General features: G+C 45.0%; 215 protein-coding genes, 1 pseudogene and 1 other annotated feature (1 of these 217 cut by a window edge). Of the genes and pseudogenes, 37 read left to right on the top strand and 179 right to left on the bottom strand.

Features of this window, described 5'->3' with window-relative positions; translation table 11 throughout:
• The 24 genes from IGI72_RS01080 to IGI72_RS00965 form a co-directional block, all read right to left on the bottom strand.
• A protein-coding gene (locus IGI72_RS01080) for a DUF2264 domain-containing protein (protein ID WP_438752739.1) crosses the window boundary here: on the bottom strand, window positions 1-1,538 show its 5' portion. Its footprint begins 229 nt before the window's first position; only the first 1,538 of its 1,767 coding nucleotides appear in the window; its start codon is at window positions 1,536-1,538; its stop codon lies beyond the left edge, outside the window.
• A 417-nt stretch (window positions 1,539-1,955) separates the two neighbouring features.
• A complete protein-coding gene (gene lacD / locus IGI72_RS01075; protein WP_319026210.1) occupies window positions 1,956-2,951 on the bottom strand; it encodes a tagatose-bisphosphate aldolase in 996 nt (331 codons plus the stop codon).
• A gap of 184 nt (window positions 2,952-3,135) precedes the next feature.
• The gene (locus IGI72_RS01070; RefSeq protein ID WP_438752736.1) at window positions 3,136-4,305 is read right to left on the bottom strand and encodes an SIS domain-containing protein; all 1,170 of its coding nucleotides are present in this window, start codon (window positions 4,303-4,305) and stop codon (window positions 3,136-3,138) included.
• 179 nt (window positions 4,306-4,484) lie between these two features.
• Window positions 4,485-5,219 carry a GntR family transcriptional regulator gene (locus IGI72_RS01065; protein WP_005226773.1) on the bottom strand — a complete coding sequence of 245 codons (735 nt, stop codon included), beginning with the start codon at window positions 5,217-5,219 and terminating at the stop codon, window positions 4,485-4,487.
• 214 nt (window positions 5,220-5,433) lie between these two features.
• Window positions 5,434-6,462, bottom strand: a complete 1,029-nt coding sequence (locus tag IGI72_RS01060; protein ID WP_005226771.1) for a PTS system mannose/fructose/sorbose family transporter subunit IID — start codon at window positions 6,460-6,462, stop codon at window positions 5,434-5,436.
• On the bottom strand, window positions 6,452-7,258 hold the full coding sequence (locus tag IGI72_RS01055) for a PTS mannose/fructose/sorbose/N-acetylgalactosamine transporter subunit IIC (protein WP_005226770.1): 807 nt from the start codon (window positions 7,256-7,258) through the stop codon (window positions 6,452-6,454). The genes IGI72_RS01060 and IGI72_RS01055 overlap by 11 nt, the downstream gene beginning before the upstream one ends.
• A gap of 26 nt (window positions 7,259-7,284) precedes the next feature.
• Window positions 7,285-7,767 (bottom strand): PTS N-acetylgalactosamine transporter subunit IIB, encoded by a 483-nt coding sequence (gene agaV / locus IGI72_RS01050; RefSeq protein ID WP_005226769.1) that lies wholly within the window; start codon window positions 7,765-7,767, stop codon window positions 7,285-7,287.
• A 19-nt stretch (window positions 7,768-7,786) separates the two neighbouring features.
• Entirely contained in the window at window positions 7,787-8,062 is a 276-nt protein-coding gene (gene yajC / locus IGI72_RS01045; RefSeq protein ID WP_008376459.1) for a preprotein translocase subunit YajC, read from the bottom strand.
• Window positions 8,063-8,064: 2 nt separating this feature from the next.
• Window positions 8,065-8,496 (bottom strand): PTS sugar transporter subunit IIA, encoded by a 432-nt coding sequence (locus IGI72_RS01040; RefSeq protein ID WP_115231572.1) that lies wholly within the window; start codon window positions 8,494-8,496, stop codon window positions 8,065-8,067.
• 495 nt (window positions 8,497-8,991) lie between these two features.
• Entirely contained in the window at window positions 8,992-11,082 is a 2,091-nt protein-coding gene (locus tag IGI72_RS01035; protein WP_438752733.1) for a BglG family transcription antiterminator, read from the bottom strand.
• A gap of 143 nt (window positions 11,083-11,225) precedes the next feature.
• On the bottom strand, window positions 11,226-12,272 hold the full coding sequence (locus IGI72_RS01030) for a 2-hydroxyacid dehydrogenase (RefSeq protein ID WP_438752731.1): 1,047 nt from the start codon (window positions 12,270-12,272) through the stop codon (window positions 11,226-11,228).
• Window positions 12,272-13,693 carry a PTS galactitol transporter subunit IIC gene (locus tag IGI72_RS01025; protein WP_081117715.1) on the bottom strand — a complete coding sequence of 474 codons (1,422 nt, stop codon included), beginning with the start codon at window positions 13,691-13,693 and terminating at the stop codon, window positions 12,272-12,274. The genes IGI72_RS01030 and IGI72_RS01025 overlap by 1 nt, the downstream gene beginning before the upstream one ends.
• Before the next feature lie 32 nt (window positions 13,694-13,725).
• Window positions 13,726-14,025, bottom strand: a complete 300-nt coding sequence (locus IGI72_RS01020; protein ID WP_086338927.1) for a PTS sugar transporter subunit IIB — start codon at window positions 14,023-14,025, stop codon at window positions 13,726-13,728.
• Between the two features lie 16 nt (window positions 14,026-14,041).
• Complete coding sequence (gene rhaD, locus IGI72_RS01015) at window positions 14,042-14,875, bottom strand: rhamnulose-1-phosphate aldolase (protein ID WP_086339158.1); 834 nt, start codon at window positions 14,873-14,875, stop codon at window positions 14,042-14,044.
• Between the two features lie 13 nt (window positions 14,876-14,888).
• Entirely contained in the window at window positions 14,889-15,353 is a 465-nt protein-coding gene (locus tag IGI72_RS01010) for a PTS sugar transporter subunit IIA (RefSeq protein ID WP_438752728.1), read from the bottom strand.
• 252 nt (window positions 15,354-15,605) lie between these two features.
• Entirely contained in the window at window positions 15,606-16,202 is a 597-nt protein-coding gene (locus tag IGI72_RS01005) for an alpha/beta hydrolase (RefSeq protein ID WP_438752726.1), read from the bottom strand.
• A gap of 13 nt (window positions 16,203-16,215) precedes the next feature.
• Window positions 16,216-16,824, bottom strand: a complete 609-nt coding sequence (locus IGI72_RS01000; protein ID WP_438752724.1) for a flavin reductase family protein — start codon at window positions 16,822-16,824, stop codon at window positions 16,216-16,218.
• 17 nt (window positions 16,825-16,841) lie between these two features.
• A complete protein-coding gene (locus IGI72_RS00995; RefSeq protein WP_347482994.1) occupies window positions 16,842-17,735 on the bottom strand; it encodes a VOC family protein in 894 nt (297 codons plus the stop codon).
• A 13-nt stretch (window positions 17,736-17,748) separates the two neighbouring features.
• Complete coding sequence (locus IGI72_RS00990; protein ID WP_438752721.1) at window positions 17,749-18,711, bottom strand: ring-cleaving dioxygenase; 963 nt, start codon at window positions 18,709-18,711, stop codon at window positions 17,749-17,751.
• Window positions 18,712-18,721: 10 nt separating this feature from the next.
• The gene (locus IGI72_RS00985; RefSeq protein WP_010748593.1) at window positions 18,722-19,150 is read right to left on the bottom strand and encodes a MarR family winged helix-turn-helix transcriptional regulator; all 429 of its coding nucleotides are present in this window, start codon (window positions 19,148-19,150) and stop codon (window positions 18,722-18,724) included.
• Between the two features lie 300 nt (window positions 19,151-19,450).
• A complete protein-coding gene (locus IGI72_RS00980; protein WP_074934350.1) occupies window positions 19,451-20,515 on the bottom strand; it encodes a bifunctional transcriptional activator/DNA repair enzyme AdaA in 1,065 nt (354 codons plus the stop codon).
• Between the two features lie 295 nt (window positions 20,516-20,810).
• The gene (locus IGI72_RS00975) at window positions 20,811-21,323 is read right to left on the bottom strand and encodes a hypothetical protein (protein WP_008376475.1); all 513 of its coding nucleotides are present in this window, start codon (window positions 21,321-21,323) and stop codon (window positions 20,811-20,813) included.
• Between the two features lie 12 nt (window positions 21,324-21,335).
• A complete protein-coding gene (locus tag IGI72_RS00970) occupies window positions 21,336-22,442 on the bottom strand; it encodes a glycosyltransferase family 2 protein (protein ID WP_438752719.1) in 1,107 nt (368 codons plus the stop codon).
• 11 nt (window positions 22,443-22,453) lie between these two features.
• Complete coding sequence (locus tag IGI72_RS00965) at window positions 22,454-23,941, bottom strand: phytoene desaturase family protein (protein WP_016609100.1); 1,488 nt, start codon at window positions 23,939-23,941, stop codon at window positions 22,454-22,456.
• A 555-nt stretch (window positions 23,942-24,496) separates the two neighbouring features.
• Here IGI72_RS00965 and IGI72_RS00960 point away from each other — a divergent pair.
• On the top strand, window positions 24,497-24,874 hold the full coding sequence (locus IGI72_RS00960; RefSeq protein WP_016609099.1) for a DUF7006 family protein: 378 nt from the start codon (window positions 24,497-24,499) through the stop codon (window positions 24,872-24,874).
• A gap of 232 nt (window positions 24,875-25,106) precedes the next feature.
• On the opposite strand, the gene IGI72_RS00955 is transcribed toward IGI72_RS00960, so the two are convergent.
• The 8 genes from IGI72_RS00955 to IGI72_RS00920 form a co-directional block, all read right to left on the bottom strand.
• Window positions 25,107-26,600 carry a helix-turn-helix domain-containing protein gene (locus IGI72_RS00955; RefSeq protein ID WP_074934281.1) on the bottom strand — a complete coding sequence of 498 codons (1,494 nt, stop codon included), beginning with the start codon at window positions 26,598-26,600 and terminating at the stop codon, window positions 25,107-25,109.
• A 449-nt stretch (window positions 26,601-27,049) separates the two neighbouring features.
• Complete coding sequence (locus tag IGI72_RS00950) at window positions 27,050-27,397, bottom strand: LPXTG cell wall anchor domain-containing protein (RefSeq protein ID WP_428206960.1); 348 nt, start codon at window positions 27,395-27,397, stop codon at window positions 27,050-27,052.
• A 29-nt stretch (window positions 27,398-27,426) separates the two neighbouring features.
• On the bottom strand, window positions 27,427-27,981 hold the full coding sequence (locus IGI72_RS00945) for a hypothetical protein (protein WP_438752715.1): 555 nt from the start codon (window positions 27,979-27,981) through the stop codon (window positions 27,427-27,429).
• Window positions 27,982-28,005: 24 nt separating this feature from the next.
• Window positions 28,006-28,512, bottom strand: a complete 507-nt coding sequence (locus IGI72_RS00940; RefSeq protein WP_428206961.1) for a hypothetical protein — start codon at window positions 28,510-28,512, stop codon at window positions 28,006-28,008.
• Window positions 28,513-28,530: 18 nt separating this feature from the next.
• Window positions 28,531-33,060, bottom strand: coding sequence for a hypothetical protein (locus IGI72_RS00935; protein WP_438752713.1), 4,530 nt, complete (start codon window positions 33,058-33,060; stop codon window positions 28,531-28,533).
• 385 nt (window positions 33,061-33,445) lie between these two features.
• Window positions 33,446-34,960, bottom strand: coding sequence for a peptidoglycan DD-metalloendopeptidase family protein (locus IGI72_RS00930; protein ID WP_438752711.1), 1,515 nt, complete (start codon window positions 34,958-34,960; stop codon window positions 33,446-33,448).
• 371 nt (window positions 34,961-35,331) lie between these two features.
• Entirely contained in the window at window positions 35,332-36,696 is a 1,365-nt protein-coding gene (locus IGI72_RS00925; RefSeq protein WP_438752709.1) for a helix-turn-helix domain-containing protein, read from the bottom strand.
• A gap of 52 nt (window positions 36,697-36,748) precedes the next feature.
• Window positions 36,749-37,177, bottom strand: coding sequence for a hypothetical protein (locus tag IGI72_RS00920; protein WP_428206969.1), 429 nt, complete (start codon window positions 37,175-37,177; stop codon window positions 36,749-36,751).
• 211 nt (window positions 37,178-37,388) lie between these two features.
• Here IGI72_RS00920 and IGI72_RS00915 point away from each other — a divergent pair, with 211 nt between their 5' ends.
• Entirely contained in the window at window positions 37,389-38,882 is a 1,494-nt protein-coding gene (locus tag IGI72_RS00915; protein ID WP_325844816.1) for a helix-turn-helix domain-containing protein, read from the top strand.
• A 169-nt stretch (window positions 38,883-39,051) separates the two neighbouring features.
• Here the strand turns inward: IGI72_RS00915 and IGI72_RS00910 are convergent, their stop codons facing one another.
• From IGI72_RS00910 to IGI72_RS00890, 5 genes are all read right to left on the bottom strand, one after another.
• The gene (locus tag IGI72_RS00910; RefSeq protein WP_194193598.1) at window positions 39,052-39,315 is read right to left on the bottom strand and encodes a hypothetical protein; all 264 of its coding nucleotides are present in this window, start codon (window positions 39,313-39,315) and stop codon (window positions 39,052-39,054) included.
• A 16-nt stretch (window positions 39,316-39,331) separates the two neighbouring features.
• Entirely contained in the window at window positions 39,332-40,762 is a 1,431-nt protein-coding gene (locus IGI72_RS00905; protein WP_325844818.1) for a catalase, read from the bottom strand.
• Between the two features lie 301 nt (window positions 40,763-41,063).
• On the bottom strand, window positions 41,064-41,780 hold the full coding sequence (gene budA / locus IGI72_RS00900) for an acetolactate decarboxylase (RefSeq protein ID WP_438752705.1): 717 nt from the start codon (window positions 41,778-41,780) through the stop codon (window positions 41,064-41,066).
• A gap of 18 nt (window positions 41,781-41,798) precedes the next feature.
• On the bottom strand, window positions 41,799-43,451 hold the full coding sequence (alsS, locus tag IGI72_RS00895; RefSeq protein WP_438752703.1) for an acetolactate synthase AlsS: 1,653 nt from the start codon (window positions 43,449-43,451) through the stop codon (window positions 41,799-41,801).
• A gap of 254 nt (window positions 43,452-43,705) precedes the next feature.
• Window positions 43,706-44,665, bottom strand: coding sequence for an alpha/beta hydrolase (locus IGI72_RS00890; protein ID WP_438752701.1), 960 nt, complete (start codon window positions 44,663-44,665; stop codon window positions 43,706-43,708).
• Window positions 44,666-44,883: 218 nt separating this feature from the next.
• Here IGI72_RS00890 and IGI72_RS00885 point away from each other — a divergent pair, with 218 nt between their 5' ends.
• Window positions 44,884-45,810 (top strand): methyl-accepting chemotaxis protein, encoded by a 927-nt coding sequence (locus IGI72_RS00885; RefSeq protein WP_081116133.1) that lies wholly within the window; start codon window positions 44,884-44,886, stop codon window positions 45,808-45,810.
• A gap of 100 nt (window positions 45,811-45,910) precedes the next feature.
• Here IGI72_RS00885 and IGI72_RS00880 read toward each other — a convergent pair whose 3' ends face one another.
• The 12 genes from IGI72_RS00880 to IGI72_RS00825 all read right to left on the bottom strand — a co-directional run bounded on the left by IGI72_RS00880 (window position 45,911) and on the right by IGI72_RS00825 (window position 57,400).
• Window positions 45,911-46,684 (bottom strand): hypothetical protein, encoded by a 774-nt coding sequence (locus tag IGI72_RS00880; RefSeq protein WP_438752699.1) that lies wholly within the window; start codon window positions 46,682-46,684, stop codon window positions 45,911-45,913.
• 4 nt (window positions 46,685-46,688) lie between these two features.
• The gene (locus tag IGI72_RS00875; protein WP_438752697.1) at window positions 46,689-48,074 is read right to left on the bottom strand and encodes a hypothetical protein; all 1,386 of its coding nucleotides are present in this window, start codon (window positions 48,072-48,074) and stop codon (window positions 46,689-46,691) included.
• 45 nt (window positions 48,075-48,119) lie between these two features.
• The gene (locus IGI72_RS00870) at window positions 48,120-49,424 is read right to left on the bottom strand and encodes a hypothetical protein (protein ID WP_438752695.1); all 1,305 of its coding nucleotides are present in this window, start codon (window positions 49,422-49,424) and stop codon (window positions 48,120-48,122) included.
• A gap of 444 nt (window positions 49,425-49,868) precedes the next feature.
• Window positions 49,869-50,369 (bottom strand): hypothetical protein, encoded by a 501-nt coding sequence (locus IGI72_RS00865; RefSeq protein WP_438752693.1) that lies wholly within the window; start codon window positions 50,367-50,369, stop codon window positions 49,869-49,871.
• 241 nt (window positions 50,370-50,610) lie between these two features.
• Complete coding sequence (locus tag IGI72_RS00860) at window positions 50,611-51,039, bottom strand: DUF1761 domain-containing protein (protein ID WP_438752691.1); 429 nt, start codon at window positions 51,037-51,039, stop codon at window positions 50,611-50,613.
• A 107-nt stretch (window positions 51,040-51,146) separates the two neighbouring features.
• The gene (locus IGI72_RS00855) at window positions 51,147-52,493 is read right to left on the bottom strand and encodes an amino acid permease (RefSeq protein WP_438752689.1); all 1,347 of its coding nucleotides are present in this window, start codon (window positions 52,491-52,493) and stop codon (window positions 51,147-51,149) included.
• 294 nt (window positions 52,494-52,787) lie between these two features.
• The gene (locus IGI72_RS00850; protein ID WP_016609076.1) at window positions 52,788-53,156 is read right to left on the bottom strand and encodes a YxeA family protein; all 369 of its coding nucleotides are present in this window, start codon (window positions 53,154-53,156) and stop codon (window positions 52,788-52,790) included.
• Between the two features lie 189 nt (window positions 53,157-53,345).
• Window positions 53,346-54,062 (bottom strand): tyrosine-protein phosphatase, encoded by a 717-nt coding sequence (locus IGI72_RS00845; protein ID WP_016609074.1) that lies wholly within the window; start codon window positions 54,060-54,062, stop codon window positions 53,346-53,348.
• 14 nt (window positions 54,063-54,076) lie between these two features.
• Entirely contained in the window at window positions 54,077-54,862 is a 786-nt protein-coding gene (locus IGI72_RS00840; protein WP_438752686.1) for a PhnE/PtxC family ABC transporter permease, read from the bottom strand.
• 15 nt (window positions 54,863-54,877) lie between these two features.
• On the bottom strand, window positions 54,878-55,672 hold the full coding sequence (phnE, locus tag IGI72_RS00835; RefSeq protein ID WP_016609071.1) for a phosphonate ABC transporter, permease protein PhnE: 795 nt from the start codon (window positions 55,670-55,672) through the stop codon (window positions 54,878-54,880).
• A complete protein-coding gene (gene phnC / locus IGI72_RS00830) occupies window positions 55,659-56,477 on the bottom strand; it encodes a phosphonate ABC transporter ATP-binding protein (protein WP_015508763.1) in 819 nt (272 codons plus the stop codon). Before phnC ends, phnE begins: the two co-directional genes overlap by 14 nt.
• A gap of 2 nt (window positions 56,478-56,479) precedes the next feature.
• Complete coding sequence (locus IGI72_RS00825) at window positions 56,480-57,400, bottom strand: phosphate/phosphite/phosphonate ABC transporter substrate-binding protein (protein WP_015508762.1); 921 nt, start codon at window positions 57,398-57,400, stop codon at window positions 56,480-56,482.
• A gap of 142 nt (window positions 57,401-57,542) precedes the next feature.
• On the opposite strand from IGI72_RS00825, the gene IGI72_RS00820 reads away from it, so the two are divergent.
• From IGI72_RS00820 to IGI72_RS00790, 7 genes are all read left to right on the top strand, one after another.
• Window positions 57,543-58,196: a GntR family transcriptional regulator gene (locus IGI72_RS00820; protein ID WP_015508761.1), complete on the top strand. Its 654-nt coding sequence runs from the start codon at window positions 57,543-57,545 to the stop codon at window positions 58,194-58,196.
• A 166-nt stretch (window positions 58,197-58,362) separates the two neighbouring features.
• Window positions 58,363-58,914, top strand: a complete 552-nt coding sequence (locus tag IGI72_RS00815; RefSeq protein WP_438752683.1) for a GNAT family N-acetyltransferase — start codon at window positions 58,363-58,365, stop codon at window positions 58,912-58,914.
• Window positions 58,915-58,988: 74 nt separating this feature from the next.
• Window positions 58,989-59,915, top strand: coding sequence for an ROK family protein (locus IGI72_RS00810; protein ID WP_438752681.1), 927 nt, complete (start codon window positions 58,989-58,991; stop codon window positions 59,913-59,915).
• Between the two features lie 57 nt (window positions 59,916-59,972).
• Window positions 59,973-60,731: a MurR/RpiR family transcriptional regulator gene (locus IGI72_RS00805; protein WP_010748570.1), complete on the top strand. Its 759-nt coding sequence runs from the start codon at window positions 59,973-59,975 to the stop codon at window positions 60,729-60,731.
• 159 nt (window positions 60,732-60,890) lie between these two features.
• The gene (locus IGI72_RS00800; RefSeq protein ID WP_438752679.1) at window positions 60,891-62,201 is read left to right on the top strand and encodes a PTS sugar transporter subunit IIC; all 1,311 of its coding nucleotides are present in this window, start codon (window positions 60,891-60,893) and stop codon (window positions 62,199-62,201) included.
• A gap of 32 nt (window positions 62,202-62,233) precedes the next feature.
• The gene (locus IGI72_RS00795; RefSeq protein WP_438752677.1) at window positions 62,234-63,673 is read left to right on the top strand and encodes a 6-phospho-beta-glucosidase; all 1,440 of its coding nucleotides are present in this window, start codon (window positions 62,234-62,236) and stop codon (window positions 63,671-63,673) included.
• Window positions 63,674-63,880: 207 nt separating this feature from the next.
• Window positions 63,881-64,438 carry a GNAT family N-acetyltransferase gene (locus tag IGI72_RS00790; RefSeq protein WP_438752675.1) on the top strand — a complete coding sequence of 186 codons (558 nt, stop codon included), beginning with the start codon at window positions 63,881-63,883 and terminating at the stop codon, window positions 64,436-64,438.
• On the opposite strand, the gene IGI72_RS00785 is transcribed toward IGI72_RS00790, so the two are convergent.
• Window positions 64,364-65,386, bottom strand: a complete 1,023-nt coding sequence (locus IGI72_RS00785; protein ID WP_060791641.1) for a YeiH family protein — start codon at window positions 65,384-65,386, stop codon at window positions 64,364-64,366. The genes IGI72_RS00790 and IGI72_RS00785 overlap by 75 nt on opposite strands.
• A gap of 65 nt (window positions 65,387-65,451) precedes the next feature.
• Between IGI72_RS00785 and IGI72_RS00780 the strand changes: the two genes are divergently transcribed.
• Complete coding sequence (locus IGI72_RS00780) at window positions 65,452-66,303, top strand: LysR family transcriptional regulator (protein WP_034868923.1); 852 nt, start codon at window positions 65,452-65,454, stop codon at window positions 66,301-66,303.
• A gap of 231 nt (window positions 66,304-66,534) precedes the next feature.
• Window positions 66,535-68,325, top strand: a complete 1,791-nt coding sequence (gene uvrC / locus IGI72_RS00775) for an excinuclease ABC subunit UvrC (RefSeq protein WP_005226686.1) — start codon at window positions 66,535-66,537, stop codon at window positions 68,323-68,325.
• A 74-nt stretch (window positions 68,326-68,399) separates the two neighbouring features.
• Here the strand turns inward: uvrC and IGI72_RS00770 are convergent, their stop codons facing one another.
• The 3 genes from IGI72_RS00770 to IGI72_RS00760 form a co-directional block, all read right to left on the bottom strand.
• Entirely contained in the window at window positions 68,400-69,140 is a 741-nt protein-coding gene (locus IGI72_RS00770) for a GntR family transcriptional regulator (RefSeq protein ID WP_008376546.1), read from the bottom strand.
• A 191-nt stretch (window positions 69,141-69,331) separates the two neighbouring features.
• Window positions 69,332-70,612, bottom strand: coding sequence for a PTS sugar transporter subunit IIC (locus tag IGI72_RS00765; RefSeq protein ID WP_005232725.1), 1,281 nt, complete (start codon window positions 70,610-70,612; stop codon window positions 69,332-69,334).
• Window positions 70,613-70,858: 246 nt separating this feature from the next.
• Entirely contained in the window at window positions 70,859-72,247 is a 1,389-nt protein-coding gene (locus tag IGI72_RS00760) for a glycoside hydrolase family 1 protein (protein ID WP_375847458.1), read from the bottom strand.
• 159 nt (window positions 72,248-72,406) lie between these two features.
• Between IGI72_RS00760 and celB the strand changes: the two genes are divergently transcribed.
• On the top strand, window positions 72,407-73,678 hold the full coding sequence (celB, locus tag IGI72_RS00755) for a PTS cellobiose transporter subunit IIC (protein WP_005226670.1): 1,272 nt from the start codon (window positions 72,407-72,409) through the stop codon (window positions 73,676-73,678).
• A gap of 108 nt (window positions 73,679-73,786) precedes the next feature.
• On the top strand, window positions 73,787-74,503 hold the full coding sequence (locus IGI72_RS00750; RefSeq protein WP_005226669.1) for a GntR family transcriptional regulator: 717 nt from the start codon (window positions 73,787-73,789) through the stop codon (window positions 74,501-74,503).
• A 73-nt stretch (window positions 74,504-74,576) separates the two neighbouring features.
• Here the strand turns inward: IGI72_RS00750 and IGI72_RS00745 are convergent, their stop codons facing one another.
• From IGI72_RS00745 to flgB, 50 genes are all read right to left on the bottom strand, one after another.
• A complete protein-coding gene (locus IGI72_RS00745) occupies window positions 74,577-77,039 on the bottom strand; it encodes a heavy metal translocating P-type ATPase (protein ID WP_194193620.1) in 2,463 nt (820 codons plus the stop codon).
• A gap of 262 nt (window positions 77,040-77,301) precedes the next feature.
• Complete coding sequence (locus IGI72_RS00740) at window positions 77,302-78,738, bottom strand: glycoside hydrolase family 1 protein (RefSeq protein ID WP_005226667.1); 1,437 nt, start codon at window positions 78,736-78,738, stop codon at window positions 77,302-77,304.
• Between the two features lie 167 nt (window positions 78,739-78,905).
• Window positions 78,906-80,672: an ABC transporter ATP-binding protein gene (locus tag IGI72_RS00735; RefSeq protein ID WP_074934300.1), complete on the bottom strand. Its 1,767-nt coding sequence runs from the start codon at window positions 80,670-80,672 to the stop codon at window positions 78,906-78,908.
• The gene (locus IGI72_RS00730) at window positions 80,638-82,380 is read right to left on the bottom strand and encodes an ABC transporter ATP-binding protein (RefSeq protein ID WP_005226665.1); all 1,743 of its coding nucleotides are present in this window, start codon (window positions 82,378-82,380) and stop codon (window positions 80,638-80,640) included. The genes IGI72_RS00735 and IGI72_RS00730 overlap by 35 nt, the downstream gene beginning before the upstream one ends.
• Window positions 82,377-82,817, bottom strand: coding sequence for a MarR family winged helix-turn-helix transcriptional regulator (locus IGI72_RS00725; protein ID WP_010748552.1), 441 nt, complete (start codon window positions 82,815-82,817; stop codon window positions 82,377-82,379). Before IGI72_RS00725 ends, IGI72_RS00730 begins: the two co-directional genes overlap by 4 nt.
• A gap of 166 nt (window positions 82,818-82,983) precedes the next feature.
• Window positions 82,984-84,735: a hypothetical protein gene (locus IGI72_RS00720; protein WP_271771523.1), complete on the bottom strand. Its 1,752-nt coding sequence runs from the start codon at window positions 84,733-84,735 to the stop codon at window positions 82,984-82,986.
• A 165-nt stretch (window positions 84,736-84,900) separates the two neighbouring features.
• The gene (fliS, locus tag IGI72_RS00715; protein ID WP_010748550.1) at window positions 84,901-85,269 is read right to left on the bottom strand and encodes a flagellar export chaperone FliS; all 369 of its coding nucleotides are present in this window, start codon (window positions 85,267-85,269) and stop codon (window positions 84,901-84,903) included.
• A gap of 13 nt (window positions 85,270-85,282) precedes the next feature.
• The gene (locus IGI72_RS00710; RefSeq protein WP_005232745.1) at window positions 85,283-85,612 is read right to left on the bottom strand and encodes a hypothetical protein; all 330 of its coding nucleotides are present in this window, start codon (window positions 85,610-85,612) and stop codon (window positions 85,283-85,285) included.
• Between the two features lie 73 nt (window positions 85,613-85,685).
• A complete protein-coding gene (gene fliD, locus IGI72_RS00705) occupies window positions 85,686-87,107 on the bottom strand; it encodes a flagellar filament capping protein FliD (RefSeq protein ID WP_005226644.1) in 1,422 nt (473 codons plus the stop codon).
• A gap of 4 nt (window positions 87,108-87,111) precedes the next feature.
• Window positions 87,112-87,525, bottom strand: a complete 414-nt coding sequence (locus IGI72_RS00700; protein WP_005226643.1) for a flagellar protein FlaG — start codon at window positions 87,523-87,525, stop codon at window positions 87,112-87,114.
• Window positions 87,526-87,627: 102 nt separating this feature from the next.
• Window positions 87,628-88,710 carry a flagellin gene (locus tag IGI72_RS00695; protein WP_123833507.1) on the bottom strand — a complete coding sequence of 361 codons (1,083 nt, stop codon included), beginning with the start codon at window positions 88,708-88,710 and terminating at the stop codon, window positions 87,628-87,630.
• Between the two features lie 136 nt (window positions 88,711-88,846).
• Window positions 88,847-89,767, bottom strand: coding sequence for a flagellar hook-associated protein FlgL (flgL, locus tag IGI72_RS00690; protein ID WP_005226641.1), 921 nt, complete (start codon window positions 89,765-89,767; stop codon window positions 88,847-88,849).
• A gap of 3 nt (window positions 89,768-89,770) precedes the next feature.
• The gene (gene flgK / locus IGI72_RS00685) at window positions 89,771-91,294 is read right to left on the bottom strand and encodes a flagellar hook-associated protein FlgK (RefSeq protein WP_016609030.1); all 1,524 of its coding nucleotides are present in this window, start codon (window positions 91,292-91,294) and stop codon (window positions 89,771-89,773) included.
• A gap of 11 nt (window positions 91,295-91,305) precedes the next feature.
• Entirely contained in the window at window positions 91,306-91,662 is a 357-nt protein-coding gene (locus tag IGI72_RS00680; protein WP_005232752.1) for a hypothetical protein, read from the bottom strand.
• Window positions 91,663-91,938, bottom strand: a complete 276-nt coding sequence (gene flgM, locus IGI72_RS00675; RefSeq protein WP_005226638.1) for a flagellar biosynthesis anti-sigma factor FlgM — start codon at window positions 91,936-91,938, stop codon at window positions 91,663-91,665. It abuts the gene before it with no gap.
• Between the two features lie 95 nt (window positions 91,939-92,033).
• On the bottom strand, window positions 92,034-93,092 hold the full coding sequence (gene fliY, locus IGI72_RS00670; RefSeq protein WP_005226637.1) for a flagellar motor switch phosphatase FliY: 1,059 nt from the start codon (window positions 93,090-93,092) through the stop codon (window positions 92,034-92,036).
• Window positions 93,089-94,099: a flagellar motor switch protein FliM gene (gene fliM / locus IGI72_RS00665; RefSeq protein ID WP_005232756.1), complete on the bottom strand. Its 1,011-nt coding sequence runs from the start codon at window positions 94,097-94,099 to the stop codon at window positions 93,089-93,091. Before fliM ends, fliY begins: the two co-directional genes overlap by 4 nt.
• A 17-nt stretch (window positions 94,100-94,116) precedes the next feature.
• Window positions 94,117-94,506 carry a chemotaxis protein CheW gene (locus IGI72_RS00660; protein ID WP_005226635.1) on the bottom strand — a complete coding sequence of 130 codons (390 nt, stop codon included), beginning with the start codon at window positions 94,504-94,506 and terminating at the stop codon, window positions 94,117-94,119.
• Between the two features lie 19 nt (window positions 94,507-94,525).
• Complete coding sequence (locus tag IGI72_RS00655; protein WP_003129084.1) at window positions 94,526-94,888, bottom strand: response regulator; 363 nt, start codon at window positions 94,886-94,888, stop codon at window positions 94,526-94,528.
• A 14-nt stretch (window positions 94,889-94,902) separates the two neighbouring features.
• On the bottom strand, window positions 94,903-95,490 hold the full coding sequence (locus IGI72_RS00650; RefSeq protein ID WP_434230791.1) for a chemotaxis protein CheC: 588 nt from the start codon (window positions 95,488-95,490) through the stop codon (window positions 94,903-94,905).
• The gene (locus tag IGI72_RS00645; protein ID WP_010748546.1) at window positions 95,487-97,538 is read right to left on the bottom strand and encodes a chemotaxis protein CheA; all 2,052 of its coding nucleotides are present in this window, start codon (window positions 97,536-97,538) and stop codon (window positions 95,487-95,489) included. Before IGI72_RS00645 ends, IGI72_RS00650 begins: the two co-directional genes overlap by 4 nt.
• 21 nt (window positions 97,539-97,559) lie before the next feature.
• Window positions 97,560-98,333, bottom strand: coding sequence for a CheR family methyltransferase (locus tag IGI72_RS00640; RefSeq protein WP_005226631.1), 774 nt, complete (start codon window positions 98,331-98,333; stop codon window positions 97,560-97,562).
• A 5-nt stretch (window positions 98,334-98,338) separates the two neighbouring features.
• Window positions 98,339-99,349, bottom strand: coding sequence for a chemotaxis-specific protein-glutamate methyltransferase CheB (gene cheB, locus IGI72_RS00635; protein ID WP_438752668.1), 1,011 nt, complete (start codon window positions 99,347-99,349; stop codon window positions 98,339-98,341).
• 15 nt (window positions 99,350-99,364) lie between these two features.
• On the bottom strand, window positions 99,365-99,874 hold the full coding sequence (locus IGI72_RS00630) for a chemotaxis protein CheD (RefSeq protein ID WP_005226629.1): 510 nt from the start codon (window positions 99,872-99,874) through the stop codon (window positions 99,365-99,367).
• The gene (locus tag IGI72_RS00625) at window positions 99,846-100,349 is read right to left on the bottom strand and encodes a chemotaxis protein CheW (RefSeq protein WP_074535612.1); all 504 of its coding nucleotides are present in this window, start codon (window positions 100,347-100,349) and stop codon (window positions 99,846-99,848) included. The genes IGI72_RS00630 and IGI72_RS00625 overlap by 29 nt, the downstream gene beginning before the upstream one ends.
• Window positions 100,350-100,367: 18 nt before the next feature.
• Window positions 100,368-101,663 carry a methyl-accepting chemotaxis protein gene (locus IGI72_RS00620; RefSeq protein WP_005226627.1) on the bottom strand — a complete coding sequence of 432 codons (1,296 nt, stop codon included), beginning with the start codon at window positions 101,661-101,663 and terminating at the stop codon, window positions 100,368-100,370.
• 154 nt (window positions 101,664-101,817) lie between these two features.
• Window positions 101,818-102,528, bottom strand: coding sequence for a cell division ATP-binding protein FtsE (locus IGI72_RS00615; RefSeq protein ID WP_005226626.1), 711 nt, complete (start codon window positions 102,526-102,528; stop codon window positions 101,818-101,820).
• 12 nt (window positions 102,529-102,540) lie between these two features.
• Entirely contained in the window at window positions 102,541-103,323 is a 783-nt protein-coding gene (locus IGI72_RS00610) for a flagellar hook-basal body protein (protein WP_015508738.1), read from the bottom strand.
• 10 nt (window positions 103,324-103,333) lie between these two features.
• Window positions 103,334-104,035 (bottom strand): flagellar hook-basal body protein, encoded by a 702-nt coding sequence (locus tag IGI72_RS00605; protein ID WP_438752665.1) that lies wholly within the window; start codon window positions 104,033-104,035, stop codon window positions 103,334-103,336.
• Window positions 104,032-104,739 carry a sigma-70 family RNA polymerase sigma factor gene (locus tag IGI72_RS00600; protein WP_005226623.1) on the bottom strand — a complete coding sequence of 236 codons (708 nt, stop codon included), beginning with the start codon at window positions 104,737-104,739 and terminating at the stop codon, window positions 104,032-104,034. The genes IGI72_RS00605 and IGI72_RS00600 overlap by 4 nt, the downstream gene beginning before the upstream one ends.
• A gap of 30 nt (window positions 104,740-104,769) precedes the next feature.
• Complete coding sequence (gene flhA / locus IGI72_RS00595; RefSeq protein WP_005232779.1) at window positions 104,770-106,845, bottom strand: flagellar biosynthesis protein FlhA; 2,076 nt, start codon at window positions 106,843-106,845, stop codon at window positions 104,770-104,772.
• Window positions 106,846-106,864: 19 nt separating this feature from the next.
• A complete protein-coding gene (locus IGI72_RS00590) occupies window positions 106,865-107,932 on the bottom strand; it encodes an EscU/YscU/HrcU family type III secretion system export apparatus switch protein (RefSeq protein WP_016609019.1) in 1,068 nt (355 codons plus the stop codon).
• Window positions 107,933-107,962: 30 nt separating this feature from the next.
• Window positions 107,963-108,712, bottom strand: a complete 750-nt coding sequence (gene fliR / locus IGI72_RS00585; RefSeq protein ID WP_005232781.1) for a flagellar biosynthetic protein FliR — start codon at window positions 108,710-108,712, stop codon at window positions 107,963-107,965.
• Window positions 108,713-108,724: 12 nt separating this feature from the next.
• Window positions 108,725-108,988, bottom strand: a complete 264-nt coding sequence (gene fliQ / locus IGI72_RS00580) for a flagellar biosynthesis protein FliQ (RefSeq protein ID WP_005226613.1) — start codon at window positions 108,986-108,988, stop codon at window positions 108,725-108,727.
• A 25-nt stretch (window positions 108,989-109,013) separates the two neighbouring features.
• Window positions 109,014-109,778: a flagellar type III secretion system pore protein FliP gene (gene fliP, locus IGI72_RS00575; protein ID WP_005232783.1), complete on the bottom strand. Its 765-nt coding sequence runs from the start codon at window positions 109,776-109,778 to the stop codon at window positions 109,014-109,016.
• Complete coding sequence (locus IGI72_RS00570) at window positions 109,775-110,140, bottom strand: flagellar biosynthetic protein FliO (protein WP_284591529.1); 366 nt, start codon at window positions 110,138-110,140, stop codon at window positions 109,775-109,777. The genes fliP and IGI72_RS00570 overlap by 4 nt, the downstream gene beginning before the upstream one ends.
• Before the next feature lie 14 nt (window positions 110,141-110,154).
• On the bottom strand, window positions 110,155-110,658 hold the full coding sequence (locus tag IGI72_RS00565; RefSeq protein ID WP_005472968.1) for a flagellar basal body-associated FliL family protein: 504 nt from the start codon (window positions 110,656-110,658) through the stop codon (window positions 110,155-110,157).
• Between the two features lie 11 nt (window positions 110,659-110,669).
• Window positions 110,670-110,867 carry a flagellar FlbD family protein gene (locus IGI72_RS00560; RefSeq protein ID WP_005226609.1) on the bottom strand — a complete coding sequence of 66 codons (198 nt, stop codon included), beginning with the start codon at window positions 110,865-110,867 and terminating at the stop codon, window positions 110,670-110,672.
• 35 nt (window positions 110,868-110,902) lie between these two features.
• Window positions 110,903-111,799, bottom strand: coding sequence for a flagellar hook-basal body complex protein (locus IGI72_RS00555; protein WP_010748537.1), 897 nt, complete (start codon window positions 111,797-111,799; stop codon window positions 110,903-110,905).
• 78 nt (window positions 111,800-111,877) lie between these two features.
• The gene (locus tag IGI72_RS00550) at window positions 111,878-112,240 is read right to left on the bottom strand and encodes a flagellar protein (protein WP_438752662.1); all 363 of its coding nucleotides are present in this window, start codon (window positions 112,238-112,240) and stop codon (window positions 111,878-111,880) included.
• Entirely contained in the window at window positions 112,237-112,668 is a 432-nt protein-coding gene (locus IGI72_RS00545; protein ID WP_003129052.1) for a flagellar hook capping FlgD N-terminal domain-containing protein, read from the bottom strand. Before IGI72_RS00545 ends, IGI72_RS00550 begins: the two co-directional genes overlap by 4 nt.
• 12 nt (window positions 112,669-112,680) lie before the next feature.
• Complete coding sequence (locus tag IGI72_RS00540; protein WP_438752660.1) at window positions 112,681-114,054, bottom strand: flagellar hook-length control protein FliK; 1,374 nt, start codon at window positions 114,052-114,054, stop codon at window positions 112,681-112,683.
• 65 nt (window positions 114,055-114,119) lie between these two features.
• Window positions 114,120-114,539 carry a flagellar export protein FliJ gene (gene fliJ / locus IGI72_RS00535; protein ID WP_005226592.1) on the bottom strand — a complete coding sequence of 140 codons (420 nt, stop codon included), beginning with the start codon at window positions 114,537-114,539 and terminating at the stop codon, window positions 114,120-114,122.
• A gap of 22 nt (window positions 114,540-114,561) precedes the next feature.
• Window positions 114,562-115,914: a flagellar protein export ATPase FliI gene (fliI, locus tag IGI72_RS00530; RefSeq protein ID WP_005226590.1), complete on the bottom strand. Its 1,353-nt coding sequence runs from the start codon at window positions 115,912-115,914 to the stop codon at window positions 114,562-114,564.
• Window positions 115,911-116,669 carry a hypothetical protein gene (locus tag IGI72_RS00525; RefSeq protein WP_121260394.1) on the bottom strand — a complete coding sequence of 253 codons (759 nt, stop codon included), beginning with the start codon at window positions 116,667-116,669 and terminating at the stop codon, window positions 115,911-115,913. Before IGI72_RS00525 ends, fliI begins: the two co-directional genes overlap by 4 nt.
• A complete protein-coding gene (gene fliG / locus IGI72_RS00520) occupies window positions 116,653-117,657 on the bottom strand; it encodes a flagellar motor switch protein FliG (RefSeq protein ID WP_005226586.1) in 1,005 nt (334 codons plus the stop codon). Before fliG ends, IGI72_RS00525 begins: the two co-directional genes overlap by 17 nt.
• A 10-nt stretch (window positions 117,658-117,667) precedes the next feature.
• On the bottom strand, window positions 117,668-119,290 hold the full coding sequence (fliF, locus tag IGI72_RS00515) for a flagellar basal-body MS-ring/collar protein FliF (RefSeq protein WP_438755044.1): 1,623 nt from the start codon (window positions 119,288-119,290) through the stop codon (window positions 117,668-117,670).
• A gap of 27 nt (window positions 119,291-119,317) precedes the next feature.
• Complete coding sequence (gene fliE, locus IGI72_RS00510; protein WP_016608997.1) at window positions 119,318-119,641, bottom strand: flagellar hook-basal body complex protein FliE; 324 nt, start codon at window positions 119,639-119,641, stop codon at window positions 119,318-119,320.
• Between the two features lie 7 nt (window positions 119,642-119,648).
• Window positions 119,649-120,065: a flagellar basal body rod protein FlgC gene (gene flgC, locus IGI72_RS00505; RefSeq protein WP_003129038.1), complete on the bottom strand. Its 417-nt coding sequence runs from the start codon at window positions 120,063-120,065 to the stop codon at window positions 119,649-119,651.
• A gap of 21 nt (window positions 120,066-120,086) precedes the next feature.
• Entirely contained in the window at window positions 120,087-120,446 is a 360-nt protein-coding gene (gene flgB / locus IGI72_RS00500; RefSeq protein ID WP_017144455.1) for a flagellar basal body rod protein FlgB, read from the bottom strand.
• Window positions 120,447-121,066: 620 nt separating this feature from the next.
• On the opposite strand from flgB, the gene motA reads away from it, so the two are divergent.
• Together motA and IGI72_RS00490 are read left to right on the top strand one after the other, a co-directional pair.
• The gene (gene motA / locus IGI72_RS00495) at window positions 121,067-121,831 is read left to right on the top strand and encodes a flagellar motor stator protein MotA (RefSeq protein WP_005232810.1); all 765 of its coding nucleotides are present in this window, start codon (window positions 121,067-121,069) and stop codon (window positions 121,829-121,831) included.
• 13 nt (window positions 121,832-121,844) lie between these two features.
• Window positions 121,845-122,615, top strand: coding sequence for an OmpA/MotB family protein (locus IGI72_RS00490; RefSeq protein ID WP_115231520.1), 771 nt, complete (start codon window positions 121,845-121,847; stop codon window positions 122,613-122,615).
• Between the two features lie 33 nt (window positions 122,616-122,648).
• On the opposite strand, the gene IGI72_RS00485 is transcribed toward IGI72_RS00490, so the two are convergent.
• The 3 genes from IGI72_RS00485 to IGI72_RS00475 form a co-directional block, all read right to left on the bottom strand.
• A complete protein-coding gene (locus IGI72_RS00485; RefSeq protein ID WP_128489218.1) occupies window positions 122,649-122,858 on the bottom strand; it encodes a hypothetical protein in 210 nt (69 codons plus the stop codon).
• 272 nt (window positions 122,859-123,130) lie between these two features.
• A complete protein-coding gene (locus IGI72_RS00480; RefSeq protein ID WP_115231519.1) occupies window positions 123,131-125,176 on the bottom strand; it encodes a methyl-accepting chemotaxis protein in 2,046 nt (681 codons plus the stop codon).
• Between the two features lie 285 nt (window positions 125,177-125,461).
• Window positions 125,462-126,271: an aldo/keto reductase family protein gene (locus tag IGI72_RS00475; protein WP_005226570.1), complete on the bottom strand. Its 810-nt coding sequence runs from the start codon at window positions 126,269-126,271 to the stop codon at window positions 125,462-125,464.
• A 172-nt stretch (window positions 126,272-126,443) separates the two neighbouring features.
• Between IGI72_RS00475 and IGI72_RS00470 the strand changes: the two genes are divergently transcribed.
• The gene (locus tag IGI72_RS00470; RefSeq protein WP_438752656.1) at window positions 126,444-126,836 is read left to right on the top strand and encodes a YbaN family protein; all 393 of its coding nucleotides are present in this window, start codon (window positions 126,444-126,446) and stop codon (window positions 126,834-126,836) included.
• Between the two features lie 81 nt (window positions 126,837-126,917).
• Here IGI72_RS00470 and ppdK read toward each other — a convergent pair whose 3' ends face one another.
• Entirely contained in the window at window positions 126,918-129,551 is a 2,634-nt protein-coding gene (ppdK, locus tag IGI72_RS00465; RefSeq protein WP_015508725.1) for a pyruvate, phosphate dikinase, read from the bottom strand.
• A 190-nt stretch (window positions 129,552-129,741) separates the two neighbouring features.
• On the opposite strand from ppdK, the gene IGI72_RS00460 reads away from it, so the two are divergent.
• Genes IGI72_RS00460 through IGI72_RS00450 form a run of 3 tightly spaced genes read left to right on the top strand, consistent with a single transcriptional unit; the run spans window position 129,742 to window position 133,069 of the window.
• Complete coding sequence (locus IGI72_RS00460; protein ID WP_005232817.1) at window positions 129,742-130,377, top strand: helix-turn-helix transcriptional regulator; 636 nt, start codon at window positions 129,742-129,744, stop codon at window positions 130,375-130,377.
• 12 nt (window positions 130,378-130,389) lie between these two features.
• The gene (locus IGI72_RS00455) at window positions 130,390-131,208 is read left to right on the top strand and encodes a pyruvate, water dikinase regulatory protein (RefSeq protein WP_005226564.1); all 819 of its coding nucleotides are present in this window, start codon (window positions 130,390-130,392) and stop codon (window positions 131,206-131,208) included.
• On the top strand, window positions 131,198-133,069 hold the full coding sequence (locus IGI72_RS00450; RefSeq protein ID WP_115231516.1) for a fructose-1,6-bisphosphatase: 1,872 nt from the start codon (window positions 131,198-131,200) through the stop codon (window positions 133,067-133,069). The genes IGI72_RS00455 and IGI72_RS00450 overlap by 11 nt, the downstream gene beginning before the upstream one ends.
• Before the next feature lie 33 nt (window positions 133,070-133,102).
• Here the strand turns inward: IGI72_RS00450 and IGI72_RS00445 are convergent, their stop codons facing one another.
• The 7 genes from IGI72_RS00445 to IGI72_RS00415 form a co-directional block, all read right to left on the bottom strand.
• Entirely contained in the window at window positions 133,103-133,516 is a 414-nt protein-coding gene (locus IGI72_RS00445) for a phosphate-starvation-inducible PsiE family protein (RefSeq protein ID WP_010748527.1), read from the bottom strand.
• A gap of 290 nt (window positions 133,517-133,806) precedes the next feature.
• Entirely contained in the window at window positions 133,807-134,373 is a 567-nt protein-coding gene (locus tag IGI72_RS00440; RefSeq protein ID WP_015508723.1) for a hypothetical protein, read from the bottom strand.
• A gap of 268 nt (window positions 134,374-134,641) precedes the next feature.
• Window positions 134,642-135,145: a general stress protein gene (locus tag IGI72_RS00435; RefSeq protein WP_005226556.1), complete on the bottom strand. Its 504-nt coding sequence runs from the start codon at window positions 135,143-135,145 to the stop codon at window positions 134,642-134,644.
• Between the two features lie 241 nt (window positions 135,146-135,386).
• Window positions 135,387-137,477 (bottom strand): SH3 domain-containing protein, encoded by a 2,091-nt coding sequence (locus tag IGI72_RS00430; protein WP_438752654.1) that lies wholly within the window; start codon window positions 137,475-137,477, stop codon window positions 135,387-135,389.
• Window positions 137,478-137,698: 221 nt separating this feature from the next.
• Window positions 137,699-138,928 (bottom strand): L-lactate MFS transporter, encoded by a 1,230-nt coding sequence (locus IGI72_RS00425; protein WP_005226552.1) that lies wholly within the window; start codon window positions 138,926-138,928, stop codon window positions 137,699-137,701.
• Window positions 138,929-139,018: 90 nt separating this feature from the next.
• Entirely contained in the window at window positions 139,019-141,445 is a 2,427-nt protein-coding gene (locus IGI72_RS00420) for a flavocytochrome c (RefSeq protein WP_086338876.1), read from the bottom strand.
• An 18-nt stretch (window positions 141,446-141,463) separates the two neighbouring features.
• The gene (locus tag IGI72_RS00415; RefSeq protein ID WP_194193646.1) at window positions 141,464-142,069 is read right to left on the bottom strand and encodes an NADPH-dependent FMN reductase; all 606 of its coding nucleotides are present in this window, start codon (window positions 142,067-142,069) and stop codon (window positions 141,464-141,466) included.
• Window positions 142,070-142,332: 263 nt separating this feature from the next.
• Here IGI72_RS00415 and IGI72_RS00410 point away from each other — a divergent pair, with 263 nt between their 5' ends.
• A complete protein-coding gene (locus IGI72_RS00410; protein WP_010748521.1) occupies window positions 142,333-143,247 on the top strand; it encodes a LysR family transcriptional regulator in 915 nt (304 codons plus the stop codon).
• A 62-nt stretch (window positions 143,248-143,309) separates the two neighbouring features.
• Here IGI72_RS00410 and IGI72_RS00405 read toward each other — a convergent pair whose 3' ends face one another.
• The 3 genes from IGI72_RS00405 to IGI72_RS00395 all read right to left on the bottom strand — a co-directional run bounded on the left by IGI72_RS00405 (window position 143,310) and on the right by IGI72_RS00395 (window position 146,530).
• Window positions 143,310-144,251, bottom strand: a complete 942-nt coding sequence (locus IGI72_RS00405; protein WP_010748520.1) for an FAD:protein FMN transferase — start codon at window positions 144,249-144,251, stop codon at window positions 143,310-143,312.
• Between the two features lie 136 nt (window positions 144,252-144,387).
• Window positions 144,388-145,596, bottom strand: coding sequence for an NAD(P)/FAD-dependent oxidoreductase (locus IGI72_RS00400; RefSeq protein ID WP_438752651.1), 1,209 nt, complete (start codon window positions 145,594-145,596; stop codon window positions 144,388-144,390).
• 31 nt (window positions 145,597-145,627) lie between these two features.
• Entirely contained in the window at window positions 145,628-146,530 is a 903-nt protein-coding gene (locus IGI72_RS00395; protein ID WP_005226546.1) for a prenyltransferase, read from the bottom strand.
• Between the two features lie 93 nt (window positions 146,531-146,623).
• On the opposite strand from IGI72_RS00395, the gene IGI72_RS00390 reads away from it, so the two are divergent.
• Complete coding sequence (locus IGI72_RS00390) at window positions 146,624-147,604, top strand: polyprenyl synthetase family protein (RefSeq protein ID WP_005226544.1); 981 nt, start codon at window positions 146,624-146,626, stop codon at window positions 147,602-147,604.
• Window positions 147,605-147,659: 55 nt separating this feature from the next.
• Here IGI72_RS00390 and cydC read toward each other — a convergent pair whose 3' ends face one another.
• The 5 genes from cydC to IGI72_RS00365 form a co-directional block, all read right to left on the bottom strand.
• Complete coding sequence (cydC, locus tag IGI72_RS00385) at window positions 147,660-149,417, bottom strand: thiol reductant ABC exporter subunit CydC (RefSeq protein ID WP_438752649.1); 1,758 nt, start codon at window positions 149,415-149,417, stop codon at window positions 147,660-147,662.
• Window positions 149,410-151,131 carry a thiol reductant ABC exporter subunit CydD gene (gene cydD, locus IGI72_RS00380; protein ID WP_005226535.1) on the bottom strand — a complete coding sequence of 574 codons (1,722 nt, stop codon included), beginning with the start codon at window positions 151,129-151,131 and terminating at the stop codon, window positions 149,410-149,412. The genes cydC and cydD overlap by 8 nt, the downstream gene beginning before the upstream one ends.
• Entirely contained in the window at window positions 151,128-152,147 is a 1,020-nt protein-coding gene (gene cydB / locus IGI72_RS00375) for a cytochrome d ubiquinol oxidase subunit II (protein ID WP_005226530.1), read from the bottom strand. The genes cydD and cydB overlap by 4 nt, the downstream gene beginning before the upstream one ends.
• Window positions 152,144-153,574, bottom strand: a complete 1,431-nt coding sequence (locus IGI72_RS00370) for a cytochrome ubiquinol oxidase subunit I (RefSeq protein ID WP_015508715.1) — start codon at window positions 153,572-153,574, stop codon at window positions 152,144-152,146. The genes cydB and IGI72_RS00370 overlap by 4 nt, the downstream gene beginning before the upstream one ends.
• A 187-nt stretch (window positions 153,575-153,761) precedes the next feature.
• Window positions 153,762-154,721, bottom strand: coding sequence for a helix-turn-helix domain-containing protein (locus IGI72_RS00365; protein ID WP_167822588.1), 960 nt, complete (start codon window positions 154,719-154,721; stop codon window positions 153,762-153,764).
• A 95-nt stretch (window positions 154,722-154,816) separates the two neighbouring features.
• On the opposite strand from IGI72_RS00365, the gene IGI72_RS00360 reads away from it, so the two are divergent.
• Both IGI72_RS00360 and IGI72_RS00355 read left to right on the top strand, forming a co-directional pair.
• A complete protein-coding gene (locus IGI72_RS00360; RefSeq protein ID WP_438752646.1) occupies window positions 154,817-155,758 on the top strand; it encodes an ATP-binding cassette domain-containing protein in 942 nt (313 codons plus the stop codon).
• Window positions 155,755-156,507: an ABC transporter permease gene (locus IGI72_RS00355; protein WP_086338870.1), complete on the top strand. Its 753-nt coding sequence runs from the start codon at window positions 155,755-155,757 to the stop codon at window positions 156,505-156,507. Before IGI72_RS00360 ends, IGI72_RS00355 begins: the two co-directional genes overlap by 4 nt.
• Before the next feature lie 80 nt (window positions 156,508-156,587).
• On the opposite strand, the gene IGI72_RS00350 is transcribed toward IGI72_RS00355, so the two are convergent.
• The 5 genes and pseudogenes from IGI72_RS00350 to IGI72_RS00330 all read right to left on the bottom strand — a co-directional run bounded on the left by IGI72_RS00350 (window position 156,588) and on the right by IGI72_RS00330 (window position 161,012).
• The gene (locus IGI72_RS00350; RefSeq protein ID WP_081116684.1) at window positions 156,588-158,027 is read right to left on the bottom strand and encodes a glycoside hydrolase family 1 protein; all 1,440 of its coding nucleotides are present in this window, start codon (window positions 158,025-158,027) and stop codon (window positions 156,588-156,590) included.
• A gap of 44 nt (window positions 158,028-158,071) precedes the next feature.
• Window positions 158,072-159,337: a PTS sugar transporter subunit IIC gene (locus tag IGI72_RS00345; RefSeq protein ID WP_008376678.1), complete on the bottom strand. Its 1,266-nt coding sequence runs from the start codon at window positions 159,335-159,337 to the stop codon at window positions 158,072-158,074.
• Window positions 159,338-159,447: 110 nt separating this feature from the next.
• Window positions 159,448-160,254 (bottom strand): MurR/RpiR family transcriptional regulator, encoded by an 807-nt coding sequence (locus IGI72_RS00340; protein WP_015508709.1) that lies wholly within the window; start codon window positions 160,252-160,254, stop codon window positions 159,448-159,450.
• A 148-nt stretch (window positions 160,255-160,402) separates the two neighbouring features.
• Window positions 160,403-160,693: pseudogene (locus IGI72_RS00335) on the bottom strand (type II toxin-antitoxin system RelE/ParE family toxin).
• Window positions 160,683-161,012 carry an AbrB/MazE/SpoVT family DNA-binding domain-containing protein gene (locus IGI72_RS00330; protein WP_218193011.1) on the bottom strand — a complete coding sequence of 110 codons (330 nt, stop codon included), beginning with the start codon at window positions 161,010-161,012 and terminating at the stop codon, window positions 160,683-160,685. The pseudogene IGI72_RS00335 and the gene IGI72_RS00330 overlap by 11 nt, the downstream one beginning before the upstream one ends.
• Window positions 161,013-161,267: 255 nt before the next feature.
• Here IGI72_RS00330 and IGI72_RS00325 point away from each other — a divergent pair, with 255 nt between their 5' ends.
• Complete coding sequence (locus IGI72_RS00325) at window positions 161,268-161,624, top strand: MmcQ/YjbR family DNA-binding protein (RefSeq protein WP_115231505.1); 357 nt, start codon at window positions 161,268-161,270, stop codon at window positions 161,622-161,624.
• Window positions 161,625-161,731: 107 nt separating this feature from the next.
• Here IGI72_RS00325 and IGI72_RS00320 read toward each other — a convergent pair whose 3' ends face one another.
• The 14 genes from IGI72_RS00320 to IGI72_RS00255 form a co-directional block, all read right to left on the bottom strand.
• A complete protein-coding gene (locus IGI72_RS00320; protein WP_005226517.1) occupies window positions 161,732-163,174 on the bottom strand; it encodes a glycoside hydrolase family 1 protein in 1,443 nt (480 codons plus the stop codon).
• Window positions 163,175-163,555: 381 nt separating this feature from the next.
• Window positions 163,556-163,828, bottom strand: coding sequence for a hypothetical protein (locus IGI72_RS00315; protein WP_438752641.1), 273 nt, complete (start codon window positions 163,826-163,828; stop codon window positions 163,556-163,558).
• Between the two features lie 8 nt (window positions 163,829-163,836).
• The gene (locus tag IGI72_RS00310; protein ID WP_438752639.1) at window positions 163,837-164,862 is read right to left on the bottom strand and encodes a PTS sugar transporter subunit IIC; all 1,026 of its coding nucleotides are present in this window, start codon (window positions 164,860-164,862) and stop codon (window positions 163,837-163,839) included.
• A gap of 325 nt (window positions 164,863-165,187) precedes the next feature.
• Window positions 165,188-166,501 (bottom strand): PTS sugar transporter subunit IIC, encoded by a 1,314-nt coding sequence (locus IGI72_RS00305; protein WP_086338869.1) that lies wholly within the window; start codon window positions 166,499-166,501, stop codon window positions 165,188-165,190.
• A 7-nt stretch (window positions 166,502-166,508) separates the two neighbouring features.
• Window positions 166,509-167,789 (bottom strand): apiosidase-like domain-containing protein, encoded by a 1,281-nt coding sequence (locus IGI72_RS00300; RefSeq protein ID WP_010748509.1) that lies wholly within the window; start codon window positions 167,787-167,789, stop codon window positions 166,509-166,511.
• 46 nt (window positions 167,790-167,835) lie between these two features.
• Window positions 167,836-168,693 (bottom strand): alpha/beta hydrolase, encoded by an 858-nt coding sequence (locus tag IGI72_RS00295; RefSeq protein ID WP_010748507.1) that lies wholly within the window; start codon window positions 168,691-168,693, stop codon window positions 167,836-167,838.
• A 12-nt stretch (window positions 168,694-168,705) separates the two neighbouring features.
• On the bottom strand, window positions 168,706-170,154 hold the full coding sequence (locus tag IGI72_RS00290) for an FGGY-family carbohydrate kinase (RefSeq protein ID WP_086338868.1): 1,449 nt from the start codon (window positions 170,152-170,154) through the stop codon (window positions 168,706-168,708).
• A gap of 1 nt (window position 170,155) precedes the next feature.
• Window positions 170,156-171,097 (bottom strand): transketolase family protein, encoded by a 942-nt coding sequence (locus IGI72_RS00285; RefSeq protein WP_086338867.1) that lies wholly within the window; start codon window positions 171,095-171,097, stop codon window positions 170,156-170,158.
• A complete protein-coding gene (locus tag IGI72_RS00280; RefSeq protein ID WP_005231740.1) occupies window positions 171,084-171,920 on the bottom strand; it encodes a transketolase in 837 nt (278 codons plus the stop codon). Before IGI72_RS00280 ends, IGI72_RS00285 begins: the two co-directional genes overlap by 14 nt.
• Window positions 171,911-173,329, bottom strand: a complete 1,419-nt coding sequence (locus tag IGI72_RS00275) for an L-fucose/L-arabinose isomerase family protein (protein WP_010748503.1) — start codon at window positions 173,327-173,329, stop codon at window positions 171,911-171,913. Before IGI72_RS00275 ends, IGI72_RS00280 begins: the two co-directional genes overlap by 10 nt.
• A 31-nt stretch (window positions 173,330-173,360) precedes the next feature.
• Complete coding sequence (locus IGI72_RS00270) at window positions 173,361-173,648, bottom strand: PTS Lactose/Cellobiose specific IIB subunit (RefSeq protein WP_016608966.1); 288 nt, start codon at window positions 173,646-173,648, stop codon at window positions 173,361-173,363.
• Between the two features lie 169 nt (window positions 173,649-173,817).
• Window positions 173,818-174,825 carry a LacI family DNA-binding transcriptional regulator gene (locus IGI72_RS00265; RefSeq protein WP_438752636.1) on the bottom strand — a complete coding sequence of 336 codons (1,008 nt, stop codon included), beginning with the start codon at window positions 174,823-174,825 and terminating at the stop codon, window positions 173,818-173,820.
• 117 nt (window positions 174,826-174,942) lie between these two features.
• Window positions 174,943-176,964, bottom strand: coding sequence for a type I pullulanase (gene pulA / locus IGI72_RS00260; RefSeq protein WP_438752634.1), 2,022 nt, complete (start codon window positions 176,962-176,964; stop codon window positions 174,943-174,945).
• A gap of 345 nt (window positions 176,965-177,309) precedes the next feature.
• Window positions 177,310-177,924, bottom strand: a complete 615-nt coding sequence (locus tag IGI72_RS00255) for a TetR/AcrR family transcriptional regulator (protein WP_179190610.1) — start codon at window positions 177,922-177,924, stop codon at window positions 177,310-177,312.
• Between the two features lie 319 nt (window positions 177,925-178,243).
• Here IGI72_RS00255 and IGI72_RS00250 point away from each other — a divergent pair, with 319 nt between their 5' ends.
• The 3 genes from IGI72_RS00250 to IGI72_RS00240 are packed head-to-tail and all read left to right on the top strand — an operon-like array spanning window position 178,244 to window position 179,308.
• On the top strand, window positions 178,244-178,570 hold the full coding sequence (locus tag IGI72_RS00250) for a PadR family transcriptional regulator (protein WP_005226473.1): 327 nt from the start codon (window positions 178,244-178,246) through the stop codon (window positions 178,568-178,570).
• On the top strand, window positions 178,557-179,147 hold the full coding sequence (locus IGI72_RS00245; protein WP_010748498.1) for a DUF1700 domain-containing protein: 591 nt from the start codon (window positions 178,557-178,559) through the stop codon (window positions 179,145-179,147). Before IGI72_RS00250 ends, IGI72_RS00245 begins: the two co-directional genes overlap by 14 nt.
• Complete coding sequence (locus IGI72_RS00240; protein ID WP_005226470.1) at window positions 179,144-179,308, top strand: hypothetical protein; 165 nt, start codon at window positions 179,144-179,146, stop codon at window positions 179,306-179,308. The genes IGI72_RS00245 and IGI72_RS00240 overlap by 4 nt, the downstream gene beginning before the upstream one ends.
• Before the next feature lie 292 nt (window positions 179,309-179,600).
• On the opposite strand, the gene IGI72_RS00235 is transcribed toward IGI72_RS00240, so the two are convergent.
• Window positions 179,601-180,086 (bottom strand): hypothetical protein, encoded by a 486-nt coding sequence (locus IGI72_RS00235; protein ID WP_005226468.1) that lies wholly within the window; start codon window positions 180,084-180,086, stop codon window positions 179,601-179,603.
• 258 nt (window positions 180,087-180,344) lie between these two features.
• On the opposite strand from IGI72_RS00235, the gene IGI72_RS00230 reads away from it, so the two are divergent.
• Window positions 180,345-181,718 carry an MFS transporter gene (locus IGI72_RS00230; RefSeq protein WP_010748497.1) on the top strand — a complete coding sequence of 458 codons (1,374 nt, stop codon included), beginning with the start codon at window positions 180,345-180,347 and terminating at the stop codon, window positions 181,716-181,718.
• A gap of 121 nt (window positions 181,719-181,839) precedes the next feature.
• Here IGI72_RS00230 and treP read toward each other — a convergent pair whose 3' ends face one another.
• Window positions 181,840-183,819 (bottom strand): PTS system trehalose-specific EIIBC component, encoded by a 1,980-nt coding sequence (gene treP, locus IGI72_RS00225; RefSeq protein ID WP_438752631.1) that lies wholly within the window; start codon window positions 183,817-183,819, stop codon window positions 181,840-181,842.
• Window positions 183,820-184,155: 336 nt separating this feature from the next.
• On the opposite strand from treP, the gene IGI72_RS00220 reads away from it, so the two are divergent.
• Genes IGI72_RS00220 through treR form a run of 3 tightly spaced genes read left to right on the top strand, consistent with a single transcriptional unit; the run spans window position 184,156 to window position 188,219 of the window.
• The gene (locus IGI72_RS00220) at window positions 184,156-186,783 is read left to right on the top strand and encodes a glycoside hydrolase family 65 protein (RefSeq protein ID WP_438752629.1); all 2,628 of its coding nucleotides are present in this window, start codon (window positions 184,156-184,158) and stop codon (window positions 186,781-186,783) included.
• 14 nt (window positions 186,784-186,797) lie between these two features.
• Window positions 186,798-187,448, top strand: a complete 651-nt coding sequence (pgmB, locus tag IGI72_RS00215; protein WP_087626684.1) for a beta-phosphoglucomutase — start codon at window positions 186,798-186,800, stop codon at window positions 187,446-187,448.
• 54 nt (window positions 187,449-187,502) lie between these two features.
• Window positions 187,503-188,219, top strand: a complete 717-nt coding sequence (treR, locus tag IGI72_RS00210) for a trehalose operon repressor (protein WP_005226457.1) — start codon at window positions 187,503-187,505, stop codon at window positions 188,217-188,219.
• 298 nt (window positions 188,220-188,517) lie between these two features.
• Here treR and rny read toward each other — a convergent pair whose 3' ends face one another.
• From rny to yfmF, 7 genes are all read right to left on the bottom strand, one after another.
• On the bottom strand, window positions 188,518-190,092 hold the full coding sequence (rny, locus tag IGI72_RS00205; RefSeq protein WP_005232891.1) for a ribonuclease Y: 1,575 nt from the start codon (window positions 190,090-190,092) through the stop codon (window positions 188,518-188,520).
• Between the two features lie 243 nt (window positions 190,093-190,335).
• Complete coding sequence (gene recA, locus IGI72_RS00200; protein ID WP_005226448.1) at window positions 190,336-191,379, bottom strand: recombinase RecA; 1,044 nt, start codon at window positions 191,377-191,379, stop codon at window positions 190,336-190,338.
• Between the two features lie 102 nt (window positions 191,380-191,481).
• Complete coding sequence (locus IGI72_RS00195) at window positions 191,482-192,720, bottom strand: competence/damage-inducible protein A (protein WP_438752626.1); 1,239 nt, start codon at window positions 192,718-192,720, stop codon at window positions 191,482-191,484.
• Window positions 192,721-192,847: 127 nt separating this feature from the next.
• Window positions 192,848-193,429: a CDP-diacylglycerol--glycerol-3-phosphate 3-phosphatidyltransferase gene (gene pgsA / locus IGI72_RS00190; RefSeq protein WP_005226440.1), complete on the bottom strand. Its 582-nt coding sequence runs from the start codon at window positions 193,427-193,429 to the stop codon at window positions 192,848-192,850.
• A gap of 132 nt (window positions 193,430-193,561) precedes the next feature.
• Window positions 193,562-194,464, bottom strand: a complete 903-nt coding sequence (locus tag IGI72_RS00185) for a helix-turn-helix domain-containing protein (RefSeq protein ID WP_142973402.1) — start codon at window positions 194,462-194,464, stop codon at window positions 193,562-193,564.
• A gap of 464 nt (window positions 194,465-194,928) precedes the next feature.
• Window positions 194,929-196,227, bottom strand: coding sequence for an EF-P 5-aminopentanol modification-associated protein YfmH (gene yfmH, locus IGI72_RS00180; protein ID WP_438752624.1), 1,299 nt, complete (start codon window positions 196,225-196,227; stop codon window positions 194,929-194,931).
• Window positions 196,220-197,488 carry an EF-P 5-aminopentanol modification-associated protein YfmF gene (gene yfmF / locus IGI72_RS00175; RefSeq protein ID WP_438752622.1) on the bottom strand — a complete coding sequence of 423 codons (1,269 nt, stop codon included), beginning with the start codon at window positions 197,486-197,488 and terminating at the stop codon, window positions 196,220-196,222. Before yfmF ends, yfmH begins: the two co-directional genes overlap by 8 nt.
• Before the next feature lie 161 nt (window positions 197,489-197,649).
• Here yfmF and mscL point away from each other — a divergent pair, with 161 nt between their 5' ends.
• Window positions 197,650-198,096 (top strand): large conductance mechanosensitive channel protein MscL, encoded by a 447-nt coding sequence (gene mscL, locus IGI72_RS00170; protein WP_005226421.1) that lies wholly within the window; start codon window positions 197,650-197,652, stop codon window positions 198,094-198,096.
• Between the two features lie 95 nt (window positions 198,097-198,191).
• On the opposite strand, the gene IGI72_RS00165 is transcribed toward mscL, so the two are convergent.
• The 13 genes from IGI72_RS00165 to IGI72_RS00105 all read right to left on the bottom strand — a co-directional run bounded on the left by IGI72_RS00165 (window position 198,192) and on the right by IGI72_RS00105 (window position 208,499).
• Window positions 198,192-198,644, bottom strand: a complete 453-nt coding sequence (locus tag IGI72_RS00165) for a GNAT family N-acetyltransferase (RefSeq protein ID WP_010748489.1) — start codon at window positions 198,642-198,644, stop codon at window positions 198,192-198,194.
• A 61-nt stretch (window positions 198,645-198,705) separates the two neighbouring features.
• Window positions 198,706-198,951, bottom strand: coding sequence for a Veg family protein (locus tag IGI72_RS00160; protein ID WP_005226417.1), 246 nt, complete (start codon window positions 198,949-198,951; stop codon window positions 198,706-198,708).
• 87 nt (window positions 198,952-199,038) lie between these two features.
• Window positions 199,039-199,602, bottom strand: coding sequence for a sigma-70 family RNA polymerase sigma factor (locus IGI72_RS00155; RefSeq protein WP_015508689.1), 564 nt, complete (start codon window positions 199,600-199,602; stop codon window positions 199,039-199,041).
• Window positions 199,603-199,697: 95 nt separating this feature from the next.
• The gene (locus IGI72_RS00150; RefSeq protein ID WP_010748486.1) at window positions 199,698-200,216 is read right to left on the bottom strand and encodes an NYN domain-containing protein; all 519 of its coding nucleotides are present in this window, start codon (window positions 200,214-200,216) and stop codon (window positions 199,698-199,700) included.
• On the bottom strand, window positions 200,213-201,052 hold the full coding sequence (gene rlmB / locus IGI72_RS00145) for a 23S rRNA (guanosine(2251)-2'-O)-methyltransferase RlmB (RefSeq protein ID WP_016608948.1): 840 nt from the start codon (window positions 201,050-201,052) through the stop codon (window positions 200,213-200,215). The genes IGI72_RS00150 and rlmB overlap by 4 nt, the downstream gene beginning before the upstream one ends.
• On the bottom strand, window positions 201,018-201,440 hold the full coding sequence (locus tag IGI72_RS00140; protein ID WP_005226405.1) for a Mini-ribonuclease 3: 423 nt from the start codon (window positions 201,438-201,440) through the stop codon (window positions 201,018-201,020). Before IGI72_RS00140 ends, rlmB begins: the two co-directional genes overlap by 35 nt.
• Window positions 201,437-202,849, bottom strand: a complete 1,413-nt coding sequence (cysS, locus tag IGI72_RS00135; RefSeq protein WP_284591551.1) for a cysteine--tRNA ligase — start codon at window positions 202,847-202,849, stop codon at window positions 201,437-201,439. Before cysS ends, IGI72_RS00140 begins: the two co-directional genes overlap by 4 nt.
• Window positions 202,842-203,378 (bottom strand): serine O-acetyltransferase EpsC, encoded by a 537-nt coding sequence (epsC, locus tag IGI72_RS00130; RefSeq protein WP_213356363.1) that lies wholly within the window; start codon window positions 203,376-203,378, stop codon window positions 202,842-202,844. Before epsC ends, cysS begins: the two co-directional genes overlap by 8 nt.
• A 65-nt stretch (window positions 203,379-203,443) precedes the next feature.
• Window positions 203,444-203,643 (bottom strand) — a binding site (T-box leader).
• Complete coding sequence (gene gltX / locus IGI72_RS00125; RefSeq protein ID WP_016608945.1) at window positions 203,640-205,097, bottom strand: glutamate--tRNA ligase; 1,458 nt, start codon at window positions 205,095-205,097, stop codon at window positions 203,640-203,642. It overlaps the preceding feature by 4 nt.
• A 169-nt stretch (window positions 205,098-205,266) precedes the next feature.
• Complete coding sequence (locus IGI72_RS00120) at window positions 205,267-206,406, bottom strand: PIN/TRAM domain-containing protein (protein ID WP_005226396.1); 1,140 nt, start codon at window positions 206,404-206,406, stop codon at window positions 205,267-205,269.
• 35 nt (window positions 206,407-206,441) lie between these two features.
• A complete protein-coding gene (locus IGI72_RS00115) occupies window positions 206,442-206,573 on the bottom strand; it encodes a hypothetical protein (protein ID WP_254907872.1) in 132 nt (43 codons plus the stop codon).
• 1 nt (window position 206,574) lies between these two features.
• Window positions 206,575-207,945 (bottom strand): DNA repair protein RadA, encoded by a 1,371-nt coding sequence (radA, locus tag IGI72_RS00110; RefSeq protein ID WP_005226394.1) that lies wholly within the window; start codon window positions 207,943-207,945, stop codon window positions 206,575-206,577.
• A gap of 44 nt (window positions 207,946-207,989) precedes the next feature.
• A complete protein-coding gene (locus tag IGI72_RS00105) occupies window positions 207,990-208,499 on the bottom strand; it encodes a hypothetical protein (protein ID WP_010748479.1) in 510 nt (169 codons plus the stop codon).
• Between the two features lie 189 nt (window positions 208,500-208,688).
• On the opposite strand from IGI72_RS00105, the gene proB reads away from it, so the two are divergent.
• Together proB and IGI72_RS00095 are read left to right on the top strand one after the other, a co-directional pair.
• Entirely contained in the window at window positions 208,689-209,504 is an 816-nt protein-coding gene (gene proB, locus IGI72_RS00100) for a glutamate 5-kinase (RefSeq protein WP_008376761.1), read from the top strand.
• Window positions 209,501-210,745: a glutamate-5-semialdehyde dehydrogenase gene (locus tag IGI72_RS00095; protein WP_005226389.1), complete on the top strand. Its 1,245-nt coding sequence runs from the start codon at window positions 209,501-209,503 to the stop codon at window positions 210,743-210,745. Before proB ends, IGI72_RS00095 begins: the two co-directional genes overlap by 4 nt.
• 103 nt (window positions 210,746-210,848) lie before the next feature.
• Here IGI72_RS00095 and IGI72_RS00090 read toward each other — a convergent pair whose 3' ends face one another.
• On the bottom strand, window positions 210,849-211,250 hold the full coding sequence (locus IGI72_RS00090; protein WP_010748477.1) for a DUF4809 family protein: 402 nt from the start codon (window positions 211,248-211,250) through the stop codon (window positions 210,849-210,851).
• A gap of 150 nt (window positions 211,251-211,400) precedes the next feature.
• Here IGI72_RS00090 and IGI72_RS00085 point away from each other — a divergent pair, with 150 nt between their 5' ends.
• On the top strand, window positions 211,401-211,604 hold the full coding sequence (locus IGI72_RS00085; RefSeq protein WP_010748476.1) for a hypothetical protein: 204 nt from the start codon (window positions 211,401-211,403) through the stop codon (window positions 211,602-211,604).
• A gap of 55 nt (window positions 211,605-211,659) precedes the next feature.
• Here the strand turns inward: IGI72_RS00085 and IGI72_RS00080 are convergent, their stop codons facing one another.
• Window positions 211,660-212,478 (bottom strand): ZIP family metal transporter, encoded by an 819-nt coding sequence (locus IGI72_RS00080; RefSeq protein WP_005232914.1) that lies wholly within the window; start codon window positions 212,476-212,478, stop codon window positions 211,660-211,662.
• Window positions 212,479-212,686: 208 nt separating this feature from the next.
• Between IGI72_RS00080 and IGI72_RS00075 the strand changes: the two genes are divergently transcribed.
• Window positions 212,687-214,309, top strand: coding sequence for an ABC-F family ATP-binding cassette domain-containing protein (locus tag IGI72_RS00075; protein ID WP_005226380.1), 1,623 nt, complete (start codon window positions 212,687-212,689; stop codon window positions 214,307-214,309).
• A 100-nt stretch (window positions 214,310-214,409) separates the two neighbouring features.
• Here the strand turns inward: IGI72_RS00075 and IGI72_RS00070 are convergent, their stop codons facing one another.
• The 14 genes from IGI72_RS00070 to dnaA form a co-directional block, all read right to left on the bottom strand.
• Window positions 214,410-215,285: a DegV family protein gene (locus tag IGI72_RS00070; protein ID WP_016611673.1), complete on the bottom strand. Its 876-nt coding sequence runs from the start codon at window positions 215,283-215,285 to the stop codon at window positions 214,410-214,412.
• Window positions 215,286-215,425: 140 nt separating this feature from the next.
• On the bottom strand, window positions 215,426-216,718 hold the full coding sequence (locus tag IGI72_RS00065) for an adenylosuccinate synthase (RefSeq protein ID WP_005232916.1): 1,293 nt from the start codon (window positions 216,716-216,718) through the stop codon (window positions 215,426-215,428).
• Between the two features lie 247 nt (window positions 216,719-216,965).
• Entirely contained in the window at window positions 216,966-218,336 is a 1,371-nt protein-coding gene (gene dnaB / locus IGI72_RS00060; RefSeq protein ID WP_005226374.1) for a replicative DNA helicase, read from the bottom strand.
• 108 nt (window positions 218,337-218,444) lie between these two features.
• Window positions 218,445-218,897, bottom strand: coding sequence for a 50S ribosomal protein L9 (rplI, locus tag IGI72_RS00055; protein WP_005226371.1), 453 nt, complete (start codon window positions 218,895-218,897; stop codon window positions 218,445-218,447).
• 15 nt (window positions 218,898-218,912) lie between these two features.
• Entirely contained in the window at window positions 218,913-220,361 is a 1,449-nt protein-coding gene (locus IGI72_RS00050) for a DHH family phosphoesterase (protein WP_015508681.1), read from the bottom strand.
• A 241-nt stretch (window positions 220,362-220,602) separates the two neighbouring features.
• Entirely contained in the window at window positions 220,603-220,839 is a 237-nt protein-coding gene (rpsR, locus tag IGI72_RS00045; protein WP_005226367.1) for a 30S ribosomal protein S18, read from the bottom strand.
• A 23-nt stretch (window positions 220,840-220,862) separates the two neighbouring features.
• Window positions 220,863-221,387 carry a single-stranded DNA-binding protein gene (gene ssb, locus IGI72_RS00040; RefSeq protein ID WP_005226365.1) on the bottom strand — a complete coding sequence of 175 codons (525 nt, stop codon included), beginning with the start codon at window positions 221,385-221,387 and terminating at the stop codon, window positions 220,863-220,865.
• Between the two features lie 43 nt (window positions 221,388-221,430).
• Window positions 221,431-221,730 carry a 30S ribosomal protein S6 gene (gene rpsF / locus IGI72_RS00035; RefSeq protein WP_005226363.1) on the bottom strand — a complete coding sequence of 100 codons (300 nt, stop codon included), beginning with the start codon at window positions 221,728-221,730 and terminating at the stop codon, window positions 221,431-221,433.
• A 263-nt stretch (window positions 221,731-221,993) separates the two neighbouring features.
• Entirely contained in the window at window positions 221,994-224,519 is a 2,526-nt protein-coding gene (gyrA, locus tag IGI72_RS00030; protein ID WP_016608933.1) for a DNA gyrase subunit A, read from the bottom strand.
• A gap of 23 nt (window positions 224,520-224,542) precedes the next feature.
• Window positions 224,543-226,492: a DNA topoisomerase (ATP-hydrolyzing) subunit B gene (gyrB, locus tag IGI72_RS00025; RefSeq protein WP_005226359.1), complete on the bottom strand. Its 1,950-nt coding sequence runs from the start codon at window positions 226,490-226,492 to the stop codon at window positions 224,543-224,545.
• Window positions 226,489-227,610 carry a DNA replication/repair protein RecF gene (gene recF, locus IGI72_RS00020; protein ID WP_438752616.1) on the bottom strand — a complete coding sequence of 374 codons (1,122 nt, stop codon included), beginning with the start codon at window positions 227,608-227,610 and terminating at the stop codon, window positions 226,489-226,491. Before recF ends, gyrB begins: the two co-directional genes overlap by 4 nt.
• A complete protein-coding gene (yaaA, locus tag IGI72_RS00015) occupies window positions 227,597-227,836 on the bottom strand; it encodes a S4 domain-containing protein YaaA (protein ID WP_008376781.1) in 240 nt (79 codons plus the stop codon). Before yaaA ends, recF begins: the two co-directional genes overlap by 14 nt.
• 222 nt (window positions 227,837-228,058) lie before the next feature.
• On the bottom strand, window positions 228,059-229,189 hold the full coding sequence (gene dnaN, locus IGI72_RS00010) for a DNA polymerase III subunit beta (RefSeq protein ID WP_142965172.1): 1,131 nt from the start codon (window positions 229,187-229,189) through the stop codon (window positions 228,059-228,061).
• Window positions 229,190-229,348: 159 nt separating this feature from the next.
• A complete protein-coding gene (dnaA, locus tag IGI72_RS00005) occupies window positions 229,349-230,686 on the bottom strand; it encodes a chromosomal replication initiator protein DnaA (protein ID WP_015508676.1) in 1,338 nt (445 codons plus the stop codon).

Below are 230,686 nucleotides of genomic sequence, written 5' to 3'. Positions count from 1 at the left end.
CTCCAGGTCGGTCCTGTTTGGGCCTGAGGCAACCGTCCAGTCAGCGGTACACTAAACCCGCCCTCACGGAGGTCCAACGAAATCGTCGTCGTCAACTCGTGCACGCGCACATGCCACTGACCAAAGGGATAAATCTCAGTTTCAATCACTACCTCCTCAAAGGGTGCCCATTGGTAAAAGACCCCTTTTTCCGTCACCCGATAATCCCTGACTGCGCCCTTCGTGCGAAAATAGCTGCCATCTCGAGCAATAGCTAATGTGCTATCGAAGGCGCCTTCGGCATACGTGACGCCAGCTTTCGGCACACTGAAACCAAGTTTGCTCGAATAGACGAATTTGCTGTATTTTGCTTGAGCATGGGCTTGCTGTTCAAGCATCAAGCCTGCAGGATACCCCAACAGATGATGGCTTTTTTCGTTGTGCACCAGCAACATATTGCCTTTTTCAATCCGTTTTTGCGGCTCTCTTTTGATCGGCTCAGGTTCAGCCCGCCAAAAAGGATGCGTTTCTGCGACCGCTAAAAGCAAAAAGGTCTTCAGCCCCCAATAAGGCGAGCCTGGTGCATTATACCCTTCTGCCATTACATGATTTTCATAGTGGTACCCGATGGACAAGCGACCATCGAAAGTGAAAATTTCTTGTGCCATCCAATTGCGCAAGTGCTTCGCCAGTAGTCCTCGCACCTGTCCCCATGGGATCGCTTCGACGTCTGCGAAAACCAGTGCCGAGAAAAACGCCCCTTGCGCAAACCGATAAGTCAGGCTGCGGCCATAGGGCAAGGCTTCGCCATCTTCATCAAAATAATAGACGAAGTCTTGCGCAAATAGCGTGGCTCGCTCTTTAAAACGCTGCGCCCATTCTGGATCTTCGTCTTGCATAAATGTAGCGTAAATCAAGCCGTAATAATGAAACGCAAAAGGAATGTAGTAATCTCGCTGCGTCGTTTTCCCGTCTACGTACCAACCATCGCCAACGTACATGGAATCGATCAATGCCAACTCTTGGGACAATGCGTCTTTTGCCAACGGTTCCCCACAGTGAAACAAGGCAACGCGTATCAACACTTTGAAGAATGTCCAGTTGTTCTTAGGAATCTTGCACTCAAGTGCTTGGGAAAGCCAAGCCACTAGCTTTCGCTGGTTCTTCTGCGGCAACGCTGTCCAAAAAGCGTCCTTCTGCAACAATAGGGTCAATGACAATGCGGCTGCTTCCACGATGTATTGATCATAATCCGTGATCCTTCCCCAGTAAAACGCGTGTTCAGGATCTGTCCCTGCTATCACTTTTTCTACGTAAGCTGCTCGTAACGGATCATCTGGGCAACCTCTCCAATAAGGCGCTAGCCCCCACAAAGGACGCACAAGCGCTTCCATCTCAGCCCGTGTTCGGTCATACACGGCCCCACTGCTACCTAGATTCAATCCTGGATAGTCATCTGCCAAGATCGCTGCTTGCAAAGGAGCGATCATGTCTTCCAATGCCCGCTGATAATCCAGACGCGTCAAAAACGGATTCTCTTTGATTGCCATTTGCTTCATACGCCATCTCCTTCTGTCAATTTACAGAACAGAATAGCAAGCCACGGCTTTTTTATCAAGCGATCTTCTACTGGCAATACTGCTGAAAAATGAGAAAAGATTTCGAGGGATTTTTGACTTAACCTGTTAACAAATCTTTTAGGATTGATTTTCTTCCCTTCTTTTTCTTTTAACTAGCAAAGTTAACTTAGTCTATATGAAAAAATTATGATAAATCATCCATAGTGCTCTGACTTTTTTTCATAATTTTTTGCTAACCCTTTTTTGTCTAGATGAGGGCAGCGTCCGTTATACTATCAACCTTTTTTCACTAGAAAAAGACACCCTAAAGCCTTAAGTCAGAAGCCTACCACTTCTTCTCAAAAGCCCTTAAGATGTCTGATTACTGGCCATTTCTCTTGTCAAACAGCGAAAAAACTATTCTTCGACCGTGACTTTGTCCCACCAAGAAGTGGCGGTCTTTTGGATCACTTCATTCAAGTCTTCGATGTGCTGTTTTCCAGTACTTGCTAGCCATTCTTTGGCTGCTTCTGTTCCTTGTTTTACAAAGGGTTCAACACCATCTTTCCACGTTGCCCGGCCGCACAAGACGCCATTGAAGGTGGAGCCAGCTTCTTTGGCAAAAACCAGCGTTTCTTGGAATAAGCTGGCCGATACCCCTGCACTGAGAAAAATAAACGGCAGATGCGTCGCGTCGCTTTGCGCTTTGAAATACGCGGCAGCTTCTTCCTTGGTATGCACGGCTTCTCCCTTGGCAAAACCTGCCACATAATTCATGTTGACTGGTACTTCCACTTTTAACACGTCAACTTTGTACTGCGGTTTTGAAAATTCCTTCATCAATCCGATGACTTTTTCTGGTTTGCGTTGCGCATATGCTTTTGAGTCGACTTCAGGCAGCTTAGCATCATAGGAAAGGACTTCTAAAAAGAAGGGCAGATCAGCCGCTTGGCATTCACTGCCGAGTCGTTCCACAAAGACATGTTTCAACTGATTGATCTGAGCATCTTCATCTACATCATAGTAAAGCAAAAATTTGATGGCATCTGCGCCAGCTGCTTTTAATCGCTCAACCGACCATTCCCCTAATAAATCAGGCAAACGTCCCGGCGTAGTCGCATCATAGCCGGTTTTTTCATACGCCAGCAAAAGCCCCGCCTCTGGATCACGGCTTTGCGCAGCTGCCAACCCATATTCTGGATCTAATAAAATAGAAGACGCGTAAGGGGTCAATTCTTGTGAGACTAGCGTTTTAAACTGGCTGATTTTCTCTGCATCAGCCTCCACGCCAAGTGCTGCCATCATTTTTTTCAAGGCACCTCGTTGGTCGATCGCTAAAGCTGCGATCACTCCTTCTTTCGTTGACAGGCGATCCATCGCTGCTTTTTTGGCTTTCGTTACGGTTGCTTTCATTAAAATTCCTCCTTTTTGTCCATGCCAAAGAATCAACCGCTTTCACTTTTTTCAGCGTTGGCGAAACGGTTGTCAGCACGTATAAAAATGTCTATTGATGAAGCCGTTCGACTGATTGACCACCGCACGTATCGACTTCGTACACGAAAAGATACGTGCTCGTGGTGGGCTTTCTCAGTCATCGTTAGTTGTTATACGGATGAATCGTCACGCCTTTGACCACCCGATTGACGGTACGCGTTGGCGAAGGTGTGTCGGGTGTATTCCCGACTTTGATCGATGCCAGCAGTGCGATCGTTTGTGCAAAGACAATGTCTGCTAAGGCAAGATAACCGTCTGGCAATGATGTGTCATCTGGAAAGAAAAAGTTTGTTCCTGAGAAATTCACAGCTGTCGGCTGTCCGATAGCAGTCACTGCGGCGGCGATGCCGTCGCTCTTTAATTCTTCCAACATATCAAGATCATACTGCCGCGTGTAGGACGTATTGCTGACAAAGACAAAGACGAGGGTTTGGTCATCTACGAATGATTTCGGTCCATGACGGAAGCCCATCGAAGAATCGAACACGGTGGCGATTTTTCCCGCAGTCAGTTCCAATACTTTTAGCTGTGCTTCCCTGGTCAACCCCGACAACGTGCCTGACCCAAGGTAAACGATCCGCTTAAAGGAACGGTCCGTCAGTACTTGGAGTTCTGTTTCTCTGTCGATCACTTCTTGCCCCAATCGGCTAAGGGTTTCAACATAATGCCTCTTTTCTGTCAGAGGCGTCTGGTCAAAAATCAGCAGTGCGGAAAGAGCCATGCAAGAAAAACTTCCCGTCATTGCAAAGCCAGCATCATTTGACCTCTCAGGCATCAATAACAGATAGCTCGTTTCATCAGCGGCAGCTTGTTGTGCCAAAGATCCGTCGGCTGCACAAGTGATCGTCAAATGATAACTGTCGGCAACGAATTGATCGACGATTTTGACCGCTGCTAAACTTTCTGGTGAATTGCCGCTTCTAGCAAAAGAAACGAGCAGTGTTGGTTCATCCGCAAATAAAACTTGTTCTGGAGCTGCGACAATATCCGTCGTAGCAATACTTTCAAAAAGATAATCCGCAGTTGCGCCGGTCTTATTCAAGTAAGGAACGATCGTATCTCCAACATATTGCGACGTCCCCGCTCCCGTGAAGACCACCCGGATTCGTTTGTCCGTCTTTTGCTTGATGGTACGTAAGAAAGCCGCGATCGCCTCTTGCTTTTCTTGATAGATCGTCAAGGTTTCTTGCCAAAGTTCTGGCTGTTGTTTGATTTCTCTTGTTGTAATCTCCGCACCTAATTCTGCTAATTCCTTTGTTGACAGTTGAAACATCTTTCTTCCTCCTAGCTACTGTTTTTCCAGTATGTATTCCCAGTGACGGTGCGAGGAGCGCTTGTCTTGGATGAATGCTTAGCGATCACCCAAAGGGCAAACTTCCTCGACCTCACTGGTTTTGAATACATGCCTTTTCTTTGCTCGAGTGGATCATTTCAGACTGTCTAGGAAATGCGCTACTCGTCGTTACGCAAGTGGCGGACTTTGTATCTAAATTGGTCTGCTCGAGCAACACTCAAGGTGTATTCGATCACTTCATTTTCAATATTGAACGTGCTGCGTACCAGGTTCAACACCGGCGCACCTTCGTGGATTTTTAGCAATGCCGCATCTTTTGCACTGGCAATGCTGGCAAAAAATTCTTCGTCCGCGAGGCGGATCACTTGATGAAAATCTTCATGGAAGATGTCGTACAATGGTTTTTGCTCGATCATCTCACTCGTTAAATGCATGAAGCGTTTGACCGGCAGATAAGAACGCTCGATCATCATCGGTTGGCCATCAGCAAGACGCAATCGTTTTAACTTGTAGATCGGCTCGCCGATGGAAACTTGCAACTGAGTGGCAAAATATTTTGTCGCTTCCATTTTTTTGAATGCCAATACTCTAGTTTCTGGTTGTTTCCCTAGTGCTTTCATCTGTTCGGTAAAACTATACGAACCTGATAAATTGGTTGCCTGCTTGCGGATATCCGAGACAAAGGTGCCTTTGCCGTGTTGGCGATAAATATAGCCTAATTTTTCTAACTCCTGTAGAGCCAAGCGAACGGTGGTCCGACTTAATCCGTAGCGCTTTGACAGCTCTCTTTCTGAGGGAAGCATTGTGTCTGCTTCCATTTCATTTTCGATTTTTTCAATCAGTAAATTTAACAATTGATCGTATAATGGTTGTCGATTTTTATTGATATTCATAAGCCCCTCCAAACTGGTTACTACCACACAACGAGTGTACTATTTCCCGATAGGCGTGTCAAACAATCGTCTACAGGGGCTCTGTTTCCTGAATTTGTGTCTTTTCACGCAGGAAAATGAACCAATTGCCAGCACGAACTAAGCTGAAAAGTCAGCTGTTGCTTGCTTAGCAAAACTCCTCCTACGTGTTGCGCCGTTTCTTCTGCTAGCTTGCTTATTGCGGCCAAATGGATGGATACAGACCAAAGCCAGAACCGATCAAGCCGATCACTAGCAGCAAAGCGATACATTTCAACGGCGTCCAGCCGCGTTTTGATAAGAAGAAATACAGCATCAATGTGATGGTCAATGGAATCACTTGCGGCAAGATCCCATCGAGGATTTTTTGAATATCGATCGTCACAGGCACTTCGTTGACTTTGTTAAACGTCAATTCATATTTGCCGTTAGCCAGTTCGTTGACCGCCGCATTTTCTTGCAATGTGTCAGTCAATTGACCATTCTCATCTGTGGTATACAGCATGTCTTCGTAAGCGGCAATGGCTGCTTGATCATCCACGATCGTCGTCGCTTGCGTCACTTCATTGGTAGTGCCGTTAGGGATCTGAATATCCAAAGACGTCGCTCCATACACGCAGGTCAAGGAACCGACAACAAAAATCCCTAAAATACTCGCTGCTCGGGTAAACTCTTTGGCATTTTCCGTTAAGATGCCAATTGCATCTGTCCCTAAACGATAGGACCAGTGCATCAAGAAGTACCGCAAACCAAATTGGGCCGCATTGAATACCAGTAAGAATATAAACGGTGCAGCGATATTGCCGCTGATCGCCATATTGGCTGTGATACCCGCCGTGATTGGTACCAAGGTAAACCAGAACAACGCATCACCGATCCCGCCTAACGGTCCCATCGCGGCGACTCGCACTGCCCGAATCATGGGAATATCGGCTTTGTTTTGTTCCATCGATAAAATGATCCCCATCACAAAGTTCACCAAGAATGGATGAGTATTGAAAAACTCTAAGTTATGGCTCATTGAAGCAGCCAAGTCCTTTTCATTTTTGTGGATCTTTTTCAATCCCGGTAAAATACTGAATAACCAGCCTCCTGCCTGCATTCGCTCATAGTTGAAAGAGGCTTGTAGAAATAAGGAACGCCAGACCATATTGTTCAAGGTCTTTTTATCCAGTTGTTCTGCGGGCGCTTGTTCGCTATAAGAATCGGGAATATTATATGCCATCTTCATCGCCTCCGAAATCATAGGTATTGGCTGCTGCTACTTTAAATTTGGACTGGATTTGATAATCCCAAAAGGCTAATGCAAAACCGATAAAGGCTAGAATGATCAAGGCTGGTCCTTGCAAGGAAGGTGCCGCCATTACGATCGTGGCTAAACCAAACCCCATAAAGAAGAAGCCCCACATTTCTTTGGAAACCATCACTTTTAGTAAAATCGCAAAACCGACATACCGCATCATGCCCCCAGCTGCGCCGAGCCCACCCATCAACCATTGAGGGATCGCTGCGACCGCCTGATTCCCGAAAGCAGCACCGCCGATAAAGAATAAGACCACGATCAAGCCGAAAATCGTACCAAGACCCGCCATCGCTAAATAATTGATTCGATCAATCCCCTTCGTATTGGCATCATGGGCGTAGCTGTCGGCTTTTGACATCACTGGCGACATTAGTGAGAAGATAATCGTCACCCCATATTGCCCCAGCAAAGAAAACGGAATCGCCGTAGCAACCGCTACTGTGGGTTCCAGCTGCAGCGTGATCGCTAAGATTGCTGCCATAATTCCGCCAATCACCGCATTTGGCGGTTGCGCGCCGCCCACCGGCATATTGCCGATCGTCATTAACTGATACGTTCCGCCAACGATCAAGCCGGTTTGAAGATCTCCAAGAATAAGTCCGATAACCATCCCAGTAACAATGGGTTGGTACAATGATTCTAAAAAACTAAATTGATCGATCGCGGCAATGAATGTGACTATGAAGACTAAAATGATTTGAAAAATCGTGTAATCCATTTTCTTTCTCCTTCCTTACCTCTGCATTACTGAAACAATTTCTTTTCATCTTCAACAGGTGTCGTTGGAACCCGCTGGATCACTAATTGCACCCCCATTTCCTTCAGTTTTTTAAAGGCATCGACATCTGCTTCATCGACGGCAACTGTCGTAGCAACCTGTCTTTTCCCTTCTGACATATGCATATTCCCAATGTTCAGTTTCTTGATCGGCACCCCACCTTCAGCTAATTTCAACGCATCTTGCGGATTTTCAACCACCATGAAAATTTTTTGTTTTGGCGATGCTTTATGAATGATCTCAATGGTTTTTTGAAGCGAGAAATACCTCGTTTGGACGCCAGCTGGCGCCGCCATATCCATCAACCCTTGTCTGACTTTGTCTTTGGCGACCTTATCATTTGCCACTAAAATTAGATTTGCCCCCAACGTACCGTTCCACTGTGTGGCAACTTGCCCATGAATCAACCGATTGTCGATTCGCGTCAATAAAATATTTGGTTCTCCCATAAATATGTCCTCCTTCTATTTACTGCATGATTTCTGCAACCGCACTACGCTCTACTTCAATCACCGTTCCCGATTTCACCCTTAGATCCACTGTCTCTTTCCCAAGTGCTTGAATCTCCCCAATAATGCCGCCGTATAATTTGATTTTCTGCCCCTTTTTCAAGGACTGCTGCAATTCAGCGAAATAGCCTTTTTGCTTTTTCAGATGTTTCCCATTCAAGAAAGATGAGACTGCCAAAAAGAGAAAGAGAAAAACAAGCACCACGATTGAGGCTGCTAAGATCATTTCCCACATGTTTAAATTCCTTCTTCCTCATTGATTTCCTCATGGCCTTTGATCTTTCCGTGAAAAATACCGGTCTTGCCAATCTCTGCCAGTTCTTGGCAAAAACGCTCTGGATCAGCTGCTGTATATCTAGTCAACGAACCTTCCACTAGCATCAGTAGATTGCTGCCGCCGATGACCTCGACTTGCGGGTCCTCATTGGCAGCGGTCATCGCAACATTAAAAGGGGTTCCGCCCACAAGGTCTGCACAAATCACGACCCCATCACAGGTTTCCTTTAATTGATCGATTGCTCCTTGCAACTCTTTTTCAAAGCCAGCTAACGGATTTTCCTCTAAAAACGGCACTGCTAGAAACTGTTCTTGCGGCCCTGCAATCATCGCAAGCGCATTTTCCATCCCTTGCGCAAATCCTCCATGACCTGTTAAAACCAAACCAAGCATCTTATGTCCTCCCCTTATTCTCAACTGGTAGTAACCACATATCCAATATAAACGCTTTCATTTTGTCTGTCAATAAAATTTTTGTTTTTATATAAAAATGTCTTTGTTATCTTTAAATACGAAAAAGAGCGTAAATATTGTGTTTATCAAACATAATAATCTATTATTTTTAATGATAAGCAAACTAGACATATATGCGATTGTTATTTTTCACAAATTTTATCATCTGCTTTCAGATACTGGTATTAAAAGAACCGTACGCTCATTTTTTTCCGATGAAAACCTCTATTTCCCCTTGAAATAAGCGATCCTAAGAATACCATGCTGAATAAAATAAAAAACCAGTCAGGGTAACTTCGTGACTGGTTCTTTATTTTCGCTTGAAGATGTTTTGAACTGCCGCATGATAAATATGGTAAATCACTCGGGAAATAAATAATGAAAAACGCAAATCATCTCGATGTGAAACGGTCATTTTTTTCTAGTTCATGTGAATCATTCCCTATCCCCGATTTCGCTATTTTCTAATCTTTCCTTCAGTAGTTGATAAATATCTTTCTCATAGGTTGCCGAAAGGAGTTTTTGTCTAAAGGTAGTGTCACTCACCAAAGCATGTAGGGTCGTTACTGCGTTTAAGTGGCTCTTCTTGTCCTTCGGCGCAATCATAATCAATAGTTGAACACCTAACTGCTTAGAAAATTTCACTGGTTTTTTTACACGAAGTAGAGACATCCCTAACTCGTACACTCCGTCTTCCGGTGCAGCATGAGGAATAGCAACACTCGGTGCAATAACAAAATATGGATACTCACTATTATAATTTTTGATGATTGTCTCGATGTATGCTTCTGAAACGAATCCTCGTTTTAGTAACGGCTTTCCGCATTGTCTAATCGCTTCTTCAAAGGACAGCTCGCCTGTATCGTAAGTCTGGATATGGGCGCACGGCAACAGCTCTAACAATTGACTTTCTTTTTTGGAATTATATGGAACTTGCTTTGATGAGGTTTTGTGGAAAATATGTTTTTGCAGTTCTTTTCTCAACTGTTGTTTTGAATGGATCGTTGCATATTTTCCGATCAAAGAAATAAGCTCATCTATTTCATGCTCACTGCTAGTTCTAATCAAGTTACGGTTCTCGAAAGCGTCTATTTCTACTTTTTCTCGTAATAACTTCTTCTCTGAGTCTGTTAAAAAGTGCTTAATTAAATAGAATGGTTGGTCTGTGTCAATTTCAACAGTAGAGAAAATAAGGTCTACTTGGGGGCCAACATCATAGTATTCTCTTAACGACATAAAGCGAATAAAATTTATTTGAGGAAACAGTTCTCGCAAGCTTTTCAACAAAAGGTGTGACACAGAAATGCCGTGCATACACACGACAACTGCGGTCTTCTTTTGATCATTTCTTTTTTTCGCTTCATGTAAGAAGCTCATAAATAGAATCACTATGTACGAAAGCTCCATTCCTGTGAAGTTAATATTTAGCTCGATCTCAATAAATTTGATCGATTCTTTTACTATCAGTTCAAATGCTTTATATTCATTTTTTATTTTTTCCGATAGTGTATTTTCATCTGGCACCCCAAATCGAATTCGATAACTCGCTGGAACAATATGCTGATACAACACATCTTTCAATTCTTCCTTATTTTCAATCACGGTAATACTACACTCTTCAAATCGTTGGATACTTTTCATGATTGCTGTATCTAATTCTTGATTGTATCGAAACATCATTCTTTTTATAACGTTCATGCTGAGTATATGCATGGTTATGTAGTAGATTTCTTTCGTAACGAGTGTTTTGGGGCTGTCTTTGTATAAGTCTTTAAAACATTTTTCTGCTGTTTCATGAGTTTTCTTATCCAATAATCTATTAACCGTACGAATCGTTGACTCTTCAATCGACTTTTTTTGTTTTGCCCGCTGAATAGATAGATAAATGATCATACTTAAAAAAGATACTTTAATTTCAGAAAAAGATACATTCATCTTTTTTTCTAATTGCTCAACTCTTAGAGAAACTTCATTTATAAGGTCGTGCTCTATCATCAGAACTGATTTAGACTGTAGAAGTGTAGGATCTTTTTCTTGTTCTTTTTTCAATAGGTTCGTCCATAGCTTTCGGATATCTATTTCTTTCCCATGCAAATAATATCCTGTTTGACGCGCCGATCGAATACCTACGCCATTTCTGTTAGCTAGTATTTTCAAATTTTTGATATCTGTTAAAATCGTATTTTTACTTACTCTGAATTTTTGGGCTAACCCGCTTAAAGTGAACTTCTCGTATAACGTGATCAAAAGCAAAATATATATTTGTCTTTCCTCAGCAGTATAATAGACGGGTGCTTTTTCTAAGGCTAAAATTTCTTGTCTATATTTCTTTTTTATGTCTAACACATAGTAAGAACCGCTCTTGATAATTACCGGAAATCCTTTTTCTTGTAAAAATTCGTTTACTTTTCCGATTCGATAGTCTAACTGATTTTTACTCAAATAGAATTCTTCCATCAAAACATGTGCAGAGATACTTTGATTGTTCAAAATAAATAGCAATATCCGATGCATCATCGAGTCCATTTGTCCCCGCCCCTTTTCACCTAGATCCATTCAAACAACTTTTGCCGATTCTCCCTAAGTACTTTCTGTGTACTATTAGAAGTCAAGGGCTATAAGAGTTCATCTTATAGCCCAGTTTGACTTTCTTTTGTTACACAACTTGTTTATAATTTAATTAGCATATCACTTATGCCAGTTTCTAAATACGCATTGATCACATCTCTTAAAAGATATGGAGATTTAGGTATTGCATCGATTGTGTCGCCAGCTATATGTGGGGTGAGAGTCACATTTTCTAGCTGTAAAAGAGGATCATCTTTTTGAATTGGTTCTTTCCAGATGACATCTAATGCCGCACCTGCAATTTTCTTTTCTTGAAGTGCTTTGATCAATGCGTCTTTTTCTAATACTGCCGCTCTTGCCGTGTTGATTAAGTAAGCACTTGGTTTCATCAACGAGATCAACTGCTCATTCACTAAGTTTTTTGTTTCAGGACTTGCCCGTAAATGCAACGATACAACATCCGCTTCTGAGAATGTCTCCTCAAGTCCTCTGAATTCAATTGCTAATCCCTCTTGTCTGATTTTCTCTTGATCAATAAACGGATCGTATGCAATTACTGAAATACCCAAGTGATTCAGCCGCTTAGCAACAAGTTTGCCAATATACCCTAATCCAATCAAACCCACTGTCAAATGATTCAATGTGGTTTTATATGGGTCGTTGGGAAATGATTTCGACCACTTGCCATTCATGACATCTCGATGGCCTCTGGCAATGTTGCGGGTTTCCGCGTAAATCAACCCTACGGTAAAATCTGCTACAGGCTCAGCATTTCTTATCACGTGAAGTAAAGGAATATTTCTGCTTTTAATCTCCTCCAGTGCGACATGTTCTAATCCGCCCCGACAGGTACCGATTAATTTTAAGCAAGACGCATGATCAAGCATTTCTTTCGAGATCGGAGCGATATGAACAAATAGATAGTCTGCATCCCTCATTGACTCAACCAGTCCTTCAGGAATATCTACAGCCTCAGGTCCACCTTTTTCAATCAGTAAAATCTTTTCCTGAAATTGTTCTTTTGTTAAATCCGAGTACCATTCAAACCGCTCAACTTGGATAGAATCTCCTAAATTCATTTGATAGGCCGCTTCTTCTAATGTCTTACTTGCTACCAACCGATCACCAACCACAATCACTTTCGTCATCAAGTTGCCCCCTCATTTAACGTTATTTGTACATTTGATTCTAACTCTGCTTGCTTCTCTAAATAATTATGGATAACCTCTCTCTTCGTTCTTACAAAGAAGTACATGCCGATATAAACTATCACTGACAAGCCGATCAAAAATGGATTCTGAGTTAAAAAAATCAAGAAAAGACCACCCATAATATGGTTTGTCATTACTGCAAAACTACAGATCAATAACGCACCTTCAGGAAGGTTTACACCGACTTCCATGGCAACTTCAGTAAAAATAGGCGCAACAGCTGTAATCATATACAAACCGCCGATACACCAAATTGTTCCAGAAATCAACGATTTAAAAATATTGCCATTTGAAATACAAATAATCAACTCGATCATATAAGGGATCGCAATCAGATCGACCATCGGTAACGTTTCGTTTCCTGGTAAAATGATTGCTAAAATCAAGACGATCGGCATAAGCAGCATTCCTGTTAACAAAGTAGACGTTTCACCATAACCAGCGGCATCATTGATTGCAAGAAACCAAACACGATTTTTGCCTCCACTTTTTGCAGTTTTTTTCGAAGCGTCCGTGATGGTCGTAAACGCTGAAGCAAATATACCCGCAATTTTTGGAAAGATCGCCATGATAGCAGCCGTTGCGATACCGACAGTGGCAATTTCTCCCCAACCTTCAAGTGTATTCAACCGCATAAAGTTTCCTGCTAATCCCAACAGAGAACCAAGTACGAGTCCTAATGAAGTCGGTTCACCTAAAAACCCTAGTTTTTCTTGGATTTTTTCTGGATTCCATTGTACCTTATTAGCTCCCAACTTCGTTAATATCCAATCGATGCCAATTGCTAAAGGAACTGAGCAAATATGGTGTGGTGCGGTGATCGTGCAGCTTGGATAACCATAATACGTCGACCATCTTTTGGCGACGATCTCGGAAAAAACAAAGCAATACAGATTTGAAAGGACCATCAAACCAATTGAGAGCCATAAATTTCCCGTTGCGATGTAAAGCATCGAGCCCCAAAGCATAAAGGAATAATTATTCCATAAATCAGAAGGCATGAAAATATTGGTAAATTTCAAAACGAATAAAATGAGCTGCATAAGCAATCCCAAACCTAAGAAAATCATCCCAACTTGTGTAGAATAGGCAACAACACTCGTAGCCTGCCAACCAGTATCTAAAATCCTTAAGTTTACCCCTGTTTCTGCTACCATTCTTTGTACGACTGGCGTAACGATCGGCGAATATGCGCCGATAATCATATTGAATCCGGTTAAGCCGATTCCTGCATTCAGTGCTGCGTTAAACGCTTTTTTGGGTTTTACTTTCATCACTAAAGCAATAAAGAAAATAATCACTGGAACGACGATCGCAGCCCCAAACGAATCCATAATATTCGATAAAATCTCTAACAAAGGTTCCCCCTCCTCTTCTTAGTTCTCTCGAATTACCCAGCAATCGCTGCAACTGTTTTTAGCAGCTCCTCATAGAATTCTTCTTCCCCCATTCCTGTCAACAATCCTACAGAATTGATCGTTGGAATCTCATATTTTCCTTTCAAAGGACTTGTATGGACAATCACATCCCATTGACCAGAAGCCAATTCCCCATCAACTCCCCCTGGATTGACTTCTACCGTTTTTGCCTTATAACCATTTTCTTCTAAAAAGTCTTTAACTTTGCCCGCAACCATCGAACTTGTAACAGTTCCCGAACCACATACTGAAATGACATTGACCTTCTTCATAATTCTTTCCTCCTTTTTATTTTCTTTCGTTTAAGATGCCAGCTTTAGGCGTTACACCAAAGCGATCGGCTAGATCCCAAAGTTGTTGATCCGTAATCTTTTGAACGATTCCTGTTGGTGCAGCGATTGCTCGCATATAGATATCAGCTGCTTTTTCAGCAGTTTCAACCAATCCAAAGGCATCGTCCATGGATTGTCCGGCACCCATAATACCGTGGTGCGGCCAAACCACGATTCGTGAGTATGCCATTTTCTCTGCAGAAGCTTCCCCAAGCGCAACTGTCCCTGCGACCATCCACGGTAAGACAGCAACTCCATCGGGAAAAACGACTAAACATTCTGTGATCATTTCCCACAATGTCTTAGTAAAGCGATTTTCATCTAAATCATGAACAAAAGTCATCGCCGAAATAGCAATTGAATGGGTGTGTAGAATCACTCGATGTTCCGAATCTTGACGAAGACGCACTGCGTGACACTTAAGATGAGAAGCAAGTTCACTCGTAGGAATCCCGCCCGTTTCAAGTCCCCACAAAACTTGATAGTGCTTCCCTTCTTTATCGATTTTTAAAATGACCAAATTATCTGCTGGATTTTGCCAAACATTTTTAAAATATTTACCTGATCCTGAGACTAAAAAGATCATACCTGCCAGTTCAGGAATTTCAAAACCTAATGCCGCTTCATAAACCACTCGATTCGTATCAAGATAAAACTGAACCTCCTCTTCATCTATACGATAACTGATGTTCCCGCCATTTCTTTCTGCCCACCCGTTGTTCCACAAGTTCCTTGTTGCTTCACACATTTCCTTGATAAACGGTGCTTCATAAATATTGTGGATCTTCATCATTACTTCTCTCCTATCTATTTTTAAAATATTGTGTTACTAATTGATACATTTCATCTGCAGTGATATCTTGAGACAGCTTGTTCATAGTGCTCTCATCAGCGAACATCGCCATTAAATTCTTTAACAAAACTAATTGCTGATCACCTTTATCAAATCCTAAAACAAAAATATAACGAACTTGCACATATTCATCACACGAGCCCATCTGTCCAAACTCAATGGGTGTTTTGAGCTTCGTTAAATAAATAAATGGTTTTTTGATATGTTGTGGTTCTGTATGAGGTATTGCAATTCCCATGAATTGGGTCTTTAATCCCGTTGGGTAATCTTTTTCTCTATTGGTGATCGCCAACAAGAAACTATCTTGAACATATCCTTGTTCTTTTAGCTTTTGAAAGATGCAGGTAAAGTATTCTTCTTGATTCCCATTGGTTTCAATCACATCTGTCAATTTTGTGTCAAAGAATTCTTCCATAACTCTCATATTCCTCCTTTCCATTGCGACTGTATTTATAGTTTAAGGTATTTCACAAACTTTTTGTTATCGCTTTCATCACAATTTTTATTTTTATATGAAAAAAAATTGGGTTACTAGAGATAATTCAATGTTTCAGCAAATACTCTTGACTCGGTGTAATTAAAGCAAGTCTGTTTCCTGTTTTCACGTGAAACAAAAAAACCTAACCAACCAGCAGGATCGCTGTTTGATTAGGAAAGAGGCACTGCTTTATTGTTCGGTCAACCACATGCGTGAGTGTTCAACTTCTTCATACGTTAACTGATGACTCGGGGTCCAAATGGTTGAAAGGGCTGCACCCCGTGAGGTGAAGATCTCTTGGACGTAAGCACTGTCAGCTAAGGAAACGATTGGGTCGTTTCTGCCAAAACTCAGAAACACATGAGTGTCAGGCAAGGAATTCGTCGGTAAATTCTCGACTGGATACATGGCGTGGTAGAGGATCGCTTTTTTAAAGTGGTCGCTATCATTTAGTAATAAGCGAATGGCAATGTTGGCGCCATTGGAATAACCCACCAGTACCACTTGGGCTAATGAAAAGTTGTATTCTTTGGCGGCTTGCCGAATGAAATCGGCTAATTCGTCGCCGCGAAGTGCTAAGTCGGCTTCATCATACACCCCTTCAGCTAGGCGTTTGAAGTAACGGGGCATGCCGTTTTCTAAAACGTTCCCGCGAATACCTAATAGTGATGCTTGGGGATCAAGGGCTTTGCCTACTTCCAGCAACGACTGTTCGTCGCCACCAGTGCCGTGGAGCAGCACCAAAACTGGTGCGTCGGCTGCTCCTTGTTGGTAGATTGCTTTCATCGAAGTTCCTCCTTTAACTTGGTCGTTTGATATCGAAAATCTCCCCAATCGTTGCGTAAGAATTTCCCGCTAGCCGGCTGACTGCTTGTAACGCACGGGGATCGATCTTGCCGTCTTGATAGACATCCTCTGCAATCTGGTAGCCGACGACTTCCAACAATAAGAGATCGGCAGTGGTCTGCTGGTCTTTTTTGATGGGTACGTGCTGATGCAGAATCGTTTCTAGGCGTACACTGGCTTCGTTCAAGCCAGGAACGGCAATCGTTTTCGATGTCGTTGTGGTAAACCCAGAAACCGTCAACTCGCTTTGGTCTGCGGGCAATAATGCCGCGGTTTTATTGGCCTTTTGGACATTTGTTTGATCCAAAATATGCACGACGGCTTCTTTCGTCGCCAACAGATTGCGGGCGGTGTCTTTCAGTTCCCCCTCTTTGCGCTGGATAGCCAACGAGAGGATCACGGGTTCTGAGCTGACGATGTTAAAAAAACTGAATGGGGCGATGTTGACGATACCATCGGCTGATTGCGTACTGACCACTGCCACTGGCCGTGGAATGATGGAGCCAATCAGTAGCTTATAATTTTCTCGTTGGGTCAAATCCTTGGGATCTAAATAGTGCATACAGCGTCTCCTTTTTTCTAAACCGATAAGTCTGGCAAGCGATCCTCGATCTCTACACGGCGGCTTTCAAATTGGGCTGGCAGCATCAACTGCTGTCCCAGCGTTTCTAATGGTTCATCAACGAAAAAGCCTGGGGTTTCTGTTGCGATCTCAAAGACGATGTTGCCCCGCTCTTGGAAATAGACGGCTTTGAAATAGTTGCGGTCTTTGATTTCAGTGACTCCGTATCTTTGATCGTACAAGTACTCTTGCCACTCTTTTTGCACTGCTTCCGTTGGCACAGACCACGCGATGTGATGGACGGTGCCGACACCCCAGCGCCCTGCTGGCAGTGCTTCATGGGGCACGACGATCTCATGAGCGAGGGTGCCTGCGGTATGAAGATGGGTGCTTTTCTCTGTTTTGTTAAAAATGTTCAGTCCTAGATCATCTGCCAGCGTTTGAATAGTCGCTTCTGGTTGTGCCGAAAGCAAGACGGCCCCATGAAAGCCTACAATCGCTGGTGTTTCCGCCGATTCTTCGGCTTCGACTAGCGCCAAAGACAGGTCATGCTGATCATGAAGTTCTAAAGTTGGCCGGTCAAACAATGTACTTTCTTGGACAGTTACTTGATGTTTCGCCAAATGTTCTTGCCAATAGGCACTGCTGCCTTTAGGAATACGAAAGGCGATCGTGCCGACTTGTCCGCTTCCTACTCGTCCAGGATGGGCATTTGCCCAAGGGAAGAAAGTGATGATGGTCCCATTTTCTAACGCTTGATTGCTGTAATAAAGATGATACGTGTAGGGATCATCAAAATTGACGGTTTGTTTGACGAGGCGCAACCCCAACACGTCACGGTAAAAGGCAACGTTCGTTTGCGGATCGCCTACGATGGCTGAAATATGGTGGATCTGTTGAATGGGTTGCATACTATGTGCCTCCTTAGGCGCGTTTTGTATTGAAGGGTTTGATGACTCCTTCGATGTATTCACGGCGATTTTCTAAAAATGGTGCCAATGATAAGGATTCACCCAATGTTTCATACGGCTCATCCCCCATAAACCCTGGTTCATCTGTCGCTAGTTCAAAAAGAATATGGCCGATGCGCACATACAACGACTCAAAATAGTAGCGATCGACATAGCCAGAGTTGGCCAATCCCAAGTTATCAAAGACTTCTTGCCAGACTGCTAACGAGTCGTGGTGGGCTAAACGAAAAGCCACATGATGCACTTCGCCGTCCCCTTGTTGTGCTTGCGGGCTCGTGGTATCTTCCACTAAAACGATTTGGGCGCCATTGCCGCCTTCACCGACTTCTAGCAAATAGCGATTGTCTACTTGATCAATGGTTTTGAAATCAAAGACGGATTCCAGCAGCCCTTTGAAATCTGCCAAATAAGAAACAGACATTTCAACAGGACCTAAGCCATAAATCGCAAACTCAGTAGGAACGGGTCCTTTTTTCCAAGGAGTACCAGCTTTCACGCCAGTATTGTGTTCATCAGAGATCAGTTGATAGGCTTGCGTATCAAAATCCCAAAAGCGCAACACTTTTTTCCCAAATTCGGTGGTGATTGCCTCGTGTTTTAACTCAAATTCATCAAAGCGTGCGGCATAATAATCAAGGGCTGCATCACTGGGTACTCGGAAACTGGTGCGGGTGATCGAATTGGTTCCTTTGCTACCACGAGCGGTATTGGGAAAATCAAAGAACGTCATGGTCGTTCCCGGTGTCCCTAAATCATCCGCAAAGTAAGTATGATACGTATAAATGTCATCTTGATTGACGGTTTTTTTCACTAAACGCATCCCTAACACATCTGTAAAGAAATGGTAATTCCGTTCCACATCACTTGTCATAGCCGTCACATGGTGTACCCCTAATAATTGGTCTTGTTTTCTCATTTTCTTTTCCTCATTTCTGATCGTAAGTTATTTTTCGTAAAATTGTTTTTAGTTGTTGCAATTCTTCACTGCTGAGTTCGGAAAAACTCGCCGCAATCTTTTGTGCATGACTGGGGAAAATTTTCTCCATCAATGCCCTGCCTGCTTCCGTAATACTGACGTATGTTACCCGTTGATCTTCTTGGCTAGGTTCCCGTTGCACGCAGCCTTTTTTGACTAATTGATCGACCACGTAGGTTGTGGAGCTGCTGGCGATCAAGATTTTTTCCTTGATGGCTTGCGTCGTATGGGTGCCTTTATGGTAAAGCAATTCCAGTACGGAAAACTCTGTGATATTTAAGCCATAACAACGAACATCTTTTTTTGCCACTTGTTCCAAACGACTCGCCGTACGCAGCAAACCGATGTACGCTTTGAGCGCTTCTTCTTGATGCGCCATTTTCCTCACCTCTTTATTTCGAATTCGAGATAATCATAACTTACTTTTTGTAAGTTGTAAAAGGATATGCTTTGGTTATTTAAGAAAATCATTCAATGCTTATTTTTGTAGAGATAAAGAACACTTAGACACTAACGACGGTCCCGCCTTTTCTCTATGAACCCGCCAAATCTAAGAAAAAAAAGCGGAACTTATGAAAGGTTCCATAAGTTCCGCTAAATATATATTTTAATGAAAAGGATTCGATCCATTCCATGTACCGATCAATGAAGCGCTGATTCCGACGCATACTTGTCCTTTTTAGATCATTGTGGTCGGCTGCACCTGCTTTTCCAAAGCCAGCAGCCACTTTTTGCGTTCGATCCCGCCACCATAGCCGCCGATGCTGCCATCGCTATTGATAACACGGTGGCATGGAACGATCAACGCCAATTGGTTTTTTCCGTTGGCATTGGCAACAGCTCGGGTAGCTTTTTCATTGCCGATTCGCTGTGCCAATTGTTTGTAGGAGTATGTTTCTCCAATCTTCATCGCCAACAGCTGCTGCCAGACGGCTTTTTGAAAATCAGAGCCGATCAATGCGATGGGTACCGTGAAGGCAGTTCGATTCCCTGCAAAATATTCCGTCAGTTCTTGTTTGAGTTGCTGAATGATTGCCGTTTGCTGGGGAATAATCACTGCATTCAAGCGGCTTCTCAAAACAGCAATCTCCGTTTCTAGCCCTCTGCGATCCACGAATTCTAACAAGTAAAGCTGCTGCTGGTCGCTGATCGCCAACATCGATCCCAGCTTGGTCTCAAGCCAAGCAGAAGAAAGAATCGTTTTTTCGCGGCTGTTGGAAGGCAACTCCCCCATAATCCGAGAAAACGCATCTCGAAAGCCGTTGCCAGAATCGAAACCGGCTTCTAATTGCGCTTGGATCAGCGGTTCTCCTTCACGAATCTGCTTAAACGCTAATCCTAAGCGGCGTGCACGGGAGTATTCGATAAAGGTCATGCCAAAATATTTTTTGAATTGTCGGCGTGCGGTATTGGGATGGATCGCTAGTGCTTCAAAATCTTTGTCGGTCCACTTTTTCTCTGGGTTACTCTCCACGGCTTCCACCAGGCTTTTCACGTCAGGGGATAAGTGGCTAGGCGAGCTGAGCGGGCGACATCGTTTGCAGGGACGATACGCCGCCAGCAGCGCTTCTTGTGCCGTCTGAAAAAACTCGCAATTTTTTTTGAGCGGTTTTTTCGCTGGGCAGGTGGGACGGCAAAAGACGCCGGTGGTTTTTACCCCAACGTAAAAAATCCCTTCATATTGGGAATTTTTTTCAATCAGCATGTCGTAATAGTGGTCCCGTTGTCGGCTATCTTCAATCATCTTGCGCATCCCTCCCTCTTTTCTACACTTACAAAAATACTTCGTGCCTGTCCAAACACACAATCAACCAATGCAGCAGTCTGCAATGGCAGTTCGAAAATTTGCCCACATCCTTCTGATGACATACGATCACCCTTTCCTCTGAATGACCTTAGTGTACAAAAAATGGACTTGGCACATCCCATAAAAATTAACACCAATTTTTTAAAAAAGATCGAAGGCAGTTGCCCTCCGATCCTTTTGACTTCCAGTTTGCCTATTTTTCAGCGAATCTTAAAGCGGCACCTACAGGAACCTAGACCGTCGCCTTCTGCTTGACTTGCAGGGCACTTTTTTTCCGCAAGACTCGCTCCAAACGGGGGCGATTGTAGCGTTGGATCATGATGAATGGGCAATTAGCCAATAACGCATAGACGATCATCACCCAGCCCGCCCACGCAGGATTCCAGAGGAAAAAGAACGGTGCTGGAACCATCAGCAGCCAATGGGTCAGCTCTGCTCGGCGTGTCTCGATGACGAATTTTTCCAGATAGTCCTTTTGCTGTTGAGCCAAGCGGGATTTGTCAAAGCCTTTTTTGGCAATCACAGTGCCGTCGGGCAATTTGTCTTTCCACTGACGAATACGAAACACCTCCGCCCAGATCCTACCGCCTTTTTCAAAGGCAAAAGAACGGAACCAGTTGGCATGACGTTCAAAAAAGGCATCACTGACTTTGCGCAAGCCAAAGGAGATGCCTAGATGAAACAGCAGCCAAGCCAAGCTGTCTGTAATGAGCAAGAGCAGTGGAGATAAGGTGATCAGCGGCATGTGCATCGCCTCCTATAAATTGATTTTGCGTCCTTTCCAGGTCACGGATTTCAACAAATGGGTTTGGATCCACGACCAACCAAATAAGCCTAGGAAAAAAAGAAAGTAACATGGGAAAAAAAGCAACAGGATTCGGTTGAAATTGCCGACACGGCGGGCAAAGCATAGAGTTTGTCCAAAATAAGCAGCATAAAAAAGCAGTCCTAGCCAAAGCGGTTCCATCAGAAATGGTGCCGCCAGTACCCCAATGCCGCCGCTGATCCACAAGATGACGCCCGCCATAATCAAAGGGTGAGTGGATTGCGAAGCAGTGGCAAAGTCCTTCGTCCAGCCTTGAACAAGTTGACGAACACCAGTTGGATACATCCGAAAGGCCACCAAGTCTTTTCCACCATACAAGGCGATCGGCAAGCGTTTTTTCTTAAAGCGTCTCGCTAATGCTAGATCATCTAAGATTCCTTGTGGCATGTCCTGATGTCCATTGGCTTGAAGGTACCCAGTTTTGCTGCACAAAATACACGGACCAAAGGCGCCGCCAGCTGAGAGTTTTTCGCCTACGATAGAAAAGCGGTTCAACCCGACAGGTAAGACGACATTAAAGACGGCAGACAGTTGTTCATACAGGCGCTTCGTTTGATGATAGGGCTGCACCGAGAGCAGTCCTTGTCCCGATCGCTCCTCATACACAGCGAAAAGACGCTCTAAGCCATCTTCTGCTAGAAAGAAGGTATCGGCATCCAAAAATAATAGATACTTGCCCACCGCTTGTGAGGCGCCTAACCAACAAGCCGCCGCTTTCCCAGCAGAATCAGCAGTGGTTTGCAAGACCGTCGCACCGAAGCCCTTGGCACAGGCGATCGTCTCGTCTTCCGATCCGTCATCAACCACCAAAATCTCCACAGGATGAAGGGTTTGCTGCTGCAAGGACGCCAACAATTGCGGCAAATTTTCTGCTTCATTGCGGGCGGGGATGATGATCGACAGTTCTCCCCTCTCCGTCAAGTCTTTGGATGCGGCTGTCTCCTTGCGGGTGGGTATCGTCGGCAGGCGGAAAAAAATCAGCCAGCCTGCTAGCCAAGCAGCGCAAATACCAGCGAGCAGCAGGTACACAGTCATCATCCTTTCTTGTCTTAGTGTTCTCTTTTAGTGATCATCTCACTGACTTGCTGGCCACTGAGGGTCACCATCGGCATGCCGGCCCCTGGATTGACCGTACCGCCAACGAAGTATAGATTGTCGTAGCGTTCGCTGTGTTTCGGGTGTTTAAAGCCATGATTTTTCTTGCGGTTAGAGACCGTGCCGTAGATGGCACCGCGATGTGACAAATAATTCTTTTGGATGTCTTCGGGTGTCCAGCGGTCTTCATACACGATGTGCTTGCGTAGATCCGTTAAGCCCATGTTTTCCAGCTTGATCAAGATCCGTTCACGAAAGGCATCGTATTCCGCTTCCGTAAAGGGCTTATCCTGCAAATATGGGATATGAGGCAAGATTTTGATGTTCTCATGCCCTGCCACTGTTTGCGAAGGATCGGTTTTGTTGGCATTGACCAAATAGATCGTTGGATCTTCTGGCAGCTGGTGCTGATGGAAATTTTGATCAAAGTTTTCTTTTGAGGCATTTGAAAAGAAAAAGTTGTGATGCGCCAATTGCGGATAGGAGGTTTTGACCCCTAAGTGCAAGACAAAACCAGAACTTGCTGGTTCAAATTTTTCTTCCAGTTTTTGAGTAAAGGTCGGCGCTTCTTCTAACAGCTCTTCATAGGCCGGGATCACTTCCATGTTGGAAACAAAATAGTCGGCTTCGATCAACGTGCCATCATCCAAACGAGCGGCACGGATCTGTTCCTGTTCAACGATCAATTTTTCCACTTTGTGTCCCGTGTGGAAGGTCACACCGATCTCTTTTGCTAAGCGAACGATGCCCTCGGCTAAACGGTGCATCCCGCCTGGCACGTACCAGACACCTTGGGCATGCTGCATATAGATCATCATGTTCAAGACGGCTGGAGCGTCATAAGGAGATGAGCCGACATACTTGATAAAATAGCTCAACATGTCTTGCAGCTGCGGATTGCTGACACGTTTTTGAATGGCATCATGCATCGAAGAGAAATAATCAAAGCCTTTCAGCGCTTTGATCACGCCATGATACTTCAAGATTTCTTTCGTGGTATCTAAGCCTTTCTCAAAATAGCCTTTTTCTGTGATTTCATAAATCTTTTGCGCATAGTCCAAAAAGTCTTGGTACTCGGCCATGTCTTTTTCCGACAAGTGCGGGTTTTCCTTTGCCATACGTGCAAGATCGCCATAGAGATCGATCTTGGTGCCGTCAGGAAAAAAGGAGCGCCATTCCAATGGCAATCGGCGAATCGCAACATAATCTGCCATATCGCGATTGCTGCCAGTAAATAACTTTTCGAAAATCTGCGGCATCGTCAAAATCGAAGGACCTAAGTCAAAGCCGAAGCCGTTTGTTTCCAGTCGGTTCAACTTGCCGCCTAAGTGTTGATTTTTTTCATATAATGATACATCAAAGCCATTTTGGGCTAATGAGACCGCCGCTGATAGACCACCAAGTCCGCCGCCGATCACTACAACTGTTTTTTTCTCTTTCATTGAATTGCTCCTCGTTTGCTTTAATGAACGACCCTATTTAGCCAAACCTTCTCGTCAAAACAGACGGTTGCGTCTCACTGCAACTGCGTGTCTTGGCACTGTTTTGGCATTGGCAGCTTGAATCAAAGGATCGTTTTTCTAGATAATTCTATAGTATCACACCTTTGAAAAAATGACGGGGATGAGCCTATCGGTCAATTGATGCTGCTTTGTCTGCGACCATGATTTCAGCGAATGAAAAAACAACCTGCTGGCAAAGAATGGAAAGCCAGCAATTTGGTCCTTTTCGGAAATATTCTTTTTATAACAACAATTATCAGAATATTTGAACATTTTTGACGTTAATACCAGCGAAAAACAAATCTTCGTATGGTTACGAAAAAACGCGTTTGAGCCAATTTGGAATATCCTGTACATTGAATGTAGCGAAAGTCCTTCCCCCAATCATTTTAAAAAAACAAACGGACCTTCTCAGTAAGACATTGCTTAACAGTGACTGTTTTTGATAATGACACGTATTGTCGCTTTTTCCTAACACTTATAAGGAGTATTGATATGAACTTAAAAACGATCAAATCAGCCGAAGAATATTTAAACTTTTTTGACGAAGAATTTATCCACTCGCCCTGTTCTTATACCCATCCGAAAATCTTTAATTTTTATCTCTCTTTGCGCCAACGATTTTTGGCGATCTATGAACAAGAAGAGGGTACTTTTTTCGAAAAAATGTCGTTGCTACTAGATATCGACGCACAGCTGCAAATACTAAAAGAACTTTATGTTTTAAAAATTTCTTCTTTAAATGAGTATGCGGAAGAAGAGATCATTCAGCTGACGGTCAAAGACAAAACCTGTTTCTATCGAGAATTGACCGGTCTTCAGCTAAACCAAAAGGCGCCTTGGAGTTTGATTTACTTAAGTGAAGCCCAATGAGTTCGCCCACATCGATCGATTGAATTGAAAACCGCTGGTTCCAAAGGCTTGCATCCGTACCTGATGCACTCCCCACTTCCCCTCCCCACACTCCTGCACAGCTGCGGAGAGTCAAGCCATTAAAAAAGAAAGCATCTTTCCTTTTCACTGTTTAAGCGGTGAAGGAAAAATGCTTTCTTTTCATGTAAAAGGCCCTTTCTAGCAGCTCTTTAGGTCAAAACATAATGGGAAACTAGAAGAGGTCTTTTAAGGCAAATTGGCGGGTGACGTTAGGATTGATCCGTTCAAGCAATCGATTCCAGTCAGAAGAAGAAGGAATCGTTTTGAAGACGATGCATTCAACGATATCTCGAAATTCGGTCGCATGCTCGGCATAGTTCGTCACTAGCAGATCGATGGTGTTTTGTTCCAAATACTGAGCATTGACTTCCCCTGAGTCAGGATAAAAGACTTGATGGGATCGGCTAAAATAGCGGTTAGACCAGCCTTCAATGTACTGAACGATATTGTTATTTCCTTCGAAGATAAAGGCGATATTTTTTCGGGGAAACCAATGACGTTCTCGAACAGACTCGATATAAATCACTAAGTTTGCACAAAAATCCGTCAGATACTCCTCAGAATAAAGGTTGTGGTACTCGCGACTATTTTCTAAAAACTCTCGGTAAGCAGCAAACTCCTTAGGAAAGGTTTTCTTAATAAACGCATTCACATCATAGATATTGCGATTGGCAGACGTGGATAAGCACTCCTTCAATTTAGCAGAGGTAAAAAAGGATTCAATCAGAATCTGATCCTCTTTGGGCTTTTTCGACGATACCTTCAACATCTGATAAAAATCGTTGGTCAACGTGCGGATCTCTGTCCAATGATTATACGAAAGACAAAACTTTTGTTCGACGATCACATTTTGCAGTTTTTTCTTTGTGATAATACTAACAAATAAGAAGATAAGTTCATCGTTCGTCAATCGACATTGAAAGTACTTTTCAATGACCCCATTGATTCGTTGAAAATGCATCAGCTGAATACTGTGTCGCAAGGCGTGGTACAATTCGGCGTTGATTTGCACAGTCTTACCTTGCATAAATCGCTCAAGCGAAATATAGAGCAGATACGTGTATTGTGAAAACGAAACGGTGTGGTAACTATTTTTGTCAAACATCCTGCCGATTTCCGTTACTGCCTGCTGGACCGCTGCTGGCGGAAATACAGTGTGGGGGGTGCTGTCCGTTTCATAAAAAAAGGTACAGAAGAAATTGCGGATATCTGCTTCTTCCCCAACGATATTCACAGGATCTAATGCTAGCTGGAGATCAAAACGTGCCAGTTGTTCATGAATGCGCTGCAAGTACTTCGATAAGGTACTCTTGGATAAAAACAAGCAGTCCGCCCACTCATCGATCGTCTTTAACTCTCCAATAAAAATATTTTCCAATAAAATAAAGAGCGGTTCATTCGCTAAAAGCGAGGCTTTTTTCTTTTCATACTGTGAATAATCAAATAGTTCAAACGAATAGCCTTGATTGGTGGAAGTGATCAGGATCAGCCCACAGAAATACTCGTTGATCTGACTGATGTCTTTGCCAATCGTCCTGGTGGTACTAGTTGTTACTTCAGCCAATTGACTGGCACTGCAAATTTCATTTTTTTCAAATTCACTTAGAATTTGCAGCCATCGGACGGTCGATTTGCTTGTGACAAAACTCAATTGAAAATTTTTCAAACATAAGCTCCTTACTAAAAAATTTCTTTTTTTGCGGCTAAATTACGCATGAAAGGCGCCTAAGCAGTCTCATTATATCGGTTTTCATCCTACATAAAAAATCGGTTTTTTCATAGCCTGATGAAAAAAAGCGTGGATTCCAGACTACTGTTGTATAACAATTATTTTATCGGCTATTGAAAATAGTGCAAGGATTTCGCTTTTGCTTTCCTCAGAGACCACCTAGGGCGGATGCGCGTCTTGCTTCATGCTTGAAAAAGCTGCTGCGTGAAAAAGTTGCTGCGTGAAAAATCGACTATGTTTTCTTTATTTGTCTAAATGTGCCTGATGTTCTTCTCCTCTGTCGTTTCACTTATCGCTTGTCGCTTTCGCTTCGTTTGTACCGAAAAAAAAGAAGCAGTTTGGTTCGAGCTACTGCTTCTTTTTGATTTCGGATAGTCCTCTTTATTTCAGTTCTTTTTTAGCTGCCTGTTGCTAAGCAAATAAAAACTAATGCCTAAAAGGAATACCCCTGCAATAGAGGCTATTTTTGCTTGCTCACTGCCGGTTTTCGGTAATGAGCCTTTGTTAATAGCCGAAACATCTGCAACGATTTTGGTTCTCCCATCGTCTCCAACGGCATCCGAATCTAGCTGTTCTTCATCCAGCTTGTCGTCAGTTTCTCCGATACGCCCTTGGACTTGCACAGAGCGAGTGGCTGCATTCCCGCTCGCAGTTTGTGCATAGCTTTGGCTGGGTGTCACAAACAAAACAAACAGGAGGACGATTAGTACGTATTTCCCTTGAACATGTCTCACACAGTTCCCTCCTCGCGTTTTCGTTTGTTTTACTCAACTACTGGGGCAAAGTTTAGAACCAATTTAAAGCTTGGATTGATCTCTTTTGCATCTTGTTGAGGTGTCGCTGTTCCAGAAAAAACAAACTCACCCACATTTGCGTTGGTTTGATTTGATCCTAATTCAAACAGGTCGGTTTCCACAACATCTACGACTCCTTCGGTAATCAAGTCAATGTCATTGACTGCTAATTGATTGATTGGTTCGATCGTTACTGGGTCAATGACATCCGCTACTGTAGCGATCACTCCTTTTGCAGAATTATTAGTGATCGTATACGTAGGCGAAACGATTTCTTGATGGCCTGATTCTTGCGTCGTATAGAACAAAGCAGTCGTCGGAATCGTTACATTGATCCATTCATTAAGGTCACCTGGGTTTGGTCCAGGGGTTGTGTTGTCAAAGCTGCCGATGATCCCGTTGATTTGGACATCCCCACTGGTTTCTGCATTGATGGATTGTGCCGTCGCTGCTGCGGTCACACCTCCAGCCAATAAAGTCAGTGCTGCAATACTTGCTGATACGATTGAGCTAATTTTTTTCATTCTGTTTTCTCCTTTTCCTGTCAATTAATTATGAATCTTTATCGTCATTGCTGCTTCTGTGACCCCTTGCTTTTCATGTGTCTCGGGGTCATAAATGTTCACCGTCGCCGTGGCTGCATATTCACCTTTTTCTAAGGGACGAGCAAGCTTAGCGGTCAAAATTTGCTGATTTGGATAGATGGCACCCGAAGAATAAATCATTTCCTCGGTTTCATTTAAATGAATGTCGACTGCAATCGGATAAACATTGGTTGCCGGATTGATGATCTCAATGGACCCTTCGCGATCGCCAGCTTCAAAAACCGCAGAAGGATTGATTGTCAGCGTAAAATAATTCGCATCTGCTACCTCTTGCGCTCTTTCAGCGACTTCACGATCGGAAGCATCGCCGATTTCTGGTAAAAGATCGGCACTGATCACAGGAACATTCACTTGTTGCTGATTCCAGTAATAAAAGCCGATACCACCCAAAAAGGAGAGCAGCAACAAAAGGAAAAACAGTTTTTTGTTCTTTTGGTTTTCCACTGTCATTACAACCACTCCTTCGTGTTATTTAGGAACGAATCTTAAGACAAAGCGATATTGCGGGCGCAGATTGTCCTCGTAGTAACCGCCCTCCTCGTATTCCGAATCAACGATCCATAGAGGGTAGTTGCCATAAAATGTGCCGCCTAGCGTCAATGCGGATTGGTTGCGGGCAGGCATAGAAACCAAGTCCGCTTCAGGCATCTGATCGTATAGGCGAACCGTCGCTTGTTCGGTCATGACATTCAATGCCAACAACGGTTGCGAAATGTCTTCTTCCGTTAAGATTGGGTCTTCTTCTTCCGATTCTGGATCTGGTTCAGCATAATCTAACGGATCTTCCCCCTCTTTTAGAAGGACGATCCCAGCAGAATCTTCAACGATTAGTCGATTGACTTTGACAGCTACCCCCACATACGAGTTGTTCCTGATTTCGTATTCAGGGCTCGTGAAGTCACGATTGCTTTCTTGACTGTCGTACATTGATTCGAAAAGCATGCGGGTCGGTATCCGTACGGATAATTGATCCAAGCTGCTTGTAACGTCGATCCCTACGGTAAACTCATAGGTTTTGCTGCCGACTTCTAATACGGCAAAATACGTGCCATCTTCTGTCACATCTGTAGTTAAATTGGTTTCAGCCAGACGAATTTCCTCGGTCAAATCTGCATTGCTTAATACATCTCGCGCCGATGCGTCACTTTCTTTGATGATCAATTTGTGCAATTCTTCTTCCGTGGCCAGTTGATTGATTGTCTGACGATCGAGGGTGATGTTGAATGCCTGGTATTCTATCCCTTGGATGACCGTTACCTCCACATCGATATCAATGTAAAAATCGTGATCCGGTTTGGTAAGAAAGACATTCAGCTTGCTACCCGTTTCTAATCGTTCATTTTCTGCTAATTTGATCGTAAAGTAGCGATAGATTCGGTTTTCGTCACGATAATCTCCCCATTGGATCATGCGCTCGCCACTCTCAGTGACCGTTTCATTGGTGATGATCACCGTTTCCCCCTCAGTATTCTCATACGTGATCCGTGATTGAGCCTCCTCATACATAAACCCCGTGATCTCCGTCGATTGGTCACTTAAAGGATCGATCCGAGCCATTAAGCCTTCTGGTTCAGAAAAGCGTAACCGACTGAAATTGTTGCGAGCGATCGCCGTTTCGATCGGTGTCTGATTGCCAGTGGAGGTCACTGACCCCGTGACTGATTCAGCGGTCATCAGAAAAGCCTGCGAAACAGCATTCATTGTTCCTGACCAGACGCCTGCTGGCAACCCATTGGCATTCGTGCCGTTATTTCTGTTGATGCGGAACACCCCAGACAAATTAATGAACTCTTCAGTTGGTGGCGAGGTAGCTGTCTGATTTGCTCCCTGCCATAGGGTGAGCTTCTGATGCGTCACATTGATCCGCAGACCATTTGCCAAGAAATTCGCTTGAGAACGAATCAGCCGTTGCAGGTTGCCGTTGCTCCCCCCAGAAACTGCACTTGGATGCGCTAATTCAAAGGATTTTACGTTTGATAGATTCAACTGGGCATTTGCCTGTCGGAAAAACAGCACCGCACTTGATAGCGATTTATTGATCGTCGTTTCAATCAGCACGGTGGCATCTTCGTCGACGTTAAAGGTACGACCAACATTTACTAACGGACGATTCGTAAATTCTGCCGTTGTTCGTTGGTTTTGATAGCCATCTCTGACAATAAACTCCGCGTTTTTCCCAACGTTGATCGTCCCAAAGGCATTGGTTAGATTGAAACCACCAGCACCACCATTCGCTGTATTCAATCCGCGTTCCGTCAATACGTTGAGTTTGGCACCCTCATCCAAAGTCAAGGTCGAGGTAGTCTGCACTTGGAAGATGCCCCCTGATTGGCTGATGTCAAATGTAGAATTTTTGCCAAGAAAGACCGTGGAATTCGCTGAATTCAATAAAATAAATCGTGAATCTGCGGTTGTTCTCGCTCTCGTCGCTTGAAACGCTGCCTCTTCTCCAAGGACAAAACGCTGTGCGACTCGAATAGAAGCGTAATTGGTCCCTACCGCCGGCGCGGTACTACCGCTGGTTGGCTGTGTGTAACGATACGTTCCTTGATCTTCTAAGACGAACGAACGAATCGTATAATTAGCGGTAAAGCCCCAACCCGTTTGGATCGTATTGATGGAACGCTTCCCAAGGGATACATCGGTCGTTGTTACCCCACGCAACGCCATCCCTAACTGGCTGACCGACAATTTACTACCCTCTAGTGTCGTAAAACGTGAACCTGATCCAGTCAAGCGAAAGGCTGGACCATTTACATTGCTGGTCCGTGTGACAGTCACTTCCGCTTCTTCGCGAATCAAAATTTCTGTCGTAAAGGTGAAATATTGCAGATTCAGCGCATTGGTACTTGGTTCAGTCACATTGATCTTTGCGCCCGGTCCGACGTCTAAACGGCGCATCATGGTGTTGCCAGTAAAGCCGCTCGTCGTATTGAGTGTTAGTTCTGATCGTGCCCCAATAAAGGCGTCAGAAGAGGTATTCCCCACAACCAAGGCACCTCTTTGTGTTAAATGGATCTGCGCCTCTTCTTCTGTCACGAAACGGGCATTTGCCGCAGCAAACTGCACCATTCCTTGAGTTCCGGTAGAACTGCGGGTTGAAGTCAGTTTGGCTCCTCGCTCCATCAAAAACGTGCTTTGTACATTGAATCTTGCCACCGCTTGCTGATTGGCCGTGTGTTCAGAAATCACCATTTCCGCTCCTTGTTTCATGGTGAAGTTTCTGACTGCAAACCCATTGGTGACCCCTCTGCTCAAGACCGCTTCGACCCGACTGTTTTCCTCAAACACCACTTCGCCTAGCTGTGCATGGATCAAGGCACCACGATGGTTTGCTTCCAGCGTACTGTGCTTGCCAAAGACGACCCTGCCGCCAGTAACGTTTAACCGGATCACCGCATTAAGGGCTGAGGTATTGATCGTTCTTCTACGAGGTACAACAATGCTGCTGTGCTCCCCAACCGTAAAGCGGCTTCTGGCAAAAAAGGTATTGTAGTACGAACTAGTCGCTGCATTGGTCGGTTCTTGAATGCTCAGTGACACATGATTGCCAATATCGATCGCATTGATATTGGTATTTCCATTGAAGCCAAAGCTATGGGTATTATCGATTACGGCATGATCGCCGATGGTAATCGTACTGGTGGCAACCCCCGTAAACATAGGTCCTTGCTGTTGAATCCTCGTTTTCGTGTAGCTGCCTAGTTCAGCAATCGAATTGGCACTTCGCAGATGAATAAACGCCCCGGTGGTTCCTCCAGATCGACTCCCCTCAATGATGACTCCTTGCTCTTCTGATGAGGCTGCTTCAGTTTTAAATAATCGACCGACATTGATTGCTGGAAACGCAGCCACCGTGCCGAATTCACTGAAGGTCAGTTTACTGTGGCTGGCTAAGTGCAGCTCGCCAATCGTTGCTGTGGTATTCCCCGAAAATCCTTGACCTAACCCACCATCGAAGTGCGCACCATTTTCTAGCCGAACGATGCTGTCTTGGGTGGTGTTCGTTACAGTGACAAACATTCCTGTTTGCCGGACATAGACGTGACTGGCTTGTTCCAGCGTCATCATAGGCCCGCTGCCTGTTAAGCGTATAACTGCACCGGTGTTGGCATTGTTGCTCTTTTCTAAGCGAAAATTGGCTTCCTCTGCAAAAGCAACTTGGTTCGCTTCGAAAAGCGGATTCGATCCGCTACCAGCAATCGTTGCGTGAAAATGATCATTGATCGTGATTCGATTGGCGGTAAAAAACACAGGGATCCCTGTCGTGCCCGTCGTTAAGCGATTATTTTCCGTAAAGGTGATCGTCGCTTGATTATTGCTACTGAATCGACCAGTCGCATTGCTGCTCACAAAATTCACGTTCGTAAACCACAGGTTCACCGATCCTTGCGTTTGCACAAGTCCACCGGCGCTCATGATATTTGAAAAGGTCAAATTCTCAAATGTCAGTCGTTGGGCATCAAGAAAGGTCATCGTATTTTCAATGTTGTTTTGCGGGGCTGCTTGGGAAAAGGTGATTCCTTCGCTGCCACCAGCAAACGTAATGACTTTTCTGGCGATCCCGCTGATTGGTTCAGTCAATTGCAGACTTTGGAAGAACGTCAATACAAGATGGGTATCATCACTGATTGAGCCGTAATTTTGACTACTGCCGTTTACTAACGTGTAAACTTCTCCTAATAAGACGGCTCGAAGATGCTCCTGGTTTTCAATAGTAAGATACAAAACAGCTTCATTTTCGGAAAAAAGCTCGGGTTCTTCCGAATCTTCTAGTTCTTCCCGTGAATCGGTAGTCTCTACCTTCTCTGGCTCATCATTTTCTAGTGCTGACGGCAGCTGAGAAAACTCATCCGCTTCATTTTCGGGTGCTTCTTGATTGCTTGCATCATTGATTTGGTTGCTTTCTTGTGTCTCTGGCTGCCATTCCTGCTCCGACTGATCGTCACTGGCGGTATCATCCGTTTCACTGCTAGGCAGCCAGCTTTCCGAATCCACCGTTTGTGCTACTTGCGGGTCGATCTGCTCACTTAAGACTTCTGTTTCGCCTTCATAGGCTTGGAGAGTTGACGTAGTCAGTAAGGGATGCAGTAGTGCAGTCAGGCAAAAACTAAAAATAATGCTCTTCTTTAATTTTTTCGAAGCAATAGCTCATCCTCCTCTCTCAATTCGTTGATAACAAGCCCAACTGCCAGCCATCTGAAAGAGCATGGCCTAGCAACTGTTCTTGTTATGTGAAAAATTATAAAGAATCCGCTTACGCCTTTTTTAAATATTTTTTTTATTTTTGTGAAAAAAATTTTAAAAAGTGGCGATTCTAACAATGACTAGAAAAAGACAAAAAAAAAGAAAGCATCCATGATACTCTCTTTTTTGACTATTCTTATTTTGTTAAAAAAGCGATTGGATCGACCAATTGCGCTTGGCTCAAGCTAGGCGATGCACTGACTTCAAAGTGCAGGTGTGCGCCTGTGCTATTGCCCGTACTACCCATGAGGGCAATCGTTTCTCCTTGTTCCACTTGTTGACCAACCTTCACAAGGTTCTGTTGATTGTGGGCATAGAGCGTCGTCATCCCGTCCTCATGGAGAATCGCTACATAATTCCCCCAAGAAGGATGAACCTCTGAACGGATGACCGTTCCAGATTGACTCGCCAGGATTGGGGTCCCAAACGCTGCGGCAAAGTCAACGCCCCGATGAAAGCTTCCCCAACGTGGGCCAAAAGTAGAAGTGACAACGGCTTTTTCAACAGGAAAAAGATACGTCTCACTTGCGGTCACATCAGGTTTTTTCTGATCATAACGGGTCAACGCATAGGCTTCGATCAAAGCTGTCAGCTTTTGATTATACGTCGTATCTGTGGCATACCGACCAGTCAAATAACGGGCAGCCTCTTGATAAGAAGCCGCTTCTGATTTCCATACGCCTTTATAAAAATCAGACTGCTGCCCGACCCCTTCTTTCAACAAGCGAGCATAGTCCATCAATGACTCTTTGTAGCCAGTATATTGGCGGAACGTTGCCGTGATCGTATAGTGATTTCCCGAACCATCATCTTCTTGTGTCCGAAAAGCGACACCCTGTCCTTGATAGGTTCCTTTGATACCAAAGAGATTAAAGTACGGCGCCTGACTCAGTCTGCTTTGCCCGCCGCCTGACTCTAAAATAGCCTGTGCAATCATGACAGAAGCGTACAAATCATTTTTCAAGCCGATTTCTCGGGCATCTTCACCAATTTCTTGGATAAAATCCCACACTTCTTTTACTGGTGTGACCGTCAAGGTCGTTTCGCTGCCTTGCTGCGGTGTCGGATCGGATTGACTTGGCGCGCTTGGTGCTTGGGTACTTGGTGGCATGATCGGTGACACAGCCGCAGGTGTTTCTTGACTTGCATCACTGTTTGCTTCTGGTGTCGGTTTCGTTTCTACAGGTTTTGACGGTTTGGGCTTCTCTGGCTGCGTCTCAGGTTTGGGTGCTTCAGGCTGTGTTGGTTTTTCTGGTTTCGGTGCTGGCGTTGGTTCTTCTGGCTGAGAAGGCTCTGGCTTACTCGGTAGCTCTGGCTCTGGCTCTGGTTCTGGTTCTGGCTCTGGGGTCGGTTGGGGAACTGGGGTTGGTTCTTCGGTTTGCTCTGTCCCCTCCGGCGCTGTCTCAGATCCTTCTGGTACACTTTCTACAGGTACCGATCCTTGCTCAGAATCGGGCACTTGTCCTTCCACTGCTGGAGCGGTTTCTTCGATCGTCCCAGCTGTGCTGCTGTCACTTGCTTGTGCAGCTGTTTCTGATGTTTGGGTAACGGTCGTACTTTCTGATGCAACAACCGCAGCTGAAACGGGCACACCAGCTAAAAGTTGTCCGCAAACCAAAAGAAGCGCTACCCCTTTTTGCGAATGCTTCATAGGCGAAATCCTTTCTCTTTCTTTTTCCTCTTAACAACCTCTATTGAAAAAACATCTTGCCATCCAATTAGTAAATAAATATCAATTCTCTTTTATTATACTACGCTTCGTTTTTTCGACTCAAGCAAATGACTCCCGCCCTAGCGAAAGAGAACGAGCTTTTGGAGAATGGGTCTACTGGTAAAAGATCACGTTTTGCATCCAACGCATTGTCGATCCTCGGTTTCAGCAGTTTTTTTCTGTTGCCTAAGATCCTCTGGCGTCATCAGAAAAAAACACTGTTGTTCAAATGGGCGGCTGCCCGTTGAACAACAGTGTTTCAATTGTCTCTTCTTGCTCCATTTACCTTCCATCGAGCGTTGGGAGCTTTTCTATTCGTGCTTCATTTTTCGCAAGTCGAGGATTTTTTCTGTGAGAATCGCCCAATCTACTGGCCTTGGCGGTGTTAACCAACAAACTTGATCGATGCCGCTGTTTTCTGCTAAAACAATATCCGAAAGTATCAAATCGGTTTGTGGCGTAGGGCTACGCTGGAATAAAATATTCAGATTGACGATACGGGAAATCGATTCTTTAATAAAGCGATTGTAGGCTTCCCCGAATGAAAAGTCGACGCAGACATACAATGGTTCAATAATTTCATTCATTGGAATCGTAGTTACTAATAAGAGCAAATAGCGATAAAATAAAAATTCCTTTGCTTCCCATAGTACCTGCTCCTTTTTATTCTTTTCCAAAAATGTTCGACACCATGCCACATATTCAGGATACGCTTCGAAGAAGTACGTCACCTCTGTCATCGTATATTTGTATTTCACGTACAAAGGAAAATGAACCAACTCATAGTGGATCTTCATTAGTTGTTCTTTTAGTCGAGCCTCGTATTGGCGACTGTTCTCTTTCAGTCGTTGCCTCAAAAAATCCATAAACAGCTGATTGAAGCGAAGAATCTCTGGGCAAGAGTCTTGCATGAACCCTTCCTCCTCAAGCCAACCTTCCACAAGCAAATAGCTTAGTAAGCCCAGACTCTCGGATCTGACGATTTCTGCATCCATGGTCTTTCCACTGCGCAGCCACCTTTGTATCGCTTTGAATTTCTGGTTTGCTGGTCGTTTTGCTAAAGCATCATGTGATCGCTTCGTCAAATACGACTGATTTCGAATACGGACAGTCACGATCCCTAAATAGATTTTCAACCGTAAATCCATATAGGAAGAATAGCTACAAGAAAAAGCTGACCCGAAAAAGAGCTGAGCAAAATGATTGATTTCTTTCGCATTCTGAGGGGTCCATAATGGGTCTAAGCGCTTCTTCATACTAAAAAAAAGCAAAGCAACTTCTCGGATGCGCCATTCATCCCCTACTAACTTAAACTCTTTATTGATGTCGATCGCAAATGCCTGCAGCGCTTTTTTCAGCTCCTTAAATTCATTGTAGACGGTTGTATGGCTTAAAAAGTGGTCCAAAGCAAAGCTGTTGATGGAATGCAGCTGTTCACAAAAAATGGCCGTAAACAGTGAAAATTTGATCGATTCCTCAGCGTAATAAGAAAAGAGGAGCTCAGAAGTAAATCGACCATTCGTGTGCAGTTCAATTGATTCCCCGTCCCAGCTGAGTGCTACTTCTTTTTGTAAGCCAAACTGAACGAAATCAGCAGCTAATTCTTCCACTATTTTGCCTACTAAAAATGGAGACATGCCGAAACGATCCATTAATTGCTCCCTTGATCTTGTCATGAAGGGCGCATGCTCCAGTTCTTTGTATACATTCAGCTTACGCTGATCTTTTTTATTCAAAAACGTTGGAAACACAAATGGATGCCTCCTCCCTTCGCTGACCATAAAGAGCGATTCCAGATAACATCATGCTGAGCTGGCCATGATACGTCGTCGGGTAGTTGCTTTGCATCACCTGATGGGACTCCTTTTGAAAAGCTGATGTTCTCGCTTCCTTCCCAAAGACCTCCTCTAGCATGATTGGCTGTAAGGCTTCGGCGGATGGTCTAGCTTTTTTTACGGAAAAGCCATGTTCATGTCCAGGAAGCATTCCAGCAATCAAAGCAGCAGCATCGGCAGATCGATCAGTAACATCAGGCATGTTTTTTACTATCTTGACTTGGGGTTCAAAAGAATGTCCTGTATGAGGAAAAGCCAGCGGAATCTTCACCATCCCCAATACAACATAGGTACTTGCTAAAAAAACAATGCGACGGTCCATTCCTTTTTCCTCCTTTATGTATGATTTTTGGCAATTGGTTTCTCAGGTCCTTGCTATAATTACTCTGAAGAATTGATATTCTTAGAAGTTTTCTGCTGGCAGTCAGAGTCTTCAAGGGACTATGACCAAAAACGCCGATCAGTTGAGGGTTTCATTCTCTGTGCAAATGATTATGCTATAATTATTTAAACTTATTTTGTTGGAGGCTGACATGAAAACATTTCAATTAAAATTCATGCGAAACCGCACGTTGATTCGCTGGCTGCAATTGTTAAATGAATTTGAGAAAAGTCCCACCCGTACATTGGGAGAACTTGCTGAAGTGACCGAAAGCAGTACCCGTACGTTGATTACTGACATCGCTAGCCTGCGAGAGCACTTTAACGGGACGATTGCGATCCATACAGCAAAAATCGGGTACCTTTTTGAAGTAATCGATCAGGATAGGTATCGAAAGCAAAAGCAAGAGTTGGTAAAAGATGAACCGATTTTCCAAATTTTAGAAAGTACTTTTTATAATGAGCAGCAGTCACTCTTTGATTGGAGCTTAACGCTTAATATTTCTGAACAAGCGCTGATCAGCTATTTCCGAAAAATACAGCCTTTTTTATCCCCTTTCGGTTTAAAAATCAAAACTGACCCCGTCTCTTTGGCAGGTTCGGAGATCGATATTCGGAAATTTTTCTGTCTTTTTTACTACGAGTCTGACATTAATGTTCACACGCTATTCCCTTCGATCCATGTCCAAGATGCGGTGATGGAAATCACTGATCTTTTGGAAACGAAGGCCTTACAGAGCTCTTCGTTTTCTTATTTTGCTTATATCCTTTATATTAGCGTGGAGCGCAGCAAACGTGGTTTACTTGCTGCCCCCTCCCCTCAACTCAAGGAGCTGATCAAAAAAAATGATCTGCTGTTTGATTATGAGGCGCTAAAAACAATCATTCGGCGTTATTTTCATTATGAATTCCCTCAAGAAGAAGCCGTCTACCTTTTGACGTGTATCATTTGTCGCCGCAAAATCAACACCGACCTAGCAGCCAGCGAAGCGTTTTGCCGCAATTACAACCAATGGCCAGAGATCAAACAGATCACTGCAGATTTTTACGCACAAAATCGCGGGCATAGTTTGGATGAACAAAAAGACTTGCTTTGGCTAGAATCTTTTTTCATCGTTGTCAAACTCCGTGAATTGTTATCGCCAACGATGAATATCAATATTGACGACCTCAATGACTTTGTCCAAGAAAAGTTTGCCGCAGAATTTGCGAAAAATCGCCAGTTTCTCCTTTCCCACCCGCTTGTAAAAAATCTCTATTCTCTCGATCATTTGGATGATTTTTGTACAAGCCTCACGTTCCATATGGAAGCAATTATTGAAGAAAATTGGGGTAAGCCGCGAATCATTGCTGTTATTTTTGAAGGCAATGAATATGTTTGCGAGCATGCCGAAAGCATTATCCGAAAATATCTAGGGTTTTATCATGAAATGTACTACCCTGATTCAAACGAACTTTCCCATGAGTACTTAAAGGAAAAAAATATCAACTTGCTGATCACTAACTACCCTGAATATGCGACGGAGTATTTGCTGGATGTCGAAAGCGTCTTATTAAAATCGATACCTGATGCTGCCGATTGGAATCATCTCTTGAATCGGATCAATCCAAGGATTTTGCGATTAGTTGTACTTGATAATACATGACGATACCAACCATTGAGTGCCGCTTCTTAAAAGCTTTTTTTCAGCTTTCAGTCGCCCCTTACGAATCATCCCTTGTAAGGCTGTTCTCCATTTAGAGAACGCAGCGTTACAAGGGACTTTTTCACTTATTGCCGCACGCTTTTTCCTTCTACGTGGCTGCGATCTGCGATTATTGCTCTTTTGATTGATCGGCACTCAAAAATGTCCGTTTCGTAAAAGCCAATGCGCCTACGAGGGTCACGAGCACGATGATTGGATGAGAGGATGCAGACAAGATCCCCAAAATCGCCGTCAACAGCGTGCCCGTATAACTCAAACCGACTGCCCATTGCTGGAGCCTTGAAAGCTCTCGCAGCTGCCCTTTGAAGGCCACCCCCAGCATCATTGCTCCGACAAAAGATAAAAGGCCAAAAACTACATGTAACAGTAACATTCTTTTTCCTCCATTCTTAAATGTTCACATCGATTGCTTCAGCGATTCGTCTGCCATAATCTGGGTCCGCACGGTAAAAATGCATGACCTGCCGTTCTTTGATCTGTTGATTTTGAACCTGTCCCAAACTCCCCGCGATCGTTTGAATCAAGCGTGTTCGTTCTTCTTCTGAGAGCAAACGATAAAAATCACCTGCTTGGCTATAATAGTCTTCGTCGTATTCAAAGGAACCGATCTCTCCTTCTAACGAATAGTGGATGCCCTTGGCATGCGGGTTTTCCTTGACGCCATCAAAACTGTTCGGTTCATAATTGATCCCTGAAGAATTCGTTTTGGTATTCATGAAGCCATCTTGTTGGTGATTGTGGACGGGCGCTTTCGGCGCATTGATCGGCAACTGGCTGCTATTGGGGCCAACTCGATAACGATGCGCATCACCATAAGCAAACAGCCGACCTTGCAATAGTTTGTCCGGTGAAAAATCAATCCCTGGAACGATATTGCCCGGTGAAAAAGTGACTTGCTCGACTTCGTTGAAATAGTTCTCTGGATTGCGATTCAAGGTCATGCGTCCCACTTCAATCAGCGGATAGTCTTTTTGTGAGACTGTTTTGGTCACATCAAAAAGATTGACAGCAGCTGACCAGCCTTCTTCAAAGGGAATGATTTGAACATAGAGTGTCCAAGAAGGATACTCTTTTGCCTCGATCGCTTTGTATAGATCTTCAATATGATAATCAGGATTGCTTCCCGCAAGTTCTGTTGCAAGCGCCGCACTCATGTTCATAATGCCTTGATCCGTCCGAAAATGATATTTCACCCAAAAGCGTTCCCCCTCTGCGTTGATCCAAGCAAATGTATGACTCCCATACCCATGCATATGGCGAAAGGTTGCCGGTAAGCCGCGATCCCCCATCAACAGGCTGACTTGATGGAGAGATTCTGGTGAATGGGACCAAAAATCCCACACCGCTTCTGGATTTTTCAAGTGCGTTCGCGGGTCTCTTTTTTGGGTATGGATAAAATCAGGAAATTTCAACGGATCACGAATAAAGAAAATCGGGGTATTATTGCCCACGAGGTCATAATTCCCCGCTTCCGTGTAAAATTTAACCGCAAACCCCCGAGGATCGCGCAATGTATCCGCAGACCCCAGTTCTCCGGCAACCGTTGAAAAGCGAATAAACAGGTCCGTTTCTTTACCGATGGCTGAAAGAAAAGCCGCTTTCGTGTACATCGTTACGTCGTTTGTTACTCGGAAGACACCATGAGCCCCCGCACCTTTCGCATGAACGACTCGTTCGGGAATCCGCTCACGATTAAAATGTGCCAGTTTTTCTAGCAAATGGACATCTTGGATCAACACTGGTCCACGGCGCCCCGCCGTCAAAGAATTCTGGTTATCCGCTACACTGGCTCCTTGCGCAGTCGTCAAATCGTTTTTCATATCCTTCCTCTTTTCTCTATAAAATCAGTCAAGTGCAATTACTCTCAACAAAATACTTCTAATTAGTACAAAAATTATCATTATTCTTCAAATATATCAATTAATTTGCTTATAAGTAAGAATTATTTCAGATTTTTGACTATTTTCCAGCTTTTCTATCGAAGCATCCAGGTTTTGCAGCAATCCGCATGAATAGAAGAAAGCACAAAAAAGCAGCGAAGCGTTGGCTTCACTGCTTTTTTGCGTTCCATTCGATTCAAGACCACTCTACTGGCGATCAATTATTTTTGCTGCCTGCTGCTTATTCGGCAGCTTCAATATCTTTGGCGATTTTTGCGACATCGATCTCCCGCTGCAAGTAGTCTTGGTTGTCGATAGGAAAATGCTGACGAAATTCGGCTAATTCCATCAATTCGACTTCACCAGCTGCCACTTCAAAGTCTAAGACATGGCCAGCAAATGTCCGATCATCACTAATAAAATGCAGGTGGAAACCAGCAGCCGCAGCGCCGTGGAACAACAGCGGGGTAAAGAATCCGACGATCGTTCCGCTGATATTTTCTGCCTGAAATTCGGGCTGATGCTGGATGATCTCAATGAATTTTGGATATGGTTTTTCTTGCTTTGGGGCAACGCGGACGTGCATCTTGGTAAATACCCCATGGATTTTGACAGCGGAAAACAAATTCGGGCTGACTTCGGTCAGGACGTGGTTTTTCACTTCTTCATCGGTCATTTCTTGGCTGACCTGCAGGTGCTTCGCCGCAGAAAAATCAACGACTGCCGCATAGGGGGTTCCTTCATTGCCTTGGAGCACTCGCACCTTGCCCGACTCGTCTACATGGTAGATTTCACCATCTAAAATAATCACTTCACCATTGGAACCAGCCAATGTACCGATCCCAAAATCGCCATATTCAAGCATTTTGCCGATTTGCTCCGTGCCATCCATTAAATCCTGCATCAACCCACCTAGGGTGCCATGCTGATATAAATAACTTTTGTTTTTCACTTTCATCTTGCTGCTCCTTTGGTCTTAATAAAATTGATCAGGTAGGATCGTTTTGCCCAGATCGGCATTATCTGAATAATCCACAGGGATATCAATGATCACTGGACCATCCGTTGCAAAGCCTTCTTCGATGGCTGCCATCAATTCTTGTTTAGTGGTTGCCCGTAAGCCTTTGGCACCAAACGCTTCGGCATATTTTACGAAATCAACGGGTCCAAAATCAACCCCAGAAGCACGATCATATTTCATTTCTTCTTGGAATTTCACCATATTGTAAGTACCGTCATTCCAAATCAAGTGAATGATGTTTTGTTTCAAACGGACAGCTGTTTCTAACTCTTGGGCAGAAAACAAGAAGCCGCCATCGCCAGATACAGAGATCACTTGAGTATTTGGTCGCACGAGCGCTGCAGCGATCGCCCATGGCAAAGCGACTCCTAAGGTCTGCATGCCATTACTAAAGAGCAGATGCCGTGGCTCATAACTACGGAAATGACGGGCCATCCAAATGTAATGGCTGCCGACATCCACCGTTACCGTCATATCGTCGGTCACTTCTTGTTGCAAAGCATCGATGATTTCCAAAGGATGCAAGGTATTGTTGCTGCCTTCGACATCCGCTGGTTTTTCATTGAGTTTGGTTTGCAGCGTCGTTAAATAGTTTTGGGCGTCTTCGCTCAAGTGATGCTGATCGATGGCTTTTGATAGTTGTTCAATAATTTTCGCGATACTGCCCATCAGTTCAACTTCTGGCTGCATAAATGGATCGATCTCCATCGGTACTTCATCGATAACGATCACGCGGGCATCTTTTTCCGCATTCCAGTTGCGGGCTTCGTATTCGATCGGGTCGTACCCTACAGCAATCACTAAGTCGCTGCGTTTCAACAGCATATCACCAGGCTGATTGCGGAATAAGCCGACGCGGCCAAAGAAATGCTCTTCTAATTCACGAGAAATGATCCCAGCACCTTGAAAGGTCTCTACGACAGGCAACCCAGTTTTTGCAACTAACTGACGAATCGCTTGTGTTTCTTTCACGCCTGAAGCCCGCATCCCTAAGAGTAAGACAGGCAGTTTGGCTTCTTTGATCCGATCGACGAGTGCCTGGATATCTTCTGCATCGGCACTGCCTAATTTAGGCGAAGATAGTGGTTTGATCGCTGCCCCTTGAACGGTTCCGTCTGTCACATCTTGAGGAATGGATAAAAAGCTCGCCCCTTTTTTCGCTGTTTTTGCGATGCGAAAGGCGTTGGCAATACTTTCAGAAAGGGTTTCAGGATCTTGGACTTCACTGCTGAATTTCGTGATCGGCGCAAACAACGCCGCGTTATTCATGCTTTGGTGGGTCAATTTTGAAAGGTCAGAACGCTTCACTTGGCCTGCTAGTGCCAAGACGGGATCACCTTCGGCAGTTGCCGTGACCAACCCAGTCGCTAAATTACTGGCTCCTGGTCCACTTGTTGCAATGACGACTCCTGGCTCTCCTGTCAGGCGACCGATTGCTTGTGCCATAAAGGCCGCGTTTTGTTCATGTCGTGCCAAGATCAACTCTGGTCCCCGATCACTCAACACGTCAAACACGCCATCGATTTTTGCACCGGGAATCCCAAAGATATAAGGCACCCGATGATTTTCTAAACTTTCAACAATGATTTCTGATCCTTTTGCACTCACTGTATTACCTCTTTTCAAAAACTGTATTAATCACAATACATATAATAGCACTTTTTATTTATTTATCAACGAAAAACACTTATTAAAATCTGTATTATAAAAGCGAGTTTTTTTAGAGAGCGTTTGCATCTGCTTCAGACTGCAGGGGTACGTCTTTCCATTTTTCCGACAAAAAAAGGAGTGGATCGCTCCACTCCATACATCCTTTTCTGTATCAGAACACCGCATAAAAAGAAGCTGCTTTCGTCGGTTTCTTATTCTGCGGGGACATTTTTTTCCGTCAGCCAACCGACAGCCAGTGTCATGGCCGCTCGTGCGGCTTGGGTCTGATCCATCGCATTGACCATCACAAAATCATGGATGATCCCTTGCATCCGTGCTTGGGTGACTTCCACGCCAGCTGCTCGTAAATGCTGCGCATAGGCTTCCCCTTCATCCCGCAAGACATCTGCTTCGCCTGTAATGATCAACGCTGGCGGCAGATCGGCTAACTCCTCTTTGGTCGCGCGTAGTGGAGAAGCGGTCATTTGATCCCGCTGTGTTTCATCCGTCGTGTATTGATCCCAGAACCATTGCATCCCTTCTTTGGTCAGAAAATAATTTTCACCGAATGCTTCATACGAAGGCGTATCAAAGCGGGCATCTGTCACAGGATAGAACAATAATTGCTGTGCGATCGGAATGCCGCCACGGGCTTTCGTCAACAAGGTCATAACCGTCGCCATGTTCCCACCTACGGAATCGCCAGCCACGGTCAAACGGCTAAGGTCTAAGCCTTTGACATCGACAAATCCCGGTAATTGCTGCAAGACCGCATAATTTTGTTCGATCGCCGTTGGGTATTTTGCTTCTGGTGAACGACTATATTCAGGAAAAATGATGATCGAGTTGGTTCGTACCGCCAATTCACGGATCAATTTATCATGAGTCGCGGCACTGCCGAAGACCCAGCCCGCGCCATGGAGATAATAAATGACAGGGAGAATCGCATGATTTCCTTCAGGACGAACAAAACGAACATTGATGGTCCCCCATTCGCCTGTATCTACGGTCTGATCTTCTATCTCAACCGCCAATTTATTGACGGGTGACTCTTGGACTTGTTCCAATAGTGCGCGCCCTTCTTCTGGCGGTAATTCATAGATCCGTGGGTGCGGTGCATTTGCCTCACTAAATTCAACGGCTGCTTTTTCCAACGAAATTCTATCTGTCATACGATTCTCTCCTTTTGTTTGAAATCGTTCGTGTTGACCTTAAGGGTACCACCAAGTCATTCTGATGCAAAGAATCTTGCTTCCTTCTGCTTCCAGGCATTTCGCTCGACAAAAAAGGTGGTTTTTGCACTCTTAACTGCCTTGCCTTCATCACCGATAACTGTAAGACACTCGCTGTGTAAACTTCCCAAAAAACTGAAAGGCGTAGGTAAGTACGTATGAAATTCACATTAGATGAAACACAAAATAACCGTCTGCTCGCTGCTATTTTTCAAGAACTCGCTGTCATAGTCTTTGATCCGCAAAAAGAAGTTGTTTTCGCCAATGCCAACATGACGGATATCCTAGGTTATAGCCAAGAAGAAATCATTGGCTTGCCGCATCGGACCTTTTGTTTTGACCATTATGCTGCCAGTACGGATTACCAAACTTTCTGGAATCAACTGCTTTACTCAAAGCAACGGTTTCAAGACAAAATCATTCGGAAAAACAAACAAGGAGAAAAACTGATTTTAGAAGGGATTTACTTCCCCGTCCTCGATGAGCAGCAAGAAGTCGTTAACGTCGTCAAAATCGCTTTTGACATTACCCAAAGAGAACAAGCCTTAGCGGTCACTATCAAAAAAGTGCAAGAAAGTGCTGCTTCCCTGACACGACTTTCTGCCAACGGACACCAGCAAGTCGATCATTTGTCAGAGAACTTGGCGCAAGTCAAACAGCTGTCTGATCAAAATCAAGCAACGACCCATGCCTTAGAAATGGATAGCCAACAGGTGACAGCGGTGCTGCATGACATCGACCGCATTGCGCAACAAACCAAACTGCTGTCCTTCAATGCTTCCATCGAAACGGCACGGATCGGCGAACAGGCAGCTGGCTTTCGGGTGGTTGCGGATGAAATGCAAAAATTAGCTGAACAGACCAAGCAGTTGACCCAAACCATTGCCGCAACCATGCAAGCCATCAACCAACAAGCCTTAGTCGTGTTAGATAGTGCCGATTCGACGACCATGAAAATCAGTGATTCGCAAAAAAGCCTCGCTGCCGTTTTGCATTCTTACGACACGCTGCGAACGACGGCCAGTCTTTTAAACGATGAAGCCGAGTATTTATCAGAAACCAACGACGCTGAGTTGGAAACCTAGAAACCAAATGAATAAAAAAAGAGCGCCGCTGTTTGCGACGCTCTCTTTGTTTTTTTGACCAATAAATTGATCCATTATTTGATTTTATTGATACTCAGCACTAGCCAGCCTCCCACTCTTGCAACAACTGCTGTAATTCTTGCAAAAATGATTGGGTCGTAAAGCCCAATGCTTGAAGAGGAACACGATATTCCTGTTGAACCACCAAAAAACTGCCAAAGATTTTATGTTGGACCTCAAAGGCGAGGTTTTTCCAAATACTCCACGAAAAACTGGCTATTCGTTTTTCTTTCTTTTCGTACGTGCACAAATACACTCGCTCGATACCAAAAAGTAGCCCCGCACTCGCTTTCTTGCCAGTCATCTGTGCCGTTAGCAGTGCCAGAGGCGTCTCCGTTTCAGGCACTTGAAAACTGGTAAGGACTTGTCTTTGCCATTGCCGTGGCAGCACTTGTCTTTCTCCAGAAAAATAGAACAAAAAATCTTGCTCTTGCAAAAAAGCATTCAAACGAGTTTGCCGCTCCTTGACTGGATCGCGTGGCGCCTGCTGAATCAAAGACGTCTGATTCATTGCCGATTGCTTTGACTGCTTGTGATCACTTGAACCCCCTGTCGCTGAGGAGTTTCCCAGGGGAAGAGGATCCATCGTTTGGTTGGCAGCAGCTGATTGACTGATTTTCTTCAGCAACACAGCAAGGTGCGTCAACGAAAGCTGTTTTGCTGCCATAGGATTGGCATGCTGCCTTTTGGTATGATCGAAAGATTGTTTGATCACCATTTTCCCACGACAATACAGACACATCGCCGTGCCAGCGTCCCAATTGACTTCTAGTTCTCCTAAGCAGTGGGGGCATTGAATCGGAATAATATCCATTGAATCATCCTTTCGTTTCGATACAGGTATCGGAGCTATCCGTGGTAAAGATACGGATCGTATTCCAGCTGACAAACGCCAGCAGCACTAGAAACGATAAGCCATAAAAACCGAAATACCAAGTCAGGATTGCTAAAAAAAGGATCAAGGCAAATTCATACGCCATGTTTTCCAGACCGCTGTAAAATACTGTCTTTCGGACGAGTTTCTTCCTACGGGCTTCAAAAGCTTTCTTCACTGCAGCCGTTGATGCATCCGACTGACTCAATGCCTGAGAAAGTTCTGCTTTGAATTTGCCGTACTCTGAGAAAAACTTGACCTCTGGTACGAGCAAGAAATACCAAGTCGCAAGACAAGCAATCAGCAGGATGACCGCTGAAGCGAGCAGACTAAAGGCAACAGCAGGCATTAAAAAGCCACCAAAAAGAAAATTAAAAAGGGTCCCTGAAATTATTCCGAATGAAAAAAAGGTATAGCAGAACTGCCATAGGACACTGCTGGTTTTGGAAAAACTTTTTTTCACTTGCACGAGCTGTTCACATTCAGGAAGCTGGGTTGGAAAAAGACGTTCAGCATCGGTGCCATCAGCCACGAAAGAATAGGTTTGGTTTCCGTACTTGAATTCGCCAATGTAATAAGGAAAATACAGTTTTTCCGTATCACATTGTTTCGGAAAAAGAGTCAGTTGAACCTCATTGGCAACCTCTGCTCCCACCAAATGGTCTTTCGCTTTTGCTTCAAAGACTTCCAATAGATGGGTATCAGCAAGTGCTGCTTCTCTGGAAATATCAAAGGGCAGCACCTGAACGTCTTGGCTAAGTGCCGAAAACTGCTGCATATCCGTGCAATAGGCGGCACCTTTTTGAAGATGCAGTGGCAGCTTGCCATTGATACTGTAATCCGCTTCTTTTTGGGTATCCGTAGGAAAATATTCATTGAAAACCGTTGTGTTTCCGCTGTTATGTAAAGAAATGTCGGCAGTAATGCGCCCACTCTCCCTCTGCTGTTCCTCGTGGACATAGCTCCCTCTCACTTGCGCATCATAAGCAATTTGAAAATAATACATCGGGATGAATACACGTTTTAGATGAACCATCTCTAGTTCAAAAAAGATACTTTCCGAGATGGTCTCTTGCCAGGCTAGTTTATTTTTCAACGCAGCTTCACATGCCTTTTCATCATAGGCAAACGGATAAAATCCTTCTTTGACGGTCCCTTGAATGCGTGGCAACTCTTTCAGTGAGACGACTTGCTTTGTTTGTTCCTGTTTTTTTTGTTCCGGTTTGATCAACAGCTCATTCAAGCAATACTGACAGACTGCTTTTCCTGAGTCCCAATCAACTTCTAGACGCCCTAAGCAACTGGGGCATTGGATTTGTGTGATTTTCATTTTTTCTCCTTTTTTATGAATCATTTTTTTCAACAAGATGGCTTATCAAAAAAACCGACGAATGTTCCAAATAAGGGTAGCGACCACGACCACATAAGCGAGCGTATCGAGCCATTCAGAAAGTTTCCTGATTCTTGCAAGGTGCTTCCCACGCTTCTCGTAGTTTGCTAACAAAGCTGCCCCGGCCGTTTTCTTACCTAATAATTCTCTTTTAAGCTCATCTCTAAATTTTTGGACTGTTTTGAGATACTGTTCTTTTAGAAAGTGCAACACTATCCCCGATACTACCCAATAGACGGCAGTTGGCAGGGAACTCATGACAATCCCCCCTATGACAGCTCTGAACACTCTTCCTAGAGGGAGCCATTCAGAAATGAATAGTGCAAGGAACAGCAGGAGCACACCTAACGTAAAAAAGAGTACGGAGGACCAGCCAAAAACCTTGCGAGCTTTTGAAAAATTCGCAACCGTTTGTAAGGTTTCTTGGCATTGTGGGATAATCGGCAGCTTCATTCGGTCAGGATCTTTGCCATCGATCGCAAATTCAAAGGATTGCTCTTGGTACTTGAAGGTGCCCATATACAGGGGAAAGTAGAGCTTTTCTGTAGCACAGCTGATCAGGGAAAGATCTAGGTGCAGCTCTTTTAGATGATCGGCAGATTCTTTCTTCTGGATCACGGCATTCGCATGGGCTCTCAGTTCCGCTTGTTTTTCAGAACCAAAGAGCGCCTGCTCTTGCTCAATATCAAAGGGAAAAACATGAATAGCATGTGCTGAGATTAGCTGTTGAAATTCCTTTTGATCGGTACTAAAGTGCGGTTTTCTTTTCATTTCATTATTGACCTCGAAGCTCTGAGGAATTTCTTGCTCGATCACCTCCGAACTGCCGCATTGATAGAGTATGACCGTCTCATCTGGATGGTCGCCTCGCTTCTTTTCCCACGTGGTCGTATGCGAGCCGTCCCAAGCAATGGAATGGGTATCGTAGCCAAAGGCCCCCTCCCAGTGCATCGTATAGGTCACCTGAAATTCATAAATCGGAATAAAATATCGTTTTACCTCGCTGACTTCAAGATGAACGACAATGTCCTCAGGAACTGATCCCTGTTGGATCAGCCATTTTTTCAAGGCATTTGCTACCTCGTCTTCATTAAAGGTAAACGAATAAAACCCTTCTTTGACTTCTTGAAAAACTACGGGAGCCTGTTCATTGGAAGCTTCTTGGGTTTGTTTTGGCGGCGAATGTAGGACTGACTTCGTTAAGCAATACTGGCAGACTGCTTTTCCTGTCTCCCAGTCAACGGTTAACTGACCCAAGCAGCTGGGACATTGGATTTGTGTGATTTTCATTGCTTCTCCTTTTGCACATACTGATTTTCTTATCAATGAAGTGGCTTGGTTGCAAGTGAGGGGGAATATCTTTTTTAAGGTGTTAGTTGGGGGAAGCAGCGAAGGAAAGCTGCTTGTTTGCAGGTAGTTGCTCGCTCTCATCCGTTTGTTCGAAACATTTTTTCCAGTGATGAAGCAAACAAGTGTATTTGTACCAAGAGCTGTTTAGCCAAAAAACAACTACAAACGGAAAACAACTCTTTCTATATCATTTTATAATAAAAAATACCTTAAATCTATTTATTATTGATAAAAATATCTGATGATTTGCTAGTTGCGCAAAATGTTTTCCGTAATAGCCACTAAATTTTGCAACGAAAAAAAGACAAACCTCATTTTTGTCTAAGGTTTGTCTACTGTCTGAAGCGGTTGTCTCGTCGGAGGCAGCCGTTTTTTTGTCACTTGCTAGTTTTCCTCATACGAAAACTCGTACTCGTTTTGTTCGTCATCGATCAGACGCTTGTCATTGTCGTCCGCCATTTTGAATACTTTCTCAAAATCATCGCCAATCATGCGCACTTCCTTTTTCTCTTGATCAATGATCACTTGGGCATTGGTCACTTCAAAGGTGTGCATAGTGCCGATGTCTGCCGCAGTCAGTGCTTTGCTTTTGGGAAACTCTGCTTGCAGTGTTTCGTTGATTTGCACTAATTGCGTCTCTTGTTCTTTTACCAAGTCCGCAGGTTCCTGATTCGGATCGACCAAAAAACTCAACGTTTTATTAACGGTGAGCTTTCCATCTTCCAAAACGTACAAGGCATTTTGTTGATGACTGTTGCTATTGGTCAATACTTGATTCGCAGCTGCAGAGTCAACCCCTGAGCCGCTGCAGCTTGTCAAGAAAAATAGTGTCGCTAAACAAACGACAGCAACTAGTCCTCTACCTAACATGCTTTTCGTTTTCATTTTTTCCTCCTCGTTACCCCTAATTTTGCTTCTTTGCTGGTTTTTCCGCAATCCGCGGATTTGGTTTCCTACAGATTAAAGTGCTTTTAGTATAGCATAAATTATTTGCTTTTATAGCTATTTTTTATATTAAGATTAATTTTACGCACAAAAAAAACCAACCTTGTTGAAACAAGATCGGCTTTCTTTAGGATTGATTCGTTGAGACCTTTGAACGCTCTCGCTGGGGTATGATCGTTGCCTACTGTCCAGTCAAGCCGACAACAAGTCCTAAAACGATCACTCCTAGAAACCCATTCACAAGGTGCAACCCGACTAATTTGCGGGACTGTCCCGAGTAAACAGCCATCACGAAGGTGGCGACCCCATAAACCCCTAACCACAATAAGCAAGCGACTTGCAAGGAGGTCATCAGCCAACCATCATGATCGAATTTTGCAAACCAATAGACGACTTGATAGGTCGCTGCTGATAAGAGGATCCCACCAACGATCGTGCCGCCAAAGGTAAAGAGCATGTCACCGGTCGTCATCTGCTGATCAGCCATCTTCTCTGCCATTCCTGATTCTTTCGCCCAAAACTTGCCCCACTTATGCATCGGGTTGTAAAGCAGACTTTCCACCACGACCCAGCTGAGGGTGCCGAAAATCAATGTCCAAAAATTAACCATTTTCGTTTTCTCCTACACTTTATTTTATCGTCACATTCCTGAGAAACGAAGAAACAACCGAACGCGGGGTTCCTTCCCCATCAGTTTATGTCTTAAGGGACGTTTCTTCAACTTTTTTCACTGGTTTCCTCAATTTTTCGATGGTTCCAATAAAAACTAAGAAAAATGATCGTATACAATAGTGCGGTGAAGCCAGTGACCGCCAATGGGTTAGTGATCAAAATACCGACAAACAGCAAAATCAGTGCAAGGATCGCCCCACTCAAGAAAATCGTATAGCCCATTTTCTTCTGCTTGCGTACCAAAACAAACGCAGCCGCACTGATCAACAACCAAATCAGCAATACAGTATAAGACAGGGAGCCTGCTAGATAATTGAAGAGTTTGTCGCCTAAAAAGTAAGAAAGAACGACCCCAAGATATAAAGTACCGCTGCAAAACATGATCGCTCGTTGGGGCACGCTGTTTTTATTCAGCATCGTAAAGCGGCTTTTTTTCTGGCCATTGTTGCTTAATCGGAAAAACAACGTTCTTGAAGAAGCATAGACTCCAGAATTGATTGACGAAAACAAAGCCAAAATAATCACTAAATTGACGATGTCGGAGGCAAATGGGACATGGATTTTTTGAAACACCATCACAAAAGGACTGACATTTGGATCGGCTAATTGATTCCACGGATAAATGATCAGTAAAAGAAACAAGGGAATGATGTAAAAAGCGGCAATCCGAGTCATCACTCCTTTGATTGCTTGCGGGATCGCTTTTTTGGGATTTTCCGCTTCACTGATCGTAATGGCTACTAATTCAGAACCGCCGTACGAATAGATTACGACCAATAACGAATTGATAAATCCTTTGAGACCATGAGGGGCAAAACCACCATAGTCTGTCATTTGCCTCATCGTCGGGAAAAAGCCCAAATCAAAGACTTGCGTGGCAACCAGATAGAGACCCACCAAGATCAACGCGATCACCACACTGATTTTGGCCCAGGAAAGCCAATATTCCGTTTCCGCAAACAAGCGAACCGAAAACAAATTGATGATGGTCGTGAGCAGTGCCAAAATCAACACAAAGATCCAAGCTGGAATATTGGGAAACCACAACTGCAAAAAGCTTGCGGCAGCAACTGCTTCGGCGATGATGTTGATCATCCACATTGACCAGTAGATCCAGTCGATGAAATCGGCTGTATGCACGCCAAGATATGGCTGGACTAAGCCCGAAAGGCCATGTTGTTTTTGGTCAGATAAGACCAACTGTCCCAGTCCTGTCATAACGACAAATAAGATCAGCCCGCAAAAAATAAACGCCAGCAAGACCGCAGGCCCCGCTAACTGGATCGCTTCACCGCTGCCTTTGAATAGGCCAGCACCGATGGCGCCACCTAGTGCCAACATAGTGATATGTCTGGTTTTCATCTGCTTTTTTAATTGATTTTTTTCTGTCATAGGTTCCTCCTTGAAAACCGTTGATCCTCCATAAAAGGTGATTCTCTCACTGTTGCTATTTTTAATTATATGAATGTTTTTTTTTAACCACCTCATAGAGAATACCAGACGCTTCTGCTATTGCAACTAAGAATTGAAAAAATTATCTATTTTTTCTGAAAATTCTATCATCCTCTAATCTTTTTCACCTAAATCAAATCTTGGCGAGCTTTTCTCTAAGTGAATGCACGAAAAAAGCCATCTCCCAACTTGCGGGAAATGACTTCTTGTCCTTTTTTCAAGCAGGCTTGATGATCAATGAGTCGTAACCAACTCGTCTTTGACGGCGTCAGGGAGATCTTGCTCGGTCACCTCTTGATACGACTCCACATGTTTGCCCTTTGCATCAAGCTCTAGGTAGGCATTTTCTTTTAGCTTTTGTGGTGCCCAAAACGTGATTTTGATCTTTTGCCCATCTTCATTGACCCCTTCTTGTGTATATTCGTAGGAATCGTGTTCTTGCAACACGCCATACTCGTCGGATGTTTTGACATAGACCTTTTTCTCCGGTACGAACGGATTGAAACGATCCACCAGCTGAACCAGTTCGCTGGAATCATCTTTCGTAAAATAAGACCATGTAACCAATGTGACGGTCCCGATCGTTAACACGAGCAGGATCATACTAATTGCTTTCTTCAAGTGATTGTCCTCCGTTTTTTCTATCTACCTTCAGTATAAAAAAACAAGCGATAAATATAATCAAACTTAAGGCGTATTTTTCCGTCGGTCATTGTGACTAAGACAAAAAGGGACCACTTTTTCAAAAAAAGCAGTAGTCCCTCACTTAGCTGTTCCGTTTGTTCGTGACCCTTAAACCGTCACTGCCACATCGATCAGCTTGCTTTGCAAATGAACGAGGGTCTCTTGCGCGACACCAATCGTCCGCAAATAATGATACGCATCGGTATAGGTTGCTTCCAGATGCGTTAAGACGGGCAACAGATACTCAGGTGCTGACAGCCACATCTCATTCGTGATCGTTTGGACTTGCTGAGCTACCAGCGGGTTAGCAGCTAAATAGGTGTGCGTCGTTTGATAGTTGGCAATGATATCGGCTTTTGCTACATCTGCCAGTTGAAGCAGCAGCATAGCGATCACACCCGTCCGATCTTTGCCCGCCGCACAATGAAACAGCACACAACCTTCAGCAGCCGCCATCGTTTCCATGATCTGCTTGATTTGCTCTTTACGGTCTTCAATCATCTGGATATACAGCTCCGCCATGTTGAAAATCAGCGGCTGCTCCAGTTGGGTCACATCCCCCATCGTTTCTGAAATCAAAGAGATCGGCCAATTCTCCACACCGTCGATCACAGGTGTTGGCTCCTTTTCGATCTCTAAGGTCGTCCGTAGATCAATGATGGTCGTCAGCTGATACCTTTGTAAAAAAGCGATATCTTCTGGATGTAGATTGGCTAGACTGTCGCTTCTTAAGAAACGCTTCCAGGCAGTTGCTCCGTCTTTTGCGGCATAACCGCCTAAATCTCTTGTATTATAGGTTCCTTTTAATGGCAATCGTGTGTACATTCTTGATCGTCTCCTTATCTCATTCGTTTTTTGACTTGTCCGATCCCTAATTCGACACTGATCATCGTGAAAAAGATCAGCAAAATCAGCATCGAAATTTCACCGTAATTGTATTGACCGATCGCCCGCGTCAAGAGCATGCCGATCCCGCCGGCGCCTACCATTCCAAGTGAGATCGATTCAGCGATGTTGCCTTCCAGACGAATCGACGTCCAGGCTAGAAAGCGGCTGCTCAAGTTAGACAGCAGGCCTTCTGTAATCATTTGCAGCCAGCCGGCACCGGTGGCTTGCATCGTTTCAATGATTGCCGCGTCTTGTTCTTCGATCGAACTGATAAAGGATTTTGTTAAATACCCCACCGTCGGGAAAACCAGTCCCAAAACCCCCGAGGTATTCCCAAATCCTAAACTAGCCACCACGATCAAGATCCACACTAGGGCTGGAACGGCCCGTACTACCGCTACACTGCCCTTGATAAGCATTGAAAGGAAAAGATGCGGTGTGGTGTTGGCTGCTCCGAGAAAGCTTAATACCAGTGCAATGAGCCACCCGATGAATAAGCCGCAGATCGCCATACACAAGGACACAAACAATTGGCCCAACGCTGGAATGATTTTTGAAAAGTCGAGGGTCATAAATTTTGCCAAAATCGTCCCAGCATCTTGCCAACGGCTTAAAAAGCGCGCGACCTCCAAGTCCAGCAAAGCCACACTTGTGATCAGCAACAAGATGAGGCCACAAATCGTGCCTAAAGTCAGCAGTCGTTCTTTTTTCGTAGATAATGCAATTTTTGTTGTCATCGCTTCCTCCTTCAATCAGGCAATTCGTTTTCTAAGCTGATTGACTGCAAATTCAGTCAATAGCACCAGCAAAACTAAAAGAATAATTAGGGCAAACGCTTCGCGGTATTTAAATAAACGAATATTGGTCTGAATCATGATCCCCATTCCTCCTGCCCCTACCATTCCTAAAATGGAAGACGCACGAATATTGATTTCGAAAGAAAACAAAGTCCAATTGATCCAAGAAGGAATAAATTCAGGAATCAATCCATGAAAAAGAATCTGCCAATAAGAGGCGCCTGCTGCTCGCAGCGCTTCTAATTTACTGCTGCCGATCTCATCGATCGAATCCGCATAAGAACGAGCCAGAAAACCTAAGGTCGCAACGGTCAATGCCAAAAGTCCCACCATATTCCCAATGCCGAAAATATAAACGAACAGCGATGCCCAAACCAGTACTGGGATATTTCTCAGAAAAGAGATCACCATGCGGACGCTCGTCCGCACGAAAGGATAGGGATTTGTCTGCTCTGACATCAGCAACCCGCAGACAAAAGCCAAAAAAGCCGAGAGATAGGTGCCAACGATCGCAAACAAGACGGTCTCTGCCACCAAAGGCAAGTAACTACGGATATTTGCAAAATTTGCTGGGAAAAAGTTTTGCACAAAAAATCCCACAAATGCTGGAAGTGACCGAAAGGCTTCCACCACATTGATTTGCAAATAGGCAAACGACAATAGGACAGCTACTACTACCAATAAGCCGTTCAAGACTCGTCCTTTGTTTGACTCAACCCTCAACGGAATCACAAATCTAGGCTTCTCCATAGGTCAACTGCTCCTTTCCTACGGGAATCGTTGCTTGCGTTAACCTCTGCTGTTCTTCTTTTCCTTGATAGATATGTGCGATCATCGCTTCTGTCAATTCTTGGGGCTTTCCATCAAAGACGATCTTCCCTTCTTTGACGCCGATGATCCGAGTGGCATACGCCTTGGCAAAATCGACTTGATGCAGATTGACGATGCAGGTGATCTGGCGTTCTTGGGTGATCTCTTGCAACTGTTTCATGACGACTTTCGCAGCGTTAGGGTCTAAAGAAGCGATTGGTTCATCCGCTAAGATCAGCTTCGGCTGCTGCATGATGGCGCGGCATATACCAACTCGTTGCATCTGTCCTCCAGACAAAGCATTGGCTCGCTGGTACATCTGCTCTTGTAGACCGACTTTTTCTAATAGTTGGACCGCCTCTTGTTTGTCTTTTTCAGGATACAGCCCGAAAGCCGTTTTGCGAAAAGGAATTTTCCCTAAGCGCCCATGCAGGACATTCTTGAGCACATTGGTACGGCCAATCAGATTGTAATGTTGAAAAATCATGCCGATTTCTGAACGAATCTGTCGCAGCTGCTTTTTCTTCGCACGGGTGATGTCCGTCCCCGCAAAGATCACTTGCCCCTCAGAAGGTTCGATCATGCGGTTGATTGAGCGGATAAAGGTCGATTTCCCAGCACCCGATGGACCGATCACGACGATAAATTCCCCTTCTGTCACCGTTAAATCAATTTGCGACAACGCGTATTTTTTTCCATCATAGGTTTTGCTCAACTGCTTGATTTCTAATAAGTTATTCGCCATGACTATTCCTCCTCTAAGTTAAGGATCTCGACCATTTCTTGTACCACTTCATAATCTTCATCTTTTGCTTCGGTAAAACGAACCTCTTTGCTGCCATAGAAGGTCTCAAAATACTCTTCGTTTTCATAGGTAAGGTAAAAGTCTTTCAATGCCGCTTTGGTTTCTGCTGGCAAATCGGAGCGAACGACGAAGAGGGCATTCGGGATCGTCTCTGTTTCTCCAATCACTCGGATATCGTCTTCTTGGATCATCCCAGCATCTACGAGTGAGGTGATGACTTGTCCAGCCACTGCTGCGGCATCGTAATCTCCTTTGGCTACCCCCATCAAACTGGAATCGTGCTTGCCTGAATAGGCAACAGTATCAAAAAAATAGCCGGGATTTTCTAATTGATTGGGGTCCAATGACAACTCTTTAACTAATTTCGCCTTGGGGTACATATAGCCAGAAGAAGAAGCAGGATCAACAAAGGCAAAGCTTTTTCCTTTTAAATCAGCCAATGACTGAGTCGTGGTATCGTCTTTTCCAACAACGAAAAGCGTTTTGTATTCTTCTTGGCCCATTGAAGTCGTTGTCACTAGTGGTTCTGCACCAGCGATTTTTTTTGCTTGATAATAACTCATTGGACTAACCAGTAAAACATCCAGCTTCCCTGCTTTCAACGCTTCGATCCCGACTGAATAGTCAGCACCTTCTAATTCTTCCACTTCAATTCCTAACGCCTCTGACATGTCTGAACGGAACTGCTCATTTTTCTGACCAGAGTCTGGATTTGTTTCATCTTGTATTTGAACGATCGTCAGTTTATCAACTGACTGTCCATCCTTAGCATCCGCCGATGCTGCTGATTTCCCGCAGCCTGCCAGCATACCTAGTGCAAAAATGTGAATGAGACCAACCAAAGCCCACTGTTTTTTATTCATAATAAAAAATCCTCACTTTTCGTTTTGTTTAGTAGTATACTACTAACAATATGTAGTATACTTTGATTGAAACAAAGGCGTCATCAAGAACGGGTAAAAACTACGTAAAGGTCTTGTAAACCCACAAATGGAGGAAACGACGTTGGAAGAAACCATCGAAACCATTGTCTATAAAAAAATAAAAAGTGAGATCCTCACAGGAAATATCAAAGTCGGCGAAGCATTTTCGGAAGCTTCTTTGTCCAAATCAACCGGCTATAGCCGCAGCCCGATCCGCTCTGCTTTAAAACAGCTGGAACACGAAAAATTGGTCACTTATAAGAAAAACCGCGGGGTCGTTTTGCGGGAAGCTTCAATCAAAGAACTGGCCGATATCACGCAAATCTGTGTCAATTGGCTGATTTTAACTACTGAGCAGGTTGCTGATGGCTTGGGGAGTTTTGCAATTGACGACATTCAACAGCTGCTGAATGAAGCCAAAACGTACCGACAGCAGATGGATTACGTCAATTATATGAACAAGATGCCAGAAGTCTACATGGCGATCATGGCAGCCAGCCCCAATGATCTTCTGGTCAGCACCTACCAATGGTTGAGCAGCCGTGTCATTAGTGCCTCAATCTATAAAAAAATGGCGAATCCTAAAAATTCGCCCAAAAAAACACTGTCGACGGTTCAATTTTTCCAAACCTACATCGACCATCTCCGAGCAGAAGATTATAGCCAAGCGATTCGCTGCCTAAAAGACTACCAGCAATATGCCAATCATCAGATTCTTTATTATGGGTATTTGTAAAATCGAAACTTCTATACTTTATAATAACGATATCGATTGAAATCCACTTTAAAATGGTTAACAAGTGCATGCCAATGTTCCCCTAGTAGCGAGACATTGGCATGTACAATACTCACAACCACATCAAACCAAACAACTGCTTCTAAAAAAGATAACGAGGTGCTCCATGCTAGAAATCAAACTGATCGATCAAAAACATCAAGCTGATATCCGCTTGAAAAACGAACCCTTCTCCTTATGGGGGAAACTGCTGCCGACTTATAATGAGGGCAACTGGCAGTACACGATCTGTAAATTTGCATCCGAAGACATTCAGACGATGTGTTTCCCAGATGAAAATTATTCCTATGACGAAATGAGCCGAAACAGTCTGTTTATCGGTGCTTATGATGATGGAAAATGCATCGGCTTAGCGATCGTTCAAGACGCTTTTTTCAAGTATCTGTACCTCTATGACTTAAAGGTCAACACAGACTACCGTAAGCAAGGAGTCGGTCAACTGCTGATCCAACAGGCACTGAAAGCGGCCCTTGCCAAAGGTTATCGCGGCATCTACACGCAAGCACAGGACAACAATCCTTCTGCCTGTCTGTTCTACTTGCGAGCAGGCTTTCGTATCGGAGGTCTGGATACGGAAGTGTACAAAGGAACCAATCAGGAAGGCAAAAGTGACATTTTGTTTTATTTGGATGCAGCGGAAACGGCAGGCAAAAAATAGCTAAAAAAAGAAAAAAATTCCTCCTGCCAGATGGTACACTTAAGGCAACAATGTTTTAGAAGGTGGGAAGAAGAATGTACGTAGGATTTGATATTGGCGGAACAAGTATTAAATATGGTGTTTTAGATGAAAACGGAGTGATCCTTGAAAAATCAGCGATCCCTACTAGCTATGAGCCAGCCCAGTTTTATCAGGATCTACTCACGATCATCGAAAATGCCCAGAACCGCCACACGATTGATGGCATTGGGATCAGCGCCCCCGGGATCGTTCAAAAAGACGGCTTTATGTTAACTGCGGGCGCCATCAAATCGTTATATGGCGAAAATTTCAAAGCAGTATTGGAAGCGCGTACAGGGTTGCCTGTGGCGGTGGAAAATGATGCCAATGCAGCAGCGATCGCTGAAAAATGGATCGGCAATGCGCAAGAGGCTGCCAACTATTTGTGTCTTGTCCTAGGCACTGGTGTAGGCGGTGGGATCGTGATCAATAATCAAGTCTACCGAGGTGCTCATGGCATGGCTGGTGAATTTGGCTGGATGGTGATCGATCAGCTGCCAGAAGAAGGCAATATCGAGGAAAGTTCCATCAATAAAAAAACTGCCGTCGTGGGCGGCTTGATTCGCCTCTACAATTTAGCGGGGGCAGCAGTTCCTGGCTTTGAACCCACCCAAGACGCCAAAGAGATTTTTGACCGCGCGCAGCAAGGCGAAGCGTTGGCGCTGAAGCTGACGGACCAATTTCTGACGGATCTGTCTGTAGGGCTGATCAATTTGATCAGCTGCTTTGACCCAGAATTGGTATTGATCGGCGGCGGCATCAGTGCCAATCCTTATTTCTGGGAACGCCTGCAGGCTCGCTTGACGATCACGGAAACACGGCATGAAGCGATCAATTATTTGCGCGGACAAACCATCGCACCTGTTCGTCCAGCGAAGCTGAAAAACGACGCCGGCTTGATCGGCGCAGTCTATCAGATCCACCAACAGCTGCACCGTTAAAAGTTCGGATATGCTATACTGGTGTAAATTGATTATCTAGGACAGCGAGGAACCAGCATGGCGCTTTTTGAACAATTAAACTTGAACAAGCTCTCTGCGGTAGAACAAGAAATCTACCGTTTTATCGTCAATCACTTAGAAAAGATCCCGTATATGCGCGTGCGCGACATTGCCGATGATGCCCATGTCTCTTCGACTTCGGTCTTTCGTTTTATTCAAAAAGTCGGCTTTCAGTCGTTTCCAGAATTTCGCTTCTATATCAAAAATCATTTAGAAAAAGCCCATTTTGATGCACATCCGGAACACTTGGGTTTAGAAGCGCGCATCAAAGGCTTGAATATGCAGATCTTCCACCCTGATGCGGAATACCAAATACGAAAACTCGCCGAAGCGATGCGGGATGCCGATTTGATCTTATTTATGGGCATGGGAGCATCTGGTGCGATCGCGCAATACGTTGCCCGCAAACTAGCCAGCCTCGGTTACTTTAGCATCAGCATTGATGAACTGACCTACCCAATCAAAAGCTTTTTACGAAAAGATCAAAAGAATGTTTTGGTTTTTTTGAGTGTCTCTGGTGAAACCAAAGAACTGATCGAAGTCATTACCGGTTTAGACAATCAGGCGATCGTGCAGAAGTACTGCATTACCCCAAATCGGGAAAGTACGTTGGCACGCCTGTGCGATTATTCGATCGAGTATGCGATCAAAGAGGAACGCAAAGACATCTTTCTTGATTTGACTAGTCAATTGCCTTCAGTAGCGATTTTAGAAACGCTGATCGGCTATTTACAAGATTATCGTACCCATTCTTGATGGTTCAGTTTACTGAACCATCTTTTTTTGTAACACTGTGTTCCAGCTGCGGAATTTTTTTCATTTCTTGAGAGATATGTACGGAATCCGTATCCGCTTACTTTTAGCCGTTTTCATTCGCTATAATGATGGCATCAATTAATGAAAGGTGTTATTATTATGCAAAAATTCAATGACCTGTTAGACCGCTCGTTGGTACCAATCGCAACAAAGTTGAACAATCAACGCCACGTAGCAGCGATTCGAGATGCGTTCATGCTGATTTTCCCACTGACCATCGCTTCTTCTCTCGTTATTTTGGTCAACAATATTTTATTTTCCAATGAGAGTTTCATCGTGCAATTATTTCAACTGAATCGACTTTTCCCGAATCTGGAAAGTGCCCAGCAAGTCCTAGCTTCCGTGGCGAACGGGACCATCAACATTATGAGTTTATTTATTGCGTTTCTTGTTGCTCAGCTTTTAGCCAAGCATTTCCAAGCAGATGCTACGCTAGTTGGTTTGACAAGTGTCGCTGCCTTTATGATCTTGTACCCGACCTCCTTTGCAGTAGATGATGTCAATGTGATCTCCACACAATATTTAGGCGCCCAAGGGTTGTTTGTAGCTATGATCGTGGCTTGTTTGGTCGGTGAATTCTTGCCGAAGCTTTTCAAAGTCAAACGACTGCAGATCAAAATGCCTGAAATGGTACCACCAGCAGTTTCTCGCTCCTTTTCTGGCATGATTCCGATCGTGATCATCGTGGCAGTCACTGCTTTGATCAATTTCTTAGTTTTGATGATCGCGCCAGAAGGCATCAATGAACTGATTTATAATGGGATCCAAAGTCCATTGCGGGATCTGGGGGGCAATGTCGTCGGTGTCTTGATCTTGGCGTTCTTGCAAACTACGTTGTTTGAGATCGGGATCCATGGACCAAATACTTTGAATGCGGTTCGTTCAGCGATTTTTACCGAACAGGACCTAGCTAACCTAGACTTTATCAACCAAGGCGGCTCCTTGTGGGACGTTCCTTACAAAGAAACTTGGGGCGTTTTAAATGATATGTTCGCAAATATGGGTGGAACTGGTATGACATTGGGCTTGATCATTGCGATCTTCATCGCTTCAAAACGTCCAGAACAACGTGAGATCGCTAAGATGTCTTTAGTTCCAGGAATTTTCCAAATCAATGAGCCGATGATCTTCGGTCTACCGATCGTCTTGAACCCAATCATGATCATTCCGTTTATTTTGACGCCAATGGTCAATATTTTAGTGGGTTATTTTGTCACTGTTGTCTGGCCGATCATGCCGACCCCAGCGATTGGGGTACCATGGACGACCCCCGGAATCATTAATCTCTTTTTAGGAACTGGAGGAAATGCGATCGCTGCAGTTGTCGGTGTCGTTTGTCTTGCGATTTCGGTCTTGATCTATTTGCCATTCGTGATCGCCTCTAACCGTTCCCAAAAAGTGGAATTATAAGCAAACGAATGAGTCGAGGAGGAATGAAATTTATGTCCGCAAAAATGCCAAAAGATTTTTTATGGGGCGGCGCGATCGCTGCCCATCAAGCGGAAGGCGCTTGGAATGTTGCTGGCCGTGGAATGAGTACCGCCGATGTCATGACGGCCGGCGGCAACGGTATTCCCCGTAAAATCACCAAAGGCGTCATTGAAGGGGAATATTACCCGAACCATGAAGCCATTGACTTTTATCATCGTTACAAAGAAGATATCCAGTTATTCAAAGAACTGGGCTTGAAATGTCTACGGACATCGATTTCTTGGAGCCGGATCTATCCAACTGGAACAGAAGAAGAACCAAATGAAGCCGGTCTCCAATATTACGATGATCTTTTCGACGAATTGCAGGCAAACGACATCGAACCCGTCATCACTTTGTCCCACTTTGAAATGCCTTATGCCCTCTATGAAGAATTTGGTGGGTTTGCTAACAAAGAAGTGATTCCCCTCTTTGTCAAATTCGCCAAGACTGTTTTTCAACGGTATCGTGACAAAGTAACGTATTGGATGACCTTCAATGAGATCAATAATCAAGCAGATGGGCAAGAGCCGCTGCACGTTTGGACCAATTCCGCCATGATCATCGAGGATGACAGTCAAAAAGAAGCACTCGTCTTTCAAGCGGGCGTCAATGAGTTGATTGCCAGTGCGGCAGCGGTGATCGAAGGCAAAAAAATCAATCCAGAGTTTCAGATTGGCTGTATGATGGCCTATGTCCCAGTCTACCCCTACTCTTGCGCACCCGCTGATTTGATGGCATCCGTCAAAGCCAATGAACGGCGTTATTTTTACAGCGACGTCCATGTACGAGGCAAGATCCCAACCTATGTACAAAAATATTGGGCAAAAAAAGGCATCACGATTGAGATCACGCCCGAGGAACAAGCGCTATTAAAAGCGGGAACCGTTGATTATATTGGCTTCAGCTATTACATGTCAGGAACGATCTCAACCCTTGATGAAGTGGCTGGCACACCAACTGAGGATATCCCGGGAGCAAAAATCGTGAGTAATCCTTATATCAGTGCTTCTGATTGGGGCTGGCCTATCGATCCAGTCGGGTTGCGCTATGTGTTAAATACGATCTATCAACGCTATGACTTGCCGCTATTTATCGTAGAAAATGGCTTTGGTGCTTACGATCAATTAACCGATGAGCAGCAAGTCCATGATGACTACCGCATCACTTACCTGAAAGAGCATATCGAACAGATGGAAAAAGCGGTGGTTGAAGATGGTGTACCGCTATTAGGTTATACGCCTTGGGGGATCATTGATATCGTCAGCTTCGGCAGCGGCGAAATGGAGAAACGCTATGGCATGATCTATGTCGACAAAGACAATACTGGTAAAGGTACCTTGAACCGTTTGAAAAAAGATTCCTTTGCGTGGTACCAGCAAGTGATCGCCTCTAATGGTGAAACGCTCTAATTACTGCTTCCATGACTAACACAAAAAAAACGCCCCCTCGTTGCGCCATACTCCTTTTTACAACAGGAGCCTGGCAACGAGGGGGCGATTTTCTTATTAAAGAGGTGCGCCATTGCGAGGATGGCTTTTCTTATCATCACTAAACACTACCTCAATGCTGTGGTACACTATAGCTATTCATTTACTTTTACGTTAAGGAGGAACTGCATGAAGCCGATATTTCGTCCGATCCAATCTCAAGATGATGCGCCCTTAGCCGCTATCATTCGCAAAAGCTTGACCGACCACCAGTTGGCGGTTCCAGGAACTGCCTATTTTGATCCCGAGTTAGATCACTTAAGTGAATTTTATGCAGCAGATCCTGCTAGCCGTCATTATTTTGTCGTCACCGATGAATCGGGTACCCTTTTGGGTGGCGGTGGTCTTGCCGCTTATGATTCAGAAGGGCAAATCGCCGAGCTGCAAAAATTTTATCTCAGTGATGCTGCCAAAGGGCAGCGCCTCAGCTATCCCTTGCTGGCGAAGATCGAGGCCAAAGCTGTTGAACTAGGTTATCGGCAACTCTATTTAGAATCCCATCATTCTCTAAAAGCAGCCTTGCATGTCTATCAAAAAGCCGGCTATCGCGCATTGTGCCAGCCACTATTGGCAGCACAGCATACCACGATGGATCGCTTTTATGTGAAAACACTAGAGCCGCAGCAACCAAATCAATGCAACAGCACCCACGGTTTGGACGGCGCCAACGGAAAGACCATAGAATAAAAAGCGCGGGCCTTCTTTTAAAAACTTGCGGAAATCCAAGCGCAAACCGATGGCTGCCAACGCCGTCGTTTCAAACCACGTACTGATAAAATGAGCGCCCTCATTCAACCAGCTAGGCAGCGGCAAGAAGCTGTTCAAGATACAGATGGTCAAGAAGCCCAACACATACCAAGGGATCGGCAGCCGCAGCTTGCCTTTGGCTTTGGTTTTGGTGGGGGTCTTTGTCGTCATTCGTTCAAAAACAATGACGACGACTGCCAACATGATGATGCGCGCGATTTTAAAGAGCATCGCGTATTTGACGGTGTCGGCATCAATCAAACTAGCCCCCGCCACGACTTGTCCGACGGATTGCAGCGTGCCACCAAGTAAGGCGCTTTTTTGCAACAGATCATCGCCGTATAAGGCCAATCCTAAAAACGGCAGCGTCAGCATCATCACTGTTCCTAAAAGATTGACCAAGGTGATGATCTGCCCTTTTTCTTCATCATCGGCATCAATGGCCGGTGCGATCGCCGCAATCGCAGAGGACCCGCAGACAGCGTTGCCGCCTGCCATCATCAGGCTCATCTTTTGATTAAAGCCCATTTTTTTCCCTATCAAATAAGCAGCGGTAATGACCAAACTCATCATCAGCAATATAAAGAGAAAGCCCCGAAGGCCCATTTCACTGATGGTCTGGAAAGTGACGGTAAAGCCCAGCAAAACCACCGAATATTCCAAGAGACGACTTTCCGCAACCTTCGTTCCGACTTGGTAGCGTTCTTGCTTGAACAGTGTATTTCCTAAAATGATTCCTAATAAAATAGCAAGGGTTGCTCCCCCTAATTTTGGCACAGCCAAAGCCATGATTCGGGCGATGACGGCTACCGAAAAGGATAGGAACAAACCGGGAAGTATCAAAGCTGTTTGTCGTTGCTTCATTGCTTTCATCCTTTCATATAACATCCATTATACACAGATTGACCGATCAGTAGGATTTATTGGTATAATAGTTATGATTGAATTTTCTAATGGAAGGGATTGCAATGTTAAAATTACTGGAGACCTTCAAGATGGTCTATGAAACGAAAAATTTTTCGAAAGCTGCCGAATTGCTGTTTATTTCACAGCCCACGGTTTCTGCTCAGATCAAGCAGTTGGAACAAGACCTGGATGCACCGCTTTTTTTACGCAATGGTCGTAAAAACGTGATCGCCACGCCCCAAGCAGAGTACCTTTACGAAAAGGCACTGAATTTATTGGATGAGTGGTCGACGATCGCCAGCGAGATCCATACCAACACGCAGCATCAAAGCCACTGTGCCCTAGGCATCTCTCATACCTATGCGATGGCCTTGATGCCTGACTTGATGATTGCTTTATACAACGCCTTTCCCACGGTGCGTTTTCGGGTATCGATGATGAACTCCGCTGAAGTCTTAACAGCGCTTGAACAACATCAATTAGATTTAGGAATCATTGAAAAACCCTTATCTGCACCAAGTATTTTGCGTTTCCCGATTTTGAAAGATCAGCTCGTCTTAGCTGGTGATCCCCAAGTCGGTCCTTGGCTTGTTCGAGAAGCGAGTTCTGGTGTCTACTATTACACTAAGCGCTATCTAGAGGAACAAAATATTCAAGGACCGATCATTGAGATCGCCAGCAATGAATTGATCGTCGCTTTACTGAAACAAGGCTTCGGCTGTTCGATCCTTTCCAAGCGAGCCGCCTACGGCATTGGCTATCAACTGCTGGATAAAAATTTTGAGCGGCAATTTTACCTCATCCAGCGCAAAGCCGTCACAGAACCAGCCATCGAGGGATTGCGGACCTTCATTCAGGAGTGGTCGCAAAAGGATTCCTCACAAGCAGAAAGCAAATAAATTCACTTGTTTTTAAGGGAGGAAACCACCGCCTCGTGGGATTTCTTAACCTTTTCTTACGATTACGCTTCCTCGCTGCCGATCTGGCCCGTTTGATTGTTTCTTAAGAAATTTGTGCTAAAATGAAGAGTACTGGCTATGGGCTCTAATGTTCCCCTTTTCGGTGGATCTTAGACCGCCCTTTGACTACTTTTGCAGTTCGTGAGCAAACCAGTAAGAAAGGATCTTGAAATGAACGAACAAATCAAGAACAAATTAGCGCTGCTTCCTGACCAACCCGGTTGTTATTTAATGAAAGATAAAAATAACAAAATCATCTATGTTGGGAAAGCCAAAATTTTAAAAAATCGTGTCCGTTCGTACTTTACCGGCAGTCACGATACGAAAACCGAACGGCTCGTTCAAGAAATCAATGATTTTGAGTACGTCGTTACCGAATCAAATACGGAAGCCTTATTGCTGGAAATCAATTTGATTCAAAAAAACAAACCGAAATACAATATCATGCTAAAGGACGACAAGTCGTATCCTTTTATTAAAGTGACCAAAGAGCGCTATCCGCGTCTGATCATCACTCGTAAAGTTTTAAAAGACGGGGCTTTATATTTTGGCCCCTATCCTGATGCACGAGCAGCCAACGAAACCAAACGGGTGCTGGATCGCCTCTTTCCATTGCGAAAATGCGGTCCTTCTCAAAAGCGGCCTTGTCTTTATTATCATTTGGGTCAATGCGTCTGTCCTTATGTCAACAATGTAGATCCCAAGGATTATCAGAAGATCGTTGATCAAGTCAAACACTTTTTCCACGGCGGTCACGTCGATATTTTGAAAGACCTGAAAGAGAAGATGGGCGAAGCCATTGAAACGTTAGAGTTTGAACGAGCGGCTGAGCTGCGGGATCAGATCCAAGCAATCGATACCGTCATGACGCGACAAAAAATGACTCTGACAGATCTGATGGACCGTGATGTCTTTGGCTACAGTGTCGACAAAGGCTGGATGTGTGTCCAAGTCTTTTTTATCCGTCAAGGAAAGCTGATCGAACGAGAAGTCTCTTTATTTCCTTTCTACAATGAAGCGGATGAGGATTTCTTGACCTTCGTCGGCCAGTTTTACCAAAAGAATGAACACTTCATTCCCAAAGAAGTCTTTGTTCCGCAAAATGTCGATGCTGCCCCATTAGAAGCGCTGCTGGAAACCAAAGTCCTGCAGCCCCAACGAGGCGACAAAAAGAAATTGGTCGATTTGGCCAATAAAAATGCCCGCATTGCCTTGGCACAAAAATTTGCGTTGATCGAGCGTACTGAAGAACGGACGATCGGTGCAGTGGATCGTCTAGGCGAAGCCATGGGGATCGCGACACCTTATCGGATCGAAGCCTTCGATAACTCCCACATCATGGGGACCGACCCAGTGTCTGCAATGGTGGTTTTTGTCGACGGGAAGCCGTTTAAAGATGATTATCGGAAATATAAGATCCGTACCGCACAAGGCGGCGACGATTATGGCTCTATGCAAGAAGTCATCTACCGCCGATACTCTCGTGTCCTAAAAGAAAACCTGCCTTTTCCTGATCTGATCATCATCGATGGTGGGAAAGCCCAAGTCGGTGCTGCCCAAGAAGTGCTGTATAACCAGCTAGGTTTAGATATTCCCGTTGCGGGTTTAGTGAAGAACAACAAACACAAAACCAGCGAGTTGATTTTCGGGGAATTTTTAGATCCGATCCAGCTGGAACGCAATTCTGTGGAATTCTTTTTGCTGCAACGGATTCAAGATGAGGTCCATCGTTTTGCGATCACCTTCCATCGCCAATTGCGCAGTAAAAACAGTTTTTCTTCCAAACTGGATGAAATTCCTGGCTTAGGACCAAAACGCAAGCAACAGCTGATGAAAACCTTCAAGTCGTTAAAAAACATCCAAGCAGCTTCCGTGGAAGAGATCCAGCAAGCTGGCATCCCCAAAGCCGTTGCGGAAACTATCTTAGCCAAACTAGGTGATCAAAACCAACCCACTTCTTAAGTCAAAACAAAAACGCTCCATAGCCAACAGTAGCTATGAAGCGTTTTTTCATTGAAGAAGCATTTTGTAAGCCGTTACTTTTTGCGGTGCTGTAACAGGTCAGGCTTCATGTCTAACATGGAATAGCCACGAACATCATACCGATTGCGGCTGCAGGAATAGTCCACTGGACGTCCCGATTCTAAATAGATGATCTGTTCTAATTCCAATACTGGGTCATCTGCTTGGCACGCTAAATAGGTTTGATCGTATTCATCGCTTTTGGCAGCCTGAAAAGTCCGATAAGCACCAGCAAATTTGTAGCCTAAATCTTGCAGTAGATAGTCATAGACGGATTCTTCCAAGATCTCTTTCGTCAAACCGCTGACCAGATCCAACGGCATATAGGAATGCTCGAGTATGTATGGATTGCCTTCTAAGATCCGCAAACGGATCACATGATAGATTGGTTGTTCGGCAGTGATCTGAAGCATCTCTTGAATTCTTGTTGTAGGAAAACAGACTTCAAAGGTGATGACTTGGCTAGTCAATGTCCGTTTTTCTTGTTTCATCTGATAGCTCAGGCCTTTGTATTCTGTCACCGATGAGGTATCTTTGCCCCAAAAGGAATGATTCAAAACTTTGGTCCCTAAGCCGCGCTTTGTCAGCAGCAAGCCTTCCATAATCAGGATATTCACCGCATTTTTAATCGTCATTCGGCTGACGCCAAACTCTTCCACTAACTCTGTTTGATAAGGTAAAAGACTGTCTTTCGGATAAGTTCCGTCCTTGATTCTTTTACGCAGAACATCTGCGATCTCCATATATTTGGGCATTTTGCCACCTCCAAAACGTGTGTTGTATTGTATTGATTGAAAAACGATAAAAGAACCGGCCAAACGAAAAGAGTGTCATCACACCACTGCACCTTCCAATGAAGCAGTGTGATAAGGGGTATTGCACTCTGATCGCGGCCGGATAAGGTCTATTACGTTTGGCGCTTGTTTCTAATCGACTCGATCAGACATTACGCATTTTTTAAACGGCGTGTTTCTTGAATTTGCGCCATTTTCACGAACGGCAAGTAGATAACGATCGACAAGATCAAGTTAACAGCTGCCAAGATTCCGCCAGCAATACTTTGTGTCGACAAAATACCGCCGATGATTGGTGGCGTCGTCCATGGTGCGATGACGGTACTTGCAGGAACTAAGCCAGTTGCGGTTGCAAAATAAGCAGTCGTTACTAAAACAAGTGGGGTCAACACATATGGGATGAACAAGATTGGGTTTAAGACAACTGGTAACCCAAACATCACTGGTTCATTGATCATAAACACACCTGGTGCAACGGATAGTTTTGCGACAGTCATATACGCTTTATGATGACGAGCAACTAAAAAGATCGCAATCAAAAGACCTAGTGTCGCACCTGTTCCGCCGATGTTCACGAAAGAATCAAAGAATGGTTTGTTCACGATATAAGGCAAATCTGTTCCTGCTTCTAATGCTCGTGCGTTTGCTTCGATCGCTGGCACATTGATCGTTTGCATGAACGGGTCGATGATGTTGGCACCATGTAAACCAAAGAACCATAAGAATGCAGAGATAAAACCTAATAGCAAAGCAGCTGGGTAAGAGTTTGCCAAGCCCATGAATGGTTGTTGCACCAATTCATAGAAGGACAATACGATACTTGTCACACCAAATGCTTGGAAAATTGCTGTAAACAAAGCAAAGATCGATACGGTGATCATTGCTGGGAATAATGCAGCAAATGAACGTGAGACTGCTGGTGGTACTCCATCAGGCATGTTGATGACTAAGCGTGGGTTGCCAGCTAGACGACGGAAGATCTCAGTAGAAATGATCGATACGATTAATGCTAAAAATAATCCTTGAGAACCAAGTCCGGCAGCTGTTAACAAACCATCTGGGCCTGTCGCCATAGCACCTAATGCGAAGAAACTTGCAACTGAGATCGCCCCAGCACCTAATGCGTCTTGATTGTAGCTTTTAGCTAAATTATACGCTACTGTGAAAGCGATTAACAGACCAAGTATTGAAAAAGTACCTGCTGACAAGTTGTTCCCAAAGGCTTGCCATGTTCCTTCACCAAAAATGCCATTCATAAAATCAATATAGGCGGGGATTGGTAAGTTGTTGATCAATACCCCAAAAGAGCCTAAGATCATCAACGGCATCGTTACGATAAATCCGTCACGAATGGCCACTAAATGTCTTTGAGAGCCTATTTTAGAAGCGATCGGAATAAAGTGCTTCTCCATAAATCCAATAAATTTATCCATTGTTTTTTCTCCTTTCAAACCCTAAACAAAATAATGAAACCGATTTCTACTAAAGAATACCACGAGAACGTTTCCATGTCTAGTCTTTTCTTTATCAAAACTGTGCTTTTATTTAACCCAGCTTATCATTTGCAAAAACAGGTGGTTTTTTAATAGAATCCCCCTTTGAAATCAGCCAGAAAAAATCCGCGATTTTACACAAAAAAAGCAATGCTGATTCCTACAGCATTGCTTTTTTCATTGTTATTAAAAGCCGTTATTATCTGAAACTTCTTTAAACCAACGACCTGATTTTTTCACCGTTCGTTTAGCATCATTTGCTAAGTCAACGGAGATAAATCCGTAACGGTTCTTGTAAGCATTGGTCCATGACCAGTTGTCCATGCAGGTCCACATATGGTAGCCAACACAATTGGTTCCTTCTTGGATCGCTTGGTGGACGTACTTCAAGTGGTCAGAGACAAATTCGATGCGGTAATCATCTTCGATCACGCCATCAGCATTGACGAAACGTTCTTCTCCTTCGACACCCATGCCATTTTCAGAAATGTAGCACTTGATATTGCCATAGTTTTCTCGCGTGTTCGTCAAAATATCATAGATCCCTTTTTCATAGATTTCCCATCCACGATACGGGTTCATTTTCTTGTTCGGCATATCATAGTTATCAAAGTAATCATCAGGCATTGGACTTTTCGCTTCATCGATCGGTGATTCTTTCTTCATGATACGACGAGGTTGGTAATAATTGATCCCCAACAAGTCGATCGTATTTTCGCGAATCGTTTGTAAATCATCGGCTTCCATCGCTGGTACCATATCCAATTCCTTGACGATGGTCACTAATTCTTCTGGGAACGTGCCTTTGACCGCAGGGTCTAAGAAAGAACGATTAAAGAAGGCATCCGCGATTTGCGCTGCTTTGACATCCTCTGGATCGTTCTCATCTCTTGGATAGCTTGGCGTCAAGTTCAAGATGATGCCGATCTCCCCATCAAGGTTCATCTCATGATAGACTTTGATGGCTTTAGCACTCGCCAACGTTTCGTGGAACCCAACTTGGACTGCATGTTTCATGTTGATCTCATTCGGATAATGGAATTGGTAAAGATAGCCGCCTTCAACAGGGACGATCGGTTCATTATGAGTGAACCATTTCTTGACACGATCACCAAATAATGTAAAGCAGGTTTGCGCAAATGCGACATAGGCATCCACGGTCTCTCGGTTCAACCAGCCGCCTTTTTCTTGCAGCGCCATCGGCATATCGAAGTGGTAAAGGTTCATGAAAGGTTCGATCCCATTGGCGATCAGCTCATCAATGTAGGCGTTGTAAAAATCAACGGCTTTTTGATTGACTTCTCCTTTGCCTTGCGGGAAGAGACGACTCCATTGGATCGACGTCCGAAACGTCGTATGGCCGGTTTCTTTCATTAGTTGAATATCTTCTTGATAGCGTGTGTAGACTTGCGAGGTTTTTTCAGGACCTACCTTATTGAAAAATTTCTCTGGTTCTTGCTGATACCAGTAATCCCAGATGCTTGCCCCTTTGCCATCGCCTTCAAATACACCTTCTGTTTGTGGGCCACTAGCGGCTGACCCCCACCAAAAGCCTGCTGGAAATTGATAATCCATCTTCATTCACTCCTCATTTTTTCTTTGCTGCCCTAATCATAAAGGAAGCAGTTATAAAAATCAATCTTTTTTAAAATAAATGTATAGACATTTAAAATAAAACATGATACATTATCAATGTAATCGATTGCAAAAAGAAATTTAAGGAGTGAAATAATAATGAATGGTTTTATGGACAAGTTATCTGAAAAGATTTTGCCCTTGGCGAATGCCTTAGGACAAAATCGCTACCTGACCGTCTTGCGGGACGCGTTTATGCTTTCGTTCCCAATCACTATGTTTGGATCGATCGTGGTCGTTTTAAACAACCTGCCCTTCTTCAGTGATGCCACTAAAGGAACATTAGGAACACTGTTTGGCAATGGGCAAAATGCAACAATGAGTATCATGACTGTTTTCGTTACTTTCGGTATTGGCTATTATTTATCAAAATCATATGATGTGGAAGGGATTTTTGGTGGTGCCGTTTCGTTTGCCAGCTTTTTGATCTTGACTCCTTTCTTTATGACTACTGAATCTGGCGAAACGATCTCCGGTGTGCTGTCTCTTGATCGTCTTGGCGCAAAAGGGATGTTTATCGGGATGATCGCAGCATTTTTGGCAGCTGAAATCTATTGCCGCATCACAAAACGCGGCTGGCAGATCAAAATGCCTGATGGGGTGCCACCAGCAGTTTCTAAATCTTTTGCCGCTTTGATTCCAGCAATTATCACTTTAACGGTATTCTTAGTGATCAATGCCATCATGACGGGTGTCTTCAATGCCAACTTGCATGACCTAGTTTATGAATTGATCCAAAAACCATTGACTGGACTAGGCAGCAGCTTGCCAGCAACTCTATTGGCTTTGTTCTTTGTTCAATTCCTTTGGTTCTTCGGTCTACATGGTCAAATCATCGTCAACTCTGTGATGGACCCGATTTGGAATACATTGATGTTAGACAACTTAGAAGCGTATCAAAATGGGGATGCACTGCCGCATATCGTCACAAAACCATTTATGGAAACCTTTACTGTTGGATTAGGCGGTTCTGGTATGACGTTAGCCGTTGTTATCTTGATGGCTTTCGTATTGAAGAAAAAACAATACCGCGATGTGGGTCGTTTGGCTTTAGCACCAGGGATCTTTAACGTTAACGAACCAGCCATCTTCGGTATGCCGATCGTCTTGAATGCGACGATCCTGATTCCTTGGGTCGTAGCACCTCTTGTGGTAACGACCTTCAACTACTTAGTGATGGCGGCTGGACTTGTTCCTGCACCAACTGGTGTTTCTGTTCCTTGGACCGTTCCAGTGGTCTTCAGTGGTGTCTTAGCAACCAACTCTTGGTTAGGTGGTTTGCTGCAAGTCATTGACGTGGTGATCGTCGGCTTGATCTGGTATCCATTCTTACGTGTGTTAGATCGTCAAGCAGAACCATCAATCGATTAAGCGCAACGGCTGGCTGAATTTTTTCAGTCAGCCGTTCTTTTTATAAAAAAACCAAGGTTTGATTGTCGAAACCGCTTTTTTCAGCTATACTTCTTGCGAGGTGATCAGATGCCAAAATACCAAGAAATTGCCAATATTTTACGCACACGTATCAAAAACAAAACGTATCCGCCTGACAGCTTACTGCCGAATCAAACTGATTTAGTCGAGGAATTCGGAGTCAGCCGGATGACCGTCAAAAAAGCCATCGGTATTTTAGCCATGGAAGGACTGGTTTATTCTCAGCGGGGCGCTGGAACAAAAATATTGAACCACCCATTCTTAAAAAAAGACACCACTGCTTTAACGGTCTATGAAGGCTTGTCAACGGAAATGGGCAAAGCTGGCCGCAAGCTAGTCAGTCAGGTCATCGATTTTCAAGTCGAATTTCCTGACCAAACGATCCAAGAAAAGTTGATGTTAACGGAAGAACAACCGATCTATAGTATTGTCCGCTTGCGGATTCTTGAAGACCAACCGTTTATTTTAGAATATACCTATATGCCCGTCCATTTGGTGCCCAATTTAACTCGTGGCCATTTAGAAAGTTCTATCTACCGTTATGTCAAAGAGGAACTAGGGGTCCAGTTTGCTGGCGCCTACCGCACCATCGCCGCTGATAAAAGTACCGCGTACGATCAACAGTATTTGGACTGTAAAGCCGATGATCCGGTCTTAGAGATCGAACAGATCGTCTATCAGAAAAATGGCTCACCCATCGAATTTTCCCGTAGTCGCAACCGTTATGACGTGCGGGCCTACTCTTATTTAGATGTCCAGCACTAAAAAGACCTACCCACGATTTCTTATGGAAGAAAACCGTGGGCAGGTCTTTTTGTTGGTGCATTCGTTGCTTCGCTTATTTTTTCGCTGAGGGTTGGAATCGTTTCAGCCGCAAGGCATTTAATAAAACGGATACCGAGCTGAAGCTCATGGCCGCCCCAGCGATCATTGGATTGAGCAAGGGGCCACCGAAAAGATGCAGCACACCCATTGCGACAGGGATGCCTAAGACGTTATAAGCAAAAGCCCAGAAAAGATTTTCTTTGATGTTCTTGATGGTTGCCCGACTTAACTCGATCGCTGATGGGACGTCCATCAGATCGCTGCGCATCAGTACGATGTCTGCCGATTCGATGGCGACATCGGTACCAGAGCCGATCGCGATCCCTACATCGGCTTGGGCTAACGCGGGCGCATCATTGATCCCGTCACCTACCATCGCAACCTTTTGGCCTTTGGCTTGCAGGCCAGCTACTTTGGCGGCTTTATCTTCTGGCAAGACGTCACTGATCACTTCATCGATACCGACTTGTTTGGCGATGGCTTGGGCCGTTCGGGCATTGTCGCCCGTGATCATTGCTACGTACAAGCCCATTTGATGCAACCGTTCAATGGCTTTTCGACTGCTTTCTTTGATAGTATCTGCCACAGCGATGATCCCGATCGCTTCGCCGTCTTTGGCAACATACATCGGTGTTTTCCCTTCGTGAGCCAATTGTTGGGCTTGCTCGATCAGGCCATCGATGGCAACGTTTTGTTTTTCCAACCATTTCTGGTTGCCTAATAGGACTGGACTGCCAGCGATCGTTCCTTGAATCCCATGCCCTGGGATCGCTTCAAACCCGTCAACTTCTTGTAGGGCGAGAGCTTGCGTGCGGGCTTCGATCACAATGGCTTCGCCTAATGGATGTTCTGAGCCTTTTTCAACAGAAGCCGCCAGCTGCAGCAATTCCGTCGGCGTGTGATTGCCTGCAGGTAGGAGATCGGTTACGACTGGTTTGCCTTCTGTGATCGTGCCGGTTTTATCAAAGACGATCGTCGTCACGTTTCTAGCTGTTTCTAACGCATCGCCGCTTTTGATCAAGACGCCATTTTCTGCCCCTTTGCCCGCACCCACCATGATGGCGGTCGGTGTCGCTAATCCTAAGGCACACGGACAGGCAATCACTAATACAGAGATCGTAATGGTCAATGAGAAGATCCAGGTTTCTTGTCCTAAGAAAAACCAGGCAAGTCCTGCAAAAACCGCCAAGACCATGACGATCGGGACAAACACACCCGAAACTTTGTCAGCCATGCGGGCAATCGGCGCTTTGGAGCCTTGGGCATTTTCTACTAACTGAATGATTTGCGCTAACGTTGAATCTTCTCCCACATTGGTGGCTTCATATTGAAAGGAGCCGTTTTTGTTGATGCTGGCGCCGATCACCCGATCACCGACTTGTTTTTCGATAGGTAAGCTTTCTCCAGTGATCATTGATTCATCGATGGCAGAGCGCCCTTGGGTAACGATCCCATCCACAGGAATCTTCTCACCAGGTCGTACGACTAAGATATCGCCAGCTGCGACTTCTTCAATACCCACTTCGACTTCTTCGGCTTGATTCCCGCTGCCACGAAGCACGCGGGCTTTTTTCGGTGCGAGATCCAACAACTTCTTGATGGCTTCGGAGGTTTTGCCCTTCGAGACCGACTCAAGGTATTTTCCTAAAGTAACTAATGCCAAAATAACGGCGGCCGTTTCATAGTACAAGTGCATCGCATAGTGGGTCGTGCCCAGGTAGACCATCACGGTTCCATAAATACTATAAAAGAAGGCAGCACTGGTTCCCAATGCGACAAGGGAATCCATGTTGGGATGGCCTTTCCAAAGCGCTTTGAAACCAGCAATGTAAAAGGCGCGACCGAGGACCATCACCGGTAAGACCAAAAGCAATTGAGTGGTAACGAAATTGACTGGATAGGCCATCGGATCTAAAAAGCCAGGGATCGGCAAACCGATCATTTCCCCCATCGTCAAATAGAACAAGGGGATCGTAAAGAGCGCTGAAAGCCAAAACCGTTGCCATAAAGCACGAATCTCTGCCTGTTTTGAATCCGCCTTGTCGGCAGAAGCGGTCGGCAGCTGTGCATCATAGCCCGCCTCTTTCACGGCAGCTGCGATCTTCGCGGCGGTCACTTGATCTTGTTGATAGCTGACCGTCAGTTTTTCTGTTGCCAGATTGACGGAGGCTTGCTCCACACCCGCTAATTTTTGGACGGCTTTTTCTACTGTTTGGGCACAAGACGCACAGGTCATGCCCGAGATGGCAAAGGTCTCTTGTCTTTGGGAGCCGATCAGTTGATAGCCCGCTGCTTTGATGGCCGCAGCGAGTGTTTCTTCGGTGAGCTGCTGCTCATCATAACGAATATGTAATTTTTCAGTAGCCAAATTGACAGCTGCTTGGTCGACCCCCGCCAGCTTGCTGACTGTTTTTTCGACGGTCTGGGAACAAGACGCACAGGTCATCCCTTTTACCCCATAATTCTTTTCGATCATTGTTTCCTTCCTCCTTGCTTGCTATGCAAACCCATTAACCTTTTATGTTTACAGTTGTAATCTTCTTCTACTTTACAATTATCGTTTACACTTGTCAACGATAATACTCAAAAAAAGGACGTTCTCCTTTGAAGCGGCCCAAAACGCGAGACTTTTGGTCTACCTTTGGGCGATCGCTACCGGTGGAACGTACTTTTTTCTAAGAAACGATCACTGCCGTTGCAGGGGTCGTTTCGCTTATTCAGGTATTGGTTTTAGGAGGCTAGCACTCTTGCCCGTTGGTTTTGATCAGCTCTTGGTACCAGTAGAAGCTGTCTTTCTTGTAGCGTGCCAAAGATCCTTCTTGCGTTTCATCTTGGTCGACATAGACAAAGCCATAGCGTTTTTGGTAGCCGTTCAACCAGCTTAGCAAATCAGTGAAGGACCAGGTGCAATAGCCAAGAACTTCCGCGCCGTCGCTGATCGCTTCTTTAATGGCATGGACATGCCCTGCTAAATAATCGATGCGGTATTGGTCATGGATTTGATGATCGTCGGTTAGTTTGTCGTATTCACCAAGTCCGTTTTCTGTAATGATCACAGGCACCCGATAACGGCTAGTGATTCGTCGTAAAGCGATCCGCAGACCTTGAGGATCGATCTCCCAATCCCAATTCGTCCGTTCCACAAATGGATTTTCGGCTTTTTTGAACATTCCTGGTGTCCCGGTTTCTTCGGAGCTACCTTTTTTCCCAGTGGTGTTCATTTTCCCCGCACCGACACCATCTAATGGATTGTAGGCATTTGTTGCTGTTTGGTAATAGTTGATCCCTAAGAAATCTGGTTTTGCTGAACGCAGCAAGTCCATATCTCCTGGTTCAATCGTTGGTGCGATCCCTTGCTCTTTCAAGTAATTCATTGCCGCAATCGGGTATTCGCCCCATAGATAGACGTCTAACCAATAATGCGCCATCAAGTCTTCCGCGTTTTCAGCTGCCAAAATATTTTTCGGGTCGCTGTTGATTGGGTAGTTTGGTGAGTAGGCGAAACTTGGTCCGATTTTCCCTGGGATTTTCATCTCATGGAACTTGTTGATCACCGAAGCATTCGCCAAGTTAGCGATATGATTGACTTCATACATCCGTTTAGGATCGGTCACTCCTGGTGGATGGGCAGCTAAAAGATAGCCTAACGAAGTAAAGATATTTTGTTCATTCAAGCTGACCCAATAGTGGACTTTGCCGCGAAAGGCTTCAAACAATACCGCCGCATAGTTGGTGAAATCTTCAATGATTTTGCGAGATTCCCAGCCACCGTATTCTTCTTGCAAAGCTCGTGGCAGATCCCAATGGTACAAGGTCACCATCGGTTCGATCCCTGCTTTTATCAGTTCATCGATCAATGCTAAATAAAAGTCTAACCCTGCTTGATTGACTTCTCCTCGTCCTTCTGGAAAAATCCGTGTCCAAGCAATGGAAAAACGATAGGTTTTCAATCCTTGTTCTTTCATCAAGGCAACATCTTCTTTGAAGCGGTGGTAATGGTCGACTGCGACATCTCCGTTAGTTGCTTTAAAGGTTTTTCCTGGAATGCGGACAAAATCGTCCCAAACCGAAGCGCCTTTGCCGTCTTCTTGCCATGCGCCTTCTACTTGATAGGCTGCTGATGCTGAACCCCATAAGAAATCGTTGGGGAATTCTTTTAGTTGTTTATGATCCAATTGTTTCCCTTCTTTCTGTTTGATGATACCCCTTTCTTAAGTATACCGATAATTGCCTGATTTGTCATAAGAAGATTTTGTACCTATGCCAAGAAAGCCGATGGCACGCAAAAAACATCCTTGCAAGCAGTGGCGTTCTCCTTGCAAGGATGTGGACTAGCTATGGATCATGCATCAAATTGTGCCTGATAGAGTGCGGCGTAACGCCCCTCTTTGGCTAATAACTCTTCGTGGGTCCCTTGCTCTACGATATTCCCCTGTTCCACCACGAGGATCGTATCGGCATGTCGAATCGTGGACAAGCGATGGGCGATCACAAAGGAGGTTTTGCCTTTCATCAATTTGGTCATCGCTGCTTGGATCAGCAGCTCTGTTTGCGTGTCGACATTCGATGTGGCTTCATCAAGAATCAACAGATCGGCATCCAACAGCATTGCTCGTGCAATCGTCAACAGCTGTTTTTGCCCTTGTGAGATACCGGTTCCGTCTTCAGAGATCAAAGTATCATAGCCTTTTGGCAGGCTCATAATAAAGTCATGGATATGGGCGGCTTGTGCAGCAGCTTGGACTTCTGCCAACGTCGCATTCGCCTTGCCGTAGGCCAAATTGTCGAAAACCGTTCCCGTGAACAACCAGGTATCTTGCAGCACCATCGCATAGCTTTGCCGTAAGCTGCGGCGTGTCGCTTGGCGGATATTTTTACCGTCTAACCGAATCGCTCCTTGGTCAGGGTCATAAAACCGCATCAAGAGGTTCACGATGGTGGTTTTCCCCGCTCCGGTCGGTCCGACGATCGCGACCAAGCTGCCAGCTGGTACTTGTAGCGAAAGGTCTTTGATGATGGGTTGCTGTGCTTGATAGCCGAAGGTCACATGGTCAAAGGCGACATCACCAGACACCTCGTGGTATTCGTAGGCTCCAGGAACATCAGAAACTTCAGGTTCTTCATCCAGCAAACGGAAGATCCGTTCTGCCGCCGCCAATGCTGATTGCAAATCGCTGAAGATGTTGGCTAACTCATTGATTGGTCCTGAGAATTTTCTGGAGTAAAGAACAAAGGAAGAAACATTCCCTAATGTCAGATGACCGAACAAAAACAGCAAAGCGCCAAACATACTGATCAAGGACAACGACAGATTGTTGATAAAGTTGATGGAAGGACCAGTCATACTGCCGTAGTACTCAGCATTGTAATAGGCATCCACCGCTTCTTGGTTTTTTTCGTCAAAACGGCTGATGATCGCTTCTTCTTGGTTATACAGCTTGATCGTTTGCTGACCAGAAATAATCTCTTCCACAAAGCCGTTCAGTTCGCCTAATTTGCGAGAACGACGGCGAAACAATGGTTGAAATTTGCTCATCAAAAAGCGGGTCAAAAAGATCGAAGCGGGAACCGTTACGACAAAAATCAGCACCAGCAGCGGCGAAATCAAAACCATCATCACAAACGAACCAATGATCGTCACAAGACTGCTGAGGACTTGAATGGCATCGCTGGCCAATGACGTATTGATGGTATCGACATCATAACTGATGCGGCTGATGATATCCCCAGTGGCGACTCGGTCAAAATACCCAACCGGCAGTTCGGTGATTTTATCAAAAATCGCCTTGCGCATCGCTGCCACCACCCGCTGACTCAAGCGGATCATCATGAGCGAAATCAGATAACTAAGAAGGGAAGACGCAAGATAAAACAGCAGCATCAGCCCACAATAAAAGAAGACTCGGTCAAAAATGACCTTGCCGGGACCCGGTTGAATGGCATCAATGGCGTACCCTGAAAGCAACGGTCCCACCAAGGCGAAAATGTTGCTGGCCATCATCAATACAGCGGCTGCCAGCAGGAGACCTTTGTACTCGTAAAGATAGCCCCACAAACGCCGTAGTGTTTTCTTACTATCCTGCGGTTTTTCCGTTTTTTTCTTCGGCATCGTCGGCACCTCCTGTCTGACCTTGATAAATGGCTTGGTAGATCGCATTTTCTGCTAGTAATTCTTGGTGACTGCCAAAGCCGTTCATTTGCCCGTTTTCCAGTACCAAAATTTTGTCGGCATGCTGGATCGAGCTGATCCGCTGCGCGATCAAGACCGTCGTCGTCTGTTGAAACTGCTGTCTCAGAACCTTGCGCAACTGAGCGTCGGTCCGATAATCCAGCGCACTGGCAGAATCATCCAAAATCAAAATCTCTGGATCCCCCGCCAAGGCCCGCGATAACAAGACCCGCTGCTTTTGACCCCCGCTTAAATTGCTGCCTTTAGCATGCAGTGGATGAGCTAAGCGCTTGGGTAGTTGATTGATAAACTCCTTGGCTTGGGCGCGAGCCGCCGCTTCTTCGATCTGTTCTTTGGAAAACCGCCGACCAAAAGCGATATTTTCTTCGATCGTTTCCGCAAAAAGCACGTCTTTTTGTAAGACGACACCGAATAACTGATGCAGCTCCGTCGGATCGATGGAGCGAATGTCGCGACCAGCGATGCGAATCATGCCCTTCGTTGGGTCATAGAGCCGCAGCAGTAGTTTGACGATCGTTGATTTTCCACTACCAGTCGCACCGATGATCCCTAAGGTTTCTCCCGGCTGCAAGGAAAAATCGATGTCTTTCAGCACCTGGGTACCGTTAGGATAGGTGAAGGAAACTTTTTCAAAAACGATATGCGCAGACTCTTCTTTGACAGGCGCCTCAATGACTTGCATATTTTGCGGCAGGCGCAAGACGGATTGGATCCGATCGGCAGAAGCCAGCCCCTTCGACACGATCACAAAGATGCGCGTGATACTGAGCATGGCATTCAAAATGATCGTAAAATAAGTCAAAAAGGCGATGATGACGCCTGGTTGGGTCAATCCTTGATTGACGCGAAAGGCACTGACGACGATCACTAGCGTCAGTCCGATATTCAAAAATAGGTCCATCAGGGGCGGTGTTGCAGCCATCGTTCGATTAGCGGTAGTTTCCGCAGCTACTACGTCTTGATTGACGTGGTCAAAGCGCTTTTTCTCGTAATCTGCTTTGGACAAGGCCTTGATCACCCGAGCCCCAGTCACATTTTCACGGACAGTTCGCACCAACACATCCACTTGCTTTTGCAATGAGGCAAACAAGGGGATCCCCCGTTTCGAGATCGTGACTGCCGCCACTAAAGTGAAGGGCAAGACGCCTACTAAAACCAGCGTCAACACGGGATCTAATGTGGCAGTGATCATGATCCCCCCTAATAACAGAATCGGTGCACGAATCCCCATCCGTTGGATCATGCCTACCGTTTGATGGATGTTGTAAGTGTCTGTCGTCAAGCGAGACACCAAGGAAGGGATCCCGACTTCTTCGACTTGCGGAATCGACAGATAGGAAACTTTTTCAAATAAATCATGGCGTATACTGCCGGTGGTATCGCGAGCAACACTGGAGGCCATCCGATTGGCGATGATATTGGTGACGACTGCGATGATGGAGCAGACCACCATCGCCCCACCCCAAGCAAAAATCGCAGATACCTGCTTCGTGGGAATCACAGAATCGATGATATACGCCAAAATCCAAGGCAATAGCAAGTCCATCAGGGAGCCGAAGAATTTGATACTGACGCCAAGGGAGATGCGGCCGATATAGGGTTTTAAATATTGAGTCAAAAGATTCATTCCATCGCCTCATCTTTCGCTAAAAGCCGCTGGGAATTTTCTTTGACGATTTCCAGATCGGCGATCAACTGCTGCTGTTGGGCAGCAGAAAAACCTGCTACGACTTGTTCATTCCAGCTTTGAAGCAGCTGCTGGATCGCTGGTTGGACGGCGAGTGCTTTTTCGGTTGGATAAACCAGTAATTGTCGTTTGTCGGTGGGACTGCTGGTTCTAGTGACAAATCCTCGTTCTTCTAGGATTGCTAGTTGACGGGCAACATTGCTTTTATTCACAAAAATCTTCTTGGCTAAGGCTTCTTGACTGATCCCCGGTTGGCGGCAAATGTTTAAGATATAGGTATGATGCATCCCGCCTAAACCAAATTTTTTCAGTTCTTTTTCCCGATAAAGGGTGGCGAGACGGGCAATATGATTGATTGAGCGGATAATGGCTTCCATGAGCACTCCTGCCTTTCTTCGTTCTTCAAAGTGTCTAATCTATTATAAGGAATAATCGTTGCGTGCGCAACGATTATTGTTTCTGACGAAAAGCAACAGGTACACTGTTGTTGATCAGCAAAAAAAGAACTTCAGCCCTCTCGCTGAAGTTCTTTTCTGATTCATTTTATTCAGATTCTTTCAATAAAGCTTGTACGACCTTACGACGACGGTACAGCTGTCTGGTTTTCCAGCTGATAAAGCCGATGAGTAAAGCGAGCCAAGAAATGATCGTCAGCCATAAAGCTCCGTCGAAAAACCAAGGTGCGTCGTAATCAACGACTAAGACATTCTCCCCTGCTTGCTGTTGGACAGAAACGGCACCAATGGCACTCAAAGAGACATCTTTTTCAGTTAGTGGCTGCTGATTGAGGGTCAATTCAGTATATCGGTAATTGATGATCGGTAACGCCTTCCACGTCTCTTGATCACCTTGCCAACGTAAAGTAAGCTTCCCGTTTTCTACGGTTTTTGCCACGGTATCATTCTTTTCAATGATTTCTTCCCCGTACAAATTGTACTTGTTCTTCTTGGTCTCTTGATAGAGGGGCAGATAATCTGGCGTAGAACGTTGATACAGCGCTAATGCTAAGGACTTGTCTTTACTAAAATAGGCTTCCTTCAATTGCGCTTCAGATTCCGCCGACAGATAGGTGTGGTTTCGCAGTGAAACCGCAGCTTCATCGGAGTGCCAGTCCTGCATTTTGACCGTGTTTTGGATCAGGATTTGACCAACACTCAAGACTAAAACGAGGACGAACCAACGCGGATTTGCCAATGGCTTGTCCCGATAATAAGGAACTAGCAGGCACAAACCGACTAAGATCAAAATCGTGGCAGGAACAAAGAACCGAAAAGGAAATTGCAGTAAATTGATCACACCATTGTCCAGACTGCCTAGCCATTGCCAAGGAACAGCGTTCGATGATAAAACGAAAAAGACTGCTGCAGCTGCCGTCATTAATTTGAAGCCGCCAGATAGACGTGGCCACACACGGATCGCACCACAAAAGAACAAAGCACATAAGATGGGCAGCAGGTACGGAGTCGTCCACCAATAGCTGCTGGTTCCAGTAATGGTATTGTTCTGCATGTTGCGATTCACAAAAGGCGCGATCAACGTGTTACTCGTATAAAGATCCAACATCCCTAACCAAATATTGGCGGTCAGTAGCAAGAAGATCCCGATCGCTCCTGCTAAGCGCAGCACCAATTGTCGTTTTTCTTCGCCAGAAGTCCCAACAAAAAAGGCGCGTAAGAAAAAGGGCACGTATAAGAACACTAACAAGATGCTTGAAAACACATGGATTTGAAATAAGACCGCCACGGAAACCCCTACCGCAAAAGGCCGTAACCGTTTATGTTCCCCTAGTGCGATCAGTGGAATCAGGCACAGCGGCAGCACAGCCGCCCCCCAAGCAGAAAAGCCCTGTCGCTCAATCCAATACTGGACAGAATAGGTCGCCATAAACAGGACGCTCATCCCCACTGACAGCCAACCATTGACTCGTAATTTCTTTAATAAGCCAAACATCGAAAACCCTGCTAACAAATAGAGCAGCCCGTTGGCGAGCAGCTGGTAGGAAAACCACGAAGGACTCAGCAAGACCAGCAATCCTTGGAAATAGGCAAAAAAGGGCCCGTATAATGCATTGACGATACGAGCAGATTGCTGAAACCCGTAGATAGAAAGAAAATATTGAAAATTGCCCTCTTTGATCTGCTGGCTGGTCTCATAAAAACGATTGAAGTGAAAGACCACATCAGAGCCCAAAATCATGCCTTGGCCTAAGATCTGCGGTAATAAAAAAACACCACTCATTGCAATCAGAATCACCACTTGCCAGAAAAGCGGCTTTTGTACTATTTTTTGTTTCAAAAAAAAACCTCCTTGCACCTTTTCGGTACGCTCATAAAAAGAGTACCAGATAGGGACGAGGAGGGGAAAAAGAAAGCTTAGTGAAAAGGGATACATGGTAAAAATTTAACCAATTACTAAACTTTTCTAGGTTTTAGGTGGTCGTTTCTGTGCTTTTTCTCAAATTTATTGGGTGATCGTTTGCCAGCTTTCCAGTAGTTCGCTTAAAAGTGGGACGACCGTTTCTGCAGGGGCTGCCTCTTTTTGGACATTGGCACTGACTAGCTGATCGTACATATAGCCATACAGCTGATCGAGATCTTCAGCGATAGCGCCGCCTTGCTCACGGTCTAAAGAGACCCGTAATTCCAATAAAATATTCTGCGCCTTGACAAATTGCTGATGAGCTTGGCTCAAATCTTCTTTTTCCAATGCGATCACTGCTAATTTGATATTTTTGATCGCTGCTTGCAACAGCATTTCAATCAGTTTGTTGGGGGAAGCACTCATTACTTGGTTCTGCAAATAGTTGTTTTGCATTTTTTGATAATTCATCTTTTTTTCCTCACTATAAATCAAATTCGACGAAGGCGGCACTGTCTTCTTGCTGTAAATACGTTTTTACAAGATTGTTTTTGCGGTTCAAACGCCCCAATTCTTGTTTGATCTCTTGCTGCTGGGCTTTGACCTGGTCTAAGAACGCTTGATACGCTTGGATCACTTGTTGCGCCAATGCACTGGTTTGTGGACTATGGCTCTGTGCTTCTGCTTGCATGGCTGCTATGACCGCTGCATTGGCTGCCATCAAACGACTGGCTTCTTCGCTGTCGCCGCGCCATTGGGCAAAACCAGTTAAAATCTGATTCAAACGTTCATCTAATGATACGTGTGGCTCCATAGGTTGTTTCCTTTCATGTTGACGAGGGTTTCTTATGCGAATGAAAAATGACTGCTTTAATCGGCTATCCTGCCTAGTTTGACGTATTGGCAAACTGATTGCTTAGGTAGCTCAGCTGATTTTCAGCCTCCATCATCACGGAGTCTAACTTGGTAAACATTGTGATGTAACGCTCTTTTTTCATTGCTAAAATATCATCAAACCGTGTGATCTGCTTGTTTAAATCCTTGATGGTACTGTCATAGGTCGCAGATTTGGTGGCAATGATCCCTTTATTGGCTGAAGTATTGACGACATAGCTGTTGGCTAATTCTTTTAGGGCTAGTGTATAGCCAGTCTCTTTCGTGCTCGCAGTGCCATCGGCTTCTTTGGTTTTCGTACTTGCATAAAAGAAAGACTTCACAGCAGCGGGATCTTCCGCTAAGGCTTCTTTTAACTTTGTCGTATCCAGTCCCAATGTACCATCATTATCAACGGTGGAGATGCCTAGCTTATTGGCGGTCAGCTTTGAGCCGCTGACGGCTGGAATGGTGATCAAATTTCGCAATTGGGTCTGTAGACGAGTCAACGCACTGTCTCCCACCAAGGTCCCCGTCTTGTTGTTTTCACTACTAGGATCTCCCACGGTCAAATTGTCGCCGATAAAACTCATCAAGCTATTGTATTGATCCACTAATCCTTGCACTGCATCAACGACTTTCGAGGTATCATTGGCTAAAGAAAGCGTCACATGCTCCTCGCTTTTTTTCGCTAACGTCAGCGTGACACCATCGATAACATCCGTCACACTGTTGCTGTCGCGAGTGATCTTCATGCCGTCTAGCTCAAAAATAGCCGGTTGGCCTTGCGTCGTTGTCGCAGTTGAACCGATCCCTAACCCTTCGGCGGCATTGCCGTCGATCAAGAAATTTTTGTCGCCCATTTTGGTATTTGTTAAAATCAAACGGTTATCCACGATGCTCGCCGCGACGAAGGTCGTCTTGCTTTGGCTATTGATCTTGGCTGCCACATCTTTTAAGCTGTCTTCGGCCGTGATCTCGATCGAAGCGGTGATCGGTTTGCCATCTTCATCGACTTCCGAACTGGTCAATGACAGCTGACCACTGACATTTAGGGCCGTTTTGCTACTTTGAGCTACTTGACTCCCCGTCACCTTCGTGGCTGTTGCTAGTTGGTTGACTTTTAGATCATAGGTGCCTTCTGGAGCTTCCGTTGTTCCTGCAATTGAAGCGATGCTGCTATTGGTGGTCGTCGCTTTTTTCGTTTGATAAGCATCATCTTTTTGTAATGCATCGACTTTTGACAAAAAGTTAGTCAAGCGAGTGCTGATATCACTCCATGCCGTTTTTTGTGCTTTTAGCGACGTGATTTTATTCTCAGCGCGGGTCTTGTTGATCGCATCTGCCGCCAATAATTTTTCAATATCTTCTGAAGTCACGCCAGAATAACTCCCTAGCGTTGTACTGATTCCTGAACTGCTGGTTACACTTGCCATGTTTTCATCCCTTTCGATCGACCGCGATGCCCATGTCATCCCATATTTTCCCAATCACGTCTAGCATGTTGGCGGGCGGGATCTCTTTGATCACTTCGTTGGTCTGCATATCCACTAAACGCACCATCGTACGCCCCGTGCGCTCATGTACTTCATAAGCCAATTTCATATCTTTGCCAAGTAGTCGCTGATTCACTTCCTCCACGGAGGCTGCGATCTTGTGCTGATCGGCTACTGAAAAATAGTGGATCGGCGGTTCAGTGGCCACTGTCTGTTCCTTTTTCTCCGCCAGTTTCCCCTCTTGGTGTTGCGGCTGAAGGTTGGCGTTCTCTTGATCTAGGGATTCGATCGGACGTGCTTTAGCGACCGACGCAACGGCTTCGATCGGGTGTATTCCTGACATTGGCTGAATATCCATCAGAGCTTCCTCATTTCTAAGCGTTTTTGTGCTGCTATGTAAAACACAAGAACTGCGCTTCCCCTAGGCAGTCCTTGTGTCAGTGGTTCACTTGATCAAAAATTATCCTTGTAACAAGCTCAATACGCTGTTAGGCATTGAGTTTGCTTGTGCCAACATTGAAGTTGCTGCTTGAGAAAGGATGTTGCTCTTCGTAAAGCTCATCATTTCTTGCGCCATATCAACGTCACGGATACGTGAGTTTGCTTCAGATAGGTTTTCTTGCGTTGTACCTAAGTTGTTGATTGTATGTTCTAGACGGTTTTGCGCCGCACCAAGATCCGCACGTTGTGCAGAAACTGCTTTGATCGCTTCATCAATTTTCGTGATTGGGTTGTTTTCAACGCTGACAGTTGCCGCTGCTGCTTTGCCTTCATCAGAAGCGGTAAATGTTGCTAAAGCATCATCGTATGTTTTTTGAGCTGTTGCTTTTGCTGTATCATCCGCAGCTGATTCGATGGCTGTTTTTAATTCAGCAACTGTTTGGCCTGCTGCCGCATCAACTGAGCCGTTCGCTGCATATTTTGTTGTAGTATCTGCTTCGAAGGCAGTCGCTACTGCTTTATCTTTTGCTGCAGCAACAGCTTTAGCATCGCTTGTATCAATGGCTTGTGTTAAATCTAAGCCTTTTACTTTCAATGCAGATGAGCTCATGTTGTTGATTGAAACGCTCATTGTTTGGTTTGCGTTGGCACCGATTTGGAAAGTGAATGATTTCGCATCATCGCCTTCACCAGTTAACAAGCTTTTTGTATTGAATTCAGTGGTATTGCTGATACGGTCGATTTCATCAGACAATGCGGTGTATTCTTTGTTGATCGCACTGCGGTCGTCATCACTTAACGTACCATTTGAACTTTGAACCGCAAGATCACGCATACGGCCTAAGATGCTGTGGGTTTCATTTAATGCACCTTCTGCTGTTTGGATCAATGAAATACCATCTTGTGCGTTGCTTTTTGCTTGTGACAAACCGCCGATTTGGCCTTTCATTTTTTCAGAAATTGCTAAGCCAGCTGCGTCGTCCCCAGCTTTGTTGATGCGTAAGCCTGAAGATAATTTAGACAAAGAATTGCTTTTAGAAGCATTTGCTGCCGTTAGGCGTGAGTAAGTATTCAATGCTGAAACGTTTGTATTGATTCTCATGTGTAGTTCCTCCTAATTTTTATTCGCTAAGGTTTCCCTCTGCTACTATTTATCGGAAGAAACCGTTCAGGGTTAAGCCTTTTTTCTAAAAAAAATAAAAAACTTTTGCTCTCAGCAAAGAACAAAAGTTTTTGGGTTAATTTAAATAATCTAGAATGGACATCTGCATGATCTTTGTTCCCATCGCTAATGTTGAACGGTAGGCAGTCATTTGATTTTGATATTCCATATACTTTTCCGCAATATCGACGTCTTGTTTGTTGGACAGTGTTTCGGTCAAGTTCAGCTTTTCCGTCTCATTTCGATCAGCTGCCGCCTCCAAGCGATTGTAGAGGGTGCCGATCTGCGCCCGTACATTCACCACATTAGTGGCATGCTGGTCATGAGCGGTTAAAAGCTCGCCCCCTAAGGCATCTTTATCATCACTGCGCAATGCAGACAACAAATCATTGAAATAGGTGCTTAAATTTTGGGGATCCGCAGCGGTGCCCGTCTCGTTCATCAGACGATCACCGCTGGCTAACAGATCCACTGAGACCCCATTTGCGATTTCTCGCGGCAAGTCTTCGCTGGTGCCATTGTATTTGATACCGACGATGGCGTCATTTTCTTTGACGATCTCAAAAGGCGCCGTCGTCGTATTCGTTCCGCTAAATAGATAGCGGCCATCAAAGTTGGTGTTTAATGATTCAACGATGCCTTCGATCTCTTGCTCGATCTCTGAACGATTTGCCCCTAATTCCTCACTGCCAGCTGTCGCATTGGCAGAAGATTGAACCAACGAGCGAATCCGCAGCATCGAAGTACTGACGCTTTCTAAAGCAGAATCTTGGGCTTTTGTCCAAGAAATACTGTCTTTGATCGTATTGTTGTAAGTTTTGTTTTGATTTAACGACACATTGAGATCCATGATTTTTGAAACCAGCAGCGGATTATCCGAGGACTTGCTGACTTCTTTTAAGCTCGATAGCTGATTCAACGTGGATTGGACTTTGGAGGCGTTGGTTCCTAGATTTCGTAAAAAATCATTGTAGGTGATTGAATTGGAAATACGCATGGTCTACACTCCTGTTCGATTGATCAATGTGTCTAACATTTCAGAAACGACCGATAATATGCGGGCATTGGCCTGAAATCCTTGTTGGAAACGAATCACATCTGACATTTCTTCATTTAATGAAACCCCAGACACCGATTGATTTTTGTATTCTAGTTGATTCAGCAGCGACAATTGGGCACTGACCGTATTGTCGGCTTGCTGTTTTGAGATTCCGTTTTTGGTGACGATGCTGTTAAAATAACTGCTGACACTCATGCCCGATGCTGCATTAGCAAACGTCAATGTCTCAGAATCAAAAGAAGCGATCGTCTTTTCTGACAACGGGAAATCCAATTTGGCACTGCTGAGTTTCGCCATTGCAGCAGCTCTTGAACCATCTCCTGCTGCATTGCTCGTTCCGCCGGTCACCAGACTTGGGTTATCTAACAGTGCTTGGCTGACCCGAATCGTCGTCGCTGTGCCGGTATCATCTTGGCCGATCTCAAATAGTCCGCTTGTGCGAGAAGCGCCGCCGGTAAAGACCATGTTCATGGCTTGCGCGATCGTCGTCGTAAAGTTGTTCAATTCCGTCAAGCGGCTGCCGATTTCACTAGATGATGCTTGCAGGCCACCAATCGCGCCTTCTTTGATCGGCAATTCTGTATAGGCGGTTTCGCCATTGTCGGTGGTTTTCGTCAACAAGACGGTTCCAGCTGGATAAGACCCTGTAATGGTTTCGGCAGGATTCAAGGCGTTGCCGTCTTTGGAAACCAAGGCGCCTGTGTCGCTTTGTCCCACCACCACACTAAGGGTATTGCGTTCCTCCGCACTTAAAATCGTCTGTCCGCTCATGGATACAAACCCACGGCCATACTGATCGGTCTTGGTTTCGATCCCTGCTAGACCCGAGAGATCTTTCAACAGACTGTCTCGACGATCTAAAAGATCATTGGGTGTCTCACCACTCGTCGTCAACCCATAGATCTGTTCATTCAAGGATTGCAGCTGTTTGACCTTCTCATTGAAGTCCAGCGCGGATTTTTCGATGGTATCCAGCGTATCGCTTTGCAGCTGCGTCATTTGTTTGCCCATTTGGTTGATGGTATCGGCAAACGTACTGCTGTTTTCCAGCACAAGGGTCTTAGACGTATCCAGTTCAGGATTGTTGGCTAATGCGGTCCAAGAATCAAACATCGTTGCCAGCTGTTTGGACAGTCCGTTGTCAGAAGGCTCATTCATTAAACTTTCCAGCTGTCCTAATATGTCTGCTTTTTGTTCATAATATGTATAGGTAGAATTGGCATTGCGTACTTGTCCAATGACAAAATCATCGACGATCCGTTCGACACTGCCGACTTTCACACCCATACCGATGCTGCCGACACCCGCTAAATGATAAGACGCTTCGGCTTGCAAGTTGACTCGTTGTCTTGAGTAGCCGTCTGTATTGGTATTTGCAATGTTATGGCTGCTGGTTTGCAACGCTGCTTGATTTGCGGTCATGCCCCGGGTTGCGGTGCCTAATGAACCAAATAGTCCTGTCATAGAAGTACTCCTTACATTTTTTGATCGATGATCGCTGTTGATACAGCTTGTTTTTCTTGGTATTTCGAATACGTATTTGCCGGTGTCTTGATATTTTCTTTGACTGCATCCATCAAAACAGTTTGGAAACTAATGGCTTGCTCCGTCAGCAGGAGATTTTCGGCTTGCTGCACTTGGATCTGGCGGATGAGTTCTTTGATCGTCACTGAAAGAGTTCCTTCATACGTGGAAAAAACGGGTACGAAGGCGGTTTTTTTCTCGACGAGTTCTGGTAATTTTTCTGCTTGATTTTTGATCAAGCAGGTCTTTTCTTTTTGCAGCAACCGCAAGAACTGCTGAAGCTGACGCTCAAATTCCCGTTCTGTCATCTAGTCGACCTGCTTTTCATCTTGTTGCAGCATTTTATCTGCGATCGTTTCGGCAGAAACTTGGTAGGTGCCTTCTTTGATCGCTCGTTTCAATTCTGCCACTCGCTCACTGCGACTGGCTGTTTGATTGGCACTCTTTTGAATGGCTTGAGCTGTTTCGGACAATTGAACATCGACGGTTTTTTCTGTCTGAGCAGCAGATGGCTTTTCTTGTTTGACCGCTTCACGTTTGATGGCCTTGTCGCTGTATTCTGCGTAACCTCTTTCGATTTTCATAGGTTCTCCTCCGTTCTCATTCTTCTACCCTCTACTATCGGTCAAATCACAAAAAAGTTAAACCCATATGTTTAACTTTTTGCGATTTCTTCAAATTAATGCAAATTGTGGATGCGTTGTTTTTGCGAAAGAATGTTGGTGATCCGCACACCGAAGTTTTCATTGATGACCACGACTTCCCCAGTGGCGATCAGTTTGCCGTTCAACAAAATCTCTAGCGGTTCATCCGTCAGTTTTTCCAGCTCGATGACGGACCCCGTATTGAAAGATAAAATGTCCTTAATAGTTTTTTTGCTGCGGCCTAACACGACACTTAGATCCAATGGCACATCAAGAATCAAGTCCAAATTATCCCCATCGCTCACTCCGCTGGAGGCTAATGTTTGAAACGCAGGTTTGCTGACTTCCACGGGCTTTGATGCAGCCGCTGGTTCTGGCGTAGGTGCAGCAACGGGTGCCGTTGGCTGCGGTGTTGGTGTTTCCCGAGTAACGACAGTCGCTTCATCGGACAGCATCGCACTGGCGATATCGTTGACCACAGGATCGGTAAAGATCTGCATGATTTTGCTTTCGATCAAACCTTCGACGCGCAAAGAAAATGAGATACAGTAAATCTCTTCCTCTGCCTCGATCCCGCTATACTCAATGTTTTCTGGTGTCTCCCATAGTTTGACGATCGGCGGCAAGATATCCACTTTGCGGCTGATCATCGTTGCCATCGAAGTCGAGGCAGTCCCAATCATTTGGTTCATAGCTTCTGCCACAGCACTTAGCTCTAATTCCGTAAATTGAGTGTTGCTGGTTTCACCAGTTCCACCCATCATCAAATCGGCGATCACGATGGCATCTTTGACTTCTAATAGCATCAAATTACTGCCTAAAAGGCCTTCTTTAAATTCAACTGTCGTCGCTACTTTTGGTGCAACGAGGTCGTTTAAGATCTCACCAAATTTGATTTTAGACACCCGGGGAGTCGTGATGCTGACCCGACGATCAAGAATGGAAGACAACGTCGTCGCCGCTTGCGACATGGAGATATTGCCAACTTCGCCGATAATGTCGACTTTGACTTGCTCTTCTAATCCTTGCGGCTGGGCTGGGGCACTTTGATTCAACAATGCATCGATTTCTGCTTGGGATAAACGTTCACTCATAGTTCTTGCTCCTCTTCTAACTTGTCTAATAATTCAATGGCTAAACGGTCCTCTTGCTTCCCAGGTTTTGCTCGGAAGTAAGGTTTTCCATCGATGAAAGTCTCCAATGGTTCAGTAATTTTTTTGTCTAGTTTGATGACATCGCCTTCTTCTAAGTGGAGAAACTCAGAAAGACTCATTTGAGCATGGCCCAGCAGAACTTCTAAATTCAAACCGACGCCATTCAAACTTTTTTGCAACTCGCGGCTATCGTCTTGGTTGACTGGCTGATTGCTATCAAACCAATTGCGGAAACTTAATTTATCAATGATCCCTTCAAAGAAGACATAAGGGATACATAGATTGATAAAATGTTTCACTTCAAAAATTTTGATAGTAAAGGTCACTAACACGACGGGTTCGTTGGGCGACATGTTTTGCATCAATTGCGGATTCGTATCGATTCCATCCAAAACCGAATCCAAGGCAACGATGTCCTTCCAAACATTTTGGTAGACCCGGACAAATTGTGCCACCACTTCTTCCAAGATTGCTGTTTCAATATCAGTAAAACTTTTTTTCTCGCTAAAATCCATTTCGATCGGCTTGTTTTGATAGACATCCAAGCCGCCGCACAACAACTCCACCAACATCATACACAGTTGTGGGTTCATCTCGATCATTTGAATCCCGCTCAAAGGCTGCGAATGAAAGAGCCCCAACAAAGTAAATTTTGGTATCGAATGGATAAATTCGTCATAACTGACTTGTTCGATAGCTGCCAACTGCAAAGAAACATTGGTCCGCAGTTGGGTAGAAAGCATGCTGCTGCTCATCTTCGAGAAATCCTCGAAGATCATGTGCAGGGTATTGACGTACTCTTTCGACAGCTTTGTTGGTCGGCGAAAATCGTAGGCTTTCACTTTGGCTTGTTTGTCTTCTATCTCAATAATTTCTTGATCGATCTCTCCGCTGCTCATCGCATTCAACAATAAATCAATCTCTTGCTGCGTCAATACCTGATCCACACTAATCCCCCATTTTTTTAAAAAATCATGTGATCGATTTGAATCACACTGGCTACTTTTTCACCGATCGTCACGACCCCAACGGCATGTTCTGTCTCTTGATTGCTTAGTTGGATATCGTCTTCGGTGATATCAAGAACTTCAATTACTTCTTCTACGAGGACCCCTTTGGTCTCCTCTTGCTTCTTCATGATCAATATGTTTTTTTCGTAGGCTGGTTCCATGATGGGAATCAATTTTGCCAAACGAATCACCGTTACGACAGACCCCCGCAGATTGATCAACCCTTCCACCCACTCTGGTGCTAAGGGCACCTTCGTAAAAGAAGGGGCATCAATGACCTCGTCCACCGAGTCCGCCGAGATCAAATAGTACTGCTGAGCCATTTTGAAAAGAATCATCTGCATGTCGCTATCCTCCTAGGCATTAGGCAAAGGCTTTGTCGATGGCAGTGATTACGCGGTCCGTGTCAAAGGGCTTCACGATAAAGTCCACCGCACCGGCGCGAATCGCATCCATCACCATTCCTTGTTGTCCCATGGCACTGCACATTACGACTTTGGCCTGCGCATCAAACGTGCGGATCATTTTTAATGCCTCTAAGCCATCCACTTCTGGCATCGTGATATCCATGGTCACTAAGTCTGGTGTCGTTGCTTGGTATTTTTCAAAAGCCTCTTGGCCATTTTGGGCTTCCCCCACGACTTCATAGCCGTTTTTTTCTAAAATATCCTTTAATTTCATGCGCATAAATACCGCATCATCCACGATCAATACTTTTTTTGACATTGTATTTGCCCCTTTCAAATTCCTAATGAATCAAATATGTTTTCTAGTACACCGATTTCTGGAATCAAAAATAACGATGCCTCTAATGTTTCTTTGGCGTAGACGAACTCATTACGGATCACCATCACCTGCTCATCATACTGGGCCATCGCCAAATAGATGGAGCTGATCGCTGCGCCAAAGAAATCATAGCTGGCGCTTGGTAAAGACGCACTCAGCTGGGTTTCCAACAGTTGCCCGATCGCGATCAAAAAAGAATTGGTAAGGATGTTGGTCAACTCGTTGATGACCGATTGCTTCAATTCTTCAGACGGATCGCTTTCTTGGATCATCAACTGACGCAATTTTGCGGCGGATTCATCCGTTAAGACAAACAAGAAGATCCCTCGAAATGCCCCTTCGATCTGGCTCATCACCACATGAACTTCTTTGTCTTCCGCCATGATCTGCTGATACAGGTCCTCATACGCTAGAATCTCGACTTCCGGTACCCGCATATCGATTGGTTGTTGGACGAGCTTTGATAAACTAGTCGCAGCGTGACCACCGCCGATATTGATCAGTTCTTTTAGGCCATCGATTTGCAGCGCTGTATAAATCATAAGCGGTCATCCTTTTTTTCCTGACAGATGGCATGAATGTCTAGGATCAGTGCGATCGAGCCGTTGCCCATAATCGTTGCTCCTTGATAGCGATTCAGCTTTTGCAGCAGCGGATCGATTTTCTTGATGACGATTTCTTGCTGGCCGATCAGCTCATCTGCCAAAATGCCGTGAAATTGCTGGTCATTGTTGACGATGATGGCGAATTTTTTCTCAGATGGATCGCCTTCGATCGCTAAGAGTTGATCGGTCCGAACCAAGGGAATCAACTCCTCTTGAAAACGATAGACCTCATCTGAGACCGTCTGGATGATCTCTTCTTCTTTGACCATCACCACGCGTTCGACGAGATTTAATGGGATCGCAAAGGTTTCTGCTCCGACGCGAACCATTAACGCTTGAATGATCGACAGAGTCAATGGCAATTTGATCACAAACTGCGTGCCTTTATTTGGCTGGCTCTTCATTTCGATCGTGCCCCCTAGTTGGGTGATCTTGGATTGCACGGCATCCATCCCGACACCGCGCCCAGAAATGTTAGTCACTTCTTGTGCCGTTGAAAAACCAGGATGGAAAATCAGCTGCTGCAACGCTTCATCGGAAAGACCTTCCGTTGCTAAGCCTTTCTTTTCAGCACTTGCTTTGATTACTTGCGGATCAAGGCCTTTGCCATCATCCTCTAAAGTAATGATCACGCGATTGCCTTCTTGATAGGCCGCCAAGCGAATCGTGCCCTTGCGCGGTTTGCCCAGTTTTTCCCGAACATCGGGTGCTTCGATGCCGTGATCGACAGAATTACGTAACAGATGGACCAGAGGTTCGCTCAATTCAGAAACCACTGTTTTATCCAATTCCGTTTCTTCCCCAAAAATGACAAGTTCCATTTCCTTTTGCAGTTCATTGGATAAGTCCCGAACCATTCGTGGAAAGCGACTAAAGACGACATTGACTTGCTGCATGCGGATCCGCAAGACCAAATCTTGCAGCTCAGAGGTCAATCGCGAGACTTGCTCTAAGGGGTCTTTGACTGCTTCGATGTTTTCCCGCTCACTGACATCTTCCAATTGATTGCGATAGACCACCAATTCGGACACGAGATCCAAGAATGAATCTAAGCGATTCAAGTCGACTCGGATCGATTGATTTTGGGCGGACGCATGATGCGCGGGCGCCGGCGATTTTTCTTTCGTTTCTGTTGTCGCTTGCTGAAGAGCAGAAGTCTCTGACTCTGGGGTCGGCACTGGTTGAAGCAGCTCTTCTGCCTCCTCCAACACAGCAGCTGAAGGATCAAACGGTGCCACCACGAAGGCTTCGATCTCACTGTTGCTGGCGATGTTTTGCTCGACATCAGCCAGTGTTTGCTGCGTCAAATACAGCAGTGAAAAATCTGATTCAAAGGTGCCTTCTTCGAGTGTTTGGGCATCTGGTTCTGTATAGAGAACATCCCCTGCTTGGCCAAGCTTTTCCATGATCAAGAAGGCACGAGCACCTTTTAACATGGATTGGGCATCTAAGCGAACAGCAATTTGGACCGCTTGATAGCCATCTCCAGCCGCTTGCTCGATCACATACAGATCAGAAGGATCGATCTGTTGAAGCTGTGGGGTTAACGCGCCCACTGCGGTGGGGTTTTGGCTTGCTTCTGTCTCGGTTGATATACCGCCAGAATGTTCCGTTTGGTCAAGTTCGGCCAATAAATCGGCAATTTGAGCTGGCTGCAGGTCGCGTTCTTCCCGCAAGTCCTCCACAAGTTCTGACAGGCGATCCAGACATTTGAAAATCAATGAGATCGATTGCTGGGTCACTTGCAAGGTCCCAGTTTTAAATAACTCAAAAATATTTTCCATTTTATGGGTCAGCTGCGTCATGACGTCATAGCCCATCGTTGCCGCCATCCCTTTAAGGGTATGGGCAGAACGGAAAATATCATTCAGCAAGGCGCTATCTTTTGGATCGTTTTCCAATTGCAAGACATGATCATTCAACTGTGCTAAATGATCGTCTGTTTCTTCAAAGAAAAGGGTACGATAGACACTATTGTCATCCAAATGGGTCCCTCCTTTACAAAATTATACTTTTTGATAGATAAACGAATCGATTTTCTTAAGGCCGAATTGTTCCGCGAAATTGATCGTTTCTGTCGCTCCCGTAAACAAAATGCCCCCTGGGACCAATGCATCGCTGAATTTTTGATAGACGGCATCCCGAGCATCACTTTTGAAATAAATCGTCACATTGCGGCAAACGATCACATCAAAAGGCCCATTGTACGGGTCTTTCAAAAGATCGTGTTGCTTAAAATGAACCCGCCGTTTGATTTCTGGTTTGATCTGAAATTGGTTCTTTTCTTTTGCATCAAAAAAACGGGTACGTTCTGCCGCTGAGACATTCCGCAATTCGTGGTCTCGATAGAGTCCTTGCTTGGCTTTTGCCAAAATTTGCGTATCGATATCGGTAGCCAAGACATTGGCTGCGGCAATTTGGTTTTTTTCTAGCAGCATCGCGATCGTATAGGGTTCTGCCCCAATCGAACATGCGGCACTCCAAATTTTGGGCAGCGTGGTTTTCGGGAGAACAATGGTTTTCAAGACGCGTTCAAAGGCGTCAAACAGTTCTTTGTTGCGATAAAATTCCGTTACGTTAATGGTGATATGGGCTAAAAAAGCCGCCCGCACCCCGTCATCGCCTTCGATCAATTGCTGATATTCTCTCAACGTTTTTGCCCCGCTGTTTTCCATGATCGTAAGGATGCGGCGCTGCATTTGATTTTCTTTGTATGCGGCTAAGGGAATCCCTAATCGGCGATCCACCCACGCATTAAATAAGGCAAATTCTTCTTCCATATTCTTCACCTGACCATCTGTGCAATTTTTGCTTCAATGCCCTGCAATGGCAGGACTTCATCCACGACTCCTTGTTCAATGGCATACCGCGGCATCCCAAAGACTGTACACGTTTCTTTGTCTTGAACGATCGTATAGCCCCCAGCCGCTTGGATCTGTCGTAAGCCAGCGGTGCCGTCTTTTCCCATCCCCGTCAAAACCACTGCCGCTAGTTGCGGGCCATAGTAGTCAGCTGCTGAGGAAAAAAGATAATCGACGGTTGGCCGCGTCCCATGCCGTTTTTCTCGCTGGTCCAGCTGCAGGTGCCCTTGTTGGACCGTCATGTGGTAATCCCCTGGACAAAGATACACTTGATTTTCGATCCGCATGCCGTCGACTGCTTCTTGTACTCGGACGGTTGTCTCTGTGTCTAAGCGTTTTGCAAAGGAAGCCGTGAATCCCGCTGGCATATGCTGAACGATCAAAATCGGGCAACGCAAACGTGCAGGCAGACGGCGAATAATTCCCAGCAAAGCACGGGGGCCGCCTGTTGAAGCACCAATGACTAGCGCATCAAGTGATACCGGCAAGCTGTTTTGTGTCAGCTTAGTGGGCTGGGCAATCGTTGGTACTGGCGGGTGAACCGTACCGACTTCATGATCCATCGCCAAAATCTTTTGATGAAATTCAGCGATCCATTCTTTTTCGATCATCGATAGACTGACGGGTTTTTCCACAAAATCTCGGGCGCCAAGCGCCAAAGCCTCAATCGTGGTTTCTTGATTGGTTAATGAACTAAGCATGATGACGGGAATGGCTGATTGCTGTTTCATCCTCCGCAAGGTCTCTAATCCGTTCATCACTGGCATCTCCACATCCATTACTACCAAATCGATCGCTTCTTTGGTCAGATAGTCCAATGCTTGTTTGCCATTGCGGGCAGCGACGGACACCTCGATATCAGGCAGCTGATTCAATAAATCTGTCACTACTTTCCGCATGAATGCCGAATCATCGACGATCATTACTTTTTTCATGTCCCTGTACTCCTTTTACAAATAAACGATTTCTTGTTTGACTTGCCGAACCATGGTCTTGAAATCCTGAAGATCCACGATCATCGTTCGACCAGCGCTGCCGCCAACATGTTTGGCTACGATCGGAATGTTTAGCCGAGCCAAGACTTCCTCGACGGCTTCAATATTGCGCTGACCAATATTGCTGGCAGCGTTAAGCGTCTGGAACTGAAACATATTGGCGCCGCCAACGATTTTCGCTTGAAAGCGAGGCCGACGGATCTTTTGTTCCAGCTCAGCCACCATCGCTGGCAATGCCAAGTCCGCAAACTTCTCGGGCTTGATTTCCCGCTTGTGCAAAAAAGGCTGACTATCTGGCAGCATAATATGACTCAAGCCGCCGATATGACTGGCTTCATCGTAAATGATCGTGCCGATGCAAGAACCTAAACCCACCGTGATCAAACGCGTCGGCGCTTGGGCGATCTTATACTCCGAGATCCCCACATGCAGTTCCTCATTCACGGTCATCATTGTCATGGTCATTGACGGCTGCCAATTCCTCTGTCTGATAGGCGTCTAACTCCGCCGTCATCTCAGCGGCTTGTTCATAGCTGAAGAGAAACGGCAGCTCCAATGCCAGCACAAGTTCATCGTCTTTTTTCAGAAAGGCTTCGATATAGTTTTGCTTGAGTCCTGATGTATTTAGTTCCGCATTGCTAGGACTTTCAACGAGCGGTAAAATGCCGACGATCTCTTCCACGTAAAGGCCGATCGCCTGCTCTTGCCAGTGACACAACAAGACCACATTTTGCCCAGTTTCCGGTGTAAATTCATCAAACAGCTTTTTGCGGATGTCAATGATCGGCACCATTGCCTCTTCAAAAGGCTGGATCCCCAGCACGAAATCCGCCACTTCCGGCAGCTGGGTAAAAGAAGCAGCCTCAATGACCCGTACCACATAGTCGATACGCAAGGCAAAGAGTTGTTGATGACTTTTAAATACAACGTATTGTTCCATTGGCGTCACTGCTCCTTTTTAGAATTTGAAACTATCCACTTGGAATTTAAGGATAGTGGCGATCGTTTCGATCTCTTGCACATTCCGTTCAAAGTCTTCGATGACTAAGTAGAAGTCTTCTAAGTTTGCCGTTACTTCTTGGGTGCCGGCAGAGGTTTCCGAAACAGCAGCCGAAATGTTGCTGACGGAAACTTGAACCATGTCTTTTTTCTCAACGATCCCGGTAATATGGGCTTCCACGGCTTGAATACTTGAAACCAATTTTTCGACAATATCAGAGATCTCATTGGCTGACTCGATCGCTTTGTTGATATTGTTGGTTTGTTTTTCGCCGCTTTCAAAGGAATCCGTCACTGCAGAGACCACTTTTTCCGATTTTTTGCGGATCGTTTCAATGATCGAACGAATGCTTTTCGTTGATTGACTGCTTTGTTCCGCCAAGCTGCGGACTTCTTCCGCAACGATGGCAAACCCTCGGCCCGCTTCTCCAGCTCGAGCTGCTTCAATGGATGCATTCAATGCCAGTAAGTTGGTCTGATCAGAAATGTCATTGATCAGCTGAACGATCTTACCGATGCTTTGGACATCTTCGTTCATGTCGTTCATGCTTTCTACTAATTCTGCTTGGTTTTGCCGTTCGATCTCCCAGCTTTCAAACACATGGAACATCATTTCTGAATTGTGGACATTGCTGCTTTGGGATTGACCGACATAGCCGTTCATCAATTCGATCTCTTTGTGGATCTCTTCGATACTTAAGGCTAGCTCGTCCATATCAAAGGAGGTTTGTTCCGCTTCGGAGGCTTGTGAACTAGTGGCATCTGCGATGGCATTCATCGTCTGACGCACATTTTCAATTGAATTTTTGGCATTTTTTGAGGTTGTCGTTAGGCCGCCTACCATTTTTTCCATTCGGCTGCTTTCTTCGTGCATGCCAACGATCACCGCTTTGAAGGTGTTTAAAACCCCTTGAAAACGATTTTGAACTTGCCCAAAAAGAGAAGTCTGGTCGCTGCTGCCGATCTCATCGATATGCGACAGATCGCCAGAACCGACTGCTTCTAGTTCTGTCAATAACGTATCCATGCCCGAGTGGGTCTCTTTTTTTACCAAATAGGTCATTCCTACTAACACTGCGATTTCTAGCAGCAGTACGATTACTGAAAAAATAAAAAAACTTTTTGCTGCTTGTCCGTCTCCGTGGGTGCGGATCACGAAGAAATAGCATCCTAATAATACGATCAGGGTAAATCCTAGCGGAATCAACGCCGCCAAGCGGATTTTTTTGATGATAGCTTGTACCTTCTTCTTCATAACAGTATCCTTTCCTATGCAAAATGATCAGTCGTGCTGTTTATCAAGATTCGCTCTTCACTTGATAATCGTTGGGTCACTCCTTCTTTATCCGATTATGAAAACAATCTTCTAGTTCTTTAATCGGATCTTTTGCTAGAAAAGTTAAGCATCTTCACCAGACATATGTATCTTTTGGATCAGCAAAGCGCGTATAGCCGCCTTGATATTCATCACGAACCAAGCGACCGTTTTGCAGCTCGACTACCCGATTACGGACCGTATTGACCATCGTGCTGTCGTGGGTCGCCAAGAGGATCGTGGCACCGACTTGATTGATCCGCAAGAGCAGTTTCATGACTTCGACGGCTGATTTGGCATCTAGATTGGCGGTGGGCTCATCGGCGATCAAGACTGCTGGCTCTGTGACGATCGCCCGCGCAATCGCTACTTTTTTGCGCTGTCCCACGGAAAGCTCTTCAGGATAGTGATCCTTTTGAGGAAACATGCCCACCAGTTGCAGTGCTTTGGCGGTTTTTTCCTGACGCAGCTTGCGGGGAGTGCCTAGTACTTGCAGCGCATAATCGACGTTTTTGGCAACCGTCAGATAAGGAAGCAAAAGGTCTTCTTGTCCGACGATACCGACTTGTCGTCGAACCATATAGAGATGACGGTCTTTGAGTTGTTCCAACAAGACATTGCCGACTTGGATAGAACCAGCCGAAAGCTCTTCTTCTTTCAAGAGTAATTTGAATAAGGTCGATTTGCCCGCACCGCTGGGACCCACCACATAGATAAATTCTCCTTGAGGGATCGCAACAGAAATATCGGCCAATGCCAACGTGCCATTGCTGAATTTTTTACTGACCTTGGTTAAGCGAATCATGTTCTTTCTCCTCTAATCTGTAAAACGATTGATCACGGACCACATCTCATCGGCTGTCTGCATGGCTTTCGTGTTCAATCCATACGCACGCTGGGTCGTTAACAAGTCTGTCATGGAAGTCGCTAGATCCACCGTCGACTGTTCTAACTGTCCTTGCAAGACGCTGCCAAAGGCTGCTGGATTGGTTTGCGAAGTAAGCAACGCTTGATCACCGGCACGATACAGTTGGTTGCCCACTGGCGTGATGTTTTCTGTATTCGTCGGCTGATAAAGGGTCAGCTGTCCCAACACGCGAGTCTGACCATTTTCTTCCGTCGTCAGCTGACCGCTGGCATCTATTGCGATTTGCTGCGCATCTGGCCACTGAGGGGTCGGTACGTTTGTGGTCATTGCCACAGGGTACCCTTCACTATTGACTAATTGCTTGTTCTCACTTAAATGAAAATTGCCTGCTCGACTCAGCAGCAATTGACCAGTTTGGTCCCGGACCCCGAAAAAGCCATTGCCTTGGATCGCGAGATCTAATGGCTGAGTGGTGCCCGCCAGATTGCCTTGGGCAAAACTGGTAGTCGTAGTCGCTTTTGCCCCCATTGACGCACCATATTGGGCGGCGTTGCCATTAAATAGCGTTTCTTCTGCACCGATGGCATTTTCCATCAATGCTTGAAAATGGGTCGTTTGTGCTTGGTAGCCATTGGTATTGACGTTGGCGATGTTGTTGGCTGTCGTGTCTAAGTTTGTTTGCAAATGATTCAACCCAGAACGGCTGATTCCTAATAATCCACTGATATTCATTGACTCATCCTCAAATCTTTCCTAATTCGTTGACCGCTTTTTGCAATGTCTGATTCATTGAACTCAAGGCTTTCTGATTGGCTTCAAATTCGCGAGAAGTCTGGATCATCGCCACCATTTCATCGGCAACCGCTACATTGGCTTGTTCTAAGGCACCTTGCTGGATCACGGGTGCATTCACCGTGGTTCCTGCTGCGTTGCTAGTCACATAGTTTTGACCAGCTGTAGTCAATGCTTCTGGGGGAAATGTTTGGATCTGAAAGTTCGCTGGTCCCAAGGCGCTGACTGCTTGTCCATTGGCACCCAAGACAAGATAGCCTTCTTGTGTCACGTATTGATTCTGCTGATTGACGGTAAAGTCGCCATTTCTCGTATACAACCGCTGCCCCGCATTGTTTTGAACGACAAAGTAGCCTTCGGAAAGCAGTGCAAAATCGCTGGCTTGTCCCGTCTGTTTGACGGCGCCTTGGTCTTGACTGATGGTACTGCCTGCCAATTGGGTCCCTAAAGACAATCCACCGATATCACGGCGGGTATCCGCATTGGGCCCGCTTTGGTAATTATGCAATGCGACTTCATCTAGCGCCGACTGGAACAAAGTTTTTGCTTGATACCCTGTTGTATTGACATTGGCAATATTGCCGCTCGTCGTCTCTTGTCGCTTTTGTAATAATGAAATGTTCCGTGATAAGACATCCAATCCTCGAATCATGCCAGTTCCTCCTCAATCAATGTGCGCAATTTGGCAATCGTTTTGCCATGAATTTGTGAAACTCGCGGAATCGAGACTTCTAAGATTTCAGCGATTTCTTTTAACGTCAGTTCTTCGGTATAGTACAAACTTAAAATCAATTGTTCCCGTTCCCCTAATTTTTTGATGCACGCCACCAAGGCGGTGCGTTTTTCTTCAGCGACCAAGGTCTCTTCGACATTTTCGGCTGGATCCCGAACCATATCTTTTAAGGTCATGCCTTCTTCTTGGTAAGCAAACAAGGTATCTTCCAAAGAGACGCTGGCTAAGTAGTGCAGACTCTCATAAATATCCGCTAGTTGACTTTGGTTGATTCCCAGCTGTTTGCAGATCTCGGTGTCGGTCGCTTCTCTTTTGAGGCTTTGCTCCAACTCTTGCCGTGCTTGATAAAACTGATTGACTGCCGCCATTTTGTATCGGGAGATTTTGGCGTGCTTGCGTACTTCATCAATAATTGCCCCTTTGATGCGAATCGCTGCATAGCTTTCAAAAGGAACTTTTTTTGAGGGATCGAATTTCCGCAAGGCATCCATCAGCCCAATCACCCCAATATTGTAGAGATCGCCTGATTCATAATCGGCGGTTTTGATAGACAGGCGCTGAACCACCCGTTCCACTAGCGGCAGATACTTGATGATCTCCGCTTCTCGATCGACTTCATACATCGGCGATGCCCCTTCCTAAGAAAATTCTGCTTAAATGTCAATACTGCCCACCGTCTCGATCGCAATTTCATTGGGAATCTCATTCAGAGAAAGAACGGCGATATCTGGAAAATTAAAAACGATCATTTTTTTGAATGCTAACCGGATCTTAGGCGATGCTAAAATGACGAAATTGATATTTTGAGCAATCGCCGCATGTTGGATCCCACTGATGGAATCCAACAGCTTGGTCACGGTATCTGGTTTTAAGACCGGGTACGAGCCAGTTGCGGTTTTTTGGATACTTTGAGCGATGATTTCTTCTAGTTTCGGCTGGATCACCGCCACTTGCAGCTCGTGGTTCTCATTGGCATACTTGGCAGCGATCGTCCGTTTCAATGCTTGGCGGACATATTCTGTCAAAACTTCTACGTCTTTCGTGACAACGCCGTAATCGGCTAACGTTTCTAAGATCGTTGCTAAGTCATTGATGGGAATTTGCTCATCCAATAAATTTTGTAAAACTTTTTGGACCTCGCCGAGCCGTAAAATATCGGGGATCAATTCATCGATCACGACATTGTACTGTTCTTTGATGCCCTCCAATAATTTCTTGACTTCTTGGCGACCTAACAGCTCTGGTGCATGGGCATAGATGATTTCTTTTAAGTGTGTTGCGATCACGGTCAACGGCTCGATAATCGTAAACCCTTGCAGATCCGCCATCTCCTTATCGGATTCATCGATCCACATAGCATCCAGATGAAAGGCTGGTTCTTTTGTTGCGATTCCTTGAAAAGGAAACGGCTCTTCATTCGGACTGATCACCATGACTTTATTCGGGTAAATATCGCCGCGGCCGACTTCGTTGCCGCGGATCTTGATCACGTAATCGTTGGCATCCAAATAGAGATTGTCGCGAATACGAACGGGACTGACTAAGATCCCTAATTCTCTAGCACTCTGTTTACGGATCGCCACGATGCGGTTCATCAAACTGTTGTCGATCGAACTATCCACGATAGGGATCAGACCATAACCGATTTCCACTGAGATTGGTTCCACTTGGAAGGAAGCCACGGAATCGTCTTCTTCCTGTGCTTCTTTTTTGCGTTCCAGTGCCAATTTTTGTTCCCATTGTTTTTGTTCCACTCGCTGCTTTTCTTCTTTTTGCGTCACCAGAAAGCTGGCTGCGAAAAGGCCTAAGCCAATCAACACAAAAGGCACAAAAGGAAACCCAGGAACTAAGGCTAAGACGAAGAGAATCGCCCCCACGATCCGAAACAGTTGGGGATTACGCATCACATCTGCCGCAATATCTAAACCAAAGGAACTATCGTTATCAGAACGAGTCACGATCACCCCAGAAGCAATCGAAATCAATAAAGAGGGAATCGAGCTGACCAAGCCATCCCCGATCGCCAGTTTCCCGAATTGGGCGAAGGCTTCCATGACGGTCATTTGTCCCCCCATGGAGAAAATGATCGCCCCGCCGACTAAATTGATGACAGTGATCAAGATCCCTGCGATCGCATCCCCTTTGACAAACTTGCTGGCACCATCCATCGAACCAAAGAAATCAGCTTCTCGCTGCAGATCTTTTCGTCGTTTGCGGGCATCCGCTTCCGTGATCAAACCGGCATTTAGGTCGGAATCGATCGCCATTTGCTTGCCGGGCATCGCATCTAATGTGAAGCGAGCAGTCACTTCTGAGACACGCCCTGCACCATTGGTCACGACGACTAGCTGAACCACCATGATGATCACGAACAAAATGATCCCCACGATGTAATTGCTGCCGGCAACGACATTGGCGAAGGCATCGATCACGTGTCCGCCATTTCCTTGGGTCAAGATCAACCGCGTGGAAGATAGGTTCAAACCTAAACGAAACATCGTTGTGATCAGCAGCAAGGTTGGAAACGTAGTGAATTCCAACACTGATTTGGTAAACAGGGTGATCAGTAAAATGTTGATCGCGATCGTCAAATTGATAATGATCAGAATATCTAATAGTGCACTCGGTAATGGAATAATAATCAAACCAATAATAGCTAGGACGATCACCGAGATTAAGATATCCGCCAGACCAATGCCTTTTTTCGGTTTTGAGGCAGCCTCATTCATTTTTGTTCCTCCTGTTTCCTTAAATCTTGCCGCGTTGGCTTTCTTCTAACTGATAGACCAAAGCGATGATTTCGGCAATGGCTTCATACATCTCAACCGGGATCAGATCCCCGGGTTCTACTTGGCGATAAAGGGCTCGTGCCACTTCACGGTTTTCGATCTGTGGAATATTTTCTTTCAGTGCTTCTGCTTTCATCCGCTGCGCCAGCTGATCTGCCCCTTTGGCCAGGACCCGCGGCACCCCTTCACTGCTGGCATCGTAACGAATCGCAATGGCGAAATGGGTCGGATTGGTGATCAAAACCGTCGCTTCTTTGACGTTGGCGATGGCATTTTGGGTCATCGCACGGTACTTCGCTTTGCGCTGTGCTTTGACTTGCGGATCACCTTCCATTTGCTTGAACTCTTCTTTGACTTCCTGCTTGCTCATCATCAAGTTCTTACGATGGCTATAGCGTTGGTAGCCGTAGTCGACTACGGCCAAAACGATCAAGAAAATCGAGATCTGTAAAAACAATTCTTTGGCCCGCAGCAGCATGAACAGGATCGTTTTTTCCAACCCGACTTCACTCAAACCCAGTAAAACAGGGACGGCGGCTAAAAATTGTTGGTAGCACAAGTAGACGATCACGCCGAATTTCGCCAATGTTTTGCCTAAATTCATCAACGAGCGCAAACTGAATTGCTGCTTGATCCCGCTGATGGGGTTCAGCTTTTTAAAGTCTGGTTTGACGGCCTTGCCAGAAAACAACAGACCAACTTGGGCATAATTCGTGATAAGCCCGACTCCGAGCGCGACCAGAAAGACGGGCGCACACAACAAAAGCAACAGCAAGATACTCTGCACCCCCAGTTTCGGCAGATCCGCCAAACTGGTTTGATAATCAGCCAGCTGCGCCAAACTTCGGGAAAAATAAGGCAAAAAAGAAGCTGCGAAAAACTGCCATAAAGACAGGATCAAAAACGAGAAGACCAATAGCGAAACAGCTGCTGCTAATTCCTGGGTCTTAGGGACCTCCCCGCGTTTGCGGGCATCCCGCAGCCGCTTGGCACTAGGTAGTTCGGTTTTGCCATCTTTTTCTGCCATCTTCTCACCTCCTGCTGGCTACCTGTTACTTTATTGAAAGGACTCGATAAACTCCTGCAAATAGCGGACCGTATCTGGCAAGTGTTTGCCTAAGTACGAAAGAACATTGGGTAGTAGCAAGAGAAACACCACAAAACTGATGGCGGTTTTCATCGAAAGACTCATCATCAAAATATTGATCTGGGGAATCGACCGAGAAATCACACCTAGCACCAGGTCCACCAACAGCAGCGCAATGATCATTGGTGCCGCAAGATTGACTGCCATCACCATCATTTGGCTGAAAAGTTTGACGATGCCTTCAACCGTCGTTCCTTGGATCACCACAGAGCCTAAGGGCACGATCCGAAAAGACAACAGCAATGCTGTGATCAGTCGATGATGCAGATCAAGTCCAAAAAACACAGCGATCGTCAGCCAATAGTACGTTTTGCCATACTGGGAAGAGGCGATTTGCAACGTCGGATCATAGGCTTGCGCCATCGAAAAGCCTACTTGAAAGTCGATCAGTTGACCCGCAATTTCCACACCAGTAAAGACCAGCTGACTCAAATAGCCCATCGCCATCCCAAACAGTACTTCCTTGATGACGAAAACCGTCAGCATAAAGAGGGAAAGCTCGGGAATCGCAGGTGCCGTTGGCAGACATAGGACCGTCAAGGCCATGCCGATCACGATTTTTGCCAGTGACGGAAAATTTTGCTGTGAGAAGATCGGACAAAGGACGACAAACGCCAATATTCGACAAAAAATCAACACCGTCGCTTGAATCGGCGCCATCAGGTTTCCTCCTTACATTGCCGCAATCATCTTGAAGATCATTTTGGTAAAATTCAACAAGAGATTCAGCATAAAATTCCCCGCCAAGATCAAGGTCAAAAAAATCGCTAATAGTTTCGGCACAAAGCTCAACGTTTGTTCTTGGATTTGGGTAGTGGCTTGAAAAATACTGATCACCAATCCAACGAGCATGCCGACCAATAAGGCAGGGCCAGATATCGCTAAAATTCGAAGAAAGGCTTCCCTTAGCACATCAAGTACCATTTCTACTGTCATTTCCTCTTGGCTCCTTTCTTAGCGGCTATTGAAAGCTCTTGATCAGCGACTCCACGATCAGATACCAGCCATCCACTAAAACAAATAGTAAGATCTTGAAGGGCAGTGAGATCATGATCGGCGACAGCATCATCATCCCCATCGACATCAAGATACTGGAGACGACCAGATCAATGATCAAAAAGGGGATAAAAATCAAAAAGCCGATACTGAAAGCCGTTCGTAACTCACTGATAATAAACGCCGGTACCATAACGGTCAGAGGAACATCGTCAGAAGAATGATACTTTTCGGTCTCCCCATCAGCTTCCGCAAACAAGGCAATGTCTTTTTCCCGTGTCTGTACCATCATAAAGGCCTTGATCCGTTTTTCTGAGCGGTCAAAGGCTTCGGCTTGGCTGATCTCTTGTCGATCAAACGGTTCAATCGCTTGCTGGTAGACGTCGGTATACACAGGTTTCATAATAAAAAATGTCAAGAATAAGGCCAACCCGATCAACACTTGATTGGGCGGGTTTTGCTGTGTACCTAACGAACTGCGCACAAAGGACAAGACCATGATGATACGAGTAAAAGAAGTCATCATGATCAGCAAGACTGGTAAAAGGGAAAGCAGCGTCAGCAACAAGAAAGTATTGATCGTATCACTTGAGCCATTCCCATTCGACAATAAATTGTTGATGGTGGAACTGACGTCTTCCGTGTCTAGCGCAAATGCCGTCTGCGGAAGCATCAGACTGCTGAAAAGGACCGCAGCCATGATCTTGATATCTCTGCCTTTGATCTTCATTTTTGCTTGCCTCGTTTACCAGCAATTTCCGCCTTGGCTTTGTTGAACCATTCAGAAAAGTCTTTGCCAGCTTGCACTTGGGTGCTTTCTAGACTTTGCTGTAAAAAAGCGGCCGTTTCTTCTGGCGTCAACTCTTTGATGATTTGGTTTTGCTGTTCAGAAAAGCTCATGACATAACATTTGTCCATGATTTGGACGATCCCGATCGAAGACGACTTGCTGACGGCGATTTTTTGCAAAATACGCAGCTGGTGATTGTGCTGGTTCGTGTAACGATTCAAATATTTCAAACTGATGTTGATCAAATAAAGAATAAGCAGCAAAAACCCAATCATTTTGACCAGCGATAAAAATGTTTCCATCAACATGCCTCTTTCTATTGGATCACTAAATCCGTCACATAAACATCCTTGGCGATTTCTGATCCGTATTCCTGATTAATTGTTTCTTTCAATGCTTTTTTTAAATTCGGTACACTTTCGGCGGAGCTCAAAATACCGCTGGCCTTTTGTTGGCGCAATAAGTTCACGACGCTGTCACGAATGACGGCCACATTTTTCGTGGCTTCCGCGCTTTTTTCCTCATCCGCCACTAAAATCGATAAATTGACCTTCATGTATTGCTGCTCTTGGTTGTCTTCTTTGGCCAGATTGACTAAAAATTCATCCAATGCCACGATCGCTTCGTCTGAGGAGATTTTGCTGCTGTCTTTTGCTGTTTCAGCAGCTGCTGTTTTTTCCCCCGTCAAAAAGTGATTCGTCACTAAGGTCCCGCCGATACTGCCGCCGACTACCACGATCAAGAGGATCGGCAGTAAAACAACCATACTCAAGCCTTTTTTCTCTTTTTCTGCTTTTGGTGCTTTTTCTTCTTTTGCCATCTTTCCCACCCTTACGTTTTCACTTGGTTCGAATGGATCACCGTATGATACTCGATCACCCGCTGCGCAACTTCTTGCGCAGCTTCCGTCACCACTAATGTTTTGCCGTCTGTCAGTGTGATCAATGTATCCGGCATTTCTTCGATCCGATAAATCAATGTTGGATTTAAATAGAATGGCTTGCCATTCAATGCTGTCACTAGAATCATGGTCAAACTCCTCTCAATGATGAAGCGTCACGTTCTTAACGTTTTAGATTCAATAATTCTTGCAGCATTTCATCAGAAGTCGTAATACTTCTTGAATTTGCTTGATAGGCACGGCTCGCAATGATCATTTCGGTAAATTCTGTCGAAAGATCGACATTGGACATTTCCAAGGCACCTGCTTGCAGCGTTCCTGCGCCATTGTTGCCAGGTCCTGCAACGATCGGATTCCCTGAGTTGCTGGTTTGGATATAGTTGTTGCCGCCGACTTTTTCTAAGCCTTCTGGGTTATTGAAGGTTGCGACACCGACTTTTCCCATCACAAAGGTTTGATTGCCGTATTTTGCCAACACTAAGCCATTGGCATCGATCGCCATGGAGTTATAGGTCAAGGTTTCCCCATTGACGGTCAGTGTGCTTGGGATCGACAAGGGAGATACCGCATCTTGTCCGCTCAATGCCGTGTTTTCATCAAAGTTGTCATCATAGACAACTGGTTGACCGCCATTGACTGAACGACCTAGGACTTGCATCCCATCACTATTGGTCAAGGTTCCGTTGCTGTCGCGCACGAATGCGCCATCTCGTGTGTAATAGGTTTCGCCATTTGCTCCTGGTCCTTGTACCATAAAGTAGCCCTGTCCGCTGATATAAAAATCCATGCTGCGACCTGTCGATTGCGGGGCACCGACTGTATTGATAGTATCGATGGAGCCCGTCTGAACCCCTAAACCGATCTGCGTTGCGTTGATCCCGCCTAAGCCATTGCCTGGCGCAGTTGCGTTAGACATCGTTTGGCTCATCATGTCTTGGAAAAGTACTCGACTTGATTTGAATCCAACCGTATTGACGTTGGCGATATTATTGGAAACCACGTCCATTTTCGTTTGAAGATTTTTCATTCCACTAACACCTGAATATAATGATCGTAACATGCTTGTTTTCCTCCTTATGGTTGGCGTATTTTCCTCTGTCATTCAGAAAATACTTGCAGCCCCTTTTCAGTCCAGCTGCTATTTGATAAATGTGGCGCTGTCAATATTGGTGACGGTGTGAAGCTCATTCATCCCCATCGCCGTAATGATGGTTCGTGAATGGACATCGGCGATCAAGCCCATATCTTTGTACACGAGCAGTGATTCTTTGCTGCCTTTTTCCGCTAGCTCACTAAGCGCCGTTGAAAGGGATTGATAATCATCGTCTTGTAAGGTCAATTCTCTTGCGGTCAAACGCTTTTGCGCATGATGCGAGACTTTGATGTCGCTTTGTTTTAGTTCAAGCATTGCAGAAAAGGCTTGTTTGTCCACGCCTTTGCGGGGATGTTGATAAGGCTCCCCGGCAACTTTTTGCAGCCCCTGTTGAATCGTCAAACTCATTTTGCTTCGCCGCCAATCTCTTGGATCGCACTCATACTGTATTCTTTGCCATTTACGACGATCGTGGCGTAGCCATTGGCAAAGCGGACTTTTTCGATGGTTCCTGACAATGTTTCTGTGCCGTCCATCAGAGTGACTTGTTTATTGATCAAGCTAAAAGCTTGCTGCTGTTGCTGTAAAATCACCGAGGTCGTCAATGTTTCGCTCAATTCATTCAAGCTCTCTAAGGTCGTAAATTGAACCAGTTGCGAGATATAGTCGGTGCTACCACCACCAGAAGAATCGCTGCCTCCCATCGATGGGTTGCTCATAGATGCGGCTAAGATCTTCAAAAAATCATCCATGGAGATATCTGAAGATTTTTTTGTTTGCGTTAATGCCGATGTATTGGCAATACCGGCCGCAGCTGCTGTAATTTCATCTGCCATAGGTCTCCTCCTTTACACTAAAATACTGATCGCATGATCGATCGGTGCTAATTGCGGCTCTTCCTCAGCCGTATTGCTTTGATGAAATGGCTTTTTGCTTTGTCCTTTTTGAGCCTGTAAAAACCGCTGTTGGCTTAACTGACTGTCACTTGCCATCATACTGCCGGCAAAGGATTGATTTGCCAGCGGACTAGCCTGCTGGACAGAAGCTAACGTAGGTTCTTTGATCGCTAGGATCGGCTGCTCTTGCTTTTGCAAAACTTGCTCTAGCTCATGCTTGATGGACAGCAATAATTCTTTGGCTTGTGGCTGCTGAACGGTCAGTTCTAAGCGGCTGCCTTGGGCATTCGTTTCTAGGGAAAGCTGGATCGTGCCTAATTTTTCGGGAACGAATTGCAGCGTGATTTTTTTCTCGCTTGCCGTGCTGCTCGTTTGGACGAGTTGGGCAGTCGCTTTTGCTAAGGGCAGGACCGCTTGCTCCATACTCGCTTTTGTTGGCGTTAGTCCTTGCTTGGTCAAAAGGGGAGAAACATCAAGCAGCTGCAGTGCTGGTGCCGCTATTTCATTGTCGGTTGCTGCTGAAGAAGCAATGGCTTGTGCAGAAACAGCTTCCGCTTTTTTGGCGACTGTTTCATTCGTGCGTTGCAAGGTGCTAGTCGTATCCGTCGCTTGGTTGGTCACTGGCGACACTTGATTTAATGGTCCCGTTTGGCCCAATTGCGCGGTCCCTTCGGTGGACTGTTTCAGCTGTGTTTCTGTCGTTTGTGCAATCGCGGCTTGTGTTACTGAATCGACTTCCTTGATTTCCTTGAAAGGAGCGATTTCTTTTGCCGTGGTCTGCTCCTCGCCTACTAAGTCTTCTGGCAAAGGTGTTTCAAGCGTTGTTGCTGCGGCTTCACTTCTGTCATTTGTCATCAAAGCTAGACCTTCAAGCGCAGGCTCGGAGGGGTTGATGACTGTGGTGGCTACGTCTATTGGTGCTGGAAAAGCTGCTGAAACACTGTCGAGAGAAGCTGCTGTGGCGCTCGTTTGGTTCTGCTCCGTCGTTGCCATTGATGCCTGTGGCGCTTCTTGAACCAAGCCTGCAAAAGGTGCCTGGCTGATCTGGCTCATTCCTGGCGCTTGTGTCGTTGCAGGTTGTTCGACTGCTGGAGTGATTTCTGGCTCCTGCGGCAGATGTTCCATACTGCTGGCAATCCCCATTTCTGGTGCGGTGGCGGTTTGCTCCGTCATACCTGATGGTTCGAAGGATGCTGGCAGATTGCTTGCTGTCTGTTCTGTCAGCTGTTGCATCAGCAAACTGAAGACTTCTGGTGACGCCTCCGTCTTTTTTGATTTGCTACCGATAGGTACAGCGGTTGCGGCACTTGTTGTGATCTCTTTCATTGTTCACCTCCTCTCAGCTGATGCTTTGAAACCAAGGTCGTCTCATCACTAAAACCATTAGTGCTTTAAGAAAATAAGGCGCGATTGCCGAACTCATCCAATTGTTTTTGCTCTTCCAATTGCTGTTCATAGGTGTATTCAGCAAATTGTTTTTCTCGCAGCTTTTCCACGATCTTGCGTTCCTGCTGCGCTTCTACCACCACCGATAAAGACTCTGCCAATTCTTGCTTCACGTGAAACATTTTGTTCTGAACCTCATCGATGGTGGCATTCAACGCAAGCAAATAGCGTTGTTGCACTTGCATCCGCCCAATGGTCATCTCATTGACATCAAAAAGCTGGGCTTTTTCCTGTGTCAGCGTATTCAGGTGCTGTTCTTGCTGAATCAACAACTGTTGTTTTTGGGCGTAAGCGCGTTTGGCTTCTTGCTCAATGGTTTTTCGGTGATCCAATACTTTTTCTAAGGAAAAGTGAAATGCTTGCATAGCTGCTCCTTTATGATCTGTTTTACATGGTCGAACGCTGGCGCTCGATCAGCGCTTCTTCACTGAACAAATGCGCCAGTTCAAAAATCGTTTGTTCAAATGGGATCCGCTCATCCACTTTTTGCTGTAAAAACCGCAGGATGGGGTGATGCAGCGCGATCGCTTGGTCGGTCAACGCATTGCTGCCGCTTTTGTAGGCACCGATATCGATCAAATCCTTGGCCTCTGCATAAACGGCCATGTTTTCTTTTAGTTCCCCCGCATGTTTATGCTGTTCCTCAGAAACAAGGGTCTTCATCAAGCGGCTGAGGCTGTTTTGAATATCGATGGCAGGATAATGATTTTGAGCGGCGATTTTTCGGGACAACAGAATATGTCCATCAAGAATTCCCCGCACCGCATCAGCGATCGGTTCATTCATGTCATCCCCTTCTACCAAGACAGTATAAAAGGCCGTGATCGAGCCTTTGTCCGACATCCCACTGCGTTCTAACAACTTCGGTAAAGCTGTAAACACAGAAGGGGTATAACCTTTGGTCGTCGGCGGCTCGCCTGTCGATAGACCGATCTCCCGCTGCGCCATCGCAAAACGGGTCACCGAATCCATCATCAATACGACTTTCTTCCCTTGATCACGGTAATACTCAGCGATCGCTGTTGCCACATGAGCCCCTTTTAATCGTACGAGGGGCGGCATATCGGAGGTAGCACAGACAACGACCGACTTGCGGTAACCTTCTGGGCCTAGATCATTTTCAATAAATTCTTTGACTTCTCGTCCCCGCTCGCCGATCAAGCCGATCACGATGACATCGGCTTCGCAATAACGAGCCAACATCCCCAATAAAGTACTCTTACCGACCCCGCTGCCGGCAAAAATGCCGATCCGTTGGCCAAGGCCGACGGTCAAAAGACCATCGATCGCCCGGACACCTGTCGGCATTATCTCAGCGATTTTTTGACGGCGAAAGGGGTCAGGAGAATCTTGACTAACTGGATATTCTGGCGCACTTTCCAGCTCCAGCGCCATATCTAACGGTCGCCCTAGTCCATCTAAGGTGTGCCCTAGCAACGTATCATCGATTTTTACCGTCAATGATTTGCCAGTTGGCCGCACCAAACAGCCCGGTCCGATGCCTTCTAGCTGATCAAGGGGCATCAGGAGCACGGTTTTTTTCACAAAGCCTACGACTTCGGCTAAGGCTGTATGTGTCTTGTTTTGCAATGCGACTTCACAGATTTCCCCTATGAAAACCGCCAGCCCTTCGACTTTGATCAGCAGACCTACGACTTCGCTGACTTTGCCGTAGGTGGTAAAAAACGGCTGTGCTTGCGCCGTTTTGCGCAGCGCTGTGATCGGTAATTCAAACGTCATTCCTTCACACTGCTTTCTAGAAATTGGCTCAAAAAGCGAGCGATTTCTTTCCTCAATTCAAAAACCACCAAGGCATTTTCAGATTCGATACAAAAATCGTGTTCCGCCAAGCTGTCATCTGCCATGAGTAAATAGCGAAACCCGCTGATCGTCTGCTTTTTGGTTTCCAACAATTCTCGCACCCCTGCAAGATGCTGCTCTTGGCTGCGAACAGTCACAAATTGATCGGGTTGTTCAAATTGCCATAGCACAGACTCCACAAAAGGCAGGAAGCCTGCTTGCTCGTCTGTAAAACGTTGATTGATCAAGGCTTCAGCGATTGCCGTGCCATAAGCGATCATCTCTTGCTTTTTCTCTGAGCGAAAGGCGTTGATCTCAGAGACGGCTTCAGCGACATTGGCTTGGGCTTGGGCCATCAATGCTTGCGCGGCTTCTTTGCTGGCATTGAGTCCTTCTTGATAGCCTTGTTGAAAGCCGTCTGCTTGTCCTGCTTGAAAGCCTTCCGTTCTCGCTTCTGCTAGAATTTGCGCCGCTTGTTCTTGTGCATCGGTCAAAATCTGCTGCTTCAAGGCTTCCATTTGCTGCAGATGCCGTTCCTGCTCCAACTGGCGTGCACGTCTAGCCGCTTGCAGTTCTGGGTCTAAGCTTGGTTTCTCAATCGGCGCTTTGATGGTCGTATCCGTCAAAATACTGCGCGCAGCTTCGGTCGTTTTGACCGCCTGCTGCTTCAATAAACTGCTATTTGACCACTGCATCTTGGTCGCCCCTTCCGATGTAGATCTCACCGGTTTCATCTAGCCGTCGAATCACAGCCACCACACTTTGTTGGGCTTCTTCTACAGCAGATAAGCGGGTAGGACCCATAAATTGAATTTCTTCTTGCAGATTTTCCACCGCCCGTGATGAGAGGTTGGAGAAAATAAAGTTCTTGATGTCATCGGTCGTGCCTTTAAGCGCTAAGACTAACACATCGTTTTGAACATCTCGCAAGACTTTTTGAACATCCAAGCGATCGAGGGTCACGATATCCTCGAAAGTAAACAAGCTGGATTTCACTTCGTTGGAGAGTTCTGGTTGCCGCTTTTCTAAGTCGTTCAAAATGTTCTTTTCGGTGCTGCGGCTGACTGAGTTCAAGATCTCAACCAGAGTATGCACACCACCGACATTTTCCGTATCGTTCTCAATGTAATTCGAGAATTTGTTCTCGATCACTTTTTCGATCCGTTCGATCACCAAAGGCGACGTACTGGAGATCGTCCCGATCCGTTCAGCGATCTCCACTTGCAAATGATCGGGAAACTGCGACAAGACGCTGGCCGCTTTGTCCGGCTGCATGTAGCACAAAATCAACGCTACCGTTTGCGGATGTTCACCGATCAACAGATTGGTCAACTGTTGAACATCGGCTTTGCGAGCGATATTAAAGGGCCGTTCCCGCAGCTGAATCTGAGTCAATACGTCAATGACTTCTTTGGCTTTTTGAGGGCCTAATGCTTGGTTCAGCAAATTTTTGGCATAATCGATCCCGCCGTCTAAGACATATTTGCGAGCCGTTGCGGTATGAGAAAATTCCTCCAACACTTGATCCCGCTCTTCGGGACTGACAAAGTCGATATTGGCGATCTCATAGCTCACCTTTTGTATAAATGATTCTGGCAGCAGCTTCATGATCTTTGCAGAGGTATCTGATCCTAGAGAGATCAGAAGAATCGCTGCTTTTTTTACCCCGTCTATTGTATCCATGGCTGCCCCCTTATTTTTCTTTCATCCAAGCTTTGATCAATTCCGCCGCTACTTCAGGATTGCTTTCGGCATAATTTCTAGCCGTTTGATCCAATGTTGGTTCTCCTGAATGTTCTGCTGCGGCTTCTTGTGTGGATGCTTCTGGCACCGCTGGTTTCGTTTCAGCAGACCGATTGCCGACACCGCCAAAAACGACTTCTTGTGCAACTGACGGACTTGTACCAGTGCTAACTGCTGACGGTTGTGCAAAAGTGACCATTTCCTCCGTCACATCGACTTCCAGCTCGTCTTCTTTACGACGACGTCGGATCACGCCAACGATCATTAAAATCACTAAGAACAAGGTCAACACGATGCCGCCGATGATGGCATACTTGAGATAACCTTTGGCAGCTGCAATCGGTTCATTCCCTTGCGGATCAACGGCTGGATCAACCTCTGCTTGGGCAAAGTCAAATCCTTGGATCGCGATTTGATCACCACGGTCATTGTCATAGCCGACGGCACTAGCAATCAACTGCTGCAATTCTGCTTGATCCGCTTGCGAAAGGTTCGCATTGATCACGATCGAGCTGGTCATTCGTTCGATCATGCCAGGGGCCGTAATGGTCGTGGTGGTCTCGGTATCCAATTCGTTTTCCACCGAACGGCTATAGGAATTGTTTCCCTCTCCATCCGTACCCGTCACATTGGAGACATTGTCATCCACCGTCCCTGTTTGGGCTTCTTGGACGGTGCCTTGCGAACCAGCAGCCTGCACTGTCTCACTCTTGATCTCTGGGTCATCATAAGTGACTTTCTTCCGCTCGATCGAGTCAAAATTCAAGTCTAAATTGATCGACACTTGGAATTTGTCTGCACCATAGATCGGTGTCAGCAGCTTCGCTACTTTTTCTTCTAGCGTTTTTTCGTAGGAATCTTTGATGGCAATGTATTTATTGTTCAGGCCACTTAATTGACTGGCTTCATCTTCGGTTCTCGTCAAGGTATTGCCCGCACTATCAACGACTTTTACATTTTCTGGCTTCAGCTTTTCCACTGCCCCTGAAGTCAAGGTAACGATCCCTTGCACGGACTCGTCTGCAATCTGCTGATTTTTCAAGGTCAACACGATAGAAGCAGTTGGCGCACTTTCCTCAGAAGAAAAGACACTTTCTTCTGGCATCACGAGTAAAACTTTGGCGGATTTGACCGCATCGATCGACTCGATCGCCCGTTGCAGTTCGCCCGTTACTGCCCGCTGATACATGATCTTGCGGTCTTCGTCGGTTGTCATCATGTTGGCATCATCAAATAATTCAAAACCTGTACTGGTATTTGGTAATTTATTGTCCACGGCAAGATTGATGCGGTATTCATCGACTTGGTCCTTGTCGATCAAAATAGTCGTCCCATTGTCGGCTAATTTGTAGGCGATCTGCTGTTCCTCCAAATCCTTGCTGATCGTTCCCGCATCGGCATCGCTTAGATCCGTAAACAAGATACCGTATTCAATTCGCGTATTTAAATAATACACAGCTGCTGTGATTCCGAGAACGCTGATAACGGAAAGAACAACGATCATTTTCTTTAAAGAGCTTTGCATTTGCCAACGGTCTTTGAGTTGTTCTGTCCATTCTTTCACTTTATCCATCATTTATCCTTATTCCCTCACCCACTGCTAAAACTGCATATTTTTCACGTCATTGTAAGCTTCTAAACACTTGTTTCGTACTTGAACGGCTGTTTGTAGCGCCAATTGCGCCTCCGTCATGCGAATCATCACATTCCCTAGATCGCTTTCATCGCCGGTGATCAAATTTACAGTATCTTGATCCATGACCGCCGTTTTTTGATTCAACTGATCGACCGCATGGGTCAAGTAAGAAGAAAACTGATTTTCCTCGGCGCCTGCAACACTGGTCTCGTTTGAAGCAGCCCCCGTGCCTAGTGTCCGCAAAACGTTTTGGTAGTCCGTTAATCCTGTCGTTAAAAGTCCATCCATTTTCTCGTTACCCCTTTGATATTTCTAATGCTTTTTTCAAGATCGTTTTATTCATTTCTGAAGCAGAAACATTGGCTTCGTACGTTCGAACCGCTTGCAACATTGCCACCATTTCATCGGCAATATCCACATTTGATTGACCGACATATCCCTCATCATTTGCAGCGGGATTGGTAGGATCATAGGTCAGTTTTTCCGTCTCATCGGCAGCGATCCCCGTCACTTTGACACCGTATGTAGCCGGTGTTCCTTCGCGACTATTTTTTAAATTTTCTGAAAAAAGAATACTCTTTTTTTGATAAGCAGCGGTTGTTTGTGTTTGATTCGTATTTACATTTGCGATATTGCTGGAGATCGTATCTAGTTTTAACCGTTCCAATGCTAGACCGCTCGCGTTGATCGTTAGTCCATTAAACATACCCATTTGTTTTTCCTGCGCTTTCTATCAATTACTCAATACAAGGTTCATCATTTGCAAGCGACCGTTGACTTGTGCGGTCAATGCACTGTAATATAACCCATTGGCTGCTTGATCCAACATCTCCACTTCAAGATCCACGTTATTGCCGTTGTCTTTGATGCTAGTAGTTGCATTTTCAGTGATTTTCGGTTTTACTTGAGAAACTGACGCTTCGGTTGCAGCGTCCGTCCCTGATGAAGCGAGTGCCTGCTTTAATTCGCTTTCAAACACGATGCGTTTTGCTTTGTACCCATCCGTGTTGACATTGGCGATATTAGACGAAATCAATTCTGCGCGTTGGGCAGAAACGTTCATGGCTGTTTTTAATAAATCATAGGTATCCAACAATAATTGCTCCTTCCACCTTCTGTACCAAACGTTTTTTTCAGCGATGGAACAGAAACAAATATATTTATTTATTTTTTTGTTATAGATTAAAAAAACAAGAAGACGTGATGTCATTATAGTAGAATTATTTTTATTTTACAATTTGATTTTTGCAACTTTACGGATATGACATTTAAGTTACAACCATGTTATGTTATTTGTTAAACACTGTTTCATCGCAATTTCGTCCCCAGTTATAAAAAGTAAACGATCGATATAAAGCGTTTTACAAGCATATCTATGCTTTTTGATCAAAAGATGATTTTTGATAAAAAAACAAGCATTATTCGAAAAATTGATTAAAACATTTTCATTTGTGCTGAATGACATGACAAACCCTGAGAAACGCTTCACGAAAAAAAACGGTACCATCTATAAATATTCACAAAAATTGCAAGCTGTACCATTTCAAAAATTTGCCGCCACTTGCCCAAAAAACAACAAAAAAAGAAGAAGCTGAAAATTTATTTTAGTTATTTTTAGGATTATTTTTTTTTGCTATTAAGAATGATTTTAATTCACCGATAAAATAAATGAGGGTTTAAAACCTGGAAATAGAATTTAGGAGGACGCAACAAATGGATTTTTTCTTGCTGATCGGTATTATTTTAGGATTGATATCTGTGGTGGTTGGGATGATTGTAAAAGGTGCCAATGTGGCCGTTTTGATCAATCCGGCAGCCGCGATCATCATTTTCGTTGGTGTGATCGCAGCCGTTATCAATTCATTTCCCAGCAGTGATATCAAAAAAATCCCGAAGATCTTCGGCGTTCTGCTGAAAAATAAAGAATACGACTTAAAAACAACCATCAATACCATCGTTGAATTAGCCAACCAAGCCCGGCGCGACGGTTTGTTATCTCTTGAAGGTGCCATCCAAAACTTAGAAGATCCTTTTTTAAAAAAGGGCTTGGAAATGGTGGTTGATGGCATCGCTGCCGAACAGATCCAAGAAATCATGGAGAATGAGATCTATGGGATCGAAGAACGGCATCGCATCGGCTCGGCTATTTTTAAAACCGCCGGCACGAGTTCCCCGACCTTAGGGGTGTTAGGAGCCGTGATCGGGCTGATTGGGGCGCTAGGTAATTTAGAGGATGTAGAGGCACTGGGGCACATGATCTCGGCGGCCTTCGTGGCGACCCTTTATGGTATTTTCTTCGGCTATGTCCTGTTCATTCCCTTTAGCTCACGCCTGACCTTGAAATCGGAGCAAGAGGTCCAAATGATGTCGATCATCGTGGAAGGGGTCTTAGCGATCCAAGCCGGGCAATCGCCGAAAAGCATTGAGAAAAAATTATACAGCTTGATCGATCCGAAAAAACGGCAAGAACAATTATAAAGGGTGAAGCGACATGAAGCGAAAAAAGAAACATGAAGAACATGTAGACGAAGCGTGGCTTTTGCCTTACTCGGATATGTTGACCTTGCTGCTGGCTTTGTTCATCGTCATGTTTGCCATGGCGAAAGTCGATGATGAGAAGTTCCAAGAAATCAAAAGCGAATTTGGCACCATCCTTTCCAGCCACCACAGCAATTCATCTGTGATTGGGTCGGTGATCGATATGGGCGAGACCACGCCGCGAAAAAAAGCCGCCACTTCTGCCGAAGCACAAGCGCAAGAAGCAGCGGTTCGGACCCAACTGGAAAATCAGCAACTAGAAAAAATCAGCGACCAGCTGGCACAAGAGCTGGCAGCTTCTGGCTTAAAAGAGCAGACAGAAGTCCGCTTGGAATCCGATGGCTTGCATATCACGCTTGCCAGCAGCATCTTGTTTGCCTCTGGCAGCGCCGAGATCACGGACACCACTCGTCAGTCACTGGATCTGCTATCGGACTCACTAAAAAAATTAAAAGCCAACAAAATCGTGATCGCTGGGCATACCGATAACGTACCTGAAAAAGGCAATGGCCGCTACCAATCTAACTGGGATCTTAGTTCCGCTCGGGCCATTACCGTTATGGAGTACTTCATCAGCAAAGGCGCCGTTTTAGAAAAAAATGCTGCCATCCAAGCCTTTGCCGATACCGAACCGAAAGCCGATAACAACACCCCCCAAGGCCGCTCGGAAAACCGCCGCGTGGAGATGATCATTCAGCGGACTGAAACGGCAGCTGCTCAATAAATAACCTTTTCCAATTAAAAAAACGATCCCCTTTCAAAGGCGATCGTTTTTTTTATCTATAAATAAATTGTAGTAGCCGTAACAAATGATGACAATGCCCACCAATGTGGAACGATCAATAAAAGGAACCTCAAAAACCATAAAAAGCAACCCTTTTAAGCCTAAAATGATGATACCCATAACTAGCATCAGCCAAGAGGCGAGACGAATCAATTGGTATTCTTTTCCAAAAATCTTCAGCAACCGTACCCCTCCTTTTCTCAACTTAAAGTGTACGCTTCTTAATGAGCAATCACAGTTCACCTGTCTGATGTTGCTGCTTGGCAAAAGTCGACAGCCATTGGTTGCTTCTTCTCATTATAACAGATGCTTCATGCCTCACCCTACGGTTTCCTAACTGACCTTCTTTTTTTGCAGTTGGACAATTCTGATTTAACCATACACATCAAAAAACCCCCCATTACCAACGAATTTATTGGGAATGGGGGGATGATCAGCTCTCGCTAATCAATCATTTATTTTTCCACTTCAAACCGATTGGTCAATCGCTTCAACTCTTCTGCAATGTCCCTGAGATCGGCCACATGGTTGGTAAATTCATCCATGGTTGCCAAGACTTCTTCTGCATTTGCGGAAACTTCTTGTGTACCAGCGGCATTTTCTTCCGTTGATGCGGAAATGTTTTCTAAGTTTTCCAGTACACTGTTTTGAATGTTTTCGATACGGGCACTGGCTGCTTCAATATGATGGATGCCTTCGATCATATAGCTGCTGCGTTGGAAAACTTCTTTTGAAGACGAGATCGCTTCTTTGATCAAGTTGGTTTGGCGAACGCCGCCTTTGACAGACGCCGACGTTTGTTTGACCATTTGACTAGACTGCTCACGAATTTCTTCAATGATCGCTTCGATCTCTTTGGTAGAAGCCTTGCTTTGTTCCGCCAATTTACGGATCTCAGCAGCCACGACGGCAAAGCCTTTGCCCGACTCACCTGCACTTGCGGCTTCGATCGATGCATTCAAAGCTAGCAAGTTGGTTTGGTAAGAAATATCGTTGATGACCCCAATGATCGAGTTGATGTTTTGGATACTATCATTCATTCCCGTCATGTTCGACATCAAACGCTCCATCTGTGCCAACTCTTGTCGCCAGCTGTCATCGACTTGATCCATGATCGTTAAGTTTTCTTGATTGATCTTCGTAGATTCTTGCGACTTGCTGCTCATGCCGCCAACATTTTCTCGTAATTCTTTCACGACCTGCGACAGATTTTGCATTTGGGACACGCTGTATTCTGTTTCTTGGGCTTGCGCACCGGTCACTTCAGCAATACCCGTAATGGTTTGAGAGACTTCTTCTGTCGCAATATTGGTTTGTTTTGACAATTCTAATAAAGAATCCGACATTCCTGCGACACTGTTGCTTTCTTTTTGTACTTTTTGGATCAATGCACCCGTGCCTTCGATCATCACATTGTAATTGTCCGCCATTTGCTGGATCTCATTGCCTGCTTTGTCTGGATATACAACTCGGCGTGCCAATTGCTCCCATGTCCATTTTTCGCCTTTGGCTCTTTTGGTTTTGCTCATCTTCTCTAGTTTGCCTTCACCTACTTTTCTAAAGTAACGATTGAAGCAATCGATGATCGCTGCGACTACTTTGATCGCGGCATAAGAAACCAGTCCTACAAAGAGCAGCATCAAGATCGTAACGATAATGGTGGTGCGGACTAACGCTCCTAACTCTTTGTCTAGATCACTAGCTTTGACTTCGGAGTACGCCCAAACATTGGAATCAGCAGACTTGTCATACAACACATCGTTGACTTTATTCGAGTCGCCTAAGCCAACCATGCCTGTCGGGTTTTTAGCTTCTTTGATTTTTTGGAACACTTCTTCTTCTTTGATATTCTTACCGATTTGTTTGGTGTTTTTTGAGGTCACGATGACCCCAGATTCTGAAACTAAGGTGACATTCCCAGTCCGCCCTACGGTAAAGGAAGACAAGATGTTTTGAATGCTTTCATAGGAAACATCGACGCTTAAAACCCCCACTTGATTATGGGAATTTTTGACCCTGATCGAAGCCGACGTCACAAATTGATTCGACACTGTATCTAAATAAGGTGCTGTCCAATACACTTCTCCTTCGGCTTTTACGGCCCCTTTGTACCATGGCCGAATCGTAGGCTTATAATCATCTGGTAAGGGATTGAAGGTTACATATTCATCATCTTCTGTTCCAAAAGTCACCGCTAAGAAGCTGTTGCTTCCAGCAATCGCTAAAGAAAGATCTGAACGGATGCGTCCCATGCTGAATTCTGTTTTCATCGCTGGCAGTTCAGCCATTGATTTCAATTTGCTTTCCGTCGATCGGCGCAAACTCTTTTCTTCCGCCAAGATCAAATTGACGGCACTTTCTTTGTTCAAATCATTTCGTTCAATCAATAAGTTCTTGGTGGTTAAATAGGAACTTGTCAGCATGACAATGATCGGGATCCCCGCAACCAGCATCAAGGTGATCATCACATAAATTCCTATCGTCTTTTTTCTTTTTTTCACAACTGTGCCACTCCTTCATTTCCAATTTCACACGATCCAATGAAGACTCGTCCGTAGACGACCCTTAGTAAGGATAATCGGTTATTTCTTTGAATGATTAAGAGGGTTCATTGGCAGAAACGGCTGCAAGCGCATTTTCTTTTTTGCTAAGGCTTACGGTTGCTGATCTAACGAATAGAAAAGCTCCTCAGTCATGAAGGAGCGTTGCGACTGCATAAAAATAGCCAGCACGGAAGTTTCCGCACTGGCTGTAGGGGCCCCTTTAATGGGACTGCTTTTTATTGCCTATAATTCTTTGATGACGGCTTTTTCTTCCGCAGTCAAAGCGAAATCAAAGAGCGCTAAATTTTCGGCTTGATGTTTTTCTGAATGGGATTTCGGAATCACGATCACCCCACGCTCGATTTGGTAACGCAAGACCACTTGGCTCCAGGTTTTTTGATACGCTTCACCGATTTGGGTCAAGGTTTCCCGAGCCGCTTCTGAAATCCGTGAAAGTGGCCCCCAGGCTTCTGGAACTACCTGATTGGCTAAGGAATAGGCGATGATCGCATCGTTCCACTTGCCTGGATGCGATTCGATTTGATTGACCGCTGGTTTGATCCGACTGTTTGCCAATAAATAGCTAAGTTCTTCTTCTTGGAAATTGGACACCCCGATCGCTTTTAAGACTCCTTTATCGACATAAGCCTCAAGAACCGCCCAGACAGCGGCGATCTCTGCCAAGTTGTCCCACGGATGATGGATCAAATAAAGATCGATCGATTCCGTCTGCAAGGCTGCTAAACTCGCTTCGACAGACGCTTTCACGGCAGCTGCATCTTGCGTATGCTCTGGTTTGCCAGGAATCTTAGAAGTCAGGAAAAATTCGCTGCGGTCGATCCCGCTTTCCTTGATGGCTTTGCCTACCACGGCTTCGTTGCGGTAAGAAATCGCCGTATCAAAATGCCGATACCCAAGCTTGATAGCAGTCAACAGCTCTGTCGTATCATCATTGATCGCACCTTGGTATTCTCGGTTTTCTTTCCCAAATGTATTCGTCCCACTGCCGATCACTGGAATCTGAATGCCGGTATTCAATTCAATCGTTTCCATGCTGCTTCCCCCTTTGTGTTGTTTCTAGTCTATCAAAAAAGCAGGAGTATGGGGAAGAAAAACTCTTATTGCCGCTAAAAAACGGGGAAAAACACAAAACGCATATTCAAGCTGCCCCTCCTCCGTTATACTGAGGGTAAGACACGAAACACCCAAATAAGGAGGGTTACTTTTGAAAAAAACACTATTTTTTCTTTGTGGATCACTGACATTCGGTCTAGGTACTTTAGGAATCTTTTTACCTTTCTTACCCACAACGGTCTTTTACTTGCTGACGGCTTATTTCTGGCTGCGGAGTTCCGATACCTATTATCAACGCTTGGTTCAATCAGAAAATTATCAAAAATACATTGAAAAACCACTCGTACAAAAACAGCTGAGTACCAAGGGAATGGTTCGGATGTTTGCCATGATGCTGGTAGTCTTTGCAATTCCTGCACTATTGATCCCTAATCTGCTGGTACGTTTCGTCCTCGCTGCCATCTACCTCGCCCATGTTATTGGGATCATTTGGTATTTAAAAGGACGCAAACCCGCGATTCAAAAAACGGATCAGCCCCTGTAAGGTGAAGCTGCACGAACACACCGTAATCCACCAAGCAGGCGAGCCTTGCTAGTGGACTGCGGTGTATTTTTTTCTCCTATTTTAGCGGGAGCCCACTGACGCCTCTTCGATGATGGGGGCGGATTGGGCGATCGCTAACCAGGCAGCAGGGATTCGGTATGGGGAGCAAGAAACATAGTCGATGCCGATCTCTCGCAAAAATGCAATGGAATAGGGATCGCTGCCGACTTCGCCACAAACACCGATCGAGTGCTCTGGCTGACGATCTCTTACGCCAGTGATCGCTTGGCGCATCAAGGTGCCAACACCCGCCTGATCTAAGTGCTGGTAAGGATCTTCTTGTAAGATCCCCGACTGCAAATAGGCTTGAATAAAGCTGCCTGCATCATCCCGCGAAAAGCCAAACGTCATTTGGGTCAAGTCATTGGTACCAAAACTAAAGAACGCAGCATCTTCAGCACACTCCCCAGCGATCAAGCACGCTCTAGGTGTCTCGATCATCATGCCGATCTCGATGTGCAATGGTTGCTGCAGGGTTGCTTCTGCTTGAGCGATCACCTGTGTCAACGTCGCTTTCAACACCTGCAGCTCTGCGGGCAAACTGATCAGGGGCAATAAGATCGCCGCCTCTACCTCGACTCCTTGCTGCCGCAATTCCACAGCCGCTTCACAAATCGCCGCTGTTTGCATTTCATAAATTTCTGGATAGCTCAGTCCTAAACGGCTGCCGCGATGCCCCATCATGGGATTGACCTCTTGCAGCTCGTCAATTCGCCGCTCGATCACTGCCAATGATTTTTGACTACGGCGAGCCATTTCAAGGCGTTCATGCTCATGGGGCAAAAATTCATGAAGTGGTGGATCTAATAAACGAATCGTGCACTTCTTTCCTTGCGCGGCCTGCAGCATTTCTTGGAAATCGGCTTTTTGATAAGCCTTGATCTCAGCCAACGCCTTCAATCGTTCCGCCTTCGTTTCCGCCAAAATGACTTCCCGCATTTTCCACAAACGCTCTTCCCCAAAAAACATATGCTCCGTCCGTGCCAGACCGATGCCCGCTGCCCCAAAGGCCAGCGCAGCCTCAATGTCATTTTTCGTTTCCGCATTTGCGTAAACCTTTAGATCTGCCTGGGCTTGTGCCCACGTCAAAAGCTGATCCAGCAAGACACGCTCCTGGACACTGGTCATAGGCAGCTGCCCTTGATACAGTTTGCCAGTGCTGCCGTCTACCGAAAGCACGTCACCTTCTTCAATCAGCAGCTCGCCGCAGCGAGCCTGCTTCAAAAATACATCGACACTTAATGCCTCGCACCCTACCACACAGCAGACCCCCAGACCACGGGCGACCACCGCCGCATGCGAAGTCATCCCCCCACGAGCGGTAATGATCGCTTCACTCACCACCATGCCTTCAATATCTTCAGGTGAGGTTTCCTGCCGCAGCAGCAGGACTTTTTCTCCTGCGCGGCTGGCTTTTTCCGCCGCCTCTGCAGTGAAATAGACATGTCCTGAAGCTGCTCCTGGACTAGCCGGCAAGCCCTGCGCAAAGGCTTTGGCTTGCTGTAAGGCTTCGGGGGCAAATAACGGGTGCAGCAATTGATCGATCATTTCTGGTGTGATGCGATCTAGTGCTTGCCTGATAGTGATCCGACCTTCTGCGACCATATCCGTTGCGATTTGCGCTGCGGCAGCGGCGGTTCGTTTGCCGTTTCTTGTTTGCAAGACAAACAGCTGGCCGTCATCGATGGTAAACTCAATGTCTTGCATGTCTTGATAGTGATCCTCCAAACGCTCAGCCAGTTGCTTTAATTCCTGATAGATCATGGGATGCTGCTGTGCCAACGCTTGGATCGGTTGCGGTGTACGAATCCCTGCAACCACATCTTCCCCTTGGGCACACACTAAAAATTCGCCGAAAAGTCCCGGTTCCCCGGTTGCTGGATTGCGGGTGAAGGCGACACCCGTCCCGCTATTTATCCCGCTGTTACCAAACACCATTTCTTGAATCGTTACGGCAGTCCCTAGATCGTCAGGGATGCGATGGAGAGATCGGTAGGTCTTTGCCCGTGGGTTGTTCCATGAACGAAAAACCGCCGTGATGGCTGCCAACAATTGCTGAAACGGGTCTTGCGGAAACGCTTCTTGAGTATGTTCCATATAAATACTTTGAAACACGCGGCAGATCATTTGCCAATCATTGCCAGTCATCATTTGGTCTGACGCATAATTCTGCTGTTTCTTATAATCTGTCAAGTAGGCTTCAAAGTGCTCTTTTGCTACACCTTTCACCACATCCCCATACATTTGGATCAAGCGGCGGTAACAATCATAAGCAAAAACGGGGTCCCCCGTCTGCTGAGCCAAGCCTTGGACGGTTTCATCATTCAACCCAAGGTTTAAGATCGTATCCATCATCCCTGGCATGGAAAACTTAGCCCCACTGCGGACAGAAACCAACAACGGCGACTGCAGTCCGCCAAATGTTTTGTTCCTGCGGACTGCCAATTCTTCGATGGCAGCTTTGACTTGCTTGATGATCGCCTCAGGAAGAACCTGTTCTTCTAAATAGGTCAGGCAAATAGTCGCAGGGACGATAAATCCCTGGGGAACAGGCAAACCCAAATTGGTCATCTCCGCAAGATTTGCCCCTTTCCCGCCTAATAGTGCTTTTTGCTCTTTTGTACCTTCTGAAAACCATACGACTGCTTTTTCCATCATGTTCCTCCTTTTAAATGTTATATACTATTTCGATTAATTAGCAGTATATAGTATGACACATTTAATCGTCAAGCTGAAAAAAGAAAACTTTTCAGGGATTTATCCTTTTTAAAAGAGAAGGATTGCCTTTTTATTCGGAAAATCATATAATCAATAGCATAGCACATAAAAGAAAGAAGGTGACACATTGGAATTAAGCCAAAGACAAATGAAAATCATTGAGATCGTCAAAGAGCATCAGCCGATCAGTGGGGAGACCATTGCGAAGCAGTTGGGCTTGAGCCGCGCAACCTTGCGGAATGACTTATCGATTTTGACCATGACCGGTTTATTAGACGCCCGACCGAAAGTCGGCTATTTCTATACAGGACAAACCGTTGAGCCTTTGCTTTTCGAAAAACTCTATCATACCAAAGTTGCAGAAGTCATGATCCCGCCGTTGCTGATCTCACAAACGGTCTCCGTTTATGAAGCGGTCACGACTTTGTTTATGTACGATGTCGGTTCCCTCTATGTCAAAAATGACCAAGACGAGCTGATTGGGGTCCTCTCCCGCAAAGACCTACTGCGCTTTGCGATCAGCAATGCCGCACCAGAAAAAACACCTGTAGCGATGATCATGACTCGCATGCCAAACATCGTGACCATCACACCCGAAGAAACGATTTTGACGGCTGGTACGTTGTTAGGGCGACATGAAGTCGATACCTTGCCTGTGGTCGATCCGCAGGAACCAAAAAAAGTCATCGGCAAAATCACGAAGACACGGCTGATGAATTACTTTATTCAAGCAGGCAATGACAGTGACAACACACACTTTTAGGGGGCAAAAACAATGAAGAACGTTCGAATATATTTGATTTCAGATTCCGTAGGCGAAACGGCACAAAAGCTGATCGCAGCCGTTTCCGCGCAGTTTCCCACGATCGACCTTTCAGACATCCAGCTCTTTCCCTTTACTAATGATGAAGAGAGCTTAGGCGAGATCCTCAAAGATGCCTTGCTAGACAAATCGATCGTCGTTACCACCTTAGTCAATAAAGAATTAGTCGCCTTTGTTGATGCCTTTGCCAAGCGGACTGGTTTGCAGTATGTCGACTTTATGTCGCCCTTGACCACGATGCTGGAAAAAACATTCGGTGTAGAAGCCGTCCAAGAGCCTGGTGCCTTGCATCGCTTGAACCAAGCATATTTCAGCCGGGTGGCAGCGATGGAATTTGCGGTGAAATACGACGACGGCAAAGACCCACGGGGATTTCTCGATGCTGACTTTGTCCTCTTAGGGGTTTCGCGAACCTCGAAGACACCATTGAGTTTATACATGGCAAACCGCGGCTACAAAGTGGCAAATCTGCCTTTGATTCCTGAAGTTGCTTTGCCAGCCGAAGTGCACCAAGTCGACCCGCGGAAAATGGTCGGTTTGACCACGAATCCAGAATCCCTTACCGAGATTCGGCGATCCCGAATGCATTCATTGGGCTTAAAAGAAGAGACCCATTACACCAATTGTGAACGAATCGAAGCAGAATTAGCTTACGCGAATGAATGGTTCAAAAAGCTGAACATTCCGGTGATCGATGTCAGCAAACGTTCCATTGAAGAAAGCGCGATGCTGATTGAAGAACAAGCCAAAGAACAGGCCCATGTTCAATAAAGACGCCTTGGCAAACCTGACCGAGATCATCAACTTGGAAGCCATCCAGCAGCTGCCGAAAGCCACCGAGCACTTTGTCAGCGATCTGCATGGTGAATACGATGCCTTTGACCATATTTTGCGGAATGGTTCTGGCAGTATCCGAGAAAAAGTCGAGATTTTGTTTACTGGCGTCTTGACGAAAGAAGAACAGACCGAACTTTGTTTTGTCATTTATTATCCAGAGGAGCTATTACAAGAACAGGCATGGACCCCTGCCGATTGGCGCTTAAAGATGGCACAGCTAGTAAAAGTTGCCCGCTTTACTTCCAGTAAATACACACGCTCTAAGGTACGCAAAGCACTGCCGTCTTCTTTTGCTTATATCTTAGAAGAACTGTTGTACCAATATGATGCTGACTTCAATAAAGAAGCTTACTATCGGGCGATTTTTGATAAGATCATTGAATTAGAGGCAGCCCCGCTTTTTTGCCAAGAACTGGCGTACTTGATTCAGCGCTTCGTAGTGGATCATCTCCACGTCTTAGGCGATATTTATGATCGCGGACCAGCGCCAGACAAAATCGTCGATCGCTTGATGACTTTGCCCTCACTGGATATTCAGCTAGGCAACCATGATATTTTGTGGATCGGCAGCTTTTGCGGCTCGCTGCCCTGTTTGGCCAATACGATCCGCATCGCTGCTCGCTACGGCAATCTGGCATTATTACAAGATGGTTATGGGATCGATCTATCAAAAGCACTGGCTTTTAGTCAAAAATATTACACAGAAAATGAAGGCTTTTATCCGCAAAAAACAGTGGACCCTTTATCAAGCCAGCAAAAAAAAGCAGCCATGCTTTTGCAACAGGCGTTTGCCATCATCCAATTCAAAGTCGAAGCAGCCGTGATCCAGCGGCGTCCAGCATTTGCGATGGCAGAGCGCTGCTTGTTGCATCGCTTGTCTCAAGATCGGCAACAAATCCAGCTAGACCAGACCTATCCTTTGATCAACGGCTGTTTTCAACTAGTAGATCCCGATGATCCTTACCGTTTGACAGCAGAAGAACATGAGGTACTGCAAGATTTGCTGAGCCAATTTCAACGCTCGCCCCGCTTAGCTGCGCATATGCGCTTTTTAGTTGAGCATGGCACCTTGTACCAGCGCTTCAACGACAACCTGCTGTATCACGGCTGCCTGCCTTGTCAGGAAAACGGCGATTTCCTGGCCTTTACTTTCCAGCAGCAGCCCTTAGCAGGCAAAGCGTTGATGGACTTTTTTCAGCAATGTTTGCAGGAAAGCTTTGCCCAACCAGAAAAGCAAACAGACCTTGCCACCGATATGATCTGGTATCTTTGGTGCGGCGAAGGCTCTTCCCTCTTCGGCAAAAAAGCCATGAAAACCTTTGAGCGCTACTTTATAGCAGATCGCAACACCCATACGGAACAAAAAAATGCCTATTATTCTTTAAGGGAAAACGAAGACTTCTGCTGCCGTGTCCTAGCTGCCTTCGGTCTGCCGCCGACAGGCCACATCATCAATGGCCACACCCCTGTGAAAGTGCGTAAAGGTGAGACGCCCATCAAGGCAAATGGTCGTTTATTGGTGATCGATGGCGGACTCTCTCGCTCCTATCAATCCGTCACAGGCATTGCCGGTTACACGCTGTTGTCAAATTCCTTCGGCATGACCTTAGCAGCCCATCAACCCTTTACAGATCGCCAGCAAGCCATCCAGCAGCGACGTGACATCGTCACTCAGAAAAAAATCGTCGTGCGGCAAACGGAAAGAACAACGGTAGGGCAAACAGATATCGGCAAGCGGCTGCAGCAAGAAAGCCGAGTGCTTTTTGAAGAATTAAAAAATCATCCGATCCCTTGACGAGTCATTCGTCAACCAATCGGATGATTTTTTTTACAGTCCTTTAGAACTATGAAAGGCTTTGAGTTTTTCCAACGCCTGCAGCACAATGATCAAGACCAAGATCGCTAAGGCCAAAAAGAGCGTTTCTAACCCTTTTCCTTGTGCCAAAAGCAGCTCTCTTAAAATTGCTGTAATACTGATCAAAATCAAGTAACGCACCGGAATATGGTGACCTTCTTTTACGTAACGCAATAACATCAAAATAATTTCCAGTAAAATAAACAATGTCGCGATCTCTTCGATCAATAAGGAAAGATCACTGACTTCATGCAGCGGGATCACATGGACAACGATTTTGTAGATCGCTTCCGCCATCACCACCAAAACCAACAGAACCAACAGTCCTAACATAATATCAACAATCACACTAATCATTTTTTCGAAGTGCTTAAAATACTTTCCCATAACACCCCTCCTCGCACTTATTATAGCGAAACTGTTCAAAATCACTTTACGATATGCTTGCAAGTGCAGCTTTTTTTAGGAAGGAAGGAAATAAACACGCAGGACTGAGGGTAGTCGCTTTTTTCACTAGTCAAAAGGGATAGCTGCTTTATGGGGACGCAGCCACGAAAAAGCCTGTTTATGGCAATGGCCGGGCGTGATTCCTTCACACAAGCAAATAAAAAAGCTAGGCATAAAGCCTAGCTGAAATGGTGCCTTTGGATTGGACTGGTTTTCCTTATAAACTGGGATCAGTTGACCCCTTCGACTGTTAGATCAACGTTTTCACTCGTATCTTCCGCAGCTTCGTCATCGCTATTGGAGGTTTCCGAAGACGGTTCAGTCGTTTCACTGCTGGAGCTGCTTGTTGTAGTACTGGTCGAACTCGTAGACGAAGAGCTTGAAGAACTGCTGCTAGCGCTACTGCTGGAGGTATCGCTGGTGGTCGTTGAGCCGCCACTCGGCGCGGTACTCGAACTGCTTTCGCTACTTGCAGAAGTACTGACGCTAGGCTCTGTCTCTACTTCGCTTACAGAAACAGACGTGCCTTCATTTGTCGACGCTTCGATCGAGCGACTAGTCGTTGAAGACGGTGTATACGAACTAACACTGGCTTCATAAAAAATCTGACTGGAATCAGAGGTTTCTTCGATACTGCTGCTTGCGGTCTGGTAAGGTGGCTCGGAGGAACTACTGGAAGAATCTCGAACAAAGGGCGCGGCAACAAAGGCATTGGCATCTTGATTGATCGCCACACTCAAAAAAACCGCAACAAAACAACTGACTAATGCCGACTGCATATTGAACTTGAATTTCATCGCACTCCCCATCCTTTCCCAAAAATATGGTTGGACCTTCCGTCAATGATCTATCTCATTCTTATATTATACAAAAAAAAGCAATCGTCAACAAATTAAGTTTTATTTTCAAAGATGACAAAGACATGAATGCCCGTTGCGCAACAAAAAAAGCCCGAGGGCGACGGTCGATCACCTGCGGGCCCATCCCTTCACTAAGGGTTGGCAGGTGCGACAGATGCTCGTTCCTCTGGCTTTAATAGTTCCTTTACTTAAGAAATTCTTTTACTTATAAGTTTCGCAGATGATTCGGGTCATGGATCGGTGCTTCAATATCACTGTCTCCCATGCGCGGTGTTGGATGAACGGACTCATCGGGCATCGCTGTTTCACCTGGTAACGGTTGATCGATGATTGGCTCAGTATCTGCATCACGATCCGTTATTTTGTCCATCGGCTGATAATCGTAGACGCCGACAACGAGTTTGTCTCGTTCGATGTCATCTCGGTAGCCGTATAATGGATCATGTTCATCGTCTCTGTGATCTGAATCGCCAAAAGAAAACGCATCTTTGATTTTTTCCCAAAGCGAACGATCTTCGTCTTCACTAGCAGCATGCTCCACTTCCACATCATCGATGGATTCTAACCCAAATTGATCGATGACTGTTTGATTCGCATACAGCACGATATCGTCTTTGCCATAGCCTTCGTTTGTCAATTGCTCAATAACCGGTAATACTTCTGTTCGAGTGTCGTAACTGCCAATAATCGTTAGGTTTCTGTTGTGCATGTGAAATCCTCCTTATTTTGTGTACGCTTCGATTGTTCTGGTTCTGAAGCAATTCTTTTAAAACTAGCAATTTCTATTGCTTCTTTCATTCTAACGCAGGGTTCTATGATTGACCAAATAGTTTGATTGCGCTTACGAAAAACAAGTAGTTTCTTGATAAACCGCTAGCAGCTTAGTGAACGCTTGATCCAGCATAAAAAACCGCGTGAGCCAATGGCATACACGCGGTTGCTTTTGCTTATTATTTGGAAACGATCAACTTTTGCCCGACATAGATCGTATAGCTGCTGTTGATCTTGTTCCATGATGCGATTTGGCTGATGCTGGTATTGTATTTTTGTGCCAGTGACCATAGGCTGTCACCTGATTTCACCGTGTGCGTCTTCGTTGAACTACTGCTGGTATTCGTATTAGAAGACCCACTGCTAGCAGCTGTCAAGTAGGCACCGCTGACCCAGCCTTTGCCAGAAACATAATACCATTTGTTCGTGCCATTGACGGTCGTCCCGGTTTTTGTTGCGGTAACCGTGACGGTTGCCCCTTTACTTAAAGAACCAGTAATACTGCTGCTGGTAGAAGCATCGGAACGAACATTTAAAATCTCGGTGGTTTTCATTTTCTGATTTGTCGTCGTTGAACCGCTGTTATTGGAAGAGCTGCTGGTTGTTGTCAAGTAGGCACCACTGACCCAACCTTTGCCAGAAACGTAGTACCACGTTTTATTGCCTTCCACTGAAGTACCGTTCTTTTTCGCTGTCACGGTAACGGTCACCCCTTGACCAAGCGTCGTCACGACACGGCTGCTGGTAGAAGCATCCGAGCGGACATTCAATGCGGCCGTCGTCTTCATTTTTTGATTGATGCTTGAACTGTTGTCTTCTTTTTCTGCTTCAGAAGCATTATTGTTGGTCACTTCAGTAAGGTAGGCACCGCTGACCCAACCTTTGCCAGAGACATAGTACCAATTTTTGTTGCCGTTGACTGATGTGCCGGTTTTCATAGAAGTGGCTGTAAAGGTCGTGCCTTTGCTAAGTGATCCTACCACTGATCCGCTAGTAGAAGCGCTGGAACGAATATTCATCGCTTCCGTCGTCTTCATTTTTTTGTTGATCGTCGTGCCAGAATTGCTATTGTCTGAACCGGTGTTGCCTGATCCGCTATTGCTATTTGAAGAATCGGTCGAAACCTTCGTCAAATATGCACCGCTGACCCAGCCTTTGCCAGAAATTTTATACCACGTGGTGTTGCCGTTGACGCTGGTGCCCGTTTTGGTCGCCGTTGCCGTAAACGTCGTATTGGCTGCTAACGAACCAGTAATAGAGGCACTGGTGGAGGCATCCGAACGAATATTCATGGATGACGTGGTTTTCATTTGCTGATTGATCGCTGTTTCATCACTGACGATCGTTTCATTGCTATTGCCGCCGCCTGCATTTGAGCTGCCAGTGTCATATTGCGTTAAATTATACGTACTGATCAAATTGTTTAATTTGCTGGCATAAGAAGTATCGGTTGCATACCGCCCTTGCAGCCAAGCGGTCGCTTGCGTGTAAGAGGTCGTATTGCTTTTCCACGCACCGCTGTAATAGTAGTTGCCGCTAGAAAAACTCGTGTTGCGCAACACATACGCATTGTCTTCAAAAGACTCTTTTAATGATGGGTATTTCCGAAACTTGGCGCTGATCAAATAATAATTGCCTGAACCATCATCTTCATACGTATCCATTGTCACGTATTGACCATTATAGCTACCTTTGATCCCAAACATATTGTTGGCCGTGGTCGTCAAAGTTGATGCGCCCCAGCCAGATTCCAAAATCGCTTGTGCCATCATGACAGAGGCATACAGATCGTTTGCTGCCGCTACTTCCGTTGCATAGCCGCAAATCTGACTGATAAAGGCAGCCGGATCGATCGTTGCCCGTGAAAATAATGCCCGACTGGTCAAATCCGAAAGGGCTGATGGTACTTCATCTGCTTCTAAGACTTCATCACTAGCGACTGTTGTGCTTTCTGTCGTCGCTGTTTCTGATCCCTCAGTGACTGCTTTAGTCCCTGACTCCTCCGTCGTTTCCGAAGTTTCTTCGGTCACAACAGGTGCTGTCGTTTCCTCAACCGGTGTGCTGTCGGTTTCTGGTGTAGTGTTTGTTGTTTGTTCAACGACCTTGAGGTCATTGCTAGTTTCTGTCGTTGCCGTTTCAGCCGCATGCCCTAAGGTCGGGATAAACGTTGATCCCGCTACTAAAGTAGTAGCCATCGTAATACTTTTTTGGGTATATTGTGTGCGCTTCAAGCGCTTTTCTAAGCGGCGTCGTTCTTTACGAATTGTCATTTAATCCCTCCGTCGTATTAGCCTTTTTTTATTGTAACACGATTTATTAAAAAATGGGGGGTTAAGATGAAAAAACAGTGAACTCAACGAGATAATTTCTTGCTATGAAACAGTTTTCTCTTTTGCTTCATCCGCCAATCCTCTGTTTTAAAAAAAGAAAAAAGAGTGGTTTTGGCACCAAAAAAGCAGCCTTTATCAAAAAGACTGCTTTGGTTGAATTGTTATTTAATAACAGGTGCGGGCTTTTTGGCTTTTTTCAGCATCGCATAGCCAATGTTGAGAACGAGCCCAAAAACCGCCAAGAAAATTGCTGTATAAAAGGCTTTTGTATAATCTCCTTGGTTACTTTCAGCGATTGCTGCTGCCACTCTAGGCCCAAAGAATGCCGCCGTAGAATAACCAATAAAGACGATTCCATAGTTGACCCCTTGATTGATCGGTCCGTAATTTTCCATAACGATCGATGGGAAAACCCCCATCACGCCCCCGAAGCACAGTCCTAAACCGATGATCCCGACAGTGAAGATCACGGTTGTTTGACCAAGTGTCAATAGGAATAAGGACAATGCCACCACGCCATAGATGATCATCAACGTATTCGTTCGACCAATTTTATCAGAAACGGTGCCCCAAAGGACACGACCAAAACAGTTGCTCAATGAGTACAAGCTGACATAAAAAGCAGCGGCGGCTGCCGTCAAACCGAACATACTTTGCCCGATCACTGATGCGTTAGAAGCAATCATCAAACCTGAGAAAGCACCTGCCCCTAACATAACGATAATCAAGTAGAAGGTTGGTGTCTTTAGCATGTCCAACCAATTCAGATTGATTTGTGGGCCATTTTTTCCTTGCGCCGCTGGTTGCCAACCTGCTGGGCGATAATCTTCTGGTGCCTTGCGAATAAACAGACTAGCCACTAAGACGATCACGATATAGGCGATCCCTAAAATCCGAAACGCTGCTAGTACATCTTGTGATTCGATCAAACGATTCGCAATCGGTGCGGCAATAATCGCTGCCCCACCCATACCTGCTGTGATCAAGCCAGAAGCCAGTCCCCGTTTATCTGGGAATAGCCTAATCGTATTGCTTAAACAAGCCGAATAGGCAAAGCCTTGCCCTAAACCAGCAAAGACTCCATAAGTCAGGTAAAGCATGGCGGGTGAGTTGACCAATCCCGTCAGGAAGAAGCCCGCTCCGAACAACACGCCTCCACCAGCGATGACCCATCTAGCGGCTCCTCGGTCTGTCAGCAAACCACCCAAAATCATGGTAATCGGGCCAACTGCGGCATTGATGGTAAAGGCTAACATGATCTCTTCCATGGACCAGCCTTTTAATTGACTAAGAGGTCCTGCAAAAACACTAAAGGCGTAAACGGCGCCCGTACACAGCAATACCGCGGTCGAAGCGATCAGAATCAGCCAGCGATTGATTTTTGTTTCCATTTTTTCTCTCCTTTGCTTTAAGCATGTTACTTTATTCACATGTTTTTTCAAAAGCTAGCGCGCGTGTCGAGACACAACGCGCAAGGCTTTTTATTCGAGATGTTCTGCGACTGCTGTTTTTCCAGCAATTCGGCCAAAAGTAAAGATGTCTGTCAACGAGTTGCCGCCTAAGCGATTGCCAGCATGGATCCCCCCAGCAACTTCCCCTGCTGCATACAGCCCTTCAATGATTTGATCTTCCTTCGTCAACACATGGGTTTGCGGATCGATCTTCAATCCCCCCATCGTGTGGTGAACCGCTGGTTTTCTTGGTGTGGCATAGAAAGGCGCTTTTTCCACTTTCAAGTCGAAGACATCCTTGCCAAACTCTGGGTCCTTCCCAGCATCCACATAGCTGTTGTATTTCGCAACGGTCGCCTCTAAGACGGCTGGATCAACATTGATCTGCTCTGCCAGGCCAGCTAAGGTCTCACTGCGGAACAGCGTACCAGCAGCTACTTGCTTATCGATTTTTTCTTGGCTCGTGTTATAAGCGGTTTTCTTGATCTCTTCATCCGCGATCAAATAGAACAATCCGCCATTATCGATCGCCGCTTGGGTCAATACATCGCGACTTTCGTATTCATTGACAAAGCGTTCACCCTTTTGATTGACCATCACAAAGTTAGCAGGTGGCACTTGCAGGCCACTGAACAAAGCCCCTGTGTTTGGATCAGATACGGGCATCATTTGCGAAAAGCCCATGCCAACAAGGTCCGCGCCAGCACTTTCCCCTAGTTTGATCCCGTCACCAGTGATCGCTGGTGAATTTGACGTTTTGATATCGTCTTCGATCTCTGTCCAATAGGTATTGTATTGTTTCAACATTTTCGTATTCGCTCCGAACCCACCAGAAGCTAAAATCACTGCTTTGGCATGGATCGTGACTTTTTGACCGTTACGGCCTTCCCCGATGATTCCAGTAACCTTGCCATCTTCGATCAATAATTCTTTGACAGGCGTATCGGTTAAGATCGTTCCCCCATGTTCTTTCACGAATTGATGCAAAGCAGAGACAAAGGCATACCCTTCGTTTTTGACTGGTTTATGTCCTCGGCGCCATTTCGCTCCTACTGGCATATCGACATTGTTCATATCAAATTCTACGCCGATTTCTTCTAGCCATTTCACTGAGTCCAATGCTTGATCCGTCAAGATCTTCACTAGCTCGTATTTTCCATAGATCGGTTGACCATTCAAATCTTTGCGTTTTCCGCCTAAATAGGTTTGAATTCGATGCCACAAAGCAGAATCAAACAAGTATTCTTTTTCTGGCGTCGTTTCTGAAAGATACGCAGTGATTTGTGCCTTCAAAGCTTTGAAGTCTGGTAAGTATTCTGCATCGATCTCTTGCTCATCGATCGTCAGCACTTCTTCTAAAGCACTGCGTTCGCCAGGCAATGCGGAAAAGCCGTTTTGCCATTTTGGATCCGCGGCATTCATCGGTCCGCCAGTACGTACAGTATTGCCACCGATCGCTGGGAATTTTTCTACTAAGATCACGTCTTTATTGGCTTGCAGCACACTGGCAGCCGCACTCAGACCCGCGCCGCCACCACCTACGACAACGACATCGGTGGTATACGTTTCATCTTCTGTTTGCAAAGCACTGGCGGCTTTTGGCCGTTTGCGCAAGACATCTGGGTTCGCACCAGCCATTTTCACGGCTTTTGCTACGCCATCAACGACACCGTTACTAGTAACCGAAGCACCAGAGATCGCATCGACATTTAAGGTTTGCCCTTCAATGATCTCTTGAGGAATCCGTACGAAAACGACATCAGCGATCCCTTCGGATTCACCAGAAGTATCGATATCGATAGCTTCGATCCGTTCTTCACTCAATTTGACGACCATTGGTAGATCCCCGTTATGTCCTGGTGCTGTGACGGTGTATTCGCCAGGCTCATAAACGACTTCTTCTGGTACGTTCAACAAATTAGCGACTTCCGTAAACCGAACAAACTTGCGGAAACAGCTTTCCAAAAAATCGACCGTTCGTTGATCTTTTAAATTGCCTTGTTCATCAAAGGCTTGATGCGCACGTCCCAACAAGAACTCATTTCCTGGCATGACTGTCGCATTGACACCCGGTGCATCAAGGATTTGGCGCAAATGAAGCTGTGCTCGCGAAGAGCCTTGTACATCGTAGGATGCACCGACGATCATCACTGGTTTGCCATCAAAGGGATGGAGATTGAAGGAGAGCCATTCCAAGACGCTTTTCAATGCGGAAGGAATCGAATGGTTATGCTCTGGTGTCGCAATGATCACCCCATCGGCTGCTAAAATCTTGCTATTTAACCGTTGAATCACTTCACTATTGGTTTGATCTTGTGTTTCATTGAACATTGGAACATCCTTGATTTCCAGTAGTTCAATTTCTGCTAGGGCAGCAAATTCTCGCTGCATAAACGCCACTAATTGGCGATTGGTGGATTTTTTGGCGTTCGTTCCGATTAGGCCGACAAATTTCATGACTGGTTCCTCTCTTTCTTATGCTTGTTCCCACGAAAATTTCTTTGCTCGTTCTTTAGCCGTTGAATATTCACTGACCAGACGGTTCGTGATTTCGACAAACAAGACAAATTCATTGAAACAATCTTCTAGTTCGGCAACTTTTTCGCTATCGATCAAGTTTCCTTGTTCATCGAAGGCTTGCATGGAGTGCCCTAATAAAAATTCCGCACTCGGCATGATTCGAGCTTTTACTTCTGGTGCATCTAAGATCTGACGCAAGTGGGCTTGGGCTCTCGATGAACCTAATGCACCAAGAGAAGCACCCGTGATCATCACTGGTTTATCGATCAAAGGCCGCGTCGTATAAGAAAGCCATTCAATCATGCTTTTTAGCACCGCTGGGATCGAGTGATCGTATTCTGGTGTACTGATGATCACCCCATCGGCTGCTTCGATCTTCTCTGACAAGGCTTGAACTGCCGCTGGTGCCGTCCGATCTTCTGGTTCATTAAATGCTGGCAGATCACTGATTTCGCAAAGTTCGATCTCCGCTTGGTCACTAAAATGGTTTTGAATAAATTGCAGTAAGCGACGGTTGGTCGAACGCGTCGAGTTGGTTCCTACGATTCCAATCAATTTCATTATCATCTCTCCTAATTGTGAATAATTTAACATTTAACAATAAATAAAAAGTTTTTGACCATTGGCTTTGATTTCTTTTTTCAATCGTTTCTCAAGTTGTTTTTTAAGACCTACTGAGATGAAAGGCTTCTTCCTAAACAAAAAAATCTTCCCCAAGTACCCATTTAGTGTACGACTGAATTCTTTTTTTGTGAAATATTTATTTAATTATCCATCGATAACAAATTTGTTATAATAAGAAAAATGACTAGGAGGACCACGCAATGGCACTTAAAGATTCCCATCTGATGCTGCAATACCTCGATACCTTGCTAAAACATAGCAACTATACCAAAGCCGCCAAAGACCTCTACATCTCACAGCCTTACTTGACACAAACCGTGAAACGTGCCGAACAAGAGCTAGGGACCCCCATCATCAATCGGCAGCCGGGTCATTTTCAACTGACGGAAGCTGGTAAAATCTATTATCAATATCTGGAAACCTTGGAAACAGAGTCTGCCAAATTGAAAAGTCGGCTGTCTTGGTATACCGCGACCGAGAAGCGTTCTTTGCGCTTAGGCATCTTGCCCAGCCTTGGTTCCTATCTGCTGCCACTCTTTTTACCTGCATATTATGAACACTATCCCAACGTGCACTTTTTCTTGCGGGAAGACCTGCCCAAACACAATGAAAAACGACTGTTGAATGGGCAGCTGGACTTTTTTATCGGACAAAATCCTGAGACGATCGCACCGAATCTAACGGTCCACAGTACCAATCAAGAACGGTATCTAGCGATCATTCCGCCTTGTTCTCCCCTGTATCAACCAGAGAAGCGGTATTTAGCACCTGATTCATTGGCAGTCAAAGACTTGCTGCAAAGTCCGTTGATTTTGACCGCTAGCGGCTCGGCGATTCGGCGTCAAATCGATCAATTGCTGCAAAAATACAAAGTAGAGGCGACCGTGCTCATAGAAAGCAGCAATATTTATACAGCAGCAGCATTGGCAGAAAACAACCTTGGGATTGCGATCGTACCCGAAAGCGTGCTGCAAGCAGCGACTGCGACCCCTTTTAATCTTTATCCGATGCCAGAGGAACTCTTGTCCCTCACCTATTTTATTGCCCATCAAGCCGAACGGGCATTGTCAAACAGCGAAGCCGACTTGATCGAGACCTTTTTGCAACACGTCTAGCTTTCTTTTTACAAAAAAACAAGCAGCCACCACCTATATTCCTAGGTGATCGCTGCTTGTTTTCATTCTGCTGTTGGCGTTTCGATCAAACGGGCTAATTCTTGCGGATAGATCAACTCTCCATGTTTGGTAATGACTAACCCAGTGATTCCTTCTAACGGCGCCAGCTCCTGCAAGATGGCTTGTGGCTCTTTGCCGAACAAGCGGGTCGTCCAAATCTCTCCATCAACCGATTGGTCGGAGAGAATCGTGACACTGGCAATGGCTGACTCTAACGGATAGCCCGTATCTCGATCAAAAATATGATGATAGGTCTTGCCCGCTACCTGATAGGTTCGTTCATAGATCCCTGATGTAACGACTGATTGATTACGAACCTTCAACGCTGCGACAAAATTCCCTCTTGGTAAGAAAGGGTTTTGGATCCCGATCCGCCAATAGCCATCTTGATGGCTTGGGGCATCGCCGTAAGTCACCACATTGCCTCCAAGATCGATCAAAGCGGCTGTGACACCAACCTGTTTGAAATAGGTCATCAACAAATCAGCAAAATATCCTTTTGCCACAGCCCCTAGATCAAGCTTCATGCCAGCAGCTAACCCGACGGTCTGCAGCGTTTCATCCAAAATGATCTTGGCAGGATCAGTCTTTGGCAGCAGCTCCGCGATTTTCTCAGGCGTTGGTAGATGAGCATCTTGGAACCCGATCCGCCATTCCTGCACCAAAGGACCGATGGCAATATTTAAGTAGCTATCTTTGGGTACGCTATGGGCTTTCCCTAGTGCGATCAATTCAAACAATTCCTGTGTGGCAGCGATCGCTCCTTGTCCTGCCTGCTGATTGATCTGCATCAACTCAGACGTCGGGTCATTGGCACTAAAACGCTGTTCAAAGGCCGCAGCTCTTTTGGCTGCTTCCTCTAAGATCACTTCTGGGGTTTCATGCTGCACCCAAATCGTGATCACCGTTCCCATTCCCTGTAACACTCGTTGGCCTTCTGGCATTGTCCTTGCTCCTTTGTTCTGTTCTTTTGGCTATCATAGCAGTTTCTGGGAGAAAAAAGTAGTCTGCGGGATACCGCTGCTGCTTTTTTTGAAAAAAAACTGCGAGGTCACCCTCGCAGTCTGCTGTTTCTATTGCTCAATGATAAAAGTCGAAGCGGCCTTTCGCCAATACTTCTTTGACCCCACCGGTTTGGTACAAGGAACGGTCCATAATGGCTTTTTTCACCACGGAAGCGGGATAGCCTTTGATGCCCATTTTCCCTACTAAGCCAAAGGCATGGGTATTGCCGATCGACGCCACTGAACCTAATGATTCAAAGTGGAAATCTGCTGGTTTTTCCCCGTTCATTTGACGTAAGATATTTTTACCTGCATGCTGCCCCATCTTCAAAGCGATTTGAGCCGTTGTTGGATACGGGCGATTGGTCGCTGGGTCCATGACTGCTGAAACATCACCGACAACATAGACGTTACTATGATCAGGGTCTGTTAGGTCTTGATTGACCATCACGCGACCACGACGAGCAGAAAAGTCCGATTCAGCCATCACATGGCTGCCGCTGACGCCTGTGGTCCAAACGATGGTTTTGGCTGATAATTCTGCTGTTGCTCCTGTATCGGCATCATTTTGATAGACAACGACACCTGGTTTGATTGCTTTGATGGGTTTACCAGTCAGGAAGTTTACGCCCCATTTAACGAGATTTTTGATCCCGTAATCCGATAGTTTTTCATCAAACATCGGTAATAAACGAGTCACTGCTTCGACACAGTACAGTTTGATGTCTTCTGGTTTGACACCTGCTGCTTTCGCGAAGGTTTTACGGTTTTCCACCAATGAACCTAGCAATTCGATTCCAGTGAAACCAGCACCGCAGACAACGATTTTTAGGTAGTCAGGATTTTGTGTTTCTTTGTATGCCTTCATTTGTTTCAACAAATGATGATAGATGTTTTCTGCGGAGTCGACATCCACCATTTCCAACGCATGCTCCTCGACACCAGGGATCCCAAATGATTCTGATTCAAAGCCTAATGCCACGATCAAATAATCATACGTGCACGTGGATTGATCTTTAAAAACGATCACTTGCTGGTTACGATCGATCGACGCCACTTCCTTTTGAACAAAGCTCGTCTTTTGGGGACGAACGACATCATTGATGGGATAGCAAATGCGGTCTCTTGGTTGCGTACCGGCCGCAACTTCATGAAGATTGGTTGCCTCATAATGATAATCGTTTTTGTCGATCAATGTGATGTGAAACGCTTCTTTTGCTCCTTGCAATACGTGCAATGCTCGCAATCCAGCATACCCTGCTCCTAAAATGACAACTTCCTTCATGTTTCCTTACTTCCTTTCTTTGCTGTAAAAATTATAAAATCAAACCAATCGCAAAACTCAGCACTTGTACGCATGCTCCGACCGCAAGGATCCGAACGGCACAAATGAAGGTCTCTCTTTTGATTTGTTTTTGCATAAATCGTTTTGTCTGTTGCCAGACAAAGGGCGCCGCGAAAAAGGTCAGAACCAGTGACCAAGGCGCAATGTTGAGGGCAACTGAGGCAATGATCGCAACAAACGCCAAGACGTTCATTGTGATAAATAATTTCAACGCACGGGCTTTACCAAGGTAATGCACCAGCGTATAGCGCTCATTTTTTTCATCCTCTTCCAGATCACAAATGTTGTTTGCCAGCATCAAGTTGGCGATCCATAATGTGTTGGGTAATGAGATCAAGAAAATACTGCCGATCGTGGCAATGTTCCATTCAAAGGTTTGATAGGCATTAAGGTAGACACAGATCAATGAGATCATAAAGCCCATCGTAAAGCCAGAAAAGAACTCGCCTAAAGGCAAACTAGAAAGCGGCCGTGGACCAGAGGAATAAAAGATCCCGACTAGGTAACAATACAGTCCCATCCAAAAGAGCGGCCAACCAACCACCATTGCCAAGGCGATTCCCATGGCGGCGGAAACGATGATCATGGAGACCATCAACCAAAAAACCAATTTGACAGACAACTGTTCCCGACCAATGATATTGGTCTTTTCTTTGTAATCATGCCCTTCTGTGGCATGATGGTAATCGTTGTAGTTATCTAAAATATCCACCGCCATATTGAAGATCAGCATGGCAATGAAATACAATAGGACATAGCCAAGATGAATCGTTTGATAATTGTACCAGCTGTAGCAGACACCAATGAAAAATGGCAAAATACTGGCGGTTTTTGCTTTAAATTCGACAAGTTCTAAAAATACAGGTAGCGTCACAACTTCACCTCCTTTAGTGAGTGCATTAAACTAGTCAATCACGCCCCTTTACGCTAGAATAAGGGCTGAATGACTGTTAGAAAGGGTTATACTATGTTTGACTTTTGGATCGATTATCCGACGATCGAACAACGATTGAAAACCGTATGTTCCATCATTGAAGAACACGTTACTGTTCGTAACAAAGAGATACAAGATGTTTTGATCGACTTTACTTATTCAGGTGGAAAAATGCTGCGGCCAGCGCTCTTTTTTTTGTTTGCTGACTTAGGCGATCCCCATTATAAAAAAACCGACCAATTAACAAAAATTGCTGCTTCTCTAGAAATTTTACACATGGCCACTTTGATCCACGACGACATCATTGACGATTCGCCGCTGCGGCGCAGTCAAGTCACTGTTCAAGCCAAATACGGCAAGGATATCGCGGTCTACACGGGTGATCTTTTGTTCACCCAATTTTTTGAGCTTTTGATCGAAAGTATGAATGGCTCCCCGTTTTTAAAAACCAACGCACAAGCCATGAAACGACTCCTTTTAGGTGAACTTGATCAAATGCACACTCGCTACAACATCCATGAATCGATTGACGACTATCTGCAAAGCATCAACGGCAAAACCGCTGAACTGTTTTGGCTCGCTTGTCTCGAAGGCGCTCATTTTGGCGGCCTCGACACAGAAAACCAAGAGCGGGCGGGTGAGATCGGTCGCAACATCGGGATCGCCTTTCAAGTATTCGACGATATTCTCGACTACACCTCTGATAGCGGCACTTTGAAAAAACCGATTCTAGAAGATTTGGCACAAGGAGTATATACCTTACCGCTGCTATTTGCCAAAGAACAGGCACCTGCTGCATTCGCTCCTTATTTGAATAAAAAAGCAGCACTCTCCTTGGCAGAAGCCCAAGAAGTTGCGGATCTTGTCGTCCGTTACGGCGGTGTTGAAAAAGCGCGCGCTTTCGCGGTCACCTACACGCAAAAAGCCTTAGACGACATCGATCTGCTGCCCGAAGCACCTAGCAAAGCCAAAATTCGTTCATTAACTGAACTGCTCTTGCAGCGCAATTACTGAGCCATAGAGCAATGAGAAGAAAAGCGTCCATCACTGATTGATGGACGCTCTTTTTTTATCGTCGTCCTTGGTCAATGGCCAATAAGTGTTGAAAATGTTTGTTTTCTGCTGCCAATTCGGCAGGTGTTCCGCTCATGGTCAACTGACCATCTTCAATAAAGAGCACACGGTCCATCATCGAAATTCCTTGCAAGTGGTGGGTGATCCAAATGATCGTTTTGTTCTCCAGCACTTGGAAAAAGGTTTCGAGCACGCCTTGCTCCGTGATCGGGTCTAAGCCGACGGTTGGCTCATCCAATAAGATGATCGGAGTATCTTTTAGCAAGATCCGCGCCAAGGCCAAACGATGGCGTTCTCCACCAGAAAAACGCAAGCCGGCTTCATCCACCATCGTCGCCAAGCCGTTAGGCAAAGCTGCCACCATTTCTTTCAACCCGACTTGCTCCAGTACGCGCCAGACTTCTTCTTCCGAAGCCGACTCATTGCCTAGCCGAATATTATTCAAGACGGTCGTATGGAAAAGATAGGGACTTTGATTGATGACACCGATCAAGTCACTGATCGACTCACTCAATGCCGTCACAGGCACGTCGTTTAAGGTGATCGACCCTTGCGTCGGTTGCAGATCGCCTCGCAACAAGGAGGCAAATGTACTTTTCCCAGAACCGCTGCGACCAAGGATCGCTAGTTTTTGATGCGCAGGAATCGTTAGATCCAACCCATGAAGCACTTCTTTGCCTTCAGGATACTGAAAATGCAAGTCCTTGACTGTGATCGACACGAGGCCCGTCACTTCAGGTACTGACGGTTGCTCCATGGAGACTTGGTGATTTTCTTCTGGCAATGCATTGAAGCGATCGATGGAGTCTTTGTAGCGATTGGTTTCTTGAGCAGCAGACGGTAATGGCGCAAATGCATCAACTAAAGGAAAGACACACAGGACAAAGGCAGCGATCCAGTTGGCTGCTCCTCCGTGGTTACCTGGAAAGCGAATGCTGGTCCAAAGCAGCAATGCGACAGCGATCACTCCAAAGATGCTTTGTAAAAGAAAATCACGCCGGCGATCAAAGGACAGCATCTGTTCATCCACCGCCCGCAACTGCGTTTCCAGTTCCTTATGGGCAGCCACGTACTCGCTGCCTCTTTGAGAGAAGACCCAATCAGAAACCCCTAATACATTATCCGTCAGTGTCGTATACAAGTTGTTTTTCATGTGTTTTTGCTTTTCTTGCCGCGCGCCGTTGATGATCACCGACCAAAGCGGCAAGACAAAGACGATGATCCCTAATAGCAGCAGCATCACCAAAGCAAACCACCAAGAAAAATAGCCGAGTCCAATGATCAAGAACGCATACAAGATCCAAGCGATCACGGTAGGAAAGATCGTCCGCAAATACAGGTTTTGAATATGGTTGATATCTTCTGCCAATAAGCCCAAGATATCCCCTGTGCGATGCGCTTGCTTAAAGAAGATCGCATCTTTTTCTACTACGTTGTACAATTTCAATCGTAAATTAGAGGTCATGCGCAAGACCCAGCTATGACTGGTCAACCGTTCCAAATAGCGAAAGACTGGACGGCCGATCCCAAACGCTCGGGTCAGTACGATGGGGATGTAAACCAATAGAATGTTTTCTGGGATCGATGCCGAGCGGCTGATCAGGTACCCAGAATTAAACATCAGTGCCCCACCACAGAAAAAGGTCAAGAAGCCTAGGAATAAGGCCAGCGCCAAAACGTTTTTGTATTTTGACAAGAAAGGCTTGACCCACGTATCAGTTTTCAATGAGCGCAATAAGCCGATTTTATTCAAGCTGTTCCCTCCTCATTCCATTAACTAGTTCTGTAAAAGCACCTTGCTTTTGCTGCAGTTGTGCCAAGGTTCCTTGTTCCACGATTCTTCCTTGATCCATCACGATGATTTCATCCATTTCTTCCATCCAGTGCAAGCGATGGGTTGCAAAAAAGACTAAACGGTTTTCCATCAGCGGTAGCATCCGTTCCTTTAAAGCAACTTCGGTTTCAATATCCAAATGAGCCGTTGGTTCATCAAACAAAAGAATCTTTCGTTGCTGGTCTAAAAAGGCACGGGCTAGAGCGATCCGTTGGGCTTGTCCGCCACTTAGATGCCGTTCCCCTTCTCCTAACATCGTGTCCAACCCTTGCGGCAGCTCCGCCAAAAGCTCAGTCAAGCCTGCCACTTCAATGGCTTTCAGTACGGCTTCTTTGGTAGCTGTCGGCTGATAAAACGCGACATTTTCCTGCAAGGTCAACCGATAGATATAAGGATTTTGCGGAATATAGATCAGCTGTTCTTGCCAGCTTGCTTGGCGAAAGGCCGTGGTCTTCGCCCCTCCGAGAGTGATCTCGCCACTGTCTGGCACGAGAAAGCCACTCAAGGTATTGATCAAGGTAGACTTGCCAGAACCGCTCAAACCGATGATCCCGATCTTTTTGAAGCCAGTCACGTTCAAGTTGATATCCGTCAAAGCCGCTTTTTCCTCGTAGGAAAACGCCAGCTGATCGATCGTTAACTGGGCGTCTTCCTGCCAACGAGGCACCGTTACTGCCGGTACTTGGGCTTCGGGCTGATGCAAGATCTCCGTCACCGCAGTCATCGCATTTTTTCCGTCTAAGGTTGCATGGTAATCACTGGAAAAGTCGCGGATCGGCAAGAAGTATTCTGGTGCTAAAATCAAGATGGTTAACGCTGGAAACAGCAAGATTCCTTCATTGATCAGCCGCAAGCCTAGCAAGACTGCCACGACGGCAATCGATAAGGTCGTGAAAAAGTCTAAGGCGAAGGTCGATAAAATCCCGACTTTTAATGAAGCCATCGTCGCTTTCCGAAACCGTTCGCTGGAAGCAAAGATACTCTTGCCATATTTTTTACTGACCCCAAACAATTTCAGCGTGTCGATCCCTCGAAGGGAGTCGATGAAATGATTGGACAGTAATTGAAACGTTCGGTATTGTTTTTCCGCTTTGCTTTGCGCGGCATAGCCCAAGATGATCATAAAAATGATGATCAAGGGGAACACCAACAGCAAGACCAAGCCCGACTCCCAATCCAGATAAAAAACGAGTGCCAAAATGACCCAAGGAATGATCGACATATTCATGATTTTGGCAAGAATCAATTTCAAGTAGTTTTCGACTTGGTTGATCCCTTCCAAGACCATCGTTGTTACATTCCCCGTCCCTTGCTGTTGTGCGATCTGAGGACCGACCCGAAACAATTTCTCCAACAATTGATCCCGCAGATCGGCGGCTTGCTGGTAACTGTAATCATCAAGTCTTTTGGAACGGAAATAGATAACGGCTTGTCGGGCGATAAACGAACAAAAGAACAGCAGAATCCAGCCCCACTGTTCCTCTAATGGTCGTCCTTCCCATAAGCCAGTGATGGCACGTGCCAATCCATACGCCTGCCCAATAATGAAGAGCGCCTGCAGGAAAGAAAGTCCCGCAAGCAGCCCTAAAAGTTGTTTCATTCCTGGGAGCTTCATGATTTGTTTATCAATCATTTATACCCCTCCAACGCCTCCGTATGACTGATCCGTTTACGAAAGATATAGTAACTCCAAGCCGTATAGGCCAAGACGAAAGGCAAGATCGTCAGTGAAAGATAACTCATGATCTTCAATGTGTAGCGGCTTGAAGACGCATCAGCGATCAACAGGTCATAGCTTGAATCGATCGAACTAATCAAGACTCTTGGGAATAACCCTGTGAAGATCAATGCCACCAAAGCGATCAACGTCAAGCCGCTCGCAATGAAAGCCATCATTTCTTTGCCTTTAAAGACGCCGATATTTGCAATCAGTGTCAGTACAACGATCACGAGCAACAAACCAAGCGTTGTCGCAAAATGATTCTCGAAGAAATCCGTTTGGAAGTAAAGCATCACAGCAAAGACGACTAAGCCTGCATATAAGATGCCATAAAAAATACTTGCATAGTTGCGTGCCCGTGCCCGAATCGGACCTTCCGTTTTCAAAGCGATATAGTTTAATCCGTGCAAGTAGCACAACAAGGTCAACGCGATCCCGCCAACGATTGAAAAGGGATTGACGTAATCCGTAAAGGTTGCCGTCATGTTGCCATCTTCACCCAAAGGCATTCCTTGGATCATGCTGACAAACATCAGACCGAAGAAAAACGGTACGATCGTACTGCCGATCGTCAACGTCCAGTTCCAAATGTTTTTGTGTTCTTTCGGGAAGTTTGCTCGAAACTCAAAGGAAACACCGCGAATGATCAACCCGACTAAGATCAATAACAAAATCAAATAAAAACCGCTGAACAAAGAAGCATACCAGTATGGAAACGAGGCGAACATCGCTCCGCCAGCGGTCAATAGCCACACTTCATTGCCATCCCAGACAGGCCCGATCGTTTTAACGATCTGGTCTTTTTCCTCTTCATTGTGGGCCAATGTCTGCACAGACATCCCCACACCAAAGTCAAACCCTTCTAAGAAGAAGAAGCCAGAAAATAAAAGCCCAATCAACGTGAACCATAGTAATTGCAGACCGGTCATCCTTCAAACGCCTCCTTATCAAATGGGTCTTCGTACCCTTCTTGGTTGTCTCCTTGGCTGATTTCGCCGAAGGCTTCTTTTTCAGGTCCATGATCCATTTCCCGTTTCACCAGATAGACCATCGTTCCGCCCAAGCCAGAGAACAAGAGGAAGTAAACGATGTTTGAGATCAAGAGTGAGGTCACGGAAACGTTTGGTGACACACTATCTTCGATCGTAAACAAGCCGTAAACCGTCCATGGGTAACGTCCTAACTCCGTGATCAGCCAACCAGCTGTATTGGCAATAAATGGGGTGAACAAAGTGATCGCCACTACCCAAAGCAACCAGCGTTTTTCAAAGAGCCACGGTTTCTTCTTACGCGTAAAATACAACCCCAGACCAGAAACCAACAGCATCAAGGCACCAAAACCAGCCATGATCCGGAAGCTCCAAAAGAGTGTGTTGACCGGCGGGTAGTAATTACGATCGCCGTAGGTTTCAATCAATTGCTGATTGACCGTATCCATCCCGTCGATGGAGCCGAAGGGTTCATTGAAGGCTAAGATACTCAACATATAGGGAATCGAAACACCGAAGACTTGGTGATGTTCTGCTTCATTCGCCCAAGCAACGACGGTCCAAGCCGCAGGACTCCCAGTATCTTCATACGCCCCTTCCATTGCGGCAAATTTCATTGGTTGTTCTTCAACCAAGTATTTCATTTGTTCATCCCCAGCTAGCAAGACGGTGAATGAACCGAACAATGCCACCGCAAAACCGATCCGCATTGATTTTTTGAAGAAATCACGTTCAATGTCTTTGTCTTTCTTCAATAGACGAAAGGCAGATAAACCAGCAACAATGATCCCACCCATCGTGATGGCAGCGGTGATCACGTGTAAAAACTCATACCACACCTGTGGATTTGCCAATAATGCACCGAAGTCAGTCATTTCTGCCCGGCCATTGTTCAAGGTATACCCCACTGGATGCTGCATAAAACTATTGGCAGCTAAGATCCAAAACGCCGATAGCATCGAACCTAGCGTCACCAACCAGAAAAAGGTGGCGTGCAGCTTGGGACTGACCCGATCCCATGTAAAGATCCACAGTCCTAAGAACGTCGATTCTAAGAAGAACGCCAACAAAGCTTCTAAAGCCAAGGGCGCACCAAAAATATCCCCGACAAAACGAGAATAGTCTGACCAGTTCATCCCAAATTGAAATTCTTGAATGATCCCTGTCACGACCCCGACAGCAAAACTCAATAGAAAAATATTTCCCCAAAACTTCGTCATCCGGCGATATTTTTCATCTTTTTTGATCACATAAAGTGTCTCCATAATTGCAACGACGACACCAGTTCCGATCGAAAACGGTACAAAGAAAAAGTGAAAAATCGTCGTCATCGCAAACTGGATTCGCGCTAGTGTCACAATATCCATCCTACATCCTCCTATTTCATAAAAAGTACATTAAAATAATTCTAAATAAAGAAAAATTCCAACTTCGAATATACTCCTCTAATCAGTAAAAAAGAAGCAAATTGCTTGCATTTACTGATTTTTAATCACTTCCTCTCCGATTCTTAAACATAAGGCGCTTTCATCAGCGGAATACAGCTTATTCTAGCTAGTCCCAGCCAAAACGGGTTCCTTCAGAAAGCAATGGATCACTCAATAAAATCCCCGGAAACTCTTCTTTCAATACAGATGTGCTTAATAATTGATACATAGCAAACGTGTTCTTCATGCCTAATCTTTCCAGCTGATCTAACGTTTGCTGCATCAAGTCCGCCGCTTGTGCCTTATTTTGTTTTAATAGATGCGTCCAGCCTTCAAAAAACGGCATAAAGATCGCTTGTTCAATGTGTTCTTTTTCATAAACATGATCTCGCCATAAATGAAAGGTCTTTTCCGCATAATTTGCCTCGTCGAAAACAGCAAAGACAGAAAATACCGTCTCAAACGTGTTGTACAAAATATCTTCATTGCCAGGAATTTTTGCAAAGCGCTGACTCTTTTTGATGGCGATCGTCAAGCAGCGCCAAAGCAAAGCTGGCTCCATCGAAATTGCTACGCGGGCAAACAGCCGCAGCTCATAAACACCCCATGTATCGGTATTCAGCAAGTAATGCTTGGCAGAGTCCAAACAGTAATTGTGTTTCAGGTAAGCCTCCTCGATGGGCACCCCTTTAAAAAGCTCCTCTTTCATCAAGTAGTCAAAACGGATCAGTTGTAAGAAGTGGTCCAGCTCCAAGGAGTAATGCTGTTGAAAGTACGTGGTCAGCTTTTGATATTTCTTTTTTAATTTAGGTACTTCATCAATGGATTCGATCCCCATCGAACGGACATAGTCAACCATTAGCTTTTGAGCCTCCGAATGATGCTCCCCCGTGTGTAGCAGCTGAAATTCGGCAAAACTCACTTCTAGTTTATCTAGCAAACGATGAAATCGTTCGCAGGAAATCGTCGTTTTGCCATTTTCAAATTGCGATAACAAAGACATCGACAATTGTTCATCCACTAATTCCTTCAACAACAAGCCTTTGCTTTTGCGAAGCTCTTTCACTGTCGCACCATAATTGTTCATTTTTTCACCTTCTTTTTCAATATATTGAAATAAGCAGTTGTTTTTCCCGAAGAGCCTTTATAGTTGAATTATCTTATAGAAACGAGGGAAAAGCTATGGATACCCATATAAAAAAGAAAATGCTTCACATGAAACATTTACAAAAAAGCTTCAAAGACAAAACTGTTTTGAAAGAGGTCACTTTTGACGTCACTCCTGGCGAAGTATTTGTCTTACTAGGATCAAACGGCGCTGGAAAAACCACTTTAGTCAAAATTTTGTCCACTATCCTGCCTTTTGACCAAGGAACCGCGCTGATCGATGGGATCGACTTGACCAAAGATCCAGCAGCGATTCGCGAAAAAATCAGTCTGACAGGGCAATTTTCCGCCGTCGATCAAGAACTGACCGGACGAGAAAACTTGCTGATGATTGCTGCCTTGCGCCATGTCAAAAACAAACAGTTTATCGTCCAACATTTGTTAGAGCGTTTTGATTTGGTGGATGCCAGCAACCGACTAGTCAAAAATTATTCTGGTGGCATGCGACGACGCTTAGACATCGCCATGAGTTTTATCGGCGAACCTGACCTGCTCTTTTTGGATGAACCAACGACCGGGTTAGACCCGCAAAACCGCTTAGCCACATGGCACATGATCAAAGAGATCGCCGCTCAAGGACGAACGATTTTCCTGACGACCCAATACCTCGAAGAAGCTGAATTTTTAGCAGATCAAGTCGCCATCTTGCATGAAGGGAAAATCATCTTGCAAGGAACACCAACGGAAGTCAAAGCACTGCACCCTTCACAAACGATGGAAATCAGCGTATTGACGAAAGAACACTTACAGACCGTGCGTCAGCATCTGTCTGATTTTCCGCTGCAAGTCAATGAGTCCAGTCTCTCTCTGGCATTTCCCGTCAGTCAAGACTTCCAGCATTCCTTCACGCTGTTGCAGGAACTCAATCAACTACCGATCACCATCACCAGTTTTAATCAAAAGAATGCTTCGTTAGAAGATATTTTTCTAACACTTGTCCAAGGAGGAAACCAATGAAAGCAATTATAGAAACCAACACCTTATTCAAACGCAACCTCTTGCTATCGATTCGCAGTATGGAGACTTTGCTAAGTGGGATTTTGACCCCAGCGATTTTAATGATCCTCTTCGTCTATGTTTTCGGGGGAGCCATGAACGTCGGCGATACCTCTTATGTCGATTTTGTCGTTCCTGGTGTTCTCGTCCAATGTATCGCCCAAAGCGCCTCCTCCGTTGGGGTAACGGTGACGGAAGATTTGAAATCCGGCATGGTGGAACGGCTGATGACCTTGAACATCTCTAACTCAGCCTTTTTAAACGGGCATGTCTTCGCCGCGACCCTTCGGAGCTTGATCAGCACCTTGGTCGTGTTGATCGTCGCCATGATCATCGGTTTTCGCCCCCAAGCCACAGTTACTGGCTGGGGACTCGCCTTCCTATTGATCTTTTGCTTCACCTTCGCCTTTACTTGGGTCTCCGTTCTGGTTGGTCTCATCGCCAAAAGCCCCGAGACAGCGACCTTGTTTACTGTCTTGATCACCCTGTTGCCCTACTTAAGCTCTGGTTTCGTCCCTACGGAAACCATGCCGCGCCCATTAGCCATTTTTGCTGAATACCAACCAATGTCGCCGATCATCCATTCTTTGCGAGGGCTTTTGTTAAACTTAAAAGATACCACCTTGATCAGTGCCTTTAGCTGGTGCGGCGGTATCGTAGTGGTGAGCTGGTTCTTGGCACGAATGCTTTATCAGAAACGGTTACGCTGATGGCGCTGGCTCCCTTTTTTGACTCTCTTATAAAAAAACGGCAACGACTAAGCTCCTGCTTCGTCGTTGCCGCTTATTTTTTAATCGAGGACTTCTCCGTTAGAAGCCGTCACTTTCTTATACCAGTCAAAGCTGGCTTTTTTGTACCGTTTTCCTGAACCATTGCCCCAATCATCTAGATCCACGTAAATGAACCCATACCGCTTGCTCATTTCTGATGAGGAGCAGCTGACAAGATCGATCGGTCCCCAAGGATAGTAGCCGATCAGTTCTACGCCATCATAGATTGCTTCTTTCATTTGTTCAATGTGCTGTTTCAGAAAATCAATGCGATACGTATCATCGATCGTCCCTTCTTCATTCAATGTCTCATAAAAGCCCATACCATTTTCTGTGATCATGATCGGCAATTGGTACCGATCATAATACTCATTCAAAGCGATCCGCAGCCCAATCGGATCAATTGCCCAGCCCCAATCATTTGCTTCTAAATAAGGGTTAGGCGAAGCTGCATCTTCTTTCCCGTAGTTTTCACTATGAATGATTCGCGTGTAGTAATAGGAGAAAGAAACAAAATCAACCGTATGCTTAAAGTCCGCTTCATCGTTTTCCCCAAATTGAATCTCGATGCCGTTTTCTTCAAAAAAGCGATAGGCATAATTCGGATAAGTTCCCCGCGCAAGTACATCTGAATAATAATATTCCATTTGATTATTTTTGAGAGCACTCAAAACATCCAACGGTTTACAAGTAGCTGGATAAACATTGCCATAATAAGACATCATACCAATTTGAAAAGAAGGATCAATTTCTTTGCCTACTTTGATCGCTCTCGCACATGCTACCAATTCATTGTGAACTCCTTGGTACTTAGCTTGCTTCAGATTGTCGACTCGGTCAGCGGGAATACCAAGGTGGTTAAACGATTCGTGGGTAATCAAGTTCATTTGATTGACTAAGATCCAATATTTGACCTTCCCTTGATACCGTTTGAATACGACTTGCGCAAAATGAACAAAGAAATCAATCAGTTTACGATTTGACCAGCCGTCATAAGCCATCGCTAAATGGATCGGCATTTCATAATGAGACAAGGTGATCAAGGGTTCCATGCCGTTTTCAAGGATACAATCGATCAATTCGTCATAAAAGCGCAACCCTTCTTCGTTAGGCGTTTGCTCGTCTCCCTTTGGAAAAATCCTCGCCCAGCTAATAGATGTTCGAAACGAATTCATGCCTGTTTCTGCCAAGAGTGCCAGATCCTCACGAAATGTATGGTAAAAATCGATCCCATCCCGTTTCGGGTAACGCCCTTCTTGATCATTTAAAGCAAATTCTACGTCTGCCGTCGTTATTTCTTTGTTGCTTTTCTTTTTTATATCGATATCATCACGAAAGCGATTGATGTCTGCCACGCTCCAACCTTTTCCCCCTTCAAGATAGGCCCCTTCTAATTGATTTGCGGCAACTGCACCTCCCCAATAAAAATCGGCAGGAAATTGCTTCTTATTTTTCTTCATGTCATTGCTCCTCTTCTCAAAATTTGATTGCTCGCCTCTTAGACCTACGCTTCGGTTTGACCTTCTTCAAGCACTAATTTGCGCTCATAGGCCTTGAAGAAAGGATAATAAATGCCCAAATAAATCAAGAAATTCACCACTACTAAGACAGCACCACGAATGCTGGCTGTTGCGATCACTGCCGAAAAAATACTCGGAACCGTCCACACAGCCGCTAATGGATACGCCATTCCGGGAACAAGGTTGGACACAAAAGCGAAATAGGTCACGAAAGTGGTCACGATTGGTGCCACGACAAAGGGAATCGCCAGTGCTGGATTCAAAACGATCGGCAACCCAAACAACAACGGCTCATTGATGTTGAAGACCCCAGGAATAAAGCTGAGACGACCAAGCTGTTTTAAAAATTTTGATTTAGAGAAACACATCATTGCGCAAAGTGCTAAGGTTCCTCCGCCACCGCCGATCCATAAGAAAGTAAAGATAAACGGCTGTACCCCCAGATTGGGAATCGCTTGTCCGGCTTGTGCTGCTGCCATGTTTGCTTCAGAATTGACTAGCCAGATCGGCAACATCACCGTCGCTAATATTTGCGGATGAATTCCGAATAGCCACATGATACAAGTCAATCCTACATAGACCAAAGGTGCTGCTAACGAGTTGGAAGAAACACTTAACAATGGTGTGATCAAACTTGCAATCAGGGCATTGATGTCAAAGCCGATCAAGTGAACAATGATCCAAACGATCGTCATTGAAAAAAACACGGGAATAATCACTTCAAAACTGCTGCTGACATTCGTAGGGACTTGCTCTGGCAGTTTAAACCCAATATTGTATTTTTTACAAAGGCGCATGCACTCGACTGCTAATATAGCTGTCAAAATACTAGCAAACATGCCTTCTCCTCCAAGATATTGCGTAGAGATAAACGTTCCTTCATCTAAAGAAGTGAAGGTCAATGTAGTAAAAAAGGTAAAAATTGCAGAAACGCCCCCTGCCAAACTATCCAGTTGGTAGCTTTGCGCTAGTCGTGCGCCAATGCCAAAAGCTGCATAGATCGAAAGCAGTCCCATGCTCATATTGAAGGGAATGATCAGTTTTGCCACTAAGTCGGGATGATTGCCCATAAATGATACATACGATTGAGGCCATGGAATATACGGAATCAATAAAAAGATCGATCCGATCACTGTGATTGGAATCGTTGCGATCAACCCATCGCGAACAGCGCTCAAGTGACGTTGATTAGAAAGTTTCATCATTGGCGGCATCACTTTGGTTTCAATAAATTGCATTAATTTATCCATCAGTAAATCCTCCTAAATTTTTTAAGATATATCTTAACTTGAATATAAGCGCTTTCTCATAAGGAAACAATAAAAGCTATTTTCCAAAAATGGAAAATAGCTTTTTACGTTTACTCTTTTCTCATATTCATAATCATAAAAATCATCCATAGATGAAGCACTTTTTGCGAGTAATAATTCGACGACATCAATGGAACGACCTCTTTAAACAAGACACGCTCTTCAAAGAGACTGCTTTGAGCGGCTTGCTCGCTGAACGTCAATAAAACTTTCTGACAGGCAGTTTTTTCAAGCAAGTAGGCCTTTTTGTCGATCCAGCTACCTGTTAGATTGATCACAAAACAGATATCTGTTTCCCGCAATACTTGATCAATCAGCTGGTCTTCCGCATTACGGTTCACTTCAAAAACGATATAGCCCATTTGACTAAGCAGTTCCCGCAGGAGATTAACAACCGAAAAAGAATAGCTGTTACCCAAGATCGCCACTCGTTTTTTTCGTTTCATTTCTTCTGCAATCCGTGTGCATTGGTGTTGATCAAATTGGTCAAAAATCTGTTTTTGGACCATGTACTCTCGGGCTAGAAATTGGTCAACCATTTCAGATACTTCACTCTTTGTATCGAGATTCGCTAGCATCCCTTCAAACATCGTATTCGCTAAATGGTACTCTTGTTCAAAATAAATCGTGAGGTCATTACGCATTTCTTTAAAACTAGCATAACCAAGTTTCTTACAAAATTTAGTGATACTGGCAGGGGTCGTCTGTGCAGCATAGGCGATTTCTTCAATATAGATCGCAGGAAATTCATCGATTCGCTCAATTAAAAGTTTTGTTATCAAAAAATTCAAATCGTATTTTTTGCATTTAAATAGATGTTCATTTAAACGAATGTATACTTGACTTGTCGTTTTCATAGCGACCACCTCACTTGCTTATTTACGCTGCTGGTTTCTTCTATCTTAGCATAGGCATCCATTTCTTAGAACCTTTCACTTATCGTACTTTTAATAGAAAGCAAAAAAAGAGTCCGCCTACGCGCAACTCTTCGATTCAGGTCCCCAGTTATTTCATTAACTGCTTTAACTGTCCATAAAAATTCTCATGGGTGCCACATAACAAGTCTGGAATCACTTAGTCATCGATCACATCATAAGCAATACGATAGGTTGTCCCTGCATACTTAAAACCCTTTGACCAGATTTCAGCTAAATCGCCAGTTTTTTGATCGCCGCTATACGGTTCGACAGCTATTTCATCATAAATGACATGAAGAAACTTTTGTTTCAGCGGTTTCTCCTTCAACTTTTTTAAATAATTCACTACTTGTCTAGATGGAATCACCTCATAAGCCAGTTTCAGTTGCCAACTCCTCTTTGGTCATTGCTTTCCCGTCGGTAGCAGTCTCCTTTGCAATTGTCTTAAATGAAGAAATCAGCTTACTCTTACGCGCTTTAAATTCGGATAAAATATCTTCGTGTTCGTATCCCTCATTAATAATATCAGTCAAGATATCTTCACTGAAATCATCGAATGGCTTTACCGGTTCAATAAATTCATACAAGATTCCATTTTCTACTAGCTTTGCTTCTACTTCCACACCATTGGGAATACCAAAGTCTTTGGGCACCGTCAACATAATGGAATTCCCTTGTTTTCTTGTTTTCGTAATCATCGTTACACCCCTCCCTCTGCTTTAGTAATTACTCTGTAAGAACATTATATCATAATCGAATGTAATGATAAGTAATGCCGAAAGCCGAGTGTCAAATTGAGAAAATAAATCACCTGCTACTTTGCCTTATTTATGACTATCGATGCAACAGGTGATACGGCTCATTAAACCAAAGAGCCCAATCTCCTTTTCTAGCGAAATTTCGACAAAAATACGGTATACTGGATATGATTGAATAAAAAGGCAGGGATACCCATGGATCTTAAAAACCGTCTGATCGCCTTCGCTCAGACCTTCAATGATGTTCAGGTCGACCATCCATTTGCAAAGTTTCCCGAGTACCAAGTCTTGCGGCACCGTAAAAGCGGCAAATGGTTTGGCTTGCTGATGACTGTAGAAAAGCAAAAATTAGGCTTGGAAGGAACGGAAATGATCGGAATTTTAGATGTCAAAGCAGCGCCCGAAATGGTTTCGATCATCAATCAAAGCCGCGGCTATTTACCCGCTTATCACATGAATAAAAACCATTGGCTCACCGCATTACTAGATGGCTCTGTATCAGAAAAACAACTCCAATCTTTGTTACGAGACAGCTATGAACGTACCCGTTAAAACCAAATATCAAAAAAAAACGATCAACGATGCGCCTGTATAGGAGCACCGTTGATCGGTTTTCTTTTATAACGGATCCTGTGTCATCCGTGAGTCTAACGAAACACTTAGGCCAACTCTTCTCCGTTTGTTGCAATGACTTGTTTGTACCAATCGAAGGATTTTTTCTTGGAACGATCCATCGTGCCGTTGCCTTCGTCATCAAAGTCAACATAGATAAAGCCATAGCGTTTGCTCATTTCGCCTGTTGAAGCACTGACAAGGTCGATACAGCCCCATGGGGTGTAACCGATCAAGTCTACGCCATCAGCGATCGCTTCGCCCATTGCTTCAATGTGGCGGCGCAAGTAATCGATACGATAATCATCTTCGATCTTTCCTTCTTCGTTAAAGGTATCAATGGCTCCTAAGCCGTTTTCCACGATAAACAACGGTTTTTGGTAACGATCATACAGTTCATTCAACGCGATGCGAAGCCCTTCTGGGTCGATTTGCCAGCCCCATTCACTTGCTTCTAAGAATGGATTGCGGACGCCGCCCAACAAGTTTCCTTGCACTTCATCGGCTTCTTCTGTGGTGATATCCACGGCAGAAGACATGTAGTAGCTGAAGCCAACATAGTCAACAGTATGTTCAGCGATCAAGGCTAAGTCTTCTTCGGTAATCTCAAGATCCTCTTTATTGACGCCATGTTCTTTGTACAAACGATCCGTAAAGGATGGGTATTTTCCACGTACTTGCACGTCGGCACAGTAGTAGTTGAAGGCTTGATTATGGATCATCGTCGCCACTTGGTTGACTGGGTTCGCATCAATGCTGTAAGTCGTTGCATAAATGATCATACAACCGATCTGTAACTCTGGGTTTAATTCATGGCCGATTTTGACTGCTTTACTGCTGGCAACAAATTGGTTGTGCCACGCTTGGATCACGTTTGTAAAGTCGCTGGCACCCGTGCTGTTGACCATTCCTTGACTCAATGCGGAGAAATGGAAAGCAGAGTTGATCTCATTGAAGGTCATCCAGTATTTGACTTTGCTGTGGAACCGTTCCAAGACGACTTTTGCAAAACGTTCATAGAAATCGATCAATGCTCGATTTTTCCAGCCACCGTATTCTTTGGCTAAATGCAAGGGCATTTCATAGTGAGAGATCGTAACCACTGGCTCGATCCCGTATTTCAAACATTCATCGATCAGCGCATCGTAAAATGCCAGTCCAGCTTCGTTTGGTGTCGTTTCATCGCCTTTTGGAAAGATACGTGTCCATGCGATGGAAAAACGATAGCTCTTGAAGCCCATTTCTGCAAACAACGCAATGTCTTCTTTGAAACGGTCATAATGGTCGATCCCGCGATGATTTGGGTAGGTGTATTTGTCCTCATCGATCGTCCAATCAAACGTATCACTGCCTAAAATCGCTAAACGCTGTTTGCCGCCAGGCATTGCATCCGCCACTGACAAGCCTTTGCCATCGCGATCAAACGCCCCTTCTAATTGATTCGCTGCGGTCGCGCCGCCCCATAAGAAATTTTCTGGAAATTTTGCCATTTGCTCGTTCTCCTTTTGTTTTCTTTTGATAAACCTACCTAGCTGGTTACTGAAAAATCTCCGATAAAAAACAAAAAACCTAAATAAGAGCCGCTGCTAAAACGAGAAGAGCGCTTTCTTATTTAGGTCTTGCCTGATCGAGTCAGTAACAATCCACGTGGGTTTTCTTTCTTTAACTATAGCACTAACTCATTGGCTTGTCACCATAAAATCGGTTTCTTTTAACCAGCGATCTTTTGAAAAAAGGGGAAATTTAACCAGTAAACCCTGTCAAATTAGCTTCTTTTAAAGAGTTTTTTATGAGTAGCCATTAAACAATTTCCTAACAATTACTGTTGACCCTTTCTATACGTTTAAGCAACTCCCTTTGATCTTCAACCATCAAGAAATCACTCGATCCATGCTTTGTTCTGCTGCTTTTTCTTGCGTTTCTTGCGCCAATTCTTGTTCGGCATTTTTCTTATCCAAAATGCGGACAAATGGGTAATAGATCAAGGCACACAAAGGAATCATCAGTAATTGAGCCGCCGCAAGTTTCCAACTTCCTTGTAAAACTCCCGAAAGAACAACTGGAGCTCCAAAAGGCACTTGCATCCCGATAGGAATCGGTAAAATATTCGTGATGGTTAAGATATAGCCTAAAATAACACACACAACTGGGCTTAAATGTAGGGGATCGCCAGAATCGGGTTCATCACGATAGGCAATCCGAAAATTAGTGGCTCATGAATCCCAAAAACTGCCCCTGGCGCTCCTAATTTACCAATCGTTTTAAATTGTTTGCTTTTTGATAAAAACAACAGGACAACAATTAAACCAAGCATCGCTGAAAAGTTGGCATAGATGCTCCAAAATGCACCAGTTACTATATTGGGCATAGGTTCTCCCGCTTCATAAGCAGCTAAATTTTCTAGACTAAGTACCGTCATTATTGGCTGAATAATACCAAAAACGACTGCTGCGCCATGAATGCCAAACACCCAAAGTAGTTGCATCAGCAATAATGCAATACAAAGAGACCAGATCGAACCTCCTAGACTTTGCAGTGGAATTTGTAGAATCGTGTATACAAATTGATGGAAACTACCGAATTCCGTCATCTTCCACAAACCGGCTGTTATCGTAAATAAGACTGCTACTAACACTGCTGGAACCAGTCCCGAAAATGTTTTGGCAATCGTTGGTGGTACCCCCTCCGGCATCGTGATAACCAAGTTTTTATCGACAAAAAACACATACAAACGGGCAGTTAAGACACCCACGATCATCGCCGCAAACAACCCTCTAGCCCCCAGCCAGTCAAAGGTCAAGGCATTGATCACAAGCTCTCCATCTTCAAAAACACTGATTGGTGTTAAGACTAAAAAGGAAAACAAGGAAACAAACCCAGGGATCAAGCCTTCTTTTCCATATAAGCCTGCCAATTTGTAAGCGATGGAAAAAGCGGCATAAATAGCCAATGCATTTGTCGTAAATTGAGCCGGTAAGGCGATAATATCGCGAAACGGGGCAATCATTGATTGATAAACCCCGATTTGCATGGAAGACAACAGTGTACTGAATGCGCCGATGATCATGATTGGCAGTAGGGTCATCAATCCAATTGAGATTGCTTGCATATACTTATTTTGCTGAATCTTACTTGCGTAGTACTGGCCTTTTTCGGTGAACTTCTCTGCGAAAGTCATATAATACACTCCTTTTTGATCTGTGTCCGAGAAACAAAACGTCTTGATAGCAATTGTGGGGGAGCAGCTGGTCTTTTTTTAAAAAGACCCATACTGAGTAAAATCAAAAATTAAAAAATCTATTTGTGTCACATTTGCATTGGGATCATCGGCGTTTCCCCGAACCATTCGATTACTAAGTAGATCAATCAGAGCCTATCTGCTTTCGGGAATGGCCGATCATTGACTGGATTCACCGTCTTAAGAAATCAAGTGTGCAAAAATTCACCTTGTCCCTTGTTGAAGAAGAACAAGGTCCTGCCTTTTACGCATTGTTCCCCTGAAGTCAGACGGTTTCTCCAGCTGGATCGATACTTTCAGTTTGAACCTCTGCTTGCGCTGCTTCTGCTTCTGTTTTTAATTTTCCTTTATCTAATATTTTGACAAAAGGAATGTACAGCAAGCAGCCTGCCAAAACGCAAACGACTTGTAGAACTGCGACCTGCCAGCCTCCAGCTAGAAACCCATTTAGAAAAATCGGTGTGCCAAAGGGAACTTGTACGCCACTAAGTCGTGGGACGATCCCACTCCAGATCGCTAGGTACGCCACAAGCACTTGAACCAATGGTGTTAATATGAACGGAATCGCCATGATTGGATTCAAAATCAGCGGTAAGCCAAAAATCACCGGCTCATTAATGGTGAACAATCCAGGAACGGCACTCAGGTTAGCGACTGTCCGTGATTGTTTTGATTTCGCCAACAGCAAAATAACGATAATCAATGACAATGTTCCCCCAGCCCCACCAATACCAGCAAACAAATCATAAAACGACTTGCTCAAAATATTCGGCAACTCGGAACGAGCAACGCCGCTAGCCAAAGCATCCATATTTTCCACATCCATTGGTAAGTACAAAGCGGTGACAAAGCTACCCACCACCAACGAACCATGGATACCGAAGAACCATAGCACCATTTGGATCAGTACAATAAATAACAACGAACCTACACTAGAAGACAAGCTTTGCAGCGGCATTGCCAAGATTTGATAGATGAAATCTGAGAATGAGCCATAAGAAGTAAAACTGAATGCCCAGCTAATGACGATCGCGGTAAACCCAGAAATAATTGCTGGAATCAAACCGGCGAAGGTATCCGTCACAAATTGCGGCACGCCTGCTGGCATTTTGATGGCGATATTTTTTTCTAAAATAAAGCAGTACAAACGAGCAAAGACTAAGCCACAGATCATAGCGGTAAACAAGCCTTGAGCACCGAGTTTGCTCATGTCGAGGGTCGTTGTTTCCTCTAAGGTAACCATTGGCGTCATCATCAAAAAGGCAAACAGTGAAACGATGCCGGCAGGAACCGCCGATTGCTTAAATTCTGTCGCTAAACGGTGACCGACCAGAAAGGAAGCGTACACTGAGATAACCCCGACGGTCATACTGTAACCGACGGAAAAATAGCCGCCAATATTGATCGAATTGATAAAGTCTGTCCATCCTTGAATCGGCAAAACTGCTAACAATAAGGCGATCGAACCAATAATGTTGATCGGCAGCGTCGCCATCAACCCGTTTGAAATTGCCTTTAAATACCGATTGTTGGAGATTTTATCTGCAAATACTAACACCTTATCCATATACTTATCCATTTTCTTTTCACTCCTTTATTTGGATGACAAACAATACATCTTCATGACAATTGTGGGGATGGAAAACAGTGATACCATCGGTAACTGTCAGTTTTGGTTTCAAGAAACGATTGGTATTCAAATCGATCAATGTGACGGTCGCTGTAGAAAGATCTCCTTGCAGACGAACTGTTGTATTGCTTGGCAAGTAAAGCAACGCATCCTTCGATCCTGCGATGGCTGCCATACGAATCTGTTCATCTGCATCGATCAAGCGCTCTTGGCAAGGCACAAGCTCCTGAATATTTAATAATTCGAATAATTGCTTGATAAAGCCATAGTCATCTGCCCCAGGAAAAGATAAAGCTTCTGGCCAAATCATCGGACGATCAAACGCTTCCCCGATTTCTTCCGCAAAAGTCGCCGTCGGGGTTTGCCAACTCCAGATGCCGTGGGCACCGTACGTGATCCCAGCCGCGCCGCCGGCTAACAGTGATTGCCATGCCGCTTTGCGGACATCCTTTTGACCAAATCGGCCGTATACGTGACGGGCATAGCCCATTTGTTCATAGCAAGGTTCTGAGTTGATGATCGGCAGCTGCGGTTGTCTTTGATAAAAACGCTCTGCCAAATAATAAGGCATATTCAAAAAGGCACTGTTATGACCTGATTGGTATAAAAATAAGTCCAAATGTTCGACGATCGTTGCGGGAATCTCTTCAAAACGTCCCTTTATATGAATCGTTTTCAGAGTATTGGGCGAATGCTTTTCAAAGAAAGCAAAGGCTTCTAGATACGTATCGATGGTTGGCTGTGTTGGGAAATCCGTATCGCCACCAATAAAGTAGATCGGATGGAAGGCATCAAAAGTCGCAATCACTTTTTGATAGTAGGCCTGGCGGCAATCCTCCGGCAACACGTTGCGTTCTTTGTCCAACTGGCTAGCCCACGTGCCTGCGACATAGTTTGACCACAAGACGACCAACGCTAAAGTAAAGCCTTTCTCGTCGGCAATTTTACAAAGACGCTGAGCCCGTTCGAAATAGGCATCCTCCCAAACAGTAAAATCAAAGACGCCCGCATCAAGAGGAAACGGCAAGCAGTCAAATTGACCACGGCTGCGATCCCATTGCGGTAACACATTGATTTGAAGGGTATTGAAGCCCTGCTCTTTGCGTTTGTCTAAGTAAGTGATCCAGTCATTTTCTTGAATACTAGTAAAGGCACTCCAACAAGTGTCAGCTAAATAAAAGAAATGCTGTCCGTCTCGCAATAAGGTGCGTTTGTTTTGGCTTACGGTGATTTTCACAGTGGTGCTCTCCTTTCATCGGCACAAGTTGTGCACCGACGGTTTTTTAATCAATATAACTACTGAGCCAGCCTTCGCACAGCTCAAACCATTTAGCGACATGGGCATTGTGGTGACTTGGCTTGCGTGCCGTTGTTCGATCCGCTAATGCCAGTCCGTGTTCGCCTTTTTCAAAAATATGCAGTTCGAATGGAATCTCGGCTTCTCTTAATTTGACCGCCAGCTTCAACGAGTGCGCCACATCGACTAAGACGTCTTCCGTCGTATGCCAGAGAAACATCGGAGGTGTCCACTGATCGACATGATGCAAAATGTTCATGGATTGAATGGCTTCTTCCGTCGGTTGTTTACTCCCAAAAAAGCGTTCGTTGGCAGTTAAAGGTTTTTCGATCAGACTAGCAGCAAAGCCTAGCTCATCGATTGGGAAGGCATGCTCTTGATAAACCAATGGGTAGCCGGCGATCGCCAAATTCACTTTCAGTAAGTCACTGCTAACGCCCAACGCTTCTGCCAGCTCAGCATCGTGCCAGCGCGTCGCTAACTGCAACGCTAGATGTCCGCCTGCTGAAAAACCGCAAACGATGATTTGCTCCTCATCCACCAACCATTCTTGAGCATGCGCACGAATGGTTTTGACGGTTTGGGCGGCTTCCATCAAGGCATTGTGGGGAACGTTTTTCACTTGGTCACCGGTGGTGTACCATAAAACAACACTATTTAGCCCGATACTATTGAATTTCAAGGCAATGACTTCCGCCTCTCGATCACTGGTAAATGCGTAGCCGCCGCCTGGACAGACGATCACTAGCGGTCGTTTCTTGCCGACATTGTACTCTTTGGATTGGTGCAATAAATAGGTATCCACGTAAGCCGTTTGATTCAATTGGATTCGTTGGGTCTCCATATAGTTCCTCCTTTATCCTTCACTAAAAGCAGCTGATTTCTCAATGAACCGTTTCCATTTTTCATATTTCAAACGGATCACGGCCTGTTCGGCTTGCGGAACGATCGTGGTTTGCTGAATAGCTGGTTCATTCATGGTTGGATTGGCAACAAGCATTGTGCCGATGGCTGAAAATTCTTCGACTTCGCTGACGATGACGGGTTTATTGATCAAAGTCGCCAATAAGCTCATCAAGGCGCGGTTTTTCGAAACACCGCCATCGATCATTACCTGATTGATCAGTCGTTCAGCGACTTCTTCCATCACATCGATCACTGCTTTGATTTGAAAAATGATGCTTTCTAAAACGGCTTTCAACAGCTCATGAGTCGTCGTCGTGCGTTTCATGCCGACAAAGCTGGCAGTCATCGTATTATCCCAAAAAGGGGCACCCATTCCTTGCAATGCTGGGATAAAATAGATGTCTTCTTGACTGTCATTGGTCAGCACTTCTTGACAAATCTCAGCTACATCTGGCAGCGGAGCCACTTGCTCACTGAACCAGTTGATGGCGTCACCACAGGAACGGATGATGCCTTCTAGCGCAAACGCTGTTTCCTGGCTAGTTTGCCAGCCGACCGTCGTCAAAATGCGGCGATCTCGCAACGTCTGCTCCTGCTGCACTTGCATCATGATCGAACAACCGGTACCCATCGTGATTTTTACATCCCCAAGGCTTTGACAACCTTCCCCGAATAATGCCGCTTGTGAATCGGCTAAGATTCCTTTGATAGGGATTCCGTGATAGTTACCGAAAACCGTATCAGCAGGTTTGATCGCTGGCAAGTCTGCTAAATGGATGCCAAAAAGTTTGACGAGTTCTGCATCCCAACGGCCCTCTTCAATATTGTAAAACAATGTTCGGCAAGCGTTGCTGGCTTCTGTCGCAAATACCTTCCCTTGCGTTAAATTCCACAACAGCCAGCTGTCCATCGTACCGATCGCCAACTCGCCAGTTCCCGACTTTTCCTTGATAGCCGATAATTCTTGTGCCAGCCATTTCACTTTGGTGCCAGAAAAATACGGGTCTAAGCGTAAACCGGTCTTTTGATTGATCGTCCTTTCCCAGCCTTGTGCCGTCAATTCTTCACAAATCGCGGCGCTGCGGTTGCATTGCCACACGATCGCATTGTACAAGGGATTACCAGTCAATCGGTCCCATGCAACGATCGTTTCTCGCTGATTGGTCAAGGACAAGGAAACGATTTGACCTGCAGTGATCGCTTGTTCTTGAAACACTTGTGCCAGCAATTCTTGGACATTTTGCCAAATCTCGAGGGGATCATGTTCGACCCACCCGACTTTTGGATAAATTTGGCGATGTTTTTTATCGTAACGCTGCAGGATTTTCCCTTCTTGAAACAGTAAGAGCTTGGTACCGGATGTACTCTGATCTAAAACCAGCTGATAGTTCTTGTCCATCTTAAGCTCCTAGAAACGCAACCGCTGTTTTCGCTATGGAGGCACCGTCTAAGCCATAATGGGCAAACAGTTCTGACGAAGAACCAGTAATCAAGGCTTCATCCGGAAAAGCAATGATTTTTTGTCGAATGTCCGTTTCTTCTGTCAGTGTTTCCGCCACGGCAGCTCCTAAGCCGTTGTATTGGCTGTGTTCTTCCACAGTGATCACGGTGCCTGTTTCTTTCGCCACTCGTTTGACCGTTTCTGAATCAAAGGGCTTCAAGGAATGAACATTTAAAACGGTAGCAGTGATGCCTTGTTTTTCCAATAGCTCCGCAGCATCCAACGCTTGGCGCACGGTTTCGCCAGTGGCGAGCAATGCGACATCTTGACCGCTTCTCAGCTTAATGGCTTTGCCGATCTCAAAAGGATAATCTGCAGAATCATAACAATCTTCAACAGGATTGCGACCGAGACGGATATAGGCTGGTTCATTTGATGCCGCTAAGGCTTTAAACATTTGGATCGTTTCAAAGCGATCTGCTGGCAACAGCACTTGCAAATTAGGGATCGCTCGTGCCACTGCGATGTCTTGCAAGGAATGATGACTCATGCCTAATGCCCCATAACTGACACCGCCGCTGATGCCTACGAGTTTGACATTCTTATTCGAATACGCGACATCGACTTTGATCTGCTCGATACTGCGCATGCTGAGAAAACAAGCTGGAGATGCAACGAAAGGGCGTTTGCCCATATGGGCTAAGCCAGCCGCAATACTGACGATGTTTTGCTCTGCGATCCCTACTTCCACCAATTGTGTCGGTAATTCCTTGGCAAAAGGTGCTAACGAAGCGGAACCACGAGAATCACTGGTCAACACCGTGATCGCAGGATTCTTTTTTCCTTCTTCAATCAATACGTCGCACATTGCTTGGCGATTGGCAATATTATTTTTTCCCATGAGTCAAAACCTCCATTTGCTGATCAAGTTCGGCAATGGCTTGTGCAAGCTCTTCTGCCGTTGGCACTTTATGATGCCATTGCGCTTGATTTTCGGCTGCAGAATAGCCTTTGCCTTTGATGGTTTTGGCAATGATCAGCTTCGGTTGATTGGGCTGATGCGGTTTTTCTAATGCAGCCACCAAGGCAGCCATATCATTGCCATCAACGATATGCACATCCCAACCAAAGGCACGCCATTTTTCATCTAGCGGCTCCACTGCCATCACATCTTCCGAGGCTCCAGTGATCTGCAAGCCGTTGCGATCAATGATGGCGGTCAAATTGTCCAGCTGGTAGTTGGCAGCCGCCATGGCTCCTTCCCATACCGAGCCTTCTGCTAATTCGCCATCTCCCAACAACGTATAGGTTTGATACGTGCGGTGATCCAGTTTGCCTGCCAAAGCGATCCCTACTGCGACAGGTAAGCCGTGACCTAGTGAACCAGTATTCATCTCAACACCAGCTACTTTATTGTTTGGATGACCGATCAGTCTTGAACCAAATTGCGAAAAGGTGGCTAATTCTTCTTTCGGCAAAAAACCTTTGTCCGCTAAAACGGCCCATAATACTTCTGCCGCATGTCCTTTACTTTGGATATACTGGTCACGATCTTGCTTTTGAGGATCTTTCGCATCGACATTCATTATCCGATAATACAAGGCCACTAAAATATCGGTACAAGAAAGATCCGAACCAGTATGACCCGTTTTTGCTTGATAGATCAGCTCTAACACGGATTTTCGAATCGTTAAAGCCTTCATCTCCAGCTCGTTTATTTCCATGATTGATCCCCTCTCAAGTATGCTTTGACGTCTTCTTCGATTGGATCATAAAAATCTGGCTGCACGCCGATGTATTTGCACGCTTCGTACAAGATCGGCACCACATTTTTTCTGACCGCCGCAACATGATGAATATAAGGGCCCTCAACGAGTTTGAATTCCAAGCGATTCAAATTCGCAAATTCCAGATAGAGATAGGTCCCTTGATTGTATGGGCCATCGATCCCTTTACCAGTACCCATCAGTAGGGAGTACTCGCCGTTGTCCCCATCAAAGCGACACAGCGTATACTCGTCTTTGATTGCCCGAAAAGCGACTGATCCTGGATAGTCAAAAACAAAATGTCGTTGCGGCAAGATCGGTTTGGTCTCTGCGGTGGAATAAGCAAAAACTCCTAAGTGCTGCAGCAATTCGCCATTCTCGTTTTCTGGATGGCGGCAGTTGACATCCGCAAAGATCGCACGGTGTTCCCCCAACGAAGCGGCTTCGACCAACAGTTCCGAGATCGCCCCATGGACATCCGTCTCACAGACAAAAGGCAAGCCTTCTTCTTGTAGCAGCGACAAGGAGGCATACGGTAAAATACCGATTTCGTCTTGTAAGGCCGTCCAACACTGGATGACTCCTGCATTGCAGCCGTAGCTTTCACATAAGTTTTGCAAAGCCACTTTAAGGGCTGCCACCATCTCCAAATCTTTCGCCGAAATTTGGACTTCCGTATTGGTTTCAAAATAATCAATGACTGCTTGCACTTTATCTGGCTGCTGTTCTTTGACTTTCTTGATTTCTTGCACTACTTCTTGGATCGGTACTGGCGAAAGCGAAATATTGAAACGCTCCAATAGTTCGCCTTCGTTGCAGATCACGGTCCAAAAATCAAAGGGGCGTGGGCCAACTTGCAAGATTCGTGTTTGTTTGAAGGTCTTGACGACATTGCAGACTTTGATAAAGTCTTGCAAGCCGCGGGCAAATTCTGGTGAATCAATATCAGAATTTTTGACATAGGTGAAAGGTACCTTGAAACGGCGCAAGACTTTCCCAATAGCGAAAAGACCGCATTGCGTATCCCGCAAACGTGAACCGTCGGCGGCTGGCGTCTCATCTTTAGGTCCCCATAGTAAGACGGGGACATCTAGTTTTTTGGCTAAACGAGCACAGGCATATTCCGTACCAAAGTTTTCATTGGCTAGAAAAAGACCGTCGATCTTCGCTGCTTTGAATTTTTCGGCGATTTTTTCAACCCCTTCATCATCGTATAGTAAGCCGTCTTCGTTGATATCTAAAATATCTACATAATCAATGGCAAGTTCGTCCATTTTTTGTCGTGTCAGATTGGCGTACTCAATGGCTGCTTCTGCACTAAACAAATTTCTTCTAGTCGGGGCGAACCCGATGGTTACTTTATCCATAAAACCACCCTTTGCGTTTTAGTATATTTAGCTAAATTTTTATTTCTTCGACGATTCGTGCTACATTTTTGCTCAGAAATTCCTCATCCGTCAGTAAAACGATTTTTTTATCAGGAAAGGCTGCTGCGACTTTCGCTTGATTGAAGCGGGTTTGAGGAGCTAAAATCAAAAAATCATAGTCATTCCCCACCATAAATATTTCTGAAAAAGGCGCGGAATTGACTTGGTAATGCTGATCATCCGCTAGTTGTTCTTTGAGCGCTTTGACGAGCAGTGCACTGGAGAGCCCAGTGGCACAAAAAAGACCGATCTGTGTCATCTATTCACTTCCTCAAAATGTAATCCCTTACTTTTTACACCTTAAATATAGCACAAGCTAAATATTTTGCAATAGTTTTAGATAAATATTTTTGTTAAATAACTAAAAAAGGACAAAACGCTTGCTAAACGTTTTGTCCTTCTTCTTATTTTTCATATTATTTTTATTCTTAATTGATGCTTTCGCGTTCGACGATCGTCGTGGCGACCAGCATTTTCAGATGGTTTTCATCTTCACTCGTGATTTTCTCGATCAAGCGTCGCACGGCTTGGCGACCAAGGTACACTTTATCTACTTTGACGGTGGTCAGTGGTGGGTTGCAAAATTCCGCCAAAGGAATATCATCGAACCCAACAATGGTCAACGGATGATCGGGAAACACTTCGCGAATGGCTTTCATGGCACCGATGGCGATATTGTCATTGACCGCAAAAAAAGCGCTTGGCAACGGTCGCTGATCGGCACGCAAGGATTCCAAATAGACCTTCATGTCTTGATAGGAGCCTTCCAAGGTGGGTTCTACTAAGGCTTCCGTCTCTTCATAATGGATCAGATCATGCTCTTGGATCGCTTGGATGAACCCTTGCTTGCGTTCCCGAAAGTTGTTGATTTGAAAGGTTGAATTGATGATGCCGATGTCACGGTGGCCTTTTTCGATCATCTTTTCAACGATCTCATAGGCACTGTCACGATTATTGATGGCGACAAAATCAAAGTCCTGCGAATTAAACACCGTATCTAAAATCACTAACGGTACTTCCAAATGGCGAAAGACTGCTAAATCTTGTTTTTCCAATTCCGTTCCTAACAATAGCAAACCATCTGCTAATTCTGGACGGATCTTTTCAATCGGGTCTTCTTCTAGTGCCAGTGTGATATGGGAAATGACCAGTTCATAGCCTAACGCACTGCACTCCATTTCGATTCCTCGGATCAATTCAGAAAAGAAAGGCGTATCCCCTACGACATTTCCTTGTTTGTTCATTACGACAAATTTGATTTTTTGGCTTTCCGTTTTTTTAATTTCTCGCTGATCAAAATACCCCATATCACGAGCGATCTTCAAGATCGCTTGCCGTTTTTGTTCACTGATCCCCTTACGATTGTTGATCGCATTAGAGACTGTTCCGCTGGAAACGCCAGCTTTTCGGGCAATATCAGAGATCACAACTTTCATTTGCTCACCGCTTTCTGCTTCTCATTCTGTTAAAAGTATAGCAAAAGAATTGTTTTTTTACTACCAAAAAAGCTAAAACAAACTAAAATTTTTAGTTTGTTTTAGCTTCTACTTTGATTAGTTACTTTGTTCCGCCAAAATGCAGAAGGACAATGGGTCGATGGTTATCCTTGGCGCTGCTACGCCGCGAGAAGCGATCCCAGCTCCTTTGGGGTCAGCAACGAGGTGCCAAGAAGTATTTTCTGTTGCCGTCGGTAAGTCAAAGGACCAGCTTTCTTCCGTGCTGTTGAGTAAAACGAACAAGGAACGCCATGGATGCTGTTCGTCACGATTGGGTACTTGATACGCCAAGCGATTTTCATCCTTTGTCTCATAAAAGACCATGCTTTCAGCCGTTTGGGTCGTGGTATCTCTCAATGGTGCATAGGACTGCCGCAATGCCCACAAGCCCCGATACAGCTCGCGCAATTCTTTGAAGGTTTTAGCACGTCCCCAATCCAGCTGATTGACTGCCAGTGGCGAACGGAAGGAATTTTCATCGCCTTCTTTGGTACGGCCAAATTCTTCCCCAGCTTGAGTCAGCACGGCTCCTTGGCTAGTAAACAAAATGGCTGCTGCTAGTTTGTTACGGGCTAAAAGCTCAGGATCAAAGTCATAATTTCTTTCCTTCGCTGAAGCCTGCATGGTTGCCACCAGTTTGTCCCATAAGGTCAAATTATCATGGACTGACGCATAGGCGATCACTTGACGGGGCGATTTTGCCCAACGCTCGGCGCCTTCTTGTCCAGCAACTTTCGTATTTCCTTGAATCGCCGTTGCCAAATTTGCCGCATAAAAGGTTTGCTTGACTTGCGGTTGACCATTCATTCCTTGAATAAACGCGCCGTCTGTTTCTTCAAAGACATCGCCTTTGATACTGTCTCTTAAATCATTGCTAAAAACCGCAACGCCTTCTGACAGTGCCCAAACATTGCTTTTATTCGCTGGGATATTCGGCTGAATAATTTGATTGCTGCCGGCATCCCATGGTTCGCCGTATAAAATCACATGGCTGAAGCCGGCAGCATCTAGGCGTTGCCGCAATTGGTTCATGGTTTCCACATCGATCAAGCCCATCAAATCAAAACGAAAGCCGTCGATTTTGTATTCTTGCGCCCAATATAAAACTGAATCAATGATAAATTTGCGCATCATTTTCCGTTCAGAAGCCACTTCATTGCCGCAAGCAGAACCGTCTGCAAAATTCCCCGCATCATCTTGGCGGTAGTAATAATCAGGCACCGTTAAATTAAACCACGATTCTTCTGTGATCGCAGTGTGATTGAAGACCACATCCATTACAACGCCGATGGCTTCTTCATGCAGCGATTGGATCATTTGCTTGCATTCACGAATCCGCGCCTTGGGATCACTAGGATCAGAAGCGTATCGTCCTTCAGGTACATTGTAATTTTTCGGATCATAGCCCCAGTTGTAGGCAGACGAAGTTTCATCATTGTCAAAATCGAAGATCGGCAGCAGATGAACATAATTGATCCCCAGCTCTTTTAAATAAGCCATACCAGTTGGTTGACTTTCATCCCCTGTCAGATGGGTCTTTTTTTCAGTAAAGGCTAAATATTTCCCGCGATTTTCTGGTGAAATCCCGCTGTTTTCGGCGCCGCTGAAATCTTCGACATGCAATTCCCAAATATAGGCATCTGTGATCGATTGCTGACCGACGCCGTGAGTCTCCTGCCAGCCTTCAGGATCTGTTTCCTTTAAATCAATGATGGCCCCACGGTTCCCGTTGATCCCTACTGCCTTGGCATAAAGATCCACCGCTTCGACTTTTTGACCGTCTCGTTGAAATTCAAACGTATAAAACAGCTCTTTGACGGTTTCTTCCGTCGTGACTTGCCAACAGTTGTCTTCTTGGACCATTGGCAGTGTCAGCAGGCGATCATCAGCCCCAGCGACACCGCTTTGATATATCAATACTGAAACGGCCTCTGCTTCTGGTGACCAGCATTTGAACGTGGTTTGCTGTCCTTGAAAAGTCACACCAAGATCATTCCCGTGATACGTATGTTCTTCTAAAAAACCGATCCTGCGATCGATCGCAATCTTTTTTTCTCCATACTGCGTGTTTTGTCCCATCAAAATTCCTCCATTCAACGTTGCTAACTATAAAACCCAGTTACTTTTCTGCTATTTCTACCTTCTCATATTTCTTGAAAATTGCCAACAATAAGCCGCCTTTTCTTTGACCTAAAAATAAGCCTTAACACTACAGACAAGCCCTTTTCTTATTTTGCTAAACGACTCCGCACCTCTTTTTATCAAAAGAAAAACCCCCACTCGTTGAACGGCTCTTAAAGAATAGCTATTGCTTCTAATCTTTAAGATCACTGCTCCGATGGGGATTGTTGAAAAAGAAGAAATCAATAATGGCAATGATAGCTGTCACAATATTCTGAAATCTCTCCCTCTCTTTCTCGCTATCTATTGATCACTTACAGCTAGACCTGATTCGAGTAAGGTTTTAGGTAAATCACCTTGATAAAAATCGACTGGTTCATGAAGGACTCGCTGCCAATAATTTTGTGTCTCTTTCAAAAAATTAGCATTATCTTGCGTATTTCCTTCACGAATAAACAGCAATACCAACCCACTAAAAAAGATCAAGGCTTCTTCATGATATTTTCTCAGATCGCTTTTATGCGCACATTGAAAAACAGCTGATTCAGCAATTGCTTCTTGAAAATAAGCAAAAGAACGCTCTTTTATGTAAGGACCACAGCCAATATCATTTAAAAAAAGTGCGAAAAAGAGGTTACGATTGCGGCTGGCAAATACGTAATAGTCCTGCCAAAAGCTGTATAAGGAATCGAGTGTCTCTTCTGACTCTTTTTTTGTTTCGTGAATGTCGCGAAACACATCATCAACCATCGCCTGTTTATAATTTTGCATGTTTGAAAAATTTAAATAGATCGGTTGGGTCGATGTTCGTGCATATTTAGCAATGTCGCGGACAGTGATTGGTCGATAAAGATATTCCACCAGATATTTTTTTAAGCAATTGATCAAATATTTTTTCGTAATCGTTGCTTTTCTCATAATACCCCTTCCTTTCTGGACGTCACCAATTCTTGCTGATGTTCGTCTCATTCACTTTGACTACTTGCAGCTTTTAGAAGCACAACCAACGCCCATTTTCTTACTGAAAGTAATCTTTATACTTCTACTTTAACAAAAAAGAGCACGTTAACCTATACTTTCCGCCGATTTTCTTAATTTTATTTTTTATTTTTGACCATTTTATTAAAGAAACTCTTGTTGTCTTATGGTGCTCAGACTTAAGGCTGATTTTGACTGGTGCTGCTTGTGGAATGATACTATGTAATGTATAGTATAAATATGAACAGGAGGAGAGCCTTTGGATGCCCAATTAAAAAAAGGATTATTGGAAATTTGTGTTTTGGCTTATTTGCAGCATGGTGACTCTTATGGCTATGAATTAGTCAAAAACATATCTCCTTTACTGCCAATCTCAGAATCAACGCTCTATCCTATCTTGAAGCGCTTAGAAGCCAGCCGAGCGGTTGAGACTTATAATAAAAGCCATCAAGGACGGACCCGAAAATATTACCGCTTGACCAAAATCGGAAAACAGCGGATCGACGATTTTTTAACCAACGACTGGCCCCAATTGACATTGATCCAGCGATTTATTAAAGGAGGAACATTAGATGAACAGAGTTGATTTTATCAAGGCATTGGCTGCGGAATTATCTGAAAAAGTCAGACCTAGCGAGATTCATCAGCTGATCAACTATTATGACGAGATGATCGAAGATTTGATGGAAGAAGGATACACCGAAGAAGAAGCCGTGGCACGCCTTGGCTCCCCAAAAGAACTGATCCAAGCAGTTACCGAAACGGAAGAGGTCGTAGTAGAGATTCCCCGCCGCTTTCATCCCTTTTTGCTCTTGATTTTAGTACTGGGCTTCCCATTGTGGGGCAGCCTCTTGTTAAGTGCCGCTTTGCTGATCCTAAGCTTTTTAATAATCATCTGGTGTGTGCCTTTCACCACTGGCATGATTGGTGTCACTACGTTTATCGGTGGGATCGCCAGCGTTGTCTTAAGTCCCATGCTGATGGCGGATGGTTTCTATCTCTTTTTAAGTCAGTTAGGCATGGGGATTTTCTTATTTGGTTTAGGGCTGCTTTGCCTGATCGCCACTTATAGTATGAGCCGACCTTTTTCACGTCTTACCCACTCCCTTGTCGTTTGGCCGAAATCATTTGTTCAAAACTATCGAAAGAAGGCAGTCCTATGATCAAAATCAATAAGCGCTTTTTCGTTTTTCTCAGTCTGTTGTTTATTATTCTCGGACTGGTCATCACCTTTATCGGTTTTTCAATGTCAGGCTACTCACCTGATGCCTACCATATTGAGCATCGTCGCTGGTATCAACTCGTTGGTTTCTATACGGAATAACAGACGGAAAATAATTATAAGTTGATTTTTTCGTCAGAAAAAATAGCAATTTGCATTAATTTCATGTATCGGTGAAAAAATTGAACTTCTCTTTTTGACGGAACCATATTACTATATAGGTACATCCTGTATCCTATTTCATAGGGTAACCAAAAAAACCCATACCATCCTATGGGTTTTTTTGCTGTCTATAAAAGCAAAAAAACGTGCCGCAAGTCCAGGTATCGCCAAGCTAGCTGTTTTAGCTAACCTTGGCAGAACCTGTCTGCAGTACGTTTTTTCTAATGATTGATTATTCCCCTAGTACTGGCTGTTCTTGCACAGTGCCAATAGGAAACAAGGCGCGAAACACCCGGCGAACGATTGGACCTGCAATGAACAATTGCAACGGCAATGCGACGATCACATTTTTCCCAATGTTGCTTAGCCAATTGACGAACACCGAGTGATCAGGGTTTGGGTGCATCAACGCACCAAAGAGTGACATACAGATCACCATGCCGGCGATCATCAATGAAGAAATCAACCCGATTTTTTTCCAAGTAGCTGATTGATGGTCCAAAAATCGAAACGCCAAACCTTTTGCCGGACCAGAAACAATGAACCAATCCAAAATAAAGGCGACACAAAGGGCTAATGGCAATTCATTCCACGCCAATTGGAATGCCAATGCCGAAACACCGACTTGAAACATGAGGTTATAAACACTCATAAAATACACCATGAAAATACACATAAGTGTCGTATAGATCAAACTTTCTTTTTTATTGATGGGCATGTAACAACTTCCTTTCTCTTTTTCGTACTCGACTATTCTAGCAGAAGAAAATTTTTCGTGTAAGTAAAAATTTGAAAACTTTCAAAAAAGTTTTTTGCTATTTTTTTATCCACTTCTCTTGACACTTTCTTATGAAGTCAGTAGAATAGCGATAGATTAAATCGTACAGATAACAAGCGGGTTCGCTTGTCGAGAGAGAGGCGGTTTCTATGAGAATAGAAACGGTCTCTTTTTTTGCGAATTTTTAGAGGTGAGAATATGGAAAACAACAAAAAACTCGTGGGGGCGATCCTCGCAACCGGATTGATGTCATTTGCAGGTGTGCTGATTGAAACTGCCATGAATGTAACGTTTCCGACATTGATCGATCAATTTACGCTTTCAACATCCGATGTTCAATGGGTGACGACCATCTACTTGCTGGTCATCTCCATCATTGTCCCAATATCGACCTACCTTTTGAAACGCTTCTCATTGAGAACCTTGTTTCTAGCTGCCAACGCCTTTTTCCTTGTTGGCTTGGTGATCGACTTTTTATCGCCGACGTTTGCCATTTTGCTGATTGGCCGCTTTTTCCAAGGTGCCAGCACAGGGATCGCACTGCCTTTGATGTTCCACATCATTTTGACTTACTCCCCCTTTGAAAAACGGGGAGCGGCAATCGGCTTAGGGAATTTGACCACTTCCATCGCTCCAGCGATCGGACCGACATATGGGGGCTTATTGACCGCCCATTGGTCTTGGAATGCGATCTTTCTTTTCTTGATCCCAGTCTTGCTGATCTCCCTAGTACTCGGCCTTTACTCGATCCCTAAAACGGCTGGGGCAAAAGACACTTCCCTGGATTTACTGAGTGTATTAGGAATCGTCTTGATGTTCAGCGGCTTCTTATTGTTCTTGAATCAAGTAGGCACCTTAGCGAGTCTACTGCCGCTGCTTTTCGGTTTCATTGGTGCTGGCTTGTTTTATCAACGCTCAAAAGGCCCGAACCCTTTGATTCGTTTGGCTGTTTTGAAAAACCGCAGCTTCAGTTTGTTTCTGTTTGGCTTTCTTGTTTGTCAGTTCCTTTTACTGGGCATTTCCTTTGTCTTGCCGAACTTTGTCCAACTCGTCTTGGGAAAAGATGCCTTTACTGCAGGATTAGTTATGCTTCCTGGGGCGGCGATCGGGGCGATCCTTGCGCCGATCTCTGGTCGGTTGCTGGATAAAGTTGGACCGAAAAAACCGATCCTGTCTGGTTTGACGTTGATTGCCATCGGTTGGCTTGCCTTAGCCCTCGTTTTGCGTTCGCCTTTCATTTGGAGCCTAGTTGCTGGACATGTCTTTTACATGATCGGGATCGGCTTAGCCTACAGCAATATGATGACCACCGGCTTAAACAAGCTGACTCCTGCGTTGTACGCGGACGGTAATGCGATCTTTAATACGCTACAGCAATTTTCTGGTGCAGTGGCGACGGCTGTGGTGGCGACCATTATCAATTTGGCACAAAATGCGGCGACCGATTACACCCAAGGGACGGTCATCGGCTCTCAAATCGCCTTATTCTTTTTGTGGGCCTTAGTCTTACTGACTTTCCTATTAACGATCAACTACTTCCGCAAAAGCACCGACAAAAAAGCCGTCAGCTAACTGCGGCTTTACCCATTGAAAACCAAGACAAAAGCCGCTCTCCCTTGAGGGCGGCCATAAAAAAATCCGCTTCCGATCCCCCTTCTTAGTCAAAGGGCGCTCTCGGAAACGGATTATTTTTTTAGTTTAATTCAGCGGAACCAACCGCTGTTTTGGCTGTCACTGTGCCTGTAGTCGTCAATGAAAGCTGACGCACTTTTTCGGCATTCGTGATGACTGTTAAAACATCTGTCTGTTTGCCAGCTGCGGTCACTGCATCTAGATCCATCACTGCAATCTTCGTTTCTGGTGTGACCGTGTCACCTTCAGAAACAAGGACCTCAAATGGCGCACCTTTTAATTCCACAGTATCTAAGCCCATATGAACAAGAACTTCCGCGCCACCAGGCGTTAAAATCCCAATTGCATGCTTTGTTTCAAAAATGCTAGAGATCGTACCTGCAACAGGAGCATAAATCGTTCCATTCGTTGGCTGAACAGCAAAGCCGTCACCCATCATTTTTTGAGAAAAGACAGGATCAGAAACTTCAGTGATGGCAACTACTTTCCCATCAGCTGGAGCATAAAGGGTTTCCTCTGAAACTTGTGCCGCTTCTGGGGATGCAGTTGTCGGTGCAGCCGTCGTTGGTGCAACAGCCGCTGCTGCAGCTGTATCAGCAGCCAATTGCGGTTCTAATTTATTTAAGAAGGTAACTTTTCTAAAGATGATGGTGCAAACAAACGTGATGGCAATCGTCACCGCCATTGAGATGAAGACCATTGGATAGTTTTCAATTTTAAATGATAAGAAGCCAGGCAGTCCCCCTACACCAATACCTAGTGCACGGGTATTCGTTGCAGTGATCAGCATTCCACCAAAGGCAGAACCTACCATTGCTGCGACAAATGGGTAAACATATTTCAAATTGATCCCGAACATCGCTGGTTCAGTAACCCCCATGTAAGCAGAAATCGTTGCTGGAACAGAGACTTGTTCTTCTTTTTTATTGCCACGGTGAAGGAACCAAATCGCCAATACTGCCGTACCTTGCGCAATATTTGACAGCATGATCATTGGCCAAAGGTTGGTTGTCCCAAAATCCGCTACTAATTGAGAGTCGATCGCTAGCGTTGTATGATGCAATCCGGTAATAACCAAAGGCGCATACAAGCCACCGAAAATGAAACCAAATAACCAGTTTAATGGTGAGGTCAAGCCAGCATTTACGACCCAAGAAATGCCTGATCCGATTTGCCAACCGATTGGACCTAACACCATGTGGGCTGCTAAAATAGTTGGCAGCAATGAGAACAATGGAACGAAGATCATTGAAACCGCTTCTGGAATCCATTTCCGGAAGAATCTTTCAAGATAAACCAATAAGAAACCTGCCAGCATTGCTGGGATCACTTGTGCTTGATACCCAATTTTATCAATAGTGAAGAACCCGAAGTCCCACGTATAATTTTGAGCAATTTCTGCAGCAGAAGTTGAACTTACTGAATAAGCATTTAATAATTGCGGTGAAACCAATGTAATCCCTAAAACAATCCCTAATATTTGCGTGGTTCCCATCTTACGTGTAATACTCCAAGTAATCCCTACTGGTAGAAAGTGAAAGATCGCTTCACAGGGCAGCCATAAAAAGCCGTTGACACCGTTCCAAAAAGTAGAAGCTTGTGTAATGGTTTGTCCACCTAGAGCTTCTAGCGGTACACCTTCTAAGAAATTTCTCAGCCCTAGCATCAAACCACCGACAATAATCGCTGGTAATAACGGGGTAAAGATCTCAGCTAACGTAGCGATCGCTCGTTGCACGATATTTTGATTGTTTTTTGCAATCGCTTTACTTTGTTCTTTAGAAACACCTTCTATTCCTGATACATCGGTAAAATCATTGTAAAACGTTGAGACATCATTGCCGATAATGACTTGGAATTGTCCCGCATTGGTAAACATTCCTTTGACACTTGGAATTTCTTCAATTGCCTTTTCGTTTGCTTTTGACTGATCGTTCAAAACAAAACGCATCCGTGTCGCGCAATGTGTTACTGCGGCGATATTTTCTTTGCCGCCAACATATTCCAGCAGCTTCTCAGCATCATCACGATACTTTCCCATAATTAATAAACCCCTTTCATCTCCACTTGTATATATATGTTTTGATTACGCACTAATCATAACTTGATAATTTTGATATTGCAAGCGTTTCAAACCAATTTTTTTCACTTTTTCTATAAACAATACAAGCAAATAGCAAAGGTACCATATAAAAACCTTGATAAATAAACGTTTTTTAAAATATTTCATTAATATAAAATAATATTGCCTACAACTTTATTTACTGTTTATTTGACAAAAAAGAATAAAAAAACAGGCTAGATAAATTGAAATAGCTTACAATTTACGTTATAATCATTTTGCATGTATAGACAAGTTTAAAGGAGGACAACTACTGTGAATACGATTATATTGTCTAAGGAACAATGGCTGTTAACGGATCAAACTGGTACGACCTATCCGTTTTCTGGGACTGACAGTGAGCGCGTTGCCGCACTGACCGCGCAGCTGCAACAAATGGAAGGTGGCGGGATCGTCTCTGAATCGCTGGTGTTTACAAATGAAGAAGGGACTTTTTCACTGGACCAATGGTTGACAGAAAAATTGAATCGTCCCTTTGTTTGCACTACGAAAGAACAGTATGAAGAAAAAACTGCTGAAATTCCTTGGCGCCTCGAATACTATGGCTACACCCCTGGTAAAGATGAATACTCGGTGGAGTCACTTTTAACCGTCGGTAACGGCTATTTAGGGCTGCGAGGCACAACGCCTGAGATGACCATTTGTGAAGCGAACTATCCAGGACTGTATTTAGCAAGTCTTTACAATACGGTGAAATCGGATGTTTCTGGTCATACCATCAGCAATGAAGACTTCGTCAATGCACCGAATCTGCAAAAAATGTACGTAAAGATCGATGATGAAGTGATCGATATCGCCAACAATCAGCTCCTTTCCTTTAAACGGACATTGGATCTGAAGACCGGCTTGTTCCAATCAGTGGCAGAAATTGAAACCAAAAAACAAAAGCGTCTGCGAATCGAAACGAAGAAGATCGCCAATATGCAAGACGTTCACCAATACAGCTTGGTCTATCAGTTTACCCCGCTGAACTTTTCTGGCGCCGTTACCTTCGTCAGTGAAGCCGACGGATCGGTCTATAACTATAACGTCGCTCGTTACCGTAGTTTAACCAACCAGCATTTGACCGTGAAAGAGGCAACAGCTGAACAAAACAAAGCGCATTTAGTGGTCACCACTAACCAATCACAGATTACCGTTGTCCAATCCTCTGAACTGTTTTCACAGGACCTGCCATTGGCTGAGCTGCAAGCTGAAACAACCGACCAGGTCGTCCGTCAGCAAGTAACCCTTGAGGTGACGGAAGGACAAACTTATCGGGTCGAAAAATCAGTTACTGTTGCCGCTTATCGCCAAGAAGAGCCGCAACCGGCATTTACGTTTTCTTCCTTAGCATTACCTGATTTTGCGACTATGTATACCGCCTCAAAACAAGCCTGGGCTGAATTATGGGCAAAAGCGGCCATCGAAGTCACTGGTGACTTGATGTCGCAAAAAATGCTGAATCTGCATACGTATCATCTGCTGGTCTCCGCAGCACCGAATGCTTATCAGGAGTCCTTAGATGCCAGTATCACTGCCCGTGGCCTACATGGTGAAGCCTATCGCGGTCATATTTTCTGGGATGAACTGTTTATCTTACCGTTTTACATTCTACATTTTCCTGACACCGCCAAAGAAATTTTGCGGTATCGCTACCGCCGCTTAGCTGCTGCCAAAAAAGATGCCCAAAAAGCTGGCTACCAAGGCGCCATGTTCCCATGGCAATCAGGATTGGATGGCAGTGAGCAATCCCAAGAACTGCATTTGAACCCTATCAGCGGTGAATGGAAAGAAGATCACAGTCGCTTGCAACGCCATGTCTCCTTAGCGATCGCTTATAACATTTGGCAATACTGGCACAACACGCAAGATCGAGTCTTCATGGAACAATATGGGTTAGAATTGATGTTAGAAGTCGCTCATTTCTGGCAAAGTGCTGCCACCTGGGATGATGCTGCTCAACGTTACTTTATCGATAAAGTCATGGGACCAGATGAATTTCATGAAAGCTACCCAAATAGTGAACAAGGCGGCTTGAAAAACAACGCCTATACCAATATGATGGTAGTATGGTTGTTTGAAGAGATCGAGAACCTTCAACAACAACTTTCAGCAGAGAGCTTCCAAGCGGTATTAGAGAAAACGGCTTTAACCCCTGCAGATATTGCTGCTATGGCAGATATTCGTACCAAGCTGGGCTTAGAGATCGATCCAGAAGGCATCATTGCACAATTTGAAGGGTACTTCCAGCTGGAAGATCTGGATTGGGCTCACTACAAAGAGAAATATGGCAACATCTATCGGATGGACCGCATCTTGAACGCTGAAGGCAAGAGTGCTGACAGCTACAAAGTCGCGAAACAAGCGGATAGTTTGATGATTTTCTACAATTTCTCAAAAGAGCAAGTCAATCAGATTTTGGCAGATCTTTCTTACCAGCTGCCAACAGACTATATTGAAAAAAATCTCCATTATTACTTGGCTCGTACCTCCCACGGCTCGACGTTGTCACGCATCGTTCATGCCCAGTTGGCGGCAATGGTAGATGATCAGGAGTTGGCTTGGTCATTATACCAAGAAGCCCTCTCTTCTGATTACCGTGATATCCAAGGCGGGACTACAGCAGAAGGCATTCACGCCGGTGTCATGGCTGCTACGTTGTTTATTCCATTAACCACTTTTGCTGGGATCGATATTCGAGAAGAGCAGCTGCAGATCACGCCAAACTTGCCGAAAGCTTGGGACAGCTTAGCCTTTCAGCTAGAAGTTCGCGGCACCCGCTTTGCAATGAATGTTACACATGAAACATTGACGATTACCGCTGATCAGCCAGTCACGATCTTAGTGAATGGGCAACAAGTTTCTCTAGAAGCAAAGAAAGAAGCAACGATTACTTATTAAAAGGAGTGTTACACATGAAAAAAGGATTTGTTTTTGATTTAGACGGCGTTATCACGGATACGGCCAAATACCACTACATTGCATGGAAAGAATTAGCTTCTGAGATCGGGATCGAGATCGATTTGAAGTTCAACGAGCAGTTAAAAGGCATCAGCCGCATGGATTCTTTAGAGCGAATCTTAACCCTAGGCAACAAAAATGACGCCTACACAGAAGTCGAAAAAGAAGCGTTAGCGACGAAGAAAAATACCCACTATGTACAATTATTACAAAACTTGACTCCTGATGATCTATTGCCAGGGGTGAAGACATTCCTTGATGAAGCCAAAGCAAAAAACATTCCTTGTGCGATCGCTTCGGCATCCAAAAATGCACCGTTTATTTTGGACAAACTTGGGGTCATGCAAGACTTTGATACGATCGTTGACCCAGCAACCTTGAAAAAAGGCAAACCAGATCCAGAAATCTTTATCCAAGCAGCGCTGGCACTAGGCATTGAACCGGCAGAAGCAGTTGGCTTTGAAGATGCTCAAGCAGGGATCGACGGCATCAAAGCTGCTGGTATGTATGCGGTAGGCGTTTATTCAGGAGAAGAATTACACGGTGCAGATGTGATCGTTGAAAAATTGACGGACCTAAACATTGACGAACTTTTGGCGAAATAGTCGATTGCATTTCCAAATTGGCCTCGCTATAATAGCCAAAGAGGGGGCAATCCGATGAACAAGTTCAAAGAAATATTTTTAGATTTAGAACAAAAAATTCTAGCAAACGAATACCCTCCGCATTCTTTGCTGCCTAGCGAAAACCAATTGATCAAAACTTATGGTGTCTCCCGCGAGACTGTCCGTAAGGCATTGAATTTATTGCGGGATGCTGGTTATATCCAAAAGAAACAAGGGAAAGGTTCGATCGTTTTAGACTTGAATCGCTTTGATTTCCCGATTTCTGGCTTGACGAGTTTTCGAGAGCTGCAAGATACCCAACGCATTCCTAGTGAAACAAAGGTTGTCGAGATCCGCAAGATCGCCGTTTCGCCAAAGCTTCACGAGACCACTGGTTGGCCTGTTGCTTCTGAGGCATGGAAACTGATCCGTCAGCGGAGAATTGATGGAGAAGTGGTGATTTTGGATAAAGATTACCTTGATGCTTCTATCATCGAAGAGTTGCCAGAAAACCGAGCGAAAGTATCGATTTTTGATTACTTTGAAAATGATCTTGGCCTTGAGATCGCTTATGCACAAAAAGAAATCACTGTTGACCCCGTCAACAAAGAATTGCGGGATCTAATGGATCTGCGTCCTGAAGATCAGCATGTCGTTACGGTTCGCAGCCTCGTGTATCTAGAAGACACGCGCTGTTTTGAATACACCGAATCGATCCACCGACTGGATAAATTCCGCTTTGTGGACTTTGCCCGCCGACGCAAGATTTGATGGACGTATAGACGTGAAACACATGAAACAGACCTGGACTTCCCCGAGAAGTCTGGGTCTGTTTTGTTTTTCAATAGCCCCCGACTCGATAATACTGGATCGATCCTCCCATTTTTCGCCTCTGTCGCTATCGAGCCATCCTTTTGCTTGTTCGTTGTTCTGTTGCCGACGAATAAAAAAGGCACGATCATTTATGGGACTGATGAAATAGAGTCGATTTTGCACAACTCAGCCGTCCTTATTGACAATCAGCTACACAAAAAAGCAGTATCCTCTGAGAGGATACTGCTTTTGCTTGCTATTTGGCGTAATCCGTTGCGCGGGTCTCGCGAATAACGGTTACTTTGATATGACCTGGGTAATCCAAATCGTCTTCGATCTTCTTGCGGATGTCGCGAACCAATCGTACAGCATCCAAATCAGAAATCTCTTCTGGTTTGACCATTACACGGACTTCACGTCCGGCTTGGACTGCAAAACTGGAATCGACCCCTTTGAAGCCGTTGGCGATATTTTCTAGGTTTTGCAAGCGGCGAATATAATTTTCCAATGATTCGCTGCGGGCACCTGGACGGGCTGCTGACAAGGCATCTGCGGCTGCAACTAAAACAGAGATAACCGATGTTGCTTCAACATCTCCATGGTGAGAAGCGATCGCATTGATCACCACACCATTTTCTTTGTATTTGGCAGCTAACTCAGCCCCGATCTCAACGTGAGAGCCTTCAATTTCATGGTCAAGGGCTTTCCCGATATCATGCAAGAGTCCAGCACGTTTGGCTAACTGGATATCTTCGCCTAATTCTGCGGCAAGAACACCGGTTAGTTTTGCGACTTCGATCGAGTGGTTCAAGACGTTTTGTCCGTAGCTGGTACGGAAACGCAAACGACCTAAAATCTTGATCAAGTCTGGATGAAGGGTGTGGGCGCCGACTTCAAAGGCTGCTTGTTCCCCATATTCACGAATATGCTCATCCATTTCTTTCCGAGATTTTTCGACCATTTCTTCAATTCGAGCTGGATGGATCCGGCCGTCTTGAATCAGTTTTTCAAGGGTCATACGAGCAATTTCACGGCGAATCGGATCAAATCCTGATAAGACGACTGCTTCTGGCGTGTCATCAATGATCAAATCGATCCCTGTCAATGTTTCAAGGGTGCGAATGTTCCGACCTTCTCTTCCGATGATTCGACCTTTCATCTCATCGTTTGGTAATGATACGACCGATACCGTGGTTTCAGACACTTGGTCTGCGGCACAACGTTGGATTGCTAAGGACAAGAGATTTTTTGCTTTTCGATCTGCTTCTTCCTTCGCACGCTGTTCAGATTCTTTGACCATGATCGTTAATTCATGGTTCAATTCCTCTTCCGTTGATTTCATGATCAACTCTTTTGCTTCATCTCTAGACAGCGCAGCAATGCGCTCTAATTCTTTCTGTTGTCCATCGATTAAGTTTTCTACTTCTTTTTCTCGCTCGTCAATTAATTGTTGTTTCTCACTAAGTCTGCCTTCTTTATCTTCAAGTGAGCGTTCTCGTTTTTCCAAAGAATCGTCCTTACGATCAAGAACTTGTTCTCTTTGGAGTAAACGATTTTCTTGTGATTTTAAATCAAGTTTGCTTTCTTTCAACTCACTTTCAATCTCTGACCGATACTTCTGATTTTCTTCCTTAGCTTCTAACAATGCTTCTTTTTTAAGAGTTTCTGCTTCTTTCTTAGCGCTTTCGATAATTCCAGCTGCAGAATTTTGGGCGCCGTTGATTTCTTTCTCATGACGAGATTTCGTCACATAAACTCCTAATCCAAGACCGACAATTAAACCGATGATAGCGAGGAGAATGTAAAGTAGTTCCAATGAATCCACCTCCATACTATCTTTTTAAATATTTTGTAATTTTGATTAACAAAGGATAACAAAATTATCAATTCGCTACTTCTTATGTGGAAATCCACATACGTTTATTCTAATGTTTGAACCCAAGAGTGTCAACTTTAAATAATAAAGTAAACTTTCGCAACCCTTCCTTTTTACGGATGTTTTTTCAACAATGGACGAATCTAGCAAAAAGCCACAAAAAAGCCAAACAACGAGGTTGTTTGGCTTTTTCAAGACTTAGTCGTCTAATGGTAATTCTTCTTGCGCTTCCTCAAGGGTTACGGTCTCTCCTGTTCCAATCCCGTAAGCATCGCGGACGCGAGCAGAAACTTCTAACATCATTTCTTGGTGTTCACGCATGTAGTTTTTGGCGTTTTCACGACCTTGACCGATACGATCCCCTTTATAGGCATACCACGCACCGCTTTTATCGACGATGTCTTGTTCCACAGCCATATCCAGCAATTCGCCTTCTTGGGAAATCCCTTGACCATACATCATGTCGACTTCTGCTACTTTAAATGGTGGCGCTACTTTGTTTTTGACTACTTTGATCTTCGTGCGGTTCCCGATGATATCTGTACCGGATTTCAATTGCTCAGCACGACGTACTTCCAAACGGATGGTTGAATAGAATTTCAACGCACGGCCACCAGGCGTCGTTTCTGGATTCCCGAACATGATCCCAACTTTTTCCCGAATTTGGTTGATAAAGATCGCGATCGTTTTCGTTTTGTTGATGGAACCAGAAAGTTTCCGTAATGCTTGTGACATCAAACGTGCTTGCAAACCAACGTGGGTATCACCCATTTCACCGTCGATCTCCGCCCGTGGGACTAAAGCTGCTACCGAGTCAATGACCACGATATCAACCGCACCACTTGAAACTAAGGCGTCAGCGATCTCTAATCCTTGTTCCCCTGTATCTGGTTGTGATAACAAAAGATCATCGATATTTACACCTAATTTTTGCGCATATTGAGGATCTAACGCATGTTCGGCATCGATAAATGCTGCTGTTCCGCCATTTTTTTGGACTTCCGCAATGGCATGTAAAGCAACTGTCGTTTTACCAGAACTTTCTGGGCCGTAAACTTCTACGATCCGTCCTCGTGGGTAACCACCTACACCTAATGCAACATCCAAGGCCAATGAACCACTTGGGATCGTTGAAATTTGTTGATCAACTTTTTCGCCAAGCTTCATGATGGCACCTTTACCATAGTTCTTTTCAATCTTCTTTAGTGCAGCATCTAAGGCTGCTTTACGATCATCTGCCAAACGGATAATCCTCCTTATATTCATCACTTTCGTGTGTCGTTCATAAGATAATAATAGTCCTTCTGACGGGAAATTGCAAGAAAAAACGAACAAACATTCGCATTAATTTAATAATTCCTTACGTATTTGATTTAAGCCCGCCATGACGGCACTATGCCGAATATAGGCGCGGTCGCGGTTGAAGTGATACAGCTGGCTCGAGACGCCTTTGTCAGAAGCTAAGGCGATCCAAACGGTGCCTTTAGGCTGACCTTCTAACTCGTCTGGACCAGCAACACCAGTAAACGCCACCGCATAATCGGTCTCGGCTTGTTTGCGGGCATAGACGGCCATTGCTTCCGCACACTCCTGACTAACAGTCCCATAGCTTTCCAAAAGCCCTGGATCGATGCCTAAGAGCTTGCTTTTTGTTGCAGCAGAATATGTCACGAACCCACCGGGAAACACCTCAGAGACGCCAGGAATCCCTCCTAGGGTCGCTTGGAACAAACCAGCGGTCAAACTTTCCGCTGCGGTGACGGTTTTCTTTTTCTCGATCAGTCGCTCGACGACTGTTTCTGCCAGCGAATTTTGTTCCCCATACCCATAGAAATACGCACCGACCCGTGCTTGGACGGTTTCTTCTAACGCATCCAATTGTTTGATTCCTTGCGCCTCGTCTGCAGTTTTGACCGTCAGACGCAGCGTGACCTCATTGGGTTTGGCATAAGGAGCGATGGTGGGATTGACTTGATTCTCGATCAAATCGGCCAATTCTGTGACCAATGCCGATTCCCCGATCCCGTAATAGCGCAAAACGCGAGACAGCAAGACCTCTTCTTGGGGAAACTGCTCTAACAGAAGTTGTTTTGCGTGGGTAAGAAACATCGCCTGTAGTTCACTTGGTGGTCCTGGCAGCAGCAAATAACTGGTAGCGGCTGTCTGATAAAAGATCCCGATCGCTAGTCCATTGGGATTTGGCAAAGACACACCGTCCTTAAAAACGAGGGTCTGCCGCAAATTGTTTTCCGTCATCCTCCGTTGACTGTTTTCAAAGAAGGCTTTCAATTGGTGATAACCTGGTTCATCTCTGACTAACTCTTGTCCCACATGACGGGCAGTGACTTGTTTCGTCAAGTCATCGTCGGTGGGCCCTAAGCCGCCGCACAATACGATCAAGTCGCTGCGTTTGTCGGCGATCGTCAGCAATTCTTCTAAGCGATTGGGGTTGTCCCCGACAACACTATGATAAAAAACATCGATCCCAAGACTTGCCAGTTCTTCTGACAAGAAGGTCGCGTTCGTATTCACCACCTGTCCTAAAAGTAATTCGGTCCCGACTGCAATAATTTCTGCTTTCATTCGTTTACTCCTTCATTTATCAGATACGTAAAAGTCTTTCATATTGACAAAAAAAGTCCAGAAAACTTCTGAACTTTCGTGACTTGTATCCTTGTTTTTATCGCTTCTTTATCTAGATCTAGAAATTTTACATAGAATCTTTAAAAACATTCGTATTTTTTATGAAATAATCGACCCCGGAATAGATCGTGAAGATCAAACATAGATACAACATGATTTGATCGATAGGCAAACCGATCATTGAAAAGGGAATGTTGTTCAAGAACAAGAAAATGATCGCAACCATTTGTGTCGCGGTTTTGATTTTCCCTGGCCACGCAGCAGCCATGACTTCCCCGCTTTGTTCCACTAACAACAAGCGTAAACCCGTCACTGCCAACTCGCGGCAAACGATGATCGAAACTACCCAGCCTGGGGCTTTGTCTAATTCAACCAGCATGATAAAAGCCGTCATGACGAGCATTTTATCTGCTAACGGGTCAGCAAACTTCCCGAAGTTGGTAACAAGGCCTCTGGAACGAGCGATCTTGCCATCTAGCCAGTCTGTAATGCTGGCTGCCGCAAAAAGGATCGCTGCAATAAGGTGCGTGTTTTCTAATTGTGTCGTACCAACGGTCAGCGTGCCAAGATCGATTGGCAAAACCAAGACCAAAATAAAGATGGGGATCATAATGATCCGTAATACAGTTAATTGATTGGGTAAATTCACGAAATAGACTCCTCTCTGCCGACTATTGTACGAAATAACGGCAAATCATGCCACTACTTCTGCTTTTCAATGGTCGGATGCAACAGATAACTTTTTAGCTAATGATACCTCAATAAGGCGCATTTGTCAGATTTATGCCGCATCGTCTTGGTATTCAATCACGAGGCGGACTGTCTTTTGTAACAATTCAAATTGCGGATCAGAAAAGTCCACGTCCTGACCATTGGCAGTGATGGAGATATTTTGGCTTGCGCCCAGGGTCAAAGTCGCATTCGTGGCGCCTTCTGGCAACGTCATCGATTGCGTTTCTCCCGCTTGAACAGTGTATTGGTACACATAAGCGTTGTCGACTTGTACACCGACCCAACAAGAAGCATCTAGCCCAGTAAATGCTAATTCAATAGGATTTTCCGCATCTTTCATCGTGATCGTGATCGACGATTGCGTCGAATCACTGGCAGTCATCGTCATTTTCGCTTCGCTGGATTCCGTCGTACTTGAGGACTCAGTCGCTTCACTCGAAGTACTGGTTTCTTCCGTACTTGACGTGGTGGAAGCGGTAGACGCTGAATTTTCTACCACAAGAGAAGAGCTTCCTTGGATCATCGGCGTTGTATTCCGGTCTTGCCAAGCCATGTAGCCCACGATACTCACGATCGTAATGGCCACCAGGCCTAATAGAATCATCGGCAAATAGCGGACGACAAATGAGCCGCTTTTTTCTTCTACGTGCTGTGCTTTTCGTGAGCCGCTGACGGTTTCAGGCTGCGGTCTTTTTGGTAAGGGGGCGTCTAACGTATCTTTGCCATCAAAAACGGCTACCAATTTGTCGCCGTCTTCTCCAACCGCTGCTGCATATTGGCGAATAAACGCACGGACATAAAAAGTGCCTGGCAATTGATCAAAACGCTCTGCTTCAATTGCTTCTAAATAGCGTTTTTGGATCTTTGTCATTTGTTGTAATTCAATCAATGAAATGTTTTTATCTAAACGGGCTTGCCGTAATTTTGCTCCAATCGTTGTTTCGTTGGCCACTCGATCATCTACTCCAGTCTTTTATTCATCTTTAAAAAAAGCCCTAAAATCGCTTCGCTGCTTGTCGTAAGGTCAGCAAAGCTGCTCTATCATTTTAAAACAGGGGTTCCCTGTATACGTCAATAAAAAAAACTCCGTCACGCAGATTGCCATCTGGGCGCGCCGTCTACTAAATATAACATTTTTTCCGTGATTTTTTGTAAAAAAACAAAAAAAGATTTTGCTTCAATAATTAAAGAATACCATAAAAGAAAAAGTCTGAGGATAGCCTAACCACAACTCGCAAACAAATTTTAATACTTTTCGCCAAATTGGCATCAAATTGCAAGAAAAAACCACCTTTTGACGCAAAAAGAAAACACTGAATGACTCAGGAGTTGACCAGCCCTTGTTCTGTTGGGCGTTCCTCCTTGAATCAGTCAGTGTCGCTTAGATGACAGCTGTTTGACAAAACCAGCCTTCGCTTAGGCTTTTTCCGTTGGATACATGTAAAAACGACTAAACGCTTTGGGATCGATAAAGGAACGAGCCGCTTGCTGGACATCTTCCAAAGTGATCGATTGGATCACCTCTGGCAGATCAAAGAGCGTCGTTTCACCAAATAAACTTTGGGTAAACTGGTTTGCGATAAACTCCAGTGAGTTCAGTGATTGGAAATATTTCCCTAGCATTTTCTTCTTCAATAGCGTCAAGTTTTCTTCATTGATCTCTGGATCTTGCTGGAAATTCATTACGATCGCTTCGATCTCTGCCAACATTTTTTCTGGCTCTTCAGAATCCCCCGAGAAGTCGGCAAAGTAAAAGCCGCGATCCAAGTTCACTTCAAACCCAAATGTGTCGTCGATGATGCCTTGATCATACAAACGCAAATAATTGGCGGAAGTATTGCCTAACACCAATTGGCAGAAAAGATTCAACGCATTTTTGAAGCGCAAGAGCTCTCTTCCTGATTTCGGCAGTTTGTTCAAGTCTCCTTTGATCCCTAATACGCCTTTGGCACGTGTTACTGGCATGGTAAGACTTGATTCTGCTTGAATATCGGCAAAGGTTTCTGCAGGAAACTGGCGAATGATCGCCTGCGTTTCTGGAAAGGTCTTGGCCGCTTGATTGGTCCGAATCCACGCCATCGTTTCTTCAGGATCGATATTGCCTAACACAAAAAGCGTCATATTGCTTGGGTGATAGAAGGTATTGTAGCAAAGATACAAGTCTTCTGCGGTGATCTGCGCAATGCTTTCCACCGTACCAGCGATATCGATATGCAAGGGGTGCTTCGGATACAGATTTTTGATGATGCCGAAAAACTGCTGCCAGTTTGGATCGTCATCATACATTTGGATTTCTTGACCAATGATCCCTTTTTCTTTTTCGACGGTTTCTTCTGTGAAATACGGGGCTTGAACGAAATCGATCAACGTTTCAAGGTTCAGCTTGATTTGATCGGTTGCCGAAAAAAGGTAGCTGGTTTTCGTGAAACTGGTAAAGGCATTGGCAGAAGCCCCCTGCTGACCAAAGGTTTGAAAGACATCGCCGTCTTCTTTTTCAAACAGTTTGTGCTCTAGAAAATGGGCAATGCCATCAGGGACTTGATGCAATTCTTCGGGTGAAAACCCGAAATGATTGTCGACAGAGCCATAGTTCGTACTGAAAAGTCCGTAAGTTTTATGGAAATCGGCTTTTGGCAGCAAATAAACTTTCAAGCCGTTTGGCAATACTTCTTCATAAAGGGTCTCATTGATTTGCTGATAGACTTTTTTATTCATGGGTCGTCTCCTTATCCAGGAAGAATATAGCTTGCAAGGACACGTTTTGAGCCAATGCTTGGACATCTGCCACGGTCACTTGTGCCAATTTCTGCATAAATTCATCTTCCGTCATTTTCGTATTCGATACCCACTGATTCAGATAGGCTGTTTCGATCAGTGCTTGTGGGTTATCCAATGAAAGCAAGTACTGGTTTTTCAACATCGCTTTTGTTTGTGCCAGTTCTTCCGCGGTGACTTCGCCACGCTGCAAGCTTTGCAGCTGCTGTTCGATCAATTTGAAGACCTTATCGCGGTTTTTACCATCGATCCCCGTTTGGACCGACAAATACCCACGAAACGTATCGATACTGCTAGAAGCATAATACGCCAAACTTTCTTTCTCTCGGACATTCATAAACAGTTTTGAATGAGGGAATCCGCCAAACAACCCGTTGAAGACCATAAAGGCGATCCGCTCGGTTTGGTCATAATACACGCCAGTATGATAGCCTAAGTTCAATTTGGCTTGGATGATTGGTTCTCGCAAGATTTTCTCGCGAATGATGTTTTCCGCCGCTTGCTGATAAAAGACCGGCATTGCTTGGTCTGGCCGATCGGTAAAGGCCATGTTTTGGAAGAGCGCCGCAACTTCTGCTTCAACCACATCGCCGATCACGAAAATATCGATTTGGTCATTGTCCATCATTGAGCGATAGGTTTGGTAAAGCTCTTTTGCGGTCACAGCTTCTAAGTCTTGGGGACGGCCAAAGCTCGGATACTTCTGATTCTGATCGTTTTCGAAATACAACTCTTGCAGCCCTAAAGAAGCCAATGCTTGCTTATCTTCTGCCACGCTGTTCATATAGGCGATCAAGTTGTGCTTTTCGATGGTGAAGTTCTTTTCTTCAAACTGCTCCTCGTGGGCATTCGGATGGAACAAAACTTCTGCTAAAAAAGCGGCTGCTTGCGGCAATACTGCTTCATCTGACACGTACTTCCCGTTGACAAAGGACATCGCTGCATTGATTTGATGCAGATTGCCCCGTTTGTTGACATTCATACCAAAGCTGGCACCGTAAAGCTCTGCCAGCTGACTGCTAAATGCGGTCTGTGTCGGATAAGCCAAACTAGTCGTTTCTAATAAACTGGTCAATAAGGTCCGTTTGGCGGTCATTTCAGCCTGCAATGGTGCAGTAAACCGAACGAAAAAACGGATCGTTTTATACTTTTTGGTCGGTAGCACCGTTAACCGAACACCTTTTTTTAATTCAATAGACATGTGACACCCCTTCTAGAAGCAAAATTATCTCTTCAATTATAGCATAGCTGACAAACTTTCTCCTCGGCTCACTGATCAAACCTGTTGCAGCGAGCGTTTTTTTTTATAAATCCCGCGTTTTTCGCTATACTGTCAGTAAGATTTAGAAGGGAGGATACAGGATGATTAAAGAATTTAAAGAATTTATTTTACGAGGAAACGTCATTGACTTGGCGATCGGGGTCGTGATCGGGAGTGCCTTCACCGCAATCGTCACTAGTTTAGTTGAAGGATTGCTGACACCATTGGTTTCATGGATCTTATCACTCTTTGGTAACGCAGATGCCTTTTCTGGCTTGGTCTTTGAACCAGCCAAAAATGTGGTCTTTGATTTCGGCCGCGTAATTACTGCCATTATTACGTTCTTGATTACCGCATTTGTCTTGTTCTTGATTGTCAAAGCAGTCAACAAACTACGCAATCTGAAACAACAACCTGAGGAAGAAGAAGTACCAGAAGTCACTGCAGAGGATTATTTAGAAGAGATTCGTGACCTTCTAAAAGCGCAAACGCCTCCTGCCAACACTGTGGATCCACGTCCAACATCATTGGATGATACGATCCGATAAAAAAACGGCTCTTAGTCAATAAGGTCGAAAGAAGCGATTCGGATTCATCCGATCCATCAATCATAGCGCTAAAAGAAGCAAGCACGCGAACCTCGCTAGAGAGTCGCTGTGCTTGCTTCTTTTTTCATCCCGACATGCAGGATCCCGTCTTCATAAAAAGGCGGTGTAATGGTTTTAAAGCCATACTGGCCGTAGAATTTTTCTAAGTGGGCTTGTGCTTCGATCTCAATAGGCAAAGCTGGATAACACTGCTCAATGCGATGCAAAACTTCTTTGATCAGACGATGGCCTTCTTTTTGCCCCCGGTATGCTGGTGCCACAATGACCCGACCAAAATGCACCGTTTGTTCCTGCTGGAAAATACGGGCGTACGAAACGATCTGCCCTTCCTCATCAAGGGCCCATAAATGTTTGGCTTGTGCATCGATCGCATCGATCTCTTGATACGCACACGCTTGTTCCACCACAAAAACCGCTGTACGCAAACGGGCAAGCTGATAAAACTCCACCCCAGTCATTTCCCCTAACTCTTTTAGAAAAAACGCCATCCCATCACTCCTTATCTTATTGAACCAAAAAAGAGTCAACAAAGTGTCAACTCTTCTTGTTTCAAACAGCTTCTGATAAAAATTCAATCTCAACAGTTCTAGTTAAAATATCTGAATAACTATAAGAAACCCGCTCGAATGAATTCTCATTTGGATCCAAATCTACAACAAAAACTGAAGGATAAGTTTCTGTCAAAACGCCGCGACGTTCAGTTTGACGCTTACGTCCAGTCTGAGCAACTAGCATAATCTCACTACCGATACGGCCTTCTAAATCTTTCTTGATCGTAGCTAAAGTTGTTGGCATCGCATTCACCTCGAGCATCATCATACCACGAAAAGCAGAAAATTTCAAGTTTACCATAAAATAATTCTACTTTCAATAAGATTTTTGTTAAACACCCTTGATAAGCGCTATCAACTTTGTCCGACCGCGACTGAAAGCGCTTTTTATTTTTTCATAAGGCAGCTTTTCTTGAGCGGCAATCTGATCAAGTTCTAATCCTTTTAAATAATTCATTATAACCATTCGTTCTAAAGACGATAAACTTTTCGGATACTCTGCCAACGATTCATTAACGAACAAGTAGGTCTCTGCAGTTTCCGCACAGCGATTATGATCGGTCAAAAACCGATTGCCTTCTTGTAAAAGCTTTTCTTCCAGCGAGCAGGCATCGACTTGAGCTTTGCGTTTTTGGGCATGCTGCGCCCGCAACAGGCTGCAGATACGGTTCTCAAAGGAACGCTTAAACAAGATACCGATCGTCGTTCCTTTGTCCTTATCGTAAGTCTTTAGACACTTATTAAAAACGATCCTGCCTTCTTGCAGCCAATCATCTAAGTCATAATCCCGCAGATAATATTTTTTATGCAAAATCTCAACGATCGGTCGATATTTTCTGAACAACTCTTCAAATCTATCTGAACGGTGCGATACTTGTCTTTCCTTTGTGCGCATCGAGATCACTCCTTTTGTTTTTGCTTCATTTGCTACAAAAGGAGCGTATCATAAATGGCTGGGACATCTTCTAATTTACCAGACCAACTTTGTCCCTAACTAAGGTCTTGCAATTTCTTTTCAAGTTCGGCTAATTGTTCAGGTGACCAAGGGGAATTGCGGCGGAAATTTTCAAACCGCAAGTCGGTTTGATGCTCGTGGATGTCTTTTTCCGTTTTTTCCACGCTTTTGTACAATTCCCGTGCCGAAGTTCGCAAAGCACCTTGAGAGAAGATCACCCACTGTTCGGCTAAATCGCTGGTAGCGACGGTGACTTGGGTCAATCGATTGTTTAATTCACCAGCGATTCGTTCGATGTAGCTGTCGGCGGTCTCTCCTTCTTCGGTAAAAATAACTTCCAGCTGATATTTGGTGTAACTTTGGGTCACACCAGGCACCAGTTGAGCATCAAAAACAACGATGATTTTCAACCCTTCATATTTTGCATAATTCGACAGCCGATTCAGTAAGGCTTCTCGGGCATCTTCTAAACGGTCCTGATTTTTCAAAAGAACCAGCTCCGGCCAAGCGCCAATCATATTGTAGCCATCCACGATCAGCAAAGGGGTTTTCATTGGGACGCCCCATTTCGGCTAGTAAAGGCCTGATACATCAACAAACCTGCCGCCACACTGGCATTTAAGCTCTGCACGTGCCCAGTCATTGGGATCGTCAGCATTTGATCCACTTCTTTTTTCAAACCTTCCCCCATGCCGCGACCTTCGTTGCCGATGATCAAACCGACCGCCCCTTTGGCATTCCATGTGCGGTAATCACTGCCACTCATATCCGTACCGAAGATCCAAAAACCAGCTTTTTTCAGTTGCTGGACTGCTTGGGTCAAGTTGGTCACGCGGGCCACAGGGATATGTTCCACTGCGCCGGTCGACGTTTTCACCACGATTGGCGTGATCCCCACCGCACGGTGTTTTGGAATGATGATCCCGTCTACGCCGCTGGCATCAGCGGTTCGCATGATGGAGCCGAAATTATGGGGATCTTCTAGATTATCTAAAATCAGATACAGCGGCTGTTCTTTCGTTTGGGCCAACAATTCATCCAAGGTCAAATACTGATAAGGGGTGATCGCCAAGATCATGCCTTGATGGACCCCTTGGTCACTCATCGTATCCAGCTTTTGTTTTGGCACCCATTTGACTGGAACTGCCTGTTCCCGCGCCATTTCTTTCAAACGATCGATTTTTTCTCCCCGTGCTTCTTCGGAAAGAAACAGCTTGTTGCCTCGCCCTTCTTTCAAGGCTTCAGCAACCGCATGATAGCCGAAGACAAAATTATCTTCGATGGCTTCTCCAGCGGCTTCTTTGCGGCGATCCGGTTTATTTTCTTGTCTGGCTTCTGATCGGCCAGCTGTTTTTTTATTTGGACGCTTTCTTTGCGGTTTTTCTCGCATCTTCTTCTCCTACTTTCTTTATACACCAGTCTATTAGCTCGTCTAAGCGTTCTTGTTGCTGCGTGAGGTGCAAATACCCGATCAGCGATTCAAAGCCAGTAGCGATACGATACGTCGTGACATCGGCATTTTTGGCACCCGTATGGCTTTTACTATTACGGCCGCGGCGGTAAAAATCATGTTCTTCTTCGGTCAGGATCTCTTCATCCAACATCTTTTGGATCAATGCCGCTTGGGCTTTGGCCGACACATAGTGGGTCGCCATATGGTGCAGTTGGTTCGGGCGGGTTTGGCCTTGGGCGACTAAATAATCGCGAATATAGACTTCATAGACCGCATCCCCCACATAGGCCAATGCCAAACCATTCAATTGTTTATAATCTCTCATGCTTCTCGTCTCCATCGGGTTCCTTGCGGGGTATCTTCTAAGATGATCCCTTGTTCTTTCAACTCATCACGGATTTGGTCGCTGCGGGCAAAATCTTTGGCTTTGCGGGCGGCGATCCGTTCATTGATCAGCTGTTCGATTTCTTCATCCAGCAATTCTTCGGATACAAAATAAATCCCGAAAATCGTCAGCCATTCGCTGAATTTGGCTAATCCAGCCGCTAATAAAGCCAAATCTGTTTCTGGGTCTTCGCTAGCTAAGTTCAGCCACTTCGCCAATTCATAGACCACAGTGATCCCGTTAGCCGCATTGAAATCGTCGTCCATTTCTTTGACGAAACGTTCTTCAAATTCTTCCAGAACCGCTGCATTGACGTCCTCATCGCTGGCTTGATAATGACTGCTATTCAAGCGGAATTTGGCATTTTCATAGGTCGTCCGCAATTTTTGCAGGTTGGTTTGTGCTTCATGCAAGGTAGTCTCACTGTATTTGATTGGTCGGCGGTACTGGGTCGTTGCCAAAAAGAAACGCAGCACCTGCGGATCAACTTTTTTGACCATCTCATGCACCGTGACGAAGTTGCCCAGTGACTTACTCATTTTTTCTTCGTCTTCACCGATCGTCACATAGCCGTTATGCATCCAATAGTTGGCAAAGGTCTTGCCAGTTTTCGCCTCGCTTTGGGCGATCTCATTTTCATGATGCGGGAAGGTCAAGTCTTGTCCGCCTCCATGAATATCGATGGTCTCGCCTAGGTGTTTGGTCGCCATCACCGAGCATTCGATATGCCAGCCAGGACGACCGGCTCCCCAAGGAGATTCCCAAGCGATCTCATCGCCTTTTGCCGCTTTCCACAAAGCAAAATCCAACGGATCTTCCTTGATTTTTTGTTCTTCACCGGTCCGCTGGCTTGCGCCGACTTCCAGCTCATCGATGGATTGGTCGCTTAATTGCCCATAGTGAGCAAATTTACGGGTACGGTAATAAACATCGCCATTGACTGGATAGGCATAGCCTTTTTCTACAAGAGCAGCAATAAAGGCAATGATGTCTTCGATATGATCCATCACACGAGGGTTCATCGTAGCAGGTTTGACGTTCAGCGCTGCGGTATCTTCATTGAAGGCGTTGATAAAACGCTCTGCCACTTCTGGGGCCGTCGTGCCTAATTCTTTTGCCGCACGAATGATTTTATCATCGACATCGGTAAAATTCATCAAATAGTCCACTGTATAGCCGCGGTATTCAAAATAACGGCGCACGGTATCAAACGACACAGTACTGCGGCCATTCCCGATATGGATGTAGTTATAGACGGTGGGTCCGCAAACATACATTTTTACTTTCTTTTCTTCTAATGGCTGAAACACTTCTTTTTCCCGTGTCAGCGTATTATAGATTTTAATCATCGTGGGTAACCTTCTTTCCTTTGATTCGAACGATCTTTGCTGGGATTCCGACAGCAGTTGCTTCTGCGGGGATATCCTTCAAAACCACTGCATTGGCGCCGATCTTAGCACGCTCACCGATCGTGACAGGGCCTAAGATCTGCGCATGGGCTGAGAGAAACGCACCGGTTTTAACCGTGGGATGACGCTTGCCCCGCTCTTTACCGGTTCCCCCTAAGGTGACCCCGTGAAACAAGACGACATCATCTTCAATGATCGCCGTTTCCCCGATCACGATGCCCATCCCATGATCGATAAAGACCCCTTGGCCGATCTGCGCACCAGGATGAATCTCGATCCCAGTCAAGAAACGCCAAAACTGGGCCGTCAGTTTTGCCAAAAAATACCAGCGATGCTGAAACAAAAAATGCGACCAACGATGCCAAAACAAGGCATGAAATCCTGGGTATGTGATGATGATCTCCAACGTTGATCGTACCGATGGATCATGTTTTTTTGTTGCCGCAATTGCTTTTTTGAACCAAGTCATCTTCTCACCTACTTTATCCAAACTTCTTGATACGAAAAAAGCGTCTTTCAAATAAGTTTCCTTATTCAAAAGACGCTTTTTTGCGTGGTCCCACTTTTGTTCGCAGTTCGGCACTGCCTTCAAGCGGGTAACGTCCGCTGGCTTCGTCTTTGACTTGCGCCAAAGCCACTCCTAGGTGCATTTCCTAGCCTTTTTTGACCACTCTCACCTTCCGTGGTCTCTCTGAAAAAAATCGGCTAGTACTTCGTCTATTCGCTGTGTTTATAACACGTTATTCAAATGATCAAGGGCTTTTTCTTTCCCTAATAATTCAACGGTATCTGGTAGTTCTGGTCCGTGGGTTTGGCCTGAGACCGCCACGCGGATCGGCATGAATAAATTCTTGCCTTTGATGCCTGTTTCTTTTTGGATCTCTTTGATGGCTGCTTTGACTGCCGCAGCCTCAACGACTGGCATCGCCTGTAATTTTTCTTTAAAGGCTGTCAAAACCGTCGGTACAGTTTCTCCTGCTAAGACTTCTTTGGCTGCATCATCTAATTCAGGGTGTTCTTCGAAGAACAATTCCGAAAGGTCGACGATTTGTGCCGCAAAACTCATTTGCGGTTGATACAAGGAAACGATTTTTTTCAACCAGGCAGCTTTTTCTTCGGTCAATGTTTCTTCGATGCGACCGGCTTTTACCAAGTAAGGGACGCACATTGCCGTCAATTCATCCAGATCCATTTGTTTCATGTATTGGTTATTGACCCATTCCAACTTCTTGGCATCGAAGGCAGCTGGTGATTTGCTCAACCGTTCAGGATCAAAGATTTTGATCAATTCTTCTTGAGAGAAGATTTCTTCTTCCCCTACTGGTGACCAGCCTAAAAGTGCAATGAAGTTGAACATAGCGTCTGGTAGATAACCCAACTCACGGTATTGCTCGATGAATTGGAGAATCGATTCGTCCCGTTTGCTTAATTTTTTCCCGGTTTCGCTATTGATGATCAACGTCATATGCCCGAATTCTGGTGCTTGCCAGCCAAATGCTTCATAGATCATCAACTGTTTTGGTGTGTTGGCGATGTGGTCATCTCCACGCAGCACATGGGTGATTTTCATATGATGGTCATCGACTGCTACTGCAAAGTTGTAAGTCGGCATACCGTCACGTTTTTGGATGACAAAATCGCCACCGACATTATCTGATTCAAAAACGATCTCGCCTTTGACCATGTCGTGGAATTTGTATTCAGTATTGCGAGAGACACGGAAACGAATCACTGGTTTCAAGCCTTGTGCTTCTTTTTCGGCTTGCTCTTCTGGTGTTAAGTTGGCACATTTCCCTGCATAATGGGGCATTTCGCCACGAGCTCTTTGGCCTTCACGTTCGGCTTCCAGTTCTTCTTCCGTACAATAACACTTATACGCACGATTGCTTGCAAGCAATTGATCGATCAGTGGTTGGTAGATATCGCCGCGTTCTGATTGACGATACGGACCGTATTCTCCTGGATTTTCAGGTGATTCGTCCCAATCCATTCCTAACCATTGCAAGTTTTCAAGCTGGCTTTTTTCACCATCTTCAATGTTTCTTTTTTGATCGGTGTCTTCGATTCGGATAATAAATTCACCGTCATTGTGACGAGCAAACAAATAATTGAATAAAGCCGTCCGAGCATTCCCGATGTGTAAATGTCCTGTTGGACTTGGCGCGTAACGTACACGTACTTTTGTCATTGTTTTCCTCTTCCTTCATCTGATTTCCAAGCCAGCCAAGCTGCTTGGGGCTTATTGTTCAGTTTAGTGGGAAAGACCCGCGTAAAAAACAGAACCCTCAAGTTGAATTGTACAATCAATAACCCAATTAGTAAAGGCAGCTGGCATATTTTACGCCAGCTGCCTAGGATTATTTCTCTGATTTCGATCCTTCTTTGTTGTCGATGCCGCGACCAGAATGGGCTGGTTTGGCAAAAATCATCCGCCCAGCTGCCGTTTGCAAGGCGCTGGTGACGATCACTTCGATGTGTTCATTCATGTAATGCTGGCCATCTTCCACCACGACCATCGTCCCGTCATCTAGATAAGCGACCCCTTGCTGGCGCTCCGTGCCAGCTTTCACCACTAAGACGTGCATGCTTTCTCCTGGAATCACCACTGGTTTGACCGCATTGGCCAACGCATTGATATTCAAGACAGGCACATTTTGAAATTCAGAAACTTTGTTTAGATTGTAATCATTGGTCACGACGACACCATCCAGCATCTTCGCTAACTTGATCAGCTTGCTATCAACTTCGGAAATGTCTTCAAAATCGCCTTCATACATCTCAACTGCGATGCCTTCTTCTTTTTGCAAAGCATTCAAAATATCCAAGCCGCGGCGGCCCCGAACCCGTTTCAAACTATCGCCAGAATCTGCGATGTATTGCAATTCGTACAAGACAAAATTCGGGATCAGCAAGACGCCTTCTAAAAAGCCCGTTTTAGCAATGTCATAGATCCGACCATCAATGATCACGCTGGTATCCAAAATTTTGTATTTGTGGAAATGGTCCGCGATTTTTCTTTCCAGCATCTGCTGTTCATCTTGCTCTTGGGGCTCTGCCTTTTTGTTTTTTGGGGCAAAGACTTTTTTCCATTCATCGATCCGTGTCGTCCCGATCTGAAAACCGAGATACCCTAACAGGACCATCACTAAGATTGGGGCGATCCCGTTGATAAAAGGAATATCCCAATTGTAAAAAGGAATCGACACGATCACACCGATCATCAGACCGATGATCGAACCAATTGCGCCAAACAAGAGATACGTTAAGCTCAATTCACTTAGTTTTTCTTCAATTTTGCGAATACCGGCTGCAATATATTTCGCTAATAGTAAAGATAATAAAAAGAAAATAAGGGCTCCAAGCAAACTATTAGTGATGTTATTATTCAGCCATTCATTTTGGGTTTGCCCAATGGCTTGCCATGCGATAGGCATCAGTGAGATCCCCAGACTTGCTCCGGCAAGTACCATTAGTGCGGTAATGACTCGTTTCTGCATACATGTTCCTCCATACTCCAGTAAGTTTCTTTTGTTCAAAAATCCGTGCTGCCAGACAGGCTCCTTCCGCCAGTCAGCGGCTGTCGGTCGGTTGGTTCAAACGAATGAATCAGCAGCGTCAGGGCAAGAGGAGAGGCGATTGCCCCTTGCTCTTGCATTGACTCCACTTTAACGGAAGACTTTCCGCAAGGTTTCGGCTAAGGTAGACACGCCTTCGACTTCGATGCCTTTGGGCGGCTGCCAGCCAGTCAGATTATTTTTCGGCAAATAAACTTTCGTAAAACCTAGTTTTTGCACCTCTTTGACCCGTTGCTCGATCGCGTTGACTCGGCGAATCTCACCCGTCAAGCCAATTTCACCGATAAAACACTCCGTCGGGCTGGTGCCTTTTTCTTTGTAGCTAGACGCGATACTCACAGCGATCGCTAGATCGATCGCAGGTTCATTTAATTTGACCCCGCCGGCTGCTTTTAAGTAGGCATCTTGATTTTGCAGCAGCAAGCCTGCCCGTTTTTCTAAAACCGCCATGATCAGTGAGACGCGGTTGAAGTCTAGCCCCGTCGTCGTGCGTTTGGCATTGCCGAACATCGTTGGCGTGACCAGTGCTTGGATCTCCACCAAGATTGGCCGACTGCCTTCCATTGCCACTACGATCGCCGATCCAGTTGCGCCTTCTAAGCGTTCTTCCAAAAAGACTTGTGACGGATTGGCGACTTCTTTCAACCCGCCTTCTTCCATTTCAAAAATCCCGATCTCATTGGTGGACCCAAAGCGGTTTTTGACGGCCCGCAAAATTCGAAAACTGTGGTGCTTTTCGCCTTCGAAATACAAGACGGTGTCCACCATATGCTCCAACATCCGCGGTCCTGCGATCGAGCCTTCCTTCGTCACGTGGCCAACGATAAAGATGGCGATGCCATTGGTTTTGGCGATTTTCAGCAATTCTGCGGTCGTTTCTCGCACTTGGCTGACACTGCCTGCCACGCTGGTGATATCCGGTTGGGTCATGGTTTGGATCGAATCGATGATCACATAATCTGGGCGGATGTTTTCGATCGCTTTACTGATCTCTGACATGTCCGTTTCCCCATAGAGATAAAATTCTGTGTCGATGGCGCCTAAGCGCTGCGCCCGCATTTTGATTTGTTCGGCACTTTCTTCTCCTGACACATACAAGACCGTCCCGCCGATCGCTGCTAATTGCTGGGAAACTTGCAAGAGCAGCGTCGATTTTCCGATCCCTGGATCCCCACCGATCAAAATCAAGGAGCCTGGGACCACGCCGCCGCCTAAGACGCGATTCAACTCAGCGAGTTTCGTTTGGACCCGCGGTTCTTTTTTCGGTACGACATCGGCGATTTTCGTCGGCTGCATCTTTTGCCCCGTCAATGTCGTACGTACTCGACGATCGGCGGTTTCTTGGATCACTTCTTCCACCATTGAATTCCAGCTGCCGCAATTGGGGCATTTCCCTAAATATTTAGGGGAACTATACCCACAATTTTGACAGACAAATTGACTTTTTGCTTTTTTTGCCATTGATCTCCTCCACTACTTCTATCAAACAGACCCCCAGGCAGGATTTACTGATTCGAGGAGCCAAAGCCGCCGGTTCGGCTGGCAGTGGTTGTATCTTGATCAGCTTTTAAGAACGGCAAGAAAATTCCTTGGCCGATCCGTTCGCCTTTTTTAATGACGACATCTGTGGGGCCGAAATTGGTAAACTGAAACATGATATGCCCTTCATTATCTGGATTGTCATAGTAATCGCTGTCGATGACGCCGACACCATTCGTCAAGACTAAGAAACGTTTCAAAGGATTGCTGGAACGATTTGTCAGCTGCAAATACTCGTCTTCCCCCATATAGGCTTTGATCCCCGTGGGAATCAAGGTTGGCTTCAACTGTTTTGCGGTCTCTTTCGCAAAAAGCGCTTTGACCCCGTCGATCACGCCCGCTTTCCAAATGCTTGGCACCACGATTTCTTCCGCTGCTTCAAAGTCGTAACCAGCCGCATGATGGGTGGCACGTTGAGGCAAGGTGATGCTTTTTTCTTTATATGCTGTAATAATTTCAAATCCTCGTAATTTCATGGGTTCCTCCAATAATAAAACATATAGCTATTTTAGCATAGGAAGAACTATTTTCTTCATGGAAAACACAATTATCGAAAAGTCTTTACAATTTCTTCGTTTAAAAATAGACCAAAAAGAAAAAAGGACATGACGAAACGCCCGTTTGCGAGTACAATAGAAAAAATATCAAAAAATAGGCGGTGGCATATGCGCGCAGATCTTTCAAACAAAAACCGAATCGTTGTAAAAATCGGCACCAGCTCGTTGATTTATCCCAATGGTGCCATCAATCTAGCTGGCATCGATGAATTAGCCTTTGTCTTAGCAGCTTTGCAAAACCAAGGCAAAGAAATCATCTTAGTTTCTTCTGGTGCGATCGGTGTTGGCATGAACAAGTTGAATTTGAAAGAACGACCCGTGGAGATCCCGCAGCAGCAAGCCGTGGCCGCCGTTGGCCAATCGGAACTGATGACGATCTACAACCAGCGTTTTCAAAGCTATAGCCAGCAGACTGCACAGATCCTACTGACCAGAGACATCATCGAATTTCCCCAAAGCCGTCAAAACGTTAGCAACACCTTAGAGCAATTACTTACGATGGGGATCATCCCGATCATTAATGAAAACGACACGGTAGCAGTGGATGAATTGGATCATCTCACCAAATTCGGCGACAATGACCAGCTGTCAGCGATCGTCGCTCAGTTGACGAAAGCCGAGCTTTTGATCATGCTTTCTGATATCGACGGCTTTTATTCCGCCAATCCGCTGAATGATCCTGATGCCGTTTTGTATTCCGAAATCAATGAAATCACCCCAGAACTTTTAGAACAAGCTACGGGAAAAGGCAGTCCTTATGGAACCGGCGGTATGACCAGTAAACTAAAAGCCGCCCAACGTATCTTAGACTTGAACAGTCACATGCTGCTGGCTAACGGCAAGCAGCCGAAAATTATTTTTGACTTGCTCGCAGGGGAACCTGTCGGCACCCACTTTTATCAACGAACGGAGGATGAGCAATGAGCAACTTGCAAACGATCGGTCAACAAGCTCAAGCAAGCGCCCAGACATTAAGCTTACTGAGTGCCAGCGAAAAAAACCACCTACTGGCAGCGATGGCCGATGCTTTAGAAAAAGCTGCCGAGACGATTTTAGCTGCTAATCAACAAGATCTAGCCGCCGCAAAAGCCAAAGGAACCAGCCAGACAATGCTGGATCGACTGTTGCTGACAGAACAACGGATCACCGAGATGGCTAACGGCATCCGAGAAGTCGCCCAATTGCCCGACCCAATCGGTGCCGTGGATAAAATGTGGCGCAATGCTGACGATCTTTTGATTGGTCAACAACGAGTGCCTTTAGGGGTCATCGGCATCATCTACGAAGCCCGCCCTAATGTCACCACTGACGCAGCTAGTCTGTGTTTCAAATCAGGAAATGCCGTGATTTTGCGTGGTGGAAAGGAAGCCTTCCACTCCAATCAAGTCCTCGTGACTATTTTACAAGAGGCTTTAGCTGCCAATGGACACTCCCGCCATGCGATCCAGTTTATCGAAGACACGAGCCACGAAACAGCGGCTGAGCTGATGCGGCTGACAGATTACTTGGATGTTTTGATCCCTCGGGGAGGCGCCGGTTTGATTCGTCGTGTCAAAGAGACCGCCACGGTGCCAGTGATCGAAACCGGCACCGGCAACAATCATATCTACATCGACCAAGCAGCCCAGCTGCCGATGGCACTGGCGATCGTCACGAATGCAAAGACTCAACGCCCTTCTGTCTGCAATGCCATCGAAACGATCCTCGTCCATGAAGCAGTGGCAGCGGAGTTTTTGCCTATGGTAGAAAAGCAGTTTGCCGATCAAGTCGAATTGCGAGGGGATCAAAAAGCATTGGCGTTTTTGAACAATGCACAGCTTGCCACTGAAGAGGACTGGGCAACCGAGTTTTTAGACTATATCTTAGCGATCAAAGTTGTGGCTTCGCTAGAAGAAGCCATTGCTCACATCAATCGCTACAATACGAAGCACTCCGAAGCGATCATCACCGATGATTATTTCGCTTCCCAACGCTTCTTGAAAGAAGTTGATGCGGCGGCGGTTTACGTCAATGCCTCGACCCGTTTCACCGATGGCTTTATGTTTGGCTTTGGTGCCGAGATCGGCATCTCGACGCAAAAACTCCATGCCCGTGGGCCAATGGGGTTAGAAGCACTGACTTCTACCAAATACATTATTTATGGCGAAGGCCAGATCCGTAAGTAACGATACGAAAAAACAGCCACTTGCTGTCATGACTTCCAATAGTTAGACTAAAAAGCTAACTTTAAAAGGTCGGTACATGCGCAAGCGGCTTTTTTTCGTCCTCTTATGCTTGTGCAGCCCGCAGAACGAAGGAAATCGGTTCGATGCCAAACAATTCTGTCAGCACTCGATTGGTTGTGGCAAAGACGTCAGCTTCGCAACTCTTTTTCGGACAAGAAATCGTCTGTCCTTTGCTGGAAAACGTATCCTGACGGCTGCCCTCTACGAAAATTACTTCTTGCGTTCCTTTTTGATAGATCAATCCTTCGTCTTCTTCTAATAATAAGCGCGTCTGCCACTGATTGATCTGGGCAATTGGCATCACTAATGCAGCAGCATCCAAGTTTTCTAACGAAAAACTACGACCATCCGGCAGCTGCAGCGTGAAGGTATTGAGTTCATAAGGCAAACAGGCATTGCACCCTCCTTCTGTGATGACTTGGCTCGTGAGAATTTCTGCATTCATTCTTTTTGACTCCTTTCATGATTCATTCATGTTTAGTTTATCACAAACCTATGGCGCACGGCGGAGCAATTATTCCGTCTTAAGTTGGATGTGTTTCTTTTTCTTTCTTGCTATGCTAGGGATAAGAAAAAAAGTCTAGGAGGAGTCACAATGAATACAGAAAGTTTATTAGGAAGAATCGTTACTGTCGTGGCAGTTTTAATCGCAGCATCCCTTGTTTTATCCGTTGTATTAGGCATTATTGGTGGGCTGATCGGATTGGTCTTCCGTTTCGGGATTCCTTTGCTGCTAGCCGTTTTGATCGTTCGCTGGTTAACATCGATTCGCCAAAAGCCAAGAAAATATTATCGTTAATTTCAAGTAAATCAAAAACACCTGACGTTTGGAAAGTCAGGTGTTTTTTTATCGATCAGCCTAATGCTACATCTAAAACCATCATTAAGATAAAGCCTAGCATGACGCCAAAGACCGCAAAATGGCGGCGACTCGTCAAGGTTTGCTGCGCTTCTGGAATCAATTCTTCCACCACTACATAGATCATAGCACCCGCTGCAAAAGCCAACGCATACGGCAAGACAGCGGACATACTCGTTACTAGCAAAGCTCCGATCACACCGGCGATCGGTTCTACGATCCCTGACGCTTGCCCGTACATAAAGGCTTTGGTTCGGCTTAACCCTTCTTGGCGCAAGGGGATCGAAACGGCTGCGCCTTCTGGAAAATTCTGGATCCCGATCCCGATCGCTACCGAAAGCGCCGCTAAGATCGCTGCTCGCGGATCATCGGCACTAGCCGCCGCCCCAAACGCTACCCCTACCGCCAAGCCTTCTGGGATATTATGCAGCGTGATCGAAAAGACCAGCAAGATCGTTCGCTTCAAATGACTGGGCAAACCTTCTGTTTCATGATTCGGACCAAAATGCATATGCGGGAGCGTCTTATCTGCTGCATATAGAAACAAACCACCCAAACCAAACCCGATGCTGACCACAAGCCACGGAATGTCGCCATTTTCTTCGGCTCGTGCGATCGCAGGATCTAATAACGACCAGAAACTAGCAGCGATCATCACGCCAGAGGCAAACCCCAGCATCGTATTCAGGACATTTTTATTGATTTCTTTGAAGAAAAAGACTAGCGCTGCCCCAAGCGCCGTCATACCATACGTAAAGATCGTCCCCGCCAACGCTTGCTGCCATGGCGACAATCCAACCAACCAATCCACCATTCGTCTGCTCCTTTGTCTAACTATTCTACCAATACTCTAGCATAGGAAGCCGTCAGGTTCTACTAGGAAGGCAGCAGCAGCCAAAATTTTTCTTTCACCAGCCCTAAGCCTTTCCTGATGAAATCCTCGGCTTTACTTGAAAGTTTCAACATTCATCGCTATAATGCTAGGAGACTCCATGTCAATTTATATAAAGTGAGGAAAAGAATTGATTACAGTAAGTGATGTAAGTTTGCATTTTTCAGACCGCAAACTGTTTGATGATGTTAATATTAAGTTTACGCCTGGTAATTGTTATGGTTTGATTGGTGCAAATGGTGCTGGTAAATCAACTTTTTTAAAAATTTTATCTGGTGAGATCCAACCTTCAACCGGGAATGTGTCTTTAGGTCCTGATGAACGGATGGCTGTCTTGAAGCAGAACCACTATGATTACGAAGAGTTTCCAGTGATCGAAACGGTCATCATGGGCCATAAACGTCTCTACGAAGTGATGAAAGAAAAAGACGCGATCTACATGAAGGAAGACTTTTCTGATGAAGATGGGATTCGTGCCGCCGAACTAGAAGGCGAATTTGCGGAACTTGATGGCTGGGAAGCAGAGCCCGAAGCAGCTGTTCTTTTGCAAGGCTTGAACATTCCCGATGAATTGCATCATGTCTTGATGAAAGATCTAACTGCTGGTCAACGGGTGAAAGTCTTACTGGCACAAGCCCTTTTCGGTAAGCCAGACGTCTTGCTCCTAGATGAGCCTACCAACGGATTGGATATCCAATCTATCAACTGGTTAGAAGAGTTTCTGATCAACTTTGACAACACCGTCATCGTTGTTTCCCATGACCGCCACTTCTTAAATAAAGTTTGTACCCATATGGCCGATCTAGACTTCGGCAAAATCAAATTGTTTGTCGGCAACTATGATTTCTGGTTGGAATCAAGCCAATTAGCTGCGAAATTACAATCCCAATCAAATGCCAAAAAAGAAGAGCAGATCAAAGAACTGCAAGACTTTATCGCACGCTTTAGTGCCAATGCATCAAAATCCAAACAAGCAACTTCTCGGAAAAAAATGTTGGATAAAATCACTCTTGATGATATTCAACCTTCGTCTCGCCGCTACCCGTTTGTCGGTTTTAAACCAGAACGTGAAATCGGGAATGACTTGCTGCAAGTCGACAATGTCAGTGTGACGATCGACGGCAAAAAGATTTTAGACAATATCTCTTTCACCTTGAACAAAGACGACAAAGTCGCTTTTGTTGCCAATAGCGATATCACCACCACAACGCTATTCAAAGTCATCATGGGGGAAATCACTCCTGATACAGGTAGTGTTCGTTGGGGCGTGACCACGCAGCATGCCTACTTGCCAAAAGATACGACCAGCGAATTTGATACGGATACCCCGATCGTTGATTGGTTGCGTCAATACGCAAGCAAAGAAGAAGACGACAATACCTTCTTGCGCAGCTTCCTAGGTCGCATGTTATTCTCTGGTGACGAAGTATTAAAACCCGTCAATGTTCTTTCCGGGGGCGAAAAAGTTCGCTGCATGTTGTCGAAAATGATGCTTTCAAAAGCCAACGTATTGGTATTGGATGATCCAACCAATCACTTGGACTTAGAATCGATCACCGCATTAAACGATGGCTTGATGGCCTTCACCGGCTCATTGTTGTTTGCTTCTCATGACCACCAATTTATTCAAACCCTTGCGAACCGTATCATTGCGGTCTCTAGCAAAGGCGTGGTGGATCGTGCCGAAACGACCTACGATGAATTCTTAGAAAACAAAGATGTCCAAAAACGCGTAGCAGAAATGAATCAATAAGCTGCTTTTGAAAAAAAGAACGCTCCAGTTGCCCGCCACCAAGGCTGCAACTGGAGCGTTTCTTTTATTTTGTCTAGGTGCTTCGGGTATTTTTGGCAGGTTACGCTTGTTCTAAACGGGCTTTGCCGAATGAAAACAGCGCCAAGCAGCCGTAGCCGGTATGACTGGAGATCGTTGGACCTAATGGATAATGATGAATAATAATGTCAGGAACTTTTTCGGTCAAACGTTTGATGACTTTCTCCGCCGCTTCGGCATCGCCAGCATTGGCAAAATAAACCGTATTGGTTTTTGATTCGTGAAGATTGGCGATGGTTTGATCTACGATTTTTTGGATCGCTTTGTTGCGTCCCCGCACTCGATCAACGCTGCGTAATTTTCCCGCAGTATCGACGGTAATAATTGGTTTCACGTTCAGCAATCCGCCGATCGCTGCCGCCGTTTTAGAGATTCTGCCGCCGCGTTCCAATTGTTTTAAATCGTCGACGGTGACCCATGAATCTAAACGCAGTTTGTTTTCTTCTACCCATTGGCTGACTTCCAGCAACGAACGTCCTTGGGCTTTTTGTTGGGCTGCTTCAGCCACTAAGAAGCCTTCGCCTAAACTCGCAGAGCGCGTATCGATCAAGGTGATCGCAACTTCTTTGTATTCTTCTTTTAGTAAGGCTACGGCTTGGACGGCACTTTGGAATGAGCCGCTCATTCCTGAAGAAAAACCTAAATAAAGGACCGGTGTGCCCGCTTCGACATATGGCCGAAAATACTCCATATAACGTCCGACATTGATTTGAGAAGTTGTCGGCTGCGCATGCTCTTTTAGTTTTCCTAAAAACCATTCCGTATCAAATTCTTTGCCCATATCATCGATATATTCTTTGCCGTCTAATTCGATCAGCATCGGAATATACGCAACATCTAGCTCCGCTAATCTTGCTGCTGGTAAATCACAGCAGGAATCTGTCATGATTTGAAACATGGTTTCACCCCTCTCGTTACCCCCTATTATAGCAAAAAAAGAACAAGACAGAAGAAATTCTCATCAAAAGCAGCCAAACTTATCGTTGACTGCTTTTGACACAGGAGTTCTTCGTCTTGTTCTGAAGCTTTTGCGTCAGATTAGATTTGCGCCCAAACACTTTCTAAAATGTTGGTTTGGCTGCGGTCTGGTCCTACCGAGAAGGTCGAAATGCGGACACCGACTAATTCAGAGATGCGGTGAACGTAATTGCGTGCATTTTCTGGCAGATCTGCTAATGTTTTGCAGCCAGTAATGTCTTCAGACCAGCCAGGAAGTTCTTCGTAGACTGGTTTGCAGCGGTTCAACTCTTTCAAGCTTGCTGGGTAATGATAGATCAATTCACCATCTAGTTCATAAGCGGTACAGATCTTCACGGTTTCTAAACCGCTCAAAACATCGATCGAGTTAAGGGATAGGTTTGTAATCCCTGAGACCCGTTTTGAATGGCGCATCACGACGGTATCAAACCAGCCCACACGGCGAGGACGTCCTGTCGTTGTTCCGTATTCACGACCGATCTTACGAATTTGTTCACCTGTTTCATCAAACAGTTCCGTTGGGAAAGGACCATCTCCTACCCGAGAGGTGTAAGCTTTGCAGACACCAACGACTTTGTTGATTTTTGAAGGACCCACACCACTACCAATAGTGACTCCCCCAGCAACGGGGTTGGATGATGTCACGAAAGGATAGGTTCCTTGGTCGATATCCAGCATCACGCCTTGTGCCCCTTCAAATAAAACCCGTTTGCCTTCATCTAAGGCATCGTTAAGGATCACCGAAGTATCCGTCACATATTTTTTGATTTGTTGGCCATATTCGTAATACTCTTCAAAAATGTCTTCAAAAGCGATTGGCTCTGCGTCAAACATTTTCACGAATTGACGATTTTTTTCTTCTAAGTTGATACGCAGACGTTCTTCAAAAATTTCTTTGTCTAAAAGATCAGCGATCCGAATGCCGACTCTGGCAGCTTTATCCATATAGGCTGGTCCGATCCCTTTGATCGTGGTACCGATCTTGTTGTCACCTTTGGCATCTTCTTGCAGCTGATCCAAATGGATATGGTAAGGTAAAATAACATGTGCACGATCAGAAATCTTTAAGTTTTCTGTTATTATATTGTTTTCTTTTAAGTATGCTAATTCTTTAACTAATGATTTCGGGTTCACAACGACCCCGTTTCCAATGACACTGATTTTATCTGCATAAAAGATCCCAGAAGGAATCAAATGCAGTTTATAGGTCACACCGTCAAATTTAATCGTATGGCCGGCATTGTCTCCACCTTGATAACGTGCAATGACTTCCGCGTTTTCACTCAAAAAGTCCGTAATCTTTCCTTTACCTTCATCGCCCCATTGTGTACCTACTACTACTACAGATGACATATAATGACCTCTTTCTTTAATTAGTGCATTCCTTAAGTATTGTAACAAGATTCGCAAGCTCTTTCAATCTAAAATCGAATAATCGTTTTAAATTCTCATTTTTCAGGGGTAAAAAACGAACTATTTTCTTCTCATTAATTATTTATACACGTAAAAACGAATAAAGTCGACACATAAAAAAAGCCCTGCTGCCATCAGCGCAATGCAGACGGCAGCAGGAGCCTTGGTTGCTCACATCGTTGGTGTCTTACCCGAACTCTTCTCGCGGCGAGACCGAGGAGAACTTATTGTATTCTTTGATAAATAGAAGTTCGACGGTCCCTCGGGCACCACTCCGGTTTTTCTCGATAATGACTTCGATCACATTGTTGTTTTGTTGTTCTTCTGGTTCATCGTCATCGTCGCCTTCGCTGCGGTAGTAGTCATCTCGGTACAAGAAAGCAACGATATCGGCATCCTGCTCGATCGATCCTGATTCTCGGATATCACTTAAAACAGGACGCTTGTCTTGTCGTTGTTCCACACCCCGAGAAAGCTGAGAAAGTGCGATCACTGGCACTTTTAATTCCTTCGCCAGTTTCTTTAATTGGCGAGAGATCTCAGAGACTTCTTGTTGGCGGTTTTCGCGACCCGTTCCTTCAATCAGCTGCAAGTAGTCGATCAAAATCAAGCCGAGATTGCCTTTTTCTTGCGCCAGTTTCCGACAACGTGCCCGAATCTCAGAGATCTTGATCCCAGGGGTATCATCGATATAGATATTGGCGTTAGAAAGACTGCCCATGGCAACGATCAAATTCCGCCACTCTTCTTCTGAGAGCTGCCCCGTCCGCAAGTGACTGGCCTCAATCGAGCCTTCCGCACACAGCATCCGATTGACCAATGATTCAGCCCCCATTTCCAGACTAAAGATCGCTACGGAACGATCGGTTTTCGTTCCGACATTTTGCGCGATATTCAAGGCAAACGCGGTTTTCCCTACCGCGGGGCGGGCAGCGAGAATAATCAGCTCTTCTTTTTGCAGCCCCGCCGTCATTTTGTCTAAAGCCGCATAACCCGTAGGTAATCCGGTGATTTCTTCATTGTTTTGCGCCAACTGATCGATCGTTTCGATCGTCCGATTCAAGACTTCCGCTATCGATTGGAAGCCATTGCTATTGCGCTTTTCGGATACTTCTAAAATACTTTTTTCTGCTTGATCAATGATCGACTGCACATCTTCATCTTGTTCAAAGCCTTTGGTTACGATGCGGCTCGCTGTTTGGATCAGATTGCGTAACGTGGCTTTGTCGTCAACGATCTTCGCATAATAAGCAATACTTGCTGCTGATGGTGAAGCTTGACTCAATTCAGTCAGATACGTCAGGCCGCCAACATCTTCAAGACTGTTGCTTTTTTCAATTTCTGCTTTCAACGTAATCAAGTCGATCGATTCACTACGGTCGTTCAACTGGATCATTGCTTGAAAAATTATTTGATGGCTGCGGCGATAAAAATCTTCTGGGGCGATTACTTCCATTGCATCGATGATCGCATCGGCATCTAAAAAGACTGCCCCTAGGACCGCTTGTTCCGCTTCAATATCTTGTGGGGGAACTTGATTTTGCCAAACTTCATTCATGCCATTCGCTCCTTCGTCCATTCATTCTACAAGATTCCCATCCAAAGTACAAGATTGCTTGGACGTTTGCCGAAAAAAACCCCAACATGTGACTGTTGGGAGTAATGCTTATTCTTGGATGGTATGAACATTGATCGTTGCTGTTACTTGTGGGTGCAATTTTACAGGTACTTGTGTAAAGCCTAATGCACGGATCGGCTGATCCAATTCGATTTTTCGTTTGTCGATCTTGATTTTGTATTGCTTGTTCAAGGCATCTGCGATTTGTTTTGATGGGATCGAACCGAACAAGCGGCCATCTTCCCCTGCTTTGGCATTGATCTTCACAACGGTTTCTTCTTTTTCAAGAAGTGCTTTTAACTCTTTCGCTTCTGCTAAGACTTCTGCGTCTTGTTTTTCTTTGGCTTTTTGTTTGCCTTTTAATTCTGCCATGCTTTCATTGTTGGCAGGTTTGGCTAAGTTGTTTTTGATCAGAAAGTTTTGTGCGTAGCCATTAGGGACTTCCTTGATATCGCCTTTTTTGCCTTTGCCTTTGACATCTTGTAAGAAAATAACTTTCATCTTGGTCACTCCTTGTTATTGTTCATTTTTCGTTAATTCCGCTCGCAGCTGGTTTTCTACATCACCAATGCTGCTGTTCTTTATTTGCGTGGCTGCGTTGGTAAAATGTCCGCCGCCGCCTAATGCCTCCATCAAGGTTTGTACATTGACTTTACCAGTGCTTCTAGCACTGATACCGATCAAATCTCCTGGTTGTTTCGTAATGACAAATGCGGCATGGATCCCGTTGATCGATAGCAGAGTATCGGCCGCTTTCGCAACGGTGACACTATCGTACACCCGATCTTCATCCGCTGCAGCAATCACGATATCTTCTCGGAAATGCTGGCTGCGAGAAACCAGTTCACTGATCATCAAATAGGAATCGAGATCCGTACTCAACATGTATTGAACCAATGACGTATCTGCGCCTTGGTTTTTCAAATAACCAGCAATATCAAAGGTCCGACCAGTGGTTCGCACCGTGAAGTTCTTCGTATCCACGTAGATGCCCGCTAATAAAGAAGTCGTAATAAATTTCGGGACTTGCGATCTGCGAGAAGCACGATACTGGATCAATTCTGCTACCAGTTCCGATGCCGAAGACGCGGAAGATTCAATATACGTCAATAGTGGCTTATCGGGAAACTCATCCCCGCGACGATGGTGATCGATCACTGCGATTTTGTCAAATTCATCATAGACCGCTTGCGAGATCGACATCGACGGCTTATGGTAATCTACCATCACTAGCACACTTTCTTCATTTGATAAATTAACTGCTTCTTCCCCAGTGATCACAAATCGTTCCAGCTCGGGGTATTTTTTCAATTCTTCCAATGCCCGTTGAATGTCTGCGGTGATCTCTTTTGGATTTAAAATGATGTAGCATTCTTTATCGCTCATCATCGCCATGTAAGCCACCCCAAAAGCCGAACCTAAGGCATCCATGTCCGGGTAACGATGACCCATGATAAAGATCCGCTGGTTTTCAGCAAAAATCTTTCTCAACGCCGTACTCATGGCACGAGAACGAACACGCGTTCTCTTGGGTGTGCCGTCTGTATTGCCACCAAAGAATTGCGGTTTCGCTTCTTCTTTGGCTTCTTTTAAAACGACTTGATCACCGCCGCGAACTAACGCAATGTCGAGATTGTTTTGTGCCACTTCCCCGATCTCTTCAAAAGACTCTTCCCCATAGGAGATCCCCATACTGATCGTTAATGGCAGATCATTTTTTTCCGCAACTTGCCGTACTCTAGTCAAAAATTGGAATTTTTCTTCCTTCATCCGCTCAATATCTGAATACTTCGCGACGAAAAGAAACCGCTCGGAATTGATTCGTTTGTAAAAAACATGATTCTCACTTGCCCAATCAGAAATCAATGTCGTGATCAGCGAGTTCAAATAAGAAACTTGTTTGTCGTCTTTTTTCTCAATCAAATCATCGTAATTATCAATTGAAATCAACCCAATTGCTGCCATCTTTTTTACCCCTCAATGTATCATCCCATTTTTTTGAAGCTTTGTTCCTTATTTTACCACAAAACAATCAAATAGGCGATTGATGCAAAAAAGTTCCACGTGAAACTTTTTTGGTGAACCAACCAGGAAAAAATTTCTATCATTCGTTATTCTATCTATATATAAAATAACAAGTTACTCTTCGATGGATAAAAAAAATTGACAAGCTTCAAAAGAAACTTGTCAATAAAAATCATTCGATTTATTCTTCGCCTACGAATGGAAGTAATCCCATGATACGCGCACGTTTGATTGCAATGGTAAGTTTGCGTTGGTTTTTCGCACCAGTACCAGTTACACGACGTGGTAAGATTTTACCGCGTTCTGAAATGAAACGTTTTAGTAATTCAATATCTTTATAATCGATATGTTCAATATGGTTTGCAGCAATGTAGTCTACTTTACGACGTTTGCGTCCGCCTCTTCTTTGTTGTGCCATCCTATTTCCCTCCTATCAATTTCTTAGAATGGTAAATCATCGTCTGAAATGTCGATTGATGAGTTTCCGAATGGATCGGAGTTGTCTCGATCAAAATTAGGCATTCCTGATGGTTGAGAGGATTGAGTTTGATTTGAGTTATTGTTACCAAATCCAGAAGAACTGTTTGAGTTATACGTATTGTTACTGCCAGATCCGCTATCAGTTGTGCGTCTTTGCTCGGAAGCATTCCGCGACTCTAATAATTGGAAGTTGTCAGCAACGACTTCTGTTACATAAACACGTTGGCCTTGTTGGTTGTCGTATGAACGGGTTTGAATACGTCCAGTAACCCCTAATAAAGTTCCTTTGCGTGCATAGTTTGCTAATGTTTCCGCTGGTTTTCTCCAAATAACACAGTTGATGAAATCAGCTTCGCGCTCTCCACTTTGGTTGGTAAAATTGCGGTTTACCGCCAAGGTAAAGGTTGCGACACCAGTGCCATTAGAAGTGTAACGTAAATCAGGATCTTTGGTTAGTCTTCCTACTAGTACAACATTATTAATCAAAGTTCATCATCTCCTCATCGCTTTTGTTTCATGTGAAACAATATTATGCTTCTTCTTTGACAATCATGTGACGGATAATGTCATCATTGATTTTCGCAAGACGGTCAAACTCGTTGATTGCACTTGCAGTTGTTGAAGAAGAAACTTTAACGATGTGATAGATACCCTCACGGAATCCATCCATTTCATACGCTAGACGGCGTTTTTGCCAATCTTTTGATTCGATAACTTCAGCGCCGTTATCAGTTAAGATTGAGTCAAAACGAGCGATCAATGCGGCTTTTGCTTCTTCATCAATGTTTGGACGAATGATATATAAAATCTCATATTTCGTGTTTTCCATTGATTTTTCACCTCCCTGTGGACTTTGGCCCCTAGTTTTCTAGGAGCAGAGAGAGTGGTCTAATTAGACTACTCACAAATAATTATTATACACTTTTTTCGTCCTTACTGCAAGCTGTTTTTTTGCGTCCCTGCATCTACCCATCACCGCAAACAATCGCTTACACTGATAAATACGTCAGCTGCTGCCGATTTTTTGAAAAAGAATAGGAAGACAGCAAGCTGCAGGTTCGCAGGTTGCTGTCTTCCTAGAAAACGTATTGCTTATTCTTGTGTATCCGTGGTGTCTTCCGTTGTTTCTTCCACATCTGGTACGTCTTGTACCGCTGTTTCTTCAGCAGTCGCTAGTTCTTCTTCGACTTCTGGTTCAACCGTTGCCATCGTCACTACTTTGGCATTGTTTTCCATCTTCATCAAACGAACCCCTAAGGTTGCCCGACCAGTTTGGGAAACAGTCGCTACATTGAAACGAATCAAGACGCCTTTATCGGTGATCACCATGATGTCTTCCTCACCGCTGACCGTCGTCAAGCCGGCTAATGGACCGTTTTTCGCCGTAATGTTGGCTGTTTTGATCCCTTTTCCGCCCCGACCTTTGATTGGGTATTCAGAGCCTTTGGTACGCTTGCCATAGCCGTTCTCAGTGATGACCAAGACTTCACTGTCTTCTGTGATCACTGCAGCGCCTACCACGTAGTCTCCGTCTCTTAGACGAATGCCTCGCACACCAGCAGCTGTTCGGCCCATATCCCGCACAAGCGCTTCTTTGAAGGTCACAGAGTAGCCATCGTGGGTTCCGATGATCACGACATCTTCGCCGTGGGTTTCAATTACGTTGACCAACTCATCATTTTCCCGAAGACCGATCGCAATCAGACCATTGGCACGGATATTTGAAAAGGCCGTCACTGAGGTCCGTTTGACCACACCTAGACGCGTCGTGAAGAACAAGTAGCGTCCTTCTTGAGGCCCACCAGAAGCCGAAATGATCGCTTCGATCCGTTCGCTAGAATCGATCCCTAGGAGATTGATCACAGGGATCCCTTTGGCTGCCCGACCATACTCAGGAATTTCATAGCCTTTGGCTTTATAAACTTTCCCTTTATTGGTGAAGAACAGTAATGTGTCATGAGTCGAACAAGAAACCAACGTCTTCACGAAGTCTTCATCGTGGATCCCCATTCCTTGAACGCCACGTCCGCCGCGGCGTTGTGCACGGAATTCAGACTTAGCTACTCGTTTGATGTACCCATTGTTCGTCAAGGTAATGACGATTTCTTCTTCTTCGATCAAATCTTCATCTTCAAGACTTAAGACTTCCCCAACCAATAATTCAGTCCGGCGATCATCACCAAAGCGTTGGCCTAATTCTTGCAACTCCGTTTGAATGATCTCTAGGACTCGTTGTGGATTTGCTAAAATGTCTGTCAAATCAGCGATAAATTCTAACAAACCTTGGTACTCGTTTTCGATCTTGTCGCGTTCCAAACCAGTCAAGCGACGCAAACGCATATCTAAAATCGCTTGCGCTTGGCGATCGGACAATTTGAAGCGCTCCATCATGCTATTTTTTGCTTCATCATCAGAATTTGATGCTCGGATCAAAGCAATGATCTCATCGATATGATCCAATGCGATCCGTAATCCTTCCAAGATGTGGGCACGAGCTTCTGCTTTGTTTTTATCAAACTGTGTCCGACGAGTCACCACTTCTTGTTGGTGCTCGATGTAGTTTTCTAAAATTCGTTTCAAGCTCAAAATCTTCGGCACGCCTTTTTCAATGGCTAACATATTAAAGCCAAAAGAAGATTGCAGTGCAGTCATTTTGTAGAGATTATTTAAGATCACCGACGCACTGACGTCGCGACGAACGTCGATCACGATCCGCATGCCTTCACGAGACGATTCATCCCGCAGATCGGTGATTCCTTCAATCCGTTTGTCACGGTGCAGCTCAGAGATCCGTTCGATCAACTTCGCTTTATTGACCATATATGGCAATTCAGTCACTAAGATCCGTTCTTTGCCGTTGGGCATTTCAGTCACTTCGACTTTTCCGCGAACAGTGATCGACCCTTTCCCTGTTTCATAGGCACGGCGAATACCGGATTTTCCCATCACGATCCCGCCAGTTGGGAAGTCTGGTCCTGGTAGGACTTCCATCAATTCACTCGTTGTGACTTCTGGATTTTCCATCAATAGATCGATAGCTGCAATGACTTCATTCAAGTTATGAGGCGGGATATTGGTCGCCATCCCAACAGCGATCCCAGTCGTCCCGTTGACCAAAAGGTTCGGGAAGCGGGCAGGTAATACCGCTGGTTCTCGTTCTGTATCATCATAGTTGCTTTGGAAATCAACGGTATCTTTGTTGATGTCCCGCAGCATCTCCATCGCCAGTTTACTCATGCGGGCTTCGGTATACCGCATCGCAGCGGCACCGTCACCATCGACTGAACCAAAGTTTCCGTGGCCATCGACTAGCATGTAGCGATAGCTAAAGGGCTGTGCCATCCGCACCATTGATTCATAGATCGCACTGTCCCCATGGGGATGGTATTTCCCCATGACATCGCCGACGATCCGGGCTGATTTTTTATGGGGCTTGTCTGGTGTGACCCCTAATTCATTCATTCCATATAAAATTCGGCGGTGAACCGGCTTTAAGCCATCCCGCACATCTGGTAAAGCCCTAGCAACAATTACACTCATTGCATAATCGATAAAGGACTCGCGCATTTCACTGGTCAGATTGACGTCATGAATATTTTGTTTTGCTTCTTCACTCAAGCTGTTTCCTCCTCTACGATTGGCTAGATGTCAAGATTTTTCACGTAGTGCGCGTTTTCTTCGATAAAGGCCCGTCTTGGTTCGACGCGATCCCCCATCAGCATTTCAAAAATTTGATCGGCTTCTATGGCATCATCTACGCTGACCCGCAGCATCATCCGGTTTTCAGGGTCCATCGTGGTTTCCCATAACTGGTGGTCATCCATTTCCCCTAGACCTTTGTAGCGTTGAACCGTTGGTTTTGGTGTCGCAGGCAGTGATTCAATCGTATTTTTCAAATCTTGTTCGGCATTCTTGCCGGGTTGGATATAGTGGATATTTTTCCCTTGTTTGACACCGTACAATGGCGGTTGTGCGATATAGACATAACCAGCTTCAACGATTGGACGCATATAACGATAGAACAGTGTCAAAAGTAGGGTCCGGATATGGGCACCATCGACATCGGCATCGGTCATGATAACTAGCTTGTGGTAACGGGCTTTTGCTACATCAAAATCAGCACCAAACCCAGTTCCCATTGCCGTAAACAGCGAACGGATCTCTTCGTTTGCTAAGATTTTGTCCATGCTGGCTTTTTCGACATTTAAAATTTTCCCACGGATCGGTAAGATCGCTTGGAATTCGCGACTGCGGCCTTGTTTTGCTGAACCGCCGGCAGAATCTCCTTCGACGATAAACAGTTCGCATTTTTCTGGATCATTACTGGAACAGTCGGCTAATTTCCCAGGTAAGTTACTGATTTCTAACGCACCTTTTCGGCGAGTCATTTCTCGGGCACGTTTGGCTGCTTGACGGGCTTTTGATGCCAAAAGTCCTTTTTCCACGACTTGACGACCCACATTCGGGTTTTCCATCAAGAATTTCGTGAAATGTTCGGAAAAAAGACGATCAGTGACTGTCCGCACTTCGGAATTTCCTAATTTGGTTTTCGTTTGTCCCTCAAACTGAGGATCTGGATGCTTGATAGAGATAACTGCCGTCAATCCTTCCCGAACATCTTCTCCGGTCAGGTTTTCGTCGTTTTCTTTCATCAATTTTGACTTGCGGGCGTAATCATTGATCACCCGTGTCAAGGCAGTCTTAAAGCCAAATTCATGGGTTCCGCCTTCATAGGTATGGATGTTGTTGGCAAAACTCAACAGGTTGCTGTGGTAGCTATCGGTATATTGCATGGAAACTTCAACCGTGATTCCTTGTTGTTCTCCTTCTAAGTAGATCGGATCTGGGAAAATCACTGTCTTACTTGCATTCAAATGCTCCACATAGCTCTTGATCCCGCCGTCGTAATGATATTCTTTCAAGACGGGTTTTTCTTCCCGTTTGTCTTCGATCGAGATTTTTAAGCCACGGTTCAAGAAGGCTAATTCCCGAACCCGTGTCGCTAATTTATCAAAATTGAATACGGTTGTTTCCGTAAAGATCTCTGGATCTGGAACAAAGTGGACGGTCGTTCCGTGGCGGTCGGTTTCATCGATCACTTTCAAGTCATCAACGACTGCCCCACGATGGTATTCTTGATAATACACTTTGCCTTCTTTATAGACTTTTACGTCTAAAGTCGTGGATAACGCATTAACGACGGAGGAACCTACCCCGTGCAGTCCACCAGATACTTTGTAGCCGCCACCGCCGAATTTCCCGCCGGCATGCAGGATCGTAAAGACGGTTTCTACCGCTGGACGGCCTGTCTTGGCTTGGATATCAACGGGGATCCCCCGACCGTCATCGACGACCGTAATACTATTATCTGGTTCAATGATCACTTGAATACTTGAGGCAAAGCCTGCTAGTGCTTCATCGATCGAGTTATCGACGATTTCCCATACTAAGTGGTGCAAACCTTCTGAACTGGTAGAACCAATGTACATCCCAGGTCGTTTGCGGACGGCTTCTAGTCCTTCCAACACTTGGATCTGACTGGCATCATAGGCTTTCGCACGTTCAACTAAGCTTTTTTCTTCTTCTGTCATTCAGTTAATTCTCCTTTAATATGTCCTTGCTCTACATAAAAAATCTCTGCTTCCACAGACATTTTGTCTTTCACATGTTCTAATGTCGTCGTTGTCAGAAAGGTCTGAACTTTTCCTTCAATGGTCTCCAATAAATGCAGTTGTCGGGAATCATCCAGCTCACTCATGACGTCATCTAATAAAAGGACGGGATATTCCCCCGTTTCTTCTTTCATCAAATCGATTTCTGCCAATTTAACACTTAAGGCGGTCGTTCGCTGCTGTCCTTGCGAACCAAAGGTCTGAACATTTTTCTCATTGATCAAAAAATCCAGATCGTCTCGATGGGGACCTGCCAACGTGACTTGCCGAAATCGTTCACGGTCTTTGACTTGTGCCAAGGCTTTGACAAATTGCTGTTGGATCTCCTCCAGCGTACTCGCCTCACCGGGCACATTCGATAAGTAGTCGATCTGCAAGGTTTCTTTTCCTTGGCTGATCTTTTGGTGCAGCTGATTTGCCCAATACGCCAAGCGCTGAACAAATCGTTGTCTGGCTAAAATGATTTTACTGCCGAAAGCCACCAGCTGTTCCGTTAAAACATCTAAATAGATCTCATCGGTCTGTTTTTTTTCATTCAGCTGTTTTAAGTATTGATTGCGCTGTTTCAAAACGGATTGGTATTGAACGAGATCATAAAGATAGATTGGATCGATCTGCCCAATTTCCATATCGAGAAATTTACGGCGGACTTGGGGACTTCCTTTTACAAGGGAGAGGTCTTCTGGAGCAAATAAAATGACATTCAACTGCCCTATGTAACTACTGAGCTTTTTTTGCTCAATGTGGTTTACTTTCGTTTTTCGTCCTTTTTTTGACAAAAACAGTTCTAACGGGATCGTTGAGCGTCCCCGACTGACACTGCCAGAGATCCGCGCCCCTTCTGTGTCCCAGCGGATAAGCTCTTGCTCGCTGGAGGTGCGGTGGCTTTTGGTCATCGCCAATACATAGATACTTTCTAAAATATTGGTTTTTCCTTGCGCGTTTTCGCCTAAAAAAATGACCAGACCTTTCTCAAAAGTCAGTGTCAGCGAATCATAGTTCCGATAATTGCTTAAATGCAACTCATTCAGCCGCATCGGCGTCTTCCTTCTTCACCATAAAAAAAGTACCTTCATCAGGTAGCTCAACACGCATTCCCGCATACAATTTGCGCCCTCGTCGATTTTCTGGCTCGCCGTCGACAAAAACGGTGTGCTCTGCAAGGTACCATTTCGCTTGGCCGCCGCTGCTGATCACACTGACTTCTTTGAGCATTTGTCCAAGTGTCATGTATTCCGTTTCTAACGGTATTTGCATTTTCATAATTCCCCTCAATTCTATCAAAGAGCGTTTAGCTCTATTATACTCTTTTTTTGCCAAGAAAACAAATTCATCGGCATATTTTTCATTCTCAGAAGACTTACTGCTTTTAGACAAAAAAGAAGCCAAAATAGAAAAAAGGGCTTAAAAACGATTTTAAGCCCTTTTAACTCATTTATTCATTTTCAGATGATTGTTTCAACTTTTTTCAAAAGACATGAAAAACTAGTTGGTCCGCACCGGTGTGATCAGCTGGATAAAGCTGCCTTTGCTCTCTGTCGGCTCCAATGTAAAGGGACGGATCGCTGAGATAAAGCGGATCACGATGCTGGTGTCACCAAATGCTCGGAGTGCTGCTTTCATATAGTCAGGATTGAAAGAGATCTCTAATGGGTCGCCGGTCACTTTTTCAAAAGAAAGATCTTCTTCGACTTTCCCGATTTCTGGTGAGTTTCCATATAAGACAACGGCTTCTTCGGAGATCGCCAAACGAACGATGTTGTTACGGCCTTCATGAGAAAGCAATGACGCCCGTTCGATGGCTTGTAACAATTCTGGGACAGAAAATTCAATCTCAGTATTGAAGCTTGAAGGAATCAGACGGTTGGTATCTGGGTAAGTTCCTTCCAATAAACGAGAATAGAATTTCATGGTTTTCGTTTGGAACAACACTTGGTTATCCATAATGCTGATTTGGATCGCTTCTTCTTCATCTGTTAAGGAACGAGAAAGTTCCGTTAAGCTTTTGCCAGGAATCACGATGTTGAAGGCTGTTTCTCCGCTTTCCAATGGAATCACCCGTTGGCTCAAACGGTGTGAGTCCGTCGCAACAGCTAATAATTTTTGATTTTCTAAGACAAAGTGAACCCCAGTCAAGATCGGACGGCTTTCGTGTTGCGAAACCGCAAAGACTGTTTCACTAACGACCTTATTCAATACGTGCGCTGGAATCTCGATCGAATCTTGACTTTCGACAACTGGTAAATGTGGATAACTATCGGCATCCAAGCCGTTGACGGTAAAGTTGGCTTTTCCAGAAGTGATCGCTACTTGATTATTGTCTAAAACTTCTAACGTTAAAGTATTTTCAGGTAAACGACGAACAATTTCGCTGAAGAAACGTGCTTGTAAAACGATCGCTCCTGTTTTTTCAATTTGCATTTGCGCTTTTTCGTTTTCCACACTTAAAAAGGTTTCAATGGAAATATCGGCGTTGCTCCCAGTCATGGTCAATCCTTTTTCGGAAAGGGATAATTTTACTCCAGTTAAGATCGGGATGGTGGTTTTGGTTGAAATCGCCCGTTGGACAGTTTGTAATTCTTGCATGAACTCTGTTCGGTTTAAAGTTAGCTTCATAGCGATACTCCTTTAATTTATAGTTATTAAATAAAAGTAATAGTAGTAATAGGCTTGTTAGTAATGTGGATAACTCGAGAAAAGAGTGATTAGACTAACGAAAATGCCTGTGAATAACTTGTGGACAACTTTTTTGGTTCTTCTTTTCTTATCCACAGATCAGCTGAAGAGGATTTGTTTGATTTCAGCGATCTCATTTTTGATCGTGGGATCTGTTTCGACTAAATGCTGAATTTTTTCATGGGCATGAATGACCGTTGTATGGTCTTTGCCGCCAAATTCGCCGCCGATTTTTGGTAAAGAACTATCGGTCAGTTCTCGAGAGAGATACATCGCGATCTGCCGTGGGACCACGATGCCTTTGACCCGTTTTTTCCCTTTTAAATCATTGACATGAATGTGATAGTATTTTGCGACTTCTTCTTGGATTTGCAAAATCGAAACTTGGGTCGAGCCATGGCTTGATTTCAAGGCTTTGATGGCTTCAGCTGCCAAGCTCGTTGTAATGTCTGAGTTTTGCATCGTAGCAAAAGCTTGCACCCGCACGAGTGCTCCTTCAAGTTCTCGGATATTCGAATCGATCTGCCCAGCGATATAACTTAAGGTATCGTCGGGGATCTCCAAACGTTCGGCTTCGGCTTTTTTCCGCAAAATCGCAGTCCGCGTCTCTAGATCCGGCGGGGTGATATCAACGGATAAGCCCCAAGCAAAACGGGAAACCAAACGTTCCGGCAAAGTCGGGATCTCATTTGGCAAACGATCACTTGTCAGGACGATCTGTTTATTATTGCGATACAGTTCTTCGAAGGTATTAAAGAATTCTTCTTGGGTTCCTTCTTTATTGACTAAGAATTGAATATCATCCACCAGCAAAAGATCAACATTGCGGTATTCGTTTCGAAAATCTTCCATTTTGTTCTTTTGAATAGAAGTAATGAAATCATTGGTGAAATTTTCACTACTAACATACTTTATTTTGGCATTGGGACGTTTCAGCAACATTTGATGACCGATCGCGTGCATCAAGTGGGTTTTCCCTAAACCAACGCCACCATAGAAGAACAGCGGATTATAAATAGACCCAGGATCTTCTGCAACAACTAAAGCAGCAGCGTGGGCCATCTGATTGCCTTTCCCGATGACAAAGGTATCAAATGTGTATTTTTCATTTAAGATCGATTTCGGCGGCCGCTCGTTTTCTTCTGCAGCTGTTTGAATAGTAGAAGGGGCTGTTTTTAAAGCTTCTGCTTCTTCGACAGTCACAAAACTAGGAATCAATTCTTCACCAGTTTTCATAAATCCCATTTCAACAATTTTGGCAGCTAGATTTTTTTCCCAATAAGATTTATGAAGATCGCTGGGTACTTCGATCAGCAGCTGATTTTTTTCAAACGACAAGACATTGGCAGTCTCGATCCAAGCACTATAACTGGCCGGATTCAGCTCTTCTTTAAAGGAACGTTGAAGATCTTGCCAAATAGAATCAGCAGATGGCAT

The sequence above is a fragment of the Enterococcus sp. DIV1059_2 genome (assembly GCF_051713685.1).
Lineage (GTDB): Bacteria > Bacillota > Bacilli > Lactobacillales > Enterococcaceae > Enterococcus_D > Enterococcus_D casseliflavus.
This window is presented reverse-complemented; position numbering and strand designations above follow the sequence as displayed.

Coding starts and splice junctions, on each gene's coding strand:
- pulA (WP_438752634.1), bottom strand. CDS start 176,964: ATGGGACAAAACACGCAGTATGGAGAAAAAAAGATTGCGATCGATCGC.
- IGI72_RS00275 (WP_010748503.1), bottom strand. CDS start 173,329: ATGGATAAAGTAACCATCGGGTTCGCCCCGACTAGAAGAAATTTGTTT.
- IGI72_RS00760 (WP_375847458.1), bottom strand. CDS start 72,247: ATGGATTATCAATTTCCAGCAGGCTTTTGGTGGGGGTCAGCCGCTAGT.
- IGI72_RS00975 (WP_008376475.1), bottom strand. CDS start 21,323: ATGCCGCTGATCACCTTATCTCCACTGCTCTTGCTCATTACAGACAGC.
- IGI72_RS00850 (WP_016609076.1), bottom strand. CDS start 53,156: ATGATCCTGCTCGTGTTAACGATCGGGACCGTCACATTGGTTACATGG.
- radA (WP_005226394.1), bottom strand. CDS start 207,945: ATGGCAAAAAAAGCAAAAAGTCAATTTGTCTGTCAAAATTGTGGGTAT.
- IGI72_RS00825 (WP_015508762.1), bottom strand. CDS start 57,400: ATGAATAAAAAACAGTGGGCTTTGGTTGGTCTCATTCACATTTTTGCA.
- IGI72_RS00965 (WP_016609100.1), bottom strand. CDS start 23,941: ATGAAAGAGAAAAAAACAGTTGTAGTGATCGGCGGCGGACTTGGTGGT.
- IGI72_RS00590 (WP_016609019.1), bottom strand. CDS start 107,932: ATGGCAGAAAAAGATGGCAAAACCGAACTACCTAGTGCCAAGCGGCTG.
- gltX (WP_016608945.1), bottom strand. CDS start 205,097: ATGACAAAAGTACGTGTACGTTACGCGCCAAGTCCAACAGGACATTTA.
- IGI72_RS00415 (WP_194193646.1), bottom strand. CDS start 142,069: ATGAAATTGATTGGAATCGTAGGAACCAACTCGACGCGTTCGACCAAC.
- IGI72_RS00985 (WP_010748593.1), bottom strand. CDS start 19,150: ATGGCGCATCAAGAAGAAGCGCTCAAAGCGTACATCGGTTTGCTGCGT.
- fliR (WP_005232781.1), bottom strand. CDS start 108,712: ATGGCGCCGATTCAAGCGACGGTGTTGATTTTTTGTCGAATATTGGCG.
- pgmB (WP_087626684.1), top strand. CDS start 186,798: ATGAAAAAAGGATTTGTTTTTGATTTAGACGGCGTTATCACGGATACG.
- mscL (WP_005226421.1), top strand. CDS start 197,650: ATGATTAAAGAATTTAAAGAATTTATTTTACGAGGAAACGTCATTGAC.
- IGI72_RS00490 (WP_115231520.1), top strand. CDS start 121,845: ATGAAGCGAAAAAAGAAACATGAAGAACATGTAGACGAAGCGTGGCTT.
- flgM (WP_005226638.1), bottom strand. CDS start 91,938: ATGAAAATCGAAAGAGGTTACGCAGAATACAGCGACAAGGCCATCAAA.
- IGI72_RS00285 (WP_086338867.1), bottom strand. CDS start 171,097: ATGGGAAAAAATAATATTGCCAATCGCCAAGCAATGTGCGACGTATTG.
- IGI72_RS00650 (WP_434230791.1), bottom strand. CDS start 95,490: ATGATTTATACAGCGCTGCAAATCGATGGCCTAAAAGAACTGATCAAT.
- cysS (WP_284591551.1), bottom strand. CDS start 202,849: ATGATTAAAATCTATAATACGCTGACACGGGAAAAAGAAGTGTTTCAG.
- IGI72_RS01005 (WP_438752726.1), bottom strand. CDS start 16,202: ATGAAAGCAATCTACCAACAAGGAGCAGCCGACGCACCAGTTTTGGTG.
- IGI72_RS00525 (WP_121260394.1), bottom strand. CDS start 116,669: ATGCAGTGGTCAAATAGCAGTTTATTGAAGCAGCAGGCGGTCAAAACG.
- IGI72_RS00345 (WP_008376678.1), bottom strand. CDS start 159,337: ATGGATAAATTAATGCAATTTATTGAAACCAAAGTGATGCCGCCAATG.
- IGI72_RS00410 (WP_010748521.1), top strand. CDS start 142,333: ATGGCACTTAAAGATTCCCATCTGATGCTGCAATACCTCGATACCTTG.
- IGI72_RS00640 (WP_005226631.1), bottom strand. CDS start 98,333: ATGGAAGAAGAATTTGCCTTATTTAATGCGTGGGTGGATCGCCGATTA.
- flhA (WP_005232779.1), bottom strand. CDS start 106,845: ATGAATGAGGCTGCCTCAAAACCGAAAAAAGGCATTGGTCTGGCGGAT.
- IGI72_RS00995 (WP_347482994.1), bottom strand. CDS start 17,735: ATGCAACCCATTCAACAGATCCACCATATTTCAGCCATCGTAGGCGAT.
- IGI72_RS01000 (WP_438752724.1), bottom strand. CDS start 16,824: ATGCACTATTTAGATCCCAAGGATTTGACCCAACGAGAAAATTATAAG.
- IGI72_RS00150 (WP_010748486.1), bottom strand. CDS start 200,216: ATGAAAACCCCTTTGCTGATCGTGGATGGCTACAATATGATTGGCGCT.
- yajC (WP_008376459.1), bottom strand. CDS start 8,062: ATGTGGGAAATGATCTTAGCAGCCTCAATCGTGGTGCTTGTTTTTCTC.
- IGI72_RS00355 (WP_086338870.1), top strand. CDS start 155,755: ATGAAAGCAATTATAGAAACCAACACCTTATTCAAACGCAACCTCTTG.
- dnaA (WP_015508676.1), bottom strand. CDS start 230,686: ATGCCATCTGCTGATTCTATTTGGCAAGATCTTCAACGTTCCTTTAAA.
- celB (WP_005226670.1), top strand. CDS start 72,407: ATGAATGGTTTTATGGACAAGTTATCTGAAAAGATTTTGCCCTTGGCG.
- IGI72_RS00450 (WP_115231516.1), top strand. CDS start 131,198: ATGTTCAATAAAGACGCCTTGGCAAACCTGACCGAGATCATCAACTTG.
- fliG (WP_005226586.1), bottom strand. CDS start 117,657: ATGGATACAATAGACGGGGTAAAAAAAGCAGCGATTCTTCTGATCTCT.
- IGI72_RS00980 (WP_074934350.1), bottom strand. CDS start 20,515: ATGATTGAAGATAGCCGACAACGGGACCACTATTACGACATGCTGATT.
- IGI72_RS00945 (WP_438752715.1), bottom strand. CDS start 27,981: ATGAAAAAAATTAGCTCAATCGTATCAGCAAGTATTGCAGCACTGACT.
- IGI72_RS00940 (WP_428206961.1), bottom strand. CDS start 28,512: ATGACAGTGGAAAACCAAAAGAACAAAAAACTGTTTTTCCTTTTGTTG.
- IGI72_RS00540 (WP_438752660.1), bottom strand. CDS start 114,054: ATGAAAGAGATCACAACAAGTGCCGCAACCGCTGTACCTATCGGTAGC.
- treR (WP_005226457.1), top strand. CDS start 187,503: ATGAACAAGTTCAAAGAAATATTTTTAGATTTAGAACAAAAAATTCTA.
- cheB (WP_438752668.1), bottom strand. CDS start 99,349: ATGAAAAAAGTAATGATCGTCGATGATTCGGCATTCATGCGGAAAGTA.
- IGI72_RS00320 (WP_005226517.1), bottom strand. CDS start 163,174: ATGGCAAAATTTCCAGAAAATTTCTTATGGGGCGGCGCGACCGCAGCG.
- rny (WP_005232891.1), bottom strand. CDS start 190,092: ATGGAGGTGGATTCATTGGAACTACTTTACATTCTCCTCGCTATCATC.
- IGI72_RS00765 (WP_005232725.1), bottom strand. CDS start 70,612: ATGGATAAATTTATTGGATTTATGGAGAAGCACTTTATTCCGATCGCT.
- IGI72_RS00615 (WP_005226626.1), bottom strand. CDS start 102,528: ATGATTCGCTTAACCAAGGTCAGTAAAAAATTCAGCAATGGCACGTTG.
- IGI72_RS00730 (WP_005226665.1), bottom strand. CDS start 82,380: ATGAATCTTTTGACTCAATATTTAAAACCCTATATCGGCCGCATCTCC.
- IGI72_RS00340 (WP_015508709.1), bottom strand. CDS start 160,254: ATGAAAACGACAAGTCAAGTATACATTCGTTTAAATGAACATCTATTT.
- yfmH (WP_438752624.1), bottom strand. CDS start 196,227: ATGAATAAAAAAGTCTATCAGCAAATCAATGAGACCCTTTATGAAGAA.
- IGI72_RS00330 (WP_218193011.1), bottom strand. CDS start 161,012: ATGATTACGAAAACAAGAAAACAAGGGAATTCCATTATGTTGACGGTG.
- fliF (WP_438755044.1), bottom strand. CDS start 119,290: ATGGATAAAGTGAAAGAATGGACAGAACAACTCAAAGACCGTTGGCAA.
- IGI72_RS00435 (WP_005226556.1), bottom strand. CDS start 135,145: ATGCACAACAGAAACCTAACGATTATTGGCAGTTACGACACTCGAACA.
- IGI72_RS00695 (WP_123833507.1), bottom strand. CDS start 88,710: ATGAGAATCAATACAAACGTTTCAGCATTGAATACTTACTCACGCCTA.
- IGI72_RS00790 (WP_438752675.1), top strand. CDS start 63,881: ATGAAGCCGATATTTCGTCCGATCCAATCTCAAGATGATGCGCCCTTA.
- flgC (WP_003129038.1), bottom strand. CDS start 120,065: ATGGGTATGTTTAATGGACTAACGATCAACGCGAGCGGTCTAGCATTG.
- IGI72_RS00365 (WP_167822588.1), bottom strand. CDS start 154,721: ATGAACAATTATGGTGCGACAGTGAAAGAGCTTCGCAAAAGCAAAGGC.
- IGI72_RS00880 (WP_438752699.1), bottom strand. CDS start 46,684: ATGGATATTATTCCGATTCAATGCCCCCACTGCTTAGGAGAACTAGAA.
- IGI72_RS00865 (WP_438752693.1), bottom strand. CDS start 50,369: ATGAAAACGAAAAGCATGTTAGGTAGAGGACTAGTTGCTGTCGTTTGT.
- IGI72_RS00870 (WP_438752695.1), bottom strand. CDS start 49,424: ATGAAAATCACACAAATCCAATGTCCCAGCTGCTTGGGTCAGTTAACC.
- treP (WP_438752631.1), bottom strand. CDS start 183,819: ATGGGAAAGTATCGTGATGATGCTGAGAAGCTGCTGGAATATGTTGGC.
- IGI72_RS01065 (WP_005226773.1), bottom strand. CDS start 5,219: ATGAATATCAATAAAAATCGACAACCATTATACGATCAATTGTTAAAT.
- cydB (WP_005226530.1), bottom strand. CDS start 152,147: ATGACCGGTCTGCAATTACTATGGTTCACGTTGATTGGGCTTTTATTT.
- IGI72_RS00885 (WP_081116133.1), top strand. CDS start 44,884: ATGAAATTCACATTAGATGAAACACAAAATAACCGTCTGCTCGCTGCT.
- fliP (WP_005232783.1), bottom strand. CDS start 109,778: ATGAAGATCAAAGGCAGAGATATCAAGATCATGGCTGCGGTCCTTTTC.
- agaV (WP_005226769.1), bottom strand. CDS start 7,767: ATGGGAGAACCAAATATTTTATTGACGCGAATCGACAATCGGTTGATT.
- IGI72_RS00065 (WP_005232916.1), bottom strand. CDS start 216,718: ATGTCATCTGTAGTAGTAGTAGGTACACAATGGGGCGATGAAGGTAAA.
- fliQ (WP_005226613.1), bottom strand. CDS start 108,988: ATGACAGTAGAAATGGTACTTGATGTGCTAAGGGAAGCCTTTCTTCGA.
- IGI72_RS01035 (WP_438752733.1), bottom strand. CDS start 11,082: ATGGACTCGATGATGCATCGGATATTGCTATTTATTTTGAACAATCAA.
- ppdK (WP_015508725.1), bottom strand. CDS start 129,551: ATGGAAAAAGCAGTCGTATGGTTTTCAGAAGGTACAAAAGAGCAAAAA.
- IGI72_RS00860 (WP_438752691.1), bottom strand. CDS start 51,039: ATGGTTAATTTTTGGACATTGATTTTCGGCACCCTCAGCTGGGTCGTG.
- IGI72_RS00245 (WP_010748498.1), top strand. CDS start 178,557: ATGAACAGAGTTGATTTTATCAAGGCATTGGCTGCGGAATTATCTGAA.
- IGI72_RS00810 (WP_438752681.1), top strand. CDS start 58,989: ATGTACGTAGGATTTGATATTGGCGGAACAAGTATTAAATATGGTGTT.
- yaaA (WP_008376781.1), bottom strand. CDS start 227,836: ATGAAAATGCAAATACCGTTAGAAACGGAATACATGACACTTGGACAA.
- dnaN (WP_142965172.1), bottom strand. CDS start 229,189: ATGAAGCTAACTTTAAACCGAACAGAGTTCATGCAAGAATTACAAACT.
- IGI72_RS00430 (WP_438752654.1), bottom strand. CDS start 137,477: ATGACAATTCGTAAAGAACGACGCCGCTTAGAAAAGCGCTTGAAGCGC.
- IGI72_RS01055 (WP_005226770.1), bottom strand. CDS start 7,258: ATGGATTACACGATTTTTCAAATCATTTTAGTCTTCATAGTCACATTC.
- IGI72_RS00420 (WP_086338876.1), bottom strand. CDS start 141,445: ATGAAATTTGTCGGCCTAATCGGAACGAACGCCAAAAAATCCACCAAT.
- motA (WP_005232810.1), top strand. CDS start 121,067: ATGGATTTTTTCTTGCTGATCGGTATTATTTTAGGATTGATATCTGTG.
- IGI72_RS00875 (WP_438752697.1), bottom strand. CDS start 48,074: ATGAAAATCACACAAATCCAATGCCCCAGTTGCTTAGGGCGTCTAGAA.
- fliY (WP_005226637.1), bottom strand. CDS start 93,092: ATGAGTGAACGTTTATCCCAAGCAGAAATCGATGCATTGTTGAATCAA.
- IGI72_RS00280 (WP_005231740.1), bottom strand. CDS start 171,920: ATGGAAATAAACGAGCTGGAGATGAAGGCTTTAACGATTCGAAAATCC.
- fliI (WP_005226590.1), bottom strand. CDS start 115,914: ATGACGTTTGAATTACCGATCACAGCGCTGCGCAAAACGGCGCAAGCA.
- IGI72_RS00155 (WP_015508689.1), bottom strand. CDS start 199,602: ATGCGCACAAAGGAAAGACAAGTATCGCACCGTTCAGATAGATTTGAA.
- IGI72_RS01070 (WP_438752736.1), bottom strand. CDS start 4,305: ATGTTTCAACTGTCAACAAAGGAATTAGCAGAATTAGGTGCGGAGATT.
- IGI72_RS00270 (WP_016608966.1), bottom strand. CDS start 173,648: ATGACACAGATCGGTCTTTTTTGTGCCACTGGGCTCTCCAGTGCACTG.
- proB (WP_008376761.1), top strand. CDS start 208,689: ATGCGCGCAGATCTTTCAAACAAAAACCGAATCGTTGTAAAAATCGGC.
- IGI72_RS00630 (WP_005226629.1), bottom strand. CDS start 99,874: ATGACCATGACAATGATGACCGTGAATGAGGAACTGCATGTGGGGATC.
- IGI72_RS00990 (WP_438752721.1), bottom strand. CDS start 18,711: ATGAGAAAACAAGACCAATTATTAGGGGTACACCATGTGACGGCTATG.
- IGI72_RS00905 (WP_325844818.1), bottom strand. CDS start 40,762: ATGAAAAACGATTTGACGACTGCGCAAGGAGCCAGTGTAGCGGATAAC.
- IGI72_RS00610 (WP_015508738.1), bottom strand. CDS start 103,323: ATGAATATCAGTGGATTATTAGGAATCAGCCGTTCTGGGTTGAATCAT.
- rhaD (WP_086339158.1), bottom strand. CDS start 14,875: ATGAAGATCCACAATATTTATGAAGCACCGTTTATCAAGGAAATGTGT.
- IGI72_RS00785 (WP_060791641.1), bottom strand. CDS start 65,386: ATGTTATATGAAAGGATGAAAGCAATGAAGCAACGACAAACAGCTTTG.
- IGI72_RS00925 (WP_438752709.1), bottom strand. CDS start 36,696: ATGACAAGATCAAGGGAGCAATTAATGGATCGTTTCGGCATGTCTCCA.
- fliD (WP_005226644.1), bottom strand. CDS start 87,107: ATGGCAAGTGTAACCAGCAGTTCAGGAATCAGTACAACGCTAGGGAGT.
- rplI (WP_005226371.1), bottom strand. CDS start 218,897: ATGAAAGTTATTTTCTTACAAGATGTCAAAGGCAAAGGCAAAAAAGGC.
- IGI72_RS00930 (WP_438752711.1), bottom strand. CDS start 34,960: ATGAAGCATTCGCAAAAAGGGGTAGCGCTTCTTTTGGTTTGCGGACAA.
- yfmF (WP_438752622.1), bottom strand. CDS start 197,488: ATGTCTATTGAATTAAAAAAAGGTGTTCGGTTAACGGTGCTACCGACC.
- IGI72_RS00050 (WP_015508681.1), bottom strand. CDS start 220,361: ATGGCAGCAATTGGGTTGATTTCAATTGATAATTACGATGATTTGATT.
- IGI72_RS00080 (WP_005232914.1), bottom strand. CDS start 212,478: ATGGTGGATTGGTTGGTTGGATTGTCGCCATGGCAGCAAGCGTTGGCG.
- IGI72_RS00370 (WP_015508715.1), bottom strand. CDS start 153,574: ATGGATATTGTGACACTAGCGCGAATCCAGTTTGCGATGACGACGATT.
- IGI72_RS01010 (WP_438752728.1), bottom strand. CDS start 15,353: ATGGAAGAATTCTTTGACACAAAATTGACAGATGTGATTGAAACCAAT.
- IGI72_RS00230 (WP_010748497.1), top strand. CDS start 180,345: ATGGAAAACAACAAAAAACTCGTGGGGGCGATCCTCGCAACCGGATTG.
- IGI72_RS00745 (WP_194193620.1), bottom strand. CDS start 77,039: ATGATCGAAAAGAATTATGGGGTAAAAGGGATGACCTGTGCGTCTTGT.
- IGI72_RS01020 (WP_086338927.1), bottom strand. CDS start 14,025: ATGAAGAAGGTCAATGTCATTTCAGTATGTGGTTCGGGAACTGTTACA.
- IGI72_RS00545 (WP_003129052.1), bottom strand. CDS start 112,668: ATGGCAGATGAAATTACAGCAGCTGCGGCCGGTATTGCCAATACATCG.
- IGI72_RS00425 (WP_005226552.1), bottom strand. CDS start 138,928: ATGGAAACAAAAATCAATCGCTGGCTGATTCTGATCGCTTCGACCGCG.
- rlmB (WP_016608948.1), bottom strand. CDS start 201,052: ATGCGAGAAAAACCGCAAAGAAAGCGTCCAAATAAAAAAACAGCTGGC.
- IGI72_RS00360 (WP_438752646.1), top strand. CDS start 154,817: ATGGATACCCATATAAAAAAGAAAATGCTTCACATGAAACATTTACAA.
- IGI72_RS00605 (WP_438752665.1), bottom strand. CDS start 104,035: ATGATTCGAGGATTGGATGTCTTATCACGGAACATTTCATTATTACAA.
- IGI72_RS00445 (WP_010748527.1), bottom strand. CDS start 133,516: ATGGGAAAGTATTTTAAGCACTTCGAAAAAATGATTAGTGTGATTGTT.
- IGI72_RS00845 (WP_016609074.1), bottom strand. CDS start 54,062: ATGTACACACGATTGCCATTAAAAGGAACCTATAATACAAGAGATTTA.
- IGI72_RS00840 (WP_438752686.1), bottom strand. CDS start 54,862: ATGACAACAAAAATTGCATTATCTACGAAAAAAGAACGACTGCTGACT.
- IGI72_RS00910 (WP_194193598.1), bottom strand. CDS start 39,315: ATGTTACTGTTACATGTAGTTTTTGGCCTTTTATCTTTTGTCGGAGCA.
- IGI72_RS00805 (WP_010748570.1), top strand. CDS start 59,973: ATGGCGCTTTTTGAACAATTAAACTTGAACAAGCTCTCTGCGGTAGAA.
- IGI72_RS00165 (WP_010748489.1), bottom strand. CDS start 198,644: ATGGCGTTTTTTCTAAAAGAGTTAGGGGAAATGACTGGGGTGGAGTTT.
- IGI72_RS00455 (WP_005226564.1), top strand. CDS start 130,390: ATGAAGAACGTTCGAATATATTTGATTTCAGATTCCGTAGGCGAAACG.
- lacD (WP_319026210.1), bottom strand. CDS start 2,951: ATGAAAGCAACCGTAACGAAAGCCAAAAAAGCAGCGATGGATCGCCTG.
- IGI72_RS00105 (WP_010748479.1), bottom strand. CDS start 208,499: ATGAAATTACGAGGATTTGAAATTATTACAGCATATAAAGAAAAAAGC.
- IGI72_RS00400 (WP_438752651.1), bottom strand. CDS start 145,596: ATGAAGGAAGTTGTCATTTTAGGAGCAGGGTATGCTGGATTGCGAGCA.
- IGI72_RS00735 (WP_074934300.1), bottom strand. CDS start 80,672: ATGCCGAAGAAAAAAACGGAAAAACCGCAGGATAGTAAGAAAACACTA.
- phnE (WP_016609071.1), bottom strand. CDS start 55,672: ATGGAGAAGCCTAGATTTGTGATTCCGTTGAGGGTTGAGTCAAACAAA.
- IGI72_RS00070 (WP_016611673.1), bottom strand. CDS start 215,285: ATGTTTCAAATCATGACAGATTCCTGCTGTGATTTACCAGCAGCAAGA.
- IGI72_RS00240 (WP_005226470.1), top strand. CDS start 179,144: ATGATCAAAATCAATAAGCGCTTTTTCGTTTTTCTCAGTCTGTTGTTT.
- fliE (WP_016608997.1), bottom strand. CDS start 119,641: ATGGATGGACTTTTAACGACAGGATTAACGGACTACCAAAACGTTTTG.
- fliJ (WP_005226592.1), bottom strand. CDS start 114,539: ATGCAAGCATTTCACTTTTCCTTAGAAAAAGTATTGGATCACCGAAAA.
- flgK (WP_016609030.1), bottom strand. CDS start 91,294: ATGACAGGACTATTTGGTTCATTAGGCACCGCAACCCGGGGCATGACC.
- IGI72_RS00390 (WP_005226544.1), top strand. CDS start 146,624: ATGTTTGACTTTTGGATCGATTATCCGACGATCGAACAACGATTGAAA.
- IGI72_RS00815 (WP_438752683.1), top strand. CDS start 58,363: ATGCTAGAAATCAAACTGATCGATCAAAAACATCAAGCTGATATCCGC.
- IGI72_RS00085 (WP_010748476.1), top strand. CDS start 211,401: ATGAATACAGAAAGTTTATTAGGAAGAATCGTTACTGTCGTGGCAGTT.
- IGI72_RS00970 (WP_438752719.1), bottom strand. CDS start 22,442: ATGATGACTGTGTACCTGCTGCTCGCTGGTATTTGCGCTGCTTGGCTA.
- IGI72_RS00920 (WP_428206969.1), bottom strand. CDS start 37,177: ATGGACCGTCGCATTGTTTTTTTAGCAAGTACCTATGTTGTATTGGGG.
- IGI72_RS01060 (WP_005226771.1), bottom strand. CDS start 6,462: ATGGCATATAATATTCCCGATTCTTATAGCGAACAAGCGCCCGCAGAA.
- IGI72_RS00915 (WP_325844816.1), top strand. CDS start 37,389: ATGAAAACATTTCAATTAAAATTCATGCGAAACCGCACGTTGATTCGC.
- IGI72_RS00750 (WP_005226669.1), top strand. CDS start 73,787: ATGCCAAAATACCAAGAAATTGCCAATATTTTACGCACACGTATCAAA.
- IGI72_RS00195 (WP_438752626.1), bottom strand. CDS start 192,720: ATGAAAGCAGAAATTATTGCAGTCGGGACCGAATTACTTTTAGGACAG.
- IGI72_RS00265 (WP_438752636.1), bottom strand. CDS start 174,825: ATGAAAGTTGTGATCTCTGATATTGCCCGAAAAGCTGGCGTTTCCAGC.
- IGI72_RS00565 (WP_005472968.1), bottom strand. CDS start 110,658: ATGGCAAAAGAAGAAAAAGCACCAAAAGCAGAAAAAGAGAAAAAAGGC.
- rpsR (WP_005226367.1), bottom strand. CDS start 220,839: ATGGCACAACAAAGAAGAGGCGGACGCAAACGTCGTAAAGTAGACTAC.
- fliS (WP_010748550.1), bottom strand. CDS start 85,269: ATGAATTATCAAAAAATGCAAAACAACTATTTGCAGAACCAAGTAATG.
- IGI72_RS01040 (WP_115231572.1), bottom strand. CDS start 8,496: ATGCTTGGTTTGGTTTTAACAGGTCATGGAGGATTTGCGCAAGGGATG.
- IGI72_RS00660 (WP_005226635.1), bottom strand. CDS start 94,506: ATGCAGATGATTCTTTTCAAAATGGCTCAGCAGTACTATTTGATCTCG.
- cydD (WP_005226535.1), bottom strand. CDS start 151,131: ATGATTGATAAACAAATCATGAAGCTCCCAGGAATGAAACAACTTTTA.
- IGI72_RS00160 (WP_005226417.1), bottom strand. CDS start 198,951: ATGCCAACAACTTTAGCTACGATCAAGAAAGATTTAGAAGGCCGTATC.
- IGI72_RS00800 (WP_438752679.1), top strand. CDS start 60,891: ATGCAAAAATTCAATGACCTGTTAGACCGCTCGTTGGTACCAATCGCA.
- IGI72_RS00440 (WP_015508723.1), bottom strand. CDS start 134,373: ATGAAATTCAAGTTCAATATGCAGTCGGCATTAGTCAGTTGTTTTGTT.
- IGI72_RS00655 (WP_003129084.1), bottom strand. CDS start 94,888: ATGTCAAAAAAAGTATTGATCGTGGATGATGCGGTATTTATGCGCATG.
- rpsF (WP_005226363.1), bottom strand. CDS start 221,730: ATGGAAAACACGAAATATGAGATTTTATATATCATTCGTCCAAACATT.
- IGI72_RS00555 (WP_010748537.1), bottom strand. CDS start 111,799: ATGTTACGATCATTATATTCAGGTGTTAGTGGAATGAAAAATCTTCAA.
- IGI72_RS00855 (WP_438752689.1), bottom strand. CDS start 52,493: ATGACAGAAAAAAATCAATTAAAAAAGCAGATGAAAACCAGACATATC.
- IGI72_RS00095 (WP_005226389.1), top strand. CDS start 209,501: ATGAGCAACTTGCAAACGATCGGTCAACAAGCTCAAGCAAGCGCCCAG.
- IGI72_RS00700 (WP_005226643.1), bottom strand. CDS start 87,525: ATGGATATTCAGCCAATGTCAGGAATACACCCGATCGAAGCCGTTGCG.
- IGI72_RS00550 (WP_438752662.1), bottom strand. CDS start 112,240: ATGAGTTTGACGATTCAACAGGGGCTGCAAAAAGTTGCCGGGGAGCCT.
- IGI72_RS00405 (WP_010748520.1), bottom strand. CDS start 144,251: ATGCCAGAAGGCCAACGAGTGTTACAGGGAATGGGAACGGTGATCACG.
- epsC (WP_213356363.1), bottom strand. CDS start 203,378: ATGACTTGGTTCAAAAAAGCAATTGCGGCAACAAAAAAACATGATCCA.
- IGI72_RS00475 (WP_005226570.1), bottom strand. CDS start 126,271: ATGGAAACGATTGAATTGAATACCGGCATTCAGATTCCAGTGATCGGC.
- flgL (WP_005226641.1), bottom strand. CDS start 89,767: ATGCGTATTTCCAATTCAATCACCTACAATGATTTTTTACGAAATCTA.
- recF (WP_438752616.1), bottom strand. CDS start 227,610: ATGCGGCTGAATGAGTTGCATTTAAGCAATTATCGGAACTATGATTCG.
- uvrC (WP_005226686.1), top strand. CDS start 66,535: ATGAACGAACAAATCAAGAACAAATTAGCGCTGCTTCCTGACCAACCC.
- IGI72_RS00625 (WP_074535612.1), bottom strand. CDS start 100,349: ATGGAACAATACGTTGTATTTAAAAGTCATCAACAACTCTTTGCCTTG.
- IGI72_RS00325 (WP_115231505.1), top strand. CDS start 161,268: ATGGATCTTAAAAACCGTCTGATCGCCTTCGCTCAGACCTTCAATGAT.
- gyrB (WP_005226359.1), bottom strand. CDS start 226,492: ATGACAGAAGAAGAAAAAAGCTTAGTTGAACGTGCGAAAGCCTATGAT.
- IGI72_RS00795 (WP_438752677.1), top strand. CDS start 62,234: ATGTCCGCAAAAATGCCAAAAGATTTTTTATGGGGCGGCGCGATCGCT.
- IGI72_RS00255 (WP_179190610.1), bottom strand. CDS start 177,924: ATGAGAAAAGCAACGATTACGAAAAAATATTTGATCAATTGCTTAAAA.
- IGI72_RS00290 (WP_086338868.1), bottom strand. CDS start 170,154: ATGGACAAGAACTATCAGCTGGTTTTAGATCAGAGTACATCCGGTACC.
- IGI72_RS01030 (WP_438752731.1), bottom strand. CDS start 12,272: ATGACGAAAGTGATTGTGGTTGGTGATCGGTTGGTAGCAAGTAAGACA.
- IGI72_RS00305 (WP_086338869.1), bottom strand. CDS start 166,501: ATGGATAAGTATATGGATAAGGTGTTAGTATTTGCAGATAAAATCTCC.
- IGI72_RS00235 (WP_005226468.1), bottom strand. CDS start 180,086: ATGCCCATCAATAAAAAAGAAAGTTTGATCTATACGACACTTATGTGT.
- IGI72_RS00725 (WP_010748552.1), bottom strand. CDS start 82,817: ATGGAAGCCATTATCCGCTCAATCAATCATATTGCCCGTCTCGCCACC.
- IGI72_RS00090 (WP_010748477.1), bottom strand. CDS start 211,250: ATGAATGCAGAAATTCTCACGAGCCAAGTCATCACAGAAGGAGGGTGC.
- IGI72_RS00295 (WP_010748507.1), bottom strand. CDS start 168,693: ATGGAGACCCAACGAATCCAATTGAATCAAACGGCTTACGTGGATACC.
- IGI72_RS00680 (WP_005232752.1), bottom strand. CDS start 91,662: ATGACAGAACGGGAATTTGAGCGTCAGCTTCAGCAGTTCTTGCGGTTG.
- IGI72_RS00570 (WP_284591529.1), bottom strand. CDS start 110,140: ATGGAAACATTTTTATCGCTGGTCAAAATGATTGGGTTTTTGCTGCTT.
- IGI72_RS00770 (WP_008376546.1), bottom strand. CDS start 69,140: ATGCCCAAATATATGGAGATCGCAGATGTTCTGCGTAAAAGAATCAAG.
- IGI72_RS00620 (WP_005226627.1), bottom strand. CDS start 101,663: ATGAAGAAGAAGGTACAAGCTATCATCAAAAAAATCCGCTTGGCGGCG.
- IGI72_RS00710 (WP_005232745.1), bottom strand. CDS start 85,612: ATGGAGCCACACGTATCATTAGATGAACGTTTGAATCAGATTTTAACT.
- IGI72_RS00560 (WP_005226609.1), bottom strand. CDS start 110,867: ATGATTCTAGTGACAGCATTGAATGGCAAGCCATTCTATTTAAATCCA.
- dnaB (WP_005226374.1), bottom strand. CDS start 218,336: ATGAATGAAGTTTGGCAAAATCAAGTTCCCCCACAAGATATTGAAGCG.
- IGI72_RS00780 (WP_034868923.1), top strand. CDS start 65,452: ATGGAAGGGATTGCAATGTTAAAATTACTGGAGACCTTCAAGATGGTC.
- IGI72_RS00350 (WP_081116684.1), bottom strand. CDS start 158,027: ATGAAGAAAAATAAGAAGCAATTTCCTGCCGATTTTTATTGGGGAGGT.
- budA (WP_438752705.1), bottom strand. CDS start 41,780: ATGAAAGTGAAAAACAAAAGTTATTTATATCAGCATGGCACCCTAGGT.
- IGI72_RS00120 (WP_005226396.1), bottom strand. CDS start 206,406: ATGCAGAAACGAGTCATTACCGCACTAATGGTACTTGCCGGAGCAAGT.
- IGI72_RS00890 (WP_438752701.1), bottom strand. CDS start 44,665: ATGACAGATAGAATTTCGTTGGAAAAAGCAGCCGTTGAATTTAGTGAG.
- IGI72_RS00140 (WP_005226405.1), bottom strand. CDS start 201,440: ATGAGAGATTATAAACAATTGAATGGTTTGGCATTGGCCTATGTGGGG.
- IGI72_RS00960 (WP_016609099.1), top strand. CDS start 24,497: ATGAACTTAAAAACGATCAAATCAGCCGAAGAATATTTAAACTTTTTT.
- IGI72_RS00310 (WP_438752639.1), bottom strand. CDS start 164,862: ATGACTTTCGCAGAGAAGTTCACCGAAAAAGGCCAGTACTACGCAAGT.
- phnC (WP_015508763.1), bottom strand. CDS start 56,477: ATGGCGAATAACTTATTAGAAATCAAGCAGTTGAGCAAAACCTATGAT.
- IGI72_RS00600 (WP_005226623.1), bottom strand. CDS start 104,739: ATGTATGAAGTCGATCGAGAAGCGGAGATCATCAAGTATCTGCCGCTA.